This is a genomic window from Pseudoalteromonas sp. Hal040 (assembly GCF_037162425.1).
Taxonomy (GTDB): Bacteria; Pseudomonadota; Gammaproteobacteria; order Enterobacterales; family Alteromonadaceae; genus Pseudoalteromonas; species Pseudoalteromonas gelatinilytica.
Genome location: NZ_JARLUU010000001.1, coordinates 3,382,844 through 3,613,529, shown reverse-complemented (window position 1 = coordinate 3,613,529; position 230,686 = coordinate 3,382,844). Strand labels below are relative to the sequence as shown.

The 230,686-nt window shown below is 42.6% G+C and carries 193 protein-coding genes, 5 tRNA genes, 10 pseudogenes and 1 riboswitch (2 of these 209 cut by a window edge); of the genes and pseudogenes, 110 read left to right on the top strand and 98 right to left on the bottom strand.

The genetic code is table 11. The features are described 5' to 3' along the window. On the top strand, positions 1-751 hold the final stretch of the coding sequence (locus P4S60_RS16800; protein WP_337116700.1) for an ABC transporter permease. Its footprint begins 1,646 nt before the window's first position; the window shows 751 of its 2,397 coding nt (coding positions 1,647-2,397); its start codon lies off the left edge, out of view; the stop codon is at positions 749-751. 115 nt (positions 752-866) lie between these two features. Here the strand turns inward: P4S60_RS16800 and P4S60_RS16795 are convergent, their stop codons facing one another. After that, positions 867-1,394, bottom strand: coding sequence for a sugar O-acetyltransferase (locus P4S60_RS16795; protein WP_337116699.1), 528 nt, complete (start codon positions 1,392-1,394; stop codon positions 867-869). Positions 1,395-1,549: 155 nt separating this feature from the next. Here P4S60_RS16795 and P4S60_RS16790 point away from each other — a divergent pair, with 155 nt between their 5' ends. From P4S60_RS16790 to P4S60_RS16770, 5 genes and pseudogenes are all read left to right on the top strand, one after another. Beyond that, entirely contained in the window at positions 1,550-2,320 is a 771-nt protein-coding gene (locus P4S60_RS16790) for a DeoR/GlpR family DNA-binding transcription regulator (protein ID WP_188729327.1), read from the top strand. Positions 2,321-2,416: 96 nt separating this feature from the next. Continuing rightward, complete coding sequence (gene glmS / locus P4S60_RS16785) at positions 2,417-4,237, top strand: glutamine--fructose-6-phosphate transaminase (isomerizing) (protein WP_138625651.1); 1,821 nt, start codon at positions 2,417-2,419, stop codon at positions 4,235-4,237. A 130-nt stretch (positions 4,238-4,367) separates the two neighbouring features. Then, complete coding sequence (locus P4S60_RS16780; RefSeq protein ID WP_337116698.1) at positions 4,368-5,954, top strand: N-acyl-D-amino-acid deacylase family protein; 1,587 nt, start codon at positions 4,368-4,370, stop codon at positions 5,952-5,954. 169 nt (positions 5,955-6,123) lie between these two features. After that, a complete protein-coding gene (locus tag P4S60_RS16775; RefSeq protein WP_442961489.1) occupies positions 6,124-7,251 on the top strand; it encodes an alpha/beta hydrolase-fold protein in 1,128 nt (375 codons plus the stop codon). Positions 7,252-7,419: 168 nt separating this feature from the next. Further along, positions 7,420-8,720, top strand: a pseudogene (locus P4S60_RS16770) (DEAD/DEAH box helicase). 201 nt (positions 8,721-8,921) lie between these two features. Here the strand turns inward: P4S60_RS16770 and P4S60_RS16765 are convergent. Then, entirely contained in the window at positions 8,922-10,070 is a 1,149-nt protein-coding gene (locus P4S60_RS16765; RefSeq protein WP_337116696.1) for a serine hydrolase domain-containing protein, read from the bottom strand. Between the two features lie 403 nt (positions 10,071-10,473). Between P4S60_RS16765 and P4S60_RS16760 the strand changes: the two genes are divergently transcribed. The 5 genes from P4S60_RS16760 to P4S60_RS16740 all read left to right on the top strand — a co-directional run bounded on the left by P4S60_RS16760 (position 10,474) and on the right by P4S60_RS16740 (position 14,637). Further along, the gene (locus tag P4S60_RS16760; RefSeq protein WP_337116695.1) at positions 10,474-11,625 is read left to right on the top strand and encodes an RNA ligase RtcB family protein; all 1,152 of its coding nucleotides are present in this window, start codon (positions 10,474-10,476) and stop codon (positions 11,623-11,625) included. Then, positions 11,622-12,284: a peptide chain release factor H gene (gene prfH, locus P4S60_RS16755; RefSeq protein ID WP_337116694.1), complete on the top strand. Its 663-nt coding sequence runs from the start codon at positions 11,622-11,624 to the stop codon at positions 12,282-12,284. Before P4S60_RS16760 ends, prfH begins: the two co-directional genes overlap by 4 nt. Next, positions 12,259-12,591 carry a low molecular weight protein tyrosine phosphatase family protein gene (locus P4S60_RS16750; protein WP_337116693.1) on the top strand — a complete coding sequence of 111 codons (333 nt, stop codon included), beginning with the start codon at positions 12,259-12,261 and terminating at the stop codon, positions 12,589-12,591. Before prfH ends, P4S60_RS16750 begins: the two co-directional genes overlap by 26 nt. Positions 12,592-12,740: 149 nt before the next feature. Continuing rightward, on the top strand, positions 12,741-13,391 hold the full coding sequence (locus tag P4S60_RS16745) for an RNA ligase family protein (RefSeq protein ID WP_288344756.1): 651 nt from the start codon (positions 12,741-12,743) through the stop codon (positions 13,389-13,391). Next, positions 13,378-14,637, top strand: a complete 1,260-nt coding sequence (locus P4S60_RS16740; protein ID WP_337116692.1) for an AAA family ATPase — start codon at positions 13,378-13,380, stop codon at positions 14,635-14,637. Before P4S60_RS16745 ends, P4S60_RS16740 begins: the two co-directional genes overlap by 14 nt. 29 nt (positions 14,638-14,666) lie before the next feature. Here the strand turns inward: P4S60_RS16740 and P4S60_RS16735 are convergent, their stop codons facing one another. From P4S60_RS16735 to P4S60_RS16705, 7 genes are all read right to left on the bottom strand, one after another. Beyond that, a complete protein-coding gene (locus P4S60_RS16735) occupies positions 14,667-14,927 on the bottom strand; it encodes a hypothetical protein (protein WP_130167314.1) in 261 nt (86 codons plus the stop codon). Between the two features lie 30 nt (positions 14,928-14,957). Then, positions 14,958-15,773, bottom strand: coding sequence for a nucleotidyltransferase domain-containing protein (locus P4S60_RS16730; RefSeq protein ID WP_337116691.1), 816 nt, complete (start codon positions 15,771-15,773; stop codon positions 14,958-14,960). Then, the gene (locus P4S60_RS16725; RefSeq protein WP_337116690.1) at positions 15,770-17,026 is read right to left on the bottom strand and encodes a multifunctional CCA addition/repair protein; all 1,257 of its coding nucleotides are present in this window, start codon (positions 17,024-17,026) and stop codon (positions 15,770-15,772) included. The genes P4S60_RS16730 and P4S60_RS16725 overlap by 4 nt, the downstream gene beginning before the upstream one ends. Before the next feature lie 15 nt (positions 17,027-17,041). Next, entirely contained in the window at positions 17,042-18,070 is a 1,029-nt protein-coding gene (gene rtcA, locus P4S60_RS16720) for an RNA 3'-terminal phosphate cyclase (protein ID WP_337116689.1), read from the bottom strand. Between the two features lie 2 nt (positions 18,071-18,072). Then, the gene (locus P4S60_RS16715) at positions 18,073-19,299 is read right to left on the bottom strand and encodes an RtcB family protein (RefSeq protein WP_337116688.1); all 1,227 of its coding nucleotides are present in this window, start codon (positions 19,297-19,299) and stop codon (positions 18,073-18,075) included. Between the two features lie 28 nt (positions 19,300-19,327). Then, entirely contained in the window at positions 19,328-20,482 is a 1,155-nt protein-coding gene (locus tag P4S60_RS16710; protein WP_337116687.1) for a slipin family protein, read from the bottom strand. 232 nt (positions 20,483-20,714) lie between these two features. Beyond that, a tRNA-Ser gene (locus tag P4S60_RS16705) sits at positions 20,715-20,785 on the bottom strand. A gap of 251 nt (positions 20,786-21,036) precedes the next feature. Here P4S60_RS16705 and rtcR point away from each other — a divergent pair. Next, complete coding sequence (gene rtcR / locus P4S60_RS16700) at positions 21,037-22,629, top strand: RNA repair transcriptional activator RtcR (protein WP_337116686.1); 1,593 nt, start codon at positions 21,037-21,039, stop codon at positions 22,627-22,629. 95 nt (positions 22,630-22,724) lie between these two features. Here the strand turns inward: rtcR and P4S60_RS16695 are convergent, their stop codons facing one another. From P4S60_RS16695 to P4S60_RS16685, 3 genes are all read right to left on the bottom strand, one after another. Further along, positions 22,725-25,940 carry a S41 family peptidase gene (locus P4S60_RS16695; protein WP_337116685.1) on the bottom strand — a complete coding sequence of 1,072 codons (3,216 nt, stop codon included), beginning with the start codon at positions 25,938-25,940 and terminating at the stop codon, positions 22,725-22,727. Between the two features lie 169 nt (positions 25,941-26,109). Beyond that, positions 26,110-26,355, bottom strand: a complete 246-nt coding sequence (locus P4S60_RS16690) for a DUF3297 family protein (protein WP_171037140.1) — start codon at positions 26,353-26,355, stop codon at positions 26,110-26,112. 85 nt (positions 26,356-26,440) lie between these two features. Continuing rightward, positions 26,441-26,905: an energy transducer TonB family protein gene (locus P4S60_RS16685; protein ID WP_337116684.1), complete on the bottom strand. Its 465-nt coding sequence runs from the start codon at positions 26,903-26,905 to the stop codon at positions 26,441-26,443. Positions 26,906-27,085: 180 nt separating this feature from the next. On the opposite strand from P4S60_RS16685, the gene P4S60_RS16680 reads away from it, so the two are divergent. Together P4S60_RS16680 and P4S60_RS16675 are read left to right on the top strand one after the other, a co-directional pair. Continuing rightward, on the top strand, positions 27,086-29,170 hold the full coding sequence (locus P4S60_RS16680) for a TonB-dependent siderophore receptor (protein ID WP_337116683.1): 2,085 nt from the start codon (positions 27,086-27,088) through the stop codon (positions 29,168-29,170). Then, the gene (locus P4S60_RS16675) at positions 29,160-30,305 is read left to right on the top strand and encodes a DUF1624 domain-containing protein (protein ID WP_337116682.1); all 1,146 of its coding nucleotides are present in this window, start codon (positions 29,160-29,162) and stop codon (positions 30,303-30,305) included. Before P4S60_RS16680 ends, P4S60_RS16675 begins: the two co-directional genes overlap by 11 nt. Before the next feature lie 63 nt (positions 30,306-30,368). Here P4S60_RS16675 and P4S60_RS16670 read toward each other — a convergent pair whose 3' ends face one another. The 5 genes from P4S60_RS16670 to P4S60_RS16650 form a co-directional block, all read right to left on the bottom strand. After that, the gene (locus P4S60_RS16670) at positions 30,369-35,315 is read right to left on the bottom strand and encodes a S8 family serine peptidase (protein ID WP_337116681.1); all 4,947 of its coding nucleotides are present in this window, start codon (positions 35,313-35,315) and stop codon (positions 30,369-30,371) included. Between the two features lie 160 nt (positions 35,316-35,475). Next, positions 35,476-36,594: an ATP-binding protein gene (locus P4S60_RS16665; RefSeq protein WP_337116680.1), complete on the bottom strand. Its 1,119-nt coding sequence runs from the start codon at positions 36,592-36,594 to the stop codon at positions 35,476-35,478. A 72-nt stretch (positions 36,595-36,666) separates the two neighbouring features. After that, entirely contained in the window at positions 36,667-37,377 is a 711-nt protein-coding gene (locus P4S60_RS16660) for a response regulator transcription factor (RefSeq protein WP_337116679.1), read from the bottom strand. Beyond that, a complete protein-coding gene (locus tag P4S60_RS16655) occupies positions 37,377-37,760 on the bottom strand; it encodes a DUF3019 domain-containing protein (protein WP_337116678.1) in 384 nt (127 codons plus the stop codon). The genes P4S60_RS16660 and P4S60_RS16655 overlap by 1 nt, the downstream gene beginning before the upstream one ends. Next, the gene (locus P4S60_RS16650) at positions 37,760-38,575 is read right to left on the bottom strand and encodes a MipA/OmpV family protein (protein WP_337116677.1); all 816 of its coding nucleotides are present in this window, start codon (positions 38,573-38,575) and stop codon (positions 37,760-37,762) included. Before P4S60_RS16650 ends, P4S60_RS16655 begins: the two co-directional genes overlap by 1 nt. 426 nt (positions 38,576-39,001) lie before the next feature. Here P4S60_RS16650 and tkt point away from each other — a divergent pair, with 426 nt between their 5' ends. Further along, the gene (gene tkt / locus P4S60_RS16645) at positions 39,002-41,002 is read left to right on the top strand and encodes a transketolase (RefSeq protein ID WP_337116676.1); all 2,001 of its coding nucleotides are present in this window, start codon (positions 39,002-39,004) and stop codon (positions 41,000-41,002) included. Positions 41,003-41,124: 122 nt separating this feature from the next. On the opposite strand, the gene tal is transcribed toward tkt, so the two are convergent. Further along, positions 41,125-42,078, bottom strand: a complete 954-nt coding sequence (gene tal / locus P4S60_RS16640; protein WP_054552268.1) for a transaldolase — start codon at positions 42,076-42,078, stop codon at positions 41,125-41,127. Between the two features lie 231 nt (positions 42,079-42,309). Between tal and P4S60_RS16635 the strand changes: the two genes are divergently transcribed. The 6 genes from P4S60_RS16635 to P4S60_RS16610 all read left to right on the top strand — a co-directional run bounded on the left by P4S60_RS16635 (position 42,310) and on the right by P4S60_RS16610 (position 50,140). Next, complete coding sequence (locus P4S60_RS16635) at positions 42,310-43,962, top strand: ribulokinase (protein WP_337116675.1); 1,653 nt, start codon at positions 42,310-42,312, stop codon at positions 43,960-43,962. Further along, positions 43,959-44,654, top strand: a complete 696-nt coding sequence (locus tag P4S60_RS16630; RefSeq protein ID WP_054552270.1) for an L-ribulose-5-phosphate 4-epimerase — start codon at positions 43,959-43,961, stop codon at positions 44,652-44,654. The genes P4S60_RS16635 and P4S60_RS16630 overlap by 4 nt, the downstream gene beginning before the upstream one ends. A gap of 23 nt (positions 44,655-44,677) precedes the next feature. Then, positions 44,678-46,177, top strand: a complete 1,500-nt coding sequence (gene araA, locus P4S60_RS16625) for an L-arabinose isomerase (protein WP_188729276.1) — start codon at positions 44,678-44,680, stop codon at positions 46,175-46,177. A 136-nt stretch (positions 46,178-46,313) separates the two neighbouring features. Then, positions 46,314-46,898 carry an HAD family hydrolase gene (locus P4S60_RS16620; protein WP_337116674.1) on the top strand — a complete coding sequence of 195 codons (585 nt, stop codon included), beginning with the start codon at positions 46,314-46,316 and terminating at the stop codon, positions 46,896-46,898. A gap of 71 nt (positions 46,899-46,969) precedes the next feature. Beyond that, on the top strand, positions 46,970-48,181 hold the full coding sequence (locus P4S60_RS16615; protein WP_337116673.1) for an aldose epimerase family protein: 1,212 nt from the start codon (positions 46,970-46,972) through the stop codon (positions 48,179-48,181). A 12-nt stretch (positions 48,182-48,193) separates the two neighbouring features. Further along, positions 48,194-50,140: an RICIN domain-containing protein gene (locus P4S60_RS16610; protein ID WP_337116672.1), complete on the top strand. Its 1,947-nt coding sequence runs from the start codon at positions 48,194-48,196 to the stop codon at positions 50,138-50,140. 55 nt (positions 50,141-50,195) lie between these two features. Here P4S60_RS16610 and P4S60_RS21560 read toward each other — a convergent pair. Then, a pseudogene (locus P4S60_RS21560) lies at positions 50,196-50,384 on the bottom strand (pentapeptide repeat-containing protein); the annotation flags it as partial. Between P4S60_RS21560 and P4S60_RS21555 the strand changes: the two are divergent. Continuing rightward, positions 50,302-50,475, top strand: a pseudogene (locus P4S60_RS21555) (hypothetical protein); the annotation flags it as partial. The pseudogenes P4S60_RS21560 and P4S60_RS21555 overlap by 83 nt on opposite strands. Here P4S60_RS21555 and P4S60_RS16605 read toward each other — a convergent pair. The 5 genes from P4S60_RS16605 to P4S60_RS16585 form a co-directional block, all read right to left on the bottom strand. Next, positions 50,468-50,863, bottom strand: coding sequence for a DUF4019 domain-containing protein (locus P4S60_RS16605; protein ID WP_337116671.1), 396 nt, complete (start codon positions 50,861-50,863; stop codon positions 50,468-50,470). The pseudogene P4S60_RS21555 and the gene P4S60_RS16605 sit on opposite strands and share 8 nt — an antisense overlap. A gap of 174 nt (positions 50,864-51,037) precedes the next feature. Beyond that, positions 51,038-51,472 carry a DUF4019 domain-containing protein gene (locus tag P4S60_RS16600; RefSeq protein WP_337116670.1) on the bottom strand — a complete coding sequence of 145 codons (435 nt, stop codon included), beginning with the start codon at positions 51,470-51,472 and terminating at the stop codon, positions 51,038-51,040. Positions 51,473-51,946: 474 nt separating this feature from the next. After that, entirely contained in the window at positions 51,947-52,366 is a 420-nt protein-coding gene (locus tag P4S60_RS16595; RefSeq protein ID WP_337116669.1) for a hypothetical protein, read from the bottom strand. Positions 52,367-52,496: 130 nt separating this feature from the next. Continuing rightward, positions 52,497-55,916: a LamG-like jellyroll fold domain-containing protein gene (locus P4S60_RS16590; protein ID WP_337116668.1), complete on the bottom strand. Its 3,420-nt coding sequence runs from the start codon at positions 55,914-55,916 to the stop codon at positions 52,497-52,499. 353 nt (positions 55,917-56,269) lie between these two features. Beyond that, entirely contained in the window at positions 56,270-57,232 is a 963-nt protein-coding gene (locus P4S60_RS16585) for a glycoside hydrolase family 43 protein (protein ID WP_054552276.1), read from the bottom strand. Positions 57,233-57,831: 599 nt separating this feature from the next. On the opposite strand from P4S60_RS16585, the gene P4S60_RS16580 reads away from it, so the two are divergent. From P4S60_RS16580 to P4S60_RS16565, 4 genes are all read left to right on the top strand, one after another. Beyond that, complete coding sequence (locus P4S60_RS16580; protein WP_337116666.1) at positions 57,832-60,648, top strand: TonB-dependent receptor; 2,817 nt, start codon at positions 57,832-57,834, stop codon at positions 60,646-60,648. Between the two features lie 272 nt (positions 60,649-60,920). Beyond that, complete coding sequence (locus P4S60_RS16575; RefSeq protein ID WP_130050180.1) at positions 60,921-62,258, top strand: MFS transporter; 1,338 nt, start codon at positions 60,921-60,923, stop codon at positions 62,256-62,258. 77 nt (positions 62,259-62,335) lie between these two features. Then, positions 62,336-64,780: a beta-L-arabinofuranosidase domain-containing protein gene (locus tag P4S60_RS16570; protein WP_337116665.1), complete on the top strand. Its 2,445-nt coding sequence runs from the start codon at positions 62,336-62,338 to the stop codon at positions 64,778-64,780. A 10-nt stretch (positions 64,781-64,790) separates the two neighbouring features. Beyond that, entirely contained in the window at positions 64,791-65,216 is a 426-nt protein-coding gene (locus tag P4S60_RS16565) for an FKBP-type peptidyl-prolyl cis-trans isomerase (RefSeq protein ID WP_337116664.1), read from the top strand. Between the two features lie 98 nt (positions 65,217-65,314). Here the strand turns inward: P4S60_RS16565 and P4S60_RS16560 are convergent, their stop codons facing one another. After that, entirely contained in the window at positions 65,315-66,289 is a 975-nt protein-coding gene (locus P4S60_RS16560; protein WP_233999108.1) for an arabinan endo-1,5-alpha-L-arabinosidase, read from the bottom strand. A 133-nt stretch (positions 66,290-66,422) separates the two neighbouring features. On the opposite strand from P4S60_RS16560, the gene P4S60_RS16555 reads away from it, so the two are divergent. Beyond that, positions 66,423-67,451, top strand: coding sequence for a glycoside hydrolase family 43 protein (locus P4S60_RS16555; RefSeq protein WP_337116663.1), 1,029 nt, complete (start codon positions 66,423-66,425; stop codon positions 67,449-67,451). 42 nt (positions 67,452-67,493) lie between these two features. Here P4S60_RS16555 and P4S60_RS16550 read toward each other — a convergent pair whose 3' ends face one another. Next, positions 67,494-69,122, bottom strand: a complete 1,629-nt coding sequence (locus P4S60_RS16550) for a sodium:solute symporter (protein WP_337116662.1) — start codon at positions 69,120-69,122, stop codon at positions 67,494-67,496. A gap of 261 nt (positions 69,123-69,383) precedes the next feature. On the opposite strand from P4S60_RS16550, the gene P4S60_RS16545 reads away from it, so the two are divergent. The 4 genes from P4S60_RS16545 (at position 69,384) to P4S60_RS16530 (ending at position 72,679) form a co-directional block, all read left to right on the top strand. Then, complete coding sequence (locus P4S60_RS16545) at positions 69,384-70,106, top strand: FadR/GntR family transcriptional regulator (RefSeq protein WP_063700866.1); 723 nt, start codon at positions 69,384-69,386, stop codon at positions 70,104-70,106. A gap of 45 nt (positions 70,107-70,151) precedes the next feature. Continuing rightward, positions 70,152-70,931, top strand: a complete 780-nt coding sequence (locus P4S60_RS16540; protein WP_105173867.1) for an SDR family NAD(P)-dependent oxidoreductase — start codon at positions 70,152-70,154, stop codon at positions 70,929-70,931. A gap of 128 nt (positions 70,932-71,059) precedes the next feature. Beyond that, complete coding sequence (locus tag P4S60_RS16535; RefSeq protein WP_055198542.1) at positions 71,060-71,767, top strand: sulfite exporter TauE/SafE family protein; 708 nt, start codon at positions 71,060-71,062, stop codon at positions 71,765-71,767. Positions 71,768-71,794: 27 nt separating this feature from the next. Continuing rightward, positions 71,795-72,679, top strand: coding sequence for an SMP-30/gluconolactonase/LRE family protein (locus P4S60_RS16530; protein ID WP_337116661.1), 885 nt, complete (start codon positions 71,795-71,797; stop codon positions 72,677-72,679). On the opposite strand, the gene P4S60_RS16525 is transcribed toward P4S60_RS16530, so the two are convergent. Genes P4S60_RS16525 through P4S60_RS16515 form a run of 3 tightly spaced genes read right to left on the bottom strand, consistent with a single transcriptional unit; the run spans position 72,674 to position 74,967 of the window. Then, positions 72,674-73,561, bottom strand: coding sequence for a LysR family transcriptional regulator (locus tag P4S60_RS16525; protein WP_337116660.1), 888 nt, complete (start codon positions 73,559-73,561; stop codon positions 72,674-72,676). The two genes, P4S60_RS16530 and P4S60_RS16525, sit on opposite strands and share 6 nt — an antisense overlap. Before the next feature lie 54 nt (positions 73,562-73,615). Continuing rightward, positions 73,616-74,482, bottom strand: coding sequence for a pirin family protein (locus P4S60_RS16520; protein ID WP_337116659.1), 867 nt, complete (start codon positions 74,480-74,482; stop codon positions 73,616-73,618). Between the two features lie 59 nt (positions 74,483-74,541). After that, on the bottom strand, positions 74,542-74,967 hold the full coding sequence (locus tag P4S60_RS16515) for a DoxX family protein (protein ID WP_054562973.1): 426 nt from the start codon (positions 74,965-74,967) through the stop codon (positions 74,542-74,544). 128 nt (positions 74,968-75,095) lie between these two features. On the opposite strand from P4S60_RS16515, the gene P4S60_RS16510 reads away from it, so the two are divergent. Next, positions 75,096-75,632 (top strand): hypothetical protein, encoded by a 537-nt coding sequence (locus P4S60_RS16510; RefSeq protein WP_337116658.1) that lies wholly within the window; start codon positions 75,096-75,098, stop codon positions 75,630-75,632. 26 nt (positions 75,633-75,658) lie between these two features. Here the strand turns inward: P4S60_RS16510 and P4S60_RS16505 are convergent, their stop codons facing one another. From P4S60_RS16505 to P4S60_RS16475, 7 genes and pseudogenes are all read right to left on the bottom strand, one after another. Next, the gene (locus tag P4S60_RS16505) at positions 75,659-76,501 is read right to left on the bottom strand and encodes a DUF4198 domain-containing protein (protein WP_063700888.1); all 843 of its coding nucleotides are present in this window, start codon (positions 76,499-76,501) and stop codon (positions 75,659-75,661) included. 9 nt (positions 76,502-76,510) lie between these two features. Continuing rightward, a complete protein-coding gene (locus P4S60_RS16500) occupies positions 76,511-77,011 on the bottom strand; it encodes a DUF2271 domain-containing protein (protein ID WP_337116657.1) in 501 nt (166 codons plus the stop codon). Beyond that, positions 77,011-77,643 (bottom strand): PepSY-associated TM helix domain-containing protein, encoded by a 633-nt coding sequence (locus tag P4S60_RS16495; RefSeq protein WP_119853676.1) that lies wholly within the window; start codon positions 77,641-77,643, stop codon positions 77,011-77,013. The genes P4S60_RS16500 and P4S60_RS16495 overlap by 1 nt, the downstream gene beginning before the upstream one ends. Positions 77,644-77,840: 197 nt before the next feature. Then, positions 77,841-78,230: pseudogene (locus P4S60_RS16490) on the bottom strand (YbaN family protein); the annotation flags it as partial. Then, the gene (locus P4S60_RS16485; protein ID WP_337116656.1) at positions 78,230-78,808 is read right to left on the bottom strand and encodes a biliverdin-producing heme oxygenase; all 579 of its coding nucleotides are present in this window, start codon (positions 78,806-78,808) and stop codon (positions 78,230-78,232) included. The pseudogene P4S60_RS16490 and the gene P4S60_RS16485, both read right to left, overlap by 1 nt. A 338-nt stretch (positions 78,809-79,146) precedes the next feature. Continuing rightward, a complete protein-coding gene (locus P4S60_RS16480) occupies positions 79,147-80,466 on the bottom strand; it encodes a porin (RefSeq protein ID WP_337116655.1) in 1,320 nt (439 codons plus the stop codon). Between the two features lie 107 nt (positions 80,467-80,573). Next, positions 80,574-81,056, bottom strand: coding sequence for a MarR family winged helix-turn-helix transcriptional regulator (locus P4S60_RS16475; protein ID WP_337116654.1), 483 nt, complete (start codon positions 81,054-81,056; stop codon positions 80,574-80,576). A 330-nt stretch (positions 81,057-81,386) separates the two neighbouring features. On the opposite strand from P4S60_RS16475, the pseudogene P4S60_RS16470 reads away from it, so the two are divergent. The 5 genes and pseudogenes from P4S60_RS16470 to P4S60_RS16450 all read left to right on the top strand — a co-directional run bounded on the left by P4S60_RS16470 (position 81,387) and on the right by P4S60_RS16450 (position 87,594). Next, positions 81,387-82,237: pseudogene (locus tag P4S60_RS16470) on the top strand (D-hexose-6-phosphate mutarotase). A gap of 68 nt (positions 82,238-82,305) precedes the next feature. Further along, a complete protein-coding gene (locus P4S60_RS16465) occupies positions 82,306-82,839 on the top strand; it encodes a PH domain-containing protein (RefSeq protein ID WP_337116653.1) in 534 nt (177 codons plus the stop codon). Continuing rightward, a complete protein-coding gene (locus P4S60_RS16460) occupies positions 82,832-84,364 on the top strand; it encodes a PH domain-containing protein (protein WP_337116652.1) in 1,533 nt (510 codons plus the stop codon). The genes P4S60_RS16465 and P4S60_RS16460 overlap by 8 nt, the downstream gene beginning before the upstream one ends. Before the next feature lie 79 nt (positions 84,365-84,443). Continuing rightward, complete coding sequence (locus P4S60_RS16455) at positions 84,444-84,686, top strand: hypothetical protein (RefSeq protein ID WP_105181001.1); 243 nt, start codon at positions 84,444-84,446, stop codon at positions 84,684-84,686. A gap of 85 nt (positions 84,687-84,771) precedes the next feature. After that, complete coding sequence (locus tag P4S60_RS16450) at positions 84,772-87,594, top strand: TolB family protein (RefSeq protein ID WP_337116651.1); 2,823 nt, start codon at positions 84,772-84,774, stop codon at positions 87,592-87,594. A gap of 1 nt (position 87,595) precedes the next feature. Here the strand turns inward: P4S60_RS16450 and P4S60_RS16445 are convergent, their stop codons facing one another. Then, a complete protein-coding gene (locus P4S60_RS16445) occupies positions 87,596-88,735 on the bottom strand; it encodes a tetratricopeptide repeat protein (protein ID WP_337116650.1) in 1,140 nt (379 codons plus the stop codon). A 271-nt stretch (positions 88,736-89,006) separates the two neighbouring features. On the opposite strand from P4S60_RS16445, the gene P4S60_RS16440 reads away from it, so the two are divergent. The 3 genes from P4S60_RS16440 to P4S60_RS16430 all read left to right on the top strand — a co-directional run bounded on the left by P4S60_RS16440 (position 89,007) and on the right by P4S60_RS16430 (position 90,997). Further along, complete coding sequence (locus tag P4S60_RS16440; protein ID WP_337116648.1) at positions 89,007-89,621, top strand: hypothetical protein; 615 nt, start codon at positions 89,007-89,009, stop codon at positions 89,619-89,621. Between the two features lie 75 nt (positions 89,622-89,696). Beyond that, on the top strand, positions 89,697-90,518 hold the full coding sequence (locus tag P4S60_RS16435; RefSeq protein ID WP_337116647.1) for a hypothetical protein: 822 nt from the start codon (positions 89,697-89,699) through the stop codon (positions 90,516-90,518). After that, positions 90,515-90,997 carry a pilin gene (locus tag P4S60_RS16430; RefSeq protein WP_337116646.1) on the top strand — a complete coding sequence of 161 codons (483 nt, stop codon included), beginning with the start codon at positions 90,515-90,517 and terminating at the stop codon, positions 90,995-90,997. Before P4S60_RS16435 ends, P4S60_RS16430 begins: the two co-directional genes overlap by 4 nt. A gap of 50 nt (positions 90,998-91,047) precedes the next feature. Here the strand turns inward: P4S60_RS16430 and P4S60_RS16425 are convergent, their stop codons facing one another. After that, on the bottom strand, positions 91,048-93,558 hold the full coding sequence (locus P4S60_RS16425) for a zinc-dependent metalloprotease (RefSeq protein ID WP_337116645.1): 2,511 nt from the start codon (positions 93,556-93,558) through the stop codon (positions 91,048-91,050). A gap of 265 nt (positions 93,559-93,823) precedes the next feature. Between P4S60_RS16425 and P4S60_RS16420 the strand changes: the two genes are divergently transcribed. From P4S60_RS16420 to P4S60_RS16400, 5 genes are all read left to right on the top strand, one after another. Then, on the top strand, positions 93,824-94,996 hold the full coding sequence (locus tag P4S60_RS16420; RefSeq protein ID WP_337116644.1) for an efflux RND transporter periplasmic adaptor subunit: 1,173 nt from the start codon (positions 93,824-93,826) through the stop codon (positions 94,994-94,996). Positions 94,997-95,005: 9 nt separating this feature from the next. Next, positions 95,006-98,143 carry an efflux RND transporter permease subunit gene (locus P4S60_RS16415; RefSeq protein WP_337116643.1) on the top strand — a complete coding sequence of 1,046 codons (3,138 nt, stop codon included), beginning with the start codon at positions 95,006-95,008 and terminating at the stop codon, positions 98,141-98,143. 135 nt (positions 98,144-98,278) lie between these two features. Beyond that, positions 98,279-98,362, top strand: a riboswitch (cyclic di-GMP riboswitch). Positions 98,363-98,469: 107 nt separating this feature from the next. Then, on the top strand, positions 98,470-99,039 hold the full coding sequence (locus P4S60_RS16410; RefSeq protein ID WP_337116642.1) for a chitin-binding protein: 570 nt from the start codon (positions 98,470-98,472) through the stop codon (positions 99,037-99,039). 416 nt (positions 99,040-99,455) lie between these two features. Next, positions 99,456-101,534, top strand: coding sequence for a S9 family peptidase (locus P4S60_RS16405; protein ID WP_337116641.1), 2,079 nt, complete (start codon positions 99,456-99,458; stop codon positions 101,532-101,534). Between the two features lie 66 nt (positions 101,535-101,600). Next, entirely contained in the window at positions 101,601-102,002 is a 402-nt protein-coding gene (locus P4S60_RS16400; RefSeq protein ID WP_337116640.1) for a hypothetical protein, read from the top strand. Positions 102,003-102,052: 50 nt separating this feature from the next. Here the strand turns inward: P4S60_RS16400 and P4S60_RS16395 are convergent, their stop codons facing one another. Further along, complete coding sequence (locus P4S60_RS16395) at positions 102,053-102,526, bottom strand: Dps family protein (protein ID WP_337116639.1); 474 nt, start codon at positions 102,524-102,526, stop codon at positions 102,053-102,055. Between the two features lie 365 nt (positions 102,527-102,891). On the opposite strand from P4S60_RS16395, the gene P4S60_RS16390 reads away from it, so the two are divergent. After that, positions 102,892-103,101 carry a hypothetical protein gene (locus P4S60_RS16390; RefSeq protein WP_063700926.1) on the top strand — a complete coding sequence of 70 codons (210 nt, stop codon included), beginning with the start codon at positions 102,892-102,894 and terminating at the stop codon, positions 103,099-103,101. A gap of 4 nt (positions 103,102-103,105) precedes the next feature. On the opposite strand, the gene P4S60_RS16385 is transcribed toward P4S60_RS16390, so the two are convergent. Together P4S60_RS16385 and P4S60_RS16380 are read right to left on the bottom strand one after the other, a co-directional pair. Further along, positions 103,106-103,711 carry a PGAP1-like alpha/beta domain-containing protein gene (locus P4S60_RS16385; protein WP_337116638.1) on the bottom strand — a complete coding sequence of 202 codons (606 nt, stop codon included), beginning with the start codon at positions 103,709-103,711 and terminating at the stop codon, positions 103,106-103,108. A gap of 8 nt (positions 103,712-103,719) precedes the next feature. Then, positions 103,720-104,256, bottom strand: a complete 537-nt coding sequence (locus P4S60_RS16380; RefSeq protein ID WP_337116637.1) for a YaeQ family protein — start codon at positions 104,254-104,256, stop codon at positions 103,720-103,722. Positions 104,257-104,347: 91 nt separating this feature from the next. Between P4S60_RS16380 and ylqF the strand changes: the two genes are divergently transcribed. Further along, on the top strand, positions 104,348-105,292 hold the full coding sequence (gene ylqF, locus P4S60_RS16375; protein WP_337116636.1) for a ribosome biogenesis GTPase YlqF: 945 nt from the start codon (positions 104,348-104,350) through the stop codon (positions 105,290-105,292). Between the two features lie 731 nt (positions 105,293-106,023). After that, positions 106,024-109,473: a PAS domain-containing hybrid sensor histidine kinase/response regulator gene (locus P4S60_RS16370; protein WP_337116635.1), complete on the top strand. Its 3,450-nt coding sequence runs from the start codon at positions 106,024-106,026 to the stop codon at positions 109,471-109,473. On the opposite strand, the gene P4S60_RS16365 is transcribed toward P4S60_RS16370, so the two are convergent. Then, the gene (locus tag P4S60_RS16365; RefSeq protein ID WP_337116634.1) at positions 109,470-112,442 is read right to left on the bottom strand and encodes a DUF3857 domain-containing transglutaminase family protein; all 2,973 of its coding nucleotides are present in this window, start codon (positions 112,440-112,442) and stop codon (positions 109,470-109,472) included. The genes P4S60_RS16370 and P4S60_RS16365 overlap by 4 nt on opposite strands. A gap of 145 nt (positions 112,443-112,587) precedes the next feature. Then, entirely contained in the window at positions 112,588-113,757 is a 1,170-nt protein-coding gene (locus P4S60_RS16360; RefSeq protein ID WP_337116633.1) for a DUF547 domain-containing protein, read from the bottom strand. A gap of 131 nt (positions 113,758-113,888) precedes the next feature. Here P4S60_RS16360 and P4S60_RS16355 point away from each other — a divergent pair, with 131 nt between their 5' ends. Continuing rightward, positions 113,889-114,413 (top strand): DUF2569 domain-containing protein, encoded by a 525-nt coding sequence (locus P4S60_RS16355; RefSeq protein ID WP_337116632.1) that lies wholly within the window; start codon positions 113,889-113,891, stop codon positions 114,411-114,413. Between the two features lies 1 nt (position 114,414). Here P4S60_RS16355 and P4S60_RS16350 read toward each other — a convergent pair whose 3' ends face one another. From P4S60_RS16350 to P4S60_RS16315, 8 genes are all read right to left on the bottom strand, one after another. Continuing rightward, positions 114,415-115,695, bottom strand: coding sequence for a sensor histidine kinase (locus tag P4S60_RS16350; RefSeq protein WP_337116631.1), 1,281 nt, complete (start codon positions 115,693-115,695; stop codon positions 114,415-114,417). Further along, complete coding sequence (locus tag P4S60_RS16345; RefSeq protein WP_337116630.1) at positions 115,696-117,072, bottom strand: sigma-54-dependent transcriptional regulator; 1,377 nt, start codon at positions 117,070-117,072, stop codon at positions 115,696-115,698. 57 nt (positions 117,073-117,129) lie between these two features. Beyond that, positions 117,130-119,580 carry an ABC transporter permease gene (locus P4S60_RS16340; RefSeq protein ID WP_337116629.1) on the bottom strand — a complete coding sequence of 817 codons (2,451 nt, stop codon included), beginning with the start codon at positions 119,578-119,580 and terminating at the stop codon, positions 117,130-117,132. After that, positions 119,580-120,332 carry an ABC transporter ATP-binding protein gene (locus tag P4S60_RS16335; RefSeq protein ID WP_337116628.1) on the bottom strand — a complete coding sequence of 251 codons (753 nt, stop codon included), beginning with the start codon at positions 120,330-120,332 and terminating at the stop codon, positions 119,580-119,582. Before P4S60_RS16335 ends, P4S60_RS16340 begins: the two co-directional genes overlap by 1 nt. Beyond that, positions 120,329-121,066: an HlyD family efflux transporter periplasmic adaptor subunit gene (locus P4S60_RS16330; protein WP_337116627.1), complete on the bottom strand. Its 738-nt coding sequence runs from the start codon at positions 121,064-121,066 to the stop codon at positions 120,329-120,331. The genes P4S60_RS16335 and P4S60_RS16330 overlap by 4 nt, the downstream gene beginning before the upstream one ends. Positions 121,067-121,220: 154 nt before the next feature. Then, a complete protein-coding gene (locus P4S60_RS16325; protein ID WP_337116626.1) occupies positions 121,221-121,607 on the bottom strand; it encodes a hypothetical protein in 387 nt (128 codons plus the stop codon). A gap of 153 nt (positions 121,608-121,760) precedes the next feature. Beyond that, positions 121,761-122,423 carry a response regulator transcription factor gene (locus tag P4S60_RS16320; RefSeq protein ID WP_337116625.1) on the bottom strand — a complete coding sequence of 221 codons (663 nt, stop codon included), beginning with the start codon at positions 122,421-122,423 and terminating at the stop codon, positions 121,761-121,763. A 113-nt stretch (positions 122,424-122,536) separates the two neighbouring features. Next, a complete protein-coding gene (locus tag P4S60_RS16315) occupies positions 122,537-124,828 on the bottom strand; it encodes a TonB-dependent receptor (RefSeq protein ID WP_063700951.1) in 2,292 nt (763 codons plus the stop codon). A gap of 295 nt (positions 124,829-125,123) precedes the next feature. On the opposite strand from P4S60_RS16315, the pseudogene P4S60_RS16310 reads away from it, so the two are divergent. The 13 genes and pseudogenes from P4S60_RS16310 (at position 125,124) to P4S60_RS16250 (ending at position 139,778) form a co-directional block, all read left to right on the top strand. Beyond that, positions 125,124-126,426: pseudogene (locus tag P4S60_RS16310) on the top strand (GntP family permease). A 9-nt stretch (positions 126,427-126,435) separates the two neighbouring features. Continuing rightward, positions 126,436-127,622, top strand: a pseudogene (locus P4S60_RS16305) (E22 family MetX-like putative esterase). A 4-nt stretch (positions 127,623-127,626) separates the two neighbouring features. Then, positions 127,627-128,388, top strand: a complete 762-nt coding sequence (locus P4S60_RS16300; protein WP_337116624.1) for a 3-hydroxybutyrate dehydrogenase — start codon at positions 127,627-127,629, stop codon at positions 128,386-128,388. A 9-nt stretch (positions 128,389-128,397) separates the two neighbouring features. After that, on the top strand, positions 128,398-129,105 hold the full coding sequence (locus tag P4S60_RS16295) for a CoA transferase subunit A (protein ID WP_337116623.1): 708 nt from the start codon (positions 128,398-128,400) through the stop codon (positions 129,103-129,105). 11 nt (positions 129,106-129,116) lie between these two features. After that, positions 129,117-129,777 (top strand): annotated as a pseudogene (locus P4S60_RS16290) (3-oxoacid CoA-transferase subunit B). 227 nt (positions 129,778-130,004) lie between these two features. Then, a complete protein-coding gene (locus P4S60_RS16285) occupies positions 130,005-131,246 on the top strand; it encodes an OprO/OprP family phosphate-selective porin (RefSeq protein ID WP_337116622.1) in 1,242 nt (413 codons plus the stop codon). Positions 131,247-131,258: 12 nt separating this feature from the next. Next, positions 131,259-132,223: pseudogene (locus tag P4S60_RS16280) on the top strand (Bug family tripartite tricarboxylate transporter substrate binding protein). A 9-nt stretch (positions 132,224-132,232) separates the two neighbouring features. Next, positions 132,233-132,697, top strand: a complete 465-nt coding sequence (locus tag P4S60_RS16275) for a tripartite tricarboxylate transporter TctB family protein (protein ID WP_337116621.1) — start codon at positions 132,233-132,235, stop codon at positions 132,695-132,697. Positions 132,698-132,700: 3 nt separating this feature from the next. Continuing rightward, positions 132,701-134,239, top strand: a complete 1,539-nt coding sequence (locus tag P4S60_RS16270; protein WP_337116620.1) for a tripartite tricarboxylate transporter permease — start codon at positions 132,701-132,703, stop codon at positions 134,237-134,239. Between the two features lie 14 nt (positions 134,240-134,253). Beyond that, positions 134,254-135,876, top strand: a complete 1,623-nt coding sequence (locus P4S60_RS16265; protein WP_337116619.1) for a sensor histidine kinase — start codon at positions 134,254-134,256, stop codon at positions 135,874-135,876. A gap of 36 nt (positions 135,877-135,912) precedes the next feature. Beyond that, positions 135,913-136,641 (top strand): response regulator, encoded by a 729-nt coding sequence (locus tag P4S60_RS16260; protein WP_063700968.1) that lies wholly within the window; start codon positions 135,913-135,915, stop codon positions 136,639-136,641. A gap of 209 nt (positions 136,642-136,850) precedes the next feature. Then, complete coding sequence (fusA, locus tag P4S60_RS16255) at positions 136,851-138,938, top strand: elongation factor G (protein WP_337116618.1); 2,088 nt, start codon at positions 136,851-136,853, stop codon at positions 138,936-138,938. Positions 138,939-139,361: 423 nt separating this feature from the next. Then, positions 139,362-139,778, top strand: coding sequence for a hypothetical protein (locus P4S60_RS16250; protein ID WP_337116617.1), 417 nt, complete (start codon positions 139,362-139,364; stop codon positions 139,776-139,778). Between the two features lie 256 nt (positions 139,779-140,034). Here P4S60_RS16250 and P4S60_RS16240 read toward each other — a convergent pair. The 13 genes and pseudogenes from P4S60_RS16240 to P4S60_RS16180 all read right to left on the bottom strand — a co-directional run bounded on the left by P4S60_RS16240 (position 140,035) and on the right by P4S60_RS16180 (position 152,629). Continuing rightward, positions 140,035-142,733, bottom strand: a pseudogene (locus P4S60_RS16240) (ExeM/NucH family extracellular endonuclease). Between the two features lie 133 nt (positions 142,734-142,866). Beyond that, entirely contained in the window at positions 142,867-143,877 is a 1,011-nt protein-coding gene (gene hemB, locus P4S60_RS16235) for a porphobilinogen synthase (protein WP_062566302.1), read from the bottom strand. Positions 143,878-143,890: 13 nt separating this feature from the next. Further along, the gene (locus P4S60_RS16230) at positions 143,891-144,526 is read right to left on the bottom strand and encodes a GGDEF domain-containing protein (protein ID WP_337116615.1); all 636 of its coding nucleotides are present in this window, start codon (positions 144,524-144,526) and stop codon (positions 143,891-143,893) included. Continuing rightward, the gene (locus P4S60_RS16225; protein ID WP_337116614.1) at positions 144,510-145,748 is read right to left on the bottom strand and encodes a 7TMR-DISM family protein; all 1,239 of its coding nucleotides are present in this window, start codon (positions 145,746-145,748) and stop codon (positions 144,510-144,512) included. Before P4S60_RS16225 ends, P4S60_RS16230 begins: the two co-directional genes overlap by 17 nt. Position 145,749: 1 nt before the next feature. Then, positions 145,750-146,532: a TatD family hydrolase gene (locus P4S60_RS16220; protein WP_337116613.1), complete on the bottom strand. Its 783-nt coding sequence runs from the start codon at positions 146,530-146,532 to the stop codon at positions 145,750-145,752. Continuing rightward, positions 146,532-147,065: a hypothetical protein gene (locus P4S60_RS16215; RefSeq protein ID WP_337116612.1), complete on the bottom strand. Its 534-nt coding sequence runs from the start codon at positions 147,063-147,065 to the stop codon at positions 146,532-146,534. Before P4S60_RS16215 ends, P4S60_RS16220 begins: the two co-directional genes overlap by 1 nt. Further along, complete coding sequence (gene tatC / locus P4S60_RS16210) at positions 147,066-147,806, bottom strand: twin-arginine translocase subunit TatC (RefSeq protein WP_063700986.1); 741 nt, start codon at positions 147,804-147,806, stop codon at positions 147,066-147,068. A gap of 50 nt (positions 147,807-147,856) precedes the next feature. Continuing rightward, on the bottom strand, positions 147,857-148,189 hold the full coding sequence (gene tatB / locus P4S60_RS16205) for a Sec-independent protein translocase protein TatB (protein ID WP_105173902.1): 333 nt from the start codon (positions 148,187-148,189) through the stop codon (positions 147,857-147,859). Between the two features lie 5 nt (positions 148,190-148,194). After that, the gene (gene tatA / locus P4S60_RS16200) at positions 148,195-148,434 is read right to left on the bottom strand and encodes a Sec-independent protein translocase subunit TatA (protein ID WP_063700991.1); all 240 of its coding nucleotides are present in this window, start codon (positions 148,432-148,434) and stop codon (positions 148,195-148,197) included. A gap of 78 nt (positions 148,435-148,512) precedes the next feature. Next, positions 148,513-150,114 (bottom strand): ubiquinone biosynthesis regulatory protein kinase UbiB, encoded by a 1,602-nt coding sequence (gene ubiB, locus P4S60_RS16195; protein ID WP_337116611.1) that lies wholly within the window; start codon positions 150,112-150,114, stop codon positions 148,513-148,515. 17 nt (positions 150,115-150,131) lie between these two features. Then, complete coding sequence (locus P4S60_RS16190) at positions 150,132-150,737, bottom strand: ubiquinone biosynthesis accessory factor UbiJ (protein WP_337116610.1); 606 nt, start codon at positions 150,735-150,737, stop codon at positions 150,132-150,134. Between the two features lie 28 nt (positions 150,738-150,765). After that, positions 150,766-151,521, bottom strand: coding sequence for a bifunctional demethylmenaquinone methyltransferase/2-methoxy-6-polyprenyl-1,4-benzoquinol methylase UbiE (ubiE, locus tag P4S60_RS16185; protein ID WP_063700994.1), 756 nt, complete (start codon positions 151,519-151,521; stop codon positions 150,766-150,768). Between the two features lie 121 nt (positions 151,522-151,642). Further along, positions 151,643-152,629 (bottom strand): GGDEF domain-containing protein, encoded by a 987-nt coding sequence (locus P4S60_RS16180; RefSeq protein WP_337116874.1) that lies wholly within the window; start codon positions 152,627-152,629, stop codon positions 151,643-151,645. A 359-nt stretch (positions 152,630-152,988) separates the two neighbouring features. Between P4S60_RS16180 and P4S60_RS16175 the strand changes: the two genes are divergently transcribed. Beyond that, complete coding sequence (locus tag P4S60_RS16175) at positions 152,989-154,767, top strand: DUF885 domain-containing protein (protein WP_337116609.1); 1,779 nt, start codon at positions 152,989-152,991, stop codon at positions 154,765-154,767. Between the two features lie 103 nt (positions 154,768-154,870). Continuing rightward, entirely contained in the window at positions 154,871-156,355 is a 1,485-nt protein-coding gene (locus tag P4S60_RS16170) for an FMN-binding glutamate synthase family protein (RefSeq protein WP_119853714.1), read from the top strand. A 56-nt stretch (positions 156,356-156,411) separates the two neighbouring features. Here P4S60_RS16170 and mtnK read toward each other — a convergent pair whose 3' ends face one another. Further along, positions 156,412-157,629, bottom strand: a complete 1,218-nt coding sequence (mtnK, locus tag P4S60_RS16165; RefSeq protein WP_337116608.1) for an S-methyl-5-thioribose kinase — start codon at positions 157,627-157,629, stop codon at positions 156,412-156,414. 145 nt (positions 157,630-157,774) lie between these two features. Between mtnK and mtnA the strand changes: the two genes are divergently transcribed. Then, the gene (mtnA, locus tag P4S60_RS16160; protein WP_337116607.1) at positions 157,775-158,800 is read left to right on the top strand and encodes an S-methyl-5-thioribose-1-phosphate isomerase; all 1,026 of its coding nucleotides are present in this window, start codon (positions 157,775-157,777) and stop codon (positions 158,798-158,800) included. Positions 158,801-158,804: 4 nt separating this feature from the next. Here the strand turns inward: mtnA and P4S60_RS16155 are convergent, their stop codons facing one another. The 5 genes from P4S60_RS16155 to P4S60_RS16135 all read right to left on the bottom strand — a co-directional run bounded on the left by P4S60_RS16155 (position 158,805) and on the right by P4S60_RS16135 (position 163,262). Beyond that, entirely contained in the window at positions 158,805-160,973 is a 2,169-nt protein-coding gene (locus tag P4S60_RS16155; RefSeq protein ID WP_337116606.1) for a winged helix-turn-helix domain-containing protein, read from the bottom strand. A gap of 94 nt (positions 160,974-161,067) precedes the next feature. Continuing rightward, positions 161,068-161,409, bottom strand: a complete 342-nt coding sequence (locus tag P4S60_RS16150; protein WP_119853717.1) for a gamma-glutamylcyclotransferase family protein — start codon at positions 161,407-161,409, stop codon at positions 161,068-161,070. A 1-nt stretch (position 161,410) separates the two neighbouring features. Further along, on the bottom strand, positions 161,411-161,953 hold the full coding sequence (locus tag P4S60_RS16145; RefSeq protein WP_119853718.1) for a 1,2-dihydroxy-3-keto-5-methylthiopentene dioxygenase: 543 nt from the start codon (positions 161,951-161,953) through the stop codon (positions 161,411-161,413). Further along, entirely contained in the window at positions 161,950-162,636 is a 687-nt protein-coding gene (gene mtnC / locus P4S60_RS16140; RefSeq protein WP_337116605.1) for an acireductone synthase, read from the bottom strand. The genes P4S60_RS16145 and mtnC overlap by 4 nt, the downstream gene beginning before the upstream one ends. Further along, a complete protein-coding gene (locus P4S60_RS16135) occupies positions 162,633-163,262 on the bottom strand; it encodes a methylthioribulose 1-phosphate dehydratase (RefSeq protein WP_063701015.1) in 630 nt (209 codons plus the stop codon). The genes mtnC and P4S60_RS16135 overlap by 4 nt, the downstream gene beginning before the upstream one ends. Positions 163,263-163,361: 99 nt before the next feature. Here P4S60_RS16135 and P4S60_RS16130 point away from each other — a divergent pair, with 99 nt between their 5' ends. Together P4S60_RS16130 and P4S60_RS16125 are read left to right on the top strand one after the other, a co-directional pair. Beyond that, positions 163,362-164,504 carry a methionine aminotransferase gene (locus tag P4S60_RS16130; protein ID WP_337116604.1) on the top strand — a complete coding sequence of 381 codons (1,143 nt, stop codon included), beginning with the start codon at positions 163,362-163,364 and terminating at the stop codon, positions 164,502-164,504. Next, positions 164,492-165,265 (top strand): amidohydrolase, encoded by a 774-nt coding sequence (locus P4S60_RS16125; protein ID WP_337116603.1) that lies wholly within the window; start codon positions 164,492-164,494, stop codon positions 165,263-165,265. Before P4S60_RS16130 ends, P4S60_RS16125 begins: the two co-directional genes overlap by 13 nt. Before the next feature lie 86 nt (positions 165,266-165,351). Here the strand turns inward: P4S60_RS16125 and P4S60_RS16120 are convergent, their stop codons facing one another. Continuing rightward, positions 165,352-166,665: a short-chain fatty acid transporter gene (locus tag P4S60_RS16120; RefSeq protein WP_337116602.1), complete on the bottom strand. Its 1,314-nt coding sequence runs from the start codon at positions 166,663-166,665 to the stop codon at positions 165,352-165,354. 115 nt (positions 166,666-166,780) lie between these two features. Then, entirely contained in the window at positions 166,781-167,734 is a 954-nt protein-coding gene (locus P4S60_RS16115) for a chemotaxis protein CheV (protein ID WP_119853723.1), read from the bottom strand. 145 nt (positions 167,735-167,879) lie between these two features. On the opposite strand from P4S60_RS16115, the gene P4S60_RS16110 reads away from it, so the two are divergent. Next, complete coding sequence (locus P4S60_RS16110) at positions 167,880-168,944, top strand: potassium channel family protein (RefSeq protein ID WP_063701029.1); 1,065 nt, start codon at positions 167,880-167,882, stop codon at positions 168,942-168,944. Between the two features lie 6 nt (positions 168,945-168,950). Further along, positions 168,951-169,163, top strand: a complete 213-nt coding sequence (locus P4S60_RS16105; RefSeq protein ID WP_063701030.1) for a hypothetical protein — start codon at positions 168,951-168,953, stop codon at positions 169,161-169,163. 41 nt (positions 169,164-169,204) lie between these two features. On the opposite strand, the gene P4S60_RS16100 is transcribed toward P4S60_RS16105, so the two are convergent. Next, on the bottom strand, positions 169,205-170,236 hold the full coding sequence (locus P4S60_RS16100; protein ID WP_337116601.1) for a cytosolic protein: 1,032 nt from the start codon (positions 170,234-170,236) through the stop codon (positions 169,205-169,207). A gap of 85 nt (positions 170,237-170,321) precedes the next feature. After that, complete coding sequence (locus P4S60_RS16095; RefSeq protein ID WP_188729137.1) at positions 170,322-170,783, bottom strand: EVE domain-containing protein; 462 nt, start codon at positions 170,781-170,783, stop codon at positions 170,322-170,324. A 79-nt stretch (positions 170,784-170,862) separates the two neighbouring features. On the opposite strand from P4S60_RS16095, the gene tesB reads away from it, so the two are divergent. Then, positions 170,863-171,720 (top strand): acyl-CoA thioesterase II, encoded by an 858-nt coding sequence (tesB, locus tag P4S60_RS16090; protein ID WP_063701036.1) that lies wholly within the window; start codon positions 170,863-170,865, stop codon positions 171,718-171,720. Here tesB and plsB read toward each other — a convergent pair. Continuing rightward, positions 171,717-174,167 carry a glycerol-3-phosphate 1-O-acyltransferase PlsB gene (plsB, locus tag P4S60_RS16085; protein ID WP_337116600.1) on the bottom strand — a complete coding sequence of 817 codons (2,451 nt, stop codon included), beginning with the start codon at positions 174,165-174,167 and terminating at the stop codon, positions 171,717-171,719. The two genes, tesB and plsB, sit on opposite strands and share 4 nt — an antisense overlap. A gap of 483 nt (positions 174,168-174,650) precedes the next feature. Here plsB and rpsJ point away from each other — a divergent pair, with 483 nt between their 5' ends. The 14 genes from rpsJ to P4S60_RS16015 all read left to right on the top strand — a co-directional run bounded on the left by rpsJ (position 174,651) and on the right by P4S60_RS16015 (position 181,727). Further along, positions 174,651-174,962: a 30S ribosomal protein S10 gene (gene rpsJ / locus P4S60_RS16080; RefSeq protein ID WP_002957900.1), complete on the top strand. Its 312-nt coding sequence runs from the start codon at positions 174,651-174,653 to the stop codon at positions 174,960-174,962. A gap of 27 nt (positions 174,963-174,989) precedes the next feature. Next, entirely contained in the window at positions 174,990-175,625 is a 636-nt protein-coding gene (gene rplC / locus P4S60_RS16075) for a 50S ribosomal protein L3 (protein ID WP_036974218.1), read from the top strand. A gap of 17 nt (positions 175,626-175,642) precedes the next feature. Beyond that, positions 175,643-176,248 carry a 50S ribosomal protein L4 gene (rplD, locus tag P4S60_RS16070; protein WP_063701040.1) on the top strand — a complete coding sequence of 202 codons (606 nt, stop codon included), beginning with the start codon at positions 175,643-175,645 and terminating at the stop codon, positions 176,246-176,248. After that, on the top strand, positions 176,245-176,547 hold the full coding sequence (gene rplW / locus P4S60_RS16065; protein WP_063701042.1) for a 50S ribosomal protein L23: 303 nt from the start codon (positions 176,245-176,247) through the stop codon (positions 176,545-176,547). The genes rplD and rplW overlap by 4 nt, the downstream gene beginning before the upstream one ends. A 17-nt stretch (positions 176,548-176,564) precedes the next feature. Continuing rightward, positions 176,565-177,389: a 50S ribosomal protein L2 gene (gene rplB / locus P4S60_RS16060; protein WP_063701045.1), complete on the top strand. Its 825-nt coding sequence runs from the start codon at positions 176,565-176,567 to the stop codon at positions 177,387-177,389. Between the two features lie 16 nt (positions 177,390-177,405). Then, positions 177,406-177,684 (top strand): 30S ribosomal protein S19, encoded by a 279-nt coding sequence (gene rpsS / locus P4S60_RS16055; RefSeq protein WP_337116599.1) that lies wholly within the window; start codon positions 177,406-177,408, stop codon positions 177,682-177,684. Positions 177,685-177,698: 14 nt separating this feature from the next. Then, the gene (gene rplV / locus P4S60_RS16050; protein WP_004588690.1) at positions 177,699-178,031 is read left to right on the top strand and encodes a 50S ribosomal protein L22; all 333 of its coding nucleotides are present in this window, start codon (positions 177,699-177,701) and stop codon (positions 178,029-178,031) included. Between the two features lie 11 nt (positions 178,032-178,042). Then, positions 178,043-178,744 (top strand): 30S ribosomal protein S3, encoded by a 702-nt coding sequence (gene rpsC / locus P4S60_RS16045; RefSeq protein WP_063701047.1) that lies wholly within the window; start codon positions 178,043-178,045, stop codon positions 178,742-178,744. A 12-nt stretch (positions 178,745-178,756) separates the two neighbouring features. Then, positions 178,757-179,170 (top strand): 50S ribosomal protein L16, encoded by a 414-nt coding sequence (rplP, locus tag P4S60_RS16040; protein WP_036974208.1) that lies wholly within the window; start codon positions 178,757-178,759, stop codon positions 179,168-179,170. After that, positions 179,170-179,361 (top strand): 50S ribosomal protein L29, encoded by a 192-nt coding sequence (gene rpmC, locus P4S60_RS16035; RefSeq protein WP_054552371.1) that lies wholly within the window; start codon positions 179,170-179,172, stop codon positions 179,359-179,361. The genes rplP and rpmC overlap by 1 nt, the downstream gene beginning before the upstream one ends. Next, the gene (gene rpsQ, locus P4S60_RS16030) at positions 179,361-179,618 is read left to right on the top strand and encodes a 30S ribosomal protein S17 (protein ID WP_063701050.1); all 258 of its coding nucleotides are present in this window, start codon (positions 179,361-179,363) and stop codon (positions 179,616-179,618) included. Before rpmC ends, rpsQ begins: the two co-directional genes overlap by 1 nt. A gap of 503 nt (positions 179,619-180,121) precedes the next feature. Then, entirely contained in the window at positions 180,122-180,709 is a 588-nt protein-coding gene (locus P4S60_RS16025) for a hypothetical protein (RefSeq protein ID WP_337116597.1), read from the top strand. A 66-nt stretch (positions 180,710-180,775) separates the two neighbouring features. Beyond that, positions 180,776-181,066 (top strand): hypothetical protein, encoded by a 291-nt coding sequence (locus tag P4S60_RS16020; RefSeq protein WP_337116596.1) that lies wholly within the window; start codon positions 180,776-180,778, stop codon positions 181,064-181,066. A 70-nt stretch (positions 181,067-181,136) separates the two neighbouring features. Then, on the top strand, positions 181,137-181,727 hold the full coding sequence (locus tag P4S60_RS16015) for a hypothetical protein (protein ID WP_337116595.1): 591 nt from the start codon (positions 181,137-181,139) through the stop codon (positions 181,725-181,727). 43 nt (positions 181,728-181,770) lie between these two features. On the opposite strand, the gene P4S60_RS16010 is transcribed toward P4S60_RS16015, so the two are convergent. Further along, positions 181,771-183,411, bottom strand: coding sequence for an endonuclease (locus tag P4S60_RS16010; protein WP_337116594.1), 1,641 nt, complete (start codon positions 183,409-183,411; stop codon positions 181,771-181,773). 347 nt (positions 183,412-183,758) lie between these two features. Here P4S60_RS16010 and P4S60_RS16005 point away from each other — a divergent pair, with 347 nt between their 5' ends. The 5 genes from P4S60_RS16005 (at position 183,759) to P4S60_RS15985 (ending at position 189,482) form a co-directional block, all read left to right on the top strand. Further along, positions 183,759-185,573: an assimilatory sulfite reductase (NADPH) flavoprotein subunit gene (locus P4S60_RS16005; RefSeq protein WP_337116593.1), complete on the top strand. Its 1,815-nt coding sequence runs from the start codon at positions 183,759-183,761 to the stop codon at positions 185,571-185,573. A 48-nt stretch (positions 185,574-185,621) separates the two neighbouring features. Beyond that, positions 185,622-187,319 carry an assimilatory sulfite reductase (NADPH) hemoprotein subunit gene (cysI, locus tag P4S60_RS16000; protein ID WP_119853731.1) on the top strand — a complete coding sequence of 566 codons (1,698 nt, stop codon included), beginning with the start codon at positions 185,622-185,624 and terminating at the stop codon, positions 187,317-187,319. A 38-nt stretch (positions 187,320-187,357) separates the two neighbouring features. Beyond that, entirely contained in the window at positions 187,358-188,098 is a 741-nt protein-coding gene (locus tag P4S60_RS15995; RefSeq protein WP_337116592.1) for a phosphoadenylyl-sulfate reductase, read from the top strand. Between the two features lie 100 nt (positions 188,099-188,198). Then, the gene (locus P4S60_RS15990; protein ID WP_337116591.1) at positions 188,199-188,927 is read left to right on the top strand and encodes a substrate-binding periplasmic protein; all 729 of its coding nucleotides are present in this window, start codon (positions 188,199-188,201) and stop codon (positions 188,925-188,927) included. Between the two features lie 12 nt (positions 188,928-188,939). After that, positions 188,940-189,482 carry a DUF4124 domain-containing protein gene (locus tag P4S60_RS15985; RefSeq protein WP_337116590.1) on the top strand — a complete coding sequence of 181 codons (543 nt, stop codon included), beginning with the start codon at positions 188,940-188,942 and terminating at the stop codon, positions 189,480-189,482. Here the strand turns inward: P4S60_RS15985 and P4S60_RS15980 are convergent. The 5 genes from P4S60_RS15980 to P4S60_RS15960 all read right to left on the bottom strand — a co-directional run bounded on the left by P4S60_RS15980 (position 189,479) and on the right by P4S60_RS15960 (position 194,715). Next, entirely contained in the window at positions 189,479-189,724 is a 246-nt protein-coding gene (locus tag P4S60_RS15980) for a hypothetical protein (protein ID WP_337116589.1), read from the bottom strand. The two genes, P4S60_RS15985 and P4S60_RS15980, sit on opposite strands and share 4 nt — an antisense overlap. An 81-nt stretch (positions 189,725-189,805) precedes the next feature. Then, entirely contained in the window at positions 189,806-190,693 is an 888-nt protein-coding gene (locus tag P4S60_RS15975) for a hypothetical protein (RefSeq protein ID WP_337116588.1), read from the bottom strand. Between the two features lie 187 nt (positions 190,694-190,880). Beyond that, complete coding sequence (gene acnA, locus P4S60_RS15970; RefSeq protein ID WP_337116587.1) at positions 190,881-193,631, bottom strand: aconitate hydratase AcnA; 2,751 nt, start codon at positions 193,629-193,631, stop codon at positions 190,881-190,883. A 219-nt stretch (positions 193,632-193,850) separates the two neighbouring features. Next, a complete protein-coding gene (locus P4S60_RS15965; protein ID WP_337116586.1) occupies positions 193,851-194,270 on the bottom strand; it encodes a hypothetical protein in 420 nt (139 codons plus the stop codon). 70 nt (positions 194,271-194,340) lie between these two features. Continuing rightward, positions 194,341-194,715 (bottom strand): RNA-binding S4 domain-containing protein, encoded by a 375-nt coding sequence (locus P4S60_RS15960; protein ID WP_337116873.1) that lies wholly within the window; start codon positions 194,713-194,715, stop codon positions 194,341-194,343. Positions 194,716-194,951: 236 nt separating this feature from the next. On the opposite strand from P4S60_RS15960, the gene P4S60_RS15955 reads away from it, so the two are divergent. After that, entirely contained in the window at positions 194,952-195,239 is a 288-nt protein-coding gene (locus P4S60_RS15955; protein ID WP_062566674.1) for a hypothetical protein, read from the top strand. 57 nt (positions 195,240-195,296) lie between these two features. Next, on the top strand, positions 195,297-195,959 hold the full coding sequence (locus P4S60_RS15950) for a hypothetical protein (protein ID WP_337116585.1): 663 nt from the start codon (positions 195,297-195,299) through the stop codon (positions 195,957-195,959). Here the strand turns inward: P4S60_RS15950 and P4S60_RS15945 are convergent. The 5 genes from P4S60_RS15945 to glnA form a co-directional block, all read right to left on the bottom strand. Beyond that, on the bottom strand, positions 195,956-196,414 hold the full coding sequence (locus P4S60_RS15945; RefSeq protein WP_063701080.1) for a cyclic nucleotide-binding domain-containing protein: 459 nt from the start codon (positions 196,412-196,414) through the stop codon (positions 195,956-195,958). The two genes, P4S60_RS15950 and P4S60_RS15945, sit on opposite strands and share 4 nt — an antisense overlap. A 25-nt stretch (positions 196,415-196,439) precedes the next feature. Then, positions 196,440-197,825: a nitrogen regulation protein NR(I) gene (gene ntrC, locus P4S60_RS15940; RefSeq protein ID WP_063701083.1), complete on the bottom strand. Its 1,386-nt coding sequence runs from the start codon at positions 197,823-197,825 to the stop codon at positions 196,440-196,442. Positions 197,826-197,843: 18 nt separating this feature from the next. Further along, positions 197,844-198,914 (bottom strand): nitrogen regulation protein NR(II), encoded by a 1,071-nt coding sequence (gene glnL, locus P4S60_RS15935; RefSeq protein WP_063701086.1) that lies wholly within the window; start codon positions 198,912-198,914, stop codon positions 197,844-197,846. 80 nt (positions 198,915-198,994) lie between these two features. Beyond that, the gene (locus P4S60_RS15930; RefSeq protein ID WP_337116584.1) at positions 198,995-199,516 is read right to left on the bottom strand and encodes a DUF4124 domain-containing protein; all 522 of its coding nucleotides are present in this window, start codon (positions 199,514-199,516) and stop codon (positions 198,995-198,997) included. Between the two features lie 130 nt (positions 199,517-199,646). Next, positions 199,647-201,053: a glutamate--ammonia ligase gene (gene glnA / locus P4S60_RS15925; RefSeq protein WP_063701091.1), complete on the bottom strand. Its 1,407-nt coding sequence runs from the start codon at positions 201,051-201,053 to the stop codon at positions 199,647-199,649. Positions 201,054-201,560: 507 nt separating this feature from the next. On the opposite strand from glnA, the gene typA reads away from it, so the two are divergent. After that, positions 201,561-203,384 carry a translational GTPase TypA gene (gene typA / locus P4S60_RS15920; protein WP_337116583.1) on the top strand — a complete coding sequence of 608 codons (1,824 nt, stop codon included), beginning with the start codon at positions 201,561-201,563 and terminating at the stop codon, positions 203,382-203,384. Positions 203,385-203,598: 214 nt separating this feature from the next. Here typA and P4S60_RS15915 read toward each other — a convergent pair whose 3' ends face one another. The 3 genes from P4S60_RS15915 to P4S60_RS15905 all read right to left on the bottom strand — a co-directional run bounded on the left by P4S60_RS15915 (position 203,599) and on the right by P4S60_RS15905 (position 207,131). After that, the gene (locus P4S60_RS15915; protein ID WP_337116582.1) at positions 203,599-205,755 is read right to left on the bottom strand and encodes an ATP-binding protein; all 2,157 of its coding nucleotides are present in this window, start codon (positions 205,753-205,755) and stop codon (positions 203,599-203,601) included. A 117-nt stretch (positions 205,756-205,872) separates the two neighbouring features. Then, positions 205,873-206,529 carry a helix-turn-helix transcriptional regulator gene (locus P4S60_RS15910; RefSeq protein WP_063701100.1) on the bottom strand — a complete coding sequence of 219 codons (657 nt, stop codon included), beginning with the start codon at positions 206,527-206,529 and terminating at the stop codon, positions 205,873-205,875. A gap of 230 nt (positions 206,530-206,759) precedes the next feature. Further along, complete coding sequence (locus P4S60_RS15905) at positions 206,760-207,131, bottom strand: histidine triad nucleotide-binding protein (RefSeq protein WP_337116581.1); 372 nt, start codon at positions 207,129-207,131, stop codon at positions 206,760-206,762. Between the two features lie 105 nt (positions 207,132-207,236). Between P4S60_RS15905 and P4S60_RS15900 the strand changes: the two genes are divergently transcribed. Further along, positions 207,237-207,857, top strand: coding sequence for a DUF2057 domain-containing protein (locus P4S60_RS15900; protein WP_337116580.1), 621 nt, complete (start codon positions 207,237-207,239; stop codon positions 207,855-207,857). Between the two features lie 53 nt (positions 207,858-207,910). On the opposite strand, the gene P4S60_RS15895 is transcribed toward P4S60_RS15900, so the two are convergent. Then, positions 207,911-209,755 (bottom strand): M1 family metallopeptidase, encoded by a 1,845-nt coding sequence (locus tag P4S60_RS15895; RefSeq protein ID WP_337116579.1) that lies wholly within the window; start codon positions 209,753-209,755, stop codon positions 207,911-207,913. Positions 209,756-209,900: 145 nt separating this feature from the next. Here P4S60_RS15895 and murB point away from each other — a divergent pair, with 145 nt between their 5' ends. The 8 genes from murB (at position 209,901) to tuf (ending at position 214,442) form a co-directional block, all read left to right on the top strand. Continuing rightward, entirely contained in the window at positions 209,901-210,911 is a 1,011-nt protein-coding gene (murB, locus tag P4S60_RS15890; RefSeq protein WP_337116578.1) for a UDP-N-acetylmuramate dehydrogenase, read from the top strand. Continuing rightward, the gene (gene birA / locus P4S60_RS15885) at positions 210,908-211,900 is read left to right on the top strand and encodes a bifunctional biotin--[acetyl-CoA-carboxylase] ligase/biotin operon repressor BirA (RefSeq protein WP_337116576.1); all 993 of its coding nucleotides are present in this window, start codon (positions 210,908-210,910) and stop codon (positions 211,898-211,900) included. Before murB ends, birA begins: the two co-directional genes overlap by 4 nt. Beyond that, a complete protein-coding gene (locus tag P4S60_RS15880; RefSeq protein WP_337116575.1) occupies positions 211,897-212,595 on the top strand; it encodes a type III pantothenate kinase in 699 nt (232 codons plus the stop codon). Before birA ends, P4S60_RS15880 begins: the two co-directional genes overlap by 4 nt. Before the next feature lie 117 nt (positions 212,596-212,712). After that, positions 212,713-212,788, top strand: a tRNA-Thr gene (locus P4S60_RS15875). 40 nt (positions 212,789-212,828) lie between these two features. Next, a tRNA-Tyr gene (locus tag P4S60_RS15870) sits at positions 212,829-212,913 on the top strand. Positions 212,914-212,957: 44 nt separating this feature from the next. Then, positions 212,958-213,032, top strand: a tRNA-Gly gene (locus P4S60_RS15865). A gap of 13 nt (positions 213,033-213,045) precedes the next feature. Continuing rightward, positions 213,046-213,121 (top strand) — tRNA-Thr (locus tag P4S60_RS15860). A 136-nt stretch (positions 213,122-213,257) separates the two neighbouring features. Beyond that, complete coding sequence (gene tuf, locus P4S60_RS15855; protein ID WP_063702537.1) at positions 213,258-214,442, top strand: elongation factor Tu; 1,185 nt, start codon at positions 213,258-213,260, stop codon at positions 214,440-214,442. A gap of 361 nt (positions 214,443-214,803) precedes the next feature. Here tuf and P4S60_RS15850 read toward each other — a convergent pair whose 3' ends face one another. Then, a complete protein-coding gene (locus tag P4S60_RS15850; protein WP_337116574.1) occupies positions 214,804-215,235 on the bottom strand; it encodes a TIGR02444 family protein in 432 nt (143 codons plus the stop codon). Beyond that, on the bottom strand, positions 215,222-217,141 hold the full coding sequence (locus tag P4S60_RS15845) for an ATP-binding cassette domain-containing protein (protein WP_337116573.1): 1,920 nt from the start codon (positions 217,139-217,141) through the stop codon (positions 215,222-215,224). Before P4S60_RS15845 ends, P4S60_RS15850 begins: the two co-directional genes overlap by 14 nt. 129 nt (positions 217,142-217,270) lie before the next feature. Here P4S60_RS15845 and P4S60_RS15840 point away from each other — a divergent pair, with 129 nt between their 5' ends. Continuing rightward, entirely contained in the window at positions 217,271-217,474 is a 204-nt protein-coding gene (locus P4S60_RS15840; protein ID WP_054562906.1) for a YheV family putative zinc ribbon protein, read from the top strand. Positions 217,475-217,497: 23 nt separating this feature from the next. Here the strand turns inward: P4S60_RS15840 and P4S60_RS15835 are convergent, their stop codons facing one another. Next, the gene (locus P4S60_RS15835; RefSeq protein ID WP_054554490.1) at positions 217,498-217,710 is read right to left on the bottom strand and encodes a SlyX family protein; all 213 of its coding nucleotides are present in this window, start codon (positions 217,708-217,710) and stop codon (positions 217,498-217,500) included. Continuing rightward, the gene (locus tag P4S60_RS15830; protein WP_337116571.1) at positions 217,697-218,695 is read right to left on the bottom strand and encodes a WD40 repeat domain-containing protein; all 999 of its coding nucleotides are present in this window, start codon (positions 218,693-218,695) and stop codon (positions 217,697-217,699) included. The genes P4S60_RS15835 and P4S60_RS15830 overlap by 14 nt, the downstream gene beginning before the upstream one ends. A 200-nt stretch (positions 218,696-218,895) precedes the next feature. On the opposite strand from P4S60_RS15830, the gene fkpA reads away from it, so the two are divergent. Beyond that, the gene (gene fkpA / locus P4S60_RS15825; RefSeq protein WP_063702527.1) at positions 218,896-219,651 is read left to right on the top strand and encodes an FKBP-type peptidyl-prolyl cis-trans isomerase; all 756 of its coding nucleotides are present in this window, start codon (positions 218,896-218,898) and stop codon (positions 219,649-219,651) included. 53 nt (positions 219,652-219,704) lie between these two features. Here fkpA and P4S60_RS15820 read toward each other — a convergent pair whose 3' ends face one another. Next, the gene (locus tag P4S60_RS15820; protein ID WP_337116569.1) at positions 219,705-220,751 is read right to left on the bottom strand and encodes a S66 peptidase family protein; all 1,047 of its coding nucleotides are present in this window, start codon (positions 220,749-220,751) and stop codon (positions 219,705-219,707) included. 146 nt (positions 220,752-220,897) lie between these two features. After that, complete coding sequence (gene rsd, locus P4S60_RS15815; RefSeq protein ID WP_105181939.1) at positions 220,898-221,368, bottom strand: sigma D regulator; 471 nt, start codon at positions 221,366-221,368, stop codon at positions 220,898-220,900. Positions 221,369-221,980: 612 nt separating this feature from the next. On the opposite strand from rsd, the gene hemE reads away from it, so the two are divergent. Then, on the top strand, positions 221,981-223,045 hold the full coding sequence (gene hemE, locus P4S60_RS15810) for a uroporphyrinogen decarboxylase (protein ID WP_063702520.1): 1,065 nt from the start codon (positions 221,981-221,983) through the stop codon (positions 223,043-223,045). 46 nt (positions 223,046-223,091) lie between these two features. Here the strand turns inward: hemE and sthA are convergent, their stop codons facing one another. Beyond that, complete coding sequence (gene sthA / locus P4S60_RS15805) at positions 223,092-224,522, bottom strand: Si-specific NAD(P)(+) transhydrogenase (protein ID WP_054562900.1); 1,431 nt, start codon at positions 224,520-224,522, stop codon at positions 223,092-223,094. Between the two features lie 13 nt (positions 224,523-224,535). Continuing rightward, positions 224,536-225,669 carry an acyl-CoA desaturase gene (locus P4S60_RS15800; protein WP_119852674.1) on the bottom strand — a complete coding sequence of 378 codons (1,134 nt, stop codon included), beginning with the start codon at positions 225,667-225,669 and terminating at the stop codon, positions 224,536-224,538. Between the two features lie 116 nt (positions 225,670-225,785). On the opposite strand from P4S60_RS15800, the gene fabR reads away from it, so the two are divergent. From fabR to P4S60_RS15770, 6 genes are all read left to right on the top strand, one after another. After that, entirely contained in the window at positions 225,786-226,418 is a 633-nt protein-coding gene (fabR, locus tag P4S60_RS15795; protein ID WP_337116567.1) for an HTH-type transcriptional repressor FabR, read from the top strand. A gap of 109 nt (positions 226,419-226,527) precedes the next feature. Further along, on the top strand, positions 226,528-227,676 hold the full coding sequence (locus tag P4S60_RS15790; RefSeq protein ID WP_337116566.1) for a hypothetical protein: 1,149 nt from the start codon (positions 226,528-226,530) through the stop codon (positions 227,674-227,676). Positions 227,677-227,695: 19 nt separating this feature from the next. Next, on the top strand, positions 227,696-228,352 hold the full coding sequence (locus tag P4S60_RS15785; protein WP_337116565.1) for a PGRP and LysM peptidoglycan-binding domain-containing protein: 657 nt from the start codon (positions 227,696-227,698) through the stop codon (positions 228,350-228,352). Between the two features lie 3 nt (positions 228,353-228,355). Continuing rightward, positions 228,356-230,062, top strand: coding sequence for a T6SS phospholipase effector Tle1-like catalytic domain-containing protein (locus tag P4S60_RS15780; protein ID WP_337116564.1), 1,707 nt, complete (start codon positions 228,356-228,358; stop codon positions 230,060-230,062). After that, positions 230,047-230,565 (top strand): DUF2931 domain-containing protein, encoded by a 519-nt coding sequence (locus P4S60_RS15775; RefSeq protein ID WP_337116562.1) that lies wholly within the window; start codon positions 230,047-230,049, stop codon positions 230,563-230,565. The genes P4S60_RS15780 and P4S60_RS15775 overlap by 16 nt, the downstream gene beginning before the upstream one ends. Positions 230,566-230,574: 9 nt before the next feature. Further along, positions 230,575-230,686, top strand: partial view of a DUF2931 domain-containing protein gene (locus P4S60_RS15770; protein ID WP_337116561.1) — the 5' end (the start) only. It continues 401 nt past the right edge of the window; 112 of the gene's 513 nt are visible here — the first part of the coding sequence; it begins with the start codon at positions 230,575-230,577; the stop codon falls past the right edge of the window.

The window sequence follows — 230,686 nt, the reverse complement described above, 5'->3', positions numbered from 1 at the left end:
TGGAGTAACAAGTACGGGCACCATCGTGACTGAATCTGTCGCAAGACAAGCGGGTTACACTAACATGAGTGACATTATTGGTAAGGTAATTAAAGACTCAGGTCGCGGCGTAGATATGCGTGTTGTGGGTGTGGTTGAAGACGTAAAAGTAGGTAATGCTAAAGATGCCAACTCAAATATTATGTTCTTATGTGGCTTTAACTTTTTATCACCAGTATCAGAACTAATTTTAACGATTGATCAGCAAAACTTGCCTTACATTAAAGCTCAGATCGCTGAAGTATTAGCAAGCACAGCCAATATCTATGAGCCAAAAATTAACTTACTCGCAGACAACTACAAAACCCTGTTAAAAGGTGATGAGCGAATTTCGAATGTCGTTTTAATCTTTACCGCTCTTGCCGTGTTCTTAACTTGTTTAGGTACCTTTGGTTTGGCTTCGTTTGCAACAGTGCGTCGTCAAAAAGAAGTGGCCGTTCGAAAAGTGCTAGGTGCATCTCGCATCAGTATCGTTAATATTATTGCTAAAGAGTTCTTAGTGCTGGTGGCGCTCAGTATTGCTATTGCGTATCCAGTGACTTACTTCTTAGTAGGAGATTGGTTAGCTAACTTTAATGACCGCATAGAACAAGCTGTATGGGTGTATTTAGTTGCCGCCGTCGCGGTGGCAGCGATTACCTGGATTACCGTTGCAAGCTTAGCCTTTAAGGCCGCAAGCACCAGACCATCGCTTATCTTGCGATATGAATAACAGTTAACTAACTCCTAATTATAAGCCCAGCAATACAGCTGGGCTTTTTTAGTTTTAAATACGACGCCATAAATAACTACCTACGTAGGGCGTGCTTTAGCGCGTAAAGATAGGGTTAAAGGTCTTTAACCTTCACCGCAGGGTTACCTGCTACTAGAGTATTTGCCGCGACATCTTTGGTAACTATAGCCCCTGCGCCAATCACTGAATTATCAGCAACTTTAATACCCGCAAGTATAATAGCGCCTGCACCAATCCATACATTGTTGCCAATGCTAATCGGCGCTGCAAAATTAGCTTTTGCTAAACGCTCGGTTGGGTTTACTGCATGCGATACCGCGAGTATTTGTACATTAGGGCCTATTAAGCAGTCATCGCCGATCGTAATTTGCGCATCAGATAGTGGCGCATCAAGCATTGTACAGTTAATATTTATGAAGGTTCGATCACCTATTTTAATACCACTGCCATAATCACAATGAAAACCTGCTTCAATAACAACCTGTTCGCCACAGTGAGCAAACATGCCTTTTAGTCGTTTTAAATTGCCTTTACTGGGGCTTTTGGCAAATAAACGACAAACTTCATGGGCATTTTTTCGTTGTTCGAGTAAGGACTTATCGAGGCTATTAAACTCTTTCATGGGGCATGTTCATGGTTATATTTGCCAATAGCTTAGCGTGTTGGTGATGAAGATCAAAATTAAAGCTGTGTAGGTTAACGATCATTCACTTGCCATTTATATTGTTTCGTTTAAAATCTCAGAACTTTCGAAACGAAACTTATGTAGTTCACTTTATGACAAAACGAAACACTCAACAACGTCGCCATACTATCTTAAGCCAAGTGAATGAACTTGGAGAAGTTGCTGTTGAAGCGTTAGCTGAGCAGTTTCAAACCTCTGAAGTGACGATTCGTAAAGATCTGACAGCCCTTGAAAAAAGTGGCTTGTTGCTACGCCGTTACGGTGGCGCTATTGCATTGCCGCAAGAAATCGTTGCAAATAGCAACGAGAAAAGCGACTCGCTTCGCAAAATGGCAATCGCACAGGCGGCTGCAAAGCTTATTAAAGATCATAACCGCATCATCATTGATAGCGGTCGCACTACAGCAGCGATGATCCCTGAGCTTGCTAGTAAACGCGGTTTAGTGGTGATGACAAATGCTATAAATGTCGCTAATCGACTGCTTTCATTAGAAAATGAGCCAACACTTTTGATGACCGGCGGAACTTGGGATCCACATTCAGAATCGTTTCAGGGCCAAGTTGCGGAGAATGTTCTACGCTCTTACGACTTTGACCAACTTTTTATTGGTGCCGATGGCATTGATATTGATAGAGGTACTACAACCTTCAATGAATTAGTGGGGCTTAGCCAGGTGATGGCTGAAGCTGCCCGTGAGGTAGTGGTGCTGGTTGAGTCAGAAAAAATTGGCCGAAAAATACCGAATTTAGAACTGCCTTGGCAGCGTGTAACCACAGTTATCACAGACAACAACCTAAGCGCAGATAAGCGCGAGGCGATAACAGCATGTGGCGTGCAGTTGATCTGTGCAGAAATTGAATAACCCGTAATAAGACCGACAACACCTTATTACGCATCATTTTATGACAACACATCTCGCCCAAAGTAAAACACTTTGGCATGTGCAAAAGGAGAGATTATGTGTGGAATCGTAGGGGCTGTTGCAGAACGCCCAGTAAATAAAATTCTTGTTGAAGGCCTAAAACGCCTTGAATACCGTGGCTATGACTCAGCAGGTGTGGCTTTACTTAAAGGTACTGAGCTTAACACTGTAAAAGCAGTGGGTAAGGTTGCTAACCTTGAAGCGGCACTGAATGAAGCTGCTGTTAAAGGCACTACTGGTATTGCACATACACGTTGGGCTACCCATGGTAGTGTAACCGAAGCGAATGCACACCCTCATATTTCGAACAGCGAAATTGCCCTCGTTCATAACGGTATTATTGAAAACCATGCCAGCCTACGCGATGCGCTAAAAGGCGACGGTTATGAGTTTTTATCAGAAACAGACACTGAAGTTATGGTGCACCTTATTCACCAACTTCGCCAACAACACGATACGCTTTTAGCTGCAGTACAGGCTGCTGTGAAGCAGTTTGAAGGTGCATTTGGTACAGTTGTTTTTGATAAAGCGAACGACAACGAAATCATCGTAGCGCGCTCAGGTAGCCCATTGGTGATTGGTTTAGGTCTTGGCGAAAACTTTATTGCCTCTGACCAACTTGCTTTATTACCTGTTACACGTAGCTTTATTTACCTTGAAGAAGGCGATGTTGCTCGTATTACTCGCGACAGTGTTGAAATCTTTGATGCAAACGGCGACGCAGTTGAGCGCGAAGTGATTGAATCAAACATTACGCAAGATGCATCAGGTAAAGGCGAATATCGTCACTACATGCTGAAAGAAATTTACGAGCAGCCACTTGCTGTACGTAACACGCTTGATGGCCGCCTAGTTAATGATACTGTCGCGATTGATGCCTTTGGCGAAAGCGCTCAGCAAATCTTTAAAGACGTAAAACACGTACAAATTATTGCCTGTGGTACATCATATCACTCAGGCATGGTTGCTCGTTACTGGCTTGAGCAGTTTGCAGGCGTAAGCTGTAATGTCGAGATTGCTTCTGAGTTCCGTTACCGTGAATCATTTGTACATGAAAACAGCTTACTTGTGACAATTTCACAGTCTGGTGAAACAGCCGATACGCTTGCTGCACTTCGTCTTGCAAAACAGCAAGGTTACATGGCGTCAATGACCATTTGTAACGTACCGGGTTCATCGTTAGTACGTGAATCTGATTTAGCCTTTATGACAAAAGCAGGTGCTGAAATTGGTGTTGCATCAACTAAAGCTTTCACCACACAACTTGTTGGCTTATTAATGCTAACGGCATCTATTGCCCAAGAAAAAGGCCTAGATCAAAGTGCGATTGTGAATGCAATTAAAACACTTCCTAACAAGTTAGAAGAAGCATTACTACTTGCAGAAGGGATTGAAGATTTAGCTGAAGAATTCGCTGATAAGCACCACTCACTGTTCTTAGGTCGTGGTTCACAGTACCCAATCGCGATGGAAGGTGCACTTAAGCTGAAAGAAATTTCATACATTCACGCCGAAGCATACGCGGCGGGTGAGCTTAAGCATGGCCCTCTTGCGTTGATTGATGCCGACATGCCAATCATTGTTGTGGCACCAAACAACGAACTACTTGAAAAGCTTAAATCAAACGTAGAAGAAGTACGTGCTCGTGGCGGTATTATCTATGTATTCGCAGACAAAGACTCAGCGTTTGAATCTGACGAAACAATGCGTGTAATCAACGTAAACCATGTAGATGACGTGATTGCCCCAGTTGTATATACAATTCCACTTCAGCTTCTTTCATACTATGTCGCGGTTATTAAAGGCACCGACGTAGACCAACCTCGAAACCTAGCAAAATCGGTGACGGTAGAGTAAGTTAAAGTATCGAGAGCCGGCTAATTAGCCGGCTTTTTTGTGTCTGTAATTTGCTTAATTAGTGTTCACTGATGCAATTTGTATTGCAATTGATTAGGATGGTTAAACACTCAGGCTAAGGATAATAACAATGAAAAAGCGCAGTGTTTTAACTTCAATAGGATTCTCTGTATTAGTGCTCAGCTCGGGGATTGCTTATGGGCAATCTTTTGATCTCATCATCAAAAACGCGATGTTGCTCGATGGTCTTGGCGGCAAAGCGGTTCGCGCAGATGTTGGTATTGAAAGTGGCAAGATCACTAAAATTGGTGATATGGCCGCTGACAAAGCTCAACAAGTTATAGATGCCAATGGCAAGGTTGTAGCGCCGGGCTTTATCGATTTACATTCCCATGCTGAGCGTTCAATTGTAGAGCTACCTCTGCTCGATAACTTAGTGCAGCAGGGTATTACCACTATTTTGGGCGGTAACTGTGGTTTTTCTCCTGTCGACTTTAAGCAATTTTTTGCGCAAACCGAGCGTTCACCTCTAGGGCCTAACTTAGCCTTATTAATTGGCCATAATGATGTTCGTAAAGCTGTTATGGGTGAAGAGCAACGACTTGCCAGCGCTGATGAGCTAAAAGCAATGCAAGCATTGGTCGATAAAGCGATGCAGCAGGGGGCGTTTGGTTTATCGACTGGGCTAAAATATGTTCCAGGTGTGTACTCAAACTTTGCTGAGGTAAAGGTGCTTGCCGAAACCGCTCATGCTCAGCAAGGGTTTTTTGCCTCTCATATGCGCGATGAAGGCGCAGAGATTGTCACGGCGATGAATGAAGTGCTCGATGTTGCAAAAGAGACAGGTATTCCTGTGCATATCTCTCATCATAAGCTGATTGGTCATCCAAATTGGGGTGAGAGTAAGCACACTATTCAGATGATCCGTGATGCTCGTAAAGCGGGTTTAGATGTCACCCTCGATCAGTATCCTTACACGGCTTCTTCTACGCGATTTGCTATTTTATTTCCTGCATGGTCATTGGCTGGTGGCCAAGCTGAAGTTGAAAAGCGTCTACAAAATCCAGAGTTAAGGCAAAAAATAAAACAAGGTTTGATCAAAAATATCCGTGAAGACAGGGGCGGTGGTGACCCCGCAAGGTTGCAAATAGCGCATTATGCGGCAAACCCTGCATGGGATGGGCTAACCTTTGCTGAAGTATTAAAACGTGAAGGGCGAGTGCAAAGTATTGATGAAGCCGCTGAACTTGCCATGGAAATTCAAGCAAATGGTGGTGCTCAGGGGATCTTCCACGCTATTAATGAAGATGATGTTAAGTACATCATGGCTTACCCAATTACTGCAATCGCCACCGATGCGGGTGGTTCAGAACTTGGTAAGGGCAACCCCCATCCACGCGGGTACGGCACTTTCCCCAGAGTACTAGGTCATTATGTGCGTGAACAAGGAGTGATTTCGTTACCTGATGCAATACGTAAAATGACCAGTCTACCCGCAGCAAGAATGGGCCTAACTGACCGAGGAGTGATAGCACAAGGCTATGCTGCTGATATTGTCATACTTGACGCTGCTACGGTTGCTGATAAATCAACGTTTAGCGCAACACATCAGTACGCAGAAGGAATTGAATTCGTCATTATTAATGGCCAAGTCATTAAATCACCGGATGGCATGACGGGTAAAAGCGCTGGGCAAATATTGCGCCATACGCTTTAGCTAAAAGAATGACTTTCATGTACTTTTTTACGAAAAAGTACATAAGTTATCTTTGTTTGTACCTGCAATTCTGTTAGCTTAAAAAATTACCAATATTTCTTAAGGATAAGTCGTGCGACTATTTAAGTTACTCTGTATTAGTGGTTTTTTACTCTGTACTAGTCATGTAATGGCTCAACCCGCTGCAGATGAGGCGGTTACAAATTACAGCCAACATACGCATACTATCGAATCAAGTAATCTTAGTGAGCAACGCACTGTCGTTGTGCAATTGCCAAAAAGCTATCAAACACATCCAAACAAAAGGTATCCCGTTATTTATCGTTTGGATGGGGCCGGTAATTTACCCTTAATTAATGCTGTGCTTGAACGCTTACAACAAAATGATCAAGCGCCAGAGGTGATTGTAGTTGCAATTGAAAGTACTAATCGACTTAGAGATTTTTATCCTACAGTGAACAAAGAACCACAAGGGCCTGTTGGCGAAGGCGGTGGTGCAGCAAAGTTTTTAGCTTTCGTAGAGCAAGAACTGATGCCTTTGGTTAATAAACAGTATCGTACTCATGATTATAGAGTTATCGCAGGAGCCTCTGCTGCGGGTGTATTTGCTCTTTACGCAATGCAAGCTGACCCTGAGTTATTTCAAGCGCACATTGCTTATAGCCCTGCGGTATGGTGGAACTATGGCGCCCCGGCTAAGAGTCTAAATACCTTTGTTACTAAAGCCAAAAGTATTAACAGCTATGTATATATGAATATCGGTGAAGAAGCCGGCATTATGCGCGAAAGATACGATGATATGCAGCAAACGATGCAAAATAGTAAAGTGCCAAATCTGCGCTTTAAGAGCGACGCCTTTGCAGGCGTTTCGCATAACCTAACCTCAGCTGCTGGGGCATTTAATGCGTACCATGGCTTATTTTTATCTAAACATATGCCTTTGAGTGCACTAGGCGATGATGTTTCATCAATTGATGCCTATTATCAACGTTTATCTCAGCAATGGGGCGAGCAAATAGCGCCACCAGACCGCGCTGTTAGGATGCTGGGTTACAGCTTAACGGATAACCAGCAATTTGAGCGGGCTATTAAGGTGTTTAAGTACAATATCAAAAACTACCCTAAATCAGCGTATGCACTGTCAGCATTGTCATATGGCTATGAGATGCAAGGTAATACTCGCCAAGCATTAGTTCAAATTGAGGCTGCAATCGCTGTTGCAGATGACTCGTACCCCTACCCAGATTACTTAAAAGAGACAAAAACGAGGTTAGAAGCACAGTTGAGTAAGAGTTAATAATATAGCCAACTTAGTTGTTGGCTTTTAAGCACTCATTTTAATATTGAGCAATTACCATAAACCAGTGGCTGTTATCTAAAAGTTATTTAAATCACTAATTCCTACTTTATGGGTAATTAATGCGCTAAAATCGCAGGCTATTTTAGTAATGAGCCCACACTTTTTATGACCTCAGCCACAAACTCGCGCAATTTCAACGAACTTGGCCTTATTCCAGAGCTACTTGCTCGATTGGCGGATCTTGAATATACCCAGCCAACACCTATTCAGGCAAAAGCAATTCCAAGCATTTTAGCGGGTAGTGACTTAATTGCAGGAGCAAATACCGGTTCAGGTAAAACAGCGACATTTGCTTTGCCTATGTTGCAAAAGTGTTTTTAGGTAAGGCAGTTAAAAAAACACAAGGCAAAGGTAACTTTGTTTCAGGGCTTATTTTAGTGCCAACCCGAGAACTCGCGGTGCAAGTAGCTGATAGCGTTAAATCATATTCTGCAAACTTTAATGGTGCGATTAAAACTGTCGCGGTATTCGGTGGTGTGTCGGTGAATGCGCAAATGCAAGCATTGCGAGGCGGTGCAGATATTATCGTTGCAACTCCTGGGCGTTTACTTGATTTGATTTCAAGCAATGCTATTAAGCTTGATAACGTAAACACCTTAGTGCTTGATGAAGCAGACCGCATGTTGAGTCTTGGTTTTACCGAAGAACTTGCTGAGCTATTAGCACTTATGCCCGCTAAAAAACAAACAATGCTGTTTTCTGCAACGTTTCCAGAGCAGGTTAAATTATTAACCCAAAAGCTGTTAAATGACCCTGTAGAAATACAAGTGCAAAGCAAACAGGAGAGCACTCTAGTACAGCGTGTATTTACCGTTAATAAAGGTGAGAAGACCACAGTTTTAGCGCACTTGATAAAAAACCATAAATGGCGCCAAACGCTGATTTTTGTGAATGCAAAAAAAGATTGTGAGCATTTAGCAAATAAGCTTGAAAAGCGTGGCATCAATGCACAAGTATTTCATGGTGATAAAGGCCAAAGTGAGCGTACTCGCGTAATCGAAAAGTTTAAAAATGGCGAAATTGAGGTGTTAATTGCCACTGATATTGCTGCTCGTGGTTTAGATATTGCTAAATTGCCTGTAGTGATTAATTTTAATTTACCGCGTAGCCCTGCCGATTACATGCACCGTATTGGCCGAAGTGGCCGCGCCGGAGAAATAGGCTTAGCGTTATCACTGATTGATTACGAAGACTTTCATCATTTTAAAATTATCGAAAAGAAAAATAAATTTCGTTTAGAGCGTGAAGAAGTGGCAGGTTTTACCGTAAATCAAGCAAACCTTGATGCTGCCCAGGCACTTAAAAACGATAAGCCCGTAGCGAAACCTGCGGGAACAGGTAAGAAAAAGAAAAAAGATAAAGCTAACCAACAAGACGATGTTTGGAGTGGCTGGAAGAAACATTAAAGTAATAAATAATGCTGCTTCTAAATAATACTTAATTATTTTAAGGGGTTAGACCTGTCGCTACCGTCATTAAAAACGTCTTATTGACGACTGTATGGATGCAGGAGCAATTGTCGAGAGCAACGAAGTTTTTGCCTTGTTATCAACAAGGTTTAGTTGTCTTAAAATTGCTCACTAGATTAAGCGAGTTGTTAAGTAGAATCAGAGGTCTTGGTGATAATAGCTCAGGGTTTGTAGGGCAAGCGCAAATACATCTGCGCTGTTATCACCATTGACGTTTTTAACCACAGTCACCGCGCGTTGATGATCAACACACATAATGGTCATGGTAATGCCACCCATACTACCGCCAGAGTGCATTACGGCGTGAGGCATGTCGGCCATCAATGCTTGTAGTTCAGTTTCATGTTGGTATTTTTCTCTTTGCTGATAGTTTTTGAAACCTGTCATCCAACCAATACCAAAATTGACCTGTTCACCATTATTGAGTTTGGCTGGGGTAAACATTTCATCCACTGTGGTTGCTTTTAGATAATTACCCTGCGTGTGAGCTACTGCAAACTTGACGATATCACTTGGTGTTGCAATAAAGCCACCGCCAGCCCATTTATAGCTATGATCGGTTTGCGGTGAGTTAATTAAACGGCCCTGATCAACACTATAAGGTCTTGCGCGATGTGGGATCAGGGTAAATTGCTCATCAAAGTATGTGTCGTTTAACTTGAGTGGCGCGAAGACTTCTTGTTCGATAATTTGTCGAAAGTTGCGTTTCGGATCAGCGCCTTCCATCGCGGCGCTAACTAATGTCCAAGCAAATGTTGAATACTGTTGTTTGGTGCCCGGCTCAAACAGTAGGGGATCATCTTTAAACATGGCTAAAGCGCTATCAATATCGCCATACCATTTGTTGAGTAAAAACTCATTGGCGCCTTTTTTGTAATGGCGGATCCCTGCGGTATGTGACGCGAGCTGACGGAGTGTTAAAGTTGCGTGTTTCTCTGGCCAGTTAGTTACATAGCTGGTTATAGGTTTGTCTAATTTAATCAATCCCTTGTCGTAAAGGCGCATCATAGCAGCTGTAGCAATAAGTTTAGAGACACTGCCAATGCGAACCTTATGCTCGGGACTCATTAAAACTTGGTTTTCTATATCGGCAAAACCATAACCCTTTGCCGCGATTATTCCTGATTTATCGGCCACTGCGACAGTAATGCCCGGCACCGTTTTCGCACTCACCGCCGATTGAAAGGCGGTATCAATCGCTTGTGGTAGTTCAGCTGCGCTACTGACATGGGCAGCAATCAATAGTGGTAGGCTGATGAGTGAGTGAGCTATACGGTGTTTGAGCATGGCGGCATCCTTTTTGAGTAACCTTGCAGTCACTATTGTTATTATTTTTAAGGCATTTTTAGGTTGCTCATATTTTCTCTAAATGACAACCCATAGGCGCTTAATTGCACATTTTTCACGTTGTGATGAACATTTAAAAAGGGCGTAAATAATAACGATTGATTATTTTTAGTTGCTTTCACTTTTTAAGGTGTTTACAATCGCCGCGATTTTAACCATTCACACACTGTAGAGGAGTAAACAATATGACTTATACAACTTGTTCCTTTGCAGGTCGTTTTCTTGCCTAGCTCGAAGCTATTTCTTTATTAGCTTTTCAAAGCTAAGCCTGATCAATTAATCAAAGACCTGCCAAATCATTTTTCGTTAGCATTTTTCTATTGCAGAGAAAGGAATTGGTATTATGGGCAAGTCCGTCCAAAAACTTACTGATAACGTTAGCCTTATTGCGTCTAAAGAGTCGTGGATTGAAGGGCTAGCAATACAACAATTAATTAAAACTTCTGAATTATCTGGTATGCACGCTGTAGCGGGTATGCCCGATTTACACCCAGGTCGAGGTTACCCCATTGGGGCTGCCTTTTTTACAGAAGGTAGAATTTACCCCGCTTTAGTGGGGAATGATATTGGCTGCGGTATGTCGCTTTGGCAAACCAATACTAAGTTAGCCAAGTTAAATGTAGATAAGCTCGCAAAACGCTTAAGCGATGTTGAACAGCCGCTAGATGAAAGTTGGCACACATTGATTAGCGAGCGAAAACATGAACTGGCTATCACACAAACTGGTTTTGATAGCGCCCTTGGCACCATAGGTGGTGGCAATCATTTCGCTGAATTTCAGGCGATTGAAGAGGTGTTTGATCAACAAGCGTTACTTGCTTTAGGCCTACAACCTAAACAATTGCAGCTATTGGTGCATTCTGGCTCTAGAGGCTTAGGGCAAGCTATTTTAGTTAAGCATATTGCAGAGCATAACCATGATGGCCTTGAGGTAGTAAGTGATGCCTTTACAGATTATATGGCCAAACATGACGAAGCCCTGCGTTGGGCCCAGTTAAACCGAGAACTGATCGCACGGCGTTTTTTACAAGCTATTCGCGCTGGTGGCGAAGAGGTTTTAGATGTAAATCATAACCTTGTAAGTCAATCACAGATTGCAGGACAAGCAGGCTGGTTACATCGAAAAGGCGCTACACCTAGCGATCAAGGGGCTGTGATGATCCCTGGCTCTCGCGGTGATTACAGTTACTTAGTTAAGCCAACGGCTGAGCAAAACGTAAACTTACGCTCCCTTGCACATGGCGCTGGTCGCAAATGGAAGCGTGGAGAATGCCAAGGCCGTTTGAGTCACAAGTTTAAAAAGGAAGATTTATATCGCACTGCGTTTGGTAGCAGGGTGATCTGTAATGATAAAACGCTGCTTTATGACGAAGCACCACAAGCTTACAAAGACTGCCAAACAGTTATTGATGACCTTGTTGATGCTGGGCTGGTTACTGTAATTGCCAAATTAAAGCCTGTGCTTACCTTTAAAACACAAGGAACGTGCGGATGATCTTAGTGCAATTATCGTCAGGGGCGGGTCCTTTAGAGTGCTGTAAAGCAGTGGCAATGGCTGTTAAGCGCCTTGAGTGTGATGCTAAAGCGTTAGCTATTAAGGTGAATACTCTTGCAGTAGAGCAAGCTGAGCTTTCAGGCTGCTACAAATCGGTACTGCTTGAATTAACCTGTGCTGAGCCGCAAATTTTAAAACAGTTTGCGCAGCAATGGCATGGCTCGATGTTGTGGGTTTGTCAAAGCCCATTCAGAGCAAGGCATAAGCGTAAAAACTGGTATTTTGGCGGTCAACTATTTGAAATAGCTGAGCAAACTTTTGATAGCGAGATCCGCTTTCAGCAATGCCGCGCAAGTGGCGCGGGAGGCCAACATGTAAACACCACTGATTCGGCTGTTCGTGCTACCCATGTTGCGACAGGAATTACTGTTCGCGTAGAGAGTGAACGAAGTCAGCATGCGAATAAACGTTTAGCCCGAGTTTTGCTAATGCAAAAACTGGCAGAGCAAACTCAGCAGGCTGCAAGCCAGCAGCAAAAGTCGCGGTGGCAACAACACAATGAGCTGCAACGGGGTAATCCGATTCGTACGTTTAAGGGCCCTGAATTTAGCCAGACTCACAAAGGAAAAGGACATGGAAAACTTACTGTTTATATGTAGCCGTAATCAGTGGCGTAGCCCAACGGCAGAAAAGGTATTCAACCAATACAATGGCATTAAAGCCCGCTCTGCAGGCACAAGCCCACGAGCAAGGCATACGGTAACAGCTGCTGATATTAATTGGGCAGATATAATTTTTGTGATGGAACATAAGCATAAACAACGCCTTAAAGCGCAGTTTAGCCGTTTATTACAGCACAAGCCGATTCAGGTACTCGATATACCCGATGAGTTCCAATATATGGATGAGGCACTCATTGAAACTTTAAAGCAGTCAGTCGATCACTATTTCGACCACACTGCATAATAAATAAAACGAGGATAGAACGATGTAATTCCATCAAGGCACAGCAATCCAAACACTTATAGTGACACTACTATGAGTACGTACTGCTGTGTCTATTTCTTTGAAAGCTAAATGAATTTAGCTACTAATTAGAGTAGATATGGAGAAATATGATGAGAATTAAATATCCTCGTACCCCACACCTTCCATGGTCATTGGGGGCTACGAATGACGACGTAAAGCAACGAGATTTAAGCCATTTTGTAGGCAAACAAGTTGTGGTCACGGAAAAAATGGATGGTGAAAATACCACCTTATACAATGACTACATTCATGCAAGATCGATTGATAGCCGCTTTCATCCATCGCGCGCTTGGGTAAAAGCACTGCAAGCACAAGTAGGTTATAAAATACCAATCGGATGGCGTATTTGTGGTGAGAACCTTTATGCAAGGCATTCAATCTCATACAACAATTTGCCAAGTTATTTTATGGCTTTTTCTGTATGGAATGAGCTCAATCAGTGTTTAAGTTGGCAAGACACTAAGCAGTTTCTTGCAAGCTTGGGGCTAACAACACCAAAGGAGCTGTATGTTGGTCTTTGGTGTGAGCAAACAATTAAAGCTATTTCGATAGATACAGTGAACCAAGAAGGCTATGTGGTGCGACTTGCTGAAGGTTTTCATTACAAAGATTTTGCAAGTGCGGTAGCTAAGTGGGTTAGAAATAACCATGTAACCACCGAGCAGCATTGGATGTACGCAGACGTTATTGCAAATGGTTTACAAAAATCGGCAGGGGGCAAGCATGGAAAAAGTTGAAAACTGGTTAGCCAGCCTTGAGCTGCAAAATACTCCTAGTTTTGCCGAATGTGTAATGAATCTAGGGCGCTTTTTTCCGTTATTAAATGAATTTGAACAAACAGAGCAGGATTCAATTTGGCATGCAGAAGGTAATGTCGCAATACATACTGATTTAGTGCTTAAAGCACTTTATGAGTTGCTTGCCGCTGAGGCTTTTCATATCACAGGTAAAAAGCGACAAGCATTGATTTTATCTGCCTTACTGCATGATATAGCCAAGCCATTGACCACCCGAAAAAAGGAGATTCAAGGTCAGTTAAGGGTTGTAGCTCCGTTACACGAAGAAATTGGTGCAAGTTATTTAGCAACGAAGTTGATAGAGCTTCCGCTTGAGCACAGTGTGATCATGGTAATTATGGGCTTGGTGGGTTTTCATCAAGTGCCAAAACGCCTTGTGATTAAAAATCAAGAGTTTAGTGATTATTTCAAGTTATCACTAAATGCAGATTTAGAACTTCTCTATTGGCTTGAATTAGCCGATATGCGCGGTCGAGTTTGCAATGACTTGGCAGTACAGCTTGATTTGTTAGAGCAGTATCGCATGTTTGCACAAGATTATCAGTTATGGGGGGTAACTAATCCCACAACTACATATTTAGCGCGGATACAGGTTAAGCCTACTAAGTCAGAGCAAACATTGTTGGATGGTTATGCCATAAAACAGTTAGCTGATGGCGACATTAAGCTTGTCGAAGAAGCCATTGCTAAAAACTATACAACCTGTCAGCAGTACAGTCATTGCTACATTATGTGTGGTATCAGCGGCAGTGGAAAATCAACTTGGATCGCAAATAACTTAGTCGATTTTGAAGTCATCTCACTTGATGACATTAGGGCTGAAATTAACGGTAAACGTAGCTGCCAAAAAAGTCGCGGGCAAGTTTTGCAACTTGCTAAGCAACGCTTTAAAAAGGCACTAGCTGAAAAAAGAAACCTAGTGTGGGATGCCACAAGCACCCGTAAAGACTTTAGAGAACCATTGATTGAGTTAGCTATTAATTACGGGGCATTAGTCACATTAGTGGTATTTCAATTAAGCGCTAAAAGCTTAAAACAATACAACCACAATAGAACGTTTAGCGTCAGTGATGACGTGCAGCAAAATCAGCTTAAAAAGTTTGAATGGCCTTGGCAAAGCCAAACACATAGACAATTAGTGATTGGCGAAGCAGGGCAGCTACTTTATCAATTTGGTCGTTTTTAATTGTTACAAAATAGGCTCGCATTGCGAGCCTATTCTTTGTTTTTTAAGCGCTTATTTAAAAAATAATCTAGATAGAATAGGCCAACACTAATCGTAGGAACGAGCACCCATACAGGGAGTTTTATCAGGCTTCTTAATATCATTATTGGCATTAAGATAATAAATGAAAACGTACCCAGCCCTCCATCATCATAGGAAGTGCCACTCTCCCATGTTAATGAAATCAATCCCGCTATTAATATCAGGCTTGCTAAAATTGCGGGTAAACGCAAAGTAATGAGCTTTTTCATATAATTCCTTTTTAATTTTAAATAACAAAACTATTCGCTCTCGTATCGCATAAGTGTCGTTTTAAACAACTGATTTAAAGCATCAAAATCGACGACTTTCTTCTTTACGTTAGCTGTGTGGTTTTCATGCCGTGTTAACTCTGCTTCGATAAACTCATTAATTACAGGCACAGCTGGCGCGTATTCTTTTTCTAAGCTTACCCGTTTTCGGGCGAGCAAATCTGAAATCGCAGCATCCAATGCAAGGTTCTCTTTGACAAGCTCCCTTAGTTTATCAAACTCAATCGGAGCAGGTTCATCGTATTTTTCGAGCCACATAATCGCCAGTAGTGGTCGTAATACGTAAAAGTATTTTTTCAGCGGGACGCGCTCTTTTTTTAGATACTCTCTAAAGTTACCTTTTGCCATATGCAGGTAATGATAAATGCCTTTATGAGATAACACTATCTGTGGCATTAGTCGCTTTGCATGTGCAGCAAAAAAGCCATCATCAACATACACTATGGGTGATTGTAACCACTCAATAAACGCGGGATTTGATTTGCTGAATAGTTTGAGTGCTTTACGAATATCCCAACCATTTATATCGATTTCATCGACGATTGGGTATTCAATTACATCTCTTTGCTCTTCAACATCAATTGCTACATACCAATCTTTAGCATGCGCATAAATAAAGCGCACATCATAATCACTGTTAGGACTTGCAAATCCCCATGCTCGGCTACCCGACTCAATAGCAAATAACACTTTAACGTTATGTTCTGCTTCTGCCGCTTTTATGCGTCGCATTATTTCAGCTCTTACACTGTCATCGATTGCTGAGTGTGCTGTTGTGTTATTCATTTTGTTTCCTTACTAATTTGCTCCGTGAAGTAATCACGTAGTTGCTTTATTTCTGCTTCGCGAACTGCTTTTCCGATGGCTATGCCGCTTTTACCTTGGCGTATTGCTTGTTGCACAAGTGCTTTTTTATCTAGCTTGTTTAGTTGTTTTACTAAATCCAGTGCAAGTGTTCGTTGCGCATAAGGCCGATGTATAAAACTTGGTCCCCGTCCTTGCGCATCACACTGACACGCATCCAAAAACTGCAAAAACCGCGCAGGCTTATTTTGCGCATTTAGCTTGTCGACAAGTAATTTATGTAATGTTTTTGGTGTTAGCTGTGCGATTTTGTGACAACGCGTATGATTGTCACTGGTTAATGCTGCCAGCTCATAAAACCGTTTAGGCACTTTTAAACGCTGACAAAACGCCTTGATCACTGCTACGCCGCGTTGTTCATGGCCATGTAAATTACCGTTTAGCTCAAAGCTCGTCGCCTTGCCAAAATCATGCGTTAATGCGGCAAAGCGAGTTTCTACATCAAAATTTAGCTGAGCCGCTCTTTGCAAAACTAACAGTGTGTGGATGTAAACATCGCCCTCAGGGTGGTGTTCTTTTGGTTGGGGAACACCACTCATTGCATCTATTTCTGGAAACACACCTAAACCATACAGCGTCTTGAAGTAAAGCTCAGGGTGAGGCTCAGCAAGTGCTTTTTCGGTTTCTTTCCAAACCCGTTCTGGCGTTAAATAAGCTAATTCACCTTGTTGGTGTATTTGCATCATTAATGCCTTGGTTTCCGGATGTATACTAAAGCTTTCACCAAAACGAGCTAAAAATCGAGCCACTCTCAGTACACGTAATGGATCTTCAGTAAATGCGGCTGATGTATGTCTAAGTACTTTGTTATTTAAATCTTGTTGGCCGTTAAATGGGTCTATAAGCTCGCCATCGGCACTCATCGCCATTGCGTTGATAGTTAAGTCTCGTCGCGCAAGGTCGTCTTCTAAAGTTACGCTTGTACTGGCATTCACCGTGAACCCTTTGTAGCCGCGACCTTGCTTTCGTTCAGTGCGAGCGAGGGCATATTCTTGCTTGGTGGTTGGATGTAAAAATACTGGAAAATCACTACCAACAGTTTCAAAGCCTAGGGCTAACATGGTTTCTGGTGTTTCACCCACAACAACAAAGTCTTGATCAGCTGCCGCTCTGTTTAGCAATTTGTCGCGAACTGCACCGCCGACTAAATAAACATGTTTTAATGTGTTTTCCATTGCCGATCATCCTAATTAGGTATCAGTTAATGATACCTGCCAAAGGTTATCATCAAGCTGGGTAAACGTTATCTCTACATGCAAAAGCGTTTTTATGACCTCTGCATTGGTTAAGCTGTGCAAGCTTGGTTCATTGGTTTTGAACTCGCCTTTACCGGCCAAAGCTAATGGCAAAAGCAGCTGATCTGCCAGATGTTCTTCTACTGCCGCTGCTGATTGGGTAAATTGTGTAACCTGCTTTACCGCTTTCAGAGCCACCTTTTGTGCTGCAACGCCATGTTGACCAATAACTTCAAAAATACTGTTATGAGTGTCTGATGTTATATGTAGCTGCAAGCTGTTTCCTGCTCCAATACTTTCTACTTGAGTGATCGTAGTTTCAGCGCCTGTCCAATCAAGGTATTGTTTTACAGTGCTAACTTCACGCTTCGCAACATGTCCCGGTAACTTGTTAACAAGTACTTTAATCGACTTTTTGGCATCCTTAGTTGGCGGTGCAAAATGCGCAAAGGGCTTTAATGTTTCACACGGGTAAATGGTTAACTGCCATTGGCCACCACCGGCAGGGTAAAAGCCATACTTGGTAACTGTGAGCTCACAATACACCCCCATTTTTGCTAAAGCTGGCAAATAACAGTGCTCAAAAAAGCACAGTGAAGGTGACATGCCATTATGTGTGCCACCCTCAAAGGTTATGGTAGAGGGCTGCTTTGCTGTCGCTAATGCCAGTAATACAGTTTGGCATACAAGCGTTGTACTGCCTGCTGTGCCAATCGCAAAGTGATAATCACCCGCTTTTATTTGTTTAGGCGCAAAGCGAATATGGTTTGAGCCCAATTCAACTCCTGCTGTTTCGGCATCACAGATTTGTTGTGCTGCTAACACACAGGTTAGGTGCTGGCGTAACAGGCCAGGCTTTTTTCGCTTGGCCCGAATATTAACGACTTCAATGGCTTGCTTGGTTAACATGGATAAGGTGAGGGCGGTGCGAAGTACTTGCCCTCCGCCTTCACCTTGTGCTCCATCGATTATTAAATAGTTCATTATCATCCTTTTACGCAGACTATTTGCTTTAGCGTATATACAACTTCAACCAAGTCTTGCTGTGCTGCCATAACCTTTTCAATATCCTTGTACGCATGCGGAATTTCATCAATCACCGCGGCATCTTTGCGGCATTCTACCCCTTGGGTTGCCGCTATTTGATCTTGAATATTAAAGACCTTTTTAGCTTTTGTACGTGACATGACTCGGCCGGCTCCATGACTACAGCTATTAAAGCTATCTGGGTTTCCTAAGCCGCGAACAATAAAAGATCGTGCTCCCATACTTCCGGGAATAATCCCCATTTCACCTTTTTGTGCACGTACCGCTCCTTTGCGTGTTACAAAACAATCTTTGCCAAAATGATGCTCACGCGAGATATAGTTATGATGACAGTTAACAGCAAGCTCCGCGGTTTCAAAAGCGATAGGTATTTGCTTTTTAAGCGCTTTGATAGCGTTAAACATCATGATCTCTCTGTTTTTAGCTGCAAAATCTTGCGCCCATTCTACAGCCTCAACATAGTCATCAAAGTATTCGCTTCCTTCTTTCAGATACGCAAGATCCATATCAGGTAAGTTGATTTGATGACGCTCCATTTCTTTTTTAGCCAGCTCGATAAAGTAAGTGCCTATGCGGTTACCAACACCTCGGCTACCTGAGTGCAGCATGATCCAAACAGCATTGTTTTCATCTAGGCAGAGCTCTAAAAAATGATTGCCTGTGCCCATCGTACCTAGGTGATTTACATGATTACTGTTTTTAATTGCAGGGTGCTTAACGCAGATTTTTTCAAACCGCTTCTCAAGTTTTTGCCATTCACCTGCAACAACATCAGGAATATTATGCCAAGCACCTCTGTCGCGAGCCCCTCTACCTCGGCCCGTTCGACCATGTGGTACCGCAGCTTCAAACGCATGACGAATTGCCGCCAGATTATCGGGCAGTTGCAAAGCCGTTAACGTTGTTTTAGTTGCAACCATGCCGCAACCAATATCAACGCCTACCGCCGCGGGGATCACCGCATCTACAGAGGGAATGACGCTACCTATTGTGGCGCCTTTGCCCATGTGAACATCTGGCATGACCGCGATATGAGAATGAACTAGCGACATTTGCGCAATATTATTTAATTGAGCAATAGCTGCATCTTCAAACGGTACGCCTTTTGTCCATGCCTTTATAGGTACCTGTCCTTGTTGTTCGATTGTGTTGTAGTTATTACACATAATTTGATTCCTTACTCGTCCTAGCCTGTTAGGCTATTTTTACGACCCCGTTCATTAGCCCTTCAAGGCCGCCATAAACGGTTAAGTTATTTATTTTTTCTGCGACTTTCTCTAATGCCTCTAACTCTTTAAGGCGCATTAGCGTCGGATTGTTCTCAATTACTTTCGCGGTGTTGTGTAAGCTGCGTGTTGCTGAAGTTTCTTCACGTCGCTTTATTACATTTGCCTCAGCTGCTTTTTGTGCTTCGACCACTTGATTTAAAATGGCTTTCATCTCGCCCGGTAAAATAATGTCTTTTACACCAACGCCAGATAGAGCAATACCAATCTCCTTAAGTTGTTCAATCACCAGCTCTTTCACTGTTTCATTGATATACAACTTATCTAATAAGATATCATCGAGCGTTTTTGTTCCAACCGCTTCTCTGAGTGCTAGTTGTAGAGTTTTGTAGATGAATTCATCCAATTTATCTACGCTCTTTGCTGCAAGCTCAGCATTCATCAGCTTGATATTGGCAGTTAAATTAATGCGCAGGCTAACTCGGTCTTTGCTGAGAATTTCTTGCCCAGATACTTCTACGCTTTGTGTTCTACAGTCATAACATTTCACTTCAATATCATGGTTAAATTGCCAATAGGCATGAATGCCAGGTTGCAACTTCCCAATAAAATGGCCGTTAATGTAAAGTAAGCCTACATGCTCTTTAGCGACTTTAAACTCGGCAATCGGTTTGATTGCGACTGTTTTTTCGCTTCTAATTAAGCGAGTTGCGCTATTTGCACCTGCTCGATTAACTAAATTTAATAATTGCTCAGGCACCGCTTGAGTGTTGTTTAGAGTAATTCTTTCAAGTTTTATAGCCCCTGCATCTTGCCAAATATATAAATGCTCACCAGGAGCGACGATCCCTTGTAGTAAATCATCAACATACAACATACCTAGCTCGTTGTTCTCTAGTTTCCAATGACTTATATGCTGTTGCAAGATTGGGTTATTGCGGTATAAACGTTCAGTATTTCGCTCTGAGAAATACAGCGAGTTAATATCAAAGGTGACAAACTCAAGCTGATTCTGAAAATCCCAATAACGGTGCTTTCCTGGCATTAACACGTCTGTTAGTTGCTGGTCTTTAAAAACGAGCACTCTTTGGTTCTCTGCTACTAATTGTGTTTTTCTTAACATGTTCTATTTCCTTATTGATAGTTAGCAAGTGTGTATTTGTTAACTGAAAAGGCTTTGGGCGTCGCAATAACAGGGAGCATCCGGCTTGCTGTTATCGTTCATACTTAAGCGTTTATCAGTCAGCGCAAACAACGACTTACTAACATTTAAAGTTACGATTTTGACTAAGGCGGGATTTGAACCCGCAACATCCAAATTGGTTTTGGTGCTCTACCTGTTTGAGCTACTTATAGTATTAAGATGGGAATCGAACCCATGACCGACGAAATCATTTCGCTGCTCTACCTCTGAGCTACATTAATAGTTTTGTGATTAGGCATACGTGTTCACAGTGTGTAACGCACCAGGGTGATATTTGAATCACTCCTAATTAATCACACTTCTCTATTCCAAGAGCTGTGCCACAACTAAAAAAGAGTGTTTTTTATTTTTTTAACACACTGATTTTTATGTTTTTTGTTCTATTTTTGTAGTTTGTGTTGTGTGATGAGGTACTTGACGATAGTGTTATTTGGTATTTAAATGGATACAGTTTCTATCTATAAGGATATATTTTGAAAAGTACGATTGTGGTGAGTATTCTCGGAACTCAATTAGACTATGTGGGTAAGCGCGTAGACCGTTGGGCAAGATGGCGACCCAATGTCAGCTTATGTAGTCAAGAAGAGTTCATCGTTAATAAGCTGTATATGATGCATGATACTCATAGCTCTCGTTTAGCGAATAATGTTGCAGTAGATATTGAGTCGATTTCCCCAGAAACCACGGTATGCCTTGAAAATATTAACTTTATAGACCCTTGGGATTTTGAAGAGGTTTACGCCAAGCTCTATGATTGGTGTCATCAACAGCGTTTTGATACTGATCAGCACGATTACTTTTTTCATATCACGACTGGCACCCATGTTGTGCAGATATGTATTTTCTTATTAACCGAGAGTGGTCATTTTCCTGGGCGTTTAATTCAAACATCACCCGATAAGCATAATCAAAATAAAGCGACAGGGAAGATTCAAATTATTGATTTGGACTTATCTAAGTATGATCAACTTGCCACTCGTTTTGATAAAGAGCATTTAGAAGGTAATGCATTTTTAAAAGGCGGTATTCAAACTAAAAACAGTGCATTCAATAAGTTGATTGCGCAGATTGAAGTTGTGGCAATTCGTTCAGATGATCCTATGCTTCTAACGGGCCCTACGGGAGCTGGTAAAAGCCAGTTGGCAACGCGAATTTATAAACTGAAAAAGAAGCGCGCCATTTTAAAAGGTGAGCTTGTGTCGGTTAACTGTGCCACGTTACGTGGTGAAAATGCTATGGCTGCTTTGTTTGGCCACACAAAAGGGGCCTTTACTGGTGCTCAAAGAGAGCGAAGCGGTTACTTGCTCACTGCAAATAATGGTGTGCTGTTTTTAGATGAAATTGGCGAGCTGGGTTTAGAAGAGCAAGCAATGCTGTTACACGCCATTGAAAATAAGACCTTTCATCCAGTTGGCAGTGATCAAACTGTTGCGAGTGATTTTCAACTCATAGCTGGCACTAACAAAGATTTAAAAGCCGAGGTCGAAAAAGGGCTGTTTCGTGAAGATTTATTAGCGCGTATCAATTTGTGGAGCTATCAGTTACCGGCATTAAAAGACAGAAAAGAAGATATACCTGCCAATATTGACTATGAAATGGGTTTATTTGAGCAAAAAACTGGGCAGCGAATTCAATTCAATAAAGAAGCAAAGCAGCTGTTTGAGCAGTTTGCTATGTCGAAGCAAGCAGTATGGCGTGGAAACTTTCGTGATTTAAGCTCTGCAATTACTCGTTTATGTACTTTGGCGAGCTCTTCGCGTATCACTGTGACGGATGTCAATGACGAAATCGCACGGTTACAAGACTCATGGCAATCTAATGTGCAACCTAAAGCGTCTAATCGCCTTGCTCACTATTTGTCAGAAGAGCAAATAGCGAATTTAGATCAGTTTGATATTGCTCAGTTAAATTATGTACTTAGTATTTGTGAGCAGCATTCAAGCATGGCTTCAGCTGGGCGTGAGTTATTTGATGTGAGTCGTACCAAAAAAGCACAAGCCAATGACTCTACTCGATTACAAAAATACTTACGTAAATTCAATTTAACATGGTCTGACTTAGCTTGAATTATTTGTATATACAAGTTTGAATATTAGGCATTTAGCAAAAATAAACCCCGCATTGCTGCGGGGTTTTTTGTTTTTTAACAACCAGTTAAGAATTAAAAGTCAGTCGGTGCTGGTGGCACGGTGAGTGGCTTTTTCGGATTGTCTTTTAGCTCTTTTAAAAGCTCTTCTACGGCACGTTCAATCGATGGATCTTTACCTTGGTAGATTAGCTCTGGGCGATCAACCACCTTGATATCTGGGGTGACACCTTCGTTTTCGATGATCCAGTTGCCATTGTTATCTAAAACGCGGAATGTTGCCGCGATAACTTGGCCGCCATCGACAAGGCTTGGGTTACCTGAAATACCAATTAATCCACCCCAAGTACGGGTACCAATAAGCTTACCTAACCCTGCTTGGCGGAAGTAGTAAGGAATAGCATCACCGCCTGAACTTGAGTAGCCATTGATCAGCATGGCTTTTGGACCATCATGAGCAAATTGTGGTGTTTTCGTTGGCTCAACACCGCGGCGCTTCCAATAGTTAAGCGGTTTACGAGCAAGCCAGGTGATCATGTGCTCAGGAATAAAGCCGCCGCCATTGTATCGGTCATCAATAATCATGGCGTCTTTGGTGGTTTGCGGCATGTAGTTTTTGAACATGGCGCGGTTACCCTCAAACGCTGTATTTGGTAAGTGAACATAACCAATACGGCCATTTGATAGCTTATCAACGTAGGCTGCACGAGAGTTAACCCAGTCTAAATAACGGAGGCCTTGCTCGCTGGCTACAGGCTTAACGGTAACTTGCCATGCACCTTTGCTGCGCGGTTTACTGTTAAGGACTAGCTCAACTTGCTCGCCTTGGGTGTTCTCTAGTAATTCGTAGAAGTTAGCTACGTCTTTTACTGAGCGGCCATTTACGGCAATGATGTAGTCGCCGTTATGTGCTTTTACCCCTGTTGTACCAAGTGGTGAGCGGAAGTCTTCATGCCAGTTTTCACCTTGGAAAATTTGCTCAATTTTTACGTATCCAGATGGATCGCTGGCAAGTTTTGCACCCAATAAGCCGTGCTTTTTACGCTCTGCTTTTGGCATATCACCCGACTGCACATAAATGTGGCCTGAGTTTATTTCACCTGCGATTTCACTGAGAATGTAATCTAGGTCACTACGGTGTGAGATAGCATCAGCCATAGGTTGATACTTAGCTAAAATTGCGTCCCAATCTTGGCCGTGATGGTTTTCATCGTAGAACCAATCACGTAATGTACGCCAGCCTTCAACATACATTTGCTGCCATTCAATTTGCGGCTCAATTTTTAAGGTCATGTTACTAAGATCAAGCTTATTCGCTGCTAGGTCTTGTTTTGCTTTAGGCTCAATTAAGCTGTAATCGTTACCCGCATGCACTAACAGGTGTTCACCGTTGCTCGAAATAGTATAGCTGCTTACCCCTTTAGCCACAGTTTCAAGCTCGCTGTCGTGAGCTGTGCCTATTAATTGTAGGCCGCTATTAGCCAGTGTTAGCACGCCATCTTTTACAGCCGTTAAACCGCGATAATCTCCAGCTGGCGCATTTAAAGCGGTAACGCGCTGCATAAAGTCGCTGCTTTGCAGGGTATTACTGTTTTTCTTGTCGTCCTCTTTTTGTTTATCGCTGACGATTGCTGTTTCGTCACTTTGTAGTGCGATTAGTGGTTTGATGCTGTCATTTACGGCAGCGGCATAAATACGCGTTGCACGATTAAACATGTAGTCAAACTCGTAGCTACTAAAGGCTAAGTTAAAGTCGCGCTCAGAACTAAAGTACAGGTATTGACCATCAGGAGAGAAAGTTGGGCTTTGCTCATTGGTCATTTCATCCGTTAAGCGAGTCACTTTCTTTTTATCAATATTGTAGTGCCACAGTGAGGCATAGCGGTTTTCATTGTTTTTTACATACACAATGTCTTCGCTATTTGGTGACCAAGTATACTGGCGAATACCTTCTTCATCGTAGATGCTGGTATCAATTTTGTGTTGTTTACCCGATTTTGCGTCTATCCACCAAAGTGTGTGGTTTTTATCTGCAAATAACAGTTTTGAGCTATCAGGTGACCAAATCGGTGTAAAACGCCAAATAGTTCCGTTGCTGGTTAGCTGCTTGGTGGCATTGTTGTCGTCGCGATCTTTTAAGTAAATTTCGTATTCGCCACTTTCATCGCTCATATAAGCAATATAACGACCATTTGGCGACCAACTTGCGTCAATTTCGCGGCCTTTAGCTGTGTAAGATAAGTTACGTGTTGGGCCTTGTTTAACTGGTACGCTAAATAGCTCACCGCGGGCAGTAAAGAGTGCACGCTTACCATCATGAGAAATCGACATTGAGTCGATAAAGTCACTCACATTTTTTGTGTACGGCATTGCGTATTGACGCACACCAGCAATGTTAATACTCAGCTTGCTGCTTTTTTGAGTTTTTGGGTCAAAGCGATAAAGGAAACCACCGTTTTCATAAACAACAGCATTTGGGCCAGCTGATGGCCACAGTACGTCAAAGTCTTTATGGTTGGTTAGCTTTTTCGGCTCAGCGCCTTTTTGGTACTGATACAGGTTTAGGGTGTAATCACGGTCAGATACAAAGTAAATGTTGTCGCCAACCCAGGTTGGTTGCTGGTCGGTAGCGCGGTTACTAGTTAGCTGCTCTGAGGTATTGCTTTTTAAATCGTAAACCCAGACATCTTGTGCGCGACCGCCACGGGTGCGCTTCCAAGTACGAAATTCACGGTCAATTGGCGTGTAAACATATTTACTACCATCTGGCGAAAGCATGCCGCCGCCCGTTTCAGGGATAGCAAGAGGCTGCTCAAGGCCACCGTCAGCAGGCACCCTATATGGACGACCCATACGTTTACCCCACGGTGTGCGGTTAGCACGAAATACCACATTTTTGCCATCTGGTGTCCAATCAAGAACACGATAATCAAAACCGCCGCGTGGTGGCATTGGGCCAACATCGTTGTAGTAAGTCAGTTGCTTTAAGCCAGAGCCATCGCTGTTAATGACATAAATTTGGCGGCTGCCATTGTACTCGGCTGCAAAGGCAATGCGTTTACCGTCTGGTGAAAACTTAGGAAAGGTTTCAAAGCCAATATGGTCAGTTAAGCGTTTGCTCTCGCCTGTTTGCGTATTAGCAATGTAAATATCGCCACCGTAAACAAAGGTAACGTTTTGGTTATGAATATCTGGAAAACGCAGTAAGCGCGTGTCTTTTGTTTCGTAAGCTGATGCCCAAGGTGCCAGTGTCGCAGCCATGGCCAGTGCCAACGTTGTTAGTTTTTTCATGGGATTACATCCTATTTTGGGAACTGTTACATCATAACAATTCAGTTTTAAATAGCGATGCAGTTGCGATGAACGCAGTGTTACAAAATGTGTCTAGAAATCAATCGATGAAATAGGGCCGTGAATTTAGAGGGAGTATCGGCTAAAGCAAGCTTTAGCCGACAAATCATTACTTGTAGAATACTTCTACTGTGCCTTTTACCTTTAATAGTAAAGGTTGGCCACGGCGATCAAGCGCTTTTGGAGAAGCGACTTTGATCCAGCCTTCGCTGATATTATATTCTTCAACGTCAAAACGCTCTTTGCCGTTAAGTTTTACACCAATTTCATGCTCGAATACTTCTTCCACATAAAATTTACTACGTGGATTGATAGAAAGTTGGTTTGGTAATTCTGGTTTTTGTGTATCAGTCATAGTTGCGATCTGCATTGAATAAATTGTGCGCCATTGTAGGCAATACCTCGCATTGGCTCAAGTATCTGTATGGCAAATTTATGCTTTACTCGCAGGCTTGTTCTGAATGTTCAACACACATAGCTACAGCTTCACTCTTTTTGTCGTAATCGAAGGTTAGGCAGTAATCAAAACGCATGGTTAGCTCAAGTGTTTGATCATCAGTACGTTCAGGCCATTGCCAATCTCTCACTATTTGCCTTGCTGCTTTTCTAACTTCTTTACTAAAGCGCTTAGGTGCTGAGTTCTCGATATAAAGGTTTTTCACAACACCATCGGGAGTAACTGCAAAGTTAACAATCGCGCAGCCACTACCTTGCTGATTAAGTAGCCCAGTTGGGTATTGCACATAAGGAATATGATCAAGACGTTGCCATGTTGGCTTACCTGTGGAGGTGTCGAGTACCTGTGCTTGAATATCAACAAAAGGGTTTCGGCCTGATAAGTCAGGGTTAGCGAGTGAACTTATAGATGTGCATACGAGTGTTAATGCGAAAAGTGATTTATACATAGTTTTCCCTAACTTGTTTGTTTTTTAGTCATTTATTAATACTAGTGATGAACTTGCATTATGTAAACATTAAAAAGATAGGTAAAAATTCTGTGCGAATGATTTGTTATACTATATCAATATGGTTATTTGTGTTATTTTATAACAAAACATTTCCCTTAATTACTACAATCAGACCTTATGAAGTACTCAACATTAAGTTTAGCCTTAGCTGCGGCGTTTGCAGCGAATACTTACGCAGCTGATAACAGCGATATCGAAACAATCACCATTGAACACAAACAAGCGTTTCGTGGTGATATTCCAACAAAAGATTTACCGCAATCGATCACCACATTAAGTAAAGACATGATGACTGATAACGGTATCACTAAGTTTCGTGATGCACTGGATTTTTCTGCCAGCATTACTCGCAAGAATAATGGTGGCGCATTGTGGGATAGCTATTCAATCCGTGGTTTGTCTGGTAACGAAAATATGCCGTCTGGGTATTTAGTTAACGGTTTTAGTGGTGGTCGCGGCTTTGCAGGCCCGCGTGATGTCTCAAACATTGAATACATCGAAGTATTAAAAGGGCCGGGCTCAGCACTCTATGGCCGTTCAGAGCCGGGTGGTACAGTAAACATTATTACTAAAAAGCCCCAGTTTTATCAGCAAGGGCAACTTCAAGCTGAGTTCGGTAGCGATGATCACAAGCGTATTCAAGGTGATTACACTAATGGTTTAAGCGATGATTTAGCCTTTAGAGTTAATGGTGCATGGCAAGATAGCGATAGCTTTAGAGATTATGTGCACCACGACAAATTCGTGATTACGCCTTCGCTTTATTATCAAATCAACGATAACTCATCGCTGACCTATGAGTTTGAGTATGTTGACCAACAGCAAATGTATGACCGCGGTATTGTGGTGTTAAATGGTGATTTTGATACCGTGCCTGAGTCACGCTTTTTAGGTAACCCAAATGATGCACCAACTAAGGTGCACTCGCGCGGTCATCAATTAAATTACAGCAACGATCTAAACCAAGCTTGGAGCTTGTTATTAGGTGCTAGTTACCGTACTGCAACGTTAACGGGTTATTCGTCAGATGCTGAGCTGTCACCATCGCGTCAGTCATTATTTGATGATGGTAGAACTTTAACGCGCCAGCACAGATACCGTGACTATGAGTCTGATGATTTATCGCCGCGCTTTGAATTAAGCGGCCATTTTGATGTTGCCGGTATTACCAATCATGTATTGATTGGTATTGATGGTTACGACTATGAGCTGCGCACTGGGCTTTATCGCTACCGTGGTGGTAATGGTACTTACACCATTGATATTTATGAGCCAGAGTACAGCACTACTGAAGGCCCTGAAGTGGGCATGCAGTACGAAAATAACGAACAGCAAAATGCGTACGGTATTTACCTGCAAGACCAACTAGATCTAACCGATAACTTAAAAGTGATGTTAGGTCTGCGTTTTGATGAAATTGAACAAGACATCTTTGAAACTAAGTCTGGTGTTGCATCAAACAGCAAAGAAAACCGCATTAGTCCACGTTTTGGTGTGGTTTACGCACTTAATGACGACATTAACCTTTACTCAAGCTATTCAGAAGGCTTTTTACCACTGAGCGGCACCGATGCCGAAGGTAATCCATTTGGTTTTGAAGAAAGCGACTCGTTTGAAGTGGGTGTTAAATTTAGCTATGCCAACATTAGCGGTACGCTTGCTTACTTTGATGCAAGCAAGAGCAACATGCTGGTGGCAGATCCAGTAAATGTGGGTTATTCAACACCTGTAGGTAAAGCAAATAGCACAGGTTTTGAGTTAGATTTTACAGGTTCATTGGGTGACAATACCGAGTACACCCTATCTTATGCCTATGTAGATGCCGAGACTGCAACAGATAGTCTAAATGTTGATTGGTTAGTGCCAATTCCTAAGGGCAGCCCACTTGTGAACGTACCAAAGAATAACCTTTCGATTGGCTTAAACCATGACCTAAGTCTATTCGCACAAGACATAAAGATTGGTGGTCATTATCACTATGTGTCTGACCGTTTGGGTGACCCAGCTGATCTTACCTTCCGTTTACCGAGTTACCAAACTGTTGGTTTATTTGCTAAATGGCGAGCGACTGAACGTACTACGGTATCATTAAATGTCGATAACGTGTTTGATGAGCAGTATATTGCTAGTTCTTACAATGCATTGTGGGCCTATCCGGGGGCACCGACACAATTTAAACTTGGCGTAAGCTATGACTTCTGAGCAAGTTAAAAGCCGTATTCACAGTATCGACATCATGCGTGGTGTCGTTATTCTGCTGATGTTACTTGATCATGTGCGAGAGCGGTTTTTCTTGCACATGCAGGTGGCCGATCCCATGGTGGTTGATACCACTTCGCCGGGGCTTTTTTGGAGCCGCTTTGCGGCGCACTTTTGTGCGCCAACCTTTATCTTCTTAACCGGTTTGTCGGCGTGGCTTTATAGTCATCCAGCAAGTGGCGTAGCGCGCTCAGCACGAAGCTTTTTAATCAAGCGAGGGCTATTTTTAATCGCCCTCGAAGTGACCCTGATTTGTTTTTCGTGGATGGGTTACTACCACACCATTTGGTTGCAAGTGATGTGGGCGATTGGCCTTTGTATGTTGGCGTTAGCAGTATTGATTAAGCTGCCACGCAACCTATTGCTGGTGCTTGGTTTAGTTATTGTATTTGGTCACAACTTACTGACTCCAATCAGCTTTACGCCCGATGAGTTTGGTTACTCGCTGTGGACGATTTTGCATGACCGAGGCTATCTATCACAAGGTGGTTTAATCGACATAAAAATTAGCTACCCTGTGCTGCCTTGGATTGGCGTTATTTTGTTGGGTTACTGTGCAGGTCCTTTATATGCACACACTCAATCGGCGGATTCACGTAAACGAGCATTGCTGCTGTTAGCACTGTTATGTGTGGGGTTATTTGCGCTGCTGCGTGGTTTTAATATTTATGGTGAAACCTTGCCATGGCAAACGTTTAGCACCACAACCGAAACCATGATGTCGGTGTTTAACGTGACTAAGTACCCACCGTCACTGAGCTTTTTGCTGATCACGTTAGCAGGCATGTTTGTTGGCTTATGGTTATTTGAAAGACCACTCAACCGCGTTACTAATGCGCTACGTGTATATGGCTCTGTGCCTATGTTCTTTTATATTTTCCACCTCTATGTACTGCTATTTATGTATCAAATAGGCATGCTGATCTGGGGGGCAAATCAAGGGCAATATTTAGGAGTCAGTGATATATCTGGTATTTGGTTTATTACTTTGTTGCTGGCAATAGGGCTTTATTGGCCAACCAAGAAGTTTAGTGAATACAAGCGTAAGGCTAACAAGCCTTGGCTAAAGTATTTATAACGAAAAATGCCGATATGCTAAGCATATCGGCATTACCTACTTACTATCCTAATTAACTAATCCTTAGTTAATTCGAGATTTTTTACGACGAAGTGCCATCAGTGGTGCAACAGCTAGTAGTAACCAGCCGAATGAACCGCTTGATGATTTCTTGTCTTTTTCAATCTCAGTTTCTGGAATCACTGCCTCAGGGAAAGTACAGCTACCATCATCAGTATTGGCGCTTTCATCATAGTTAGATGCTGAGCTGTCAGTACAGCCGAGCTCTTCACCATCAGACATCACCGATAATACAAATGAGCTAGTTGCTGCATCAGTTGGGTTAACGCTGTCGCTAACTTTTACTGTTACATCAATATCACCATGGAAGTGCGCCGCTGGCGTGATAGTCACTGTGCTACCTGATGTGTGACCAGATACTTCATACGTGAAGTTTTCACCTAACACGTCGATTTGGTTGCTCACTTGGTTTTCGTCAGCATAAAGCACGTCAAAACTAATCGTTTCGTTCTCTGCGACCGACATATCAGTTAAGGCTGCCATTTCTAGGTTACCAAGTACTTCAAGATCAAGAGTGATGGTTTCATCATCTGCGCCAACTAAACCATTTGTAAGTGATAGTTGATGTGTTTGATTCGCCGCTTGCTCACCAATGTATGCTTGGAATTTCACGTCAAACTTAGAGATTTCAGGGCCTGTGTAGTCAAGACAGACAACCAGTTTGTCGTGCAGTACTTCGTCCATATTGTTGAAACCGTACTTGTTACCGATGTTTAAATCGATTGGAATATCACCACTGATAAAGCCACGGCCATCGGCAGCTTTCAAGCCGATAGAGCCTTGTGCATCAACTAAGCTTAGGTTGTCATAAGCAAATAGTAGCTCGTATTCACCTGGCTCATAGTCAATGCCCATACGCATGAACATTTCAACATCAACAGATTGGCCTTCAGTTCTTGAACGCTGGATATTATCCCACTCAAGTACTAACCACTCACGCGATACTGTGTAAGTTGGTGTGATACCTGCGTTGGCGTCATAGTTACCGTAACCCGCGTCAACACGCTCTGGGATCATGTTGTCACCAACCCAGAAAGGTGCGATTAGGTAAGGCGGCGGTGGCGGCTGAGTGTAACCCTCAGGCAGTTCAACGTGGAATGGCGTTGTACGGCCTTGCGAACCAAATGTGACTAAACCAGCTGGGTTAAGTTTAATTGAGTCGAAGTGGTACTTGTTAAAGAATGGGAATGACACATCTTGGTTTGTTTGCATCAGCTCTTTAAATGAGTACTCGAATTCGTTGTAATATTGACCCTGCACCCCTTCAAGTGTGCGCCAGCCTAACTCACGTAATTCTAGGTAATGTGGATCTGGTGAATGCGCCGAAGTTAATGAACACATTTCATCAGTAATGTTGGTGGTAATATTGTAATTACGACCAACATTTTTCGTGGTTTCTTGTGTACCAATAAGCGCAAGCATATTGTCTTCAAGCAGAGGCTCAACTGGTGTTGAGTTAGATGCGACAATACTGTCAGGAACAATGTCTACGCCCACAGGGAACTCAGTATTTAGCGCAAACTGACGCGCTTCATCTTCGTTATTAGCAATGACGCTGATTTCGAAGTCAACTAAATCACCAACAAATGCTTTGTCTTTGTTAGCTGTAAAGGTCACATCTTTATCAACTTGCTCGATGATCACTGGCACAAAACCAAGATTACCCGTATCTTCTGGGTTGCTACCAATATCAAAGCCACCAAAGTAAATATCGCCAATTTCCATATCAGGTAGGTTATAAGCAAGGTCAAGTTCAAGCTCGCCATAACCTGGTACGCTGCTCGGGCCTGTTACAGTGAGTGAACCGTTGTCTTCAGTGGTCACCGCTGTCGCAAACGATACTTCGATGCCTTCATCTACTTCGCCATAACTATAATTTTGCAGGTTCATGTACAACGTGAAGTATTCACCCGCTTCAGGGTCAACAATGTTACAGAAGTTAGTTAGGGTGTAGCTAGTTGACATACATAACGTTTCTTCATAAGACGCGATGCCATCACCGTTACTATCTTTACCCATGAACACAAGTACACGTGACGTGCCATTCATGACGCTTGCACTTAGCATTTTTGCGTCTTCAGGCACTGTTGTCCACTGAATGTGGTTGTTGTTTACAGCTTCTCCTTCACCTTCAACCTCTACGCTATCGAATGGGTCGCCTGGTGTGGTGTCGTTGAATAGGTGAACTGTTTCAACTTGGCCTTTTACTAAGCCGTAAGATTGTGTTGTTAGGTTACTGATTTCATCAGTATTAAATGGACCCACTTTTATCGTCGCAGAGCGGCGATGTGCATCAATTTTAATATACTCAGGTAAACCGGTATCACCAGTGAAAGTCCATACAGGCATTTCTAAAATTGGTGATTCAGGGTTGCTTGAGGTCATTACGATTTGACCTTGGTTACCCGTGTAATCAACAAGTTCTTGTGGCGTTGCTTGTTGGCTTGCTTCAACAGTAACAACAATACTTTGTGTTTCGCCTGCTTTGATATCAAAGTTGCTTGGCTCAACACTAATTTTACTATTACCAATCCAGTTTTCTGTATGAAGTGTCCAGCTTGCGTCTTCTGTCGCCGTAAAGGTTCTGATAAACGTACACTTAAAGCCACAGTCATTATCAACCATGTAAGCTGTGTTTAGCGCTTTTTCGCGGCCACCTAGGCTTGGATTTGCAGCTGCCATGTTGGCAATGCTTTCATCAAGTAGTAGGCCTGCTTTATCAGCGCGCTCAACTTGAATTTTCCCCGCGCCCATTTCAGCAAGTGCAGCATCAAAACCATCATCGGTGTAGTTGTTTAAGTACTGCGCTAAAGCTACTTGATCGTTTGCCGTTAACATCATGGCAGATTGGATTTGCATTGGTGTCCAATCAGGGTGAGATTGTTTTAACAATGCTGCCGCGCCTGCAACGTGTGGGCTTGCCATTGATGTACCAGACATTGATTGCCAGTCTGACGTCGCTGGGTTGCTGGTAAACGGTTGATCGTCTGATGATGGCGCATAGATATCAACACCCGGTGCAGCAACGTCTACAAGTAGGGTGTCAAAGCCAAAGTATGATGGACCACGGCCAGAGAAGTAAGCAATGCGGTCTTTATCTACGGTATCTACGGTGCCTTCGGTTGCTTCAATGGTACCCATGTGGCTGTCGCCAGTGCTTAACCATTCTAATAAGCTTTTACCATCGACGTTTTTAATGTGAATGGTCGGGATTGGGTATGTAACCGATGGAATTGTGTAGTTATCGTAAAATGATACATGGTTATAAATAATTAAACCTTCTGCACCGCCTGCTTTTACGTTTAACGATTTTGAGTAAAGAGGGTAAGAGCTGCGCTTACATACAACAATCACGTCTTGCGCACTTTCATCGATAGCGGTTGCAGGATCATCCACTAAATCAAATGTACCTTCAGGGAATGGCTTGTCACAGTTGGCAAGTGCATAGCTTGAGCTTTCATTTGGATTTTCAAAATCAGTTGCAGGGAAAATTAAACCGGTTAACTCGTTAAAGTTAACGCCTGCGCCTGTGAATGGACCTGGTGCAGAAGTATCGCCACCAGTTAGGTTTTTAAGTTGTTTGTTACCAAAGTTTACTTTGGTTGAAGGGGTATGAGCTGCAACTGTGGTTACCCAAGGTGATGAGTGGTCAGCCGTTGAATATTCAGGGCCACTGTTACCTGCCGCTACCGCTACAAATACACCGCTTTCGGCCGCATTCATGAATGCTTGCTCAATTGGGTCGCTCCATGGATCTTCTTCAAGGCCACCTAATGAAGCGTTCAGTACGTCAACATTATCAATCGCAGCTTGTTCAACGGCTGCTAAGATTGCGCTTGTTGGACAGCCTGCATAAGGGTCACCTGAACCACCAGGCCAACATACTTGGTATGAAATGATATTAGCATGGGGTGCCATACCTGATACTTGCGGGAAAGTTACATTGGTTTCTAAACCAGATGATTGACTTTCATACTCAGTCAGTTTGTAAGGAATATCGTAAAGGATATTACCTGCTGCTGTACCAGCAACGTGTGAGCCATGGCTATGGTAGTCTTCACCATTTTCAGGGCGAGTCTCTTCAAATACAGAATCCACATAAGCTGCGGTGATCTCTGGGTAAGAATAAACACCAATTAGCTTGTCGTTACACAGATCAGCAAATTCAGCAGTCGCACAATCACCTAGGTACTTGTCGCCTAGAGGGTTGGTGTGAGTGTAACCATCGCCGCCTACAGCTGCGAATGATGGGTGATCGGTGTTGATACCCGTATCAATGATACCGACAACGGTGCCTTCACCTTTGTTGCTGCTAGGGTTGCTAGCACTTGCGCTCCAAAGTGCAGAAGCACCTGTTTGCTCAATAGTATTAAACGTATTTAGGCTGTAGATTTTTGAGCGCGTGATCTTCTTAACACCTGCCACTTTAGCAAGGCGCTTTGCTTCATCTTGTGTCATTTTGGTGGTGAAACCGTTTAATGTCACATTGAATGTGCGCTCAACATTTAGGCTCAAGCCTTGCTGGCTCATTGCAGTACTCAGTACTGACTGGCGCTTACTTGCTAGGTGATGTGCATACGTTGCAATGGCTGGCTGTGCCATATTCAACGTTGAGCGCGTAGTTGCTTGTTGCGTCTGCATTACAACTTCTTTAGTGCTCGCAAGCCCTTTAACACCACCTTGGTAAGCCGAAATTGGTGCATCGTCCAGTTGCACGATATAAGTTTGAATACCACTAATATCTTTCTCTGGTGTGAAAACGCGGCTTTGTTTTTTAACTGTGTTATTAACCTTGTCTTCCCACACAAATTCATTGCTAACGGTTTGCTTTGGCGCATAGCCTGCTGGCTGTTCTGGCCATGCTTGGTCATTTAGCGCAGCAGCAGACGTACCTACACCTAAGTAAAGTGCAGATGCGACCATCACTGATACTTTTTTCATATTGAACATGTGATCTAACTTCCCTCGAAGGATTATAATTATGAGCTCGCGCTAGCGGCGAACGGTTGTAATCAGTAGGGATAGTGTTGAGTTGTGACTATAACATCAATGAAATGTAAACAATTGGCACACACTGTTACAGCTTGGTACATTTTTACCGAAAAACTGCTTATCGAAACAGAATACTTGCTCTTGCACCATTCAAGGTTTGTGCGTTATCTAAGCTAAATTTTGCGTTATTCCATAGGCACAGTTGCTTAACGATTGATAAGCCAAGGCCAACACCTTGATAGCCTGTTTGGTGCACCGAAGCGGTTTTAGAAAATGGCTGCATGAGGCTTGCGCGCATGTGTTCTGGGATCCCCGGGCCATCATCTTCAATCACCAGCAAAGTGCCGCTTTCGCATTGTGAAAGGCTGATATGAACTTGCGTTTTAGCAAAGCGAACCGCATTCCCAAGTAAGTTTTGCAATAAGCGTTGAAAGCTTTGTTTATCAACGCAAATGGCTGTTAATTCGCAGTCAAGATGAATAGCTAAAAGGCTATAGTTTTGAAACTTAGCAATGCAGGGCTGTAATAGTTCATTTGGGCAGTAGTCTTTAACTAACAAGGTGGGTTCGCATTGTTTAAGCTCGGCATAGGTTAAAAACTCTTCGACTAATAGCTCAAGTTCAATAATGTCTTGCAACACACTGTGCCGATAAGCGTTGTTATCAACGACTGCTTCGAGGGCGAATTTAGCCCGCGAAATAGGCGTTAAAAAGTCATGGGAAACAGCATTGATCAATTCGCGTTGGCTTTGATTGCGGTTATGAAGCGCTAATGCCATATTATCGAAAGTATCGCCAATACTCTTTAGCAAGCTAAAACGTGTGAAGTGCACTTGTGCAGTAAAGTCAGCATTAGAAATTTTACTACTGGCCTTGCGCAGTTTATTTAAGTCAAACAGCAGTGGGCCAGTAAAAATTACCACCGCTAAGGCAAGGCTAGAGTAAAACAGTAGGCTCACTAAAGACTGATAACCCTGATCAGCAGGTAGGCTGTATGGGCCAATGCTTAATAGGGTCTGTCTATCATCTGCAAGTTTATGAAAGTAAACATTGTTATTGGCATCGTTAACACTAATTACCTGACCTGCTAAAAGTGATGCCTGTAATTGTTCACCAAGGTAAAAGTTCGCCAGAGGTGTGTGTTTAATAGCAGGGTTATTGGGCGCAAGACTCAAGATGTTTTCTGCTAACTGCTGCTCTGTACTGTAACTTGGTGGGTTTGGAAAATAAGTTTCCAATAACCAAGCGGCACTTCCTAGACAAACTGCGAGGGTTAAATACAAATAACAAAACAGGCGTAGCAAACTGCATTAACCCCACGCTTGTGGAGAAAAAATATATCCTTTACCCCAAACCGTGACGATTTTTTGTGCTGGCACCGCTTCGTCACCGAGTTTTTTGCGTAAGCGACTAATGCGGCCATCGATAGTGCGGCTTTGACCATCGTATTTACGGCCAATGGTACCATCAAATAATTGGTCTCGACTGACCAACTGGCCCGCTGATTTAGCAAGCTGCATCAAAATTTCGAACTCTGCACTGGTCAGTTCAAGTGGCTGGCTATGCAGGTAAGCTTCGCGCTGAATAGTATTAATACTCAACGAGCCAAAGCGAATATTATGGGCGTTGTGAGTGGTGCTTGTTGGTTTTATAGCTTGGCTGCGACGAATCGTGTTATTTATTCGCGCTAATAAAATGGACGGGGAAACAGGCTTGGTTAGGTAATCATCGGCGCCTAGCTCAAGGCCAGTAATATGATCGACTTGGCTCTGCCTTGCGGTCATAAAAATAATTGGCGTATCTTGGTATTGTTTTAGTTCTTTAAAGATCTCAAAGCCATCTTCCGAGCCTAATCCGATATCGAGCAAAATTAAGTCGTATTTCTTACTACTTGCTTGGTAACAGGCATGGCAACCACTATCAAAGTGTTCAATGATATAACCATGATTGCTCAAATAATTAGAGACTAGCTGGGCAAGTTTTAAATCATCTTCAATATATAAAATAGTATGCTGGCTCATCAAAAAATACTCCATGCGATATCACGTCGGCGTTTTTTAACATGCTGGTGGAATAAACTAATTTCAGTGCTTTCTAGTGGTTCTAGCTGCTCGCTGAGTAGCTCTAACACAATGTTGCGATTATTTTGCACTGTGATTGCAAAGTTCTGCCCTTGATTTGGCTTTTGGCAGAACAGCCTAATTTCTTGATCAGTAACACGAATGCACACCGTTTCGCTGACTTCGGTATACCAATTAATCGATACATCCATCACGCAATCTTGCTCTACCGTTACACAGTTTTCAGGTGTTGCCTCGATATAACCGGCTTGTGCGAATGTACTGCCAACAAACGCGAGGCTAAAAATGAATAGGAGTGAAAAAAGCCGAGAGCGCAACATCATCAGTAATTCCACGCCAAGCCAGCATAAAAAGACAATAAGTTACGGTCATCAATAAGGGGGCTATCGGCGATACCTGAAGATAAGCGTTGGTATTTTACATCGCTTATGAATTGCCATTGTTGATTAAATTGATATTGATAGCTGGCTTTTAGATTGTATTTTTGACTGGAGTGACCTAAAAAAGGGCTAAATCCGGCTCGTATCTCTTTTGCAGCACTGCCATAGTAGTAATCCACTAAACCGGCACTTAAATGCTGTATTTCGGCGCCGAGTAAAACCAGATGTTGATCAAACAAAAACAAGCGCTGTGCAGACAATGCCCCTTGTAACCCTTTGTGATAGTTGGTGAGCTCCATTGACCAATACGCGCTAAAACGCCAGCTTTGCCAGTCAACAATCGCTTCAATACCGCTCATGGCCGACAGTTTACGTTTTGATATTTTAGTAATATCACCGCGGCGCTTTATCACCACTGGTGCTTCAATGCTTGAACCGGGTGGTGGGGGTGTCATTGAAGGGCGGCCGCTGGTTGTTCTAATTGCAGTTAGTGCTGCTGAGTGTTTGGCAAAATACAGCCCATCTTCATTGAGTTGGGTGAATAACGACACTTGATAGTGATCGCCCCACACGGGTGTCCAAGCAAACTGAGTATTTGCAAATGAAAAGTCACCGGCAAATACTTCAATACGCGGTAGGGCATAAAGAGGAATGTTGTCTTTTTTATAAACTGGGTTGTCGAGTTGACCATAGCCTAGGCTTAAACCAAGGCTTACTCCTTCATCTGCTAAATACGCAGAGTCAGTGCTGCTTGCCATTGCTGAAAGGCAAAGCGCACTAATTAGAAATAAAGATCGTAGCCCAAGCGAGCAACTACCTAGAACAGTCACAAATAAACAACCTAAATGAAAAATCTCGTTAACATTAAGTTGTTATTAATGGCTTGAACAATGAAATAATGTACCAAATTGTAGCAAGGTCTGGTTTTTGTAATCTAAATTAGTTAAGTAAGTTGCTTGATAAATAAGCATATTTCACTACTTTTCCTTGGTTATTTTGAGCGGTGTTGTCATTTCTTTAGTTAGAAAAAGTTATTAACAATAAAATGGAGTTAAAACCTGCGCTTAGCGGTACAAAATAGGCCTAAATACACGTCATTACTGGCATAGCGCTTTATTAAGTTGCTATTTGGATGAGTTTTTGCGATATTATTTATATTATAATATTAACAGGAAGCTAATAAGATGACTCTGCCTAGTTCTCAATCTGCAAATGCTATTCGCATACTTGCTGTCGATGCCGTTCAACAAGCTAACTCTGGCCACCCTGGTGCGCCGATGGGTATGGCTGATATTGCAGCGGTATTGTGGCAAAACTTTCACCGCCATAACCCATTAAACCCAGACTGGTCTAACCGTGACCGCTTTGTGTTATCAAATGGCCATGGTTCAATGCTTCAATATGCATTGTTACACCTTAGCGGTTACGACGTAAGCATTGAAGATATTATGCAATTCCGTCAGCTTCACTCTAAAACACCGGGTCACCCAGAATATGGATACACACCGGGTGTTGAAACAACCACAGGCCCATTAGGTTCTGGTATTGCTAACGCAGTTGGTATGGCAATCGCTGAAAAAACCTTAGCGGCGCAATTCAATAAGCCACAATTTGAAATTGTTGATCACTTCACTTACTGCTTTATGGGTGATGGCTGTCTAATGGAAGGTATCTCGCACGAAGCATGTTCGCTGGCGGGTACGTTAGGTCTAGGCAAGCTAATCGCATTTTGGGATGACAATGGCATCTCTATCGATGGTGAAGTAGAAGGTTGGTTCACCGACGATACGCCTGCACGTTTTGAATCTTACGGCTGGCAAGTTATTCGTGATGTTGATGGTCACGATATGAATGCAATTGCAGGTGCAATCGAAGCGGCACAAAGCAACACGACGCAACCAACACTAATCTGCTGTAAAACAGTGATTGGTTTTGGCTCGCCAAATAAATCAGGTAGCCACGACTGTCACGGTGCACCACTGGGTCACGACGAAATCGCCGCTGTACGTGAGCAGCTAAACTGGCCACACCCAGCATTTGAAGTTCCACAAGAGGTTTATAACGAGTGGAATACCCAAGCAAAAGGCCAAGAGCTTGAAGGTGCATGGCAGCAAAAGTTTGCAGCTTATAGCAAAGCACATCCTGAACTTGCAAAAGAATATACACGTCGTGTTCTTGAAAAAGCATTACCAGCTAACTTCGCTGAATTAGCTGATGAGTACATTGCTAAATGCCAAGCCGACATGCAAAACATTGCGACACGTAAAGCATCACAAAATGCGATCACCTTCTTTGCTAACCAGCTTCCTGAACTTATGGGTGGCTCTGCCGACCTTGCTGGTTCTAACTTAACCTTATGGCCAGAAGCAAAAGGTTTACAAGATGCTGCTGATGGTAACTACGTATTCTATGGCGTACGTGAGTTTGGTATGAGCGCAATCATGAATGGTATTGCATTACATGGCGGCTTTATCCCATTTGGCGCAACCTTCTTAATGTTTATGGAATACGCACGTAATGCTGTACGTATGGCAGCATTGATGAAAGCACAGAGCATTTTTGTGTATACCCATGACTCAATCGGTCAAGGTGAAGATGGCCCAACTCACCAACCAATCGAGCAAATCGCTAACCTTCGCATGACACCAAATATGACTGCATGGCGTCCGTGTGATGAAACTGAAACTGCGGTAGCTTGGCGCCAAGCGTTATTAAAAGAAACTGGCCCAAGTTCACTGATCTTCAGCCGTCAAGTTACAAAAGCAATGGCACGTGATGCACAGCAAGTTGCTGACATTGCTAAAGGGGGTTATGTACTTGTTGATAGCGAACAAGCTGCAGAGCTTATCCTTATTGCAACGGGTTCTGAGGTAGAACTAGCGGTGAATGCTGCTGCTGAATTAACAGCACAAGGCAAGCAAGTTCGCGTGGTATCTATGCCATCAACGAATCAGTTTGATAGCCAAGATAAAGCATACCGTCAAAGCGTGTTACCAGCGGGTACACCAAAGATTGCTGTTGAAGCTGCACACCGTGACTTCTGGTTCAAGTATGTTGGCCAAGATGGTGATGTACTAGGTATGGACACATTTGGTGAGTCAGCACCAGGCGCAGTACTGCTTGAGCACTTTGGTTTCACAGTGGCAAACCTAGTTGCAAAAGCAAATGCATTACTTGCTGAATAATGTGACTGGCGAAAAATTATCGTAATCGCAACACGATAAACCTACATTTGTGATGATGTGTAGGCAATAAAAAAAGCCCGCAAACTTTGGTTTGCGGGCTTTTTGCTGCTTAAACAATCGGTTTAAACTAGTTCGCTTAAGATTGACTCTAGTTTCTCTTGGTCAATTGCGAACTGACGAATACCTTGGCTTAGCTTTTCAGTAGCCATGGCATCTTCATTCATTTCCCAGCGGAAAGCTTGCTCAGTCATTGCAGCTGGCGCTTCTGCTTTTTCTGTTGCTGGTAATAGTTTTTGAGTTAATGGTGCGTCAGTTGCAGCTAATTCAGCAAGTAACTTAGGGCTGATAGTTAAACGGTCACAACCTGCTAATTCTTGGATTTCACCGATGTTACGGAAGCTTGCGCCCATTACAATCGTTTCGTAGCCGTGCTTTTTGAAGTAGTTGTAGATATGCGTTACTGACTTAACACCCGGATCGTTAGCACCGTCGAAATCAGCGCTTGCATCTTGTGCTTTGTACCAGTCAAGAATACGACCAACGAATGGTGAAATTAGGTAAGCGCCCACCTCGGCACAAGCACGTGCTTGAGCAAATGCAAATACCAGTGTTAGGTTGCAACGAATACCTTGCGCTTCAAGTACCTTGGCTGCTTGAATACCTTCCCATGTTGAAGCAATTTTGATTAACACGCGCGATGTGTCGATGCCTTGCTCTTTATATAGAGCAACAAGCTCAAGTGCTTTATCAATGGTTGCTTGAGTATCAAATGATAAACGCGCATCCACTTCTGTTGAAACTAAACCTGGCACTTGCTCCATTAATTTAGAGCCAATTAATACCGCTAGCTTGTCGGCTGCTTTTGTTACAACTTCAGCTGCGTCACTGCTTTGTGCTTTTGCCCATGATACGGCTTCGGCAGCAAGTGGGCGATATTTTTCAATTTGAATCGCGTTTAAGATTAGTGATGGGTTTGTTGTTGCATCTTGCGGTTTATATTCGTTGATTGCTTCAAAATCACCCGTGTCAGCAACAACGGTTGTCACTGCTTTAAGTTGTTCTAATTGACTAGACATAGTTTTCCCATTCTTATCATACAAAAGTTAATGTAGTGGCTTTAACCTATTATTTGTGCTGAAAAAACAATCTAATCTTCCAGAGAAACTGCGCAATAAATCGCCCGCCAGCAGCAAATAATCCTGTTAATAATATTTTTATAATACCTTTACAATTTGGTATTGTTGATATTATCATACAAATAAAGATAATGACTAACAATGTTAGTAAGCAATTAGTGAAAGGTAATTATGTCTCGTTATACGTTGGGATTAGACTACGGGTCAGACTCGGTAAGAGCATTACTCGTTGATGTTGCGACTGGTGAAGAACTTGCCAGCCATTTAGTAAACTACCCGCGTTGGGCGCAAGGCTTATATTGTGACCCAAGTAAGGATCAGTTTCGTCAGCATCCACAAGACTATATTGATAGCCTTGTAGAAGTAGTAAATGGTCTATGGTCACAAGTTCCAGCGGGTACTGCAGACAAAGTAGTGGGTATGAGCTTTGATACAACTGGCTCAACGCCTGTGGCAATTAATAGCCAAGGTACACCACTGGCATTAACTGAAGAATTTGCAGAAAATCCAAATGCGATGTTCATTTTGTGGAAAGACCATACGTCTATTAAAGAAGCAAATGAAATCACTGCAGCTGCCACTAACAACGATGTGAACTACCTTTCACACATGGGCGGTATCTACTCTTCTGAGTGGTACTGGGCCAAAGCATTACATATTTTCCGCGTTGATAGCAGTGTAAAAGCAGCCACTTATTCATGGGTTGAACACTGCGATTGGATGACCGCGCTAATGTGCGGCACAACTCACCCTGAAGTATTAAAGCTAGGGCGTTGTGCAACGGGCCACAAACAAATGTGGAACGAGCAGTGGGGCGGTTTCCCACCAAACAGCTTCTTCAGCAATATCGATCCACTATTAGATGGTGTTGTTGATACGTTAAATGCAACCACAGAGCCAAGCGACCAAGTTGCTGGCAACTTAACTGCTGAGTGGGCCGAGAAGCTAGGTTTATCTCAAGGTATCGTTGTTGGTTACGGTGCATTTGACTGTCACATGGGTGCAGTCGCTGCCAATGTTCGCCCTGGTGTTCTAACCAAAGTAATGGGTACCTCAACGTGTGACATCACAGTCACGTCTAAAGAACAACTAGGTGATACTTGCGTTAAAGGTATTTGTGGTCAAGTTGATGGTTCAGTGATCCCTGGGTTAATTGGCTTAGAAGCGGGTCAATCTGCATTCGGTGACTTATACGCATGGTTCAAAAACCTAGTACTTTGGCCAACTCGTCAACTTACAAATCTATCTGACGCTGAGCAAGCGTTAGTTAACAAGCTAGAAGACTCAATCTTAGTTGATCTATCAAAAGCAGCGGCAGCACTGCCTGTATCAAGCAGCGACGTAACTGCGCTTGATTGGGTAAATGGTCGTCGTACGCCAGATGCTGACCAAAGCGTTGCCATGGCATTAACAGGCTTAAAAATGGGCACTGATGCACCTAAGTTCTTCAAAGCGCTTGTTGAAGCAACTGCGTTTGGCGCACGTGCTATCACTGAGCGCTTCCGTAGTGAAGGCGTACCAATCGAGTCAGTGGTTGTTATCGGCGGTATCTCTAAAAAATCAGACTACGTAATGCAAACCTGTGCTGATGTTTGGAATTGCCCAATCGACGTTTTAGAAAGTGAGCAAAGCTGTGCATTGGGTGCGGCAATTATGGCTGCGGTTGCTGCGGGTGAGCACGCAACAGTAGCAGATGCTCAAAAAGTTATGGCGTCCTCTGTATGTCATCAGTATTTACCAAACCCTGAGCGCGTTGCTGTGTATGACGAGCTTTATGCCAACTACCAAGCACTTGCAAGCTATGTAAACGGAGACAAAGCATGAGTTTTACAGAACTAAAACGTGAAGTCTATGAAGCGAACATGGAGCTGCAACGTCGTGGCTTAGTGATTTATACCTTTGGTAACGTATCGCAAATAGACCGCGACAAAGGCGTAATTGCGATTAAACCAAGTGGTGTATCGTACGACCAAATGAAAGCCGACGACATGGTGATCGTCGACCTTGAAAACAACATCGTTGAAGGGTCTATGCGTCCGTCTTCTGACACTAAAACGCATGTTCATTTATATCGCCACTTCGATGCAATTGGCGGTGTAACACACACGCATTCGACCTATGCAACTGCATGGGCGCAAGCAAAACAAAGCATTCCTTGCCTTGGCACAACTCACGCTGATTATGTACATGGTGACATCACCTGTACTCGTGAGCTAACCGATGAGCAAGTGAATGGCGATTATGAATTAGAAACCGGTATTCAAATTACTGATGCGTATCAAGACCGCGATCCGAAAGCTGCACCTATGGTGATTGTTGCGGGTCATGCGCCTTTCACGTGGGGTAAAGATGCCGCTCAGTCTGTATACCATGCCGCGCTACTCGAAGAGATTGCACGCATGGCGTATTTAACACGCACTTTAGATCCACACGCAGCTGAACTTAAAAAAGCAGTGATGGATAAACATTATCTACGTAAGCACGGTAAAAACGCGTATTACGGTCAGAGCAAATAGCAAGAATTTAGAGGATTATTAACATGACGACGATGACGAAAGAAGTCTGGTTTGTTACCGGCTCACAACATCTTTATGGTCCTAAGGTGTTAGAAACGGTTGCCAAAGACAGCGAAGCAATTGTAGCGGGCTTAAACAGCGAAGCGAACCTACCAGTAAACTTGGTATGTAAGCCTACCGTTAAGTCACCTGAAGAAATTCACGCTGTTTGCCAAGCGGCAAATACGGATCCTAACTGTGTTGGTTTAGTATTATGGATGCACACTTTCTCACCTGCGAAAATGTGGATTGCTGGCCTAAGCGAATTACGTAAGCCTTGGTTACACCTTCATACTCAGTTCAATGCAGCCCTTCCTTGGTCTGACATCAACATGAACTACATGAATACGCACCAAAGTGCACACGGTGACCGTGAGTTCGGTTTTATCGGTACTGTAATGCGTAAAGAGCGTAAAGTTGTTGCAGGTCACTGGCAACGTGCTGACGTACAACAGCAGTTAGATGACTGGTGTCGTGCGGCAAAAGGTTGGGCAGAAAGCCAAACACTTAAAGTTGCGCGTTTTGGCGACAACATGCGTCAAGTTGCGGTGACTGAAGGTAACAAAGTTTCAGCGCAAATTACCTTTGGTTATGAAGTACATGCGTTTGGTGTCGCTGAGCTTGTAAAAGTGGTTGATACAATCACAGAAGACGAAATCGATGCACAATTAGCGCTTTATAAGCAAGACTACGTAATTGCTGACGAGACTCTACAAGACGATTACGCAGTGAAAATGCTACGCAACGAAGCACGTTTAGAGCTTGGTATGGAGCGTTTCTTAGAGAAAGGCGGCTTTAAAGCATTCACAAACTGTTTTGAAGACTTATCAGGTCTTTCTGGTCTTCCGGGTCTTGCTACACAGCGCCTAATGTCGAAAGGCTATGGTTACGGTGGTGAGGGTGACTGGAAAACAGCTGCTATGGTTCGCATCATGAAAGTAATGGGTGAAGGCCGTGACGGCGGTTGTTCATTCATGGAAGATTACACTTACAACATGGGTGAGACTGACCAAGTACTTGGCGCGCACATGTTAGAAGTGTGTCCTTCAATTGCAGCGCAAAAACCACGTCTTGAAGTTCACCAGCACACTATTGGTGTGAAATGTGATGTAGGTCGTTTATTGTTTACTGCAAAACCGGGTGCTGCAATCAACGTATCACCAATTGATATGGGTAACCGTTTCCGTATCTTAATCAACGAAGTAGACACAGTGGCTCCGCCAGCTGATTTACCTCACTTACCGGTTGCTTCAGCGCTTTGGGAACCAAAACCAAATCTATCTGTAGCATCAGCTGCATGGATCCACGCCGGTGGTGCACACCACACTGCATACAGCCAAGCAGTAACAACCGATATGATTATCGATTTTGCTGAAATGGCTGGCGTTGAAACGATGATCATCGATAACGATACGACGATCCGTGGTTTCAAAACAGAGCTTCGTCATAACGCAGCTTACTACATGCTAAAACGTGGCCTGTAAGAATTAGTACTTTATGTACTAGAACGTGCTGTGTGTGAGCACGTTCACCCCAAATTTTGTTGTCGATTAAGCCAGTGATGAGCCACGCTCTTCGCTGGCTTATGCTATTGTGAAGCGAAACTTTTTAGGAGTAGATATGATCGATTTAAGCGCCTACCAAGGCATTATTTTTGATATGGATGGCACCTTAATTGACTCAATGGGCAGTCACTTACAGGCATGGCAGAAAGCTTGCGAAGCCTATGGGTATCCATTCGATTACGACTACATGTATAGCTTAGGTGGCATTCCGACCGTTAAAACAATTGAAATGCTTAACGAAAAATTTGGTTTAGAACACGACCCTCTGGTTGTGGCAAAAGATAAACACCAGTTTTGGGTTGATTTACAGCACCAACCGCTGGTAATTGACGAAACCGTCGCAGTACTTGAAAAGTACCATGGTGTATTACCGATTGGGGTAGGCACAGGCGCTGACCGCGAACATGCAATTGATCATCTAACTGATACCAATTTAATAAATAAAATAGGTGCGTTAGTGACTGCCAGTGATGTAAGTAAAGGCAAGCCGAACCCAGAAACATTCTTAAAAGTGGCAGCGCTTTTAGGTGTTGAACCAAGTCAATGTGTGGTGTTTGAAGACACGCAAATTGGCTACCAAGCCGCCAAAAGTGCGGGGATGGATTGCATCATGGTGAAAGACGGCAAAATCCAACTTTAGCGATTAAATTTGCAATGACACCTGTATTTGTATTATAAAACTATAAATACAATTACAAAAAGGTTATTCATATGTCATTGCAATGTGTTTTCCAAGGTTTAAAAACAACTCATCAAACAGCCAGTTCGAACACGAAAAAGTCGCGCGGGCTTTATGCATTGTTGGTGACATGTGGGATTGCCCTTACACCAGCGTGTGCTCATCAAGGAGACAATATGACGACTTCCCCTTCAGCATCAATGACGGCCTATGGCGTACTTGCTGATCAAACCCCAGTTAATCAAGTAACGCTGACTAACAGCAATGGTATTAGCGTTGATGTGATTAACTACGGCGGCATTATCACGCGTATTGAGACGCCAGATGCAAAAGGCGAAATGGGTAATATTGTACTGGGTTTAGATAACCTAGAAGCATACACAAAAGCGACAACTTACTACGGTGCAATCATCGGGCGTTTTGGTAACCGTATCGCAAACGGTAAATTCACCTTAAACGGCACTGAATACCAATTAGCGACTAACGATGGTGACAACCATTTACATGGTGGTGTGCAAGGTTTCGATAAGAAAGTATGGAACATGACACCGTTCACGACGCAAAACAGTGCTGGCGTTACTTTAAGTTTAGTGAGCCCTGATGGTGACCAAGGTTACCCGGGTGAAGTGACGACAGAAGTGACTTACACGCTAACGAACAACAACACGCTAGATATGCAGTTTATTGCGACAACAAGCAAGCCTACCATTATCAATATGACGCAACACAGCTACTTCAACCTAGCGGGTAAAGGCGACATTCTTGATCACCAAATGCAAATCAACGCAAAAGCAATTACGCCTGTGGATGGCGGCTTGATCCCAACTGGTGAGTTGATGGATGTGGCTGGCACACCGTTTGACTTCCTTACTGCTAAAGCAATTGGTCAAGATATCAAAGCAAGCAACGAACAACTGAAACTTGGTAAAGGTTATGACCATAACTTTGTGCTTAAAGACACGCCAAGCAATGAGCTTGTAGAAGCTGCGACGGTTTACGAAGCAAACTCAGGCCGTACGTTAACAGTTTACACAGAAGAGCCTGCAGTACAGTTTTATTCAGGTAACTTCTTAGACGGTAGTACTCAGCAAGCGTCTGGCTTAGTGCATAATTTCAGAAGTGGTTTTTGTTTAGAGCCACAGCATTTCCCTGATGCACCTAATCAGCCAACGTTCCCAAGCACAACATTACTGCCAGGTGACGTGTATTCAACACGCATCGTGTACGAATTTGGTACAAAATAAAGGAACACAAACGTGAAAACAACAAAGCTTAAAAACGCAATGCAAAAGGCTGGTTTAGCTAGCCTATTTGCCTTGTCGTTTAGCGCTCTGACGGGCTGTCAGACTACGGCTGAAGACAACACAGCCAAAGCAGATGTCGCAGCCACAGCAAAAGCGCCAATTCAAGATGATGGTATTTTTACTAATCCTCTTTTCCCAAATGGCGCCGATCCATGGCTTGAGTATTGGGATGGTAACTATTACCTAACTACAACAACATGGACTTCTGAGTTAGTAATGCGTAAATCACCAACATTAGCGGGCCTTGCTGATGCAACACCTATCAATGTTTGGTCTGATTCGAACCCTGAGCGCTGTTGTAACTTCTGGGCGTTTGAATTCCATCGTCTAAAAGGGCCAAACGGCTACCGTTGGTACATGATGTACACAGCCGGTACTGATGGCACTTTAGATAACCAACACTTAAACGTATTAGAAAGTGCTGGTGATGACCCTATGGGTCCATACGAATACAAGGGCGCATTAATGCCTAACGTATGGAACATCGACGGTAACTACCTAACATACAAAGAAAAGCTATATGTGATCTACTCACAATGGCAGGGTGATCAGCAATTAAACATTATTGCTGAAATGGAAAACCCATGGACTCTGAAGAAGAACTCACCGCATACGGTGATCACACGTCCTGAGCTAGATTGGGAAATAAGTGGTCGTAAAGTAACTGAAGGCGCTGAAATTTTACAGCACAATGGCCGTACGTTTATGACGTACTCAGCGAGCTTCTGTAATACTCCTGATTACAAACTAGGTATGCTTGAGCTTGTTGGTGACGATCCGCTTAAAGCGAGCAGCTGGAAAAAATACGACAAGCCAGTATTTGAGCGTACAGAAGAAGTGTTTGGCCCAGGTCACAACGGCTTTTTCACATCGCCAGACGGCACAGAAGATTGGTTAGTTTATCACGGTAATGATTCGGTAGAGCACGGTTGTAGTGCGACTCGTTCATTACGTGCGCAAAAATTCACTTGGAACGACGATGGCACACCAAGCTTTGGTAAACCATTAACACCAGGCGTTGAAGTAGCTCCGCCATCAGGTGAATACGGCCCACTGGTAACGCGAGTGCAAGGTCAACGTTACCAATTAGTGAATGCAACAAGCGGCTTATGTTTAGACATTGCAGCTGATCCACAAGATGCACGTGCAGTTCAACGTCAGTGTGCAAGCACCAATGGTCAATGGGTTATTGATGCAACAACAGATGGTTTTGTTCGTTTAGCTAACCGTGAAGACAGTAAGTTCTTAGAGCTTGAAAGCTGTAATGATGCAGATAACGCTAAAGTACAATCTGCAGCATGGCGCAATAACTTCTGCCAACAGTGGAAAGTAGCACCAAGTACAGATGGTAATGTCTCTATTACTAACCGTTATACAGGCAAGCCATTAGCGGCTGCTGGTTGTTCTGCCGCACAAAACCAAGCGGTTTTACAGCAAAGCAACGCAACAGCGTGTGGCGACTGGCAATTACGCCCTATGGGCAGTGTTGCCGTATTAAGCCAACAAAGTGGTAAAGCACTTAGCGTGGCTGGTACGGTTAAAGCGGGTACCAATGTTGAGCAACAAGCTTTTACGCATAAAGATGCACAGCAATGGTTCTTCACACCAACAGATACAGGCTATGTAAGCCTTAAGCAAAGCGCTGATAGCGAGTTCTGTGCTGCGGTAGCTGATAACGCCTTAGTACCAGGTGCCAACGTAGAAATGGCGTCTTGTGCAGCGAAAACAGCACAGTGGCGTATTGCTCCGGTAGAAGGCGGTGGCGTTATGCTGATCAACCGCTACACAAAACAAGCGCTTGGTTTAAGTGACTGTGGTTTAGCTGAAAACACTAATTTCGCACAACAACCTGATTTAGGTAACAAGTGCCAAGTGTTCCATCTGCGTGAACCAAATTAAGTTATAAGTAAAAAATCGACTCAACCAAAGCCACTTCATTTATGAGTGGCTTTTTTTATAGCTGATGGCTCAAGTTAGCAAGAGTAAAGTTAGCGAGAGTAAAGTTAGCGAGAGTAAAGTTAGCGAGAGTAAAGTTAGCGAGAGTAAAGTTAGCGAGAGTAAAGTTAGCGAGAGTAAAGTTAGCGAGAGTAAAGTTAGCGAGAGTAAAGTTAACGAGAGTAAAGTTAACGAGAGTAAAGTTAACGAGAGTAAAGTTCCAAGCTGAGCGGTGCGGTTGTTTTGAGCGAAGCGAAACCCAACATAATCCATCTCAACCTCTGCAATTTCCTAATTAATAAAATAACCGATGGGTTGCCACTGGCCACTGCTTTTGCTGAGGCTAACTGTTTCAATGGCCTGCTCTTTATTCATAAATTGGCTTTGAAACTGAATGATCACGTATTCGCCATCAGGTGTTCCGGGCAAAGAGTCGTAATTCATCAGGCTTAAATTCTTACGTAAAACCACCTTGCCAAGCGGTACCCGAACTTGTTTTAACGCTTTACTCCAGTTGCTTTGTGGCATTGTTTGTTTAAATAATGAGTCTGCTTGCTGCCAACTTTGCTGATACTGACCGTTGTCGATTAACGCAAGCCAGCTTTTAGCGCGATGAATAACTTCGAGCTCCTCAGCATGTGCACAAAAGCAGCTTAAAAAAATGATTAGTAAGAGCGTTTTTCTCATAGCAATTCCATTTACTTGTTGTTTATTTAGTACGTCTTGACGTGTTTTTATGTTACGACGACGAACAATAAATACTATTCATCGATTGTGCGGTTTATTTTCCCGCAGATACGTATTTTGACTGCCGATAACTCTTACAGCACAAAGCCTAAGGGCGCTTTGCGCTGCTTTATACTAATCGATCAGATAGCCTAATGGGTGCCAGCCATCGGCGGCTTTGCTAAGGCTGAGTGTTTCAACTACTGCCTCTTTATTCATAAACTCGGTTTGAAACTTAACCACTAAATACTCACCATTTGGCAGGCCGGGTAATGAGCTATATTCTGCGGTACCAAAATAGGTGCGAGACATAACTCTGCCTAAAGGAACGCGTATTTGATTTAAGGCCGTTTGCCAGCGAGCTTTTGGTGTGGTGTTTTGAAAAACCTGATCAGCTTGCTGCCAGCTCTCGTGGTATTCTCCAGAATCAACCAAGGTTAACCATGCTCTCGCTGTTGAGATAGGGCTTGTCTCTTCAGCTGAGGTGAAAAAACACACCAATAACGATGTCAGTAAAAACAGTTTTTGTAGCGTAAATCCATTTACAGAAAGTAATAAAATTTGACGCATAAGACGCCCTCACTTCGTTCATAGGGTGAATTCATAATACGAATGAGTTGGTTGATTTCTATACTGACAAAGTGCTAGGTAGGGCTCTTTGGTGGGATTTAAGTGTTGTTTTTTATTTGAGCGGTCTTTGCAATTGAGTTCGCAAAGTGGCTATGTAGGTTAGGTGGTTAAGTTTATGTTGTTGATTTATTGAACAAAGCAAGTCGTTTTAACAGCTATTAAATGTAACAACAATGACCCTAAATAACACTTATTTTTGCTGCTAAGGAAGTTTCGTATTTGCGTGCTCGATATTTCAGAGCCCGCATAGCTACTGGGTTTTTGACCCTTTTTGGGGTTTTTTGAGAGAAGTTAGCGAGGGGAAAGTTAGCAAGAGTAAAGTGAGCATAAAAGGGAGTTAGCGAGATGAAAGCGACAAGAGTAAAACTTGAGACTTAAAGCTTATAGTTCAAAACTTACAGCTTAAAGCTTCTATCACACCAGAACGCTCATTAGCACTCCGGGGTCGCTAATACCTGCTTCTTTTATTGCGTCGCTAATTGATTGGCTAAGAGACATTATTTGCGTTTGGATTTCCATCACCATCTTGGTCTGTGTTTCAACTTGCACTTTTACTGCTTCATCTTCTTGGTTTTTAAGCGCTTGCAGTTTGGCTAATTGCTCTTTGGCGAGTTCGAGTTGTTCTTTGAGCTTTTCAAGTTGCTCAACCATTTTGCGAATATGCGCGGGGAGTTCGCTAGATACTTCTTCTTTTTGAGCGGGCTCTACTTCACGACTAGAGAGTTTATTAATCTCTTGGCTGCTAAGTTTGTAGCCTACTTTTGAGTGGGTATTACTGCTTGCTGTGCCTGCGTTTGAGATAGTTAGCGCACTTGCTAATGAGTTAATAGCCATAATGAGAGCGATGAAAGTGAATGATATATATGTATCGGCAAAAGGTACTAAAGCTTTAGAAAAAAGCCGGGTTTTCACCCGGCCTTTCCAGACAACAAATAGTTGAGGTGAGGCAGCTCACCTCACTTTGTTACTCTTGTGCAGCAGCTGCATCAAAGAGTGCTTTTATTTCTTCAGCGCTAATCGCACCGTTGAAAATTTTCAGTTCATCGATAGCACCGTGGTATGGCGTATCCCAGTAGTTAACACCTAGAGCAAACTCATTTGTTTCACCAGGAACCGTGAATACACGTGGGAAGCCATCGGTTTCTAGCTGTAGTTCACCGTTAACATACATCTTCAGTACATCACCGTTTGTACCATCAACGGTGAAAGCAACATGTGTCCACTCTTTTGCAGGAATACGGCTATCTAGTTCTGCATTATCGAAGAAGGCACCATTATTTGCCCATAAACGCGTTAGCGCTGAGCCTGCCATCGATGGTACATAACTTAACCATGCGTTTGCACTTGCACCGGCAAAGAATGCTGTTGTGTAATCTGTGAAGCTTTCTGGTTTTAGCCACATAGATACAGAGTAGTCATTAGTAGTGATTAGGTTATCCGGTAAACGAACACCTGAACCTTCTAGGAATACTGCTTGACCAATTACACCGTCAACATAGCTTACGCTACCGCCTGTATTATTGATGAAACCACCCGTTGATTTACCCGCCGCGTATGCGCCGTTTAATGCAGTTAGGTCACCTTCAAAGCTGTATTCAGCAGGTGCAAGTGATTTTAAGGTTACATCGAATGACTTAGTATCAGTAAAGTCTTTGTACTTAATGGTTGCGGTTAATGTTACAACTTGGTCGCCAGCAGACGCACTTGGTTGTGTCACAACAGCCGTGCCGTTAACTGGTTTTAAGTACTCTTCGTTGTTTGACGTCCAGCTAATACCAGATACAAATGGACCGACTCGTGGTAATTCAAAGCTATCACGAACTGCAGAAACATCACCTAAATCAAGCGCATCCGTAATGAAGTCTTCGAATTTAGTCGGATCTGTCAGGTTATTGATAGCCGCACCATTGATATCTAAGCCGTTTAGCGCATAGTCATAGACTATAAATTCATCAATTTGACCTTGGAAAGGTAAGTCCCAACCGTAGTTCACACCCAGCGCAAAGTTACCTGTTTGTGTGCTAAAGAAATCAGGACGTGGCATCGTACCTGAGCGTACACCATCACGATAAAGTGTCGCTGTGCCATTAGCATAAGTGATGGCAATATGATTCCAATCCATTACCGCTGGTGAGTCAGAGATGATTTGGTTCCACATATCTGTGCCATCATCAGCTAAGTAACGACTCCAAAGCATTGGTGTTGTTGTAAAGTGGGTACTACCTGGGATCAAGCTCATCCAACGTGCATCAGAGGTTGCCGCGAAGAATGTAGGCGTGAAGTTAGTCAGTACAGTTGGCTTAAACCAGTATGAAATAGTGTACTCATCGCCAGTAACAAGATCATCAGGTAAACGAACACCCGTTGCACCATCAAAGTTAAATGCTTTACCTGTTTGACCTTCAGCGTAGGCTGCTGTACCAGCACCCACATTTAGCATGCTGTTGTCTGTTACACCCGCATCATCAAGGTTTCCTAAGCCATCACTGAGTGAATCTTCAAATGCATAGTGTGCAATCGCATTTTTAAACTCAGGGCGCGCTTCAATACTTACATTGAATGTTTTGGTTGTGCTTTCACCGTTTAATGAGATATTAGCCGTTAACGTAACTGCTTTATCACCGCGATCTGGTGTTGGAATAAATACTGAGCCTTCACTGGTGATGTAGTACTCATCACTACTTTCCCAGTTAATTGCAGCACCGTCTTTACCTTTTGTTGGTAATGAGTAGCCTTCGTCTGCAATTGATAATTCAGTTTTAATATCTAGCGCTTCTTGAACAGTACCCAGCACGTTAGCTGTATCTGTGATTTCATCACGTTTACTTGCCCAAATGGTTGCACCTTCGCTTGATGTTGCAGATACAGTGACCACCATCGCTTTAGTTGCATCATCCCATTGCCATTTAGCCACACCAAAGTACGTACCAGAATCTAACTCAAGCTTAATATTTGAGTCATCAATCATGTACCAGATACCTGGATCATCACCGGTTACTGAGTGATCTTCGTTTAAAGCAATATGCATTGAACGAATAGCATCTGTATTTACATCGTTACCATGGTTGATAAATTTGTAATAACCATAAAGTTCATCTGCCACAACCATGTTGTCGCCTTCAAGCGGCACATAACGTTGTGGAGAAGCCATAGGCCAACCTAATGAGTTAATGAACATTTCATGTACGCGAACTTGGTGCGCTTCTGAAATGGTTGGGAACTCAGTCGATGTTTGCGGGAAACGCGTATGCGTTACTAAAATATGGCGACCTGTCGCTTCATCGTAGTAAGCAGAGTTATGACCTGGTGATTGGTAGCCCCATGCTGGTGCTGTTTCGCCAAGCTCTTGTGTATACTCAAAGCCACCCATTAGTTTTTCGCCGACCTCTAGGCCGCCGATAGCTGCAATGTCATTACCTGCGTTATCTAGGTAAGGACCATCCGGTGTTTTAGAGCGAGCAACACGGATGTTGTAACCATCATTTAGCGCAAAACCAGCTACTGAGTAGAATAAGTAGTAGTATTCACTTTCTGGGCTGTACATAACAAATGCACCTTCCATTGCACGGAAGTCGCCGCCTACTAGCTTTTTACCATAGCCTTGACCAGCTTCTGGCATACCCGTTTCTTCGTCCATTGCTAGTACGAAAATACCGCCAGAGTATGAGCCGTAAACCATCCACAGTTTGCCGTCAGCATCATAGAATGCCGCTGGATCGATTACGTTAGGATCAACGGCACCATTCCATGTCGTTTGGCCGTTATCAAGTGGGTAAGCTGTAAATTCAGCTTCTGAGCGATAACCACTGCGTAAGAAAATACCTTTGTTTTTGTATGGGCCTTCAATATTGTCAGCTTCAGCTAAGCCAAGGTAAGAGCGGTTCCAACACACTTCATCAACCACATCTGCGGTATCTGGGTTATCTTGTGCACAGTGGTTATAGTAGAACCAAAATTTGCCATTTGGCGCTTTGATTACATCGGCCGCCCAGTTTCCTGTGAAGCCGTCTGTCCATTCAATACCTTCGGCAATTTCACCTGTGTAGTTGTAATCGAATAATGGGCTTTCATTAACGGCTGCGTTAGCTGAAAGGCTCGAAATCATTTCCCAGTTCAAGAGATCAGTTGATTTAGCGGCAGCAAGGTGTGAACCAAAAATATAATATGTGTCGTCAACTTTAACGACAGAAGGATCGTGCACGCTTACATTGGTAACCATTACGCTACCAGATTCAGTGTATTCAACACTGCTGCTTACTGTCGGTTTTGCACTTTGCGGGTCGGCAACCGCTGGTGCTGTGTCAAGCTTAGTACCATCTTCTTTGCCACAACCTGTAACAGCCAAAGAGCAGGCTATGACCATGGCTAATTTATTTAATTTCATTTTATGTGTCCTCTTGAAACTGGGATTCATTTTTTATTCGATTGTTGTCAATAAAATTGCCGCGTGCCTATATCAAACTAATAAGAACGTAGTATTGTAATTTTATAGTACGATTTAAAATGTGCAAATACTTTTGCAAAGGTAATTGATATGTAAACATGAAGTGTCAGTGTTTACAATATTTACAGCGTGATTTTAATTTTTTCAAGTTGCCATTTTTGGCGTTTTTTTCGCTGTTTTTGCGCTATTAGGGAAGTTTTTTGCTTATCTGAAAGTGAGGATTTTCCGTTAAATTTGTTTATTTGTATTACATTTGAGCATTAAAAAGGGCTCTTAAAGAGCCCTTTTTGATATTACTTGTCTTGTTTACTTAGACCTTCAGTGGTCATGATAATACGTTTAAGTGTGCCATCTTCGTTGTAGTAAAGTGGCTCAATCGCCACTGAGCGACGAAAACGCCCGCCACTTGGTTTTCCATCAATCGGTGGTACAGCACCAGTATGGTAAATAAAGTAGTCTTTACCTTTGTATTCGATGATTGATTGGTGGTTGGTTTCGCTGTTACCTGCGATCTCATTCAAGATACCTTTATATTCCCACGGGCCATGAATACTTTTACTCATGGCATAACAGATCTTCTCTGGGAACTCACATGCGTACGAAACATAGTAGTTGTCGTTTTTCTTATGAACCCATAACGCTTCGGTAAAGTTAGGCAAGTCTAGCGTTTTAATTTCACCATCAAGAGACAGTAAGTCGTCGCTTAGCTTTACGTATTTTGGCATTAAGTTACCAAAGAACATGTAAGTATCGCCGTTTTCTTCAGTAAAGATTGCAGGGTCGATGTCGTCCCAATCATTTGGCGTGTGCTTGGTCATATCATCGGTAACCAATGCATGGCCAATCGCGTCTTTAAATGGACCTGTTGGTGATTTAGACGTCGCAACACCAATTGCAAAACCTGGTTTTGTGTCGTTGTGACGAACGGTTGTAAAGAAATAGAAAGTGCCATCACGCTCAATCATGTGTGAAGCCCATGCTTCGCCTTTAGCCCATTTAAAGTCGGTTGCTTTCATGATTGGGCCGTGTTTTTTCCAGTTCACCATGTCTGTTGATGAAAAGACTAACCAGTCGTGCATTTCAAAAAACACATCATTATTAGGTGCTTCATCATGACCTGTATAAAGGTATACAGTGTCATTGTGAACAAGTGCTGCTGGGTCTGCAGTAAATACATCGGTGAATAATGGGTTTTGTGCAACAGCTAAGCTGCTCGAAAAAAGCAATGGCAGCGCTAACGCTTTCAATTTCTTCATGAGTGTCCTCTGTGACTAATAATTGTTGTTCGAACCGCAGCTTTTGTATTTAGAGCTCGCTCTAAATGACCAGATAATACACAGTGTATGCCTGATTATACTGAGTAACTGATTGTTTACATCGAAACAAACCAGTAAAAGTGCAGCAAAAAATAACTCTATATTGTATTATTGTATTTTTATCATAGTAGCATCAAAATACGCCGGGTAAATAACTTGTTAGCCCTTTTTTGTCGCTCTGGATGAACTAAAGACAAATTAAACAAGCAAACAAATAAACGCTAAGTGACTGATAATAATGGGTCTACATAAATTCCCATAATAAAAACGCAGCCCTTTTTGAGTTTGTAACGTGTTATAATTACAACGTTTTTTGTAAACATAATGGCACTAATTTTAATTTGGCTTTTTGAGTTGACTGTTAAATAATCATACAATATGATTAAAGTTCAGGCAGCAATGTATTAACATAATAAAATGTAGATTCACTCGCGCACCGTTTTGACAACACACGATGCACAATGCAGTGGTCACTCTTCGGTAACTGAATGGGGAAAGTTCAGCGGACCGATATAACTATAATTTGGAGAACACCGCTTATGTTTAAAAGAACACACATAGCCAGTGCTGTAGTTATGGCATTTACCTGTCAATTTGCTTTTGCACAGGAGGAAGCACCAAAAACTCCTGAGAATAACGTCGATGAGATGGAGGTTATTCAAGTATCAGGTATTCGCGGCAGTTTAAACAAAGCGCTAGATGAAAAACGTGCAAGCGTTCAAATCGTGGATGCAATTGTTGCTGAAGATATTGGTAAATTCCCTGATAACAACGTGGTTGAAGCACTACAACGTGTGACAGGTGTACAAACAACAGGCCGTGGTGCTGGTGAAGTAAGTGCGGTTTCAATCCGTGGTCTTACTGATGTTAATACCACAGTTAATGGCCGCGCTATCTTTACAGGTGCGGGTCGTGATGTGGCGCTGCAAGACATTCCTGCAAGTTTACTTTCAGGCGTAACAGTTTATAAAACCCGTTCGGCGGACCAAATCGAACGCGGTATCGCAGGTGCGATTGATATTAAAACCCACCGTCCTTTCAACTTCGAAGGTGAAAAAGTTGTTTTAGCGGCACGTGCGATTTACTCAGATCAACCAGATGAAGTTGATCCAAATATCAGTGCGTTACTTTCTAACCGTTGGGAAATCGACGGTGCTGGTGAGTTTGGTGCACTTTTCAATATTTCTTATGCTGAAACACATTACCGCGATGACACCATTACAGCGGGTGCAGCGTTCCCATTCTTTACTGATAAACCACAGTACAACTACTCACCGTACTCACGTGTACCAAATGAATTTTGGACTCAAGGTACTGAGTTAGGTCTACCGACTGCGGCAGGTTCTACTTTAGACGTAAATGGTGAGCCAACTGAATACCTACTTGCACGTGATGCTATTTTTGGTACTTCATTCACTGGTCTTCGTAAGCGTCCAGCTGCGTCTGTCTCTTTACAGTGGGCACCTAATGAAACACTCGAAATCACAGCTGAAGGTTTCTACACAGGTTACGAAAACGAATCGCAAAACGCGATGTGGTTCTCAAATACGTTTGAAAATGGTAACGGCTTCATTGAAACACCAACGGTGTTTGATGGCACTAACGTTATTAAAGAAAAGCAAGCGATTGGCGCTGGCGGCTTCCAAAGTGGTGACTACTCATACGGTAAAACAGATAGCTACTTATATGCATTAGGTGCAGAGTGGCAAGCTAGCGATTACCTAACCATTAATACAGAAGTTGTTTACCAAGACAGTGAGTACGAAACAGATTTCTTCGCAATGCGTTTTGACCGCACTGCATATGGTTTAGATGTAGACTTTAACGATAAAGACGGCGTACCAGGTATCGCGTTTTGGGATGACCCAAATACAACGGTAAACGAAGCAGATATGGCTGCTATCGAAAACTGGAATGCAGGTACAATTTATGACAATGGCGGCGGTAACGCAGGTGACGCATTAACTTTCACGTTTGATGCTGAATACCTAATTGGCGGCGCTATTTTCGATAAAGTGAAGTTCGGTGGTCGTTACGAAAAACGTACTGCTCAAGAGTACACGCGTGGTCAAGATGCAGGTATTGCTAACACCTCTGTAGCAAGCTTAATTGAACAGCTTGCAGCGGCGGGTGCATCTGGCGATGGTACTGGCATTGTGTTCCAAGTTGATGACTATTTCGATGGCCGTGCTGATGTATTCAACAGCTTTGTAACTGCTGATGGTGGTTACATGCTAGATAATGGCGATGCGGTTCGTAGCGTATATGGCATTGAAGCTGAAGACGTTTACAAAACATTTGATATCGAAGAAAACTCATACGCGCTATATGCAACAACTAACTTCTTCTTAACGGAAGATATCAGCGGTGAGTTCGGTTTACGTTATGTAAGCTATGAACAAGACATGGACTTTGTTGCCGAGTCTGGCGGCATGAACTCAAATGTATTTGAAGAAAGCTCAGCAAGTGCTGATAGCAGCGCATTACTACCAAGCTTTGTTCTTAACTGGAATATCACTGATGATGTAGTGGGTCGTGTTGCGTACACAGAAACATTACGTATGCCTAACTTTGCTGACTTAAACGCACTGCAATACTGGTATGATCCTTTAACAGAAGGTGCTACCTACGGTACAGGTAATGGTGGTAACCCAGATCTTAAACCAACAGAATCAAAGAACTACGACGTATCACTTGAATGGTATTTCGCAGATACAAGCTCACTTTACGCAGCTTACTTTAAGCGTGAAATTGAAGGCTTAGTTGTTGCGGGTCGTAAGCAAGTTGTGCGCGAAGGCGATGATGGCGTAACACGTCCATATGTATTAAGTGCACCTGTGAATGCTTCAAACGGTGAACTATCTGGTTTAGAAATTGGTTTAGTTTACTTCCCAGAAAACTTACCTGAGTACTTAAACGGTTTTGGTGTGCAAGCAAGCTACACCATGCTTGATTCATCACAAGATACACCTGAATTCGATGAGACGGGTGAAATCTCTGGTTATGTTGATTCACAAATGGCCGGTGTTTCTGATGAATCATACAGTATCGTAGGTATCTACGAGCGTGATTCATTCGACATGCGTTTATCTTATGTATGGCGTTCTGAGTTCTACACAGGTAACGAAGCGGCAATCTTTGCTAACCCGATTCAATTCTGGAGTCGTCCTGAGCAAAGCTTAGATTTCCAATTTAGCTACAATGTGAATGATGATTTAGTGGTTACTTTTGATGCAACGAACATCCTAGATGACGTATATCAAAACTACTATGGTGAAGGTAACGACAACCTATTTAATTTTGGTAACGGTATCTACTCACGCACATTCGCACTTGGTGCACGTTATTCTTTCTAAATTTCTTGAATAGACCCAAAAACCCCGGCTTTGCTGGGGTTTTTTATTGCTGGCGCGATACTTTGCCATCGGTCGAAAAGAGTTGCGATTTAATAAGTATGATAATACTATTAATTAGATTAGCATTAAATTTACAAAAATAACGAACGCAATGGCCAAGCTGTGTAATATCTAAGGCTGTAAATTTATTTGATACGCAGTGTTGAAGGCTTTTCGACATTGCTTGAAATAGTGAGCGGCGGCTCATTATTGACCAATTAGGGTGTTGTTGTATGGAATCTCAAAAGTTATCCGTTGTAGAAAAGGTCGGCTTTGGTGCCGGTGACATGGCAGTGAATGTCATGGTTGCAGCGTTATTCTATTTTATGTCTTTCTTTTACACCGATATCTACGGACTTGATCCGGTTGATATGGGTGTGTTGTTCTTAGTGGCGCGTTTTGTTGATGCCTTTACCGACCCTTTAATGGGGGTGATCACCGATAAAGTGAAAACCCGTTGGGGTCAGTTCCGTCACTGGTTCTTATTTTTATCAGTACCTTATGGTTTGTCGGTCGTTCTGCTCTTTACCACGCCAGATTTCGACTACAACATGAAGTTAGCTTGGGCTTATGCGACTTACCTATTCGCGACCTTGATGTTTACTGGTGTTGCTATTCCTTATATTTCTTATATCGGCGTATTAACTGCCGATCCTAAAGAGCGTTTGTCAGCCAATGGCTACCGTATGTTCTTCGCTAAAATTGCTAATGTAATAATCGTATTTTCAGTGCCGCTACTTGCCTCATATTGGGGTGATGGCAGCTTGTCGTATGGTTATAAACTGGCAATGGCATTGGTATCGGCATGTGCCGTAGCACTATTTTTGTTTTGCTTCTTTACTACTCGCGAACGTATTACTCATGAGCCACAAACCGAAGGTGTACTTACGCAATTAAAAGTACTTATTAAAAACGACCAATGGTTACTACTGTGTGCAGCTTGTGTACTTGGTACGCTTGGTTATGCGATTCGTGGCAGTGTTGCTATGTATTACGCAACCTATTACTTAGGTGTACCAGATTTAGCAGGTGCCTTTACCAGTGCAGGTATTGCAGCATCTATTGTCTCAATGGTGGCAAGTACGTGGATCACCCAGCGCTACTGTAAAATGAAGCTATTCCGTCAATCACAAATCGCCGTGCTATTCATCTCATTGCTAATGTATTTTGTGGTGCAACCGGGTGATGTGATGATGGCGTTTGTGCTTTATATCATCTTGTCATTTGTGGTTGATTTACATGCACCTGTGTTCTGGTCTGCAATTGCTGAAGCCGTAGATTACGGTGAAATTAAAGACGGCGTTCGTGCATCGGGTCTATCGTTTGGTGGTATTTCATTCTGCCAAAAAGCAGGGGGTGGCTTAGCTGGCTTAGCAGGTGGTTTATTACTAGCATTTTTTGAGTACAAGCCTAACGTTGAGCAAACCGAATTTACCCTAATGGGCTTAGCACTAATGCTAACCATCATTCCAGGCGTATTCCACGCCTTACTTGGTCTGATCTTGAAAAAATACAAAATTACCGATGAGTACTATACGGATATGGTTATTCATAAACGCCTACCTAAATAACCACCCTTTAAACGCACACACTTAAAAAGTGTGTGCGCTTTGCTCTTTAAAATAACAATTCGCTGGGAGACAACAGTATGAACACATTCAAAGTTAGCTATTTGGCAAGCGTTTGCGCTGCAATATTAACTGTGACCGGTTGCAGTGAGCTGCCAACAGACAGTAAACAAGCCGCTTCTGTGGAGCATGCTGAACATACCAGCGAACAACATTTATTTGCCCTCAACCAAGTAAGTTTAAGCGCCAGCCCGTTTTTACATGCACAGCAAACGAATGTGCGTTATTTATTAGCACTTCATCCTGATCAGCTGCTTGCTCCTTACCTGCGTGAAGCCGGCCTTGAGCCAAAAGCACCTAATTATGGCAACTGGGAAAGCACAGGCCTTGATGGCCATATTGGTGGTCATTATCTTTCAGCCCTGAGCCTTGCGTGGGCAGCCACGGGTGACGAAGAATTAAAGCAGCGTTTAGATTATATGCTAAGCGAGCTGGATCGCGCTCAACAAGCCACAGGTGGTTACTTAGGCGGTATACCAAATGGCGATGAAATGTGGCAGCAGATTGAAAAGGGTGAAATCAAAGCCGATTTATTCAGCTTAAACGACCGCTGGGTGCCGCTTTATAACATAGATAAAATCTTCCATGGCTTGCGTGATGCATACGATGTAGCCGGTAGTGATAAAGCCAAACAAATGCTATTTAAGTTAGGTGAATGGTTTTTAGCGACCATAGCTAAGCTAACTGATGAACAAGTTCAACAAATGCTGTATTCAGAGCATGGTGGCTTAAATGATGTGTTTGCTGACATGTACCTTATAAGTGATGATGAGCGCTACTTAAAGCTAGCCCGCCAGTTCTCTCATAACATCATCATTGAACCCTTATTACACAAAGAAGATAAGTTAACGGGCCTGCATGCCAATACGCAAATTCCAAAAATTATTGGTATGTTAAAGGTAGCAAATGCCAGCGATGATAAAGCATGGCAGCAAGGTGCTGACTTTTTCTGGAAAACAGTCAGCCAAGAGCGATCAGTATCAATTGGCGGTAACTCAGTACGTGAGCATTTTCATGATAAAAGTGACTTCACGCCGATGGTTGAAGATGTTGAAGGCCCAGAAACCTGCAACACTTACAACATGATGAAACTGAGTAAGTTATTATTCTTAAAAACCGGTGATACGCGTTATTTAGACTATTATGAGCGCGCCACATATAACCATATTTTATCGTCACAACACCCAGAGCATGGCGGTCTTGTTTACTTTACCTCAATGCGCCCTGGGCATTACCGTATGTATTCGTCAGTGCAAGATTCTATGTGGTGTTGTGTAGGCTCAGGTATTGAGAATCACAGTAAATATGGTGAGCTCATTTATAGCAATACCGGTAAAGAGCTATGGGTAAACTTGTTTATTCCAAGCACGTTAAACTGGCAGCAGCAGGGTTTACAGATCACGCAAGAAAGCCAATTTCCAGATGATAACAAGGTCTCACTGACCGTGAATCGTTTGTCTGAGGGGCAAAGCACTGAGTCGGTAATTCATATTCGTAAACCGTCTTGGCAACAAGGTGAGCTGAGCTTTACTTTAAATGGACAAGCTGTAAGCGCAACCGAAAAAGACGGTTACTACAGCATCAGCCATGCATGGCAAAGCGGTGACAAACTTGCCTTTGAACTTATTCCTAAGCTTTCTACTGAGCAGCTACCTGATGGCCAGCATTATTACTCTGTGATGTATGGGCCTGTTGTAATGGCCACTAAAGTACAAGCATTTGCAAATGAAAAGCTTAACTTTGTTGCTGATAATAGCCGCATGGGCCACATCGCCGCAGGCCCGACTTGTCCGCCAGAAGCTCTGCCAATAATGCTGAGTGAACCAGAAAAATTTATTGCCGATCTCACTCGTAAACCGGGCCAAGAGCTCGCATTTATCGCCGATAAAAATGTGGCGATTGCCAAGCAAGGTATTGATAACACTAAGAGCACAGCGCTAATTCCGTTCTTCCGCTTACACGATAGTCGCTATCAAGTGTATTGGCCGCAGCAAAGTGAAGCCGAGTTCACGCAATTTGTTGCCGATGCAAAAGCGGCTGAGCAAGCGAAAGAGCAGCTTCGTTTATTAACCGTGGATCAAATTACGCCGGGTGAACAACAACCAGAAGTTGAGCATGGCTTTAAAGGTGAAGGAACCCGCGCAGGTGTTAATAATGGCCACCATTGGCGCGATGCGACAGGTTGGTTTGAGTATCAGCTTAGTAACCCAGAACAAAAAGCGGTTGCTTTGCGTGTTCGCTATTTTATTGGCGATGTGAACCGTCACTTCTCAATTAATTTAAATGGTGAGCAATTAGCTGCAGTTAGTTTGCCTGTAGGCAAACCAACGGATGAGTTCTACACCATTGATTACCCATTAACAGAAGCAATGAAAAAGTCGAAAACGCTTACCTTACGTTTTGCTGCCGACAAAGATTCTGTTGCCGGTGGTATCTATGGTATTCGTTTAATCAACGCACAATAAAGAGTTGGCTATGTTAAGCAACAATGTGTTTGCGACGGCAAAAGAGCATGTTTTTCCGTCGCTTTTAGATAACCGCGCTGAGCAACACAGTTTTTATCAAACACCGACAGGGCTTGGTTATAGAGTGATTGAGCAAGGTCAGGGGGATAAACCTAGTTGGGATGCCACAGTGACTGTACATCAACGGGTTACCCTTAAAAATGGTCGGGTGTTGTTCGACACTCGCAAGCAAGGTGCTGCTGTAGAGTACGAAATTGCAGAGGCGATAGTGGGCTTGCAAGAAGCACTGCAATTAATGAATAAAGGCAGTCGCTTTGAGGTGCTAATACCTGCGCATTTGGCGCGTGATGTGTACAGCGCATTTATTGAAGAAAAGCATCAGCAAGGCTGCCAAAGCCCCATGCTCGTTGATATTACCTTGGTTGATTTTAGTTAATAACACCTACTTTCAACCTCAAACTAGGTCATTAAAGCAAATAAAAAAACCTGCAATTTGCAGGTTTTTTTGATTTGAATATTTTTTGGTTTGAATAATTACTTCTTAAGTTTGGTTTTAAGCTTATTTAGGTCGGCTGGGTTAACAACCGGCCAATCGTTTTTCCAACTCATAGGTAAAATACGTAGCTTTTGCACGCCGTTATCGGCTGTTTCGTAGGCGTGTAATACTAAATAGTCTTTGCCATCAAAGGTGTATGCAGCATTATGGCCAAGGGCTGCCCAATCTTTGTTACCTTCAATAACTAAACTACCACCACCATCAACCATAGAGCGACCTTGCTGATCTAAGTATGGGCCTTCGATGTTTTTACTGCGGCCTACGCGCACGTTGTAAGTACTCTCTACGCCACGGCAGCATTTATCAAACGAAACAAACAGGTAGTAATAGCCATTCTTTTTAAAGATATAAGGTGCTTCAATTGGGCCATGTTCCGTGTTTGGGCGACTCGCAATGTGATGCCATTTTTCAGGTTTTGCTAAGCGCACCATGTCATCATCAAGTTGTACTAGTTTAAGACCACCCCAGAACGAACCAAAGCTCATCCACGGTGTACCATTGTCATCTTCGATAATGGCAGGGTCGATAGCGTTCCAATCGTCGCGTTCAGGCACTGATTCAACCACAATGCCGTAGTCAATCCACTTGTAATCAGGTGATGATGGGTCAAGGGTTTCGTTAACCGTTACACCAATTGCTGAGGTGTTTTTGCCGAATGCAGAGACTGAGTAATAAAGGTAAAACTTACCATTTTTCTCATACACATCAGGTGCCCATAAGTGGCCATCAAAGCTTGGTGAAATACGCTTTGCCCAACTCGGCTCATCTTTAAAAACGCGGCCAGTGAGTTTCCAGTTGGTTAAATCTTTCGATTCATAATAGGTAATACCAGGGCCTGTGCTAAATACATAGTACGTGTCGCCTTCTTTGGTCATTACCGGATCGTGTACTTCAACTTGCTTTGCAGATACGGCTGCGGCAGAAAAAAGTAGCCCTGTTGAAAGCCACTTCATTGCGTGTGTCACCTTACTTACGGGTCTCATGCTTGAATACCTTTTGTTGTTTTAGCTCTTGTGTTCATTCAGCTACTATATAATATGTAATACAATATTAACAATAAAATCGAGACGAAATACAGGACACATTATGCTCAAAAAATTATCTCGGCTAACGCTTCTTAGTGCGTTAAGCGCCTCGTCATTGTCAGCCCTTGCTGATGCTAATAGTAGCAAGACTCTTGCACCTATTGATAATCCCATCGTACTTAAACGTGCCGATCCTTGGTTAGTTCGTGATGAAAAAAGTGGCTGTTACACGTTCATTGGTAGTTCGCCGAAATTTGATGAAATTGAGCTGCGCCAAGCTTGTCGCTTAAACGATTTAAAATTAGCTGAGCCGAAGGTTATTTGGCAAAAGCGCGATAAAGGCCCAATGAGTGTCAATATTTGGGCTCCAGAGCTACATCAGATTGATGGCAGTTGGTATATCTACTTTGCCGCAGGTGATATCGAAAAACCGTTCAGTATTCGTATGTATGCGCTTAAAAACGACAGTGCTGATCCGATGCAAGGTGAGTGGCAAGAAATGGGTCAAGTAACTAGCCACCTTGATAGTTTTTCGCTTGATGCCACAAGTTTTACGCACAAGGGGAAGCGTTACATGATTTGGGCGCAGCAGAACCAGCCTGCAACTTATAACTCAGCTTTATGGTTAGCTGAAATGGACTCACCAACATCAATTAAAGAACCCATTATCGCGATTACTGAGCCAACTCTTGATTGGGAAGTGCAAGGTTACAAGGTAAACGAAGGTGCTGCTGTTATCACTCATGACGATAAAATATTTGTCACTTATTCAGCCAGCGCTACCGATCATCGATATGCAATGGGCTTACTATGGGCAGATGTGAATGCTGATTTACTTGATCCTGCTAGCTGGCATAAAAAGGCAGAGCCGGTGTTTACTACCAATGCTGAGTTGGGTCGTTTTGGCCCTGGACACAACAGTTTTGTGAAAGCTGAAGATGGGGTAACCGATTTAATGATTTATCACAGCCGTGATTATAAAGAGCTGAAAGGAACACCACTGACAGATCCAAATCGCCATGCGCGAGCACGCATTATTACGTGGGATAAAAACGGCTTTCCAGTGTTCTCACCTGAACGAGCAGACTAAAAAAGGGCGCCAATTGGCGCCCTACAACTTGGGAACGAACGATTACCAGAAGCGGTAGTAAATAAAGGCAGTAATACCAATAATACCCGCAGTATGAATGTAGTCCCACTTATCTAGGCCGGCAGCCACTTCTTTCATGGTTGCTTTATCTAGACTTGAGAAAGTAAGACCTTTCAATTGTTCTTCGTCTGCTTGCTTGGTGAAAATACTCACCACAATCATAATGGCGACCACGATGACAAATAGCAGAATACAGTAATACAACCAGTTCATCGTGGTGATCCACGCAAATGATGAACCTGTTAAATCATCTTTAAATGGCAGCAACACTAAGCGGATCATACCCAGTACAAAACCTGATACTAAGCCCACAAAACCCGCTGTTGGAGTGATGCGTTTACTACATAAACCGAGTAAGAATACCGCAGCAATACCCGGTGCAATAAGAGACTGCACACTTTGCAGATATTCATAAAGCACATCGGCAATTAAGCTCATGACGGGTATCCATAAAAGGCCTAATACAACAATTACGATAGTGGCAATTCGACCTACCTTAAGAAGGTGTTTCTCAGATGATTCAGGTTTGAATTTCTTATAAAAATCAATGGTGAATAAGGTTGCTGATGAGTTAAATAATGATGCTAAAGAACTCATTAGTGCTGCAACTAAACCACCGATTACAATCCCCTTAACACCTGCTGGCAATAGCTCAGCAACTAACGTTGGGAAGGCTTGGTCAGCACTGTCATAGCTAATAATACCTTTAACATTCAATGCGTAGGCAATCATACCCGGCACTAAGAAGATAAATACAGGAAGTAATTTTAAGTAACCAGCAAACATGGTACCGCGACGCGCTTCTTTAATACCCTTTGCAGATAGAACACGTTGTACGATGTATTGGTCTGTACACCAATACCAAAAACCAATAATGAATGAGCCAAAAATAATGCCTGGCCATGGGAATTCAGCATCTGAAGCACTACGAATAAGGTGCATATTGGCCGCATTAATACGCTCAACTTCTTCCCAGCCACCTACTTTATCTAAACCAACAACTAATATGACTAAGGAGCCAATAATGAGCACAGGGGTTTGCAACACGGAGGTCCACATAATGGCTTTCATACCACCAAGTACCGTATAAATACCGGTGATCACCACAAGGCCAATCGCTGAAATCCAGAAGAAGTCGATACCCCAAATGCTCTCAATACCCAAGATTGTTTTAAATGCGATACCGCCGGCATAAACCGTTACCGCAACCTTGGTTAATACATAACTAATCAATGAGATAACAGACAAAAAGGTACGTGATTTAGAGTTAAAGCGGCGCTCTAAGAACTCTGGCATGGTGTAGACTTTACTACTCCAATAGAAAGGTACGAAAATCCAACCGAGCAGTAGAATGATCCACGATTGCATTTCCCAGTGAGCCAGTGCCATACCCGATTGTGCACCTGAACCTGAAAGGCCCACTAAATGTTCCGAGCCAATGTTTGATGCGAAAATTGAGGCACCAATCACTAACCAACTTGCATTACGACCCGCTAAAAAGTAATCAGCGGTGTCTTCTTCTTTTTGTCGCATAGACATCACGACAACGCCTAGTAACAGGACGAAAAATCCTGCTAGCACTGCCCAGTCTAAGGTACTTAGTTCGACCATCGTGTGTTCCACCTAATTTTGAAAGAGAATTTTGCTTTTTTAGTTGTTGAATAAAAATATTATATTATAAATAAGCTAAGTGAAAGAGATTTGTTAAAATAAGGTGACAGTCTGTAGGTGAAATGGTGACTGTATTGTTTGAAATATAGACACTTGTATTAGGCTGTTTTTTGCTTGTTATTGATTTTAATCAATTATTTCCAGGATGACGGAATAGCTTTATAGATGTATCATATTACTCAGATCTTTTGAGGAACACACATGGCGCGTTTAGAAAATTTAAACCTATCACAACAAGTTACCAATGAGCTTGGTAAAGCAATTATTGTTGGTGATTATAACACTGAAACGGGGCTACCAACCGAAGCACAACTTTGTGAAGTGTATGGTATTAGCCGCACAGCTGTTCGTGAAGCAGTAAAAATGCTTGCTGCAAAAGGACTGATTTCTTCTCGTCCACGACAAGGTATTCGTGTTGAGTCGGCGGATAACTGGAATTTATACGATACAAGCGTATTAAAATGGTTGTTAGAAAGCAGCCCATCGCTTTACGTACTTAAAGAATTCTTACAAGTGCGCTTGGCGATTGAGCCACAAGCAGCAGCACTTGCAGCAAGAAAAGGCGACCAAGCAGCCATTGCAGAAATTAAAATGGCACTCGATAAAATGCAAGCGGCAGCAGAAGAGCCAGAAGGCGTAATGCATGAGCCAGACCTTGCCTTCCATACGGCTATTTTACATGCCAGTGGTAACCGTTTTTTCTATCAATTACGTGATTTTATTCGCACCGCATTACACGTAAGTATTCAACATACTACACCTGCTAAGGGCAATAAAAAGGCTATCGCTGAAGAGCACTTTAAAGTGTATAACGCGATTGCGAGCGGCGATCCTGAACGTGCTAAAAACATGATGACGTACATGATTGATGAAGCAATGGCGTTTATTGAAAAAGAAATCGCTGATAAAGAAGCGGCTCAATAAGTATCACTTTTTGACGTTGTAATTACTTTAAAACAAAAGGTTATCATGCCAAATTCAAACGAGCTAAAAACAGTTTACCCAAGCCTTGCTGGTAAGAGTGTGTTTATTACTGGCGGTGCATCGGGAATTGGTGAAGTAATGGTAACGCGGTTCTGCGAGCAGGGCGCGAAAGTCACCTTTGTTGATATTGCAACCGAGCAAAGCGATGCGTTATGCGCAAAATTAGCGGGTAAATATGAGTTTGACCCACAATTTATCCATTGTGATATTCGTGATGTTGAAGCCTTAAAAGCGGCCATAGAGCAAACGCGTCAGCAACAGGGTGACATTGGTGTGTTAATTAATAATGCAGCCGATGACACCCGCCATGCCGCTGAAAATATGGATGTGAAATATTGGGAAGACAAGTTTGCAGTTAACTTGCGCCCGTGTTTTTTCTCATCGCAAGCTGTGGTTGAACACATGCAGCGTTTAGGTGGTGGTAGCATTATCAATATGGGGTCGGTAAGCTGGCGTATTAAGCAAACAGGTATGCCAGCCTACACAACAGCGAAAGCGGGGATTGAAGGTTTAACCCGTTCATTAGCTGCTTCATATGGTAAAGACAATATTCGTGTAAATTCACTGGTTCCGGGGTGGGTGATGACAGAGCGCCAAATTACTCATTGGCTAACCCCAGAAATGATTGAAGATGTTCGTTTAAGTCAATGTATTAACGAAACAATTCAACCTGACCATGTGGTAAACGCGGCATTGTTTTTGGCCGCAGATGATAGCTGCATGATGACTGCACAATCACTGATCGTGGATGCCGGTTGGACATAATATTGCGAAACGATTGCAAAATGACTAACTTGCGATAAAATTTTTTACATAATTCAAATGGTACTATAATAATAAAATATGGGTTATATCATCAACAGATCCCATACTTAGGAAGGTGGTAAGAAAGTTTGACCGACTTTGTACTTGTTTATTTAATTCTGATTATTGGCGCTTGCCTGCAAAGTGTTATTGGCTTTGGTTTAGGTATGTTATGCGTGCCTGTACTTTACTGGCTAATGCCAGAGCTGGTGCCTGGGCCAATGATTTTGAATGCGCTGTTTTTAACGTCGGTGTTAATGATTAAACACCGCGGCGCGATAGACATGAAACAGACGGGCATTTCCATTATTGGTGGGGCCGTAGGGGTTATCCTTGCCGCTATGGTGATGTGGTATGTCAATGCTAAGCAGTATCAACTCTTGCTAGGTGTGAGTATTTTGGTAGTGGTGGCATTATCCATCATAGGTATGAAACCGAAAATCTCCACCATTACTAGCTTACTCGCGTCAATGTCGTCGGGCTTTTTAGGTACCACAACGTCAGCCGGTGGCGCGCCGATGGGGCTGCTCTATCAAGCTGAAGATAAAGACAAAATTAAAGCAAATCTGAGTGCTTTTTTTGTATTTATAAACTTGTTTGGCATTATTGTATTGATGCTGACAGGTTCTGCCGATATGGCCGATGTGAAGCTGTTCTTTTTCTGCTTACCCGCTATTTTAATTGGCTGGGGCTTGTCGTTTGTGATCAACAATAACCTCAATGAAAAGGCCATTCGCGGCATCATCTTGCTGGTTGCGGGTTTATCTGGTCTAGCACTTATTTTCATACACAGATAGAATGAGAATAGTTCAGCTTTTTGTGTAATGAAGCCAATGCTCGATGACACCATTAAAATAATCATTTCTAGCCAATGCCAATTAGGTGAAGGTGCCTATTTTGCAAAGGCGCATAACTGTTTATTTTGGGTCGATATTTTAGGGCAACGTTTGTTTCGTTTGCATTGCCAATCAATGCGCGTCAGCCAGTTTACCATGCCAGAACCAATTTGTTGGGTGATGGAAACCGAGCAAGCAGAGTTAGTTGCAGGCTTTGCCAAAGGCGTTTATAAGCTAAATAGCGAAGATTTTAGCCGCGAATTACTCTATGCAATTGATCACGAACCTTCACAAAATCGCTTAAACGATGGCAAAACGTCTCGCCATGGCTTTGGCTTTTTTGGCTCAATGGACTCGCAAGAGCAAACCAATAGTGGCAAGTTATACCGTTTTGGTCATGGTCAGGCTCCGACAGCAGTTGATCATGACTACACCATTAGCAATGGGCCTGCGGTAAGTAAAAATGGCCAGTTTCTATATTCTACAGACTCAGATAAACAAACAATCTACCGCTTCACCCTGAATGAGCATGGCGAGCTTGCTGATAAGCACGAGTTTATTCGCTTTACTGATAATATGGGGTTTCCTGATGGTATGACCGTTGATAGCGAAGATCATCTGTGGGTTGCTGCATGGAATGGTTATGGCGTGTATCGTTTTGCTCCAAGCGGTGAGCAGGTGCAGTTTATTCGCTTGCCCGCCCCACGTGTTACGAGTGTCGCATTTGTTGGTGAAGAGCTCACGCATCTCGCGGTGACAACTGCGGCAGTAGGGCTCGAAGACTCCGTGCTCGCTGATTACCCGCACAGTGGCGGCGTGTTTATTATTGAGCCGGGCGTTAAAGGTATTGCTGAAACGCCCTTGAAGCTATAGGTTTTCCATTACTTGATAACGCAACTCGCCAATAAACGAGCGTGCTGCCGGACCCAGTTTGTCACCGTCTTTAAAGAGCAAATGTAATTTAGCGGCGCGACTGCTGTTATGGGTTAAATTAAGAGCTTTCATTTGCCCAGTCGCAAGTTGTTTTTCTATCGCGACTTTTGGTAACCACGCAAAGCCCAGTCCATTACTGATCATATCAATCGACGTGCGCATATGAGTGACGGTCCAGCGCTGATCGGCACCTAACCAGCCACCATCTTGTTTGTGCTTATTCGCTGAATCGCGAACTACAATTTGGCGATGTGATTTTAAATCTTCGAGGGTGATTTCACGCTCTATCGCATGCAAGGGGTGATCTGGGTGTGCTACAGCAATAAACTCGATATCACATAATTCTTCGTGAAAGTTTGCCGCAATTGGAAAGCCGGTAATGGCAATATCAACCTGATCGTTTTCAAGCAGTTCATTGCCCCCCATTAGTACAGACTCATGCAGTTCAATACGCAGTTGCGGGTATTGCGATGACGTGTCGTTAAGTACTTTATAAAGCAATTGTTGTGGGAAAATAGCATCAACGGCAATGCGTAACTTACTTTCGATACCTTCACCCAAGGTTTGCCCAATGGCCTCAACCTTAGCGGCTTCATCGAGTAAGTAATTGGCACGGCGTAGCATCATTTCGCCGGCTTCAGTGAGCACGGTTTTGCGGCCTTGAATGCTGAATAATTTTACATTGAGTGCAGATTCAATTTTACCAACCGCATTATGAATACTCGATTGGCTTTTATGAATGCCTTGTGAGGCCTGGTTAAAGCCTCCAAATTCAACAACAGCACGAAACATGCGCCACTGTTCTAGCGTAATTCTTAGCATGATGTTCCTTTGCTTACTTAACTGCCTAATAGTACCTGTAAATGCTGAAAAAGTTTACTTTTTAGCAGTGGGCAACTCAATATACTCAAGCTCATCACCAGGAATGCTTGCAAAGCGCTGTGCTTGCCAATCTTGTTTTGCTTGCTCGATGCGCTCTTTGCTGTAAGCGACAAAATTCCAGTGTAAATACGGGACTTTATTAAATTTACTGCCACCAAGTAAAATAAAGCGGCTGTGCACCAGTGTCGTTATTTCGTGTTCGCTGTCATCAAGTAGCACAAAGTCGCCTTGGGTATAGCGAGTATCACCCACACTAATTTCACCGTAAATAACATACACGGCGGTTTCATGATGAGGGTGCGGCTTCGTTATATGGCTACCTTGCTCGGCTACCGTATCGACATAAAACATCGGTGAGTAGTTTTTCACCGGGGAGCTTAAACCATAGGCATCACCGACAATGAGTCGCATCAGCACGCCTTTTTCGATTTTCTCAGGCAGCTGCTGTTTTTTGATGTGCTCAAAGCGTGGTGCTATTTCGGTCATGCTCTCAGGTAAAGCAACCCAGCATTGCAGACCATTAATGTCGTGCTCGCTCGCCCGTACTTCAAGGCTTTCTCTTTCTGAGTGCACTATCCCGCGACCTGCGGTCATCCAGTTTACATCGCCGGGTTCTATTTGCAGGCTATTACCTAACGAATCGCGATGGTAAATGCTGCCAGTAAATAAATAAGTGAGCGTTGATAGGCCAATATGAGGGTGAGGCCTCACATTTATGCCTTCACCGCGAGGAAAGTGATTCGGCCCCATGTGGTCAAAAAAGATAAATGGGCCAACCATTTTTTTGTCAAAATGCGGCAAGATGCGCTTTACATCGAGCCCACCAATATCGTGGCTGGTTGCTGTTAATAACGTTGCCATATTTGCGCCCCTTAAAAACAAATTCAGCCAACAACCTAGGTTATTGGCTGGGATAAATGTTATGCCTGACTACGTTTTAACACTAGTTGATCTAGGCTGATTTTGCCTGCACCAACACTGGCTAATGCTAAAAAGCCGCCTGCCATTGCAATGTTTTTGTAGAACATTAAAAATTGCATTTGATCATCAAGTTGAAAGTGGAATAACAAAGCACTAACTAGGCTGAAACCAGCAAAAGCGACAGCGGTTAGTTGTGTTAAAAAGCCCAGTAAAATAAATAACCCGCCAACAATTTCAAAAGCAATCACAAACGGCAGTAAGAACTCTGGTAAGCCTACTGATGCCATGTACTGTGCAGTTGCATCAAAGAATTCTATTTTGCTAAAGCCGGTTAGTAAAAAGATGGCCGATAAACCAATACGTGCCAATAAAGTGCTAATATTTTGTAAGTGTGGTTGAGCTGAGATTAAAGTAAAAAGTTTCATAGTAGGTATCCTGTTTAGTTAAGCAGTGTGTCTGCGATGGAGTAACTATAAGTTCACTTTAAAAGAATTAAAAATTGTAAAATTAGCGCTTATCATTCTTTAAAAAAGAATTTAAAAGGAGGTTGAATATGAAGTTGTTGTTATTAATAGGGTTTTGTTTTTCGGTGGCTAAAAGTAGCTTAGTGTTTGCCGAACAAAATTTACCAAATAGTCGTCATTATGAGTTGCTAGCTTCAGATATTGCGGTGCAGCAAAGCTGGCAAGTTAAAGACACAATTAAAGGTTATGAGATGCTGGAATATCAAATTAACCTTAATAAAGGCACTACTTTAAAGGTTGATTTTTCTCCATCAAATTCAAGCAACTACTTTAATATTTTACCAAAAGGCAACCCAACTGCTTTGTTTGTTGGCCCGGCAAAAGGTGATCATGCCGAGATTAAAATTCCTGATAATGGCGATTATGTGATTCGGGTGTTTCTCATGCGCAATGCTGCGCGCCGTGATGAGCAAAGTGAATTTACTGCCGATATCGGCGTCGTAAAAAGTACATTAAAAGGCATGCATCCAAGCTGGGATGTCGATGGTGATGGGATTAATGATTGCGAGAAAGACGGTAGCTGCGATCACACGGTTGACTACAGTCTTCCTCGAAAGTCGAATTAGGTCTTTATTGAGGCCTAATCAGCTTATTATTCAGGCGCTACTTCAAGCGTTGTGAATAATGAGTAACGAACGTTATCGATATCGGCTTCTGTTGGTTTTTGATCAACAGATGCTTCAATCAGATACATATCGGCGTGAGCGAATGTCACCGTAAAGAAGCCTTTTTTATCGGTTGTTACTTTAACTTCGTCGCGTTCATTACGGTAGCGTGCACTACCACGAACAATAGCAAGCTCAACGTCAGCGGCTGGTTTGCCATCCATTAATAATTGGAACTTAGCTTCTTCACCAGCAAATAGATCGTTCGGGTGAGTAGGGCCTGAAATTTCTAGGCCTTGACCAAGTAATGTTGGCTTAGAAGTGCCATTACGGCTAACGAAGGTATCAACTGTTGCGATTGATTTTACAGTACGTACCTCGGTTGCACCTGCTGGTAGATCTGCTTCTTTTTTACCTGCGAACACACGACCGCGATTGCCGTCTTTATCTTTATAGAAAGTCATCAGCATTGGTTTTTGCTGCATAGCAATATGGTAAGTACCGTCTTGCGTTAAACTTACTGCAGCAGAATTTTTGCGTTTTAAGTAGTATGCGCGAATCGTTTCTTCAACCGGTTTACCATCTGGAGCAAGAGCAATTAATAGGTTGTCGTCATACTCAGCGCCTTTTTCTTTCGGGCGGTATGCTTTATCTGGGCTAAACAACTCATTTGAAATACTGGCATCGATCATCACATAGTGAGTTTTCTCACCAGATAAAGAAGTGTGAGATGGCATTAACCAACGAGCGTGTGCTTGTGCATAGCCAGACGCAAGTGCTGTGAAGGTCACAGCGCCGATCAGCGCTGTTTTTAATAATTTTAATTTCATTGTTTGTCCTTAATGACTGGTAATGGTAACAAAGCTAGTCGCGAACTCTTTTTCGCCTTTAATAGTGACTTTGCCGTCTTTCGTTAAGTCGATTTCAACGCGGGTGTAATCTCGACCACCTTCTTCACGTACAACTTCAACATTAAGTAGGTAGCTGCCAGGTTTAACTGGATTGCCCTTTAAATCTTTACCTTGCCACTCAATGGTGTAAGTACCAGGGCGTTTTGTTGCACCTGTAACACCATCAAAGTTGTCGTTGCTACGACCGGCTTTTCGCCACCACTGACGTAAGTCTTTAAACCACTCTGCTTTCTCAACCCAAAGTGCAATCGTAGTAACGTGTTTACGCTCAGGTGTTTCTAGCCATAGCGCCACATAAGGGCGATGATAAGGGGAAACATTTAGTTCAGGTAAAGTGAACTCAACAGTGAGGTTGGCGTCTTTTGCAATGCTCAGAGGGCTGAATAAACAGCTAATTAGTAGAGCAACGAGTAAGTGGGCTTGTTTCATTAAGATACTCCTTTAAGTTGAGGCACCCAAACTAGATAAATGACCAAAGGCGTGGCAACACCAAGCAGCGTTAACCAAAGGCCAGCGGCACGTTTTTTACGGTTTTGAAAGAGAATAATTAATCCGGTGATAGCAAACAGAATCATCAAAACAGCTGAAATATCAATGACCCAGCTCCATGCTTCACCTGTATGGCGGCCTTTGTGTAAGTCACCAATCAGGCTCATAAAGCCACCAGTTTGATAATCAATATTCAGTTCACCAGTTTGAAAATCGATTTCGGCGTATGCAAAGCCAGCCGGAAGCGGGTAGTCGAGCATTACCAAGGCATCTTCTTTTTCCCACTCAATACTTTTCACATTGCTGAGTGAAAATTGCTGCTGCATGTATTGCTCTATTTCAGGATAAAGGCTTGGTAACGTGTCGAGGTTTGCTTGTGCTTTTTCGAATAGCGCAGCAGAAACAAGCTGTTGGTTTTGACCATTATGTTTATCATTTTCGAGCCAACTAACGTGGTTAAGAATGATGCCGCTGACACAAAATAAAATAAGTAAAAAGAACAGGGCCGTTGAAAAATAAATGTGTAATGCACGGCTAACGCTGTAAAAGTTGCGCTTGTTAAATGAGAACATAATGCGGTTTATTCCGTTAAAGATACAAATATGATAATGATTTGTATTAACGATAACAAGCGAGTTTACGTTCTTTACATTTCTTTGTGCTAGAAGTGAAAAGCGAGATACGCCATTACTGCGAGTTGGGAACTGACTAAACAAGCAAGCAACATTAAGCGCATCTGCGTGGTTAAATTAACTTGAATAAGGGTTGGTTTATTTGGTGCAGAAGGGCGATTAATTAAATACGCTAACACGCTTAACTCAATCACTGCCACAAGATACATCACCCAAATTGGCGCGGCACTTTGCAGTAAAAAAACATACCCGATTGCCATCCCAAAACCCGCTAAGAATTTGGCTCGGGTAGGTACAACCTTATACTCTTGCCAGAATCTCAGAGGCTGGCCGTATCTAGGATGGTTGAGCAACCACGCAGACAGCTTGGGCGATGAGCGGGTGAAACAGGCCAATGCCAAGATAAAAAAGATAGTCGTCGGCATCACAGGCAGTGCAATGCCTATGATACCTAAACCCACCATCAATAACCCGAGTAATTGATAGCAGCCATTTTTATAGGCGGTAAACGCCGCTCTCACATTCATCAATAAAATTGAGCCTGATAAAACTTAAATCGTTGTTGTGCTTGCTCAGCACCCTCTATCAAGGTGGCCTGTTGCTCATCACTGAGTTCAAGGTTATCAATAAGATGGCTTAGTTGACAGCCCTTATTACATTCACTGGCTTTAGCTAGATAACGAGCACCACGTTGGTTATTTAACTTTAGCTCAGCTTCAACCTGTTTGCCTAATGTTGTCGCTGAAAATTGCGACCCTTCAATAACATATAGCCAGCCAAGTGCATAGGCAAAGTCGGTGTGTTGAAAACAGCGTGGTTGCAGTGTGCGATTTGGTAGAGGGTGTTTTAAATCGTTTAAGTCCTGCTCGATGAGGGGGAGTCGTGTACGATCAAATAAATTATCAACATATTTATGTAAATCAACGTGTTGATAAAGTTTCTCTACCTCGACTTGATAACTGTACTGTAAGGTTAGAAATTTTTTATAGTTATCTAAATCAGTAGTGGGTGATAGCGCTAATAAATGATGATCAATCTCTTTTGAGATGTTTACTATCGCTTGTTTTAGCTTTTCAGCTCGAGAAAGTAGCTCGAGTATTGGCATGAATAGGATCCTCAGCAACGTCTATAAAGTAAATGCACGGGGTAGTTGATGTTGTCATAGGGTGAATACCCATACTTCCTAAGTGATAGTTTGATAAAGCTGCTATGCAGTTTTTATCAATAAACTCGGCTCAGAATGGGAGTGTATAATAATGATTTTCATTTCTATAGCCAGAAAATGTTTTCACTAAAGGTACAGGTTGGACCTGCTCGTTAGTATTGAGGGCTGTTAGGGGGTGATGAATGAAATCAACAAAATAAAGTAAGGCGTGAGATTGTTGTGAGTTTTCGATTAAAGAAAAGCAAGGAGCCAACTCCTTGCTTTAAAAAATAAGTGTATTAGAAATAATACCCTATGTTGATATTGAAGCGGGTCTCGGTATCGTCACTGTCGCCAGCAACTGAACCACCAACAAATGGTTGGTTTTTCGCTTGTACAAAATCAAAGTAAGTGAATAAGCCACCTGCGGCAACAGATACACCGGTTACATTCATCCATGTATCTTCGCTGTTATCTGACTTGTCATAAATGATGCCGTAGTCATTATAAAACTGCAGGTTTGTTACCGGACCCCACTCTACAGGCAGGCTGTAAGCGATATTAGCATTAGTCATGGTTGCTTCTGCGGCAATACTATCGTAAAACGCATAAGCACCCACGGCCATACGGTCGACGTTGTCGATATCGTAGTTATACTCACCATGCTGTAGCTGGAAATTCCATGGACCGATAGTACTGTTTAAGTGCACTGCCCAGGCGTAGTAATCGCCGGCTTTATCTTCACCGTCATGCAAGCCACCCGATAAAGCAGAAACACCTAGCTCAGTGGTGCCGCCATCATGCTCAAAGTGATAACCATAACGACCAGAGAAGGTGTTGTACTCACCAATCGCATTGGTTGGTTCGGCATATACACCTTCATCAGCAGAGCGGAAACCAACAACATCGTATGAATAGCGGTCGCTTCTGTCGTCTACATAGCCGTCAACGCCACCTAGCTCATCATTTTTGAAAAAGCCAAGGTCAATTTGCCAGTTATCAGCAATTTTGCGCTTGAATAACACACCTAAATCATGGTCATCTTCAAGACCAATATAGTAAGTAGTGCCAAAGAAGTAGTTGTGCGAATTATATGGCCAGTTACCAAAAGGCACTTTGGTAATACCTGCCTGTACTTGCCAGTCTTCGGCAAAATCATAGGCGGCATAAGCATATTTAACTGCAGTCATGTAATCGAAAAAACGAATTTCAGCGTTGAGCTGCACATCACCAACATCGCCCGCAAAATTTAACCTAAAGATGTCAAAATCGAAGTCACCACCGCGATTTTTATTACCATCGTCATAGGATGTATAACTGTAATTAGTACGGACAGCACCTCCGATTTTAATACCGGACTCTTTTTTGGGTGCTTCAACAGCTGCAGTTTGTTGCTCAAGTTGCTTTTGTTGCTTAGCGACTTGAGCATCAATTTGCGCTTGTTTCTCGGCTTGTTGCTGAGATTTTTTCTCTGCAGCATCAAGTTTGGTTTGCAGTTGCTGCATTTGCTGTTTCAGTAATTGCAGCTGCTTTTGAAGGTCATCAATTTCAGATGCCTGACTCAGACTTGAAGTTGTGCCCAAGGCTATTGCGAGGGCTAACTTTGATAGTTTAAGCATGAATTATCGCTAGTTTGGAATGGGTACTAACTAGCATAGATGATATTCATGGTGAACCCAAGGGTAGTCAAAGAAATTTAATATTAATCAATCAGTTTTAATTTTTTCTATGGTTCAAAGGTCTTGGTGATTGCACCGACTTCAAGTAACGGTGACGCATCAAGTTGGTCTGCGTCCATCATGGCTGCAATTCGTTGCATAGAGGACAGCAGTAAACTTTGCTCCCATTCTTCAAGTGCAGAGAACTTTTCAATGAAGTGTTCTTGTAGAGGCTGAGGTGCCTGTTCGAGTAATTGTTTACCCCGCTCAGTGAGGTGCAAGCTAACGCGACGCTTATCAAGCTGGCTACGCACTCTAGTCACAAGTTCGCGGCTTTCGATTCGATCTAAGATATTGGTCACAGTCGCAGGACTTAAGTTTACATTTTGTGCAATGCGACTGGCGGTAATGCCATCGGTTTGTGCAACTTCATTCATAATGAGCAGTTGTGGACCTGTTAAGCCCGAGGTTTTGTTGAGCTGTTTTGAATGAAGGTCGATAGCTCTGATCACTTTGCGCGACGACACTAGTAGCTCGTCATACTTTTGCATGTTGATGTCTCTTAAAAAAGGCGGCGTGGAGCAACCGCAATCAAAAAATTTTACACATCTAATAAATTGAGTTCAAATAAATAATGACTATATTGCTTATAATTTATGGCCATAAAGGGTGTTTTTGTGCTTTCAAATTAATTAGAGCAGAAATTAAAAGCTAAAATTTTAAAAATTAGATGGAGTAATTGTTGTTAACACTTAAAATGCTACTACGAGGTGACACTATCACTTTGTAGTAAAACAATTTATACAAATAACTAAATATTATTTACTAAAAGCCACTGCATTGGGTAAGGTGGATTTTTCTTTCATTAAATGGGACGAATTATGAAGTTATCGCCATCTGTTACGATTGAGCAAAGTGAAACCGGGCTTGAATTTATTAAAGTTGCCAGTGAGTTTTGTAGCGCAACTATTTTTCTGCAAGGTGCGCAGATCACTGAGTTCACGCCAACCGATAAAAAGCCATTATTATGGGTCTCAGAATTAGAAGATTACCAAGAAGGCAAAGGTGTGCGAGGTGGTATTCCGATTTGTTGGCCATGGTTCGGGGTAAGTCAACATGAAGGCTGGCCGGCTCATGGTGTTGCTCGCACAAGTTTATGGCGCGCAGAAGAAGTGAAAGAACAAGACGATTCGATTTATATCAGCTTGTCATTGCCGATGACGCAAGTTGATGAAAAATATTGGCCTTATAAAACTAAGCTGTTAGCAGAATTTATTTTAACCTCTGGTTTAGAACTACGCTTAACAACCACAAACTTAGATAACCAAACTGTACAGTTCACTCAAGCACTGCACACCTATTTCCCAACGCCAGCCATTGAAGAAACAAAAGTAGATGGCCTGCAAGGCGCGAAATACATTGAGTTTGCTGAAGGTCCTTTTGAGCAAAATGAGTTAGTGTCGTTCGCACGTGAAACAGACATGGTTTACACCGAAGCAAAAGACACTCAACGTATCATCACACCTGATGGCATTATTGAAGTAGGCCGCGAAAACTCAACTTCGTGTGTTCTTTGGAATCCATGGATTGATAAGTCAAAACGCCTTTCTAATTTTGCTGATGACGAATACCACGTCATGCTGTGTTTAGAAGCGGCTAATGTTCTTGATGATGGTGTTGAACTTGCACCGGAGCAAGCCATACACTTGCAACAAAACTACGCTGGGTATAATTTATAACATATAACAACTCAGTGTTAGCACGTAAGGCCGGCACCGCTGGCCTTTACAAGGAATTACCGTGTTTAGTAATCAACAAATAGAAACCCTTCCAAAGCATCAAACGATTCAATTCCAACCACTTGCAGATAATGCGATATGGCATGTACAACTAAATTGGTTGTTGTTTTATGTACCTATAATGGCCGTGATTATTGCTGTTCGGCACTTTAATCCTGCTGTTAGCCAAGCTATTGCCACACCTTGGCTGCTGGTTTTGCCGTTGTTGGTAATACTGTCGATGGTCTACAACCTCTACAGTGTACGTGCCAAAGGCGTTGCAGTGAGAGTGCATGATATTGCGTTTAAGCGGGGTTTAATTTGGCAACAAACCACCTTATTGCCTATTTCTCGCGTGCAACACACCGAAATTCATCGCGGTCCAATTGAGCGAAAGTTAGGACTCGCAACACTCAGACTTTACAGTGCGGGTGGCATGAGTGCTGATTTACATATCAGCGGGTTAACTGACGAGCAATGCAATGATGTCCGCCAGTTCGTGCAAAGTTATGGTGATAATGCACTCATTCCAGAAAATGAGCTTGCCGATGAGTGATCAACAATGGCAACGGGTATCGCCATGGGCGCTACTGTATTTTATTGTGCACTTTGCACTGCGCTTTATAAAAGATGGGCTGCTTAATTTACTGCCAATTTTGGTGTTATTTGTCACGCAAGTTGAGCAAAAGCTGTTTTGGGGGCAAATAGCCGCTGCTGTAGCCTCGTTAGTTTTAGTGCTGTACGCCTTTGCTTATTATCGTAATTTTAAATACAGCATAACAGGTGGTAACGAAATACTGCTCAATAAAGGAGTATTCAAAAAAGAGCGGCTAACCCTTAAATTTGCTCGAGTACAGAACGTCAACATAGCCGAACCATTTTATTTTCAGCCGGTTAATTTGGTTAATTGTATTTTCGATGCCGCCGGTAGTAGTGCTCAAGAAGCGGTGATCCCAGGTGTAAAGCTTAGTTATGCCGAGCAAGTGCGCGAACAAGTTATGGCGTTTAAGGCTCAGTTACAGCAGCAAGAGCAGCCGTCTATTGAGCAAAGCGAAGCAACAGACACGCCGCAAACCTTAACGATCAGCAATGCTGAAATTGCTAAATTTGGCTTGATGTCGAACATGGCAATATTGGCATTGGCCGCGCTTGCCCCATTTATGAATATGATTTTTGAGTACCTCGAAAAAACCATCATAAACCGCCTAGAGGCAATGCTGATTGAGCAAGCCGCGTTCGTTGGTAGTGCCGCTGCAATCGCTGTTTTAATAATGGTTGTTGCTATTGTTTTATGTGCCATTTTACTTTCTGTTGTTATGGCTTTGGTGCGCTTTTTTAACTTTCAACTGTATTTTCAAGACGATAAGTTTAAGCGTGTGGCAGGTTTATTTGAGCGCCAGCAATTATCGATAAGTGTGTCGAAAATTCAAAGTGTGCAAATCAAACAAAATATTATTGCTCGGCTCCTTAATCGCTATACCTTAATTTGCCCGCAAGTGAGCAGTGGCGGTGTGGCTGCTGGGGTTGCGGCTCATAAAAATAAACAAACGTTAGTGATGCCAGTAATCACTAAAGAGCAAGTACAAGCCGTGTGTGGCTGGTTATTTCCATGGTTTGTTGATTTAACAGAGCTTAACTTTATTAAGCCTGAGCGAGCTTTACTTTATAAAAATACGTTTTTATATGTAATCCTACCTACTGTATTTTCTGCTTTAATTTTCAATGCCTTATTTGATGCAGCTACGATGCTGTGGAGCATTGTCGTGTGCTTAGTTTTGATGATCTGTGTGTTTTTGAATTATCAAAAAACGGGTGTAGCTTTGTATCAACATGACGGCCGTTTTTTTGCCGTATTTAAGACTGGCATGCTGGGTGTGCAGTATCGTGTTTTTGAAATCTATAAAGCGCAAAGTGTCACCACAATAAGCACTTATTTAATGCGTCGTTCACAGCTTAAAAGCTTGTATATACAACTAGCTTCTGGCTCTGTATCAATGCCTTACTTAAAAGCGGAACTGGCTGAGCAGTTTGCTGATTTCGCCCTATATGAAATAGAAGGCGTTGAGCGGAACTGGTTTTAAATGAAAATAATTCTCAATATCATTGAATCGTTTTAATATTGAGGTATACTAGCGCAACGTCAATAACCACGGGTGCGCAATGATTTATTTACTACCTATTTTAGCTATTTCGGGTGTTGTTGCCTTATTGTGTTATGCACGTTCGCAGCAGGAGTGTAAGGGCTTGTGTGTGAGTGTCGCTGTGACTGCAATCGCGTTACTCGTAACCGCAGCTTTAGTCATCGCGGGACTCGGTGCATTAAGAAGCAGCCTAATGTTTGCTGTGACTATTTTTATTATTTATCAATTACTCGGTTTAGTACGACCGATCAGACTGGAGTAATTTCTTACACTTTTTAACTTCAGGCTTTTAAAAAAGCATCGCATACTAATTCTTAAATTAAGCAACATGCTAATCAAGGATTGTGATGAAAAAAGCCCTGTTAACTGCGGCACTTCTTGCCGCTGGCCACGCTTCAAGCCAAGAGACTTGGCAAACTATTCATACCGAACACTTTAATGTGCATTTTAGTACTGAGAATCAGCAATGGGCCCGCTCAGCGGCAACAGAGCTTGAAATTGTTCGCGATAAGGTACTAAAACAGCAAAACCGTGCTCTTGATGAAGTGGTCGATGTTCTGGTTTTCGACCCATTTAACGCCTCCAATGGCTTTGCTTTGCCGGTGACTAACAAGCCTCTAATGGCTTTGTTTACCACGCCTCCACAATCCGACACGGTGATTTCTAACACCGATGGTTGGCAGCAGTTATTAATTTTGCACGAATATATTCATTTGGTGCATCTTGCTCAGCCTACTAGAAGCGACGTGCGTCAGGCTATTCGCAATAGTTGGGATATTTATGATTTAGTTGATGGCGAGATGCCGCGCTGGGCTGCCGAAGGGTATGCAACGCTGCTTGAATCGAAAATGACAGGGCGGGGTCGTTTATACGATAACCTTTCAGAGGCAATATTGGTTGAATTTGCACAGCAAGGTGCATTGCCACGATATAGCCAATTGAGTAGTACAGAAGGGGGCTTTTTAGCTGGCTCAATGGCGTACTTAATGGGCTCTCGCTTTCTAGCATGGCTAGAAGAGAACTATTCCGCGCAAACTCTTGATGCAGTTTGGACACGTATGCAAGCGGTTAAAGCACGTGATTTTGATGAGGCCTTTAGCGGGGTATTTGACGACTCACCTGAGCGACTCTATCGTCGTTTTATTGCCGAATATACCTATAAAGCAATGGCTAAAGAGGTAAGTGAGCAAGCACTCACAAGTAAGCTTTGGTTAGAACTTGATTTATACGCCTCGAACCCTGTTTTAAGTTTAGATAACAGTAAACTTGCTATTGTTGAGCGCAACAAAGATGACGAAACCCGTTTAGTCATTTATAGCACGGATGATAATCAACAGGCTGCCGATGATTTTGCAAAGCAGCAACAAGCGTTACTTGATGATGATCCCGTCGATATTGTAGATAAAGCCCCCAGTGTTTTTAAACGTAAGCAAAAACATGTGCTTCAGCAAATTAATAGGCAAGGTATAAAAAACCCGCAGTGGTTAGACGAAAATACACTGTTTTTCACCGCCACCACAACCGTTGCTAAAGGCTCCATTCAAGGTATTTCAGATCTATACCGCTATGATATTGATACAGGTGAAGTGAGAGCTTTGACGCATCATGCAGGGCTGCGCCGCTTTAGTATCACTGATAACGGGCAAACTGTTTATGCTGAGCAAACTAAGCATGGCTTCTCGGAGCTGGTACGTCTTGACCTCAATACGGGTGTCGCTACGCCTTTGTTTGAGAAAAGCCTAGAAACGGTTTATGACTATCCATTACTAAGCCCTAATAAAGCTCAACTTGCTTATTTAAAAGCGACATTGAATGCCAACTGGAAGTTGTATATACAAGATTTGAGCTCTCAGCAATCAATAGTTGTGCCTATGCCTGAGGGCTATCAGTATGTGTCACAACCTAATTGGCAAGCAGATGGCAAAGGGCTATATTTTGTCGCGGGTAAAAATAAAGCTCTCGATTTATATCATTATGATCTACAAAGCAATTCACTCCACCAATTAACGCAAGGCCAAGAAGCTGTTGCACACCCAATGGCAATGAATAATGGTGAACTTTTGTATTTATCGATCACTGCACAAGGGCCGAATATCAAGCATTTTGCTGAGCAACCACAAGGGTTAGAGGTTGTTGAATTTGCTAAAAGTGCAGCGCCACCACGAGGGCAAGTAACGAGCGAAGTATTACCTGAGGCGAAAATCTACCCGCAAAGCCCAACTGAGCCAGCTGATTATGATATTTGGCAGCAAAAACCCACCTTTTCGCTGGCATCTCAGTATTATTCGGCATCATCTTCGCTGCTTACCCTTGGAGTAAAAAGTAACGACTTTTTAAAGCAGCTCGATTTACAAGCAGGCTACAGTGCTGATTTACATGACAAAGCATTGGAAGGGGTGTTCGCGGCCGCTAAGTACTCAGCGTTTGATTTAAAATTTAAAGCGCTGTTATTTGATTACGACTTTGAATCGGCAAAACAGTACCATTCACAAATACCGGTGAAAATAAGTAACACTGGGGCGCATTTAGCCATGAGCTACCCGTTGCAGTTTCAGCAGCTTAGTATTACACCGAGTTTGAGCTATAACTACAGTGATTTTAGTAAGGGGGATGATCAATGGTTAACCCTTGGACTTGAACAAAAATGGCAACATGATAGACAGCGATACGGTTTTGCTCAGTCTGTGAGTGCTCAGTGGCTATCCGGTGATGCCAACTCGAATAATTGGCAGGGCTATAACTTTGCCACCGTATTGAGCGGTTATGCTTTTGATATTCCTGTTTATGTTAATTTTGCACAGCAATATCGCGATGACAGTACTCTTGCGCTTGGTGGTTATGAGTCAAACTTAATTAATAATGACACGCAAAGTGGCTTTGTTGTTGCTCCTGAGCTGCCGTTTATTAGTCAAGCAGGTAACCGCTATAAAGGGTATGGCGGGGGCATTAGTTACAAAGATTCATTACCTTGGCTTTATTACCAACAGTATCAAGTTGATAACCGAGTTTATGCACAAAGTTATGGTCTCAAGTGGCAAGGTGACTTTAGCTTTGGTATGGGGCCCGCTGGTTTGAACGATGTAAATATAGATTTTGGCGTCGCCCGGGTAGAAGGCGACGACTTTGAAAATGATTTACGGGCTTGGCTAAGCTTCTATTACTCGTTATAGCCTAGTGTTGATCAGTTAAGGCGAAAAGCTTGGCGTGATATAGCGCCAGTTTTTCGTCTTTATTTTCTATCTCAATGGCTTTTTCTAGCCACTCCTTAGTGCTTTTTTCATTTCCTTGCTGATAACTAATAATCGCTAATTCGATATAGGGTTCAGATAAATAAGGGGCTAATGCAATGGCATCTTCGAGCTGTTGTTTCGCCTTGTAAAGTTGGCCATTGTTACGGGCGTTAATTGCCGTTGCCAGTAACTCGAATGGATCTTGCTCAAGCATCGCCAACTCTGAATTGAGCTGCTCTGCCAAAACCTGATCATTCAGTTGCTCGGCCAGCACCGCGTAATTATGTAGTAAATTAGTGTCTTTAAAGCCATGCTGCATTGCTGTTTGATAAATATGTTTTGCCCCTGCTAAATCACCCGCTTGGCGATGTAATACGGCGGCTAAATTATAAAGTGATGCCGCATTTGGAGTGTATTCATTGGCTTTTAAGATATAGCTGTAGCTTAAATCGAATTCTTTCAAGGCCAGTGCTTTTGCGGCCAAGTTACTATAATAACGGCTGATCAAGTCTTTTAATTCAGCTCGACCAGAGTAAAAACTACCACGTGCTGGAAAGTAATCGATGACTGTACCTGGTGGAACCAAGTAATTACCGCCCTCATTTAAAGGCGCGTAGACTTTGGTGCGAAAATGGCCTGACACATACACGATGTTACTTTGTTTACTGTAAACCGGTTCACTCGACACAGCTTGAAAGCTGGTTTTAAGTCCTGCTAGTTGGGCATAGGCATGGGTTAAGATTGCTAAGCTGATACAGTTACCCTGATGACCTTGAAGAGTCTGCTGGGCATTGAGCGTAGCGCTAAAGTAATTAAAATTAGTGAGTTTACTTTCTAAGTAGCTATACAGGATTTGGTCGTCTCTTAAATCACCCCCTTGACGCGCGGTAAAATAATTAAGGAAACGTTTCTGCTCATCCGCAGGGAGTGTAAAGAGTTCAGGGTCGCTAAGTTCAACGTGTTTAAAATGTGTGGTGTTGAGTAAGCTGGCTACACTCGGTGGTGGCGTTGGTTGTTGTTTTGTACTTTTACATCCAACTAAAAAAGCACTCAAAACAAGCGCATATAAAATCGACTTCATAGCATTACCCTCCTGAACACTAATTACTCAATGTACCCAGATCGCAGAGACTATTCAAGCAGCTAATGAGTGTCATGGATTGTAAACACCCTGTATGGTTATCTTGCCAATAGACTGTTGTTTGTTTTTTATTCTTTATTGCATTCTAAAACGCTCTCATTACAATGCCGCGCTCTTTTAAATCGCTTAAAAAACATGGGTTTACTCTAGTTTTATAGGCGATTTATAAACTGCTAACTTATTAACTAAATTGTAACGAGAGAGGTCTGTTTTGGCGCACTTTTTGCCGATTATTTCATGCTTTATTTTAGCGTTTAGCTTTTATCCGCTTTTAAATAAGATCCGTAAAAATCGCAGTGTGTCGGGCGTGTCGCTGTTAATGATGAGCTTTGGGGTCGCGCAAAGCGTGTATTTCATCACCTATAACTTGTTCTTTCAGCGCTTTTACATGGTTTTGCCGTTCGTTGTTACTGGCATGCTAAGTGGTGTGATCCTTTATTACTTTGTTCGTTACAATGCTGAGCGAAAGCAACGTATGCAACTAGCCGGGTTATTAGCCATGTCACTCGTACCTTTTAGTTTGTTGCTGAACCCTTATTATGAAACGGCAACAGTGCTTAATTGGTTAACCTATGTGGGATTAGTCATGAGCTCTATTCGTGTTATGCCGCAGACTTATAAAACCATTAAAAGTGGTGATATTAGTAATTTAAGTGCGCGCTACTTTAGCCTACAGTTTGTTGCTGGAAGCTGCGGCCTCGCTGCCGAGCTTGCTATGGCGACACCGAGTGTGTCTCACATACTAACCTTTGTGATGATATTACTGACCAATGCCGCGCAACTAGGATGTATTCAGTATTATAAATCACGCCCAGCAATGGCTTAAATGTCTAAGTAATATTCCGTTTATTAACTCGTTGCTTTATGGCACATTATCTTATCGCTATCGAAAGGATAAGATATGAATTGGAATCAATTAGGCTATTTATGTCGATTATTATCGCCAATAAGTGGCCTAAATAAAGCACAGCAAGAAGCGCTTAGTGCCCCGCAACACTTAGAAATTTATAATGATGGACAAAAGAATAGTCCATTAGCCACTAAGCTTGCAAAAGACCTTAAAGAAGCTGAAGGTGAACAGCAGCAAAGGTTAGCGTTAAGTTATGCCGCGTTATCATCAACACTAAAAGAGCACTCTTTCGACTATAAAACCAAGTTGCTTTATCTGGGTGTACTTTTCTCAGTTTTCATCCTCGTTAACTTTATTTATCAGCAATTTGTGATTCCTTCATTCTCAAATGTGTTTAGCCAATTTGATGTGCAAGTTACAGAGCACATGGCTAATTTAGCTAGGTTCTGGCTGGTAGCAAGTATTGCGCTCGGCTTGTTCTTGATGGTTATTATATTTACTGTAAATGCACTTCGACAGTTTGCAAATCTGACTTTACTGAATGCTTCATCAGCCCAATTAGGGCTAATAATCCCCAAACAAATTAGGCACAATTATGACGCTTTAGTCGCTCTAATTGAGTTTCCATTGTATGGAACACTACAGAACGATAATCGTGAGTTATCTCATTTAAAAACATGTCAAAGTAATGGCTTGGATATTGCCGAAGAGCTAAAGCTCCTTGTAGTCAATAAGCTTGAAAGCTTACGCGGCGATATCACAGCGCATATCAACAGACTCATCACTATATTTAGTATTTTATTGGTGATATTAATTGCCCATTTCTTAATGGGAGCATATGAGCCTCTATTCTTAATGGGAGAGATAGTATGAAAAATAAAGGATTTACGCTGATTGAGTTAATGGTTGTAGTCGCCATCATCGGCATTTTAGCTTCTGTTGCATTACCACAATACAGTCAATATATTCAGCGCAGTGAACTAGCGGATCCCTTAGCTATGGCGTCAACCATTCGAGAAGACGTTACAACCTTTTATTTGGAGCACGGCCGCTTTCCAAAAAACAATGAGCAAGCAGGTGTCCCTGCAAGTAAGTTTTTAATTGGTAATCGGGTTACGGGGATCACTGTTGAAGACGGAGCGATTCATATTAGTTTGGGTAATAAGGTATCGATGCCTTTGCAAAATACAGTATTAACTTTTCGCCCTGCGGTTGTTGTCGGAAGCCCTACAAGCCCTATCGCTTGGCTTTGTGGGTTTGATGAACCTGTAACGGGTATGCAAGCGGTTGGTGAGAATAAAACGACTGTGCCAAAAGATATATTACCTTCATCGTGTATTGATAGAGGCTGATTTAAAAAACAAAAGGCTGCCAAGTGGCAGCCTTTTATGTGTTGCTAAGCTTATGCTTCGAGGGCTTTACTAATTAAGCGATCGATATATTGCTTATGTGCTTTAGCTGCGGTGTCTGCACCCCATGGCACGCTCATATCAGCAATTTGATTTAACTGATAAAGCGCAGCTGCTTTGGCTAGGTTGTCGTGCTTACTCGCTTTGCCTAAACCAGCAATCGCGATTAGCTGATTCACATATTCAATTTGTAGGTTGTGACTTAAGGTATTTGCCTTTTTGCTGTCTACAAAAATGCTTGCTGTTAAGTCATTCATAAATTGGTTAAGTGAATACTCATTACCATACATTGCGCTGTCTGAAATACGCAGCATGACAGCCGGGTGTAATAACTGAGCAAGTACCAGCTTTTGCATGCCTAAAATCATGCCGTGTGGTTTAGGGTCTTCGTTCTTACCATAATGGTTGAAACCACGACGTTGCTGTAGCAGGTAGTTATAAAGTGGCTGCATATTAGCAAGCACATTTGGCGAGAATACTTTGTCGGCTAACACTTGCATTGCATGTTGCTGGCGTTCAAGTGGCACTGGCGTAAATGGCGTGCCATTTTTATCATCGCCCACCACATTACGCTCTACATAAACACCACCGATTTGACGTGACACTACGCCGGCTTGTGTTCTGTAGCTACCAAATAGAATGTTCGCTGAGGTAACAAGTTGTTGGTATGACTCGCCATTCACGGTGGCTTTGTCTTTAAGTTCAGTAAATAACTTATTGATAAGTGCCATACGATCATCAGCATATGCGGCAGGATTCGATGACATATCGCCAATCATCACGCGAGGGTCGATATGACGACCAGGGGCACGCATGTCATCAGCATCATTACCAAACGCTAAACCGTGCTCTGATGAGCGAGCGAGAATTTTCTCAAGGCGTTGTCGCTCAGCCGCTTTATCAGCTAATGCTTGGCTGTAGCCGTATTCAATCGCCCAATCATCGTAAGGGCCAGGTTTGGTTTGGAAAATATCACCTTGCTGCATGCCAATAGGGGCAATGTTTGCTGGTGCATAATCCATAACAGAACCCGTTACGATACCTTGTGTTTTACTCTTATCGTGAACTTCTTTTTCATCCCACAAAATAGACGACTTCATATTGTGGTTAAGACCAAGGGTATGACCTACTTCGTGTAACACCAGCTGAGTTAAACCTTGGCGTAAAATCTCTTTGTCTTCAATGCTCGCACCTGTGCCTAAGCCTTTAGCAAGTAACATGTTTTCTTGAATACTGTGACCCAGTGAACAATGCAGTTCTGAGGTGCTTGGGCTGCTTTGAAGTGTTGCTGCACCTTGCGTGTATAAGGTGTCGTACATCCAACGGTTTTTCATGAAAACATACTCTAACATGATGTCAGAGCCTAAGATCTCACCAGTCAACGGGTTAGCAAGGGCTGGGCCGTAACCACCAAATGGTGGGCGTGGTGATGCAGTCCAACGTAATACGTTGTAGTTAATATCGCCCGCATCCCAATTTGCGTCATCAGGTTGTACTTTTACTTCGATGGCATTTTTAAAGCCCGCTTTTTCAAATGAGCTATTCCATGCCAGCACGGCATCACGAATGGTGTCTCGCCACTCAACAGGCGTGGTATTTTCAATCCACCAAGTGATCGGTTTAACTGGCTCAGAAAGTGCAGCTGATGGGTCTTTCTTTTGCAAGTCCCAGCGCTTGATGACATCTTCATAAGGTGCCCAGTCTGCTGATGTCATATTGTCGAATTCGTTAGTAAAATAACCAATACGCGCGTCATCTTGACGAGCTTGATAATCATTTTTTGGTAACGCAACGAATGAATGCTGGACTTTAATTGAAACATTACGAGGGTCGCTTACGGCACCAGAGCCTCGTACAGTTGGGTTGGCATTATTGAATACATAATCAACCACAACATCTAGGTTATTTGGGTAAGGGCGCTGTTTAATGATACGCGACTTTTTGTCGTTTAATTTACCAAGTTTAAAGCGTTTGCTGGCATCTTTATCTTTTGGGTTCGCCCAAGGTGAGACTTTATGCAGTGCTTCACTCAAAAATAGCTTATCAACATTAAAGGCAATTTTGCCGTCTTCTTCTTTTTCGATTTTGATACTCGCAAGGACAGCTTCGCTAATGTTGGCATCGGCAGAGCGTGCTAAGGCTGAGTTTTCATCAAATTTATAGCGCGGCGTTTTGCTAATAATATCAATGCGGTCAAAATATTTACGGAATTCAATTAGCTTTGTCTCGCGGTATGCCCCTCTGAAGTGACCTGCATCAGTAACACCATCAATGGTGTGAGCAAAATACACAAACGGCGTATCGAGTTGAGATTGGTCGATCACCATTAAGTTGTCGCCCGTTTTCGCATCTTGGTAAATACTGAAAACACCGGCAAACTCGCTTTTATCTTTGATCATTTCAGCCAGTGTTTTTGGCTTCTTTTCTTCTTTTTTCGCTTCGGCGGCGTGGCCATTCATGGCAAACGCTAGGCTTAGTGCCAGCGCAATGTTTGTTATTTTCATTGTTAACTCGTTCCTTTAATTATTTCTCAATCAAGTTTAATGAATTAACCCTTTGATAAAAGAGTGTTTGTTAACAAGTGTGAAAGGGAGAGTGTAAGCTTTTGATATTATGTGTTTTTTGTTTGTAACAAATTGTTCTTAGGTGGAATTTTTGCTTTGTATTGCCAATTTAACTGTTTTTGTAACAGTTCCTTACAAATGTCACATTAATGTTTCTGTCAGCTTTGGTATGATAGGGCCAGTGAAAATATTATAGGTGTAAGTTATGCGCACAAGTTTATTAAAATGGATCTTACCATCTGTTGCATTAATCGTTGGTATTGCTGGTTTTAAGGCAATCAACGCTATTGCTCAAGAGCCTAAAGACAAGGATGTAGTTGATGTGCGTCCTTTGGTACAGGTTGAGCCGGTAGCAAGCGATGATCATCAAGTGATTATTAACAGTTACGGTGAAGTTAAACCGCTAGAAAGTACTTTGATTGCCTCACAAGTGGCTGGTGAAGTAACTAGCTGGCATCCAAACTTTGTTGCGGGTGGCATCGTAGCCCGTGGCGAAGTGTTATTTACCATCGAAAAAGATAACTACGAAGCGGCTGTACTACAAGCTGAAGCGTCGCTTGCAAGTGCACAAGCGGCACTGATTGAAGAGCAAGCCCAAGCTAAAGTGGCACAGGATGAAGCAAGACGCTACCCAGAGCGTGAACGCACTGACTTATTTCTACGTAAACCTCAAGTTTTAAGCGCGCAAGCGGCTGTTAAATCAGCGCAGGCTGCATTAAAACGTGCCGAGCGTGACCTTGCTCGTTGTGAAGTCAGAGCGCCTTATGATGCACTGGTGATCAGCCGTGAAATTGGTGTCGGTCAATACATCAATGTGGGTAGCCAAGTTGCTGAAATTAACAATATTGAAAGTGCTGAGATCATCGTGCCAATCGCTGGCTTTGACAGTGTATTTTTACCAAAACGCTTAAAAGGCGTTAAAGCAACCATTATTAATAAAGGCTTAAATAGCTTTACTCGTGAAGCTGAAATTGACCGTGACCTAGGTGTTGTTGATAACGCAACCCGTATGAGCAACTTAGTGGTTCGTGTTGATGACCCATACGGCTTAAAGCACGATGTACAACCAATTAAATTTGGTGCCTATGTACAAGTCAACTTTGTAGGTGCGACCTTACAAAACATCTATCGCTTACCGCAGTCTTTAGTGAATAACCAAACAGTATGGATTGTGAATGGCGAAAATAAACTTGAGCCACGTAAAGTAACTGTTGTGCGTGAAGAAGGCGAATTCTTCTATGTAAGTGATGGCCTTGAAGTGAATGACCAGCTAGTACTTACTTTACCTGAGTACCCGCAAGAGGGCATGGAAGTGAAGATTGCTGGTATGAAAGAAATGACAAGCGATGCAGAAACTGCAGCGGTTGATAAGCTGTAAGGTAACCTTATGACAGACGCAAATACAGAAAAACAGTCTGGCCTTATTGCCTATTTTGCCAATAACTCGGTCGCTGCTAACTTAATGATGGTGTTTATCATCATCATGGGGATTATTAGTTATTTCACTATTCAACGCCAAATGTTCCCGAATATTGAAATTAACTACATCGAGATACAAGCCAATTACCCGGGTGCCTCACCACAGGAAATTGAAGAAAGTATTCTGATCAAAATCGAAGAATCGCTCAAAGACGTCACTGAAATTAAACGTGGTGTATATCGCGCGTTTCGAAACAATGGCCGAGCAAGCTTAGAGATCAATACAGACGCAGAGCTCACGGATGTGCTCGATAAAGTGAAGCTACGTGTAGACAGTATTGCGACGTTCCCAGCAGGTATGGAGCCTGTGACGATTAGTCAGGTTGAGTTTCGCCAAGACGTGATCGGCATGAGCTTAGTCGGTGATATTCCACTGACTGAGCTAAAGCCAGTTGCGAACCAAATCGAAAATGAGTTACTGCAACTATCTAATGTGTCATTGGTGCAAAACGATGTACCACTTGATGAGATTGCGATTGAAATCGATCCAGATTCACTGCGTCAATACAATCTGACTCTGAGTGATGTGGCCAGTGCGGTACGTCGTTACTCTGCGAATATTTCAGCAGGCCAATTACGTACTGACGCAGGTATTATCTCGGTACGTGTTGAAAACCAGTATTACAACGGTGATGAGTTCCGCCAGATCCCTGTAAAAATTGGCGCGAATGGCGCGAAAGTGCTGCTAAACGATATCGCGGTGATCAAAGACCAATTCACAGAAGGTGAACGCTACTTTAAATTTAATGGTGAAAATGCCGTTTATTTATCTGTAAAAGCAACTAAAGAGCAAAACATGATCCCGGTTGCTGAATCAGTTAAAGCGTTTATTGAACTAAAGAATAAAGAGTTACCTGCCGGTATTCGTCTTGTGCCACTGATGGACATGACTTACTACCTCAATGCCCGTTTAGACATGATGAAAACCAACCTATTTCAAGGGGCTATCTTGGTTGCCATTATGTTGTCTATCTTCTTGCGCTTTAAGCTAGCACTTTGGGTAATGATTGGTTTACCTGTGTGTTTCTTAGGTGCAATGATGATGATGCCATTATTTGGTATCAGTATTAATATTGTGTCGTTATTTGCCTTTATTATGGTACTAGGGATCGTGGTCGACGATGCCATAGTCATAGGGGAGAGCGCCTACACCGAAATTGAGAAAAAAGGCGGTGGTGTTGTGAATGTAGTGAATGGCGCAAAACGCGTTGCTACCCCGGCAACATTTGGTGTTTTAACTACGATTGCTGTATTTGCACCGTTTACGTTATCAAGTGGACCAGAGAGCGCATTCTTCTTTGGTATCGCTGTGGTGGTAATTCTGTGTTTGGTATTCAGTTTGATTGAATCGAAACTTATTTTACCAGCGCACATTGCCCATACTAAGTTCCCGCCAATTAATCCTAATAGCTGGCGAGCGCGCTTTAACAAGCGTTTCTTTAACTTTGTAAATGGTCCGTATAAACGCTTTATTGTGCGTTGTGTTGAATGGCGCTGGTTTGTGTTGTTTGCGTTTGTTGGCTTGTTAATTATGACCTTTGGTCTGATTACATCAAACCAAGTGCGTGTTGTACCAACACCTAAAGTACCTCATGATTTTCCGCAAATTCGTTTAGAGATGAATGAAAATGCCTCGGATATGCAAACAATTAATGCGATCCGTGAAATCGAAGCCATGGTCCACAAAGTCGACCAAGAGACAGAGCGTGAGTTTGGCCAAAAGCTGATTCGCGATATCTTAGTGTTTAACCAAGGTCGTACTGAAGCACAGCTACTGGCTCCGCTGGTCGATGAAGAGTTACGTCCTTATAACGCATTTGAATTATCTCGTCGTTGGCGTGAACAAATGCCAAGTATCCCGGGTGTGAAATCACTGCAAATTTACGATGACGTGAATGGCGGTGGTATGGATGGTGAGTTTGGTTACTTACTTTACGGCCCAGATATCGATACTTTAAATGATGCAGGTCGTCGTTTCATCCAACTATTACAACAGCAAAAAGGCTTGTTTGATATTAGTTCGACCATCGATCCGGCGAGCAAAGAAGTGCAATTAAGCTTAAAACCTGTGGCATATGATTTAGGTTTAGACCTTGCCAATATTGCTAATCAAGTAGGTGCAAGTTTCTACGGTGGTGAAGCTCAGCGTGTTATTCGCCGTGGTGAAGAAGTGCGCGTCATGGTTCGTTATCCGAAATTAACACGTGAAGCGTTTGCCTCATTAAAGCATGCCGTTATTACAACACCTGCTGGTAAAGAGGTCATGCTAGGTGATGTTGTCGAGCTGAATGAAACGCCAGGTATTAGTTATATTCGCCGTGAAGGTGGCTATCGTACTGTGTATATCTACGGCAGTATCGATGAAGAAGCGATTGAACCGGGCGAAGTTGTTAAGCAAGTTAAAGAGACTCTGTTACCGCAACTTAAAGAAGAATACCCATCAGTTAAAACTGAGTTAGGTGGTTCTATTGAAGAGCAACAAGCGCAAGCTAATGAGCAAATCATGTTCTTCATCGGCGGTATGATTTTAGTGTATATCTTGCTTGCAGTACCGCTTAAGAGCTATTCACAGCCTCTTATTGTTATGTCGGTTATTCCATTTAGCTTAACCGGTGCAATTTGGGGTCACTTCTGGTTTGGTTTAGACATTAGCTTGATGTCGGGCTTTGGTTTGATTGCGGCAGCGGGTGTGGTAATCAACGACTCGTTAGTTATGACTGACTTTGTAAACCAAGCGCGCCGTGAAGGTATTTCAACTCGCGAAGCAGTTATCGAAGCAGGTTGTGCACGCTTTAGAGCAATTACCTTGACTTCAATTACAACCTTTGCTGGTGTACTACCGATTATGTTCGAAACCAGCTTACAAGCTAAATTTGTCATTCCAATGGCAGTAGCTCTTGGTTTTGCGGTTATGTTTGCAACCCTAATCACGCTAGTACTTGTACCTTGTTTGTACATCATCATGAGTGATGTGGGTAATATCTTCTTGAAAGTATTCCGTGCGGGGCACCGAGTAACGACCAGAAGAAAACTAGCAAGGGATTAATACCCCCTCAGTTTAAAAGCCAACCTAAAGGTTGGCTTTTTTGTATCATTCGTTTTTACTAGTAACTATTTGCTATATAAGACGTTTGGTTACATTCTTTTGTTTGATTTGTGATTCGGTCACGATTATACTCAGTCTTGTTTTTGGCAAACTAACTGAAAGGTTAGGACGCAAAGTTTCCGGTCTAAGGTTTTAAACTATGATAGCGGGACCGCTGATAAGCACATAATCTAGTGCTTTGGATCTCTTGCCTCAAACTAAAAGTATTTATTTTGTTCGGTTGTTAGATAATGCCTATTAGTTGTTCTTAGGGTGATATTTTGTTTATGCATACGTCAATGGCCTCCGGGAAGTGGTTGCCGATTGGTTGCTTAAATCATCATACCCAACTGTTTGTTGGTGATAGGGTGATTGTGACCTTTTATGACATGCAAGGAGAGCTAGTCGATTTATCATTCGAATACCCGATCAGCAGTTCCGATCAGGGTGAGCCTCATAATTGGCCACGTTCTGTTGCCGAGCATATTAACGTGCATATTCCGCTGGTTAAAGCGGGCAAAATGACCGAACAAGGTTTAGTGGTTGCGTACCGTTCAAACCAAATTTATGCCCTAGAAGGGTCGGGCATTACGCAGGTAAAAGTGGCTTTTAATTGCATCGCAAAATGTAAAGAGCGAGTGCAAGATAGTCTGCAAGATTATGACTATGTCTACCCACAAGCATGCAGCGATTACAGTGCGGGTGTTAAAGTACTACAGCCAAAAACGGGTCATATTTATATGTGTAAACCGTGGCCATTTAGCGAGTTTTGTCGTGTTAAAGATTCACACAACCCGCTGTTTGAGCCAGGTGTAGGAAAAAGCTGGGCTATGGCTTGGCAGCAAGTATCGTATTAACAGTTTCCCCCTAAATGCTATTTTAGCATTGCTTAGCCCACTCAATTTGAGTGGGCTTTTTTAATACCAACCCGCAATAATACTTAATCATTTTGAGGGATTAAACCTATCGCTAACTGCGTTAAAAATTTCTCATTTAGAACAACTAAATAACGAATTTTTTGCCTTGTTATCAACGAGGTTTCATTGCCTCAAAATAGACTACTTAATTAAGCGGATTGGTATTAATCATTTTGAGGAATTAAACCTGTCGCTAACTGCGTTAAAAATTTCTCATTTAGAACAACTAAATAACGAAATTTTTGCCTTGTTATCAACGAGGTTTTATTGCCTCAAAATAGACTACTTAATTAAGCTGATAGGTATAATTCTGTGATAAACTGCCAGCAATTCGTTTTTTATTTTGGTTTTTCCCTGTGTCATCAAAATCGTATTCTTTGTCTTTACTCGCGCATCCTCCTGTTGCCAAAAAACACCCTCATCCATTAATGACTCACCAACAGACTCGCACCGATAACTATTATTGGATGCGTGATGATGAGCGTGAAAATGAGGATGTATTAGCGCACTTAAATGCCGAAAACGATTATTGCGATAAGCAACTAGCCGATATAAAACCACTGCGCGAACAACTATTTAATGAGCTAAAAGACCGTATTGTTAAAGACGACAACACGGTACCTGTGAAAGATGGCCAGTATTGGTATCACTCAGAAGTACGTGGCGACGATGAATATGCACGCCATTATCGCAGCAGCTCAATAGAAGCGCACGACAAGCACCTGTTGTTAGATGTAAACCAATTAGCTGGCGACTACGAATTTTATGAATTAGGCGAAGTTGCAATTAGCCCTGACGAGCAGTTACTTGCTTACTCTGAAGACACCGAAGGGCGCCGTATTTACACTGTGCGTTTTAAAAATATTGCCAGCGGTGAGATGTTTAGCGATGTGCTGGAAAACACCGAAGGCCAAGTGGTGTGGGCTAATGACAGTAAAACCGTTTTTTATGTGAAAAAAGATCTACAAACCTTATTGGGTTTTCAGGTTTACCGCCATGTTTTAGGCACCTCGCAAGCTGATGATGTACTGGTTTATGAAGAGCAAGATAAAAGCTTTTTTATGGGGCTTGGCAAAAGCCGCGATGAAAGCCTTATCATTATTGACCTTGCGACTACAGAAACAAACGATACTTGGGTGCTGGATGCCAATAACCCAGAAGGTGAGTTTAGTGCCTTAATGCCACGCGAAGAAGGCCATGAATTCGATGTCGATAAGCTAGGTGATACCTTTTACATCGTGACTAACTGGCAAGCAAAAAACTTTCGGTTAATGACGGCTACGCAAAGCACCATTGCCGATAAAAGTCTTTGGCAGGAGCATACACCGCATCGCGAAAACGTATTGTTAGAAGGAGTCGAGATTTTTGATGACTACCTTATCCTAACCGAGCGAGAACTTGGCCAAACACGTTTTGTTGTAGTTAATCAGCAAGCCGACCGTCTTACTTTAGAGTTTGATGATCCTTGTTATTATGCTGCAATTGCCATGAACCCCGAGCCGAATGTGAGCACTGCGCGTGTTTACTATTCAAGCTTAACTACGCCAGGTTCTTTGTATGATGTTGATTTAAAAACAGGTAACAAAACCTTATTAAAACAACAGCAAGTGCTAGGGGGTTTTAACCCAGAACATTATCGCTCAGAGCGTTTAATGGTTACTGCAAGAGATGGCGAGAAAGTACCAGTTTCTTTGGTTTATCGTATTGATAAATTTACTAAAGATGGCACTAACCCAGTACTGCAATACGGCTATGGCGCGTACGGCATTACCATCGATCCTAGCTTTTCAAGCAGTTCATTAAGTTTACTAGACCGCGGTTTTGTTTATGCGATTGCGCATATTCGCGGTGGCGAAATGTTAGGTCGTCACTGGTATGAGCAAGGTAAAAAGCAATATAAGCAAAATAGCTTTAGCGATTTTATTGATGTTACTCATGGGCTTACTGAGCAAGGCTATGCACACCCAGAAAAAGTATTTGCGTCTGGTGGCAGTGCTGGTGGCTTATTAATGGGGGCCGTGGTTAACCAAGCACCTGAGCTTTATTTAGGTATTGGTTGCCATGTGCCATTTTTAGATGTGCTAACCACGATGCTCGATGAGAGTATTCCCCTGACGACCAATGAATATGACGAATGGGGTAACCCTAATGACCCTGCATTTTATGATGTGATTCAGGCTTACTCGCCGTACGATAATATTAAGCCGCAGGCTTACCCTAATATTCTCGTTACTACCGGATTCCATGATTCTCAAGTGCAATACTGGGAACCAATGAAGTGGGTTGCAAAGCTGCGAGAGTTTAAAACCGATGACAACATTTTGGTATTTAAAACCGACATGGATGCAGGCCATGGTGGCGCATCGGGTCGCTTCAAAAGCCTTGAGGAAAAGGCATTAGAAATGGCCTTTTTTATTGCTTTATTACCAAATTAAGGCTTAGATAAATAAGTAAATAAATTTTATAAGCGTAAACTTAAGTTGTATTTCAAAGGGGTAAGCATGTTTAAAGCCCATGGTGATTGGCGTTATTTTGTTGAGCCGCCAGTGATTTATGTGGAAATGAGCGGCAGCTTTAATAAAGAAGCCGTTGCTTCATTTAGTATTGAAATCGCTCAAGAAATTATGAAGTATCCAGAGAATTCTATTCAGTATGCTGTGGTCAATTTAGAGCAATTTGAATTAGCAACTGCCGATAGTATTGAGATTGCAAAGGTTTATTTTCAGGCCGTCAAAGCGCGGGGCTACAAACGCGTTGACTATATTAAAGCGAATATCATTGCTCGCAATTTATTAGAAACCGTTTGGTCGGGCGTCGAAATGGATATTAACTTTCACCCAGATGCTGAAAGCTTTTTTCAAGCAAGACCTGAGTACGATAATTTAAGAAAGTGGTTAAAGTAGAATATAAAAAAAGCCCTCAAATGAGGGCTTTTTCGTATCTGTTGTAAATATTAACCAAGATAAGCTTTTAACATCCAAACAAGTTTCTCTTGTTCTTTGATGTAGTCGCCCATAAGTGATGCTGTACCTTCGTCATCTGCATCACCTGCTTGTGCGAGGATTTCACGCTGCATCTGAATAAGCGTGCTGTAACCTGCTAATAGGTTTTCTACTGCCGCTGTGCCTTCAGTGATATTTTTAGCTTCACTAATTTTGCTTGCTTCAATGTACTCAGAGAATGCATGCACAGGTGTACCACCTAACGTTAAAATACGCTCTGCAATCTCATCTACTTTCTCAAGCAGTAGGTTATAAATTTCTTCAAATTTAAGGTGTAATTCAAAAAAGTTACGACCTTTGATGTTCCAATGAAAGCTGCGTGCGTTCATGTATTGAATTTGGTAGCAGCTTAATAAAGAGTTAAGTGATTTTACGATATCTTCACTTTTTGCGCTGTTTAAACCAATTGCATTTACCTGTGACATAGATTTGCTCCTTAAAAAACCGTTATTTGTTTACTTGCTAGTGCTTGGTGTTAAGTATTAGCCATCTTGGTTAATCTGTAAAATGGTTTAATTCGAACGCTGTGATAGGTTTTAGCTATCAAAGGTTGGTTTTGTCCATTTGTGCACTATCAACATAACATTAAATTACTTTTATATAGACTTGGGGCAACTGAGCAAAAAATCTACCTTATTTTACGAATATTTTAAAATTAGGCAGAAAGTATGATCTAAAACAAGGTTTGCACTCGCTGCTAACAACGCCGATTTAGAACTTGATTTAGGTCAAAAAAGCAACGAACTAGAAGCGCATAATGACTTTACCGCATTTAACCAGGAGAAGAAAAATGGACGGTAAAACAGTTAAAGAAAATAAAGCAGAATTAGTTGTTGTAGTGATTGCGTTACTTACATTTGTGATTGGTTTAGTTGGGCATTTAGCAGGTGCTAGCTTCGCAAACTTTGACACCTTTGGCTATATTGCTGCACCCGTACCACTTATTCTAGGGATCATTGTTTTAATCTCATATAAAGTGGCTGCAAGTGCTGAAGATTAAAGTATCACTCACTTTGATTTATAAGCTTAATAATGTAATCCATCACTTGGCGTGAGTAGATCATACTGGTGTGACTCAAATGAAACACCTTATGTTCTGCCATGCCATTGAGTTTGGTTTCATCAATCAAAACTGTTCCATCAGAGACACTGCCTTTAGCAATCAGCGGCATTAGCCCAATTGGTAAATCACCGGCAATACTATAAAGCTTGGCATTAAATGGCCAATTACCATTCTCAGGCAATAAAAACTCTACGCTGTTTTTTAACAGCATATCAAAGCCTTTTTGCTGCATTTGCTTAGCAATATGACTGCCTTTATGCGGGGTGCCTAAGGTGATCACCTTTTCGACATGACGACTTTGAAAAGAATTGGCCTCTAAGTAAGCGCGAGCCACTAAGCCACCCATAGAATGGCAAACTAAGGCGGTAGGTTTACCACCGATAAAGCGATCAATCTTATCGAAAATTGCCGCTCTATCGGGTGAGAGCGTGTTATAGGTCAAATTGAGTATTTTTAGACCTGACTTTTCAAGGCGTGAACACAGCGGGCGCATCACAAAGCCCGACATATAAAGTCCGTGTAATACTACAACTTGCCTAATTGCCATCGCATTCCTTACATTAACTGTTGCGGTTTAATTTCGATATTTGCTGTGTCTGAGCTAACCCATACTTCACCATCTTGAATGGTAATCGTGAGTTTGATATTGCGATCAGCTAAGTCGGCTAAAGCCTGAGTCGCGGCATAATCGAGACTAAAAATACTCAAGTTTTTAAAATCATACAACTTAGGTTGATGTTTTTGCCACCAAATCGCTTGGTTATTTTCGCCGTAGGTATATAAAACAACTTGCTTCGACTTATTGCAGGCTTTTTTCAGACGTTTTTCGTCTGGTAGGCCAAGCTCAACCCATAATTCAATTTCTTCGCTATAGTTAATGTGCCAAAGCTCAGGCTCATCATCTGCGCATAAACCCTTTGTAAACTCTAAGCCTTCACGAGCATGTAGTGCAAAAGCCAACAAGCGGATCATCAAACGTTGCTCGGTTTCTGATGGGTGTTGTGCCAGTGTTAAATTGAAATCTTGATAAATGTGGCGGTCCATATCGCTTAACGATAATTGCGCTTTAATAATGGTTGATTTAAGAGCCATAACTGCTTACTTGAAAAAATTTGCGTCATTATAGCGCAATTCGTTGCCGAGCCAGTTAAAATACCGTGAAATTATCTTGTAGGAGTTAAAAATGGCCATCCAGTGGTTCCCGGGTCACATGAACAAAGCCCGAAACGAAATTAAAGAAATCATGCCACAGATGGATGTGATCATTGAGGTACTTGATGCCCGTATTCCTTACAGTAGTGAAAACCCAATGGTTACTGCGTCGCGTGGCGATAAGCCAGTGATCAAAATCATGAACAAGGCGGACTTGGCTGATCCTAAGTTAACGCAAGCTTGGAAAGACTACTTTGAGCAGCAAAGTGGCGTAAAAGCGATTGATTTTGGGAATGATAAAGCAGGTGAAGTGCACCGTATTAATGAGCTTTGTAAAAAATTAGTGCCGCATAAAGTAGGCGCTGATAAACAAATTAAAGCCATGATCATGGGTATTCCAAACGTTGGTAAATCAACGCTTATTAATACCTTAGCCGGCCGTATCGTGGCAAAAACAGGTAATGAGCCTGCGGTAACAAAAGCGCAGCAACGTATTAAGCTTGACGATGGCATTATGCTTTACGACACGCCGGGTATGTTATGGCCTAAAGTAGAGAACGAAAACTCAGGTTATCGTTTAGGGGCAACCGGCGCAATTCGTGATACCGCTATCGACTACGAAGAAGTGGCAAGTTACACCGCTGAATATTTACTGCATGCATACCCAGAGCTTTTAAAAAGCCGCTATAAAATTGATGAGCTACCAGAGTCTGACTGGGAGTTTGTTGAAATGGCAGGTAAAAAGCGTGGTTGTATCCGCGGTGGTAATCAAATTGATACTTACAAAATGTCTGAAATTCTTATTAACGAATTACGTGATGGCATTATTGGTCGTATTACCATGGAAACACCGGCTATGCGTGAAGAAGAAGAGCAAATGGTTGCTGAGCTTCGCGCTGCTGCAGAGGCGAAAAAAGCCGCTAAAGAAGAAGAGAAAAAGCAGCGCCGTGCACGTGCTCGTAAGAACCGTCGATAAAGTTAATGCATTAATTTTTAGACATAAAAAAAGCCCTGCAAGGGCTTTTTTAGTTTCATATCTACCGTCACCGATATGAGCAATGTAGCAAGTAAAATAAGTAGGGTCGCTTATATGTTGCCAATATCAAGGGGCGTTGCGATTAGTAACATCTAAGCTAAAGCTTTAACGTGGCGACACGCGTTTCTGGGGAGAAACAAATTCAATCTGAACAAGTCATCATACTTCACTTGGCTTGTTGAGATTAATTATCAATTAGGTTTGCGATGCTGTCAATATTTATTTGAAAATAATTCTCATTTAGTTTTGCTTGCAGGTTTGGTACGAATTTTAGACATAAAAAAAGCCCTGTAAGGGCTTTTTGAGTTTCATATCTACCGTCACCGATATGAGCAATGTAGCAAGTAAAATAGTAGGGCGATCACCTGTTGCCAATATCAAGGGGCGTTGCGATTAGCAACAGGCGATCTTAGCTTTATCGTGGGCCACACGTGTTTCAGGGTCGAGAAACAAATCAGTTTATTCCGAACAAGTCATAACACTTTATTGTCTTGTTGATAGTGATTATCAATTAGATTTGCGTATCTGTCAACACTCAATTGAAAATAATTCTCATTTCTTTGTGTTTTTTTAAACTTCCGTAATACAATGCATTAGCACTAAAGTTAGGCTGTAAATTACGTGCAATAAAAACTATGCTGGGGCTATAACAATTAAAATAATCACATGCGATGTTCTCAATTTGGTCAATAAGCCTTCTTGCAATTGTATATCTGGCAATTTTATTTGCGGTTGCAGGCTGGGCTGATAAAAGAAAAGTATTGCCTTTTAAAGGCTTAACCTATGGTTTATCACTTGGGGTGTATTGCACCTCTTGGGCGTTTTTTGGTACCACAGCACAAGCTGCATACAACGGCTGGTGGTTGGCTCCGACCTATGCTGGTACTATTTTGCTATTCATTTTTGGCTGGCAAGTCTATTGCCGCATAGCGCATATTTGTCGGCAGCAAAAAATAACCTCAATGGCAGATTTTATTGCGACCCGATATGGTCAGTCGTCGAGTTTGTCTGGGCTCATTTCATTGATTTCAGTGATTGCCATTGTGCCCTATATCTCTTTACAGCTAAGTGCAACTGCACAAAGTATCAACTTACTTACCGACCGCGCTGCCACACAAAGCCATGAAGTATGGGCCGATAGTACTTTTTACATCACGATTGTATTGGCACTGTTTGCTATTCTATTCGGCGCGAGGCGGTTAAAGCCCAGCGAACATAATCCAGGTTTGATAGCCAGTATTGCCTTCGAGTCTGTAGTTAAATTATTGGCGTTTTTAGCGGTGGGTTTGTATGTATGCTTTGCTCTATTCGACAGCCCAGTGGCGCTGTTTGAAAAAGCGCATGACCTAAATATTGATCAGCAAGTGGCTGCCACACAAAGTCCAACCTATGTGTATGTTGCTCATACATTGCTTGGTATTTTGGCCACCTTATGTTTGCCAAGACAGTTCCACATGAGCTTTATCGAAAAAAATAACGATAAAGAGCTGGCCTCGGCACGGTGGCTATTTCCGATTTACCTATTACTTATTAACCTATTTATTTTGCCGATTGCATATGCCGGATTAATTTACTTTCAAGGTCAAGAAGTCGGCTACGACACCTTTGTATTGGCTTTACCTATGGCAGCTGATGATGCCTTTGTGGCGTTATTAGCCTTTTTAGGTGGCTTTTCAGCGGCAACCAGTATGGTGATAGTGTCATCAATTGTGCTTTCAGTGATGATCACCAATGACTTTATTAACCAGTTTATTTTACGCCGCTCGCAACTTACATCGAGTAGTCGCGGGCTTGATAAAAATAACCTATTACATGCGCGTAAAATCGTTATCGTATTGATTCTATTGCTTAGTTACTTCACTCACCGAGTGCTGGGCGAAAGTACAACCCTTGCCAATGTGGGTTTGATGTCGTTTACCTTAGTCGCGCAATTTTCGCCTGCCATGATCATAGGCTTATGGTGGCGACAAGCATCGTGTCGCGGTGCGCAATTAGGGATTTTAAGCGGTTTTATTATTTGGGGTTATACACTTTTACTACCGAATATCGCCGGAGGTTTAGGAAGTGATAGCTTATGGCTTGTGAATGGACCTTGGGGAATAAGCTGGTTAGCGCCGACCGACTTATTCTCATTAGGCATGGAAAGCATTAGCCAAGCTTTATTGCTATCGTTAGGTGCGAACTGTTTAGTGTATTTCTTAGTGCCGTTATTTAGTCGTGCAACCTTAGCAGAACGCTTGCAGAGCAATAAGTTTGTGTCGCAGCTTAGTGATTCTCGAGTGAGTAATCATCTACAGCCTTTGAGTTACCATGACCTAGGTGCGCTGATGCAGCGATTTGCCGAAAAAGAAGCGGCGCAGTCTTTGGTAAATCATTACTTTCCGGAAGATAAAAGTAAGTGGAAACGCCCTGCCAATGTCGAGTTAGAGCTATTAGTTGAGCGCGAGATGTCTGCGGTGATCGGCGGTGCATCGGCACGGCTTATTTTAGATGTGGCGAAAAATGAGCAGCGCCAGCCTCTAGAGCAGGTTGCTGAATTTGTTGATGAAGCAAGCCAAGTACTTAAATTCAATCGTGATTTACTGCAATCAACAATCGAAAACATTCAACAAGGGATCAGTGTAGTTGATAGTGAGCTGCGCTTGGTAGCTTGGAACCAAGGCTACAAAAATATGTTTGCCTACCCAGATGATGCGCTTTACATAGGCCGCCCTGTTGCCGATATTATTCGTTTTAATGCTGAGCGCGGCTTATTTAGCGGCGAGAGCATGACCAGCGAAGTCGAAAAACGTTTAGCCTATTTACGCCAAGGCAGCGCTTATAAATACCAGCGCTCGCACAATGATGGTCGGGTGTTTGAAATGCAAGGTAATCCACTGCCAGGTGGCGGTTTTGTAACAACCTATACCGACATCACCGAGTTCGTAAAACAACAAAAAGCGTTAACCGAAGCCAATGTTAGCCTTGAAGAAAAAGTAGCGACACGCACCTTGGCATTGACTCAAGCAAACCAAGAGTTGTCGATGGCAAAGCAAGTGGCGGAGCAAGCAACGGTCAGTAAAACACGCTTTTTTGCTGCTGCCAGCCATGATTTACTGCAACCATTCAATGCCGCGAGCTTGTTTTGCTCTTTAATGAATGAAAAAGCCCAAGATACCGAACTTAAAGAGCTGGCGATGAATATTAAGAATTCACTGGGCAGCGCCGAAGAGTTGTTATCGAGTATTTTAGAGTTAACCAAGCTCGATTCAGGCTCGTTTAAAGTACAAATGAGCGAGTTTGCAGCCAGCTCGTTGGTTGAGCCACTGCGTAATGACTACGAAGCCCTTGCCCGTGAAAAAGGCTTAAAGTTTATTATTGAAACCTGTGATGTGCGCTTGCATACCGACAAAGCGCTGTTACGCCGAGTACTACGTAACCTTTTGAGTAATGCGATTCGTTATACCGAGCAAGGTGAAGTGCGCTTAAAAATGCAGTACGACGATGACCATGTATCCTTTATTGTTGAAGACACAGGGATTGGTATTGCATCGAGCGATCAACAAACTATTTTCCAAGAGTTTAAACAGCTTGGTGCAAAACCAAGCGCCGAGGGGTTAGGCTTAGGGTTGGCAATCACTAAACGTATATGTGACTTACTTAAAATACCCCTCGTAATGGGGTCTGAACTTGGTAAAGGCACGCAATTTACCCTAACTCTACCTTGTAGAGTGAGTACTGCGCCAGCGCAAGCGAAAGGCGCTGAGGCATCACAAGAAACAGAGTTGGGGCAATTGCGTATTTGGTTGCTTGATAACGACCGCAACGTGTTAGAGGCATTAAAGCAGCTACTCGAAAATTGGGGCTGCGAAATCTCAACAGCCACTAACTTAGCGGAGCTTGAGAAGTTAAAGGCAAGCCAAGCCCTGCCGCAATTATTGATTATTGACTATCAGCTTGATGATGGAGTAACGGGACTTGAGGTGATTGAGCAAGCGGCACTAACACGCTTACCTGCCATAGTGAATACTGCGAATCATGATGAAGGCATACGCGAGTTAGTGCTCGATGCGGGCTATCCATTACTTTATAAGCCTCTGAAAGCGCCCGCCTTAAAACGCATGATTAAGCGACTGACTTAATCTGCGTTTTGCTCAGTTGCTGGGGTATTGGCTTTAATTAAGCGCTCTACCTCAGCGACAAATTTCTTATCTAAGTCATCTTCATGACTTAAAAATAACATCATTTCATCACCATTGTGGTCAATGACCGTGAGCGTGGTGGTGAGTAGGGCGCTTTTAGCATAATCAACGTTGAGTTCTTTAATGTCACTAAAGCGGCGCTGATCTTTTTCGAGCACACCTTGCTCATTTTTCCAGTAACTAAAAATAGTGTTTTCTGTGATGCCGTTTCCATCAGTTTTAAAATCGATAAATGCGTCACTATAAAAATAATGTACACTCTCGTTGGCAGGAATAATTTCTTTTCTTTTTAAAAAGTTAACTTGATAAGACCAAAGTTTGTCACCGGTTACTATGGTTGAACTTGGCAACAAATATAGCTCATAAATTAAGCCATAAAATAACCAAGGCAGCATGAATATCGAAATGATAACCTGCCTCGCTCGCCACTGAGAGTGGTACTCAAGAGCCTGTTCGGGTTGCTTGAGGTTTTGAATGTAATTAACCAGTGGCAACCATAGAATAGGTGTAACTAAAAATAGCCAAGTACCATATTCCCAGTTATAGCTTATGACTTCAGAAATGATAATCGCCAGCCATAACACGAACCCAACCGCAACGGGCATGATCTTATTTTTGCCAAAGGTTTGCTCGCTGTGCTTGCAAAGCTCAAGTAACAACGGAATAAAAAACAGTGGTGCAAATATCCCTCGGGCAATCGGCATAATATGGCTTTGTTGTTGCTCTTTTATCGCTTTCCAGTTGCGATAGCTCCAGTAGTTAATGAATATTCCTAAGCTTAATAAGCTGTAAATAACAAACTTACTGTTACTGACAGGGTAGAACTGTTGCTCAGCAAAAACTGGGCGGTTACTTGCTTCTATACGCCAAGCCGCGATGAAAAAGATGATTGCCGCCAAGTAACTTAAAATAAAAACGCTATACCAGTTGGTTTCGTCATCCGCTGGTGTGGTTTTGGCGCTATTTGTGCCGTATTTAATGATGCCGTAATGGGTCGCGTTATTGAGTTTTTTACGCTCGCTTAGATAAAGGTCTATTTGATCGGCTGGAATATGATCCTGCTTAGCACTGTAATCAAAGTATAAGGTCAACACCGAGTCTTTAAATGTCACGCGTTTTTCGAGATGAAAAAATGGGTTGTCGACTGTGACCTGCTGATCATTAAACTGCCAATTAGTATCCGTAAACGTAACCTTTATGGTTGTTTCGATATTATTTGGGTAACGAAACCACATTGGTGCATTGTTACGTTCTCGCTGTTCCGGCTTATAAACTGAGTTTTGAATTTCACTAGCGTAAAAGTCGTTTTGAAAATCATTACCCTTAGGTCGCCAAAAGTTATCAATAGTATAGTGCTCATTGGTAATTAGCTGACCGGTGTCTTCTGGAGATTCAACCAGCATAGGTTTGACTGTCTTTAAGCCCTTGTAGGTATCTTGATAATATTCGCGGTAATCATCTTCTATGCTTTTTAAGCTGTTTTCAGCGATTGAACTGCGGCGGCTAATTGCTTCAAAGTCGCCATATTTATATTGAGTTGAGAAACTAACTGGCTCATCAATACCTTCTGGGATCTGATAACTATCAAAAACCTGTATGCGTTTTAGGGCAGGCTCTGTGAACATATCAGTAAAGCCTGTCTCACCTTGCTTTATGATTAACGCTACATCGTAGTTCGGTTGAGCTAAATGTGCTAAATCGCCGCGCTGGTACGAAATGGTCGGATCAAGCCAATAGCGTTTACCTTGGTGCTCTAAGGTGACAATCACATGGTCAAACAAGCTAGGAGAGACCGGTAAGCTGGCAGTACGTTTTCTGTCTTCGGTGTTAACTAAAGCTGGATGAGCCTCTACGCCGAGCGCTTTAAGTAAAGAAATGAGCAAGACGGTTTTGTCTTTACAGTCGCCATAGCGCAGTGCCAAGGTTTCTGATGCAGGAGTAGGCTGGTGCGAGTTGGTGCCCATTTCTAGGCCTAAATAACGTACTTCGTCTTGGCTAAAGCGCAGGGCTGCAACAATTTGAGACTCTAAATCGGTATGTTGAAACTTAATTTGACGGGCAATTGTTTCAATAGCAGGGCTTACTTCGATGGCCGATTGGTATAAAGGTAACGACCAATTGATCACCTCTTGCCAATTATTTACTTCAGAGAAATACACTTCCTTGTAAGGTGAATACCAATGCGGTACTTCGCTTGCGGAGCGAATGGTCGGCTCATTGTGTTGGCTAATTTGGTAGTCAAAACCTGTATCGAGCTTGGTTTTAGTAACTGGTGACTCGCCATTCATAAAGTTGATATATAAGGGCGTAGGCTTTTGCCACTTTACCCGCATAAATTGCTGCACTATCGGCACCGACCAGTTTAGTGTGCGCATGGTGCTGAAGTGTTGATAAACCGGATTACTCCCCGAAACCGTATAGCTGTAATCTAAAATATCCATTACCCGCATATCATCAATAATGACATTTAGGCTTAAGGTGCCATTGTATATACGACTTGCTAAGTCAGTCTCGCGTTGTAACACCTGTAGCTCGGCACTATTTAGTTTATCTATATATTGACCGTCACGAATAATGCCTAAGCTATTGAGCGTAAGATATTGATAATTTGGGTCAAAATCAATATTCAGCTGGCTAATATAATCAACCCCAGACTGATTGACCGCCTGCATTACAGTACGATTAAAGCGTTGCTGTGGGGCTTGCTCAGATACCTGAAGCTGAGTGTCGAGCATCAGGTAGAAAGTCCCGTCTCGTATTTGGTCTCGAGGAATCTCAGGGGTGAGTAACTTATGTTGTTTTACCCAGTTAGCTGCGGGCGCAACCTGATACTCTTCAGCGGCTGCAAAACAGCTCACAAAGAATAAAAAAACAGCCAGTAGCTTAAGTTGTAAGTGCATCCATTTCATTGTTATTTTCTAATTACGTTTAGCTTTATATGACAAATTACTGAATTTCGCGGCTTGAGCCAAATAAAAATTAATTTTTATAGGGTAGGTCTCGTAAGGATGTGGTGAGTCTAAGCGGCTCATGATGAGCCGCTTTAGGTTTATATTATTTATCTTCAGACTCTTTAGCTGGTAAGTCTTTTATTTCAACGCGAGTATTTACTTCATAGTATTTTTGCGTGATTTTTTGCAAAATTTCGCGACGTAACGGGCTTACATGGCCGACTTCTTTGGTTAAGTTATCTCCATATGTCATGAAGGTGTTATCCCAGCCCCAGGCAATTACGCTTGGATCGGCGACTGTCGCGTTACCTCCACCATATTCCATATCACTGCCTAGGATGTCGGTAATATCATAGTTATCGATACTAAAAGAGAGGTTTTGTACAACTTGGTCTTTATCTGGCTCTTGAATCACTAACGATTGAAGGTGGTCAGCTAAGTCTTCTTCAAAGTTCGGGAAATAGTTTTTCTTTTCAAGGTATAAAGAAGAAACACGAGTGCTATGGTTTCCTATCACACTGCCGCGGTTTGAATTAACAAACTGCACTGCATTGGTGGTCAGGGCTGCAAATACATTTTTCGCTGTATATGGGTGGTCTAGTAAATTTGGGCTGCCAATGTAGCCACGATAGTAGCCATACATTAATAGCGGGTCATTGTTAAATAGCGGTGCAACAATGTTGTACTCAATATCGTTTAATGAATACTGGTTACCATTAAAGTTAAAGCGCGGCTTATCAAAAAAGCTTGGTTCTTCGTTTAATAGCCTCGTTAGGTTTTTAACAGGATATTGCTGAACTAGTTCATTGAGTACTGTCACGTTATAGAGGTTGAGCCAGTAAGCGAGTAACTCTGATTTTGGTAAGTTACTTAAATTCATCTTGTTTGGCAGGTCGGCCATATTTTCTTGCACTATTTGCAAGTCTTGCTTCATCTGAGGGTTCTTTCTGTACGAATCATAATAAAAGCGGTTTGCTTCTGTTGCGGTAGACGGTTTAGGGTTCGACGACAACCGCGTTCCAATTTTGGTTGTGTTTTGTGAAATGCGATAGCGGTCTGACATACCTAAATCAATCACCGAGGCATTTAATATTTGCCCGTAGTCAGTGTACTCAAGGGTGATATTTGATTTTTCATCATACTGATGAAATTGGCTAAATTTTTCTTGGTTAATCGCTGTCGTTGCTGTTTTATTAATAGGGGCCGTTGAATTACAGGCCGTGACTAGAATAAGTGACGTTGCTAATACGATGGGTTTTATGGCGTTTTTCATTTTTATGACCTTCCGTAGTTTAAAAAATAAACATAGCGTGGTTTTTATGAAAGCGCAACAATCTGTTTTTTTGTGAATTTTATTAAAAAATAAGCGTATAGTAGAAGAAATAAAAATAATAAGGACAACTCATGGAAGAAGCAAAACAACAAAATCAAATCGAAACACCAGAAGCTAAAAGCCCCGAAAATGATGACTTAGTTGGCATAAAAGGTTGGCTTATTCTTGTGGCGATAGGTGTGGTACTCAGCCCTTTTAGAGTATTTATCGAATCAATAAATACCTTTAAACCCATTTTCATGACCGAGATGTGGCAACGCTTAACATCGCAATTTGGTGATATGTATCATCCACTTTGGGAGCCTTTACTGATCATTGAAATGGTGTTTAATGCAGCACTATTTTTAGCTTCGCTTTATTTAATTGTGTTGTTTTTTAAGCATAAGAAAGCATTTGTAAGTTGGTACTTAGCGATATTATTTGGTGGATTAGCGTTTATTGCTCTCGATGCCTATGCGGTTAGTTTAATTGTGCCTGATGTCGACGTGTTCGACGATGAAATGAAAACGATGATTTTCAGAGGGCTTATTCAAGCTGTGATCTGGGGACCTTATATGCTTTTATCTAAGCGAGTGAAAGCCACATTTGTAAAATAAGTTATCTGGGCACCGTAATTGTAGCTTCTGTGCCTTGCTGGGGTTTTGAGTTTATTAATAACTCAAAGCCTTGGTTGCGCACAAGCTCTCGAGTTATCACAAGCCCTATACCTGTGCCATTTGCCTTGGTTGAGTAAAATGGTACGAACAAGTTATCGGGGTTTTGAATACCACAACCTTGGTCGCTAATTGCAATATTTAAGTTATCACCTTGTCTTGACCAAGTGAGGGTAGGGGCAGAATTGCTGCCAGCTTCAAAAGCATTTTTTATCAGGTTGATCAACGCTTGTTCTAGCTGACCGAAATCGGCATTAATATGTAACTCTTCGCTGCTATTTATCACTAGTTCAGGAAAGATAGCACTTAAACGAGTATTTAATTGCTCGCTACTAATTGCTTGTTTTTGTGCAGGTGGTAGCTTGGCAAACGCACTGTAACTGGCTACAAAATCAAGCAAGTGTTGAGCGCGTTTTTCTATAACTTGCAGCATATCTTGGGCGAGATCATCGTGACTGCTAATTTGTCCTTGGCGCTTGAGGGTTTGCAATGATTGACTCATTGAATAAATCGGCGTGAGTGAGTTACGTACTTCATGATTCAACACTCGAATTAAACGTTGCCAAACAAGTTGTTCGTTATCGCGAAGCTGTTGCTCAATTGAAAAGAAGGTTAGTAATTCAAAGTTTCTGCCGGTCCGCCAAAAAGTCTGCGATGAAATTTGAAAGCGTTGTTTAAACAGTGAGTCACTGTTTTGTTGCCATTCGCCATCATGCAGGGCAATGCCTAAGTCGCTGGCCGATTTACCTTCAATCTGGCGATGGCTGATACTGTTTAAAAATGCCTTATTACTAAAGTAAATCAAGCCATGGGGGTCTAGTATAACGATGGGTAAGTCCAGCATGCTGGCAAACTCAAAAACAAACTCTTCTGTTTGCATATAATGGCGTTTGTTCTTGGCTATTTTATTGCTGAGCTTGGCAAAATCTTGCTTTAGCGCTGCAACTCGTCCACTTTGGTAAGACGCTAAATGCCAACTATTACTTTCGTCATTTGCCAGTGCATCTAGTTGCAGACCAAAGCGTTCAACCACATCGGTGATCACATGGTAGCTTTTAATTAAAGCAAAAGCGCTTATCCCAATAAACGGCAATAACAGGCTGATACTGGCAAACCAATCTAGTTTTAAGCTGAGCGAAAGGGCAATGCCAAGTGTTAATAGCACCGCTATAACCATATAAAAATAGCGTCGAATACGCTGCTCTAACGACAACTTGCTACTCATTTAGCGTTCTACTTCTTTTAAATCGAGCTGATGTTTATCAATGCGACGATAAATAGCCGATTTACTTAATCCTAAAAACTCTCCTGCGGCGATAACATTGCCATTAAATTGCAGCAGCGCTTTTTGAATCATTTGTTTTTCAAGCTCTTCAAGGGGCAATAGTGGCAAAGCTTGTTTCGCATGACTATTTGGTTGCTCGCAACTTGGTTGATCTAAAATGAGGTCATTAGCTTGAATATTGTTGTTATCGCTCATGATCACCGCGCGTTCAATGCAGTGACTTAGCTCACGAATATTACCAGGCCAGCTGTAATTTTTTAGCGCATGCAGAGCATCAACACTGAGCGCCATATTCGCTCGTTGGTATTTTTTACCATGCACTAACAACAAGTGTTCAGCTAAGGGAGCGATGTCGTCTTTTCTGTCGCGAAGCGGTGGAATATGCAGTTCAATAGTATTGAGTCTAAATAATAAGTCACGGCGGAATTCACCCTGCTCAATGGCCGTAGCTAATTCACTATTGGTAGCAGAAATAATGCGAACATCGGCGGTTTTGGTTTGGCTTGAGCCGAGCACTTCGAATTCTTTGCTTTCTAGCACGCGCAGCATTTTACTTTGTAGCTCAAGGCTTAAAGTCGCAATTTCATCTAAAAATAAGGTGCCGCCTTCGGCAATTTCAAACCGTCCTAAGCGGTCTTCTTTGGCATCAGTGAAAGCGCCTTTCTTATGGCCAAATAATTCACTTTCGAATAGCGTTGGCGCAATGGCGCCAACATTTACGCTTACATAGCGTTTATCACTTCTGAGTGAATGCTGATGAATATAATGTGCCAATAAGCTTTTGCCAGTGCCATTTTCGCCGGTAATTAAAATACTGGCATCGGTTTTTGCTGCGCGCTCAGCTTTGGCAAGCAACAGTTGCATGATTTCTGAGTGGGCTATGTAGTGGGACTGTGTGTCGCTGGTAAGCGCCTTTAAACAGGCATTGTCGTGATTACTTTGCTTGAGCTTGAGTTGTTGTTGCACAACGGCGGTTAAGCGTAAGTTATTCCATGGCTTTTCAACAAAGTCGACAGCCCCTAATTGCATGGCTTTAACGGCAACATCAATGCTGGCCCATGCGGTCATGACAATGACAGGTATGGTCGAACCTAATTGATTTAGTTGCTTTAAAAAGCGTAACCCTTCGTCACCTGATGTGGTGTCGAGCTTGTAGTTCATATCGAGCAAAATCAGGCTAATATGCTCTGATTTTAATAATTCAAGGGCATGTTCAGGGCCTTCGGCCTCAAGGCAGTGTAAGCCTAATTGTTGTAATGCAACAGTAGCAGCCAGACGTACATCAGCTTGATCGTCTATGACTAAGATTTTGTCCATGATGTTTTCTTATTATCCTGTTGAGGTGGCTTAAATTTAAGCCACCATTTTGTGCTGTTAATCGTTACGTAGTGCGGCCATAGGTTTTGCTTTTAGCAGTAAAACCAAAGGTCTAAAGCAAGCGAATAGCGCAATACATAAGGTAATACTCCAAGCAAGTAATTGCAGTCTTACATCAAGTATCAGCCATGACATTAGCTGTCCTTGTAACATGTAAAAAACCACCATTACCGCGGCGAGAGCAACCGCAAAGCCAATGAGCACAGGGATAATAGCTTCAACACTCATCAGCTTGAATAAGCGCGCTTTTTTCGCACCTAATGCCATACGAATACCAAACTCATAACGGCGTAGACCCAGGTTGTAGCTCAGTACCCCAAAAATACCGATTGCTGCTAATAATAGAGTAAATAGCGCTAAGGTACTACACAGAACCACGGTCAGTCGGCTCATATACAGTAAATTGTCGTACTCTTGTTGCAGGTCATTAAACTGCCACATGGTTAAGTCGCTGTTCTTTTCTTTTAGCGTATTAAGTATTTGCTTATTAGTCAGCTTAACGCCTTCAGAAGCTTTGATAGTAAACATGTAGCTATACGGTGTTGCAGGCCACCAAATGTGTCGACCAAACGACTCGTCGTAGTATTTAGGGTGATTAAAATCTTCGGTTACACCCACCACTTCATACATCTTTTCTTCTAAGCCTTGGTAGCTCTTGCCGATAATATTTCGATAGTCTTGGCCTGGTAATAAGTTCTCAGCCACGCTGACTGATACCAGTATCTCGTTGGTTTCACCTCGTATTGCTTGTTCAGTAAAGGTGCGGCCAGCGAGAATTTTGGTGTTAACTAACGCAAAGTAATCAGGCCCTACCCACTGACTAGGGAAGAAAATTGAGCTTTTCCCGTTTACATCAGTCAGGGTGTTGGCATTTTGTCTTGCTGATACTGGGCTGTGACCCAGGGCAACATCATCAATGCCTTGGCTATCAAGCAAAACCTGCTTGTATTGCAGCATATGTTCGTAGCGTTCCGCCAATGACATTTGATTATTTGGCTGGAACAGGTTGGCAAAATACAGGTTTTCGGTATCACTGCCGAGTGGGCGGTTAATCGTGCCCATGGCTTTACTGACTACCATCACCGAAAAACTAACAAGCAGCGCGGCAACAAACATTTGTGAGCCAATTAAAATACGCACTGTACGGCCAGATACCTGCGAAACCCCGCCTTTTCCACTGTTCTGCATTTGCGTATTTAGGGTTTTGTAATTCACCAAACGCGCTGTAATTACAGAGAAAATATAAGCAAGAGCAATACACAGTATGATGGCAACAATGACCAACGTGCTATCAACCGCCAAGCTGTTAACCAGTGGTAATCGGCCTTCTGCCAATACTTTAAATAAACGTATGCCCCATACCGATAAAAACAGTGCAATGCTTACCGATAAGGTCATTAAAATTAGTGACTGTAAAAAGATACTTTTAAATAACGTGCTGCGCTTAGCGCCTAACACCGCCTGTAAGGCGAGGGTTTTATGTTGAGCAAGAGCGCGAGAGAAGAATAAAGTACTGACGTTAAGTACTGCAATAATCAGTAGCCCTACTGCACCGGCTAACATCATTAAGCTTAAGTCATCGTTATTACCCAGCTCAACGTCACGATAAGGAGTTACTTCAGGTTTTACATCGGTGATCCCCCCGTTGTTTAGCCACTCTGATTTAACCGTATCAATTTGCTGTTTTAAATCGACTTTAACTTGATCTATGGTGACCCCAGGCTTTAAAACTGCAATCAGTTTTAGGTTTTTAAAAGTGTTTGTCCACGGGCTTTGCCAATCGTCATTGTGAAAGAAACGGCGGTCAGCACTAGATGGAAACCATACTTCAACATCACTTGCTTTAAACATGTAAGGTGGGCTGAATGAGTCATCAACAACACCGACGATACGGTGAACGTAATCGGTTTCACCCGCCATGACTGAAAGTGTTTTACCAATAATGTTCGGGTCGCTGTTGTAATGCTTGCGCCAGAAGTTAGCAGAGATAACAACGCGGTCATCAGGTGTTTCTAGCGTTTCTCCAAGGTCAAAACCCTGTCCCATTAAAAATGGCGTGTTTAATAAGTCAAAGTAGTTGCCGCCAACATACAGCACAGGTTCTTTAGGCTCGCCATCAAGGTTTGCAAAGATTTGCTCACCCGCATTGATCATCATACTTTGTTCAAAGCTTTGATTATGCTTAAGCCAATGCACCATCGATTGATAGCTTTGAAAGCCGGTGGCATCGTAGTCATCATAAGTAAGTGATTGCTCAACCACCACCATGCGGCTTTCATCGTACACATCAAGGGGCTTTAAAAAGTAGCTGTTAACAAGGCTAAGCACCACAAACAAGGTGGCAAGAGTTAAAGCAAGCGTTGCGATAACCGCTGCCACAAAGCCCGGTGCATTCATTAATGATGCCCACGCTAAGCTCAGTTGGGCGCGTGTTTTGGTTAATTTCATTACATCACCTCGGCGCTTTCGAGTACTTGCTCAGCAGTGTCGTTGCTAGGTGCTTGGCGTGCTTCTGAGTAGGAAACAATTTCACCATCTAGCAATTTAAGTTGCGTTTTAGCGCGCCCGGCATAACGTAAATCATGGGTTACCATACAAATCGTGGTGCCTTTTTTATTCAGCTCATCAAGCAAGTCCATGACAGCATCACCATTTTTTGAATCTAAGTTACCGGTTGGCTCATCCACCAATAAAATACTTGGCTTGCCAGCCAATGCGCGGGCAATAGCAATACGCTGTTGCTGACCACCAGACAATTGGTTTGGTTTGTGCTGAGCACGGTGGCCCATCTCAACCTCATCAAGGGCTTGTTTTACAGCAAGCTCAATTTCGTTTGGGCTCATGGCTGGCTCTCGGTAAGTGAGCGGAAGTGCCACGTTGTCAAAAACAGATAATTCATCAATTAGGTTAAACGACTGAAATATAAAACCAATATGAAGGTTTCTTAGTTCAGCTTGCTGATCCATATCGAGAGTTTTTGTATCGACTTCTTTAATGAAATAATCGCCAGCAGTTGGGCTATCGAGTAAGCCTAATAATGACAGCAGCGTCGATTTACCACAGCCAGATGGGCCGCTAATGCAGATATAGTCACCTTGGTTAATCTTCAGGCTGATGTCTTTTAAAGCATAGGTTTCAACATTTTGGCCGCGATAAACTTTGGCGATTTTGTTTAATGAGATAAGCGTGTTGGTTTTCATAAACTGTCCTGTTCGATTTTTATTGTTGCCAAATGCTGCCATTTAGAAAGGTCTGAAATGATCAGCTGTTCGCCCACGGTGGCACCGCTCAAAAGTTGAATTTGATTGTCACTGAGTGTACCAAATTCGATATTGGTTGGCGTTGCTAACTGGGTATTTGGATTAAGTTTAAATAGCGTGGCTTCGCTGTGTGCTTGCGCTTTTTGCGGCACGTTAATGGTTAACGCATCGGGAATAATGTTGCTAACAACATAGCCTTCAATGCTTAAATCTGGGCGGGCATTGGCAGGCAGTGTGCCTTGTAAATCAAGTTCAATAATAACCCGACCATCGGTAACAATAGGATCAATTCGGGTGACTTTGGCATCAACTTCACCGTGGTTTGCTTGGCTAAAGGTGTTTACTTTTGCTGCCATATTGAGTGCCACTTTTTCGGCATCAGCTTGCTTCACACTCAGCTCTGCTTTGAGTGCTTTGTTTGAGCCAACCACAGCAAGGCGGGTGCCCGGCACGAGGTTTTGGCCAAGTTCAACATTCAATTCTTGCAGCATGCCATCGATACCTGCCGTTATTTGCAGCTGATCAAAAGCGTGTTGCTCAACCTGATAATTAAGCTCAAATTGGCTTAATAGCTCTTGCTGTATTTTGCTACGTTGTAAGTGCATTTCTTTGAGCTGCGCGAGGCGTTGCTGCTCGATACTTACGCGCTCTGTAAGCTGTGCAACGTTTAGCATGCTTCGTTTGTAATCGAGGCTTGAAACAATCCCTTGCTCGATCAGTTTGCTTTCGGCATCGACTCTAAGCTCTGCGCTTTGTAGCTCACTTTTTAAAATGGCGAGATTTGCTTGGCGCTCAAGTAGCTCACTTTGCTGGTTAATTCTTTGCTCATTAACACTGGCTTTTTGGCGAGCAAGCTCTAGCCGAGCGACCGATAAACAGCCGCGCTTGCAGCGGGTTTACTAGGCTTAAAATCACCGTGTCTTTTTTAACGATAGTGCCGGGGTAAACGTGGATAGCTTCGACCATTGCGGTGTCGGTATTGGTTAAATAACGTTGATACTTTGGCTTTAAACGACCAAAGCCACGTATTTTTACTACAAAATCGGCTTGTTCTACGGTTGCTATTTGCAGTTGGCTTGCAGCAACTACAGTGGGTGTAGCCCATTGATACACCATTAAAGCGCCAAGAGCCGACACGCTAATAGCTGCACCAATAAGCCATTTTTTAGCTTTTGATTGCTGAGGTTTACGTTTTAGAGTGCTGTCTAAATCCATGATACTGATAAATTTAAATAATCATGGAATAGCTAAGGCGAGTTTTGTGCCAACAGTTAAGGTGTTGAAAAATAACAGCTTGTTATTTTTTGGAGCGTGAGCTTTTCCCACTATTGGGAAAGCGAGTTTTAAAACTGGGAGTGAATGCTTAAATTAGCTTTCTTCGATTTTGCCAACCTGCGAAAGCTGATTAAACAAAATGCCTGCTTGGGTGCGGTTATACACATTGAGTTTGCGTAAAATCGCTGACACATGTTGTTTGATTGTGGTTTCTTGAATCGACATTTCGAAGGCGATTTGTTTGTTCAATAAGCCGTCGGCAATCATTGCAAGTACGCGGTATTGCTGCGGAGTTAGTTTTTCAAGGTTACGAGCAAATTCGCTTTGTTCGTCGTTGATCACCACATCAGTTAAATCTACTTCAGGTGGTAACCAAGTGTCGCCGTTGAGTACATGACTAATTGCTTCACTGATGACATCTAAAGAAGATGACTTCGGAATATAGCCAGCAGCACCAAGGCTCATCGCTTGTTTGATTATGGCTGGTGTCTCATTGGCAGAGACCATAATCACTAAGATATCAGGGTAGTGGTTACGCAGTTGCGAAAGGGCCTGTAGGCCATTTGCACCAGGGATCGTAAGGTCTAAAAATATTAGTTCAATCTCAGGGTGAGCGCTTAACAGTGCAAACAAACCGTCAATGTCACTGGTTTCTTTAATATGTTCTTCTGGCACTGATGTCGCGGCAGCTTGACGCGCCGCACTTCTAAATAACGGGTGATCATCGGCGATTATGGTGTTCACAGCTAAAGACATTCCCTCGATTCTCCAATGCGTTATGTTATAAGTGATTTTGCCTTTTGAAACAAGGTTTGCCTGAGGGGAAGTTTCAGACAAACCTTTTCTCACACAAGGATTTAGATTCTATTTTAGAAACGGTAGCCAACAGTGAAGGCTACAGTGCGAGGGTCGCCGTAGTAACCAATTAGCGTATTATCACCACCTAAACCTGGGGTGTATTTGCTGGTATCTGTTGGGTCTGTTGGATCAGGTGCCACGAACTGGTAACCACCAATCATGTACTCTTCGTCCGTTAAGTTTTTACCGTAAAGACCAGCAGTCCAGTGACCATCAGTGCTGTACCAAGTAATACCCATATTAAAGATACCGTAAGCATCTTGCGTTAGTAGGCTATCTTCTTCGAATAGCGCGTAGTCACCACGGTAGTAGTAGTTACCATTGACAACAAAGTCACCCATTTCTGTGTACATGCGGTACGTTGCACCCAGATTAAAGGTTAAATCAGGTGTGTTTGATACACTAAAGCGATCTGATTTATCAAATTGCTCACCAGTCACTGGGTCGTAATCAATCACGTTATCAAAGCTACTATCGATGTAACCCACTGACGCATCAAAGCTGAGTGATTCTGATGCAACATAGTTTAGTTCAAGCTCGATACCATCTGATGTTGACTCACCAATGTTACCTAAGCGTTGGTTTAGATCTGCTGCGCTGTCGCCCGGTAATACTGAAATGTATTGACGGTCTTTGTGGTCAAGGGTGAATAAAGTGACGTTTGCACGTAAGTTATTGTTCCACTCACTCTTCATACCGATTTCGAATGAATCAACGATTTCTGGTTTTGCTGCTGGCTCTGCAGTGGTTGCACGTGGGTTGAAAGTACCTGACTTAAAGCCTTGCGCATAACTTGCAAAGAACATGATGTCGTTTGAATACTGATATTCAACACCTGCACGTGGTGTGAAGCGTGACCATTCTTCTTCATCATCGAGTACCGTTGGTACAAGCTGACCTTCTGGGCGAGTGTAACCTGGCACCCAACCTGACTCAGGGTAAACAATGTCAAAGATTAGGCCGTTGTTAACCTGTGCTTCTTTTTTGTCTTTGGTGTAACGCGCGCCGAGTGTCATTGACCATTTATCGGTTAAATCAATTGAGCTTTGGATATACGCTGCTTTACTGTTTGAGTTACTACAGCCGCTTACTTCACGAGTTAGGCCTGGTGCACCTAGGCTTTGACCTAAGATACCTAGAATAGCCTCAAATTGACCGCAAGATTCACCATCATAGTAGTAAAGACCCGAAACCAGTTTGTAGTTATCGCCTTGATGATTTAGCTGTAATTCGTGAGTTGTTTGCTCATCATCGTAAATAGCAGGTACATCGAAAATTTGCAGTGACGTGTTATCAAAGTCGATATTCGTTGGTGAGTAGCTCTCACGGCTTGAACCGACATATTTAATGCTAGTACTGTCAGTCATATCCCAACGAGCAGTTAGGCTGTAACCTTCAAGTTCAACTTTGTTCCATGTTGGTAAGCTGGTGTATGAGTCATACACGCTGTCTGGAACTGGCGCATCGGTAAGAATACTTGGTAGTAAACGGTAACCACCTTTTGCGTTTGATTTGTCTTCTGTTTTATCCCACGCTAAGCGGAAGAAAAGGTCATCAGTCGGTGTGTATTCGAGTGTAACGCGTGCTGCGGTTACATCTTTGTTGTAGTTTTCGCGGTCTTGATTATCAAGAGAAGACGTTAAAAACTCGCCAAAGCCATCACGGTTAAGCGTTGCAAAACCAAAACCAACGTAAAGTTTTTCGTCAACAATCGGTAATTGGCCAGTAATTTTTAAATCTTTTTGGTTATAGCTACCTACAGTGCCTTGTATATTTAACGTGGCATCACCGCTCATTTCTTTGGTGACGTATTTAATGGCACCACCGATGGTATTTTTACCGTAAAGCGTCCCTTGTGGGCCGCGTAATACTTCGATTTGTTGCACATCAAGTAGATCAAGCACGGCACCTTGTGGGCGAGCAAGATAAACATCATCAATATAGATACCGACACCCGGCTCATAGCCCCAAAGTGGATCTTGCTGACCTACACCACGAATAAACGCAGTAATTGTAGAGTTAGTACCACGGCTTGCTTGTAAAGTGGTATTTGGCGAGAACTGCTGAACTTCGGTCATGACGACGATGCCATTTTCAGCCAGCTCTTCAGCACCAATTGAAGTGACTGCGACTGGCACTTCTTGCAGGTTTTCAACAGTTTTACGTGCTGTTACCTGAATACGTTCAAGTTCACCTTTTTTTGCTGCAGGTTCGGCTTGTTCTGCCGCTTGAGCACTGACACCTGCCAAAGCAAGTGATACAGCCAGAGTAAGTGGCGCGACTTTTGGGTTAAGCTTTATCATGTTGTATTCCTTGTTATTGTTGTCATTAGTCTTATGGCCACTCACATTGATGTTGCCGAAGACTGAATAAGATTTGCCCGTGTCACCTGTCAGTTAATGTAGAAGATAGTTGCAGAAATTGAATTAGTACCATAGTGCTATACCCGCCACAGCCCTTTATTTATCAAGCAATTAAGCTATTTTTAAAGCAGATAGTACCTTAGTGTTATGTATTTTTTGAGCGCTTAAGGTAAGACTGAAAGCATTATTCCGATGTCACCTCATCTGTGTAATAACAATAATTATAGGAATGTCTATGCTGAGCATGATAGGACTGTTAGGCGGTTTAATACTGCTGATCATTTTAACAGTCGCGTGGGGTAAATTTATTTATCGTCGCGCCAATCTGTGCACTATTAGTTGCACTTAGTAGTGGCATGGCCATTTTCCCTGTATCGGCAGATACAAACTTTATTAACGCCTATATGGATGGCTTTGCAGGCTTCTTAAGTGCGTGGTTCTTTATGTTCTTACTGGGGTCGTTATTCGGTAAGTTTATGGAAGACACCGGTGCTGCTGACAGTGTTGCAAGCTACATTGTGGGTAAACTAGGTATGAAGCACGCCGTTCTTGCGGTTGTGATTGCCTGTGCAGTTTTAACCTACGGTGGCGTGAGCGTCTTTATCGTTGCGTTTTCTGTTTATCCAATGGCATTAAGTCTATTTAAAGATGCAAACTTACCGCGCCGCTTTATTCCAGCAACGCTGGCATTTGGTTCGGTAACCTTTACCATGACTTCGGCAGGTTCGCCAGAAATTCAAAACTGGATCCCGGTTAAGCACCTTGGCACGTCGCCCTATGCGGCATGGGAAGTGAGCTTAGTGGTCGCTATTTTCATGGCGACAGCAGGTTATTTTTGGTTAAACAAGATGATCAAAAAAGCCGTTGCGAATGGCGAAACCTTTGAAGCACGTGATGATGATCCTGTGGTTATTGAGCGTCGTCGTCCGCATCCAATCACAGGTGTGATCCCACTGATTGTGGTATTAGTTCTGTCATTTGCATTGCACGATATTTTACAGCAGACGGCTCTGATTGTTGCCTTGCTTGGTGGCGTATTGAGTATTGTAATTATTAACTTCAAGCATTTTCACGATATGGGTAACGCGATTAATGTTGGTACAACCGGCGCTTTAGTGGCAATCGGTAATACCGCTGCCGTGGTTGGTTTTGGCGCTGTGGCGAAAGTGTCACCAGCATTTACCGCCGCTGTCGATGTGATGACCCATATGCCGGGTAATGAACTGGTTGGTGCTGCCGTTGCGGTTAGTGTGATTGCCGGCTTAACAGGCTCTGCTTCTGGCGGGCAAGCCATTGCATTACCGCTTGTCGCACCGGGTTATTTAGACATGGGTGTAAACCCTGAACAACTGCACCGTGTAGTGGCAATTAGCTCTGGAGCCCTCGATACCTTGCCGCATAATGGTTATGTGGTCACAACAATACGCGCTATCTGTAAAGAAACGCATCAACGAGCGTATTGGTCAATGGCAGCGCTGACTGCGGTCATTCCGCTTATCGGTGTCGCATTGGCACTCGGACTCTTTATTTTCTTTTAAGGAACAGCAATGAAAACCAAATTAATAATTTTGCTATGGCTGGTTGTATTTAGTAGCACCGCGTTTGGCGCTGCAAACAAAGCCGACACCATGCTGGTGGAAAAGCAGCATTTTACGACAAAAGATTTTACCACTGTGTCTGGTGTGACGTTAGAGCAAGTGGATATTGGCTGGGAAAGTTACGGAAAACTAAACGCCAATAAAGATAACGTGATTTTAATCACTCATTACTTCTCTGGTACTTCTCATGCCGCAGGTAAATATAAAGCGGATGATGCCCTACCGGGTTATTGGGATGCGATTATCGGCCCAGGTAAAGCTATTGATACCAATAAATATTATGTGATTAGCTCAGATACCTTAGTGAATGCCAACTGGCATGATGAAAATGTCATCACCACAGGCCCTGCGTCAACTAATCCAAAAACAGGCAAACCTTATGGTTTAGATTTTCCTGTGGTTACGATTACTGATTTTGTGAATGTGCAAAAGCGTTTACTCGACAGCCTAGGTATCACTAAATTACATGCTGTGATGGGCGCATCAATGGGCTCGTTTCAAGCACTTGAGTGGGCAACACGTTACCCAGATAAAGTAGAGCGTTTAATTCATGTGATTGGCGCTGCAACGATGGATGCATGGACGGTCGCTGCACTTGAAAAATGGGCGTTACCAATTCGTTTAGATAAAAACTGGCAGCAAGGTAATTACTACGGCAAAGAGCGCCCGTTAGATGGCTTAGCGGCAACCATGCTTAATATTACGCAAGATGCGATGCATCCAATTATTTATAACGCGAGCTTCCCTGACTTTAATGTATTGGATGAAGGTGCATTAAAAGATATTCGTACCTTGCCTAAGTTAAACCAAGTACTCGCTCAGCGCGCAATGGCACGAGCGAAAACGCAAGATGCCAACCATGTACTTTATTTGGTCCGGGCATCACAACTATTTACCGCTGGCATGCAAAGTGATTTAACAACGGCACTTAAAAATGTCTCTGCCAAAACATTATTGCTACCCGCAACGAACGACTTACTGCTTCGCCCTGAAAACATGCGTACTGTGTTTGACACCATGAAAGCGGCAGGTAAAGACGTTGAGATTTCAGAAATAGAAGGGGTTGGGGACACCTTGATGGCATTTTCTCAATCGCCCCGAAAGCGCAGCTTATCAGTGAGTTTTTAGAGGAGTAGCCCGATGAGCAAAACAGTTTTAATTACCGGTGCAGCCAGTGGTATAGGTCTATTTGTTGCCCAGCAACTGGCGATGCAAGGTCACACTATTATTGTGACTGATTTAAATCAGCAAGCAGCACAACAAGCGGCAGCAGGTATTGTTGAGCAAGGTGGTAGCGCCGAAGGGTATGCACTTAATGTGGCAGACAGTGATGCAATAGAGCAGTTTTTCACTGAGCTTAATCAGCCAATTGATGTACTTATTAATAATGCGGGTATTCAGCATGTTGCAAAGCTTGAAGATTTTCCGGCTGATAAATGGCAGTTCTTACAGCAAGTTATGCTCGTTGGACCGGCAATGATGACCAAGGCGGTACTCCCTCGCATGCGTGAGCGAGATTTTGGTCGCATCATTAATATTGGCTCAATTCATGCCATGGTGGCGTCTAAATATAAGTCGGCTTATATCGCTGCAAAACATGGCTTAATTGGCTTTGCTAAAACCATGGCACTCGAAACGGGCGATGCCAACATCACGATTAATACCGTGTGTCCAGCGTATGTAAAAACGCCGCTTGTGGAGCAACAAATTGCATCGCAAGCCAAAGAACATGGCATTTCGGAGCAACAAGTTATCGACTCGATTATGCTAGCACCGATGCCGAAAAAAGCATTTATCGGCTTAGATGAGATCCTGCATACCGTTAGCTTTTTAATGGCTGATGCAGCACGCAATATTACCGCCCAAGCAATCGCCATTGATGGCGGTTGGACTGCACAATAGGAGGAGCCAATGGCAGGTTTTGATAAAGTAGTTACAAGTTACAGCGAAGCGATGGCTGGCCTTGAAGATGGCATGACAGTGATAGCCGGTGGTTTTGGTTTGTGCGGTATTCCTGAAGGACTAATTGCGCAAATTAAACGTCAAGGCACCCGAGATTTAACCGTGGTATCGAATAACTGTGGTGTTGATGGTTTTGGTTTAGGTGTGCTGCTTGAAGACAAGCAAATCAGCAAGATGGTTGCCTCTTACGTTGGTGAAAACGCGCTATTTGAGCAGCAGCTATTAAATGGTGAACTAGAAGTTGAGCTCACACCACAAGGCACCTTAGCTGAAAAAATGCGAGCTGGCGGCGCGGGCATTCCTGCATTTTATACCGCAACTGGCGTGGGTACTCCGGTGGCTGACGGTAAAGAAACCCGTAATATTAATGGTCGTGACTATTTATTGGAGTCAAGCATTACTGGCGACTTTGCGATAGTTAAAGCGTGGAAAGCAGATCGTTATGGTAACTGCATTTATCGTCATACGGCGATGAACTTTAACCCGATGGCAGCAACCGCTGGCAAAATTACGGTTCTTGAAGTTGAAGAAATTGTTGAGCCAGGGGAGCTAGAGCCAAGCCAAATTCACACGCCGGGTATCTATATTGACCGGGTGATTAAAGGTGAATTTGAAAAACGCATCGAGAAAGTTACCACTAAGCAAGAGAACCAATAAGGAGCACGCTGATGGCATTATCACGAGAACAAATCGCTAAACGCGTGGCGATGGAACTACAGGATGGTTACTACGTTAACTTGGGTATAGGTATTCCAACCTTGGTCGCTAATTATGTCCCTGATGGCATCGAAGTGATGCTGCAATCAGAAAATGGTTTACTTGGTATGGGGCCATACCCAAGTACAGACCAAGTTGATGCTGATATGATCAACGCAGGTAAAGAAACGGTCACCGCAGCAAAAGGGGCGGCTATTTTTAGCTCCGCAGAAAAGCTTTGCCATGATCCGCGGTGGGCACGTTGATTTAACCGTGCTGGGTGCGTTTGAAGTGGACCAAAACGGCAACATTGCCAGTTGGATGATCCCGAAAAAGTTGGTTAAAGGCATGGGTGGTGCAATGGATTTAGTGGCCGGTGCTAAAAACATTATTTGTACCATGACCCACGCCAACAAGCATGGTGAATCAAAACTGCTGACCGAATGTAGTTTGCCGTTAACGGGTGTTGGTTGTATCAATAAAGTGATCACCGATTTGGCACTTTTAGAAATTAAAGACGGTGCATTTCATTTATTAGAGCGTGCCCCGGGTGTGTCGGTTGATGAGATTATTGCTAAGACGCAGGGCAAGCTGATTGTCTCTGGTGACATTCCTGAGATGACTTTTAGCTAGTTTTGCGACTTTTAAGCAGCTAATTTGCCTAGATTTTATACTAAACCCCAATAATGTGCTTTTTGCTCATGAGTTTTATGAACAAAAAGCCATTTATCACCATCAATGCAACTTACCCCCTAAACATTTCGTTAATCTATCGTTAACACTATGCTCCAAACCAGATCGCCGATTGCAGTAGGCCGATCAACGACAACAAATAATTATAATCTGGTGTGGAGTAATTCATGAAAGCAAGTAACACACAGCTCGCTTTAGCCGTTGCAGCGGCGCTAGCAAGTACCTCAGTATTCGCACAAAGCGACACTGAACAACTACAGCATCAACTCGATGCACTTCAAAAAGAAGTGGACTCATTAAAAACATCTAGCGGCTTTAACCTAGAATTTGGTGGTCGCGTGCAACTTGATTACAACTATTTCGACGGTGCTTACAATGCCGACAATGATGGCGCAGGAGGCAGCGACTTCTTCCCACGTCGTATCCGTACTTATGTTGAAAGTGAACATGGCAACTGGGATCACAAACTACTACTCGAATTTTCTGAAGGCACGGCTGAAATTGTGTTAGCGCGGGTACGTTATGCATTCGACAACGGCTTAAAAGTAAAAGCCGGTAAAATCCGTGAAGATATGTCGCTCAATGCGCTAACCAGTTCTAAACACATTAATACCATTGAGCGTAGCACCCTTGCTAACACCTTCTCGCCTTTCTTCCGCTGGGGTATCTCGGCTTATCAATACTTTAAAGACTCAGGCTTACGTTACGCGGTGGGTGTTTACAAAAACGATGCGTTTGGTGCTTCAGGCCATGACGAAAATGACAAACTAACATTGGCTGTAACAGGTCGCTTAACCTGGTCAAGTGCAGCGCCGGGTGATGTGATCCATTTAGGTGCTTGGCATTCTTATCGTGATATGGGCGGCAATGATTTAAGTGCTCGTTTTGCTCGTGGTGAAGTGCGTGAAACCAATGTTCGCTTAGTCGATTACGCAGTCGGTGGTGAAACGGCAGCGCTAGATAGCATGTCGCAAAGCGGTCTTGAATTTGCCTACCAAGCGAATGCATTCACTCTGGAGGCTGAGTATGCCAGCCGCTACCTCGATACGGTTGATAGTAGCAACGAACTTGATGGTGAACGTTTTGATGGCTTTCATGTATCGGCAAGTTACTTCTTAGGTGGTGAGCAGCGCCGTTACAAAGCAGGCTCAGCATTATTTGTACAACCGAAAGGAATTAAAGATGCATGGGAGCTGGTTGCCCGTGTGTCACAAATGAATGCCAGCAGCAAACAGCAAGGTACCGACGTAACCACTTATACATTAGGCACATCTTATTACCTAAGCAGCGATATCAAATTTATGGGCAACCTGATTTACAGCGATGTTGATGGTGCCGGTGCTTCTACGCTGGTTGGTGATGAAGATTCAGGTATGGGCATCAGTGCTCGTATGCAGTACTTATTTTAGGAGTCGTGCATTATGACTATGTTTAAATCATTAAAAAGATCTGTTTTAGCAGCTTCATTATTAGTAGCCAGCCCACTGGCATTGGCAAACTTACACTTTTTGGTACCGGGTGGCCCAGGCGGTGGTTGGGATACCACAGCACGTGGTGTCGGTGAAGCAATGGTGAAAGCGGGTATTGAAGACAATGCATCGTTTCAGAATATGTCGGGCGGCGGCGGTGGCCGTGCAATTGCTTACTTGATTGAGTCGGGCACTAAAAAAGGCGATATGTTGATGGTTAACTCAACGCCTATCGTTCTGCGCGCATTATCAGGCAAAATTCCTTACAGCTATCGTGATTTAACACCTGTTGCCAGCATGATTGCTGATTATGGTGCGTTTGTTGTGCGCAATGACTCGCCATTTAAAACATGGCACGACGTTATTGATGCCATGAAAAAAGACCCAGGCTCTGTAAAAGTGGCTGGCGGTTCTGCGCGTGGCAGCATGGATCACTTAGTGGCAGCACAAGCGGTGAAAGCGGCGGGTCTGGATGGTCGTCGTTTACGTTACATTCCTTACGATGCCGGTGGTAAAGCGAAAGCAGGTTTATTGTCGGGTGAGGTCAACTTACTTTCAACAGGGTTAAGTGAAGCACTCGAAGTCGCGAATGGTGGTCAAGCGCGAATTTTAGCGGTGACTTCAGCAGAGACATTGCCAGATTACCCAGCAATTCCAACCTTAAAGTCGCTAGGTTACGACATGGAGTTCGTAAACTGGCGCGGCTTTTTGCAACTCCAGATTTACCAGCAGACAAACTTGCCGAGTACACAGAAAAGCTACGTAAGCTGCAGCAAACCCCAGAGTGGGAAGCGGTTCGTGCCCGTAATGGTTGGCTAAATCTATTTCAAGAAAAAGAAGCGTTTATTAAATCGCTTGAGCAGCAAGAAGCGCAATTACGCGTTGTAATGAAAGAACTTGGTTTTATCCGAGGCTAAGGTTAGACGATGTTAAACCGTGAACTAATTGGACCAAGTTTATTCTTGGTCCTCTTTACCCTCTACGCCCTTGTGGCTTGGCAAATTCCACTTATGCCATTTGAAGAGTACGAAAGCGTTACTTCAGCAACCTTACCAAAAGTGTATGCGGTATTCGGTATTGTGGTGTGTGTACTCTCGATTGGTGTCAACTTATTAAAGCAAGCACCAGCAGAAAAAGCAGAGCTACTCAGTAAGGGCAACTTACTACGTACCTTTGCACTGTTGGTGTTGATGGTTGCTTATAGCGCCATGCTTGAACCGTTCGGCTTTTTAATTGCCACCAGTGTCTTTTTAATTGCTGGTTTTTTTATTATGGGTGAGCGCCGTAAGAAGGTGTTGTTGTTTGCCTCTGTACCTGTGGCCGTGGTTTTTTGGTTTTTAATGACACAAGTACTGGGCATTTACTTAGTACCTGGCAATCTGTGGAGTTAAGTTATGCTTGATGGAATTATGTTAGGTTTGTCGACCGTACTCGACTGGAACAACTTGTTATATGTGATTGTTGGCTGCTTTGTTGGCACGTTCATCGGTATGCTACCGGGGCTTGGGCCAATTACTGCGATTGCGTTGATGATCCCGATCACTTACAGCATCGGTGCTGATTCGGGCATGATTTTAATGGCGGGTGTTTACTACGGAGCTATATTCGGTGGCTCAACTTCTTCTATTTTGATTAATGCGCCGGGTGTAGCGGGGACGGTAGCGTCATCGTTTGATGGTTACCCGCTAGCAAAGCAGGGTAAGGCAGGTAAAGCCCTTGCGATTGCAGCTTATTCATCCTTTATAGGCGGGACCATTGGCGCCATTTTATTGATGGTTGCAGCACCATTATTAGCAAAAGTGTCATTAAGTTTCCAATCGCCTGATTATGTTGTACTGATGTTTTTAGGCTTAACGGCCATTGCTGCATTCTCTAATAAAGGGCAATTTTTAAAAGCCATGATGATGACGGTATTTGGCTTAATGCTGGCAACGGTTGGTATTGATCCCTCTTCAGGTACCGAGCGCTTTACCTTTGGCCAAGCTGATTTATTAGATGGGATTAGCTTTTTATTAGTGGCAATGGCAACGTTTGCGTTGGCTGAGGCACTGATTAATGTGGCGCGCCCTGAAGCTGAGCCAGATAAAAAAATTGATGATCCTGATACGCCAAAAATTGGTTCAACAAAACTAACTAAAGAAGAAGTCAAAGACATGGCTCCAGTGGTTGGCCGCTCATCTTTGCTTGGTTTTATTGTCGGTGTTTTACCGGGTGCAGGGGCAACCATTGCCAGCTTTATGGCCTACGCTACTGAGCGTAACCTTGCTCCAAAGGCACTGAAAGATAAATTTGGTAAGGGCTCAATGCGTGGCTTAGCCGCACCTGAGTCGGCTAATAATGCTGCCTGTACGGGCTCATTTGTACCATTACTGACTTTAGGTATTCCAGGCTCTGGTACAACAGCGATTATGCTAGGTGCATTAATTGCCTACGGTATTCAGCCGGGTCCTATGTTAATGCAAGAAAACCCAAGCGTGTTTTGGGCAGTCATTGTTAGTATGTACTTTGGCAATATTGTACTGCTTATTTTGAATCTGCCGCTGATCCCGTATTTCGCTAAAGTGCTGGCAATGCCTAAATCTGTGCTGACAGTGATGATTTTATTCTTCAGCTTAATTGGCGTGTATTTAGTGTCATTTAACACCTTTGATTTATTTATGATGGTGGGCTTTGCGATGGTGGCTTTGGTACTTCGATTGTTAGCGTTCCCGATGGCGCCTTTATTACTTGGCTTTATCCTCGGTGATATGATTGAACGAAACTTCCGCCGTGCCATGATGATTTCAGATGGCTCGCTGAGCTTTTTATGGGACCGCCCATTAACACTGAGTATTTTTGTGATTTCGATCTTAGTGTTGTTGTTCCCACTGAAAGACTATATTGTCCAACGTCGTAAAGACAAAGCAGCTACGCAAGCAGAGCAACATGCGTAGAACAAGGCACTGATATGAGATACACCAATAAGCTAAATCCATTTCAGCATATGGTTAAAAAACCTAAGCGCTTAGAAACGCGGCTCATTATTTGGGTTACCGGTCTATGTGTTTTGCAAGCTGTGTTGTTTGGTGCTTTGGTGTATCAGATCACTGCAGAAAGCTTACATAACCACATGGGTGATAAAGCCCTTGCGCTCGCAACCAGCATTGCCTCACGGGATGATGTGCAAAACGCATTGCAAACCAAGCAGGGGCTTGATGAGTTAAATACGCAAATTGAGCATATTCGTGAACTCACCACAGCCAGCTTTATTGTGATTGGCGATAGAAATACTCGCCGCATTGTTCACCCCGACTCTGACAAGCTCGGTAAGCCGATGGTGGGTGGTGATAGTAAAGCGGCGCTACGTGGTGAGCGGTATGTGTCGATTGCAAAAGGGAGTTTGGGCGAATCTATCCGTGGCAAAGTCCCCGTGCTTTCAGAGCAGGGCGAAGTTATTGGCTTAGTTTCGGTTGGATTTTTAGTGCAATCAATTGAGCCGCTCATTCGTGCTCGCAGTGCTGAAATTATGCTTTGGGGCTTGTTGTTAGTCGGTTTAAGTATTTTGGCTGCGGTGTATATTGGTCAACGGGTACGTAACGCTATTTTTGGTTTACAGCCTGACGAAATAGCACGGTTGTTCTCTGAGCAAGATGCTATTTTGAATACCGTTCGTAGCGGCATTATCGCCCTCGACCCTGAGGGTAACGTGCGTAACTTAAACCAGCGTGCTTGCGAAATCCTTGGTAAACCGATCAGCTGTATCCATCAACCACTTAAACTTGAAGATTTACTTCCTGAACATGCTGAATTTTTAATGCATAACCAACAGCGTCCGATTGTTGGTTTTGAATTATTTGCCGCCGATAAACGCATTGTATTGTCGCGGTATGCATTGCAGGTGCAAGGTCAGGCTGATGGTATTTTGCTGAGTATGCGCCCTGCGGATGAGCTTGAATATTTATCGCAACAATTAACTAAAGTACAAGCTTTTGCTGAGCTATTGCGGGTGCAAACCCATGATTACTCAAACAAGCTAAACTTAATTGGTGCGTTAATTCAGATGGGGCAAACGGATCAGGCGATTGAGTTAATTGGCCAAGAAAGCAAAGGCTCGCAAGCGCAGATCCATCATTTACTCGAAAGGATCCAAGATCCGGTACTAGCAGGTTTATTGGTTGGTAAATACCACAAAGCTCGTGAACTTAATGTAATCCTTGAGCTTAATCCTGACAGCTTACTAGGATCGATCACCCGTAAAGATATGCTTGAACGGGTTGTTTCGATACTTGGCAACTTGATTGATAACGCAATTGAAGCTGCCATTCGAGCTAGCGATACACGCACCCCTAAGGTTCGTGTTACGGTTGATGAAACCAGTAAAACATTATTGTTTGATGTTGAAGACAGCGGTTTTGGTTTAGGCGATGATAAGGATGTGGTATTTACACCACAATACAGCTCTAAGTCAGGGGCTGAGCATGGTATCGGCCTTTATTTGGTTAAAACCAATTTAGATTCGTGTCGTGGTAGTTTAGAAATAGGTGAGTCTGATCTGATGGGGGCACGTTTAAGTGTCTACATTCCAAAATAATAAAAACGATCAGCCTATAAATAAAAGGTAAAGAACATGACTTACTCGGTTGTCATTGTTGAAGACGAAGTAGAAGTTGCCCAGTTGTTGGCGCAATACTTATTACTTCCTCATGGCGTTGCTGGCCAACAAGGGGCGCGGCAAACACTCCGTCAGGGGCAATATCAGGTTGTGGGTATTGCAGGCAATCTTGCCACCGCGAAAGCGCTGTTATCGGCGATTAATGCTGATTTAATTTTGCTGGATATTCATTTACCCGATGGTAATGGCCTTGATTTACTCAATGAATTACGCCGCGAAGAAATGAAAAGCGAAGTAATGCTGTTAACCGCAGCAAAAGAAGTAGAAACACTGGAAAAAGCGATGCAGCTTGGTGCCTGTGATTTCTTAGTGAAACCGTTAATGCTCAATCGTTTAGATCAAGCGCTGGCGCGATTCGAAGCAAGGCAGCAATGCTTGTCAGATGCCGATGAAGTGACCCAATCAATGGTTGATACCTTATTTGGATCGCAAGAGCAGTTAAAAGCGCCGGTCAGGTTGCCAAAAGGGGTGGATCAACTGACTTTGCAAAAGATCTTAAAAGCGTTTAAAGCAAATTTAGGTGCAAATTTTACAGCTCAGCAAATGGGTGATTTGGTGGGGGTAAGTCGTTCAACAGCCCGTCGTTACCTTGAATATCTGCTTGAAGCAGAGCAAGTCAGTGCGGATCAAAGCTACGGAAGTATCGGCCGACCTGAACGCTGTTACAAAATGACAAGCAGCTAATCGCATCATTTATCGGGTAAATTACCGTTAAATTAACGATTTTAGTCACATAAATTCATTAATCGGCACCATAAAAAGTGCCGCTTATCCTTAGCATAGAAAAATTTTATAAAATTGATTGCATTTTAAGCGACTTCGATGGTGATGTTCGCTTTAAGTAATGCTATACTCCCGCCGAATAATTTTTCGACTTTATTAAGAGTAAAATAATGGCAGATTTATCGAAGTACAGAAATATTGGTATTTTCGCCCACGTTGACGCGGGTAAAACTACCACCACTGAGCGTATCCTTAAGCTTACGGGTAAAATTCATAAGACTGGTGAGGTACACGACGGTGAGTCTACTACTGACTTCATGGAACAAGAAGCTGAGCGCGGTATTACAATCCAATCAGCAGCTGTAACTTGTGAGTGGAAAGGCCACCGCTTAAACGTTATCGATACTCCGGGACACGTTGACTTCACAGTAGAAGTATACCGTTCACTTAAAGTACTAGACGGTGGTATCGGTGTATTCTGTGGTTCTGGTGGTGTTGAGCCACAATCAGAAACTAACTGGCGTTATGCGAACGAATCAGAAGTTGCACGTGTAATCTTCGTAAACAAACTAGACCGTATGGGTGCTGACTTCTACCGCGTAGTTGGTCAAGTTGAAAAAGTACTTGGTGCTAACCCACTAGTTATGACTTTACCAATCGGTATCGAAGATCAATTCTGTGGTGTTGTAGACGTACTTGAGAAAAAAGCATACGTTTGGGATGAGACTGGTCTTCCTGAAAACTACACAGTACAAGACGTTCCAGCTGACATGGTTGACAAAGTTGAAGAATACCATGAGATGCTAGTTGAGTCTGCTGTTGAGCAAGACGACGACCTAATGGAAGCGTACATGGAAGGTGAAATGCCTTCTTTAGAAGAGATCAAACGTTGTATCCGTAAAGGTACTCGTGACCTTGCTTTCTTCCCAACTTTCTGTGGTTCTGCATTCAAAAACAAAGGTATGCAATTAGTACTAGACGCGGTTGTAGATTACCTACCTGCGCCTACAGAAGTTGATCCACAACCTCTAACTGATCCTGAAACAGGTGAAGCGACTGGTGAAGTTGCAACTGTTGATGCAGATGCGCCACTTAAAGCGTTAGCGTTCAAAATCATGGACGACCGTTTCGGTGCACTTACGTTCATCCGTATCTACGCTGGTCGTATGAAGAAAGGTGACACAGTACTTAACTCTGCAACTGGTAAAACAGAGCGTATCGGCCGTATGGTTGAGATGCAAGCTGACGAGCGTACTGAGCTTACTGAAGCACAAGCGGGTGACATCATCGCTGTTGTTGGTATGAAGAACGTTCAAACTGGTCACACTCTATGTGATCCTAAGCACGAATGTACACTTGAAGCGATGATCTTCCCTGATCCAGTTATCTCAATCGCTGTTGCTCCTAAAGACAAAGGCGGTAACGAGAAGATGGGTATCGCGATCGGTAAGATGGTTGCAGAAGATCCTTCATTCCAAGTTGAAACTGACGAAGATTCAGGCGAAACCATCCTTAAAGGTATGGGTGAGCTACACTTAGATATCAAAGTAGATATCCTTAAGCGTACTTACGGCGTAGACCTAATCGTTGGTCAACCTCAGGTTGCTTACCGTGAAACTATCACGAAAGAAATCGAAGATAGCTACACGCACAAGAAACAATCTGGTGGTTCTGGTCAATTCGGTAAGATCGATTACCGCATCAAGCCAGGTGAAGCTAACTCAGGTTTCACATTCAAGTCTTCAGTTGTTGGTGGTAACGTTCCTAAGGAATTCTGGCCTGCAGTTGAGAAAGGCTTCGCATCAATGATGCAAGAAGGTGTTCTAGCTGGCTTCCCAGTGTTAGACGTTGAAGTTGAATTAGTTGACGGTGCATTCCACGCAGTTGACTCATCAGCAATCGCGTTCGAAATCGCTGCTAAAGGCGCTTTCCGTCAGTCTATCCCTAAAGCGGGCGCACAACTTCTTGAGCCAATCATGAAAGTTGACGTGTTCACTCCAGAAGACAACGTGGGTGACGTAATCGGTGACCTTAACCGTCGTCGTGGTATGATCAAAGACCAAGAAGCAGGCGCAATGGGCGTTCGCATCAAGGGTGAAGTTCCACTTTCAGAAATGTTCGGTTACATCGGTCACTTACGTACTATCACGTCTGGTCGTGGTCAGTTCTCTATGGAGTTCTCACACTACGCACCATGTCCACAGAACGTAGCTGAAACTGTAATCGCTGCAGAAAAAGAGAAAAAAGCTGCTAAGTAATTAGCCTTTTAACTTCTTTAAAAAAACCCGCACTTGTTGCGGGTTTTTTATTATCTAAATTTCATGCTAAGTATTTTCGGTTACAAATTAATCATTTCATATCTTTATAAATTAACCTGCCATTCAGCCTTTTATTATTAATGTACCTAAAGCAATCTAACACTTTTGTTGTTGATAAAGAGTGGTGTGTAAGCTATTAGTATTGCCAAGTGAAAATTGTACGATTTTAATACAAAATTCATTTTGAGAAAAAGTACATTACTATTAATTAGTTGTGCATTAATTCTTTTGTTCTAGTAAAAAAGTGCTTTTTTGTACCTTGTGTACCTTTTTTACCCTGTGTAGAATCGCAGATTAAATGATTTTTAATCATTTTGTATTAAACGTCTGCTTATTAAATATTACAACTAAAGAAACATTTTCATGAAAACGATTAAGTTAAGTCCCAATTGGACTCTACAGGGAAGCAAGATAGCATTGGCTATTCTTGTTGCATTAAGCGTTACTTTGCTGGGCGCTCCGCTCTTGATGTTGATGCTGCCAGCCCTTTTATTTATTACCGTATTAAACTTCTTACAAGTACGCTTTTTACACTGCTATAAAGCGGGTATTTGTTATTCGCGCGGATTTGGTAAGCGTTATATCAATGCTGAAGATATCCTGGCTGTTGAGTTTAACCAAGTGGCATTCATCACCGTATTTAAAATCAGCTTGCAAAATGGCAAGTCATATCAGTTTATGAACTGGCAGGTAGATGAGCAGCAACAAGCTGATATCACTAAGCTATATAAGTCGAGTGTAGGCTGTACCATCAAACCACACCTTGAATGTAAAGCTTAATACGACTACTAATACCAACCCGCAATAATACTTAATCATTTTGAGGGATTAAACCTGTCGCTAACTGCGTTAAAAATTTCTCATTTAGAACAACTAAATAACGAAATTTTTGCCTTGTTATCAACGAGGTTTCATTGCCTCAAAATAGACTACTTAATTAAGCGGATTGGTATAATAGCCAGTCTCAATAATGCTAAATTATGTGAACAGAAATAAAAAAGGCCGCGAAAGCGGCCTTATTTATATATAGCGTCGTTTATTTTTTCATACGACGACGTAGTGCAAATGGTAAAGCAAGTAAGCTTAACCAAGCAAATGAACCAGAATCATCATCTTTTGACTCTTCTTCTGTTTCATCTTCTTCAACTTCTTCAGTTACATCATCAGCGTAAGCTTGTCTTCTTCTTCAAAGTCGAGTGCTTTAGCTACAGTGATTTCACCCGCTGCACTGATTGCAATAACATCAGCATGCTCACCTTCAATGCTAAAGCTTACTACTGGCGTGTAATCAGCGTCGCCATCAGAGAATACAAGTTGACCAATCACTGCGCCAATTTCGCTGTTTTCTACGATTTCGAATGATTGACTTGCTTCGATTACTGGCGCTTGCTCTGCAGGAATAGGCTCTGCAGATTGGATATCAACAATCACAGGGTCGTGATCAGATGCGCGGTATGCGTTGTCTGCATACAGGCTAGCTTGCTGTGTATCAGACTTAAACTCTAGGTTGTAATCTAAGCTGATTGGTTCGTCAGCATTGATGTGCCAATCTGATGCAGCAACAACTTTTCCTAGCATAGACTCTGATACTAGTGCGTGGTCAAGGCTACCAATGCGGCCAGAGAAGCTATAAGAGTAACCTAGTGTGTCGCCGTCTAGTTCAGCTACTGCACTCTTAAGACCTTTATCTGCGAATGCACGGATAGGATCTTCCATTGCATAAGAGTTCATATCACCCACTAGGATGATATCTTCATCTTCAACTTCAGTTGGGTAAGTTGCTAACCAATCCGCGTACGCATTTGCACCCGCAACACGAATTTCATTCCAACATGCTTGGCCATCGCCTAAGTCAGCATTGTTGCCTTCAGCGCTGCCACAGCCGCCCTTTGATTTTAAGTGTGCAACTGCAACTGTGAAGATTTCTTCGCTCTCAAGAGATTGGAAGCTTTGCGCAATAGGTGGACGATTGCTGTAATCAAAAGGTTCTACAGTTGTATGAGCTGCTTTACCCACTTCAGATACTTTATTTGAGCGATAAATAAGTGCTGTTGTGATTGCATCAGTACCAATTTGGTCAACGCCAAAATCAACAAATGCGTAGGTGTTTTCTGCATCTTCGTCATTCAGTGCTTTTACTAGGCTTGCAATGGCACTATTTTCACCGAAACCATCGTTTTCGATTTCCATTAAGCCAATAACATCTGCATTGATGGCTGTAATTGCACTGACAATTTTAGCTTGCTGACGGATAAACTCTTCTTCGCTGTCTGCACCACGGCTAGTCGGGAAGCCTGCACCTTGGCCGTCGCCATTAAAGTAGTTTAATACGTTAAAGCTCGCTACACGTAGATCAGCTTCTTCGTTAAGCTCTGGAGCATCTGTACGAGGGTTAGTTGCTGTGAATTCAGGCTTCACTGTTGGGTGAATGCGGTAACGGTCAAAGCTGTAACCCATTACACCAGTAATCGTATTTACAGTGTCGCCTAAACGTAATGTGTTATAGGCATCAAGACCCGTTCCTGGGTAGGCAATTGGATCAAGGTTTTGTTTTGTTGAACCATCGTCGATTAAGATTTGTTTTTTCAGGTTTTCAGTTTCAATCGCATTCGCTGCATCACCTGGTAGCGCCACTTGAGTACCTTGGTATAAACGCTCAGTACCTAAGTCAACTTCACCATAGCGGCCAAGACCGTAGTTATTATTAACTACTAAAGGTTGCGCGATGGTTACTAACATACCTTCATAGGCTTCAAGGTCTGCAACGTCAGTAACTGGTAAAGTGATAGCGGTTGCATCTGTCGATAAGCCGGTTGCACAGATCTCAACTTGGCTAACATCGCCTAGTTGTGTTGCGCTGTAGTATTCTGCCACGCTACCTTTAACACGTACGTGGTCACCTACAGCAACATCAGTATCTGCGAAATAAACGAATACACCTTCAGAAGTAAGTGGGTTTGTGTCAACATCAGAAGTAAGTGAGCTAATGAAGAAGCCTTTTAGTTGATCATCACCTTGGAAGTCAGCTGTAACAACACCTTCAACTTCAACTTCAGTGTTAATAAGCGGGCTGTCGCTGCCTTCACCTTGAATTGCGCTAATTAACGTTTTTGTTGCGCCACACTCAAGCGGTGTCACTGGATCTGGTTCAGGTGTTGGCTCTGTGCTATCACCGTATAAACCAATATTGCTGAAATCGTCTTGGTCGAATTGTTCCCACTCATCGCTTGGGTTGAATGCTGATGTTGCATCTGTACGACCTGTAGTCACAGTTGCTTTACGGCGAAGCGTTTTATTTTGTGTAGAAACACCGCCTTCATCCCATGCTGAACCCGGATCAACACCAAGTTGACCAAAGCTATCAACGATTGCACCGTCTTTAGTTAGTACTAATGCGTCATCACCGTTGAAATAAGTGATAGTTGATTCGGTGTTGCCTTTTGCTTTTAGTTCATCAGCAGATCCTGCGTTAACAATAACGTAAGTTGCATTTGCAGCAAGTGTACCGGTTAGCGCTAAGGTGTTGTTTGGCGCAGCAAGGTCGCCATTACCATTTGAGTATAAAGAGATGGTGTAACCGTCAAGCGATAGATCAGCACCAGACGTGTTATAAAGCTCTACCGCTTTATTGTTAGAGCTTCCTTCAACGTATTCAGAGATGATTAGGTTGGCAGAAGCAGGCGCGCTCAAGCTTGCGATCACAAGCGCGAGCGGCGTTAATTTTGTATTTATCATTATTTTTTCCCGTGTATGTATTATAAAAGTCCCAATATGGGACACAGTACTTTAAGAAAAATCTATGACAAATTAAATACAAAATGTTAATAAAATCGGAATAATTACCAATTTTTAGAACATTTGCTTTAGATTAGTTATTTTTTAACCAAATTGCTGCTTGTTTTGCAAAATATGTCAGGATGCCATCGGCGCCAGCACGCTTAAATGCCAATAATGACTCCATGATTATTGCTTCTTCTGCAAGCCAACCGTTATCAATGGCCGCTTTATGCATGGCATATTCACCGCTTACTTGGTATGCAAATGTAGGTACACCAAACTCATCTTTTACGCGACGTACAACATCTAAATATGGCATACCAGGCTTTACCATTACCATGTCTGCGCCTTCTTGCAGATCGAGGGCAACTTCACGAATAGCTTCATCTGAGTTGGCCGGGTCCATTTGATAGGTCTTTTTATCGGCACCTTTTAAGTTACCTGCAGAGCCTACCGCATCACGGAATGGGCCATAGTAGCTTGAAGCGTATTTTGCAGAGTAAGCCATAATACGAGTGTGGATATGACCTTCGGCTTCAAGTGCTTCACGAATAGCACCAATGCGTCCATCCATCATGTCTGAAGGTGCGACTACATCCGCACCCGCTTCGGCATGCGATAGCGCTTGTTTAACTAAGATTTCAGTTGTTACATCGTTAATCACATAACCATCTTCATCAATGATACCGTCTTGACCATGCACAGTGAACGGATCAAGTGCCACATCAGTGATCACACCAAGGGTTGGAAAAGCTTCTTTAAGTGCACGAACAGTGCGCTGTGCTAATGCATCTGGGTTATAGGCTTCTTCAGCCAGCAACGATTTTTTATCGCTCGGTGTTACTGGGAAAATCGCCACTGCTGGCACACCTAATTCAACAAGTTCTTTTGCTTCTTCAAGTAGTAAATCGATAGAAAGACGCTCAATGCCAGGCATAGACTCAATGGCTTCGCGGCGGTTTTTACCTTCTAACACAAATACAGGAAAAATAAGGTCATTAACAGTTAGTTGGTTTTCAGCCATTAAGCGACGAGAGAAGTCATCACGACGCATGCGGCGCATACGTGTATAAGGGAAAAGGTCGAGTCCTGATTGGGCCATGCTTTGTATACTCCTAGTCTGGTAGAGGATAACTCACTACGCGATTTCGACCTGTTTGCTTGGCATGATATAAGGCTTTGTCGGCATAGTCAGTGAATAAACTTGGGTTATTAATGTCTTCAGCAATTGCGCTGTACACACCTGCACTCAAAGTAAATTTAATCGTTGTTCCGGCAACTATTATATCAGTATTTTCTGCGGCTTTGCGTATTTGTTCGGCAATTTCTAAGGCACCTGCCAGTGGTGTATTAGGCAACAACACCACAAACTCTTCGCCGCCATAACGTGCCACTTCATCGAGAGGTCGTTTCAGGTGCTGTTTAATGACATCGGCGGCAGATTGAATGGTTTGATCACCGGTTAAATGACCATAGGTGTCGTTAATTGCTTTGAAATGGTCAATATCTAACATGATGATGGCTAAAGGTGTTTGTTCACGTCGCGAGCGACGAATATCCATCAGTAGCTTTTTATCGAAGTAACGGCGGTTTTTGGTTTTTGTCAGCGCGTCTTCCATATTAAGTTGTTCAAGCTCACGGTTTTTCTCTTCAAGCTCGCGTAATGTCACTTGTAACTCAAAGGTACGCTCTTCGATATTCGCTTCAAGGTCTTGGCGTGCTTGTTCTTGCAGTTCAAGGCGCTCGCGCATTAAGGTATCTTTTGCTTTGCTTTCTGCTAATGCATTTTGTTGCAGCTGCGACTTCGGCATCGCGCTGCATCAAAAACAGTTTTATAACTGCATAGCTTAAACTTAAGCTACAAACCAAAAAGCAAATGAAGGTGAGTGAAAGCACGCCGATATTTAAATTAAACGGGTTAAACACCCCAAGTGCACTGTAAATAATGGCGCAGAAAAATGCGAATAGGGCAATTAGAAAAGCGCTACAAGGTTGTTTATATTCACGATTAAACTGTTTAATAGCAATGCCTGCAAAGATGATGAGCACCACAGGTAAACTTAACAAGCACAGTGTAATTGCAATATGAATTGGTAAGAACCACATTATTACGGTGACAAGCACCACGATCCAGGCTAACCAATACTGAAAACGATTTAAGCGAGATTTGGCAAAGCCGAATATATACCCTTGCAATGGCACAAATAACGCACCACAGATAAAGAATAGAGTCGGAATAGTCAACTGTTGAAACGATGAGCCGCTCGGTTGCAGGTAGCGATAACCAAAGCCATAAAGATACGCTAACGACAGCCACAGCAAGGTAAGTAATAATCCTGTGTAGGCGAAATAGCGGCGTCTAGAAAAACCATAAAGCACTAAGTTAGTGAGCGCTAGCGATAAAATAAAGCCGACTAATAAACCGTACAATAAGTTAAATTTACTTTTATGCTTTAGGTATTCTGAGGGTTTCCAGAGACTGAGAGGCACTCTTAAGCCGCCGTTGTTTTTAACTTTGAGATACACCTCTGAATGGCTGGCTTTTGGGATGGTTAATGAGACTAACAGCGATTCATTTTTAATTTGTCGATTGGCTAAAGGAACGGCATCACCTATTTTTGTGTTAAATAACACATGCCCACCTTGTAGATGAAAGACACTCACTTCATCGAGTAAAGGGTTATCTATCGAGAATATCAGCGGTACATCATCTAAAGAGGTGTTTTTTATCGATAGCTTGAGCCATAGAGGCTTTAAAGTCATACCTAGATTTAAGGTTTCACCTTTGCTAGCCTGCCAAACTACATTTGTATTGCTAAAGGCTTGTTGTTGAGTAATAGGATCAAGGGTGTACTCAACATGTAACGTATGTTGAGACTTAAATTGTGAGCTAACAACAACAGGGTTAGCCAGTAAGTAAGGAGTAAATAAAACAACGAAGAGTACGCCACATAGTGACCATAGGCGCTTCATCTTAACCCTTTATGGAAAATAATTGCTGAAAGTTTAGTGTAGTTTGTTTTGCCACTTCAGTAAATTCACAGCCTTTTAAATCAGCAATTTGCTGACATACATAAGGAAGGTTCTGAGGTTCGTTGCGACGAGACTTTGGTCTTGGTCGAATATTTCTTGGTATTAAAAAGGGCGCATCGGTCTCAATTAACAAGCGATTCAAAGGGATTGCCGGCACCAAGGCTTGCAGTTGCTCACCGCGGCGTTCATCGCATACCCAGCCAGTAACACCGATATAAAGCCCCATTGCTAGGTAGCTTTGGAGCGCTTTTTCATCACCCGTAAAACAGTGCAATACACCTCGTACTTTGAAGTCACTCAAGATTGCCAACATGTCTTCACTGGCATCTCGTTCATGCAAGTACACTGGCATATTCAGCTGCTTAGCAAGCTGCAATTGGCGTCTGAAAACACTGCGCTGCACATCACGAGGAGAAAAATCACGGTTGTAATCGAGACCACATTCACCAATAGCAACTACTTCATGATTTTGGCTTAGTGCTGTTAAGTGTTCTTCAAGGTGGTCATCTGCGGTTTTTGCGTCATGAGGGTGAACCCCCGCAGTGCAAAATTGCTTAAACTGTTTGGCGAGGTTAAGAGAGGCTTGGCTAGTTTGCAGATCGCAGCCAATAAGAAGCAGCTGTGTTACATTTGCCTCAGCGGCACGTTGTAACACAGCTTCATGAATATCATCAAATTGATGATTGCTTAAGTTGACGCCAGCATCAACCAGCGAAATGCTCATTAGTTAGTGCGCTTAACGCGAATCGAACGGTTTTGGCCTTCAACTTTTAATAGGAAAGAATTGAAAACGCCACGTTCAATAACGACAACATCTTGCTCTTTTAGACGTAGGCTATCAGAACCAACTTGACGCCACTGCTGACCATTATCAAGTTCGATGATGAGCTCACCGTAAGGGGCTTTTTTCACGCTTTTTACGATAGCGCTAATTTGGTCATCATTTACTTTCGCAACTTCTTTGTGCTCTAAACCAAAGTCTTCATTTTTTGTTTTTACAATTTGTGTGCTTGCTGCTGCCGCAACAGGTGCTGCTGCAACAGGCGCTGCAGAGCTTGCTGCAGGTTGTTCAATTTGTTGTTTTGTAGCCGGTTTAGAAAGTGATTTACCCGCCATTACGTTGTCGTAACAAAGTAAACGGTTAAAATCATTTTCAACAAAAGTACAGGCTTGTAATGCTTGTAAGTTAACTTCGTTTGCTTGCGCAGTGCCAGTAATCGTTAACAGTGCAACGAATGGAATGAGTTGTTTTTTCATTTATTCCTCTGATTCCTGTTGAGGTTTGGCGGTATAAAATGCAGCCAAAATTAAGCCTAATTCAAATAATAACAGCATGGGTAATGCTAGTAATGTTTGTGACAGTACATCAGGAGGTGTTAAGAACATGGCAACCACGAATACACCTACCACGATATAAGGTCGTTTTTCTTTTAAACTTTTCGTTGTTGTTGCGCCACTCCAGCATAACAGCATGATGGCAACAGGTATTTCAAACGCAATACCAAAAGCAAAAAACAGTTTTAAAGCAAAACTTAAGTAGCTACTAATATCTGGTGCTAATGTCATCATATCAGGGCCAGTGTTGGTGAAAAACCCTAAAATAATCGGTAACACTACAAAGTAGCAAAATGCGATACCACTATAAAATAGCAAGATACTAGAGGCCAAAATAGGCATCAGCATACGCTTTTCATGTTGATACAAGCCAGGTGCAATAAAGCTCCAAACTTGATGCAGTATCATAGGAATAGCAGCAAATAACGCCACAAATAAGGTGAGTTTAAACGGCGCAAAAAAGGGTGCTGTGACATCCGTTGCGATCATGGTGGCTGTGCTAGGCAAGTTTGCAATAAGTGGAGCTGCAACAAAGCTATAAATATCGTTGGCAAAATACACCAAGCTGATAAATATTAGCAAAATGCTTAACAAAGCTTTCATGAGTCTGTTTCGTAACTCAATTAAGTGGCCAACAAAGCCTGTGTGAGCTTGCTCGGTCATAATTTACTATTCATCATCGTTGTTATTGACCACAAAAGCAGAGTTTAAATTCACTTTTTTTCGTCATTATTATTAATTTCTGCTTTTTCAGGCGTGTCTTTCTTGTAACTGTGGGTGACTGACTGAGCAGCCTTTTGAAGTTCGTTTACAGAGTCTTGCAACTCAGGCGAGAGTTCTTGCAAGTTTTGTTGCTCTGCTTTTTTTAAATTTTCATGAAGCTCATGGATACGGAGTTCTTCGTTCACTTCAGCTTTCACTGAGTTGGCGACTGACTTTAATGTTTTTACCCAGCGGCTCACTGTGCGAATTGCCACAGGCAAGCGCTCTGGGCCTAATACAATCAGACCCACGATCAGTACGACAACAAGTTCCCACATCCCCATGTTGATTAAGCCTTATGGTCGTCTTTGCTTTTCTCTACGGTTTCTTTGCTTTGCGTGTTAGAAGCTTGTTCTATTTGCTCGCTTTTAGCGCTAGTTTGGTCATCGTCAGACACGGCTTTTTTAAAGCCTTTTACCGCGCTACCTAAATCACCGCCGATGCCACGAAGTTTTTTTGTGCCAAATAACAAAACGATGATTGCCAAAATAATGATTAATTGCCAAATACTGATACCACCAAAACCCATGGGTTACTCCGTTTTTTATCAAATTTATTGAATAGACTTGTCTCGATTATACTCACCAAAACATAAATAGCACTTAGTTTATGCGCCGCGCCATGCTGCGATAAAGCCCACGACAGCAAAGCCTGCCGTAATTGCACTGGCGACTAAGTCATGCTGTAAATAACATAAGCCTGAAACAATCAAACAGCTACCCGCAAAGATGCTAAGTAACAAAGGTTTAGCTGATTGCGGCGCTGGCAATTGTACAGGTTGTTGCTGACGTTTTAAGTTTTGATAAATTAAATCAGGTAATTCAGGCATTTTTTCTGCCCAAAATGGCAAGTTCGCATACATTTTTTTCATTACTGCAAGCGGACCAACTTGTTCTTTGACCCAATCTTCTAGAAAAGGTTTAGCGGTTTTCCATAAATCAAGCTGCGGATACAGTTGTCTGCCAAGGCCTTCAACATACAACAGCGTCTTTTGCAGTAACACTAATTGCGGTTGAACTTGCATATTAAAGCGACGAGCCGTATTAAACAGGTTTACTAACACATGGCCAAACGAGATTTCGGCAAGCGGTTTATTGAAAATGGGTTCGCAAACCGTACGAATCGCAAACTCAAACTCTTCAATACTGGTATCGGCTGGCACCCAGCCAGAATCTACGTGTAGTTGCGCGACTTGGCGGTAATCACGGTTGAAGAAGGCAATAAAGTTCTCTGCTAAATAGCGTTTATCTTCACGGTTAAGGGTGCCGACAATGCCGCAATCGATGCCGATGTATTTTGGATTATGAGGGTTTTCACGAGACACGAAGATATTTCCCGGGTGCATATCTGCATGGAAAAAACTGTCACGGAAAACTTGTGTGAAAAACACTTCAACCCCGCGTTCAGCCAGCAGCTGCATATTGGTATTTTGTGCCAGCAATGCGTCGGTATCAGATACTGGAATACCGTAAATACGCTCCATTACTAATACATTACTGCGGCTATAATCACTGTAAACAAAAGGAATGTAGAGAGAATCTGAATCTTCAAAGTTACGGCGTAGCTGAATCGCATTCGCCCCTTCACGCATTAAGTCGAGCTCATCCAGCAAGGTTTTTTTGTACTCGTTTACTACCTCAATTGGGCGTAAACGTTTCGCTTCTTTTAATAACTTAGCCACTAAGCGTGCGACTTTTTGCATTAGCATTAAGTCGGCATCAATTTGCTCTTTAATGTTAGGGCGAATGACCTTAATCACCACATCTTGAGGTGTGCCATGTTCATCAATTAAGGTTGCCGTGTGAACTTGTGCAATCGATGCTGATGCCAAAGGTGTTTGCGAAAAATCACTAAACAACTCACTGATATCATTAATGCCAAGCGCTTTTTCAATAAGCTGCTGAGCAAGTTCACCTTCAAAAGGCTCAACCTGATCTTGCAATAAGGCAAGCTCTAATGCGACATCATGCGGCAGTAAATCACGGCGTGTCGATAGCATTTGGCCAAACTTGATCCACACCGGGCCAAGCTCTTGCAAAGCAAGTCGCAAGCGCATACCAGCAGGTTTATCTTTATGTTGATTACGTAACCAAAATAAGCTGCCACGGGCAAGCTTTGCAAACCAAGGCACTCGCTTACGTGGAATTAATTCGTCTAAGCCATAGCTCAGGAGTGTTTTAGTGATGTAATAAAGGCGAGCAGACGACACACAAGTTCCTTAGCGCATTAGCGAGACTGTAACAGCGCGTTAATTCGCATCTCTAACTGAGATACTTGGCTTTTTAATTGGCGATTTTGCTGTTTAAATTCAGCAAGTTCTAGTGGGTGAATGGTCACTGATAGCTCATCTTGGCAAAGTGTTGTTAGGGTATTTTCTAACTTACTTTTTGTTTGTGAACCACGACGTTTTAGGGCTTGGAAAGAAAGCCATAACTGCTGGGCTGGCGCATCGCCAATGTAACGCGATAAATGCTCTGGCCAATCAATATTAAGCTTTGCAAACGCATTGCTAAAACCTTGCGCAAGATTTAAATCGCCTTGTAGGTCAAGCTTATCTTGACGGATTAGTTGCGTCAGCATTGATGGATCTTTAAGGGCCAACAAGGTGTTGATATCGGCGCTGATCATGCAGTCAAAACTGCGCTCTTGCGTGCTGTATAAGTGAATTTGCTCGTCGCTGTAAACGCACAAAATGGATTGTTGCCAATCACGAATTTCAATCAGCAGCTGTTTATCAGCAATTGCTGCAAGCTTGCCCTTTAACTGGGGGTCTAGCGGCAGCAATTGATTAATGATTCGTTCGACGAGTGATAACAGAGCGTTTGCTAACATCGCGTTACCTACTTACTTTACAGAATTTCTAGTATTTAAAACCACGGTGAAGGGCAACAATACCGCCAGTTAGATTTTGATAGCTCGTTTGTTCAAAACCGGCATCTTCCATCATACCTTTCAATGTTTCTTGATCTGGGTGCATACGGATTGATTCAGCAAGGTATTGGTAAGACTCGCTGTCATTTGCCACTAACTGACCCATCTTAGGTAAGATATTGAATGAATAGAAGTCGTAGGCTTTGCTTAGCGCTTCGTGTTCTGGTTTCGAGAACTCAAGCACAAGTAAGCGGCCGCCCGGCTTAAGAATACGATACATTGAGCGAAGTGCTTTATCTTTATCGGTCACGTTACGAAGACCAAAGGCAATCGTAATTAAATCAAAGCTGTTGTCAGGAAATGGCAATGCTTCAGCATTCATTTGTACATATTCAATATTGCCAACACGACCAAGATTACGCAGTTTCTCGCGGCCAACTTTCAGCATTGAAGAGTTGATATCGCCTAAGATAACTTGACCCGTTTCACCAACTAACTGACTAAATTTAGCGGTCAAATCGCCTGTACCGCCAGCAAGGTCTAATACATAGTGACCTTTACGAACACCAGAACTTGCAATAGTTTGGCGTTTCCATAAACGATGAATACCGAACGACATAAGATCATTCATTACGTCATACTTTGCAGCGACTGAGTGGAATACATCTGCAACCATTGATGCTTTGTCGTTTTCAGCAACGGTTTTATAGCCAAAATGCGTGGTCTTTTCTTGATTCTCGTTCATGATTAATCTCTATCGTGGCAATAAAGACTAGTGTACTTGATTGTAGCTGTGGGGTGCAATTTGATTATAACTAAATCATCAGATTAGCGTGGCTTTTCATGACTTAGCGCAGTTTTAAACTTTATTGGCCGGCAATAAAACTACTTTGTCCTAGTGACTTTGCTTTTGCTGCTGCTAAAGAGGCTTTACGGGCTAAACTGTTAAAGTTGCCATCACCTTCATGTTTCGCGATCCCTAGAGCTAGCGTAATCGCGGGGAGTTTGGTGCCATTTTTAGAGCTGACAAAACGTAGCTTTTCGACGCCATTTCGTACTTTTTCGGCAATTAAGTTCGCCGTTTCAGGCTCTATATCAGCAAGTAAAATGGTAAATTCATCTTTACTTGTACGCCCAGGTAAACCGCTTTCAAGCACGTACTTTTGCACTTGCTTCGCGACTTTATTTAAAATCACCTCACCAATCACATCGCCATAGTTTTCAATAAAATGGTTTAAGTTCTCAATATGAATAGAAATCGCACAAACCGCTTTATTTTGACCAACCCAGAGCTGGGTTTGTTGATTTAAGTAATGGCGCTTATATAAGCCAGTTTGCTGGTCGGTGATATGTTGCTTGCGTAATTGGGTGAGTTGTTTTTGGGTTTTTTCTTGAAGTGCTTTTGCCTTTGCTATTTCTTGCTTAAATTGACGATGTTGATTGAGCAGCACTTCAGACTGCTTACTGAGCATTTTTAATGCGTGGCGCGTTTGCTCAATGTTGTTTTCATCAATTGAATGCACACAATCGGTAATTTGATCGGCAAAGCGCACAATGTTTTGTTCGTTATTGTTGGCATTACGCGAAAGGGTGTTTATAACAGAGTCAACATTGCGAACAATCGCCGTTTTCATTTTATGGCCTTGTTCCATAAAATCGAAGTACAACTGTTCTACATATACACAATCGATGGTTTTTCTTTGTGCGACTGCACGGTCAATAGCGGCGTTAAGTTTTGGATTAGATTGGCTGACGTAGGTGTAAACAACCTGATAGTTTAGTGGTGACGGCGGTAATGCGTGATGTTCTAAAAAGATACATACCTTTGTCATTTTTTCTTGAGCAATAGCCATGGAATCATGGAACATCATTTTTCAATACCACTAAATACGCATATCAACCAATTAATAATCTCTTCCGTAAGGTGTATTTGCTTCCAAGCATAAATACTGAGTCTACAGTAATCTGTAATCAGCCTATTTAAAAGCAAAATTGCTAACTTTGGAACTTAAATTTGTTTCGTTTGTGTCTATTAGCTGATTTTCTCAACAACTTTAACAAGTGTAATTAAAAATTGTTTAAAGCTTGCTCACTGTTGTTTACACAGCGCTGCTAATTTAAGCGCATTTAACCTGAGCTTGGTCGCATTTGCTTGGGTTTTAGCCAGTGCTGCGCTACTTTAGCGATACTGATTAAAACTAAAAAGAATGCTATGAAACAAACACTGTCGCGAACTTTAAACCGCTCTGTTATTGCGGTTGCTTTAGCGTGTACTTTAAGCGCTTGTCAGGTAACAAATATTGATGCTGATCAGCAATTTACTCAAGTAGCCGAAAATATTGTTAATTATCGCCAAAGCATCAGCCCATATGGCAAAGAAAATGGCGTAGATGGGTATTTATTAGAAAATCTATCGGCTGAATTTTTAGAGCAAAAATACAAGAAGAATACTGAATTACTTGCTGAGTTAGATGCTATCGACCGTGATAAGTTATCTGAAGAAAACCGCATTAACCTGACTATTTTGCGTGGCCAAGTGCAAAATAGTGTCGATGAATATGTCTTCAATACGCACTATATGCCACTGACATCTGAGTATGGGTTTCATTCTAGCTTGTCGTTTATGGTTTCTAGCTCTGATTACACAAAACCGCAAGACTACCAGCTATACCTTGCTAAATTGCAGCAAATTCCCCGCTATTTCTCGCAAAATATTGGCTGGATGCGCAAAGGACTTGAAGTGGGTCTAACCCAACCAAAAGCTGTTTTAGAAGGCTATCAAGACTCTATTACGGCTTATATTGTTGATGATGCTACCCAGTCTGAATTTTACAAACCATTTTTAAATAACACGGCAGGTGTGAGTGATAGCGAATTTGCTGCATTACAAAAGCAAGCACAAACCATTATTAAAGAACAGGTTATTCCGGCTTATCAAGGTTACTTAACTTTCTTTAACAATGAGTATCAACCGGGGGCACGTACAGATATTGGTATTTCGAGTACGCCAAATGGCAAAGCGTTTTACGAAAATCGCGCTAAGTACTACACCACCACAGATATGACGCCAAAAGAAATTCATGAGCTGGGTTTACAAGAAGTCGCGCGTATTCGTGCAGAAATGGAAAAAATTATTGAGAAAGTAGGTTTTGAAGGCTCGTTTGCTGATTTTGTCCACTTTTTACGTACTGATCCGCAATTTTACGCAAAAACACCGAAAGATTTGCTAAAAGAAGCGTCTTACATCGCCAAAAAAATGGATGCGCAGTTACCTAAATTATTCCATACCTTACCAAGAATGCCGTACGGTGTTGCGCCAGTGCCTGAGAGTATTGCCCCTAAATATACAACGGGTCGTTACTCAGGCTCTCGTCGTGATGATCAAGCGGGTTATTACTGGGTTAATACCTATGCGCTAGATAAGCGCCCGTTGTATGTTCTTGAAGCATTAACCCTACACGAAGCTGTACCTGGTCATCATTTACAAATTTCACTTAATGCTGAACTTGAGTCATTACCAAGCTATCGCCGCAATGCATATTTGTCGGCATTTGGCGAAGGTTGGGGCTTATATTCTGAATTTTTAGGTATCGAAGCGGGCTTTTACCAAGACCCATACAGTGACTTTGGTCGATTAACTTATGAAATGTGGCGTGCTGCGCGTTTAGTGGTTGATACAGGTATGCATATGTATGGCTGGAGTCGCGAACGCGCAATGAAATTTATGAGCGAAAACACCGCGCTTTCATTACATAACGTGAAAACCGAAACCGACCGTTATATTTCATGGCCTGCACAAGCGTTGTCATACAAAATTGGTGAGCTAACGATTAAACGTTTACGCCATGAAGCAGAGCAAGCGCTTGGCCAAGACTTTGATATTCGCGAATTCCACCATCAAATATTGCGTCATGGCTCAGTGCCAATGTCGGTGCTTGAAGAGCAAATTCAACTTTATATTAAAGCTGAGCTAGCAAAACGAGCAGCATAGCAGATGAGAAAGGCGTGATTTACATCACGCCTTTTTTGTTTATTGCACGTAATATAAACACCTTATATGCTTTGAAGGATGTCATTTCACAAAGGGGCCTTGGATGAGTGATTTTATAATTTTTAGTATCGATGTTTTTGCCAGCTTATTTATTTTTGCACTCGGCATAGGTTTGCTGGTGATTGTGTGCTTTTACATTAGTGATGTGACGCAGTCTAAACAGGCGATTCGCCGTAATTACCCAGTGATTGGCCGCTTTCGTTATTTCTTTGAGCGTCAAGGTGAATTCTTTCGTCAATACTTCTTTGCAATGGATAGAGAAGAATTGCCATTTAACCGTGCTGATCGAAGCTGGGTTTATCGTGCTGCGAAAAATGTTGACCGTACTACGGCTTTTGGCTCAACACAAAGTCTAGAAGCAACGGGCACTGTGATGTTTATGAACTGTGCGTTTCCAACCTTAGATGAAGATGCACTTGACCCTAGTGAAGTCACGTTAGGGCCTTATTGCCAAACTCCTTATACAACAAACTCGTTATTTAATATTTCTGGTATGAGCTTTGGTGCCTTATCTAAGCCTGCTGTTCGCGCGTTATCGCGAGGTGCAAAGTTAGCAGGCTGTTGGATGAATACAGGCGAAGGAGGGCTCAGTCCTTATCACCTTGAAGGTGGTGCAGATATTGTGTTTCAGATTGGCACGGCAAAATATGGTGTACGAGATGAGCACGGCAAATTAAGCACCGAAAAACTCAAAGCAATTGCTGAGCACGAACAAGTTAAAATGTTCGAAATTAAAATGAGTCAAGGTGCCAAACCCGGTAAAGGGGGGATGTTACCAGGGCGCAAAGTGACTGCTGAAATTGCAAAAATCCGGGGCATTCCTGAAGGGCATGATTCAATTAGTCCAAATGGTCATCCAGAGATTAAATGCCCAGCAGATTTACTCGATATGATTGAAACGGTACGCAGTACCACAGGTAAACCAACCGGTTTTAAAGCGGTGATTGGTGAATACACTTGGCTCGAAACCTTGTTCAGTGAAATTAATAACCGAGGCATTGAATCAGCGCCTGATTTCATCACTATTGATAGTGCCGACGGCGGTACGGGCGCAGCTCCTCAACCCTTGATGGATTCAGTTGGTTTACCGCTACGAGAGAGCCTGCCTTTGGTTGTCGATTTGCTAAAGAAACATGGTCTCAGAGAGCGAGTGAAAGTGATTGCATCGGGTAAGCTAATCGTACCGTCAAAAGTGGCTTGGGCATTAGCGCTTGGGGCTGATTTTATTGTTTCGGCGCGCGGTCATATGTTTTCGCTAGGTTGTATTCAGGCTCTGCAGTGTAATAAAGATACCTGTCCGACCGGTATTACGACTCACAATGAACGCTTACAACGAGGCTTAGATGTGACCGATAAGGCACAGCGTGTCGCTAATTATAATAAGTTTATTCACTATGGTGCAGGGCTAATTGCTCACTCGTGTGGTGTATCAAGTGCCCGTGAGTTAGCTCGCCAGCATGTGCGTGTAGTACAAGAGAATGGTTTATCAGAGCCGCTCGATAAAATGTATGAGCACTACAATAAATAATCTAGTTGAGTTGAATAATTAAAAGGCGCATTGAGCGCCTTTTTACTTTTTGCTAGTTAATTTAATAAACTGATTAATAAAGAAAAGAACTCGTCTTTATTGTTACAGCTTGTGGCATTGAGCATCAGTTGCTCGCCAAGTACGAGAGTTTGTTGTTGTACTGCTAAACGCGCTTGTTCATCTTCAATTCCATCGATATCAGCAACATGGGCTAAACCAATAGTACGGCGAATAAGTTCAGCGCCACAGTAACCAATTGCATCACGCAATACGTGTTGTAAGTAATCTTCAATAAAGGCGCGGTTTGCAAAGCTAATATCAGTTGCTTCGCTGCTTGCTAGGTTTAACCAATGTTGTTCAAATTGGCTGTAACAGTCTTGTAAGCAGGTTAATAAATGAGTTTGATACTGACGGCGCTTTGCTTGTTCGGCAATACGTCCATTTTGGGCACAGTAATTTAGTAACAAATTACCCATAAATGAGCCGATATCGAAACCAACAGGGCCAAAAAAGCCGAACTCTGGGTCGATCATTTTAGTGGTTTTGCTATCAACAAAAATGCTGCCACTATGCATATCGCCATGCAATAAAGTTTGCGGGCATGATAAGAATTTCGCTTTTAATTTAGCTGCGGCTAGTTTTAAAGCATCATTATTACGAATACTTTCGACGTGCTCAGTAAGCTCAGCTGGGAAATTATTGCGCTCATGCTCAATATACGGATCAGTAAAGAATAAGTCTTCCGTGATCTTACATAAATCAGGGTTAATAAATTGACTGACTTTGGCTTTTTTATCTTCAGCAGATAAGTAAAAGTCTGAGTTATAAAAGCCTGTACGGCTTAAATAGAGCGCAACATGGCTGGCCAATAATGGAAATTGCTCGGCCTTGATTTGTGCGCCACGTAAAATTTGTAACTCACCTAAATCTTCTAACACGGTTAACGCCAACCCGACATTGTGATGCAGTATTGCCACAGTATGTTCAGGGCATAACTGACCATGATTAATCAATACTTCGGCTTCAATACGTGCGCGGTCTAACGATAACGGCCATGACTCACCTACACAACGGGCGTAAGGAAGTGCCTGCTTTAAAATTACACTGTTGTTGTGCTGATCAGCAACACGAAAAACTAAGTTTAAGTTTCCATCACCAAATTCGTATGCAGTCAGTGTTGCATCAGCAGCGAATACTGAGCTTAACTCATTTTCGATAAGTTTTTTAATGTAATCAACAGCATGCTCTGCAGTGAAGGCAGTATAGTTAGCCATAGCTTTATCTCGTAATACAATTAACTTTAAGCATTCTATACCTGCAACCGTTTAGATGTCCATACATCTAGCTTGTTAGTTGTCAAAACTGATGTAAAATAACTATTCGCTTAAATTAGTTTTTCATTAGTAATTCGGATTCAGTATGCAAGATCTCATCGCCAGCAGTATTAAATATCAGCAAGGTACGTTAACCGTGCTTGACCAGTATTTGTTGCCACATCAACAGCATTGGCATGTGTGCAATGATGTTGAAACGATGAAAGACCTGATCTTGACCTTGAAAATTAGAGGCGCACCTTTAATTGGCTTAGGAGCGAGTTTATTGGTTGCGCATTTAGCAGAGCAGGGCATGAGTCAGTCAGCACTTTCGGTTGCTATAGATGAGCTAGAAGCAACCCGCCCAACCGCCGTTAACCTAATGCACTGTATGGCCAAGTTACGTACAGCACTGACAGAGACTGATTATGTTGCTGCTGTTGTCGCGACTGCTGAACAGTTATTTAAAGAAGATATTGCCCTTTGCGATAGCATGGCAGAACGTGGTGCTGCCTTGGTTGATAAAGGCGATAACATTTTAACGCACTGTAATACAGGTGCGTTGGCAACGGCTGGTGTAGGCACTGCATTAGGTGTGATTTATAAAGCGCAGCAACGCCATGGTGATATTCATGTTTGGGTTGATGAGACACGACCGTTACTACAAGGCGGCCGCTTAACAGCTTTTGAACTTGAGCGTTGGCAAATCCCTTATACTTTGATTTGCGATAACATGGCAGCCAGTTTAATGGCTGCGGGCAAAGTAGATAAAATATTTGTAGGTGCAGACCGTATTGCTGCAAACGGTGACTTTGCAAATAAAGTCGGCACTTATAACCTCGCTGTGTTAGCGCATTTCCATAACATTCCATTTTATGTCGTTGCGCCACTTACGACGCTTGATACACAAACGGTGTGTGGTGCCGATATCGAAATTGAGCAACGCAGCCCCAACGAAGTACGCGGTGTTAGTGGTAGTTTTGGTGAAGCGATGTGGGCACCGACTAACGCAAAGGTTTATAACCCGGCATTTGATGTTACACCGGCGAGCCTAGTCACAGGCTGGGTGCTCGATAGCGGCGTTTATAACCAATCCGATATCGAGCAAGGTGTTCTAAAGCAGCTAAAGTAGAAAATTACTCAGCACTTTTTTTAGTGTAAAGCTCAATGTTGTTTTGAGTATTTGCAGTTAAGAATGAAATAGCGAGCTTGTCATTATTGGCATTGAGATGGCTAATAAAGTGCAAATGCTGTAGTTGAACTGCAAGTTCAACATCCTGCATTTTTGCTAAGTTGATACTATACACTTCTGATTCAGTGGCGATGTACAAGCTGTGATGATTACTTGCCATCGAGATAATCGAAGGCTTTAGCTCGATAAGTTTGTCTGGGGTCACCAGTTCACTATAGGTATTATTGTCACTGTCTAACAGCAGGTATTTTGCGTACTTAGAATGCACGATTAGCTGATCATCGTCATACCAAGCAATTTCTAAGGGGGTGTCGATGGTGCTTTTAACAACGTGATCGCTATTGGTGTGCAAAATCATTATTTGGTTTTGCTGGCTGCTAAGCTCTGTATAAATCACTGCAATTTTATTGCCTCTGATTGCTGCCAGTTTGCTGTTTCCTGGTAGCGTCCAGTGTTTAATTTCTGAAAAATCATTGGCACTTAATAAGCTTAGTTGCTGAGTGGTTTTATTAAAACTTACGAGCTGACTGCTGTCGCTATTTGCAGTAATAACGGTCGTATCTTCGCCAAGCTTGTCGGTTATATCTATATATTGGTTATCTTTTCTCAGCCAGTGTTGACGCTTATAGTATTCAAAATCAGCGAAGTAGACATTATTATTCGGTAGTGCGACAACGTCATCCTCATGCTTATTTGCCGTAGCAATATAGCTCATTTGTTTTGATTTTAAGTCAAATATGACTCCATCACTGTCGTGTAAATCAGTGCTGATCAAAACACTATGTTTATTAAGGGGGTAAGCGTAATTAGCTCGCTTTACTGGTGCTTTAACAGGTTGTCCTCGGCTCATGGTATCAAACGAAAATGATTCTATCGTCAATTTACCGCGGTTATACCAAACCAGCGAGTTAGTTTGCCCATCATAAGTCGCAGCCCAAGAGCGGTAGTTGTTCGTCGTTAAGAGTTTAAGTGAGCTGCCGTCTAAATTTGCCATGTAAATCTCTGCTTGACCCACATTATGGCGCTCGAAAATAATCCGACTAGGGTTTTTGATGGTGGTTAAAATGTAGTCGCCAGTCCCTGTGATATTTGGTGAAGTAATGCGAATTTCTTCACCTGTTTTTAAATCTTGAGCATAAAGGGCGTTTAAGTGAGTTAAACCACGGTAGTTATTTCGTCTTGTAATTGCCACATTGCCGACCTCCATGTACTGGGTTGGAGATAAGCTACGTATAAATTGATTGGTTCTAGGCTTAATTAAAGCTTCATTCGATAACAGGTTGCTTGCTTGCCAAGCAATACAATCGTTGTAATCACTTCCTTCACATGAACCATAGAATAGACGCTCGCCATCGTCAGACCAGCCTTGTAAAAAGAGATCCCCTGATGCAATTTGGTACTCTTTTTTAGTTGTTAAGTCGACAACATAAAGGTACTTATCGTCAATATCATTTTGCAGTATGTAGGCTAATTTTGTTTTGTCTTGATTGAGCATTAAGCGGTAGTGTGTGCCTTTATGCCAGGAAATCGTTTCTACTTGTAGGTCTAAAAGTGGTGCTTCGCTTTGCTCTTCAGTAGTGGCTTTAGGCTGTTGTAAGAACAACCAAATAGCAGCAAACAATAAACTCAATACTAAGGCTGCAAAAGGCCACGGCCAGCGAGAAGTATGATCTTTTTTTGGACTAATGTTGGCTGTATTAACTTGAGTCTCAGCGTCTTTATCTGCTGTTATTACATTTTCTGTTTTTAGCGGCTCTGTACTCACAGCGTGATCAAGAGACCTAACTTCAATAAATAAACTGTAGCCTTTGCGGTAATGGGTTTTAATGGTTTGCCCAGGCTGCTTTTCTGACTTGAGTACTTTTCTTAATTCTGAGATGGCGCGGTTGATGGCATTGTCATCAACAAAGCTTTGTTGCCAAATGTTTTCAACCAATTCTTGGCGAGTGATAATGCGATCATTATGGGTAATGAAAAAGCACAAGAGTTTATAAAGTAAAGGTTCTAGTTCGCGCGTATGAGTGCCATCGCTGATGGTTTGCTGCTGAGTGTTAAATTGCCACTCACCCACATAAATAACGGTATCGCGTAAGGGTGAAAATGCCGACCCCATGTTTAGTCCTTTAACTAAAATGTAATAATCTTGATGGGGAAGATAATAGCAGCTTTTGTTCTTGATTTGGGTTTTTTTGTTTTATATTTGTAAATTAAAGGCTGTTTTTTGCAACATATAGCCAAGCTTGGCTGTTACACTGAAATGTTTCTGCAATTCTTTGATAATCATCCACTTCGTAAGCGTCTGCCTGAGCAAGCTCCTGTTCGGTGATTAAGTAAATTGTGCCATTAACCGTATCACTTTGTTTGCCCGTTTTGATTAACGCTGGGTGAAAACGCTGGCCGCTACTTTTAAGAACTGCTTCGTCGGTGATCTCTACTTCACCAATAACATACCCGGTTAATGTAGCTGGTTGACCTTCGAGCAAGCGCCCGAAGGTATCTAGCTGAACCTGCGGATACTGTAAAGTACCGTAAGAAAATAGCTTTTCCATGTTAGTCCAGCAGTGGGAAGGTGTTAGCAATGGTTGACTCAGTACTTTTAGCCACCCAACCTTCGGTATTATTAAATAAGCGAATTGCTGTGAATTCAGGGTCGCTGCCCATATCAAACCAATGCGGTGTGAGCTCAGGAACAGAAATAAGGTCACCTTGCTGGCACAGCACTTGATACACTTTATCGCCTAAGTGTAAGCAAAATAAACCTTGGCCTTTCACAAAAAAACGTACTTCATCTTCGCTATGTGTATGTTCAAATAAGAACTTACTGCGTAATTCGCTGGCATTTGGATTACCTTTCGCAAGCGAAATAACGTCCACTGTTTGATAACCCCCTTCAGCCTTAAGGCGCTCTATATCGTTAGCATAGGCAGTTAAAATGGCGTCATGGCTGGTATCTTGGTCAATCTGTGCCGTTGCTTGCCACTGCTCAAAGCGAACGCCAACCGCATTCAGCTCACTCGCAATCGCGCTTAAGTCTTCACTGTGAAACAGTATGTTGTCTGCGTTGTTATCATTAAAAATAGTTAATTGGCTCATGCTAAAAGCTCCGCACTAAATGCTGTGAAATCGTTAATGTATGGGTGAGCGTCGCTTACTGCTTGGCCATCGCGAACAAGGTGCAAAGTACCAAGACCAGCAGCTTTGGCAGCATCAAGCTCTGCTTCCACATCACTTAAGAACAGCACTTCTGCAGCTTCAAAAGGCAAGGCTGCAATAATATTCTCATAAGAGCTCTGCTGTTGTTTTGCGCCAACTTTGGTGTCGAAGTAATCACTGAATAAAGGTCTAATATCACCATAATCAGAAAACTCAAAAATCAGGTGCTGCGCTTTCACAGAGCCCGAAGAGTAGACATATAAACTTTTACCAGCTTGTTTTTGGGCTTGTAAAAAGTCATAAGCATCAGGGTAAAGGTGGCCAGTAAAATCACCATTTTCGTAGCCTGTTTGCCAAATTAACCCTTGTAACTGCTTAAGTGGGGTAATTTTTTGATCCGTTTCAATCCAATGAATTAAATGGCTAATAACCGTGTCGATATCGGCTTCTGGTTGCTCTATATGTGCCTTAACAGCCTCAATTTGGGCTGCTACTTCTGGGTCACTTTGATGTGACTTTACAAACTCAGGTAATTGCCCTGCAGCGTAAGGAAATAATACGTCTTTAACAAAAGAAATGCGGGTAATTGTGCCTTCAATATCGGTTAAAATTGCTTTGATCATGCTTGAACTCCAGCTTGAATGCCTTCTAGTTTTAAGCGTTCAAGTTCACAGCTAAACAAAAACTCTAAGCCTTCTAAATGACGCTGTACTTCTTTGATATCGCGACCAACCACGTATAAACCATGACCACGAATTAATACGGCATGCTCAATAGGGGTGTGAAGATGATGATCACTGACCAATAAACTTAAACGGTCAATGTCTTGGTCATTATCAAAAATTGGAATACTTAGCGTATCTAAATGCGATTTAACACCACTTAAAGACTTTTGCATTTCGTAGCCATGTAAATTGATAGCGTGGCCTTTGATCACACGCGATAACACAGTTGCTGCAACAGAATGGGTATGCAAAACAAATTTAGCTGATGGGATAAGCTTATACATATTTAAATGTAGCTCGGTTTCAGCTGATGGATTACCAGAGCCTTTAGTGCGATTACCTTCATGGTCAAATTCAATAAACGCATGAGTGCCGAGTTGGCCTTTATCGAAGCCACTTGCTGTGACGACATAACCGCTTGCAGTGCGGGCTGAAAAGTTACCACCAGTAGCAGGGACCCAGCCACGTTGGCTTACCCATTTACCAGCTTCAATTAGTTCTGAAATAGCGGTATTGTTATGCATATATTCCTCGACATTCTAAAAGTTATTTAGACGGCTATACATCTGTTTTAAGCAATGATAGCATCGCTTCGGGCGCAAAACCATCTTTAAGGAACCTCTGTGTTTGAAAGTAAATTGCCGAATTTAGGCACCAGCATTTTTAGTCAAATGACAGCTCTGGCAAATCAGTATCAAGCTATTAACTTATCTCAGGGTTTTCCTGAGTTTGATGCACCTGAATTGCTAAAAAAACAACTCAATCATTATGTACTTGAGGGGGTAAATCAATATGCGCCTTCAAGTGGTATTGCAAAGCTACAACAGCAAATAGCGGCTCTGATAGCGAGAAAATACCATAACAACATAAATTACGAGCAACAAGTTACTGTTACGTCAGGGGCAACAGAGGCATTATTTGTAGCGATTCAAGCACTTGTCAAAGAGGGTGACGAAGTGGTGGTGTTTGACCCTGCTTATGACTCTTACCAACCGGCAATTGAACTTGCAGGTGGTCGTTCAGTTCATGTTGCTTTGCATGCGCCAGATTATAAAATCGATTGGCAAGCCGTAGCCGATGTCATCACAGACAAAACACGTGTCATCATCATCAACACGCCACATAACCCAAGCGGTAAAATCTTTAAAACAGAAGATATTAACGCCCTTAAAGCGCTTGTTGCTAAGCATGATTTATATGTAATTAGTGATGAAGTGTATGAGCACATTACCTTTGATGGCGCTTTGCATTTAAGTGCGCTGACCGACCCTGAGCTATTTGCACATAGTTTTGTTATCTCAAGCTTTGGCAAAACCTTTCATAGTACCGGCTGGAAGATGGGTTATTGTGTTGCACCTGCACAGTTGATGGTAGAGTTTCGTAAAATTCACCAATATGTGACCTTTTCAAGTTTTACGCCTGCCCAGCATGCACTAGCTGATATGCTTGAGTTAGAGCCAGAACATGTTGATGAACTTAGTTGTTTTTATCAACAAAAACGCGACTTGCTCAGCGAAGCACTAGCGCAAAGCCGTTTTAAAATATTACCAAGTGAAGGCACCTACTTTTTGCTACTCGATTACAGTGATGTGTCTGATCTTGATGATGTTGAGTTTTGCCAATGGCTGGTTGAGCAAGCGGGTGTTGCAGCTGTACCACTCAGTGTGTTTTATAACACTGCAAGCAGCGACAAAGTGATTCGTTTATGTTTTGCAAAAAATGATGACACATTAAAACGTGCCGCGGAGATTTTATGTCAACTTTAACCTTGGCTTTAGTGCAGTCATCACTGCATTGGCTTGATAAAAGCGCTAATCTTACGCATTTTTCTGAGCAGCTTAATAACTTAAACGAGCAGGTCGAGTTAATTGTCTTGCCAGAAACGTTTGCCACGGGTTTTGCGATTAATCTAGATTGCAGTGAGCCTGAACAAGGCGAAGTACTTAGCTGGTTACAAGCCACTGCGAAGCAAAAGAATGCCGTGATTGCTGGTTCTGTTTTAGTTGCAAAAGGTGACAAAAAGGCCAATCGATTTTATTGGGTTTGGCCAAATGGTGAAGTAAAGTATTACGATAAACGCCATTTATTCTGCTTAGGTAACGAAGGTAATTTTGTTGCAGCAGGTACGCAACGCGAGATATTCACAATCAATGATTTTCGCATTTTACCGCAAGTGTGTTACGACTTGCGCTTTCCTGTATTCCAACGAAACTGCAATGACTATGATGTGATGATCAACGTAGCCAATTGGCCGGCGGCACGTCGCCATGTATGGGATACCCTGTTAAAAGCACGCGCAATGGAAAACGTGTGTTATGTCGTGGGCGTCAATCGTATTGGTGCAGATGGTAATGATATTGCTCACAGTGGTGGCACCGCAGTTTATGATTTTAAAGGTGATACTTTGGCTACGCTTGAAGATAACCAATCGGGTATCATTATTAAGCGCTTAGAAAAATCACCGTTAGATGACTTTAGAAAGGCTTTTCCTGCTCACTTAGATGCTGACCAATTTCAATTACTGTAATTGCACTGCATAACTTTAAGCTCATGATTTGCCTATTTACTAAAACTAATCATGAGCTCTACTCAATACTTACCTTAATATGGCTATTAAGGATAAAAGCTCAGCATCACAGATATAAACACGCCAGTGATCACTAGTTGCACTAAGCAAAAGCCCATGATGTCTTTGGCTTTTAAACCAGCAATAGCGAGAACAGGGAGTGCCCAGAACGGCTGAATTAGGTTGGTCCAAGCATCACCCCATGCGACAGCCATAGCAACACGTGGCATATCAGCACCAAGTGATTGTGCGGCGGGAATGACAATTGGCGCTTGCACTGCCCACTGACCGCCGCCTGATGGCACAAAGATATTCACAAACCCTGCACTTAAAAAACTCCAAAAAGGCAGCGTTTCGGCTGTTGCAATGGCAATAAATCCTTCAGAGAATTGTTGAGCAAGTCCCGTTTTTACCATGATAGCCATGATCCCTGCATAAAACGGAAATTGAATCACTATGCCAGCTCCGCTGGGAATTGCTTGCTGTAAGCTACTGAGTAAATTATGCGGTGTTTGATGCAGTAAAATTGCGCTAAATAAGAAAATCGCGATCACGCTATTTAAGTTTAAGCCGCCTCCGTTTAACACAAAATAATAGAATAAATAGGCAAGACCAACAGCACCTATCCCCATACCTAGCAAACGGCTATGTTCAATTACTTCGGCGGGGCGGGTGGGTGTATCTGCTTGCTTTGATTTATCTTCAAGCTTTGCGGGGTCAACATAAACGCTGTCTTTTTCGCTTGGCAACATATAGCGATTTACAAGCGGCATGATAATAAATAAGCCCACAACAATAGCGATATTAAATGCCGAAAAAATCGTGTTTTCGGTGCCTATTACCCCAATACTTTGCTGTGCAAAATGGCCATCGGTTGCGATGGTCAGCGGCACTGAACCGGCTAAGCCACCATGCCAAACAATAAAGCCTGAATAGGCACTGGCTACTAATAAACGGTAATCAACGCGGGTTTGTTTCGCAATTGCTTTGGCGAACAAAGCGCCAATCACTAAACCAAAGCCCCAATTTAGCCAGCTAGCTAGCAAAGATACGAGGGTCACGAGAATGATTGCTTTAGCTGGGCTGTTGGCGAGAGTTGCCAATTTATTGAGTAAACTGCGCATAACGGGAGTACTTGCTAGCATATAGCCCGTTAGCAGAACCAGCAGCATTTGCATGGCAAATTGTAATAGGTTCCAAAACCCTCCACCCCAAGCGGCAAGTACTTGTGTGGGTGTTGATGGGGTAAAGAGGCTTGCAACGATGAAGCTCAGTAAGGTGAGCAAAATAACAAATATAAACGGGTCGGGTAGGTAACGCTCAACTAGTTTAGTGAATGGTTTAGCAACGCGATTTAGCATAGTTTTTATTGTTGTCGTCGAATCGATAATGCCAATAAATCATGAATAACGATGATTGGCAAATTGCGACGCCGTTGCTTTAGCGTATGTTTTTAAAACTGGATGCTAAAAACGCTTACTGTGAATCTTGCTCAAGCACGGCTTTTAAGCGGGCTTGCACTTCTTCGACTAACAGTATTGGCTGGAACTTAGATAAGAACGCATTACAGCCAACCTTCTCGACCAAAGCTTGGTTAAAGCTACCACTCAAGGATGTGTTGAGCACGATATGTAGGTTCTTCATTCGGCTGTCGTTGCGAATTTCGTGTGTTAAACGATAACCATCCATTGCGGGCATTTCTGCATCGGTGATCACCATAAGTAATTCTTTTTCAACATCTCTGCCTTGATCAGCCCAGCCTTTTAGCATTTCGAGTGCCTCAAGTCCGTTACGAGCAGGAATAATCTCGATGCCAAGCTGCGATAAAGTATCGCTTACTTGTTTACGAGCCGTTGGTGAATCATCAGCATGAAGAATTTTGCGGCCTGCAAATTCGTTTACGATACTCTTATCAAGAATATCTTCAGAAATGTGAACCTCGTACTCGACGATTTCGGCAAGTACTTTTTCTACATCGATTATTTCAACCAAATGCTCTTGGCCATCGCGTTTTACTTTTGTTAAGGCTGTGAGGTAGTGATTTTTACCAATTGCGGTTGGCGGCGGCATAATGTCTGACCAAGTCATATTAATGATCTGATCAACCTTGCCAATTAAAAAGCCTTGTACGGTGCGATTGTATTCAGTGATGACGAGGTTTGTATCTTCGATGTGTTTCGCTTCAGGCATGTTAATTGCTTTGCGCAAATCAATCACCGGAATTGATTCACCGCGAATATCAACCACGCCCGACACTTTAGGATGCGCGTGAGGAATTTTGCTAATATGTGGCAGCTTTACCACTTCCTTAACTTTAAACACATTGAGTGCAAATAAGTGACGGCTGTGTAGGTAAAATAGCAAAAGCTCTAAGCGGTTTTCACCGACCAGTTGCGTACGCTTATCAACAGAAGCAAGAACACCTGACATATTTCACCCTAAACACCTAATACAGAGATAGTATAGTCTACTATTATTTTTCATCGACATGCATTAGGAATTTTCCATCAGTTGCCAAAGAGCTGGCATTCCAGTACCGTATCGTTAATTTCTTCTACGATAATTCGCAAGGATCATGCACTATTTATTAAATCGTATAGTGGTACTTATCCGCAGTCATATTGATCAAGTAAGTTGGCAGGCTGTGGTCGTTACCACGCTTTTGCATATGCTACTTATATGGTGGCTGCTTATGCTTGCAGGAGAGCAAGCTTTAACACCACTAAGTACCTACGTATATTATTATGTTGTGACAACATCAACGGTTGGCTATGGCGACTTTAGTGCCAGCACCGAGCTTGGCCGCTGGATTGTTGCATTACTGCAAATACCTTTTGGTTTAGCACTATTTGGTGTTCTGTTGGGAAAAACAGGGCAAACAGTAACTTACTTAATCAGGCGCGCTATGACGGGTGATAAAAGCTTCGCACATATAAACAATCACATTATTATTTTTGGTTGGCACGATACTCGAACTAAGAAGATGGTTGACTATATTCTTGCTGATCAGAAACGCTTAGATCGTCGAATTCTATTGGCGGTTACTGAACAAATGGAGCACCCATTTTTAACAAATCCAATGGTTGATTTTGCTCGTCTTAGTAGCTTTACCGACCTAGATGAGTTGAAAAGAATCGCGATTGAACGCGCTGATAAAATTATCATTGATGGTCAAGATGATGATCAAACGTTCACAACAGCATTGCGTATCAGCAAGTTAGTAAATAAGCATTGTCACATAAGTGCGCACTTTACTGACGAAACTAAAATCGAAATGCTGCATGAGCACTGTCACAATGTTGAATGTAGCAGTGCTAAATCAGCCGAAATCTTAGTACGTTCAATGCAAGATCCAGGTTCAAGCCGGGTGCAAGAAGAGTTGTTATCAACACTTCATGGTGATACTCAGTTTAGTTTACCTATTCCAAAAGGCGTGCAAGCAATGGAATTTGGCAAGCTGTTTCATCACTTTAAATACAGCCACGATGCGATATTACTCGGTGTAGCACATAATTTGAGTGCAAAAAATATGGACCTAAACCCGCCGCTGGATTATGTAGTAAGTGAAGGCGATATTTTGCATTATATTGCTGCAGAACGAGTATTGAGCGATGAAGTTGATTGGTCAGCGTTGGTATGATGATCTATGAATGAAGTTGCGTTTTTAATTATTGTATTGAGTGCCTACATTTTACCTGTGGTCATTGTGCTCAATAGTAAACGCACTCAGGGCCACGAAAAGAATGCTTGGTTAATCGGTATCATCTTCTTTTCGTGGTTAGCTTTAGTGATGTACTTAACTATTATCCCCAAACACGGGCGGGTCAAAAAACACCGTAAAGTGAAACCTAAGAGTTAGCATCTTTTACTTATTGCAGCCTTACAGCTTTAAGCTGCTAATTACTTCAATTGCTTTAGTTTATGCTCAATCAAAGGATCATTTGGCGATAGCTGCTGCGCGACTTCTAAAATTTTAATGGCATCTTTGGGGTGCGCATCCTGATGTTTGATGGCCACATCAATCAGTGGCTGCACATCGATCGCATCTTTTTGCTCTTGCAGATGCTCCGCTTTTTCTTCAGTTAAAATAGTGTGGGCGGTGCTCAGTAGCGCTAAGCGATGTGGCGATGTTTTGTTGGCCTTATTGAGTCGACGGTAATAGTCTTCTTTAAATCGTAGCGTTTTTGTTTGTTGGCGGAATTGTGCAATATCGACTTGCTGGTGGCGAATAAAATCAACGGCCACATCTTTATAAAAACCAAACTTATTGAGATATGTTGCATGAACACTGTGGCCCATACCAAACACCCGTAAATGGGTGAGTTGTGGGTAGCGTTTTGCATGAGCTCGGTCAATGCGATTGGTCGGGTCGTAAATAATATAACCCTTTGCTTGGCCTAAATCTAAATCGTGATAGTCGCCATTCCAATCGAACTTTTGCGCGATATCTGTGCTAGAACGGTCATCCCACGGCGCTTTGTCTTTATTTTTTGTGCTGACAGGGTGAAATAATAAGACCTTATCAAGCTTCAACAAATTGGCAAAGGCTCCTACAGCAAAGCCACCGCGGCTCAAACCATATCCTAAGCGCTCTTTAAATCCGCCAATCAGCGGCGCTAATTGCTCAATAAAAAATAATAAGTTGCGGTGTCTAAACCAGTTACTAATACCTAAATGCTGAAAGGCAATCACATTCACATCTTGTTTTTTCGCGAGCTTATAAGCCCAGGGCGAAAAATCATCTGTGAGATCATGTTCTTGGTAGTTGGTTCCGGCAGGTGAGAAGGTAAATAGCAGAGGCTTATTTGCATCGATGATATGGTATTTCACATACACATCACCAAGTAAATCACCGCCGCTAAAGGGGACTTGGCTTTGTTGTGCATCGCGGGGCAGGTTGGTCCATTCATCTAACCAATATAATAATTTCATACATCCCCCACGTACCCTCTTAAATAAAGGTGGCGAATTATAGCAAAAATAGCAGCTCATTAAAAATGGCCGCTATTTTATATGCTTAGCGCTCGCTCATTGCGATTATCTGTTGCCAATCATGTTCAGTTACAGGCATTACAGATAGCCGACCGCCTTTTTTAAGGGCAATTTCGGTGATTGCATCATTGGCTTTAATTGCTTGCAGGCTAACCAGTTTTTTCAGGTGTGATTGATAGGTTACATCAACGACATACCAGCGCGGGTTATCAGCGGTTGCTTTGGCATCGTAGTAATCGCTGTTTAAATCAAATTGTGTTGGGTCGGCATAAGCTTCTCGGCTGACCGTGGCTATTCCTGCTACCCCTACTTGCTTACAACTTGAATGATAAATCATCACCAAGTCGCCTTGTTTAAAGCCATCGCGTAGAAAGTTTCGGGCTTGATAATTGCGCACGCCATCCCACATAGAGGTTTGCTCAGGAGCGTTTTTTAGATCATCAATTGAAAATGCATCGGGTTCTGTTTTTAAAAGCCAATAAGCCATAATGAGGTGCTCTTACAAAGATTTACTTCCAATTAGTCTATAGTATCATTAAACGCTTGTCGGGATTGAGGATAAATAAATGAGCCAAGTATTAGATGACTTACTGTCGTTGTTGTCGTTAGAAGAAATTGAGCAAGGCTTGTATCGCGGCCAAAGCCAAGATTTAGGATTTAGAGCGGTTTTCGGGGGCCAAGTAATGGGCCAAGCATTATCGGCCGCTAAAGAAACGTTACCAGAAGGGCGTATTGTTCATTCGTTGCATTCATACTTTCTACGTCCGGGTGATGCTGCTAAACCAATCGTATATGATGTAGAAAATATTCGCGATGGTAAAAGTTTTAGTACTCGCCGTGTCAAAGCAATCCAATACGGTAAGCCCATTTTTTACATGACCGCTTCTTTCCAAGGTGAAGAAGAGGGCTTATCGCATCAAGCACAAATGCCAGACGTACCACAGCCTGAAGAGTTAAAGTCTTCACTTGAGTTCTACCAAGCGAATGCAGAGCTTATTCCTGAACCAATTCGCAATAAGTTTATTCGTGAAGTGCCCATCGAAATGCGTCCAGTGACCTTTCATAACCCATTTAAGCCACAAGTGATGGAGCCGGTTAAACATATTTGGTTTAAAGCCAATGGTGAGATGCCAGACGATCAGCGTATCCATAACTACTTACTTGCGTACGCATCTGACTTTGAGTTTTTACCAACGGCGTTACAACCGCACGGTGTATCGTTTATGCAGCCTAACATGCAGGTTGCGACGATTGACCATGCAATGTGGTTCCACCGTCCGTTTAGACTTGATGATTGGATTTTATATTCGATTGATAGCCCAAGTGCGAGCTCAGGTCGAGGATTGGTACGAGGTCAATTCTTTGACCGTCAAGGCAACCTTGTTGCCTCAACGATCCAAGAAGGGGTAATGCGTCAGCGTTAATCTTTTGCGTGCTGAGCTTGGCTTTGCACTATGTCGTCAATTGACTGCCAGACCCGTGCTGGCAGCAATGCTTTAAGATATAAATACACTTCACACAGCTCATTACTACCCGTTAAGCCTTGCTCTGTCTCTGTAATTAGTTTTTGCTCTCGCAAGCTTGAAATAAAACCAATAAGTACTTTTTTGTCAAAGAACTCAGGGGTTTTAATGCCGTGCAAGGTACCTAAACGTTCTGCTAATACTTGGCTTTCGTGCTCAAGTTCTTCACGTTCAATACCGCTACTTGTTTGAATAAATCCAACCACGATAGCGTAGCGTTGTAATGTTAAGCTTAAAGCGCGGCCGAGCATTTCAAGTTTTGCCAAGCAGTCGTTGCTGTTAGTGATCTTGATATTATCACCCTCAATTTCAATCAGATCTTGGTCAACGAAACTAGCAAGAACACGCGTAATGTAGTTTTCATCTAACTCATGTAAGAACCACTCTTTGGCAAATAATGGATAAAAACGTGCGATCAGGGCTTGGCAATCTGCCATCGTCGTTTTATGTGCCTTAAATAAATGCAGTGCCAGCAAGCTTGGTACAGCAAATAAGTGTAATACGTTATTACGGTAGTAATTGAATAACGTTTTCTCTTTATCATTGATAGCGATAATTTCGCCAAATTCATCACTGATAACATCAAACTTATTAAGTTTAAGGGCATGCTCTAATAGCTGCTCAGCACTTTCATTAGGAGTGGTTACCTTGTCGCTGTAGCTGGCGCTACGCTGTAAATGTAAATAAAACTCAAGCTGAGCAATCAACTTAGGCTTACTTAACGCGTGCTTATCATTTACCAGTAAAATCATCGCGAGAAGATTCACTGCATTGAGTGCAGCGGCGCTGTTAATATTAACCATTACTTTATCAGCAAGGTTGGCAACCTGCGGTCCAAGCCATTGCGGCTTTTGTACGTCGGTTGGGTGAATAGACTCGCGCCAATCAGGCTGCTGTTCATTCAAGTATTGGTTAATCGATATAGGATCGCCAAAGTTTAAGTAACCACGGCCATAGTTCTTCAGATTTTTAATAGCTTTGAAAATACCTAATACCGACTCACCTTTTTTGTCGTTGCCGGCAAGTTCTTTTAAGTAGGTATTAATTTCCATCACATGTTCATAACCAATATACACAGGCACAATTGAAATTGGACGATCAATGCCACGGAGCATCGCTTGTAACGTCATAGCGAGCATGCCTGTTTTTGGCGGTAATAAGCGGCCTGTACGACTGCGGCCGCCTTCCGTGTAAAACTTCACCGAGTAACCTTTAATGAATAACTGACTCAGGTACTCTTTAAATACTGATGAATATAACTTATTGCCCGCGAATGAACGGCGAATAAAAAAAGCACCACTGCGACGGAATACACCACCGGCTGGGAAGAAATTTAAGTTGATACCCGCGACGATATGCGGCGGTACTAACCCTAAATGGTAAATAGAGTAGGTCAGCAATAAGTAATCCATGTGCGAGCGGTGACATGGCATATAGATAATTTCGTGACCTTTATCTGTGAGCTCATGGACTTGCTCAGAAAACTTAATATCAATACCGTTATAAAGCTTATTCCATAGCCAGGTTAAAATTCTATCTGCTACACGAATGGTGGCATCACTATAATTTGCCGCAATCTCATCAAGTAATTTCAGCGCATTTTGACGCGCTTGCTCTTGGCTGATGTTCTTTTCTTTTGCTTCTATTTGAATCGCTTTTTTAATTGTGGGTGAGGCTAGTAGCGAATTAAATAGTTGTTCACGTGATGGCATTTTCGGGCCTGTCGCTGCCAATTTTTGACGGCGAAAGTGCACGCGAGCAACACGTAAAAGCTTATGTGGTAGTTCATCAACATCGGCTTTTTCATTGACCAGTAATGATAAGTCGAGCGGTTGGCTAAAACGGATAAAGTTATCGCGGCCTGAGAATAGCAATACAAAGAACTTGCGAAACCAGCTTGGGGTTAACGAATGCGACACTAACGTGCCTAAGCCTGGCTTCTCTTTACCCGGATTTCGGCCCCATAAAATAGTCACTGGGATCACTTGGACGTTTTTCTCACCTGATTGCATCAGATGATCGATAATTTGTTTGCCTTGCTGCAGCGCATTACTTGGTTTGCTTTTATTGCCAAACAGCGGAGGTGGGTTTTGAATACCAATAAAACGCTCTAGTTCAGCATTACCTAACAGTTGCTCTTGCGTCGGGTTTGGTAAACCATACTTTTTACATACCCGTGCCAGTGCGGCTAAATCTGAGCGCGCATTTAGCCTAACGATATAGAAGGTCGGGTTGGCTGGATTAAGATTGTATTGTTCAATCGGGTTTTCTGGCAGCACCTTACTTTTTACAAACAAGCGGTTCATACCGGCAGAAATGAAATTTAAACAACGATTAATGATACGCATCAACTCACCAAAGCTATTACACCAATTTACAAAGGCATCTCATTATGTAAATTGGTATCAGTAAATATTAAATAGACCGAGAGTGGCCAAAAATAAGCGGCATAGAATAACAATTATTAACTGGACTGACCATTGCGATTCTTCTGCTTTTGCATTTATTCAAATTAACTATAGTAAAGCAAAGACATAGCGAAGCTGAATATAGTTCGTATTTAATCGAAATTTAATCTAAAGGCGGCCTTGTCGCTTTTAATTCTAAAAAGTTGTTGCATTTATCACCAATCTCACTATAATACGCAGGCTTTCAAAATTCCCTCGGGAACTTGGAAGGATAGATTAAGCTTGGATTTCAAGCTAATAAACAGGAATTCCGATTTGGAATTCAACGTAGATATAAGAGAACAGCCGACATCTTAGTTAGTAAGATTGTTTCGGTCGTTTTTTTATGCTCTTTTTAAATGCTCTTTATATTGAGGTTTAAGAATGTCAAATCAACGCATTCGTATTCGCCTAAAAGCTTTTGACCACCGTTTGATTGACCAATCAACGGCGGAAATCGTGGAAACTGCGAAACGCACTGGCGCTCAAGTACGTGGTCCAATTCCACTACCTACACGCTTTGAACGTTTTACTGTACTAACTTCACCGCACGTAAACAAAGACGCGCGTGATCAGTACGAAATCCGCACCCATAAACGTCTGATCGACATCGTAGAACCAACTGACAAGACTGTTGACGCTCTTATGCGTTTAGATCTTGCTGCTGGTGTTGATGTTCAAATCAGCCTGGGTTAATCGGAAGATTAGAGAGGTTTTAGGAAAATGGCATTAGGTCTAGTCGGTCGTAAAGTGGGTATGACACGTATCTTCACTGAAGATGGTGTATCTATCCCTGTGACAGTTATCGAAGCGACACCTAACCGTATTGCTCAGATCAAATCTGAAGCAACAGACGGTTATAACGCGCTTCAAGTAACCGCAGGCACTAAAAAAGCAAGCCGTGTAAACAAAGCAGCAGCGGGTCACTTCGCTAAAGCTGGTGTTGAAGCGGGTCGCGGTCTGTGGGAATTCCGCCTAAATGGTGGTGAAGGCGATTTTGAAGTAGGCGCTGAGCTTACTGTTGAATTATTCAACGAAATCAACAAAGTTGACGTAACCGGTACTTCTAAAGGTAAAGGTTTCCAAGGTGGTGTTAAGCGCTGGAACTTCAGCATGCAAGACGCTACTCACGGTAACTCTCTATCTCACCGTGCTCCTGGTTCAATCGGTCAAAACCAATCACCTGGTAAGGTGTTCAAAGGTAAGAAAATGGCCGGTCACATGGGTGCTGAGCGTGTAACGACTCAAAACTTAGAACTAGTTCGCGTTGACGCTGAGCGTAACTTGCTTTTAGTTAAAGGTGCAGTACCTGGCGCTATCGGCGGTGACGTTATCGTTAAACCAGCTGTTAAAGCATAAGTCCTGGAGATTTAGTGATGGAATTAGCAATTAAAGACGCTTCTGGCGCTCTTGAAGTTTCTGAAGCTACTTTTGGACGTGAGTTTAACGAAGCATTAGTACACCAAGTAGTTGTTGCTTACGCAGCAGGTGCTCGTCAAGGTACTCGTGCTCAGAAGACACGTTCTGAAGTTAGCGGTGGTGGTAAAAAACCATGGTCTCAAAAAGGTACTGGCCGTGCACGTGCTGGTACAATTCGTAGCCCAATTTGGCGTTCAGGTGGCGTTAGCTTCGCAGCTAAACCACAAGACCACAGCCAAAAAGTAAACCGTAAAATGTACCGCGGTGCGATCAAAAGCATCTTATCTGAATTAGTTCGTCAAGAGCGTTTAATCGTTGTTGAACAGTTTGGTCTTGAAGCACCAAAAACTAAAGAACTAGTTGCTAAGCTTAAAGAACTTGAGCTTAAAGATGTTCTAATCGTGACTGAAGAATTAGATGAGAATCTATTCTTATCGGCACGTAACCTGTACAAGGTTGACACGCGTGATGTAGCTGGTATCGATCCTGTAAGCCTAATCGCTTTCGATAAGGTACTTATTACAGCTGCTGCTGTTAAGCAACTTGAGGAGGCGCTAGCATGATCCGTGAAGAACGTCTTTTAAAAGTGATCCTTGCTCCACACATCTCTGAAAAAAGCACTATCTCTGCTGAAGAGAACAACACGATTGTTTTCAAAGTAGCTAAAGATGCAACTAAAGCTGAAGTTAAAGCTGCAGTTGAGAAGCTTTTTGAAGTAGAAGTAACTGGTGTTCGCACACTAAACGTTAAGGGTAAAACAAAACGTACTGGCATGCGTTTCGGTCGTCGTTCAGACTGGAAGAAAGCTTACGTTACTCTTAAAGAAGGTAGCGAGCTAGACTTTGTCGGCGGCGCCGAGTAATAAGGGGAGTTAGAATTATGGCACTTCAAAAGTGTAAACCAACTTCTGCGGGTCGTCGTCACCTGGTTAAAGTGGTTAACCCAGATCTTCATAAGGGTAAACCTTACGCACCACTACTAGAGAAAAACTCTAAGTCTGGTGGTCGTAATAACAAAGGTCGTATCACGGTTCGTCACATCGGTGGTGGTCACAAGCATCATTACCGTGTAATCGACTTTAAACGCACTAAAGATGGCATTCCAGCTGTTGTTGAGCGTCTAGAGTATGATCCAAACCGTAGCGCAAACATCGCTCTTGTATTATATGCAGACGGTGAGCGTCGTTACATTATTGCACCTAAAGGCTTACAAGCTGGTGATTCAATCCAGTCTGGTGTTGATGCACCAATCAAAGCTGGTAACACATTACCAATGCGTAACATGCCTGTAGGTTCGACTGTTCACAACGTAGAATTAAAACCAGGTAAAGGTGCTCAAATCGCACGTTCTGCTGGTGCATACGTTCAAATCCTTGCACGTGAAGGTCAATACGTGACTCTACGTCTTCGTTCTGGCGAAGTTCGTAAAGTTCCAGCTGACTGTCGCGCAACACTTGGTGAAGTAGGTAATGCTGAGCATATGCTTCGTTCACTAGGTAAAGCTGGTGCAAATCGCTGGCGTGGTATCCGTCCGACAGTTCGTGGTGTTGCCATGAACCCGGTAGATCACCCGCACGGTGGTGGTGAAGGTCGTACATCTGGTGGTCGTCATCCTGTGTCTCCATGGGGTAAACCGACTAAAGGTGCTAAGACACGTAAGAACAAGCGTACTGATAAGTTTATCGTACGTCGTCGTACTAAATAATAGTTGAGGAATAGCCATGCCACGTTCTCTCAAGAAAGGTCCTTTTATTGACCTACACTTGCTGAAGAAGGTAGAGAAAGCGTTGGAAAGCGGTGACAAGAAGCCAATTAAAACTTGGAGCCGTCGTTCAATGATCATACCTAACATGATCGGATTGACCATCGCTGTCCATAATGGTCGTCAGCACGTTCCTGTGTTCATCACAGACGAAATGATCGGTCACAAACTAGGTGAATTTGCACCAACTCGCACTTACCGCGGTCACGTCGCGGATAAGAAAGCGAAGAAACGTTAAGAGGGGAATGATAAATGCAAGCATTAGCTAAACATAAATTCGCCTCTGGTTCGGCGCAAAAAGCACGTCTAGTTGCAGATCAGATCCGCGGACTTCCGGTTGATCGCGCTCTAGAAATCCTGGCGTACAGCCCTAAAAAAGCGGCTGTATTAGTTAAGAAAGTACTTGAGTCTGCTATTGCTAACGCAGAGCATAACGAAGGTGCTGACATTGATGAGCTTCGTGTAACTACGATCTTTGTGGACGATGGTCCTACAATGAAGCGTATTATGCCACGTGCTAAAGGACGCGCTGACCGCATCCTTAAGCGTACAAGCCACATCACTGTTGTGGTTTCAGATAGCTAGGAGTATAAGTAATGGGACAAAAAGTTCATCCTACTGGTATTCGCCTAGGTATCTCTAAACCTTGGGTTTCTACCTGGTACGCGAATTCAAAAGATTTCTCTGATCAGCTTTTTGGCGATCACAAAGTACGTGCATTCCTTACTAAGGAATTAAAAGCGGCTTCTGTGTCTAAAATCGTTATCGAGCGTCCAGCTAAATCTATCCGTGTAACAATTCACACAGCTCGTCCTGGTGTTGTTATCGGTAAAAAAGGCGAAGACGTTGAAAAACTACGTCAAGCAGTAACTAAGATTGCAGGTGTTCCGGCTCAGATCAATATTTCTGAAGTTCGTAAGCCTGAACTTGATGCACAACTAGTAGCTGACGGTATTGCGTCACAACTAGAGCGTCGTGTTATGTTCCGTCGCGCTATGAAGCGTTCGGTACAAAATGCAATGCGCATTGGTGCAAAAGGTATCAAAGTTGAAGTTAGCGGTCGTCTTGGCGGTGCTGAGATCGCACGTTCAGAATGGTATCGTGAAGGTCGTGTACCTCTACATACTCTTCGTGCTGATATCGACTACGCAACTTCTGAAGCCTTAACCACTTATGGTATCATTGGTGTTAAAGTTTGGATCTTCAAAGGCGAAGTTATTGGTGGTTTACCACTAGTACAAGAGCAAGAGAAGCCAGCTAAACGCGCGCCAAAGAAAGCCAAAAAAAGTGCTAAGTAGAGGTAGCGAGTAATGTTACAGCCAAAACGTACAAAATTCCGTAAAATGCACAAAGGCCGCAACCGCGGTTTAGCGCAAAACGGTAACAAAGTAAGCTTCGGTACTTTCGGTTTGAAAGCTACTGGCCGTGGCCGTATGACTGCTCGTCAAATCGAAGCAGCTCGTCGTGCTATGACACGTCACGTAAAGCGTCAAGGTAAAATCTGGATTCGTGTATTCCCAGATAAGCCAATTACGAACAAACCATTAGAAGTTCGTATGGGTAAAGGTAAAGGTTCTGTTGAATATTGGGTTGCTGAAATTCAACCTGGTAAAGTACTTTACGAAATGGAAGGTGTTTCTGAAGAGCTTGCTCGTGAAGCATTTAACCTTGCAGCGCGTAAATTACCATTCACAACAACTTTCGTAACTCGGACGGTGATGTAATGAAAGCTAGCGAACTAAAAGACAAAAGCGTAGAAGAGCTTAACGCTGAACTTCTAGGACTTCTTCGTGAGCAGTTTAACCTGCGCATGCAAGCAAGCACTGGTCAGTTAGCTCAGACACACACGCTAAGAACAGTACGTCGCGATATCGCGCGTGTAAAAACAGTTATTAACCAGAAGGCAGGTCAATAATGAGCGATAAAATCCGTACTCTTCAAGGCCGTGTAATCAGCGACAAGATGGATAAATCTTTCACTGTTGCTATCGCACGTTACGTGAAGCACCCAGTTTATGGGAAATTCATCAAACGTACGACTAAACTACACGTACATGACGAAAACAACACAGCTCAAGCTGGTGACGTAGTTACTATCCGTGAGTGTGCTCCTATTTCTAAGACTAAGTCTTGGACTTTAGTAGACGTTGTTGAACGTCCAAAGCAAGCTTAATTTTTAATTAAGTTTACTTACTAAAAAGCCCCGGCATTTGCTGGGGCTTTTTGTTTTTAAAATACAGCAAAAAGCGTTAAGCTGTCAGACGTCAGTCGAGCGGTAGGGGTTGTTGCTGCATAGCTATAAAACCACATGTGACACCTCATGCTGAATCCAGACCATCTCGACGAACAGACTTGACCTAGAACCTTAAAACGTTACTCTCGCTAACTTGCTAACTTGCTAACTTGCTAACTTGCTAACTTGCTAACTTGCTAACTTGCTAACTTGCTAACTTGCTAACTTGCTAACTTGCTAACTCACCACTTTTCTTATGAACTATTTCATTCACTTAACACTCTTAAAAATAAAAATGAGGCGCTTGGGTGTTAAAAGGGAATTACAAAGCATGGATTATCTCGATTACGCTACATGCTATGCTTTTATTGTTATTTGCTCGATATGGAAAGTCTGTGAAACTCCCCGCAGTCGCTGAGCCGCCTAAAGTAATCAACGCGTATGTGAGTGTTGATTTAACTTCGTTACCTAGTTTACAGAAAACCCAAGACAAACCTTTACTGGAGCAACCGCAAGAAATAGTTGATGAGGCTAAGGCTTTGCCGCAAAAAGAGGAAACCGCTTATAGCAGCCCTAAGCAGAAAAGTGATGCTAAGGTCGTTGAACACTCAGTTAGTGAACCCAAAGAAATGACAACTAAGGTCATCAAGCCCAGTCAGACACCTGAGAATTCAAAAACAACCGAAGTACCCTTTAAAAAACTCAACCCGTATGCGCCAATCCCACAGCTTAATTTTGAAAATGGCTCTTCTAATTCGTCATTATTTAGGCAGGTTGAAGGGGCAAATAATAATTTGCCTGTAGGCAGGGTTTCAGTGCCTGCACAATTAACAGTTTCTGATAAAGCAACCGTCGTTTGGCAGAGTGGTGATGGTAGCAAGCGTATCGAGGTGTTAAATGGTATGTGTTATGGCATAGATTTTAACTCGGTGTTTGGTAAATCTGGGGTGCCAAGCGGATCGCCCAGACCCTGTGAAGACAAAGAGGCTAAGTTATTTAAAGAAATTATGAATAAGTGGAGTAAAAAGTAATAATAAAACACTTTACCTCAACTTAACTTGAGCTTTTAAAGTGGCGTTTTAAAAAAGGACGCTACAATGAATCTATTAGAAAATTATCTGTTAAGTCTGCAAGTTAGTACTTATAACACGTCGATTTCTCAAGTTATCGAAATACAAACGCGTATCTGGCAGTCGATCCATTCAGGTTCTAGCTATGCACAAGCGATGTTAGAGGTATTAGAAGTGGTAAATCACTCACCACAGCAGCAACATCAAGCTCTGTTAAAACAGGTGTTACAGCTTCTTGGCTATAGTGCCCAATCTCAAGTTGATAATAACTTGCTGATTGCACATAAGCGCTTTTCACATGTATTAAACTTATCATGAACTGTCATTAGTAGGTCATAAAGTTTAGGTGAAATAAGGTCGTTTTAAGGATAAAACGGAGTTTTGCATTATGCATGAGCAGCCACAGATAATTATTCTAGGTAATGGTCCGATTAATACCGAGCTTGCTGAGCAGGTCGATAATTGTCCATCTGTTGTGCGTTTTAATCGCTGTGCAGCAATGCCTGCGCACCTAGGTAAGCGTTGCACAGATCTATGGTTATTGGGGCGAGGGAGGCAGGCGCAAAGTTTACTTGAAGAGCCACTTGTTATGCCGCTTGAAGGACTTAACAAGATTATGGTCACTGATCCTGCGCCAAACTTATTCATGCAGCAACTATTCAAACTGATCCGTCGTCATGGCCGACTTGATCATGGTGACGCTTTGTTTAAGCACTATGGCACAGGCTTGCAGCAAGAACGATTAACCCAGCAATTTCGCCAATCACTGCTTGCGTACCTACTAACGTTAGGGCCGACAATACATAAGCCATATTGCCCAAGTTCAGGTACTTTAGCGATTGCTCACTACCTTAAATTGTTTTCAAAAGTGCATATAGCAGGTTTTGGTTTTCAGGGCTGGAAGCGTCATCCGTGGCATTTAGAAAAGCGCTATGTGGCAGAGTTAATTGACGAAAACAAAGTCGTTGTGCTTGATTAAAAAAAGGCACTTAGCCGAAACTAAGCGCCTTGGCTTAACGAAGTTACCAAATCATTTCTACAAATTCTGGGTGATCCACAAATGGGTTGCGGTTACCTTGATGTTCATAAGCTGCTTGGTTACGGTCAAGCTCTAATTGGCTAACAGGGTCTGCGTTATGCCATTTTAATAACATAGCAACGACCCAGCTCTCAAAGACCTGATCAGATGAACCATTTAATACAGCATTACTGTAGGTTGTGTTGTTTTGCCATGAGCCAATCACGTTTTCATAGCGTGTTGCCATATAGAAATACGCTCTTGCAAAGTCACCTTTAAATTCATCAATAGGTTCAAAAACCGTTCCTGAGTAATTTAATGAGCTAGCAGCGCTGCCTAATTTGCTGCCGTTACTAGAGGTGTAGCTTGCACTACCTACTTCACCAAATGGGTAGTTACTGCGTTTTGAATTCACATAACCATCAGTGGCAAAAATGTGATGTACGTCTGAATTCATTGGCTCAACTGTTCCACCAAACCAACTTTTCGGGAAAGAATGCTCACGGTTGTAGCAATCTGCTTCGCTGTTGTATGTCCCACATTGGTCGCTCACAGCAACATAGTTGTAGCTATCTTGGCCTGCAGGGTTTTCTGAATAACGGTCTAAAATAGAGTTGTCGTTTTCAAAATACTTATCGCGTGAAGCAACATCGTAAAAGCTCCAAATCGCAGAATAGCCTTGTGAGTTGTGATCTTTAATGATGTTGTATAACTCTGTTTTCAGTGCATAACCGCTAAGGCCTTGCGTTGTAACATAGTATCCCGTTGGCTCTGTTGGGGTTGTACCACTACCATCACCGTCGCCTGAGCTATCACCCAAAGTAAACGGCGTTGCTTCTGAGCTTTGGAAGCTTGCACCACTGGCAAGTACTGTTTGACCTAAAGAAAGACTGTAACTGCCATTGCCGAATGAGCAGCAAATACCATCACCATAGCTATCAAAAATCGTAAAGGTATAGTCACCATCTGTTAAACATGCTTGTTCACTGTACTGGGTATTTGCAGCATAGCTGCCGCCCGATGCCACTGTGCTACCTTGGCTATTGGTGATTTGCCAGCTGGTTTCTTCACCATAGTTATCGGTAGTGAGCGTTAAAGATACTTGGTTATCTGCGCAGCTGCCCGTAGGAGGTGGGGTTGAGTCAGTGCTTGGTGCAAAGTTATCGACATACACTACTTCACTGCCATCAAAGCCTGTTACATCGTAAAAGCGCAGGCCAACACTAATTGACGTGGTAGCAGAGGCCGTGTACTGGTAACTGATTTGTTGCCATTGATTAGTTAATGCCGAATTAGAATAGCCCTGATAGCCATCAACCACTAAACGTGCTTTTACGCCACCTTCTGTATGGTAAACCCAAGTAGAAAACTCATAGCTTTCACCCGCCACTACATCCACTAACTGTAGTAAGTCGGTATTACTTTGCGTGCCAGTATTAACCACGACTTGCGCTGAGTAATTGCCTGAGTAAACCACATTGCTATTAGCAATAAGGCTTATACCGCTATCTATGGTGCTCCAGCTGGCAGGGTTGTTTGCTGACCAGTTTTCGAAGTCGGCATTATTAACATTTGCCAATGTTGAACTCGCTAAACACAGTAAGGTACTGGCTAGCAGGTATTTTTTACATGTCCCGTGTGACATTATCGTTTCCTTTTTATATTTTAATAGTTTTTGCTGTTCTCAAAATGAACACAGCGAGTATAGGCTAATTGGCTTATGTTGCAATAATGTTAATTAATAAAAATTTCTTATTTGGGGATTCATACTTCTAACATGTTTTTTTTGGATAAATACTAAATTAATAACTAAATGGAATATCAAAGCAGATTCTATTCTTTTTTAATCGCCTCAGACCTCGTTATTCTTCACGCTCAGATAAACCTTTAAAGCATTTCTATTGGGTCTTTAAAGTCGAAAAAATTGTTCGCGAAATGATGGTAGCAAGTTCGTTTCGCAGTTAACTTTTCAGGGTTACGAGGAATAAATTCATGTTGTTAAGTCAACTAAATGCAGCGGCGAGTCCGCTATCGCAAGAGCAAGTACAGAAGCTGCAAGGCTTAGTGGCTGAACTTAATCCAATTCAGCAAGCGTGGGTAAGTGGTTACTTAGCCGCTAACGCAAACGCAGGCGCATTAACCGGTGGTGTTGCTGCCGCTCCAGCTGCGGGTGATGCTGCACCGCTAACTATTTTATACGGTTCGCAAACGGGTAACGCTAAAGGCGTGGCGAGCAAGTTAAAAGAACAAGCAGAGTCACGTGGTCTATCGGTTAAGCTAGTCAACATGGCTGACTACAAGCCAACTGCCCTGAAAAAAGAAAAGTTCATCACGGTTGTTGTTTCAACTTACGGTGAGGGTGAGCCACCTGAAGATGCTGAAAGCCTGCATGAGTTTTTAGCAACTAAAAAAGCACCAAAACTAGATGGTGTTAAAGTTGCTGTGATTGGGTTAGGTGACTCAAGCTACGAATTCTTCTGCCAAACAGCAAAAGATTTTGAAGAGCGTTTTAACAAGCTTGGCGCAGAAACTATTTTCCAGCGTGCCGACTTAGATGTTGATTACGATGATGAAGCTGCTAAGTGGATTGATGGTGCACTTGATGCGTTTGAACCTGATCTTAAAGCGCAGCAACAAGCAAGCGGTGGTCAAGTTGTGGCGATGCCATTTGGTGCAGCGGCACCAGCAGCAAGCCAATACACCAAGCAAAACCCATTTGCTGCAGAGCTAAGCGTTGTGCAAAAAATTACCGGTCGTGATTCAACCAAAGATGTGCGTCATGTTGAAATTTCATTAGAAGGTTCAGACATTACCTATACACCGGGTGATTCGCTAGGCGTTTACTTCTTAAATGACGAAGCACTTGTTGATGAAGTACTTACGCTTACTCAAATTGATGCATCTAGCACGGTTAAACTCGGCGATGAAGAGCTAAGTATTCGTGATGCATTAATCGAAAAATTAGAGTTAACCCAGTCATACCCAGGTTTTGTTGAAAAATATGCAACAGCAACTGGCAATCCTGAATTATTAAATTTAGTTGAAGATAAAGCGGCAATGCGTGAGTACATCGAACCTCGCCAAATCTTCGATATTATTCGTCAAAACCCAGCTCAACTAGAAGCGCAAACCTTAGTAGACTGCTTACGTAAACTACAAGCACGTTTATATTCGATTGCATCTAGCCAAGCTGAAGTTGAAGACGAAGTTCACTTAACGGTGGGCCTGGTTGAGTTTGATGCATTTGGTAGCGAGCACTTAGGTGGGTGTTCTGGTTATTTAGCACGTCGTGCTGAAGAAGGCTGCAAAGTAAAAGTATTTAGCGAGCATAACGATAATTTCCGTTTACCGGCTAATGATGAAACGCCAATTATCATGGTAGGTCCGGGTACGGGTATTGCACCATTCCGTGCGTTTTTACAAGAGCGTGATGCTCGTGAAGCAAGTGGTAAAAACTGGTTATTCTTTGGTAACCCACACTTTACTCAAGACTTCTTATATCAAGTTGAAATTCAAGGTTACTTGAAGTCAGGTTTACTGACTAAAGTGGATGTGGCGTTCAGCCGTGACCAAGCTGAAAAAGTATATGTTCAAGACAAACTTCGCAAAAACAGCCAAGAAGTATTTGCTTGGTTAGAAGCGGGTGCTCATTTCTATATCTGTGGTGATGCAAACCGTATGGCGAAAGATGTTCATCAGGCGCTTGTAGACATAATCAAAGAAAGTAGCGGCAAAGATGATGAGCAAGCTGAGCAATATTTAAAAGATTTACGTAGCGCAAATCGCTATCAGAAAGACGTGTACTAATCACGTTTAAAGCTAACAGCCGTCACAGTAACAAATTTAGGAAATACCATGAGCGAACAAGACAAAAACGTAAAGCTTTCTGATAACGAGCGTTTGAAAAGAGAAAGTAACTTTTTACGTGGCACCATTGAGCAAGATTTAAAAGACGAGATCACCGGTGGTTTCACTGCTGATAACTTCCAACTGATCCGTTTCCACGGCATGTACCAGCAAGATGACCGTGACATTCGCCCTGAGCGCGCTAAACAAAAATTAGAGCCGTTACATAATGTAATGTTACGTGCTCGTATGCCTGGCGGTATCATCAAGCCAGAGCAATGGTTAGCGATTGATAAGTTTGCTGAAGAGAAAACCAGCTATGGCAGTATTCGTTTAACCACGCGTCAAACGTTCCAATTCCATGGTGTGCTTAAGCCAAACATTAAAGGCATGCACCAAATGCTTAATAGCGTGGGTATTGACTCAATTGCAACGGCGGGCGATGTAAACCGAAACGTGTTATGTACAACAAACCCTGTTGAGTCTGAACTTCACCAAGAAGCGTACGAGTGGGCTGCGAAGATCTCTGAGCACCTATTACCAAAAACTAAAGCATACGCTGAAATTTGGTTAGATGGTGAAAAGAGTGAAACCACTGAAGAGCCAATTTTAGGTTCAACTTACTTACCACGTAAGTTTAAAACCACTGTGACAATTCCACCGAACAATGAAGTGGATGTGCATGCGAACGACTTAAACTTTGTGGCAATTGCAGAAAACGGCAAGTTAGTTGGTTTTAACGTGTTAGTGGGTGGTGGTCTTGCGATGACTCACGGTGATACCGCAACGTATCCTCGTAAAGCAGATGACTTTGGTTTTATCCCACTTGAGCACACCTTGAAAATTGCTGAGCACGTGGTATCTGTACAGCGTGATTGGGGTAACCGCTCAAATCGTAAAAATGCGAAAACTAAATACACACTTGACCGTGTAGGTTCTGATGTATTTAAAGCAGAAGTTGAAAAACGTGCCGGTGTTCAATTTGAGCAAAGCCGCCCGTATGAGTTCACTCACCGTGGTGACCGTATCGGTTGGGTTGAAGGTATTGATGGTAAGCACCACTTAACGCTGTTTATCCAAAGTGGTCGTATTTTAGATTACCCAAATCAACCTCTTAAAACAGGCTGCCGTAAAATTGCGGAAATCCACCAAGGTGATTTTCGCATGACTGCAAATCAAAACTTGATCATTGCAGGTGTTCCGGCTGATCAAAAAGCGGTAATCGAAGAGATTGCTCGTAACCATGGCTTAATTGATGACAGCCATACAGAGCAGCGTAAAAACTCAATGGCGTGTGTGGCATTACCAACGTGTCCGTTAGCGATGGCTGAAGCTGAGCGTTATTTACCAAGCTTAATTGAGAAAACTGAAGCGTTATTAGCTAAGCACGGCATCAGCGATGACAACATCATCATGCGTGTTGTGGGTTGTCCGAATGGCTGTGGCCGCGCAATGTTGGCTGAAGCGGGTCTGGTCGGTAAAGGTCCGGGTAAATACAACGTGTACTTAGGTGGTAACCGTGAAGGCACGCGTATTCCTAAATTGTATTTAGAAAATGTTGGCGAAGACGTATACCTAGAGGCATTCGATAAGCTAATTGGCCAATGGGCAAGTGAGCGTAATGAAGGCGAGTGTTTTGGTGATTTTGTAATTCGCAAAGGCATTGTTGCTGAAGTTAAAGTTTCAGTAACCGATTTTCACGCATAATTTTATAAGCGACACCGCTTTAAGGTTTGGAATTAACCATGAGTGAATTTAAAAACATCTTAACGATGAGCAAAGAAGACCAAACAGCTATGTTGGCTGATATTAATGGTCTTCTGGCTGATAAAAGCGCAGAGGAGCGTGTTGCGTGGGCACTTGAAAACTTACCAAGCACGCACTTTTTGTCGTCGAGCTTTGGTATTCAAGCGGCGGTGATGTTGCATTTAGTGACATCGCAGCAGCCAGATATTCCTGTGGTACTGACTGACACTGGTTATTTGTTCCCCGAAACCTATCAGTTCATCGAGCAAATGACGGAGCGACTTTCGCTTAATCTTAAAGTTTATAAAGCTGAGCTTAGCCCGGCGTGGCAAGAAGCGAAGTTTGGTAAACTTTGGGAACAAGGTGAAGCCGGTATTAAGCAGTACAATCAACTGAATAAAGTTGAGCCGATGACCCGTGCTTTAAACGAGCTTGAAGCGGGTACGTGGTTTAGTGGTTTGCGCCGCGGGCAATCATCTAGTCGAGCTGACAAGCAAATTGTTGAAATCAGCCGTGGTACTGTGAAAGTGTATCCACTTATTGAGTGGAACAACCGCGATATTTATCAGTATCTAACTAAGCATGATTTGCCGTATCACCCTCTTTGGGAGCAAGGTTATGTATCTATGGGCGATGTTCATACAACCCGTAAACTTGAGCCTGGCATGACAGAAGAAGAGACACGTTTCTTCGGTTTAAACCGTGAATGTGGCTTACATATTGACGGTGATGGTATCTAATCCTAAATTCCTATCAGAATTTTCGTAAAGCGTAACCTAGGTTGCGCTTTTTTTGTGCTATTTATATACAATCCCTGGCTCAATTTTATGAGAGAAAATTATGAGTCGTGCTGTTGTTTTTTTATTATTGCTTTTAATTGCGCCTTTAGTGCGAGCAGAAACGTTACAGGTTGCGCTGTATGACACGGATTATCCCCCTTATCATTTTGCTGATAGTGGTCATAAAGGACTTGTTGATGAGCTATTAACTCGTTTTGCTGAAAAATATAATCACGATATTCAATACATGCTGGTGCCCGAGGTGCGTTCACAGCACTTACTTGATGCAGGTAAAGTCGATGTACGCTTAGAGTCTGAGCAATGGTATCGTGGAAATAAGCAATACTATTGGAGTGATAGTATCGCAGTTGTTGAAGATATTTTAGTGATGCCCAGTGGTTGTCATATTCCAGCGATTGATAAGTTAGGCGGCTATGTGTTGATGGCCCGCTTTGGTTATACCTACCCGCAATTTGAAGCATTATTTGCATCAGGTAAGTTGCACCGTGAAGACTTTTACTCTGAAATAGATATGCTGAAGGCTTTAGTTGATATGCAGCAAAATCAACGTGTTGCTGTTATCGCAAAAAACACACTGCAGTGGTATGCCAAGGAAAATAATGCCTTTAAAAAATTCACGGTGAGTGATTACAGTGTTGGTAAGGCTCCGATGCAATTACAGTTTGCTTACAATGAAAAAGGGAAGCGTATGAGCGAGCAATTTAATGAATTTATGAAAAATCTTAAATCATCTGGTGAATTTGCTAAGATTGAGAGTAACTACCAATAATCGGTAAATGGAATGATTAAGCGTTTTTGTTACCTTGCGGTTATGCTGCTACTAACCAGTATCGCGCTGCTGTTTTACATTAAAAAGCCAGACGGAAAACCTTACCTAGAGCTGAGCATGTTCGAGCGATACTCAGAAAAAGTCAGTGGTGATGTGAGTGATTTTGCTTCGCAAAGTGCCGATACACTTACCAGCCAAGCAAAAAAGCTCACTGAGAAGTTGAGCTTGAGCAAAGACGCAAATGCACCTGTCGTGGTGTATAAATGGCAAGATGAACATGGTCAGTGGCACTATGCTGATACCCCTCACCCTAATTACGTTAGTACTGCGGTAAGTTTAGATCCTAACGACATAACGGTGTTACCGGCAGAGACATTTCAAGCTGATGAAAAGCAACCAGCAACCGTTAAAGCTGACGAAACATCTTCGGTGCTTGGGGTGTACGACTCTAAAAACGTACAAAAGATGATGCAAGACGCTGAGCAAGTAAAACAGCTTATGGAGCAACGTAACAAGCAACTTGAGCAACAGCTCAAAGAGCAAGGTGGGAATTAACTTTGTTTATTTTGTGCTGTGAGATCGCTTTCCATTTTCATCAGTAAAATAGTGAGATAAATTTTGGTGGGCAAAGAGAACAGCACACCAACAGCAATGCACGCTGCGCTGATCATAATGCCATGCACACCCATGCTATCACCTAAGTAATTGCCAGCTAATAAAGAATGCCCCAAAATAATTAGGCAAATACCTAAAATAATAAAGGTTTTTAAGATTCGAATGATGGTTTGTTCGGTCATACAAGCACCTCACTTTAGCCTTAATTAAAGTGTAGGTGCTGTTGTCATTAATAGGATTGTTCTAAATCAAGCAATTGTCGGTTATCTGTCCAATTTTACTGGACCGTTGATGTTATCGATACTTAAATCACCAGAACCCGCTTCGATAATTGTCAGGCCGAGTGTGTCATCAACATAAATACTGCCAGAGCCATCGGTAATGGTAACCAGCCCTTTGATTTGTCTTACATCTATATCGCCAGAGCCATCTTCGATAGTAAGCGCACCAGCTAATGTTTTAACGCTGATACTACCTGATTCATCAATAATACGCGCTGGACCTTGGCTGTTTTCGATGCGGATATCACCAGAGTCATCTTCAATATCAATACGCCCTTGGCCTTGGTCTATCATAATTGAGCCTGAGTCGTCTTCAATGCTGATATTGCCGCTGACATTGCTAATGCGAATATCGCCAGAATCATCATCAATATTTATATTGCGACCCCCTTCGATCACAATTGATCCTGAGTCATCATCAATGCTGATATCGTTTTGCATCGCACGTATCACGATATCACCTGAGTCATCATCGATATCTAGTTTAAGGTTACTAGGCACAGAGACAATTAAATCAATATGAGGTGATGAGCCACTGTAAAACGATAAGCTACCATTATTGAGCTTACTGATAAGCTCAGCCGTGTCGCCGTGCTTTTCGAGGGTTAGCGTATAAGTTTCATCGCCTTTAGCCGCATAGATATTAGCATTCACTGTGATAGCTGTGGCGTTGCTGTCGCCTTTGATGATCAGTGAACCTGCTTCAGCATCAATTTTTAATTCGCTGATATTGGCAGCGGATACGCTTAAGTCTTGTTGTTTTTGTTCTGCGATCTGGCCCGGAGAAACATGAATAACACAGCCCGTTAATAATAAACTTGATGAGATGGCCGTTGCGCAAATTGCGCGTTTGAATGATGCAATAGTCATAGGAATTCCAAAATTATTATGGTTGTTATCTGGTTAGCAGTTGCAAACTATGGTCCAATTTTAACATGCTGATTTTTATGTGCTTTTCATTTTTTGTAAATAAGTGTGTTGGTCTAAACTGCAATTTATTGGTGTTTTAAACAAAAAAGGGGCTGAAAATTCAGCCCCTTAGTTAACTTAACAGCAATTACTGCTCAGCCAGCATATTACGCAGTACATACTGTAAAATACCGCCGTGTTTGTAGTAATCCCACTCTTTAGGGGTATCTATACGCACATCAACACTAAAGCTAATTTGTTTGCCTTCACTGTTGGTCGCAATCACACTGACTTCATTGGTTTTGTCATATAAGCCTTCAAAGTCGAATGACTCTTGACCCGTTAGACCCAATGACTCATAGCTTTCACCTTCTTTAAATTGTAGGGGTAAAACACCCATACCAATCAGGTTTGAACGGTGAATACGCTCATAGCTTTGTGCAATAACGGCTTTAACACCAAGTAAAAGTGAGCCTTTAGCAGCCCAGTCGCGTGATGAGCCTGTGCCATATTCCGCACCCGCTAAAATAATCAGTGGCGTGCCATCTTGCTGATATTGCATCGCTGCATCATAAATGCTGGCAAGCTGATCGCTTGGCTGCATACGAGTCACACCGCCTTCGGTACCCGGTGCTAATAGATTACGTAAACGGACATTAGCAAAGGTACCGCGCATCATCACTTCGTGGTTACCACGGCGCGAACCATACGAGTTAAATTGTGCTTTTTGCACGCCGTGCTCTTGCAAGTAAAGACCTGCTGGGGCATCTGCTTTAATTGCACCTGCTGGCGAGATGTGGTCAGTGGTTACTGAGTCACCTAATTTTGCCAAACAGCGTGCACCACTAATGCTCGGAATGCCTGGAGGCTCAATTTCCATACCATCAAAGAATGGCGCTTTTTTGATGTAGGTTGACGCATCATCCCAATCATAAAGTTTGCCATCAGGAATTTGAATTTTCTGCCAGCGATCATCGCCTTGATACACATTGCCATAGCTTGATGCGAACATTTCTTTGGTCACGGTTTCACGGACGAGTTCGTTTACTTCACTAACACTTGGCCAAATATTTTTTAGATAAATGTCATTACCATTTGGGTCTTGCGCAAGCGGTTCGTTATACACGTCGATATCTGTACGACCCGCAATTGCGTAAGCAACCACAAGGGGTGGTGAGGCTAAGAAGTTCATTTTCACATCTTGGTGAATACGGCCTTCAAAGTTACGGTTACCCGATAAAATAGAGCTGACAACCAGTTTATGCTTTTGAATTGCTTCACTGATTTCATCAGCTAAAGGCCCTGAGTTACCAATACAGGTTGTACAACCATAACCAACAAGGTTAAAGCCTAAGGCATCTAAATCATCCATCAAGTCGGCTTTTTTCAAGTAATCAGTCACCACTTGAGAGCCCGGAGCAAGTGAGGTTTTAACCCATGGCTTCACCTTTAAGCCTAATTGCTTGGCTTTTTTAGCCACTAAGCCTGCCGCTAAAATAACACTAGGGTTTGAAGTGTTTGTACAGCTCGTAATTGCAGCAATGACACACGCACCGTCTTTCAGCTCAAACTGTTCGCCTTTAAAATTAACTTTAGCCGCACCCATATATTGTGCTTCGTTTACTGGCTCATCAGGGTTGGTTGTTGGGCCTTCGTCTTCAATGCGCGCTTCTTGGGCATCGCTTTTATCACGGTGTTGCATGCGCTCATCTTGGAAGCCTTTTAAGTGCTCACCAATAATGCTACCTGCTTTATCAAGGGCGATTCTATCTTGCGGGCGTTTAGGGCCTGCAAGACTCGGCACCACATCATCAAGGGATAACTCGAGTGTGTCTGTATAATGAGCTTCATCGCCAGGATTACGCCACAAGCCTTGGTGCTTAGCATAGTCCTCGATGAGTTTAAGTTGTTTGTCATCGCGGTTAGTTAAACGTAGGTAGTTAATGGTTTCATCATCAATTGGGAAAATACCGCAGGTTGCTCCATATTCTGGTGCCATGTTTGCGATAGTTGCACGGTCCGCAAGTGGTAAATCAGCAAGACCATCACCATAAAACTCAACAAATTTACCCACTACGCCATGCTTACGCAGCATTTCTGTTACGGTTAGTACAAGGTCGGTTGCCGTTGTGCCTTCTGGCAGGCGACCATTGAGCTTAAAGCCAACGACCTGTGGAATAAGTAAGCTGATTGGTTGACCAAGCATTGCAGCTTCGGCTTCAATACCACCGACACCCCAACCTAGCACCCCAAGGCCATTGATCATGGTGGTGTGCGAATCGGTTCCGACTAGGGTATCTGGGTAGGCGAGTGATTTCCCATTTTTACTATCGTTAAATACCACACGGGCTAAATATTCTAAATTAACTTGGTGTACGATGCCGGTAGCGGGAGGTACGACTTTCAAGTTATCGAAGGCGGTTTGCCCCCAGCGTAAAAATTCGTAACGCTCTTTGTTGCGCTCATATTCAAGCTTCGCATTTAAGTCGAATGAACCATCTTCACCGTAGCCATCAACTTGCACAGAGTGATCAATTACCAGCTCAGCAGGTGACAGCGGGTTTATTTTTGCAGGATCGCCACCGAGTTTTTCCATGGCATCACGCATCGCGGCTAAATCAACAATGGCGGGAACACCTGTAAAGTCTTGCATTACAACGCGAGCAGGCGTAAATGCGACTTCTGCAGATGGTTTAGCTTGTGGATCCCAGTTTAATAAGGCATCGATATCTTGCTTTTTAATATTGACGCCATCTTCATTGCGCAACAGGTTTTCAAGTAAGATTTTTAATGAGAATGGCAGACGTTTTGCTTTGTCGCCTAAACCTTGTAAAGAGTGAATATGATATTGCTCACCATTAATCGTAAGCTGTTTTTGGGTATCAAAACTGTTATTCATTATTTGCCCCTGTGGTTTGAGCAAGCAATTTGGCTTGCTTTGTTGTTTCCTTTTCGAAATAGACACAGTGTTATTGCAAACTTAATACCAGCTGAGACATTCATCTAGCTGATGAAAAAATATGCTATCTAATATAGTTGCTGCCGATGTGATTTATTTCAAGGGGGAGGGACGGATAAAAGGGTAGTTACTTTAAACTACCCTCAGAAATAAGTGTTTTTAGTTGAGCCAGTTTTGTTGTTTACCTTTATGGCTAATAAACAGTAATAGTAAGCCAATAACGATCACACACAGTGGCATTGCTAATGCGCTGGTACCAAACATGGCAAGGCTATCTATCACCACAAAATTATAATATTGCTGGACTAAGACAGCGATAAACGAGATTAAAAATAGCTCGCGCGCAAGCGCTTTTTTGGCGAGTAATAGAATGCTCGCGAAACTTGCTGCAAACACGGCTATCGCAAAGGCAACCGTTGACCAGAGCGGGATGTCGCGGTATGCGGCTTGTTGTGCTTCAGGGAGTTGGCTAATCATTTCGGGTGTGATCAACAGCTGCATTACAAATGCAATGACACCTAAAAGATTCCACACAAGGGCTGCCCAAGCAAGTGGCTTGAGCCAAGCTGGAGGGTTCATAAATCACCTTTTATTGTTGTTATTATCACATTCAATTAAAGGTGATTTATGTAAACTAAGCAAGCTCTAGTTAACCAAACGAGATAGGGCGACGGCCGGTTTTTTCGTCCACTTTTGGCTTTTTAGTACGTTTACGCTTCGATTTTTTTGGCGCTTCTTCAGCGCTTTGTGGTTGTGCTTTTTGTACAGGTTCTGGTGGGCGAGGTTTTGGTGTTGCATCTTCGCTTAATGTCAGTTGGAACAACTCACCATCGAAAGCAAGCACGTCACCACTGTATAATTTTTTCCGTTTTATTGTACAAATTTCATAGTTAACCCCAACATAACCTTCACCAATTAAGGCTTTTGCTTGGCCGCCTGTTTCGACTAGGTCGAGCACTTTTAGCAAGTTACATAGCTCTATCGGCTCTTCTTCTAGTTCAATTTCGATGAAATCTTCGTTCATGTTGGTCTCTCTTAATTCAATCGCAGCCATTATAAAGCCTAGCACTCAATTGAACCAAGATTAAATTTTTAAGCTCTTCAAGCGGTTAAAATTTACAGCAATAAATAATCTGAAATTTTTACAAACAGTAAAAAAACTGCAGTATTTACTGGGTACACTGCGCGCGTTTGGAATTGGTGTACAAATTGCTAAATGCATGTCCGTTTCATTTTTTTATTCGTTCAGGAGAAGTTGTAATGGGCGTAAGATCAGCGCTAAGAAAAGAGTTAATGGGTTTGCAAGATTCGTCTCTGCTTGCTGCAGATGATGTGCGAGCTTTGTTAACACAAACAATTAAGTCTCAGCCTGAAAAGTCAGAACAAGGTTTTGCGTTAATTTCGCGATTTAATGATAATCATAGCCAGCTGAGTTCAGGGGAAACAAATAAAGAAAAGCTACTCCAGCATCAAACCCACCGTTTATTTAAAGATATTCTATATACCCGTCAAAGTGTTAATAGTTGGCTAAAAAAACATCTTAATTAATTGATTTATTGTTTTTCTCACCTTAGACTACAGTTGTAATCAATAGTGAGAAAAACAATGAAAAGGATAATTTCAGCAGCCATATTTTTAATTTTGGCAGGTTGTCAGCAACCAACAGTCTACGTATACACTGAAAATCTTGATGAACAACAGCTGCTCACATTAGAGCAAGCTTTAACTAAGCAAAGCTTACCTTATGAATACACAAAGCTACCTATTCCTAGAGACTTTGCTGATGCAACCTTAATGTTATCGAGCGATAAAATTCTCACTCATGAAACCGAGCAACTTGCAGAAATTATGCAGGGGCTGGGTTATCAAGCTGAAATTAAATACACCACAGACGCTAATCACTTTTACAATCAAGGCAATATAGGTTTTTACATACGAGCAAAAAATGGCTTAACCGGTTTTACTATGCCGGCTCGAGTCATCACAACCGGTTGCGTTGAGGATAAGTTTAATGGCCTTGCGGTTACATTTAGTGATAAACAGGCTGAATTTAACCTAGCAAGTGGTAGACGAGTCTCATTGGAGTGGGATTACTTATACGGCTATTTAGTCATTTATTATAAAAACTATTCGCAAAGCTACAGCCATTTAACGCCAGAAGTGAGTACTCCATTTGGTATGAAACCATCAGATACCTATCGTTACACGGCACGCGTTAATAGCCCAAGTTGGTTAAATTGCTCATTACAAATTGTGTATATGGACTAGCTACGTGACTCAAGGTAAGTGCTTAACTTAGTAATGCGTTCACTCATGCCTTCGATGATGCGATCTTTAATTTTCTCGCGGATCACATTGGGTAAACGGGTAAGTGCTTCAGGGGTGATAGCTAACAAAATGGTATCAACTTTTGCGCGTGCACTGGTACTGTGCTCGCGGTTATTGATAAAAGCACCTTCTCCGATAAATTCACCGGGTTCAATGGTGCCAAGTTCGAGTAAGTGGCTTTGTTTGAACACCATCAGTGAGCCGCTTAGCACAATATAAAGTCGTTTATCAGTATCGTATTGCTTGAAAACAGCGCGGCCTTGTTTGACCAAATACAAATGACTAAATGACTCTAACAACACCTGCCGTTCACTGAGAGAAAACTCTCTAAAGAACGACAACCTGTTAATGATTTCCATTTGTTTAATTAGTGGAATGTGCTCGATTAACTTCATTGACTCACATGGGTATAGCGCGAAATTAGCTAATATTGCGCTCTTTTAGCTTGCGGGTCAATGTATTGCGGCCCCAACCAATTTTCACCGCAGCCTCTTGCTTGTGCCCAGCGCAATTGGCTAATGCCGTTTTAATCAAGCGAGTTTCAAGTTGTGCTTGAATGGCTGGCCAAATATTTTCTTTGCCTTGTTTAAGTTCCAGATTAAGCCATTGTTGAAATGCATCCAGCCAATCACCTTCTTGCTCAATGGGTGTGACAGCGACGATTTCTGGCGGTAAATCTTGTTCACTTATAAGCTCACCCGGCGCCATAACTGTTAACCAGCGACAGGTGTTCTCTAGTTGGCGCACGTTACCTGGCCAGTTAAATAAGCGCAGTTGCTCAGTGGCTTTAGGGCTTAAAATCTTGCTTTCAACTTGCAGCTCTTTGGCGCTTTTATGTAAAAAGTGCTGTGCCAGACGTTCAATATCTTCAGTACGCTCACGTAGCGCTGGTAAGCGTAAACGCACCACGTTTAGGCGATGAAATAAGTCGTCACGAAACTTACCTTGTTTAACCAAGTCTTCGAGGTTTTGGTGCGTTGCAGCAATAATACGTACATCAACTTTAATACTTTGATGACCGCCCACGCGGTAAAACTCACCATCGGCTAACACGCGTAATAAACGCGTTTGAACGTCGAGTGGCATATCACCAATTTCATCTAAAAATAAAGTGCCACCATTCGCTTGTTCAAAGCGGCCTTTACGAATGCTGTCGGCTCCGGTGAATGCCCCTTTTTCGTGACCGAATAATTCTGACTCGACCAATTCTTTAGGAATGGCAGCCATATTCAGAGCAATAAACTGGTTTTCTTTACGAGGGCTGTGGTTATGCAGGGCACTAGCAACAAGTTCTTTACCTGTTCCCGACTCACCGTTAATCAGCACGCTCATGCTTGATGCTGATAATTTACCAATCGCGCGAAATACCTCTTGCATTGCAGGTGCTTCACCTATGATATGCGCATTGGTTTGTGGTGCTTGTTTGCGTTTAGTTTTCTTCGTTGAGTTAGCACGACAGGCGCTTTCTACCAGCGCAACAGCTTCGTCTAAATCGAACGGCTTAGCAAGGTACTCAAATGCCCCTTTTTGGAAGGCATTTACCGCAGAATCTAAGTCTGAGTGAGCGGTCATGATAATCACTGGTAAGCCAGGGTTTTGCTCGGCAATGGTTTCTAGTAACGCCATGCCATCCATGCCAGGCATGCGCACATCGGATACCAGTACCGTTGGCTGGCTAAACTTTAATGCATTCAGCACATCTTGTGCATTTGCATAGCTTTCAGTTTCAAATCCTGCACGTGCCAACGCTTTTTCTAATACAAAGCGAATTGAGGCATCATCATCAACTAACCAGACTGTTTTCATGACTACTCCAAAAAACCATTAATCCGTAAAAGGCAAATAGATATTAAATTCTGTATGGCCTGGCCAACTGTCACAATCAATGTGGCCATCATGTTGGTCAACCAAGGTTTGCGCTATGGATAAACCAAGCCCTGATCCATTTTCTTTATTGGTGATCATTGGGTAGAACAAGGTTTCACGTAAACTTTTGTCTATTCCCGGGCCGTTATCCGAAATTTGGATCAGCAAGGTTTTCTTCGGCGCCTTACCTGGTCGCCTGTGTTGATGGTTGATGCGGGTTTTTATTCTTATCTCGCCACCATCAACGAGTGCCTGTTGTGCATTACGAATAATGTTCAGTACCACTTGCTGGATTTTACCTTGGTCTATGTACACGCTCGGTATACTTGGATCGTAGTCTTTCACTAAAGTGATATTGGCATTGTTATCTAACATGCTCAGTTTAATCACTGACTCTAAGGCTTGGTGAATGTTGCCATAAGATTTATGTGGCAATTGATTCGGACCAAGCAAGCGGTCAACAAGCTCACGTAAACGGTCTGCTTGTTCGATGATTAATTCGGCACATTGATCTCGTTCTTGCTGATCAACCTCATACTGCAATAATTGCGCCGCTCCGCGAATTCCACCTAAAGGATTTTTAATTTCATGTGCTAAACCACGAATTAAATTACGTGCAGCTTGATATTGGTGCATTTGATTAGAGGCTTGATCGTGGCGAATTTCATCGTCCATTTGACGACATTCGAACAGAATATAATTGTCATCGTTGTTACTAATTCTGCGCGTACTAATGGTTAATTTCGCGTGACGAGAATCAACGAACACCACGTCAGCCCTGTGCTGGTGGCAATCGACACCATCGAATAACGAATATTGGGCAATGCGTTTTAAATCTATTGAGTGGTAATTAAATAGGTTATCGAACGGTTGGTTGATAATGCGTTTTGGGCCTAAACCTAAAAGCTCACTGGCGCTATCGTTTGCATAAACCAGCTTAAAATCTCGGTCGAGTAAAATGACGGCAGTACTTAAATTTTTCCAAATACTGTCGAGTAATTCAGAATTAAAGTGTGTTTCACTGAGCATGGTTGCACCATTTTAGTGCGTTGCGATTAAGTGCAGCTTAGCATACTCTTTTTACATTAAGAGACGTTATATCGAAAATTTTAGTTTCCGCCATAAATCGATGTTCTATGCATAAAAAAGGTGCTGACTGGGCTAACCGAAACGAGTTTATTATTCGCATCAAAAAGTTTGGCTTGTAATGTGTGTTCACCTCGCTCGACCTCTCTTAGTGCAAAGGTCGTGCTATTACTTGGTGCACCATGGGCTGAGCCATCAAATAAAAGTTGTACTTTAAAGCCATTTTCGAAGCGAGGGCTAATGCGTGCAGTAACGTACACAGAGCCGGTATTTTCTCTTACGGTTGCTTCATTTGCTGGTGATGAAATACTGACGTTAAATTTGACTGGCATCGCGCTTGGGGCGCTATCAAGTATGCTGGTGTCGGTAGCTGGCATGGTCAGGTTTTGGGTGTTCATCTTTACTTCTGTAGCACCAGGTCGTGGTGTATCAGAAAATACTAAAACGCCGTTCTTATCTTTCCAAGAATAGACTTTTTGCGCTGCGCCATAGCTAAAAAAGCTTAGAAAAATCAGCGATAGTACCAATAAAGTTGTGCTTTTCACCCTGCAACCCTGCATTTTTTAATCTAACTAAAACTGTAGAGTAGAACCCGCTCAATTACCATTAAAAAAGCCCGCGGAGCGGGCTTGAGAACACACATTTATTATCTTTAGATAATTCTGCTACAGCGTATTACACGCTGTAGTACATTTCGAACTCAACTGGGTGAGTTGTCATGTTAAGTTTTTCAACTTCTTTGCCTTTTAGCGCGATGTAAGCATCGATTAGGTCATCAGTGAACACGCCGCCAGCTTTTAAGAACTCACGGTCAGCGTCAAGTGATGCTAGTGCTTCAGATAAAGAAGATGCAACTTGTGGGATCTCAGCTGCTTCTTCAGCAGGTAGATCGTATAAGTCTTTGTCCATTGCATCGCCAGGGTGGATCTTGTTTTTGATACCGTCAAGGCCAGCCATAAGCATTGCAGAGAACGCTAAGTATGGGTTAGCTGTTGGATCAGGGAAACGTACTTCGATACGACGTGCTTTAGCAGATGGTACCACTGGAATACGGATTGAAGCAGAACGGTTACGTGCAGAGTATGCAAGCATTACAGGAGCTTCGAAGCCAGGTACTAGGCGTTTGTATGAGTTAGTTGACGCGTTAGCGAATGCGTTGATTGCTTTAGCGTGCTTGATGATACCACCAATGTAGTAAAGTGCTTCTTCAGAAAGACCAGCGTACTTGTCACCAGCGAAGATGTTCACGCCATCTTTACCTAGTGATTGGTGACAGTGCATACCAGAACCGTTATCACCAACGATTGGCTTAGGCATGAAAGTCGCTGTTTTACCATATAAGTGAGCCATGTTATGGATAACATATTTCATCTCTTGGATTTCGTCAGCTTTTAATACCATTGTATTGAAGCGAGTTGCGATCTCATTTTGACCCGCAGTTGCTACTTCGTGGTGGTGAGCTTCTACAACTTGACCTAGTTCTTCAAGAACTAAACAAGTCGCTGAACGCCAATCTTGTGATGAATCAACAGGTGAACACGGGAAGTAACCGCCTTTAACACCTGGACGGTGACCTTTGTTGCCACCTTCGTAGTCTTTATCAGAGTTCCATGAAGCTTCGATGTCATCGATTTTGTACATTGAACCAGACATGTCTGATTTGTATTTAACGTCGTCAAATAGGAAGAACTCTGGCTCTGGACCAAATAAAACAGTGTCAGCAATACCAGTAGAGCGCATGTACTCTTCAGCGCGTTTTGCAACAGAACGTGGGTCACGCTCGTAACCTTGAAGTGTTGAAGGCTCAACAACGTCACAACGGATTATTAGTGTTGCTTCTTCAGAAAATGGGTCCATTTTCGCAGATTCAGGAACAGGCATTAATACCATGTCTGATTCGTTGATACCTTTCCAACCAGCAATTGAAGAGCCGTCGAACATTTTTCCGTCTTCAAAAAAGTCTTCATTAACTTGATGATGAGGAATAGAAACATGCTGTTCTTTACCTTTAGTATCAGTAAAGCGTAAATCAATGAACTTAACGTCATTTTCTTTGATAAAATCTAAAACCGATTGTGACATGTGTCCTCCAATTGTTGGGTTTTATTTTTGCTGCATTATTGCTTTTGACTAATACAAGCTGGTTTCGTGCCATGTTTTTAACGCATTGTTTAGCCTTGTAAAAAGTGAACTCCATCTGGTTTTGTTAACTTTTTTTGCACTAATTTGGTGCGTAAAAAGATCATTCTGGTGCGTAAAAAGTGCGACTGCGATTTGCACAATAATTGCGCATGCCAATTTGTCTGTTGTAAACATGATTTAGTGCCAAAATATGGTTCAAAAACTAAAAATTCGCCAGTTTTGAGTTCAGATTCACTTTAAATTTCATAAATTTGTCATTTATAAAACAGATACTTATAAAAAGCCTGAAGAAAGTTTATAAATTTATATTGGATAAACTTTCATCCATGCCATTATTAAGGGATAATATGCGCCCTTTTAAATCCTATGCTGGGACATCTGGTGAAAATGCAGGTGAGTGCGTAGATCTTGCAGGATCAATGAGATTCAATTTCTCTGAGAAAAAATATGAGCATCGAAAAGTTAAGAAATATAGCGATTATCGCCCACGTTGACCACGGTAAAACAACTCTGGTTGATAAACTGCTTGAGCAATCAGGCACATTAGAAACGCGCGGCGGTAACGAAGAGCGCGTAATGGACTCAAACGACATTGAGAAAGAGCGTGGTATTACCATTTTAGCTAAAAACACAGCTATTTCTTGGAACGACTACCATATCAATATCGTAGACACCCCAGGACACGCCGACTTCGGTGGTGAAGTAGAACGCGTACTTTCGATGGCTGACTCAGTATTACTACTTGTTGATGCTCAAGAAGGTCCAATGCCGCAAACGCGTTTCGTAACGCAAAAAGCATTCGCACAAGGTTTAACGCCGATTGTTGTAATCAACAAAATCGACAAACCAGGTGCACGTCCTGACTGGGTTATGGACCAAGTTTTCGACTTATTCGATAACCTAGGTGCAACTGACGAACAGTTAGACTTTAAAGTAATCTATGCATCAGCTATCAACGGCTGGGCAACAATGGATTTAGACGAGCCATCAGATAACATGGAACCAATGTTCCAGATGATCGTTGACGAAGTATCTCCACCGGATGCAGATCCTGAAGGTGCTTTCCAAATGCAAATTTCTCAGCTTGACTACAACTCATACATCGGTGTTATCGGTGTAGGTCGTATCAAGCGTGGTACTGTTCGTCCTAACCAACAGGTTACTGTTGTAAGCGCAGACGGTACTAAGCGTAACGGTAAAGTTGGCCAAGTAATGAGTTACTTAGGTCTTGAGCGTCATGAAGCAGAATCTGCTGGCGCGGGTGACATCATTGCAATCACAGGTCTTGGTGAGCTGAAAATCTCAGACACTATCTGTGATGTAAATACCGTTGAAGCATTACCACCGCTAAGCGTTGATGAGCCTACAGTAACAATGACGTTCTCTGTAAACACATCACCATTTGCTGGTAAAGAAGGTAAATTCGTAACTTCACGTAACATCCTTGAGCGTTTACAAGCTGAGCTTGTTCACAACGTTGCATTACGTGTTGAAGAAACTGACAATCCAGATAGCTTCCGTGTTTCTGGTCGTGGTGAGTTACACTTAGGTATCTTAATCGAGAACATGCGTCGTGAAGGTTACGAGCTTGCTGTATCTCGTCCACAAGTAATCCTTCGTGAAGTTGATGGCCAAAAAGAAGAGCCGTACGAAACACTTACAATCGACTGTCAAGATGAGCACCAAGGTTCTATCATGGAGCAAATCGGTCTTCGTAAGGGTGAGCTAACTGACATGTCTCCAGATGGTAAAGGCCGTATTCGTATGGACTTTATGATCCCAAGCCGTGGCTTAATTGGTTTCCAAACTGAATTCATGACATTAACGTCAGGTTCTGGTCTTCTTTACCATACGTTTGATCACTACGGTCCGTACAAAGGCGGTACTATCGGTGCTCGTAAGAACGGTGTAATGATTGCTAACGCAACAGGTAAAGCACTGACTAACGCATTATTCAACCTTCAAGACCGTGGTAAGTTATTCATCGGTCACGGTGTTGAAGTTTACGAAGGTATGGTTATCGGTATCCACAGCCGTGATAACGACTTAACAGTAAACGCGCTTAAAGGTAAGCAGTTAACAAACGTACGTGCGTCTGGTACAGACGAAGCGCAAACGTTAACGCCACCACTAAACTACACGCTTGAGCAAGCGATTGAGTTCATCGATGATGACGAGTTAGTAGAAGTAACACCTGAGAGCATTCGTATTCGTAAACGTCACTTAACTGAAAGTGAGCGTAAACGTGCGAGCCGTGCAGCTAAAGATTAATAACGTCTTTAGCTTTGAAAAATGAGAACCGCCGTATTGAAAAATACGGCGGTTTTTTGTTTTAGCTTTCAAAAGAACGAGAGGTCAGATATTAGACATCAGTCGTTAGTTGATCGAGAGAGGCATTATTTTCGCAGTAGCAGAACGAAACCATCATGCTCAAGTTTAAACGGGGTTTAGTTTGCGCTAGAAGCGAGAAGTTAAGAGCTAGCTCTTATGCTAACTCACTTCTAACATGCTTCAAGTAGGCCTGTAGGCTTTCTTGCCATAGCACTAAGGCTTCGGTTAATGATTCTTTCAAGGGTTTGTTGTCGAGTAGCTTACGCTCAATTTTCTTGAGCTCTAGACCATAACGGTTAAAACCTAGTTGTAAAGCGGTGCTAGCTTGGCGGTGCAAAAGCTTAATACACTGATCTTTATCGTCTTCAACGAGTTGTTGACAGCGAATGAGTTTGTTCCTTGCAGAGAGTACAAACTCATTGTAAATCGATGAGACTTCATCTTCACTGAATGAGCTGACAAGTGTGGCAGCGGCTGTTTCATCATAGAGTGTATCGCGCAGCTCAACGGCAATACTCGCGGCCTGATTACTTTGTGAATCACTGAGTGCTTGGCGTAGTTTTTGTTGCTTTATTGGCTTGCCAACAATGTCTTTAATACCAAGTGCTAAGTACTCTTTTATTTCATCAGGACTAAGGCTTGCGGTAAACGCTAACACCGGGGTTCGTTGGTTTAAATGGTCGATGGTTTTGAGCTTTTTCAACACTTCTTGACCAGTAAGGTCTGGTAAGTTCATATCCAATAGCACCACATCAAAGTGATGCTTCTGCATCAGTTCAATGGCGCTAGTTCCGTCTTTTGCAAGCTTGATTTTGTGCTCGTCATCGGCCATAAATTCAATGGCAATTTTCTGATTTAAATCGAGATCTTCAACTAATAACACGTCCAGGCCGGTGACGTAATCTTTTGATTGGTGGCGCTGCTCAACGAGGCTGAGCTCACCAATCGCAAGAGAAATATCAAAGCTGAAAGTACTGCCTTTGTTTAGCTCACTTTCAATATTGAGTTTGCTGCCTAATTTTTCTAATAAACGGCTAGTAATCGCTAAGCCAAGGCCTGTTCCGCCTTTTTCTTTACCTGCACTACTTTGTACATAAGGTTCTGTAAGGTAGGCAATTTCTTCATCTTCAATACCTGGGCCTGAGTCGATTACACTAACACGAACAAGGTGATCTAATTGCCCTTCGTTGAGCAGTTTTACATGAATTTTTACTGCGCCATGGTCAGTAAATTTAATCGCATTACCCACTAAGTTAATAATAACTTGTCTAAGTTTTTGTTGGTCGCAGTAATAACATGCTTGATCGGGCAAGTTGTATATAAGTTCAAACTTTAAATGTTTTTGCTCTGCTAAAGGACTAAGCAAAAGGCAGAGGTTATTAAGCCAGGTTTTAAACTCGACGTCTTCTTCGTAGAGCGCTTCATCACGCTGATCTAGGCTGGCGTAGTCGAGTACTTTATCGACCAGCAAGTTGAGTGACTCAGCTGAATTAATTATTGCTTCGCAATAAGGCTTATCTCGTGGATCACTCGACTGGTTCATGATTAGCTGCGCACTACCTAAAATGCCATTTAACGGCGTGCGTATTTCATGGCTGATAGTTGATAAGAATAAGCCACGAATTTCTAAGTCTTTGTGCGCTTTTTCAGCTAACTGATTAAGGTTTTGCTCGCGGCGTTCATTACATAATAGTGCCATACCGGTTGCATAAAACATCGGCGCAATAACACCATTGATGAATAAAGTGATACTAAACCAATCAGCTGACAATAAGCTTGCGGTTGTGACATCTCCCATCATTAAGGTTCGGCCTGTAAAAACCGCCAGAATAATGCTGAGAATTAAAATATAGACAATACTGCCATTGGGGTAACTTTTACGGCCATTTCGAATGAATAATGCCAGTAAAAACAACGCTTCAATTATATGCTGGAGATCTGAAACCAAAATTCGACTACGTAACTCGGCGCTATCGGTGGCAAGGTAAATCATGGTCATCGCGAGCACCACCGTGATCGCAACAAAGGTTTTAAAACCGACGCATTTGGCATTTAAAAATTGGCATATCGCGAGTACATGAATAATGGATGCGCTAAAGAGTAGGGTGTTTGCGATAGCAACACTAGCAATATTATTGATATGGCCTTGCAGTGCAAAACTCATTACCGATGCAAACATCACTAAAGGGTAGAAAATATAGAGTAAGGTGCCCGGAGTATTATTATTGGTTCGCCAAGTAAGGTAATTAAGAAGGGTCATCACTGCCATCATGGCAGCACTGGCGTAATATAAAGTGGCTGAGTCGAGCATTGTATTTCCGGTGTTTTGCAATCAGTTTGAGAATAAAGTCAATTACTGCGTTTAGCAACCAGAAACAAAAACAGACGCGGTTGCGTCTGTTTTAACTAGTAGGATGTTTTGTTTGGTTTAGCGAATTTCGTCAGGAATATTTTGCTGTGCCCAAGATAATAGCTCGATACGGTTACGACATTTAGTTTTTCTAAATGCACTGTATAAGTGAGTTTTAACTGTATGCGGGCTGATGCTTAAATCTTCAGCAATTTCTTTATTTTTCGAACCTTTACTCATTAATGAGATAATTGCTTTTTCACGTTTAGTAAGTTTAACCGGTTCGATGTCACCATCTGTCAATTTGTGGAGTGCGTCTTTATTGAACTGCAACATACGATTTAATGCATTACACATGATGTCGCGGCGATACCATAGTTGATCTTCAAGTAATAAACGAATGCCTTTCATTAACACATCAGCATTGTCTGTTGTGTAGAACACACCACGAATACCACTTAAAAGAGCACGGTTTGCAAGTTCAGGGTTTTCATCTAAGTTAAACAATACGATATCGCATTTCATTCGTAGATTAACTAGTTGTTCTTTTAACTTGCCCCACGGATCTGTGCTTGACGTTTCAATAAATAACAAGCGTGTTCCTTCTGGTACTTCAGAAATATCAGTACCAGATGTCACTGCTAGTCCTTGTGTTTTTAACAATGGCTCTAATACGTTAATGCCAATAGTATTTATTGGCTCTGGATCTAATAATAAAAAGGCTGAACTACTCATATATATACACTCTTGAAAAAAGTTGACAGTTAAATCCTATCACGCAATCCACCCCTTTCGTATTAGAAATTTCTGAGAGTTGTGCAGGAAAAGTACAGTTTGTGTCTGTTTTGTGTCAAAAATTACAGTTAGTTAACTAATCGCAATATGTTAACTAACTGATATATATTCATTATAGCTAAAAATAATATGTTTGTGCTACTTTTTACAGTTGTTTACATATCAAAGTATTAGATTGCGTGTTTTTTCTTGTCTTGATAAGGAGGCCAGCCCATTTCTTTACCTGCCAGCATATGTAGGTGTATATGGTACACGGTTTGTCCGCCGTGGTCATTACAGTTCATTACGACGCGAAAACCGTCTTCACTGAAGCCAAATTGCTTAGCGAGTTTTGCTGCCACTACATATAAGTGACCGACTAAAGCGGCATTTTCTTCTGTTACATCGTTTATCGTTGCTATTTGAGTTTTTGGGATGATCAGCACATGAAAAGGGGTTTGTGGGTTGATGTCTTTAAAAGCAAGAGATAAGTCGTCTTCATAAACAATGTCTGCAGGGATCTCTCGGTTAATAATCTTTGTAAAAATAGTCTCTTGGCTCATACTTAGCTCTCTTATAAATGTGGTTAAATGACCGCCCACTAATGACAAACTTTATTTGCAGTGTCAAACTGAAACTGCCGCAAGTTGAACAACCAAGGAGTGAACATGCGTAAGTTAGTATTACTGAGTAGTGCGTTAATGCTATTTAATAGTTTTAGCAGTGTAGCTGAGACTATTCACTTTCCAGAAGAGTTTGTGCCTTTACAAGTCGGGGATCGCCTTATTGAGCAGTCTTTTTTCAGTCGTGTTGATGACGTTGAGCTTGCCCCGGGTACATACCAAGTAAAAATGAAATACACCGATCTTTTCGAGCAAGGCTATGATGATCATCAAGTCGTAGAGTCTGAGCCTTTTTGGGTTGAGGTCACGGTGGAAAGTGGCAAAGACTATGACTTAGTGTTTAATCGTGCCAGTAATGCTGTTGCGGCAGAAGTGTTTGCTGAATCACCGCAAGTAAGCTTAAAAGCTAAGGGCAGTGAACTTGCTATGCCGCTATCGATAGTTGGCTATCGTGCAGCTAGCGCGCCTGTACAAGCTGTGGCGACTGCTCCTGTTGTTGCAAGTAGTAAACCCGCGACTGCAACTCCCGTCACTTTGCCTGCAAAAGTACCCGGTGGACAAGCTGGATTGAAAAATACGCCAAGTGCAGCTGCAATGCTTGAGTTTTGGTGGCAGCAAGCAAGCCCAGCAGAGCGTCGGGCCTTCTTACAAAAAGTAAGTAACTAATTTTAACTATTAAAAAAGGCGCTGATTGCAGCGCCTTTTTAGTGTTTGATAACTTATTTTGCGAATAAGTCGTCAACGGTACCTTGTGCAAGTGGGTGGTAACCCGGACGTGCTTTTAAGTACACATCATGTGCCCAGTCTTTTTTACCGTTTTTAATAAGTGCTTTATAGAGTGGCACAATTAATTTACGGCGACCGATGCCTGATAGGTGTTTATCAAGCGCAGGGTAAATTGGTTGATAACCATTTCCTACCGCTAGCATGAACCATGCGAAAGCACGCTCAGCATTAGTTGACTGTGTTAGGTTGAATTGGTTATCAAGCTCAGTCATTTTTTCAATACTTAAATCGCGAGGTAGATTATTTAAGAAATGTAGCCACTCATGAACTGACCAATCAGATGTTGGTAATTGAGCTGCGCTAATCTCACCGTTTAACCATGTTTTGGTAACTGCATCAACTTTATCGAAAGCATCAGACGTTGGATTTGGTGCATCGCTTGGTAAACCAGGCTCAAAGATCCACTCATTAACTTTATCCATGCTGACTACGCCTGGATATTTGTCGATCAGGTTTGCTTTTAAGTAAGTAACAAATTGAGCTGTTGTTAGAGACTTGAACGAGAACTGATCAAAGTAACCTTTTACGAATGGGTCGAACTTGTCACGGCCAAATTTGTTTTCTAAATAAATTAAGAAAAGTTGACCTTTAGTGTAAGGCACCGAGCTAAATGCATCATCAGGATCGCGGCCATTAAGTTTTAAGTTAAGACGCGTATCTGCTGCTGGCAGAGTTTTAAGTAATGCGCGTAAACCTGCTGCATCAAGCGCTTGTTCCATCACTGCACGGTCACGGCCAAACACTTCTTCCATAATGCGGTTTTCAACGTAAGACGTGAAACCTTCATTTAGCCATAAATCTTCCCACGTCGCATTGGTTACTAAGTTGCCAGACCAAGAGTGAGCAAGCTCGTGAGCAATTAGGTTTACTAAGCTTTTATCGCCAGCAACAACCGTTGGTGTGATGAATGATAAACGTGGGTTTTCCATGCCACCAAATGGGAAGCTTGGCGGTAGCATTAATAAGTCATAACGACCCCATGCGTATTCGCCGTACATAGCGTTCGTTTTATCGATCATCGCTTGCGTGTCGTTAAACTCAGCAACTGATGCATCTAAAATGGTTGGCTCTGCAAAGATACCTGTTTGCTTAGACATGGCTTTATATTCTAAGTTACCAGCACCAATTGCGATTAAGTATGGCGAAATTGGTTGTGGCATATCGAATAAGTAGTCGCCATCTTTATAAAGTGCATCTTTATTGTCAGCACTCATTACTGCACGAATGTCTTTAGGCGTGTGAATACGTGCTGAGTAAGTTACGCGCATTGCTGGCGTATCTTGTACTGGGATCCAACTACGAGCATGAATTGCTTGTGATTGACTGTACATAAATGGGTGTGACTTACTGGCTGTTTGCTCTGGTGTTAACCACTGCAAACCTGAAGCTTCTGGGCGGCTGTTGTAGTAAATACGTGCTTTAACCGCTTGGCTTTTAAATTTAATTGTTAATTTTGAGCCCTTCACGTCATCACGTGTAGCAAGGGTGAAGTCAGCTTTGTGCCAGCTGCCTTTTTTATCTTGATACATTACTTTGTCGATATCTAAATCGCGCGTATCAAGAACAAGTGTTTTGCTGGTTGCATTGTGCCAATCTAGCGTGTGCTCAACAAAACCCTCTAGTTGTTTGTCATCAAAATCAACATCTAAATCTAGTAGTAGGTGAGTGGTTGTTACGTCATCTAAGTTTGCGTAAGTGTGTTGGCTGATTGCATCTGCAGTTGCTTGAGAGCAAGCACCGGCCATCGCAAGACTTAAAAGTAATGGTTTAAACTTCATAATAACCCTGGAACGGAAATGAAAAAGAGCCCGTTTTATAACATGATTAGTGCAGTGGGTTGAGTGATTTTTACAATCTAATGCGTATTTTGCGACGATAGGTTACACTAATGCGATTAGTTACCGGTAACCTTTGAGGCGTTTTGTGGCTCAGTCCCTGCAATCTTTTCATACCTTTTCTTTGCCAAGCCAATGCCAGCATTTTTATCAAATTGATGAAGTGAATCAGCTTTTAAGCACAGACTTTTCGTCTCCCTTTTGTATTTTAGGCGAAGGCAGCAATACGGTGTTCTTATCTGACTATCAAGGGTCTGTCATACACATGAACACGAAGGGCATTGACATAGAGCAGCAAAGTGATGGCTTTTTATTGCACATCGCTGCCGGAGAGAACTGGCATCAATTAGTCGCCATGACTATTGCCAATGACATGCCTGGGCTTGAAAACCTTGCTTTAATTCCCGGCACCGTTGGTGCTGCGCCAGTGCAAAATATTGGTGCATATGGTGTGGAACTTGAAAAGTTTGTGAGCTATGTCGACTACTTTGATATTGCAGCTAAAACGACAAAGCGCCTAACTAAAGACGAATGCCAATTTGACTATCGAGACTCTATCTTTAAACATGAATTGAAAAATAAAGCGGTGATCACCCAAGTTGGGCTGCTGTTACCTAAAAAATGGCAGCCAGTACTGAGTTATGGACCATTGCAACAGCTTTCAGATCCCTCTCCACAGCAAGTGTTTGAGCAAATCATTACAACCAGAAACAGTAAACTACCAAACCCCAGTGAACTTGCGAATGCGGGCAGTTTTTTCAAAAATCCAGTGATTAGTAATGAGCAACTAGCGTTACTTTTAAAGCAGTACCCTGAGCTACCTCACTACTATGTGGATGCTGAACATCATAAAGTTGCGGCGGGGTGGTTGATTGAGCAAGCTGGGTTAAAAGGCTTTAAGGTCGCCGGTATTGAGGTTCATCAGCAGCAAGCGTTAGTGCTTGTAAACCATGGTAACAGTACAGGTGATGATTTAATTGCCATGGTAAACCATGTTCAACAGCAAGTTTGGCAAAAATACCAGATTGCTTTACAGCACGAAGTGCGACTGATCAATGCCGATCATGAGTGTCACATTGAATTGGGAGCTTCATCATGAAAGCGCCAGACGGAAATAAACTCGCTATTTTACAAGCACTCAATACCGGTGGTTTTATTTCTGGTCAGCAATTGGGTGAGCAATTAGGTATTAGCCGTGCAGCAGTGGGTAAGCATATTCATTCATTGCAGGAAATGGGGCTCGATATTTTCAAAGTCACGGGTAAAGGGTATTGTCTTAATAATAGTGCGGGCTTACTGAACAAAGATAAAATTGGTCAACATTATAGTGAGTTAGGTGGTTGCACCGCGAGTGTTGAAGTGCAGCCTATTATTGATTCAACCAATAGTGAGTTAATGCGTCGCTTACAAACAGATGCTCCTCTTTATTCTGGTAGCGTGTTAGTTGCAGAAATGCAGCAGGCAGGAAGGGGGCGTCGCGGTCGAGTGTGGCAATCACCCTTTGGTGCAAACTTATACTTCAGTTATTTTTGGCGCTTGGATGATGGTCTACAAGCTGCCATGGGGGTCTCAATTGCTGTTGGGCTTGCCGTTTACGACACGCTGAAAGCGTTATATCAGTTGGATATAGAGCTTAAGTGGCCCAACGATATCTATTTAAACCGCGAAAAATTAGCCGGTGTATTAGTTGAGCTTGATGGTCAGCCGCAGGGACCTTGTCAGCTTGTTATTGGCATAGGTATTAATTTACATATGCCAGAAAGTGCCAGCCAGCACATAGACCAAGCTTGGACCGACTTAAGTCAGCACGTGCAAGGGTTAGACAAAAATAAGCTGGTGGCCTATTTGTGCTTTTATTTGGAAAAACGCTTAGCGCAGTATCAACAATCGGGCTTAAACGATATGTATCTACAGTGGAATCAGTTAAACGCATTTGCTGGTGAGTGTGTTGAACTTAATACTGGACACCGTAGCTGGCGCGGTATTTGTGAAGGCATTGATAACCAAGGTGGCGTGCGTATTCGTCAAGATGGCGAAGTAAAAAGTTACTATGGCGGTGAAATCTCATTACGTAAGGCAGAGCTATGAAATTGTTAGTTGATGTGGGTAATACCGCCATTAAAGCGGTTTTATTTGATGGCAAGGGTTATCAAACATGTGAACTCAGCAGCTTGCCTTGGCTACAAATAAAAGAGCTAGTTTATGCCTGTGTAGGCAGCACCGAGCTGCTTACACCATTATTAGCACAGGCGCAGCAACACGCCGTTCCTTACTTCGAAGCACAGGTGAGTGCAAAGCTAAGCACGTTAAGCTGTGCCTATCAGCAGTATCAAAATTTAGGAATTGATCGTTGGCTGGCTGTCATTGCCGCGTATGTCGAATTCCCTGAGCAAAATTGCATTATTATCGATGCCGGCACTGCAACAACAATTGATGTACTCAATAGTGAAGGTGCACATCTAGGTGGTTGGATTTTACCAGGCCTTGATTTGATGACATCTTCACTTACCCAGAATACCCAACGCGTGTTTGATGATGGACAAACCCCATTTGCGACTGATTTAGGCCGTAATACGCCAAATGGCCTCAAGAATGGTGCGATGGTTTCCACTATTGGCGCAATCGAGCAGGCAAAACAGCATCTTAATCAACAAGATTGTCATTTATTATTTGCTGGTGGTTACGGCAAATTACTTGCTGAAGCATTTTTGGACGCCCAGTTTGACAGCTTGCTCGTGTTTAAAGGACTGAATTATTGGCACGAATTAACTATAAAGCAGTAAAAAAACGCGAATTTGCCTGAATAGTGAGCGTTTAACACATAAATTCACATTTTTTTTAATTTTATGGTTGCATCACAATAAACCTTACCTTAGAATCTCGCCCCGTACTAAAGCAGTGCCGACTTAGCTCAGTTGGTAGAGCAACTGACTTGTAATCAGTAGGTCATCCGTTCAACTCGGATAGTCGGCACCACTTTCCTTTTACCGGAAGTGACTTAGTAAAGAATTTTCGTGGAGGGGTTCCCGAGCGGCCAAAGGGATCAGACTGTAAATCTGACGGCTCAGCCTTCGCTGGTTCGAATCCAGCTCCCTCCACCACTTTATTCTTGACGGTTAGAGGTAGTTTAAGAACAGGTTCCTATGCGGGCATCGTATAATGGCTATTACCTCAGCCTTCCAAGCTGATGATGCGGGTTCGATTCCCGCTGCCCGCTCCAGATTTCTGGTGTTGCTGATATAGCTCAGTTGGTAGAGCGCACCCTTGGTAAGGGTGAGGTCGGCAGTTCAAATCTGCCTATCAGCACCAGTCTTGAGAACTCATCTTAATTTCTTCCTTTATCTGTCAGAAAAAACTATTTGAAATTTGAAAAAATTAAATTAATCTACCCTCGGTGGATTATTTTCATATGTAATCTAGATACACAAAACTGATAGGTTCCGTCATGGCAAAAGAAAAGTTTGAACGCGTAAAACCGCACGTAAACGTTGGTACAATCGGCCACGTTGACCACGGTAAAACAACTCTAACAGCAGCAATCACAAACGTACTTGCGAAAGCATACGGTGGTCAAGCTAAAGACTTCGCATCAATCGATAACGCTCCAGAAGAGCGTGAGCGTGGTATCACAATCTCAACTTCACACGTTGAGTACGATACTCCAACTCGTCACTACGCACACGTAGACTGTCCAGGACACGCCGATTATGTTAAAAACATGATCACTGGTGCTGCTCAAATGGACGGCGCAATCCTAGTAGTTGCTGCGACTGACGGTCCTATGCCACAAACTCGTGAGCACATCCTACTTTCTCGTCAGGTTGGCGTACCTTACATCATCGTATTCATGAACAAATGTGACATGGTTGATGACGAAGAGCTACTTGAGCTAGTAGAAATGGAAGTTCGTGAACTTCTTTCTGAGTACGATTTCCCAGGTGACGACTTACCTCTAATCCAAGGTTCTGCTCTTAAAGCACTAGAAGGCGAAGAGCAATGGGAAGCGAAAATCATTGAACTAGCTGAAGCGCTAGATTCATACATCCCAGAGCCAGAGCGTGACATCGATAAGCCATTCATCATGCCTATCGAAGACGTATTCTCAATCCAAGGTCGTGGTACAGTTGTAACTGGTCGTGTTGAAGCTGGTATCATCAACGTGAATGACGAAGTTGAAATCGTAGGTATCAAAGAAACTACGAAGACAACTTGTACAGGTGTTGAGATGTTCCGTAAGCTTCTAGACGAAGGTCGTGCGGGTGAGAACATCGGTGCACTACTACGTGGTACTAAGCGTGAAGACGTTGAACGTGGTCAAGTACTTTGTAAGCCTGGTTCAATCAAGCCACACACTAAATTCACTTCAGAAGTATACGTACTTTCTAAAGATGAAGGTGGTCGTCACACTCCTTTCTTCAAAGGTTACCGTCCACAGTTCTACTTCCGTACAACTGACGTAACAGGTGACGTACAGTTACCAGAAGGCGTAGAAATGGTAATGCCTGGTGACAACATCAAGATGACTGTAGAGTTAATCTGCCCAATCGCGATGGACGAAGGTTTACGCTTCGCTATCCGTGAAGGTGGCCGTACAGTTGGTGCTGGTGTTGTTGCAACTATCGTTGAGTAATATCAACAGATAGAGCTTCACAGCTTATAAAAAGGTCGCCTAGGCGGCCTTTTTTAATGCCTGTAGAAAGCTATCAGCTGTCAGACGTCAGATTAGAACGATGGGGTTGTTAAGTTCGGTGTCTCACTCAGCATTCGGCTTGTTCATTCTTCGGGTAGGTTGGTTTGAGCGCGGCGAAACCCAACGTAAGGAGAGATGTCAGCTTTCAGACGTCAGATTAAATCGAGAGGGTCGTTTAGTGCGGAGTCTCACTCAGAAATAAAATATCGTAGGAGGCACTTTAGTGCCGAATTAGAACCATTCTTACAATTAGGCTTGAGCTGGACTCTTTAAACTTTACTCTCGCTAACTCGCTAACTCGCTAACTCGCTAACTCACTTCCAACATAAAGCCTTATGTTTTCAGCATTTGTGTACTGATTGAATATCATGGTATTCGCTGTGTTTATCAGTAATTGTTGCTGTTGCTTTTCAAGTTTTAATTCTGCGCTAAGTAGCTCTTTGCGAATGGTGGGGTAGTCTGAAATCTCGGTTTGAATGGTTTTAAGGTAGGCGCGTGTGGCTCGTAGGGGCTGTAAAGCCTGTTGATCAAATTCGGCAATGCACGACTCAAGCTCACTCAGTTGAGAGGGGGTTACAGCCAGCTCTAAAGAATCAAGATAATAAAGCAGCAGGCAAAGGTTCACATTTTTGCCTTGCTGGTCTTGATAGCCTAGTAGTTTGGTTTGCATGTCGTCTATGCTGTAAAGCTGACATGCAAACTGCCAAAACTGTTCGCTGTTAAGCGGTTTCATCGGCGAAGGCCTGTTCTTTTTCTTCAAGCTCTTCAAGTGCCATAAGCAGCTCTTCTTCAACGTCATTAAGCTTTGGGGTTAAGCTTGCTTGCTTAGTGAGTAGCTCTGTCAGTTTTGCTTTATTTTCATCACTGTATAAGTCATTGTCGGCAAGTGCGTTTTCGATTTCTCCAAGCTCTGTAGAGTACTTATCAAGTTGCTTTTCAAGCTTTTCGATTTGCTTTTTCAATGGTTGCACTGACTTTCTGAACTCAGCTTCTAAGCGCTTTTGCTCTTTGCGGTTAACGCTTGAATGTGCTTTAGGTGCATTGTCTTCAGGGCTTTTAGCGGCTTCTTTATTGGCATTCAGTAGCCATTGGTAATAGGCATCAAGGTCATAACCAAATTGTGTTACTTCGCCGTTATCAACGAGGTAATACTCATCAGCGGTGTTTTTAAGCATATGACGGTCGTGCGACACGGTCACCATAGCGCCTTCGAAGCCTTGTAGCGCCATCACTAAGGCATGACGCATTTCTAAATCTAGGTGGTTGGTTGGCTCATCCAGTAACAATAGGTTTGGCTTTTGATATACCAGCATTGCTAGTACTAAACGGGCTTTTTCACCGCCAGAAAATGGCGCAACTGGTTCAAGTGCTTTATCGCCAAAGAATGCAAAGCCGCCTAAAAAGTCACGCAATGATTGCTCAGGAGCTTGCGGATTTAAACGTTGTAAATGGGTCACTGCACTAGCTTTTAAATCAAGTGACTCAAGCTGATGCTGCGCAAAGTAACCAATATTTAAGCCCTGATGCTGAAATACTTCACCTGCTTGAGGTTGTAAATCGCCAGCTAATAATTTAATCAGTGTTGATTTACCCGCACCATTTCGGCCAAGCAGCGCAATACGGCTACCCGGCACAAGGTTTAGCTTAATGCTGTGTAAAATGGTGGTGTCGCCATAGCCTGCTTTGGCTTGGTCGAGAGTCATTAACGGGTTTGGCAGCGCTGTTGGCTCGGCAAACTCAAAATCAAAAGGTGAGTCAACATGGGCTGGGGCTAACTTTTCCATACGCTCTAGGGCTTTTACGCGGCTTTGTGCTTGCTTAGCCTTACTGGCTTTTGCTTTGAATCGCGTAATAAATTTTTCTAGGTGGGCAATTTGTTCTTGTTGCTTTTCGAACATCGCTTGTTGTTGTAATAAGCGCTCTGCTTTTTGGCGTTCGAATTGTGAGTAATTGCCTTTATAAACATTTATTTTTTGTGCGTCTATGTGCCAAATTTGGTCAACTACGGCATCTAAGAACTCTCGGTCATGGGAAATAAGCACTAGAGTACCTGTGTAGGCACGTAAAAAGCGTTCTAACCAGTAAACCGCATCGAGATCTAAGTGGTTGGTTGGCTCATCCAGCAGTAATAAATCGGCATCACGAATAAGTGCTTGTGCTAAGTTTAAGCGCATACGCCAACCACCAGAAAAGGCACTCACTGGGTTGTCTATTTGCTCATTACTAAAACCTAAACCGTGTAATAGCTCACCTGCTTTTGCTTCAATGCTATAGCCTTGAATATGTTCTAGGCCAATATGTGCTTTTGCCTGCGCATCGCCGTCGTTATTTTGCTCAGCTTCGCGAAGTGCAATTCTTAGCGCGTAATATTCAGGATGACCTTGTAATACATAATCAAGGGCACTGATTTCGAGCGCGGGAGTTTCTTGCTTTACAGAGGCAATTGACCAGTCTTTAGGAATTTGGTATTCGCCGGCATCAAGTTGCAATTCAGACTTTAGTAGCGCGAACAGCGTTGATTTACCACAGCCATTAGCGCCAACAAGGCCAACTTTATGCTCTGGGAATAAGGTTGCAGAAGCCCCTTTTAGTAAGGCGTTACCACCACGTAGAAGTTCGATGTCTGAAATTTGGATCATGAATGTTTACTTGCACAGCACTGATTAAATTGCCGCTATCATAACATGGATCACATTAGCCTTCGCAATCGTATCAAACAGAGAATTATTAGGCTAAAATAGCCGCCTACATGCCACGGGAGATCATCTATGAGACAAAAGAAACGCTTTATTGCTGGCGCATCATGCCCTGAGTGTAAGGCTATGGATACCATGATGCTTTATAAAGAACATGATGTTGAAAAAGTGGAGTGCGTACAGTGTGGCCACAAAATGACGCAACCAGAGCAGGCAGTGCAAGCCTCAACACGCCAATTTGAGCAAGTGATTGGTGTATTTAAGCCGGGCGATTAATTCCCGGCTCTATCACTACCTAATTAATAGTGCGGCGGTGGCGGCTCTTGCATTTGTGACATTAAAGATGGCTGCTGCGCTTCTTTAATCTTTTCTGCAAGTAACTCTGTCTGGCGTTTCATTTTAGCCAGCTGCTGTTGGTGCGCTTTAAGCTCATCGTTTAATATTTCAATTGTTTCATCTTGAAAAGCGACTTTCGCTTCAAGTTCCATTAGACGATCTTCAATTGTATTCATTTGATTCTCTTAGATTAAAACTTTCAGCGAATCCGCTGGAGCTTTCGGTTAATAATGCTTGGTTGTTATCAGTAAACGCAACATCTAACACCACGGCTGATTTCGGGCGGCTTCCTTCTCGAGGGATCACTTGCCACGTTTGTAATTTTTTACCTGACTCTAGCTGCCATAAATCGACTAATCGATTAGGTGAACCTGTTGCAAGTAAGGTGCCTTCATCATTAAAACGGACGGCGGTAAAAATTTTCTGACGCGCAATATACGCCAGTTTGCTAACAAGATCACCTGTAGTTAGTTGCCATACATTTGCTTGCTTCATACTGTCTGCGGTAAATGCGTATCGACCTTGTGGATCAAGGGCGACTTGAGTAACGCGGCTAGGGTGATTAAAGCGGTGGATCACTTGCCCTGTGCGAGTATCCCAAAAGTAAGCAACATAATCATTTGAGCCGCTAATGGCGTAGTGACCGTTAGGTGATAGATCAACAACATTGACTTTTTCTTGGTGGCCAAGGAACTCTATGCGCCTGCCACTCTCTAAGTCGAGGTAAACGACTACACCGTCGGCGCGGCCATATAATACACTGCGCCCTTGGTTACTTATGGCGATATCTCTGATGGTTGAGGCGTGTATTTTGTAATAACCCGTGTTGTTGCCCGTGGCAATGTCCCACACTGCAAAGGTGGACTTTTCAGCGGTAACTGCATGGCTATTGTCGTACGAGATAGCAACAGTATGAACTAGGCTATCTTGATTTTGTTGTTGGAACCATTGGTATTTTAGCACCTGTTGTTGATTATCCCACAGTGCGACCCCATGGTGTATTGATGAGATTAAGCTGTATTTACCATCGTGCGACAGCGCACTGGCGAAGGCACCTTTAGCCGCATGCTCATAGCGTGCAGTTGATTGCTCATGTTGCTCAGAGCATGCTACAACTAAGCAAAGGCTGAGCAGATACAAAAAAGTACGAAATATCGACATATTACGAGTATTTCCCCTTAACTCTTAGTGATTGAGAGGTTAGACTAGGTCTCGTTGAAGGCCTAGGTTGTTAGTCTAATCGCTGATCATGCATAGGCATGACGTTAGTTATTAGACAAGCAGCCTACCATGTAGGTCGTTAATCTTTAACTAGTAATAATACAATAATTGACAACTGCAAAGTGTGTCGGAGATATAAAATGAGAAAGACGATTAAATTGTCATTGATTGCAGCGTCAGTTTTAGCGCTTACAGCTTGTAATCAGGAAGCAAAAAAAGAACAGCAAGTTGAAGTTAAACTAGAGACTGAAGCTCAACAACAGGCATACGGTATTGGTGCATCTGTTGGTAACTTCTTAAACCAAGACCTTGCTGATAAAAAAGCGTTAGGTGTTGAACTAGACGAAGCGCTTCTTAAGCGTGGTTTTGAAGACGCGCTAGCAGGTAACGCTAAACTTGATGACGAAAAAATTCGTGAAGTGTTAACTGCGCTTGACCAAAGCATTCGCACTAAACAACAAGAAAAAGCGAAAGTAGAAGCTGAGAAGAGCAAAGCTGAAGGCGAAAAATTCCTAGCTGAAAACGCGAAGAAAGAAGGCGTGACAGTAACTGAATCTGGCCTACAGTACGAAGTGATCACTGAAGGTGAAGGCGAAAAGCCAGTAGCAACTGACGTTGTTAAAGTACACTACAAAGGCACTTTATTAGACGGTACTGAGTTCGATAGCTCTTACTCACGTAACGAACCAACTACTTTCCCACTTAATCGTGTGATCCCAGGTTGGACTGAAGGTTTACAATTAATGCCAGTTGGCTCTAAGTACAAGTTCACTATTCCATCTGAACTTGCATACGGCGAGCGTGATCTTGGTAAGATCCCTGCAAACTCAACGCTTGTTTTCGAAGTAGAATTACTTGAAATCCAAAGCGATGACAAAGCTGTACCAGCTGAGTAATATTAAACTCAATAAAAAAGGGCTTTTTAGCCCTTTTTTATGCGTGAATTTTATTAACTAAATGCAGCTTCTTTCATTTTTAATGTGCCACTATTTGCATCAAGCTCAACCACAGTGCCAACAGGCAAGATAAATTGGCGCTTAATATGGCCAATCATAGCACCACGATAAGCAGGAATTCCCAACGGTTTTATATAATCTGCAAAAATATCGTCAAGGGTTAACGAGCCATAACCACGGCCAGGCTTACAGTCATTACAATCGCCAAACACAAAGCCCGCAATCTTATCCAGTGCACCCATAAGTTTTAGTGTGCTCATCATCCTGTCAATTCGATACGGTGCTTCGTCGATATCTTCTAAAAATAAAATTGCGCCATTAAAGTCAGGTAAATAATTCGAGCCTGCAAGGGCTGTCAGTACTGTTAAGTTGCCACCGATTAATCGTCCAGAGGCTTTACCTGGTGTAATCGTTTGGGTCAGGTACTGAGTGTTAACAAGCTCATCATCGGCTTTTGGTAAGTTTTGGAAATGCATCAACTTACGCGCTTCGAACATGTTCTTAAATTGCGCGACATGAAACGGGTTCCAGTCACTCGATGCATTTGGGCCATGAAAGCTGATTAGCCCAGCTTGAGAGAGTAGTGCATTGTGTAGAGCGGTAATGTCCGAATAGCCCATCAGAGGTTTTGGGTTGTTACGGATCATTGCGTAGTCGAGCAAAGGTAAAATACGGGCAGCCCCTGAACCGCCACGTAAACACAAAATGGCATCAACCTCTTTGTCACTGAATAAACTGTTTAAATCGCCGGCTCGCATTACATCAGTGCCTGCTAAATGTCCGCGTCTTGCTAAAATGTTTGGTGCAAGCTTAGCCTTGTAACCCAGTGCCTCTATAATGCTTTTTGCTAGTATGATATCAGCCTGTTCGGCAGTGGCAGCTGACGGGCTACACACACCAATTGTGCCGCCTTTTTCCAGCGCTTTTGGCTTAATTAATGTTTGGGTACTGCTATTCTGAGCAGCCATTAAAGGAGCTGATGTTATACTTGCGCCAGCAGCAAGGATTGAAAGTGACTTTAAAAATAACCGTTTATTCATAGCGAGCCTCATGTTTTTATAGTATGAGTATCGCATTGAAGAAAGTATTTCAAATATTTGTTACGAATGGAATAGATGATTCTTTTTAGGCAGGCAAAAAAGGTGTTTTTCAGCAGAGAGTGTTTCTCTGCTGTGTAACTAAGCTGTTAGCTGGTGTGATTAGAATATAAGTTATCGATTAACTCATCTTCTAATTCAAAGCGTAATTCAAGCGCTTCACCTAATGTTGATAAATCTTTATCAAACTCATCAAGCAGGTCGTCTTGCTCTACTTCTGCGTATTTGTCGTTAAAGTCGAGTGCTACATCTGTGGTTTCAGAAATGCGCGGGTATAAGGCATTAGCCAGCTTTTGGCTTTCAGGACCTTTTTCTTCACACGCTTTGGCAATGTCGTCGTAAATTTCGAAATGGCCAGCAGAAAGGTAATCCATCAGAATTTGGCAAAAGTTTTGAATTTGCAGTTGATCAGGAAGGGCGTGATCTTTCTTTTCGTACGGTGAAAATCCTGCAATACGGCAGAACAACACAAGCAGCTCTTGACGTTCTGTGAGCCATTTGTCGATTACAGAGTGACTACCACCCCATTTTTGTTGAGCTTTTTCCAAACGCGTCAGCATATTTCATCTCCTCGCTGAGTAGGTTTTCCTTTGTATATATAAAAAGGAAATATGACACAAAGATCAACTAAATTCTTAGTGTCTAATTGCAACAGATTGTAAAAGTCATTCTAAAGGCATATTTTTCAGCGTTGAATGGGCCAAAAAATAACCTTTTTTTAAGAGTGGACTTTTTTTGCTCTCATTGCAGTGTATGGGAATTGATTCAAAACTACTAGTATTAATTTTGCAATTTTTATCTAAGCGGAGGAGTTGTAATTTGCTGATTTAGAAAAGAAAAAACCACCAAAATTGGTGGTTTAATTCTTTTTCTAAGACTTGTTAAAACAAGCGTTCTTATTATTATGGGAAGATTGTTGTTCTTATTGTTATAAGATTTTTATTATTGTTTTTGTTAACGCGGGATAAGTTATACCAAGCTTTTTTGTATGTTGCAAATTTATTAATGAAAAGTTTTAAATTTATTTTGTTTTCGCTCAAAAAACACACTATAGGCTAGGGTTGGCTTAAAAAACATGATCTATATCTAGCCTTGATTATCTATCCATAGTGAGACGCGCAATATGGTGATACAATCTGCTCAATTTCATTCAGTTCTAGGATTCTATACGCATGAGCGAATTAAAAAACGATCGTTATTTACGTGCACTACAAAAGCAACCTGTTGATGTCACACCGGTATGGATGATGCGCCAAGCTGGCCGTTATTTACCTGAATACCGTGCTACACGTGCCCAAGCAGGCGACTTTATGAGTTTATGTAAAAACGCTGAACTTGCTTGTGAAGTAACGTTACAGCCATTACGTCGTTATCCGCTTGATGCTGCAATTCTATTCAGTGATATTTTAACTATTCCTGATGCTATGGGCTTAGGTCTTTACTTTGAAACAGGTGAAGGTCCGAAATTTGAACGTCCGATTTCTTCATTAGCAGATGTTAAAAAAATTCCAAAAATCGATCCAACTGATGAGCTTGGTTATGTAATGAATGCGGTAAGTACGATTCGCCGCGAATTAAAAGGTGAAGTACCGCTAATTGGTTTCTCTGGTTCACCTTGGACACTTGCTACTTACATGGTTGAAGGTGGTAGCAGCAAAACATTCGGTAAAATCAAGAAAATGGCCTTTGCAGAACCACAAACACTGCACCTATTACTTGATAAACTAGCGGACTCAGTAATCGACTATTTAAACGCGCAAGTTAAAGCGGGGGCGCAATCGTTAATGGTATTTGACTCATGGGGTGGTGTATTAAGCCCACGTGATTACAATGAGTTTTCATTACAATACATGCACAAGATTGTTGATGGCTTAATTCGCGAACATGATGGCCGTAAAGTGCCTGTGACGTTATTTACTAAAAATGGTGGTCAGTGGATTGAAGCAATTGCAGCAACAGGCTGTGATGCAGTAGGTCTAGACTGGACTATTAACATCGGTGATGCAAAACGTCGTGTTGGCGATAAAGTCGCGCTGCAAGGTAACATGGACCCAGCAATGCTGCATGGTACGCCTGAGCGCATTCGCCAAGAAGTTGCCACTATCCTAGAAGACTTTGGTACAGGTTCTGGCCATGTGTTCAACCTAGGTCACGGTATTACACCAGATGTAGACCCAGAAAATGCAGGTGTATTTATCAACGCCGTTCATGAATTCAGTGGTAAATACCACAAGTAAGCAAAAGCTAGTCATAAAAAAGCCCGCATTAAGCGGGCTTTTTTATTTACTTAAACAAACGATTTAAACCATTTAATGCAGCTACGCGATAGGCTTCAGCCATAGTCGGGTAGTTGAACGTGGTATTTACAAAATAATCAATGTTATTACCGCCGTTCTTTTGTTCCATAATAGCTTGACCGATGTGAACGATTTCAGAGGCACGCTCACCGAAGCAGTGCACACCCAGTACTTCTTTGGTATCAACGTGGAATAAAATCTTTAAGCTACCCACCTCGGTGCCAGCAATTTGTGCACGCGCTAAATGTTTAAATTGAGCACGGCCTACCTCGTAAGGGACTTTTGCAGCTGTTAACTCTTGCTCTGTTTTACCCACTGAGCTCATTTCAGGAATTGTATAAATACCTGCTGGAATATCAATGATCAGCTTCTCATCGCAATTACCACATGCAATCGCATCGGCTGCAATACGGCCTTGGTCAAACGCCGCACTGGCAAGGCTTGGGTAACCTATTACATCGCCCACAGCATAAATGTTGTCGACTTCTGTTTGGTATGTTTCATTCACTTTAAGCTGGCCACGACCATCCGCTTTTAAGCCCACGGCTTCAAGGTTTAATGTGTCTGTGTTACCCGTACGACCATTGGCAAATAAAATACAGTCAGCTTTAACACGCTTGCCAGATTTTAAGTGCATTACCACACAATCATCGCGAGTTTCTACGCGATCAAACTCTTCATTATGACGAATAACAATACCGCTATTCCAAAAGTGATAGCTTAGAGCGTCTGAAATTTCTGCATCCATAAAGGCAAGTAGGCGGTCGCGGGTATTCACTAGGTCAACCTTGGCACCTAAGCCTTTAAAAATAGAGGCATACTCACAACCAATTACACCTGCACCATAAATCAGCACACGATGAGGGTCATCTTCAAGGCCTAAAATGGTATCGCTGTCGTATATACGTGGGTGTTTAAAGTCTACACCCGGTGGACGGTAAGGGCGTGAACCTGTAGCAATAACGATTGTTTGTGCAGTAAGCGTTTCAAACGAACCGTCTAAGTGCGTCACTTTAATGGTGTGTTTATCAATAAACTCAGCATCACCTTGATACATATGAATGCGGTTACGCTCATAAAAGCTGCTACGTAAATTAGATTGCTTTGAGATGACGTTACTTGCGTGGCGCAAAATATCTGGGAAAGTTAAGCGGTTAGGGCGCTCACTAATATTAAATAGCGGGTTTGCTTTATATTCAATATAACGACTTACAGAATGACGTAATGCTTTCGACGGGATAGTACCCCAGTGCACACAGCCGCCACCTACCGCTTCTTGGCGCTCAATAACAGCGACTTTTTTGTTGCTTTTAGATAGGTTCATGGCGGTACCTTCACCGCCAGGACCTGTACCTATGATGATTGCATCATATTGATAAGATGGAGTATCTTTTTGCTTTACTTGTTGTTTGGCCACAGCCGCTCCTATGTTAACTAAAAGAGGCTTTTAACAACCTCGCATTTAGTGCAAGCCAAGCCTGCTTTTGGTTTTCCCAAGCGGCTTCAAGCTCGTGATATTGTGTCATTAATGCTGATTTTTCACACTGTTTCATCATTTTATTGCGTTTGATTTCTAACACGCGTTTTTGCAAGGCACAGAAGTGTTGCAGTTTTTTCAGCAGTAAATCGTACTCAGATTGTAATAATGTAAGCTTATCTTGCGCTAAAGGCAATTTTGCAAGGCGACCTTGGGTCTTACTCATCAAGGTTTCTGCTTTGGCTTTTTCGATTCGCTCAATCGGTGTGCGCTTTAATTTTGAAGCAAGACCGATTGCCGCTAAAGAGCGGATCATCCACTTAGTTGGATCATAGTGATACCACTTAATGCCATTGCGATAGTCGCTAGCAAAAATGTGGTGGAAGTTATGATAGCCTTCACCGTATGTGAATAGCGCTAAAAAGCCATTATCACGGGCGGTGTTTTTTTCTGTGTATGGACGTGAGCCCCAGATATGCGCCAGCGAGTTGATAAAAAAGGTAAAGTGTTGGCTCAATACTAAGCGCAGTAAACCAACCAATAATAACATGCCCCATACATCGCCAAGCATTAAACCAAGTAGTAAAGGAATACCAAAATTAGTCGCGACGACTAACTTCATATAGTGACGGTGTTGCCACATAACGACTTTGTTTTTTTGTAAGTCACGACAGTTACTGTAGTTACCGTATTGTTCACCTTGATAATCGCGTAGCATCCAACCGATGTGGCTATACCAAAAACCATTAGTGGCGGCGTAAGGGTCTTTGATGGGATCATCAACTTGACCATGGTGAATACGGTGATCGCTACTCCAGTGCAAAGCACTATTTTGTAATGCAAAAGCACCACCTAAGGCAAAAATCACTTCAATAACAGGATGCACATCATAGGCTTTGTGTGCCCATAAACGATGATAACCTGCAGTAATAGAAAGTCCGGCGTAGAACATACAGCCAACAAAGGCTATCCACTGTGTACTGGTGTATCCGTAGCTAAAGCCATACCAAGGAACAAGGGTGATCGCGGCCAAAAATGTAAGGCTAAAAAATAGCACATTGGTCCAAATAATCGGTGGTTTTTTCATCTGAATAAATCTCGGCGTACAGTTGTACGCTAAAATAGTGTTTCATTCTCTCCGCGTCAAGTATTAGACTAGCTCATTAACCGAAAAATCATTAAAAGTTCACGCTGGGAGTTTCCATGTCGGGTGTTAGAGCGCAACAGAAACAAAAAACACGACAAGCACTAATCGAGGCCGCATTCAATCAATTGAGTGCCGATCATAGTTTTTCTAATTTAAGCTTGCGTGAAGTTGCCCGTGAAGCAGGGATTGCCCCCACCTCTTTTTACCGCCACTTTAAAGACATGAATGAGCTCGGTTTGACCATGGTTGATGAAGCCGGTTTAACACTGCGCCAACTTATGCGCCAAGCGCGCCGCCGTATTGAGAGCGGTGGTAGTGTGATCACGACATCAATCGTGACCTTTATGGAGTTCATCGATAACTCGAGCAACCAATTTAGATTGTTACTGCGTGAGCGTTCAGGAACTTCAAAAGCATTTCGTGCTGCGGTTGCTCGTGAAATTAAACATTTCATTTTAGAGCTTGCGCATTACCTTGAAAGCGAAACACCATGCGACCCAACTCATGCATACATTCAAGCCGAAGCCATGGTGACTTTAGTATTTAACGCCGGTGCCGAAGCCCTCGATATTGAAGGGACACAACGTGAAGAACTGGTTGAACGCTTGATCTGGCAATTACGCTATATTGCTCGCGGTGCCACTTTGTATGGTCGTGATATTAAAGGTAGTGTAGAAAAAACAGCCTAAAGCATGGTGGATTTCTGTTCCCATTTTGTGTATCGTTTTTTGTTTAAATTAGTAACTGAATTCTAAATAGTCAGTTACGCCACAAAATGAATAAATAACGAGGACGCATATGCTCACCAAGGATCCGGTGAATGATACTCATGCCCATTTTTTAGAACAGAGTGAAGAAACAACGGTAAAAAACAGCCCAAGCTTTCGGGACCTGAGCCGCAGTTTGTTATACTCGTTACCGAAAAGTGTGCAAAAGAAAATTCATGATAACCTGCTTGGGGTATTAGACGCTCATCAGGTCTCACAATTTCGAGATGACAAACGCTGCCAGTTTTGGATTAACCAAAATGGTTGGAAGCGAGTTCCTTACAGTCAGTTTCGCCATGTCTATAGCCGAATTGCGCTATACCCAAAAAGCTCAGCGACTTCAGAGGTCCATAGTTCAGGAGTCGGTGGAAATGTCACATCAGCTAGTTTATCAGATCAACAAAGTGCGCTGTTGCAAAGTAATAGCGGCGAAGGGCAGCCCAACAGGTTAAATCAACACATGATTTATACTCGTCGTGTTATCCGCCCAACAGCAACTCAGCAATTTCAACCTACGTTAGCTCTTTATAAGCCTGTTGCAAATAGTAAGGTAGAGTTAAAAGCATCTCACCAAGTTAGGCAAAATTTCACAACCCATGTGCTCCAAGCATCTGAAACGGTAGAAATGTTAGCTCAACAATATACAGGCTATAAAAATGCGAACCTTATTTATGATTACAATTTGGGGTTTAGTCGTGCTAAGCCCGCACCGGTAGGTACTGGATTGATAGTTCCCAATGGTTGGAAATTAAATATAGAAGGCTCCTGCAGTAATTGCCGCAGTATAGATATAGTTTGGCAAGGGCCTACAAATGGTCAAATTACATTGCAATTAGAAAAAAAGCGCCCAGATGAAATATCGTTTTGGCAGCATTATTTTGTTGTGAAGCCAGGTGTTTATGCTGTTACTGTGACTGCGTCAGGTCTTGTGGAAACCACCTCTTTTACAGTGCTTCAACCAACACAAGCATATGAAATTGAGTTGCTTGATCAAGCAGGTAACCCACAAGCAAACATGGGCTATAAAATTCGCTTGCGTAATGGGCATGTAGTCAGTGGAGTATTAGATAGTAAGGGTTATGCCCACGTATCAGGCCCTGACTTTGAAAACGCTAAAATAAGCTTTCATGAGTTAGATGACAAAGACTGGCAGGTGGCCAGCCCTTCCCGTAATGAATAAATTTATAAGGATATAATTTATGACCTTACAACATACTGTGTCGCAAGGCGAAACCTTGCTACGCATTGCGCGTCAATATGGGTTTAGAACCTCTAATGGTCTTTACTTGCATCCGCTTAATGCTGAGTTTCGTTCTTTAAGGCCTGATCCTAACCAAATTTACCCCGGCGACGTAATTGCTATTCCAGCAAAAGTTGAAAAATTCATGCCACTGAAAACAGATAGTAAAAACTCTTTTATGGTGCGTGATGAAAAAGAATTCTTTCGTTTAAAACTAGCTTACGAAAATGGCGAGCAAATTACGGGAAAGCGCATTGTATTGAATATCGCAGGGCAAACAATTGATACCGTCATAGCAGAAGATGGTTTAATTGAAGTAGAGCTCACCGAAAATAAAACGCTTACGGGGCAGGTAGATTTATATCTCAATGACGAAGACACCACACCAACAAAGAGTTTTGCTATTCAAGTTGGGCACTTAGACCCTATTGAAACCTTGTCAGGAGTGCAAGGGCGTTGCAATTTACTTGGATTTGATTGTGGGAAGGTTGATGGAATTAATGGATCAAAAACACAAACAGGTGTTAAAGCTTTCCAGCTTGCGCAGCAGTTGCAAGTTGATGGCATAGCAGGGCCTATTACTAAAAGCCGTCTTGTTGACGTATACGGAGCATAAGTAATGAGCCAAGCAATGCCAATGGCAGTAAATCTTGTTAATACACTTGTTATTAATACCGGTGCGGGTGCAACAACAAAGCATATTATTGTAAAAGTACTGGGCGATGTTGATGTAGAAATACAGCTATTTTCACAAGGCAACAAGGTCGTAGTTGAAAAACAAGCAGCGCAGCACTACCGTTTTAATAACCTGTCGCAAGATACACCTTATACACTCAAAGCAATTGTTGCTGGTAAGGCCGAGTTTACTCTTGTTAATGAGCAGCAATTTGCAGACTATTTCAATTCAAACACGGTAAAGTCATTCAATATTGGTAGTAAGGGCGGCCCGCAACTACTTCAGCATAAAATTTTACCTAAAGGGCATGTAGAACTCACCTTACTTGCCGAACCGCCTTGCTTTGGGGTGTTTTTTGATGGCACAGGTAATAACCGTTTTAACGACATACAAGACTCAACAGACAGCAAGGAGCCCACGAATGTTGTTAAGTTGTTTGAGTTATATCCATTTCAAACCTATAAATCTCGGTATTATGCCGAAGGGATAGGCACTAAAGCGAATAAAAGCGATTCAACACTAGATATGGGCTTGGCGTTTAGCTTTGATGAGCGCATTAAAAAAGCACTAACAACAACAGTTGGATTTTTCAAAGAATATCCGAATATTAAAATAGGTTTTCTGGACGTATTTGGCTTTAGCCGAGGTGCAGCCCAAGCCCGAGCGTTTGTTAATCAGGTCAATGCAATTTATCAAAATAAGCCAAATTATTGGGGCGGCATTAAGCCTGTTATTCGTTTTGTGGGCTTATTTGATAGTGTTGCATCTATTGGCGGCGATGGCGATAACAACCACAGTGAGTTTTACGCCGATGACGAACTTGACTACCCCGTTAATTTAAATTTAGCGAGCAGCAGTGCCGGGTATGTGATGCACTTAGCTGCGTTTGATGAAAAGCGCGATAAATTCCCTCTTAGCTCATTACTCAGTAGTAATAAGCAGCTATCAGAAAACCATAAAGAAATTGAGCTGCCTGGCGTGCACTCAGATATAGGTGGCGGTTATGGCCCGGTTGAAACGAGCATTCTTTACCCTCGGCAGTATATTGCGGGCCAAGCCGGTGAGCCAGAGCACGACAAAGAGCTCGTACAGCTTAAACAGTCACTCGAACAAAAATATTATTGGCCAACAATTAATATTCAATTTAAAGCAAGCCGGCCAAGAATAAACCGGCAACCAAAGCGAATTTGGAATAAATCAGAAAATACAATTTACACCAGCTATAGGCCGTATTGGCGCCGGAAGTTAAGTAATATTCTGCCGCATTATAGTTTAGCGCTTATGCACGAAACGGCTGTAAATCAAGGGGTGCCGCTGCAAAACCTAGCAGAGCTTTCTATCCGTAAACAAGCCGATGGTCAGGCTTTTCCTTATGTTTTACCAAGCGAGCTTAAATCACTTGTAGATACAGCGCGCAGTTTTGGCCCGCAAAGTGAAGCCTGGCATGCTTTATACAAAGACTACATTCACCATAGTGTTAAATACGCAGCAACGATTGATGCGATAGCTCACGGCCCCGAAGAAGAAGCAGAATTTACCACTCAAAACCAACAGCGCGAGCTTTTTTATAACCAGCCAAGCCAAGCTGAAACAAGTACACAATGGCAATCACAACTAATAAATGGATACCGACTATGGACAAGTTTATAAAACCACTCATCTCAATTGCATGTGCTTTGTTTTTAGCAGGTTGCTCGTCAACGGGAAAAATAGATTACATGGTCGTATCTGGCTCAACTGATGAAGGTAATGATATTTTTGCGACATTAATAGAATTTGATGGGCGGTGGAGTGTCCCTGCAGGTGCAATGTCGTGTTGCCGAGCTACGGCAGGTGCAATGGCCGGTGTTTATGGGCAAAAATTCCCCGAAAAAGTGGCGGTTGAGTGGCTCGATAAATCAGAAAATAGAATTTACTACGGTGAAGTGGCCATAGATAAAGCGGGATATAAATTAGCTAAAAACTTACCTGCATATTCATGGGTAAGCACAGAAGAGATAGAAAAAAATATAACCCCCTACTTGATTATTGGTATGGGAGAAACTGGCGAGATTAAGGTTTGGTTAACTAATGCGCGCTCTGAAAGGAATAGAATTGGCCGTGTATTACATGAACTTGGCTCAGGGCAAGCGCAGTGGCGTGAGAATAAATAAAAACCGACTATGGACAAGTTTATAAAACCACTCATCTCAATTGCATGTGCTTTGTTTTTGGCCGGTTGCTCGTCAACGGGAAAAATAGATTATATGGTAGCAGGCGTAGGCACTGAGAATG

Excerpts from the sequence above, each read along its gene's own strand:
- P4S60_RS16795 (WP_337116699.1), bottom strand. The coding sequence starts at position 1,394 with ATGAAAGAGTTTAATAGCCTCGATAAGTCCTTACTCGAACAACGAAAA.
- P4S60_RS16790 (WP_188729327.1), top strand. The coding sequence starts at position 1,550 with ATGACAAAACGAAACACTCAACAACGTCGCCATACTATCTTAAGCCAA.
- glmS (WP_138625651.1), top strand. The coding sequence starts at position 2,417 with ATGTGTGGAATCGTAGGGGCTGTTGCAGAACGCCCAGTAAATAAAATT.
- P4S60_RS16780 (WP_337116698.1), top strand. The coding sequence starts at position 4,368 with ATGAAAAAGCGCAGTGTTTTAACTTCAATAGGATTCTCTGTATTAGTG.
- P4S60_RS16775 (WP_442961489.1), top strand. The coding sequence starts at position 6,124 with ATGGCTCAACCCGCTGCAGATGAGGCGGTTACAAATTACAGCCAACAT.
- P4S60_RS16765 (WP_337116696.1), bottom strand. The coding sequence starts at position 10,070 with ATGCTCAAACACCGTATAGCTCACTCACTCATCAGCCTACCACTATTG.
- P4S60_RS16760 (WP_337116695.1), top strand. The coding sequence starts at position 10,474 with ATGGGCAAGTCCGTCCAAAAACTTACTGATAACGTTAGCCTTATTGCG.
- prfH (WP_337116694.1), top strand. The coding sequence starts at position 11,622 with ATGATCTTAGTGCAATTATCGTCAGGGGCGGGTCCTTTAGAGTGCTGT.
- P4S60_RS16750 (WP_337116693.1), top strand. The coding sequence starts at position 12,259 with ATGGAAAACTTACTGTTTATATGTAGCCGTAATCAGTGGCGTAGCCCA.
- P4S60_RS16745 (WP_288344756.1), top strand. The coding sequence starts at position 12,741 with ATGATGAGAATTAAATATCCTCGTACCCCACACCTTCCATGGTCATTG.
- P4S60_RS16740 (WP_337116692.1), top strand. The coding sequence starts at position 13,378 with ATGGAAAAAGTTGAAAACTGGTTAGCCAGCCTTGAGCTGCAAAATACT.
- P4S60_RS16735 (WP_130167314.1), bottom strand. The coding sequence starts at position 14,927 with ATGAAAAAGCTCATTACTTTGCGTTTACCCGCAATTTTAGCAAGCCTG.
- P4S60_RS16730 (WP_337116691.1), bottom strand. The coding sequence starts at position 15,773 with ATGAATAACACAACAGCACACTCAGCAATCGATGACAGTGTAAGAGCT.
- P4S60_RS16725 (WP_337116690.1), bottom strand. The coding sequence starts at position 17,026 with ATGGAAAACACATTAAAACATGTTTATTTAGTCGGCGGTGCAGTTCGC.
- rtcA (WP_337116689.1), bottom strand. The coding sequence starts at position 18,070 with ATGAACTATTTAATAATCGATGGAGCACAAGGTGAAGGCGGAGGGCAA.
- P4S60_RS16715 (WP_337116688.1), bottom strand. The coding sequence starts at position 19,299 with ATGTGTAATAACTACAACACAATCGAACAACAAGGACAGGTACCTATA.
- P4S60_RS16710 (WP_337116687.1), bottom strand. The coding sequence starts at position 20,482 with ATGTTAAGAAAAACACAATTAGTAGCAGAGAACCAAAGAGTGCTCGTT.
- P4S60_RS16695 (WP_337116685.1), bottom strand. The coding sequence starts at position 25,940 with ATGAAAAAACTAACAACGTTGGCACTGGCCATGGCTGCGACACTGGCA.
- P4S60_RS16690 (WP_171037140.1), bottom strand. The coding sequence starts at position 26,355 with ATGACTGATACACAAAAACCAGAATTACCAAACCAACTTTCTATCAAT.
- P4S60_RS16685 (WP_337116684.1), bottom strand. The coding sequence starts at position 26,905 with ATGTATAAATCACTTTTCGCATTAACACTCGTATGCACATCTATAAGT.
- P4S60_RS16680 (WP_337116683.1), top strand. The coding sequence starts at position 27,086 with ATGAAGTACTCAACATTAAGTTTAGCCTTAGCTGCGGCGTTTGCAGCG.
- P4S60_RS16675 (WP_337116682.1), top strand. The coding sequence starts at position 29,160 with ATGACTTCTGAGCAAGTTAAAAGCCGTATTCACAGTATCGACATCATG.
- P4S60_RS16670 (WP_337116681.1), bottom strand. The coding sequence starts at position 35,315 with ATGTTCAATATGAAAAAAGTATCAGTGATGGTCGCATCTGCACTTTAC.
- P4S60_RS16660 (WP_337116679.1), bottom strand. The coding sequence starts at position 37,377 with ATGAGCCAGCATACTATTTTATATATTGAAGATGATTTAAAACTTGCC.
- P4S60_RS16655 (WP_337116678.1), bottom strand. The coding sequence starts at position 37,760 with ATGATGTTGCGCTCTCGGCTTTTTTCACTCCTATTCATTTTTAGCCTC.
- P4S60_RS16650 (WP_337116677.1), bottom strand. The coding sequence starts at position 38,575 with ATGGCAAGCAGCACTGACTCTGCGTATTTAGCAGATGAAGGAGTAAGC.
- tkt (WP_337116676.1), top strand. The coding sequence starts at position 39,002 with ATGACTCTGCCTAGTTCTCAATCTGCAAATGCTATTCGCATACTTGCT.
- tal (WP_054552268.1), bottom strand. The coding sequence starts at position 42,078 with ATGTCTAGTCAATTAGAACAACTTAAAGCAGTGACAACCGTTGTTGCT.
- P4S60_RS16635 (WP_337116675.1), top strand. The coding sequence starts at position 42,310 with ATGTCTCGTTATACGTTGGGATTAGACTACGGGTCAGACTCGGTAAGA.
- P4S60_RS16630 (WP_054552270.1), top strand. The coding sequence starts at position 43,959 with ATGAGTTTTACAGAACTAAAACGTGAAGTCTATGAAGCGAACATGGAG.
- araA (WP_188729276.1), top strand. The coding sequence starts at position 44,678 with ATGACGACGATGACGAAAGAAGTCTGGTTTGTTACCGGCTCACAACAT.
- P4S60_RS16620 (WP_337116674.1), top strand. The coding sequence starts at position 46,314 with ATGATCGATTTAAGCGCCTACCAAGGCATTATTTTTGATATGGATGGC.
- P4S60_RS16615 (WP_337116673.1), top strand. The coding sequence starts at position 46,970 with ATGTCATTGCAATGTGTTTTCCAAGGTTTAAAAACAACTCATCAAACA.
- P4S60_RS16605 (WP_337116671.1), bottom strand. The coding sequence starts at position 50,863 with ATGAGAAAAACGCTCTTACTAATCATTTTTTTAAGCTGCTTTTGTGCA.
- P4S60_RS16600 (WP_337116670.1), bottom strand. The coding sequence starts at position 51,472 with ATGCGTCAAATTTTATTACTTTCTGTAAATGGATTTACGCTACAAAAA.
- P4S60_RS16595 (WP_337116669.1), bottom strand. The coding sequence starts at position 52,366 with ATGGCTATTAACTCATTAGCAAGTGCGCTAACTATCTCAAACGCAGGC.
- P4S60_RS16590 (WP_337116668.1), bottom strand. The coding sequence starts at position 55,916 with ATGAAATTAAATAAATTAGCCATGGTCATAGCCTGCTCTTTGGCTGTT.
- P4S60_RS16585 (WP_054552276.1), bottom strand. The coding sequence starts at position 57,232 with ATGAAGAAATTGAAAGCGTTAGCGCTGCCATTGCTTTTTTCGAGCAGC.
- P4S60_RS16580 (WP_337116666.1), top strand. The coding sequence starts at position 57,832 with ATGTTTAAAAGAACACACATAGCCAGTGCTGTAGTTATGGCATTTACC.
- P4S60_RS16575 (WP_130050180.1), top strand. The coding sequence starts at position 60,921 with ATGGAATCTCAAAAGTTATCCGTTGTAGAAAAGGTCGGCTTTGGTGCC.
- P4S60_RS16570 (WP_337116665.1), top strand. The coding sequence starts at position 62,336 with ATGAACACATTCAAAGTTAGCTATTTGGCAAGCGTTTGCGCTGCAATA.
- P4S60_RS16565 (WP_337116664.1), top strand. The coding sequence starts at position 64,791 with ATGTTAAGCAACAATGTGTTTGCGACGGCAAAAGAGCATGTTTTTCCG.
- P4S60_RS16560 (WP_233999108.1), bottom strand. The coding sequence starts at position 66,289 with ATGAAGTGGCTTTCAACAGGGCTACTTTTTTCTGCCGCAGCCGTATCT.
- P4S60_RS16555 (WP_337116663.1), top strand. The coding sequence starts at position 66,423 with ATGCTCAAAAAATTATCTCGGCTAACGCTTCTTAGTGCGTTAAGCGCC.
- P4S60_RS16550 (WP_337116662.1), bottom strand. The coding sequence starts at position 69,122 with ATGGTCGAACTAAGTACCTTAGACTGGGCAGTGCTAGCAGGATTTTTC.
- P4S60_RS16545 (WP_063700866.1), top strand. The coding sequence starts at position 69,384 with ATGGCGCGTTTAGAAAATTTAAACCTATCACAACAAGTTACCAATGAG.
- P4S60_RS16540 (WP_105173867.1), top strand. The coding sequence starts at position 70,152 with ATGCCAAATTCAAACGAGCTAAAAACAGTTTACCCAAGCCTTGCTGGT.
- P4S60_RS16530 (WP_337116661.1), top strand. The coding sequence starts at position 71,795 with ATGAAGCCAATGCTCGATGACACCATTAAAATAATCATTTCTAGCCAA.
- P4S60_RS16525 (WP_337116660.1), bottom strand. The coding sequence starts at position 73,561 with ATGCTAAGAATTACGCTAGAACAGTGGCGCATGTTTCGTGCTGTTGTT.
- P4S60_RS16520 (WP_337116659.1), bottom strand. The coding sequence starts at position 74,482 with ATGGCAACGTTATTAACAGCAACCAGCCACGATATTGGTGGGCTCGAT.
- P4S60_RS16515 (WP_054562973.1), bottom strand. The coding sequence starts at position 74,967 with ATGAAACTTTTTACTTTAATCTCAGCTCAACCACACTTACAAAATATT.
- P4S60_RS16510 (WP_337116658.1), top strand. The coding sequence starts at position 75,096 with ATGAAGTTGTTGTTATTAATAGGGTTTTGTTTTTCGGTGGCTAAAAGT.
- P4S60_RS16505 (WP_063700888.1), bottom strand. The coding sequence starts at position 76,501 with ATGAAATTAAAATTATTAAAAACAGCGCTGATCGGCGCTGTGACCTTC.
- P4S60_RS16500 (WP_337116657.1), bottom strand. The coding sequence starts at position 77,011 with ATGAAACAAGCCCACTTACTCGTTGCTCTACTAATTAGCTGTTTATTC.
- P4S60_RS16495 (WP_119853676.1), bottom strand. The coding sequence starts at position 77,643 with ATGTTCTCATTTAACAAGCGCAACTTTTACAGCGTTAGCCGTGCATTA.
- P4S60_RS16485 (WP_337116656.1), bottom strand. The coding sequence starts at position 78,808 with ATGCCAATACTCGAGCTACTTTCTCGAGCTGAAAAGCTAAAACAAGCG.
- P4S60_RS16480 (WP_337116655.1), bottom strand. The coding sequence starts at position 80,466 with ATGCTTAAACTATCAAAGTTAGCCCTCGCAATAGCCTTGGGCACAACT.
- P4S60_RS16475 (WP_337116654.1), bottom strand. The coding sequence starts at position 81,056 with ATGCAAAAGTATGACGAGCTACTAGTGTCGTCGCGCAAAGTGATCAGA.
- P4S60_RS16460 (WP_337116652.1), top strand. The coding sequence starts at position 82,832 with ATGAGTGATCAACAATGGCAACGGGTATCGCCATGGGCGCTACTGTAT.
- P4S60_RS16455 (WP_105181001.1), top strand. The coding sequence starts at position 84,444 with ATGATTTATTTACTACCTATTTTAGCTATTTCGGGTGTTGTTGCCTTA.
- P4S60_RS16450 (WP_337116651.1), top strand. The coding sequence starts at position 84,772 with ATGAAAAAAGCCCTGTTAACTGCGGCACTTCTTGCCGCTGGCCACGCT.
- P4S60_RS16445 (WP_337116650.1), bottom strand. The coding sequence starts at position 88,735 with ATGAAGTCGATTTTATATGCGCTTGTTTTGAGTGCTTTTTTAGTTGGA.
- P4S60_RS16435 (WP_337116647.1), top strand. The coding sequence starts at position 89,697 with ATGAATTGGAATCAATTAGGCTATTTATGTCGATTATTATCGCCAATA.
- P4S60_RS16430 (WP_337116646.1), top strand. The coding sequence starts at position 90,515 with ATGAAAAATAAAGGATTTACGCTGATTGAGTTAATGGTTGTAGTCGCC.
- P4S60_RS16425 (WP_337116645.1), bottom strand. The coding sequence starts at position 93,558 with ATGAAAATAACAAACATTGCGCTGGCACTAAGCCTAGCGTTTGCCATG.
- P4S60_RS16420 (WP_337116644.1), top strand. The coding sequence starts at position 93,824 with ATGCGCACAAGTTTATTAAAATGGATCTTACCATCTGTTGCATTAATC.
- P4S60_RS16415 (WP_337116643.1), top strand. The coding sequence starts at position 95,006 with ATGACAGACGCAAATACAGAAAAACAGTCTGGCCTTATTGCCTATTTT.
- P4S60_RS16410 (WP_337116642.1), top strand. The coding sequence starts at position 98,470 with ATGCATACGTCAATGGCCTCCGGGAAGTGGTTGCCGATTGGTTGCTTA.
- P4S60_RS16400 (WP_337116640.1), top strand. The coding sequence starts at position 101,601 with ATGTTTAAAGCCCATGGTGATTGGCGTTATTTTGTTGAGCCGCCAGTG.
- P4S60_RS16395 (WP_337116639.1), bottom strand. The coding sequence starts at position 102,526 with ATGTCACAGGTAAATGCAATTGGTTTAAACAGCGCAAAAAGTGAAGAT.
- P4S60_RS16390 (WP_063700926.1), top strand. The coding sequence starts at position 102,892 with ATGGACGGTAAAACAGTTAAAGAAAATAAAGCAGAATTAGTTGTTGTA.
- P4S60_RS16385 (WP_337116638.1), bottom strand. The coding sequence starts at position 103,711 with ATGGCAATTAGGCAAGTTGTAGTATTACACGGACTTTATATGTCGGGC.
- P4S60_RS16380 (WP_337116637.1), bottom strand. The coding sequence starts at position 104,256 with ATGGCTCTTAAATCAACCATTATTAAAGCGCAATTATCGTTAAGCGAT.
- ylqF (WP_337116636.1), top strand. The coding sequence starts at position 104,348 with ATGGCCATCCAGTGGTTCCCGGGTCACATGAACAAAGCCCGAAACGAA.
- P4S60_RS16370 (WP_337116635.1), top strand. The coding sequence starts at position 106,024 with ATGTTCTCAATTTGGTCAATAAGCCTTCTTGCAATTGTATATCTGGCA.
- P4S60_RS16365 (WP_337116634.1), bottom strand. The coding sequence starts at position 112,442 with ATGAAATGGATGCACTTACAACTTAAGCTACTGGCTGTTTTTTTATTC.
- P4S60_RS16360 (WP_337116633.1), bottom strand. The coding sequence starts at position 113,757 with ATGAAAAACGCCATAAAACCCATCGTATTAGCAACGTCACTTATTCTA.
- P4S60_RS16355 (WP_337116632.1), top strand. The coding sequence starts at position 113,889 with ATGGAAGAAGCAAAACAACAAAATCAAATCGAAACACCAGAAGCTAAA.
- P4S60_RS16350 (WP_337116631.1), bottom strand. The coding sequence starts at position 115,695 with ATGAGTAGCAAGTTGTCGTTAGAGCAGCGTATTCGACGCTATTTTTAT.
- P4S60_RS16345 (WP_337116630.1), bottom strand. The coding sequence starts at position 117,072 with ATGGACAAAATCTTAGTCATAGACGATCAAGCTGATGTACGTCTGGCT.
- P4S60_RS16340 (WP_337116629.1), bottom strand. The coding sequence starts at position 119,580 with ATGAAATTAACCAAAACACGCGCCCAACTGAGCTTAGCGTGGGCATCA.
- P4S60_RS16335 (WP_337116628.1), bottom strand. The coding sequence starts at position 120,332 with ATGAAAACCAACACGCTTATCTCATTAAACAAAATCGCCAAAGTTTAT.
- P4S60_RS16330 (WP_337116627.1), bottom strand. The coding sequence starts at position 121,066 with ATGCTAAACGTTGCACAGCTTACAGAGCGCGTAAGTATCGAGCAGCAA.
- P4S60_RS16325 (WP_337116626.1), bottom strand. The coding sequence starts at position 121,607 with ATGGATTTAGACAGCACTCTAAAACGTAAACCTCAGCAATCAAAAGCT.
- P4S60_RS16320 (WP_337116625.1), bottom strand. The coding sequence starts at position 122,423 with ATGTCTTTAGCTGTGAACACCATAATCGCCGATGATCACCCGTTATTT.
- P4S60_RS16315 (WP_063700951.1), bottom strand. The coding sequence starts at position 124,828 with ATGATAAAGCTTAACCCAAAAGTCGCGCCACTTACTCTGGCTGTATCA.
- P4S60_RS16300 (WP_337116624.1), top strand. The coding sequence starts at position 127,627 with ATGAGCAAAACAGTTTTAATTACCGGTGCAGCCAGTGGTATAGGTCTA.
- P4S60_RS16295 (WP_337116623.1), top strand. The coding sequence starts at position 128,398 with ATGGCAGGTTTTGATAAAGTAGTTACAAGTTACAGCGAAGCGATGGCT.
- P4S60_RS16285 (WP_337116622.1), top strand. The coding sequence starts at position 130,005 with ATGAAAGCAAGTAACACACAGCTCGCTTTAGCCGTTGCAGCGGCGCTA.
- P4S60_RS16275 (WP_337116621.1), top strand. The coding sequence starts at position 132,233 with ATGTTAAACCGTGAACTAATTGGACCAAGTTTATTCTTGGTCCTCTTT.
- P4S60_RS16270 (WP_337116620.1), top strand. The coding sequence starts at position 132,701 with ATGCTTGATGGAATTATGTTAGGTTTGTCGACCGTACTCGACTGGAAC.
- P4S60_RS16265 (WP_337116619.1), top strand. The coding sequence starts at position 134,254 with ATGAGATACACCAATAAGCTAAATCCATTTCAGCATATGGTTAAAAAA.
- P4S60_RS16260 (WP_063700968.1), top strand. The coding sequence starts at position 135,913 with ATGACTTACTCGGTTGTCATTGTTGAAGACGAAGTAGAAGTTGCCCAG.
- fusA (WP_337116618.1), top strand. The coding sequence starts at position 136,851 with ATGGCAGATTTATCGAAGTACAGAAATATTGGTATTTTCGCCCACGTT.
- P4S60_RS16250 (WP_337116617.1), top strand. The coding sequence starts at position 139,362 with ATGAAAACGATTAAGTTAAGTCCCAATTGGACTCTACAGGGAAGCAAG.
- hemB (WP_062566302.1), bottom strand. The coding sequence starts at position 143,877 with ATGGCCCAATCAGGACTCGACCTTTTCCCTTATACACGTATGCGCCGC.
- P4S60_RS16230 (WP_337116615.1), bottom strand. The coding sequence starts at position 144,526 with ATGCGCGAGCGCCTTGAACTGCAAGAACAAGCACGCCAAGACCTTGAA.
- P4S60_RS16225 (WP_337116614.1), bottom strand. The coding sequence starts at position 145,748 with ATGAAGCGCCTATGGTCACTATGTGGCGTACTCTTCGTTGTTTTATTT.
- P4S60_RS16220 (WP_337116613.1), bottom strand. The coding sequence starts at position 146,532 with ATGAGCATTTCGCTGGTTGATGCTGGCGTCAACTTAAGCAATCATCAA.
- P4S60_RS16215 (WP_337116612.1), bottom strand. The coding sequence starts at position 147,065 with ATGAAAAAACAACTCATTCCATTCGTTGCACTGTTAACGATTACTGGC.
- tatC (WP_063700986.1), bottom strand. The coding sequence starts at position 147,806 with ATGACCGAGCAAGCTCACACAGGCTTTGTTGGCCACTTAATTGAGTTA.
- tatB (WP_105173902.1), bottom strand. The coding sequence starts at position 148,189 with ATGGGGATGTGGGAACTTGTTGTCGTACTGATCGTGGGTCTGATTGTA.
- tatA (WP_063700991.1), bottom strand. The coding sequence starts at position 148,434 with ATGGGTTTTGGTGGTATCAGTATTTGGCAATTAATCATTATTTTGGCA.
- P4S60_RS16190 (WP_337116610.1), bottom strand. The coding sequence starts at position 150,737 with ATGTTAGCAAACGCTCTGTTATCACTCGTCGAACGAATCATTAATCAA.
- ubiE (WP_063700994.1), bottom strand. The coding sequence starts at position 151,521 with ATGAACGAGAATCAAGAAAAGACCACGCATTTTGGCTATAAAACCGTT.
- P4S60_RS16180 (WP_337116874.1), bottom strand. The coding sequence starts at position 152,629 with ATGGCTATTGCTCAAGAAAAAATGACAAAGGTATGTATCTTTTTAGAA.
- P4S60_RS16175 (WP_337116609.1), top strand. The coding sequence starts at position 152,989 with ATGAAACAAACACTGTCGCGAACTTTAAACCGCTCTGTTATTGCGGTT.
- P4S60_RS16170 (WP_119853714.1), top strand. The coding sequence starts at position 154,871 with ATGAGTGATTTTATAATTTTTAGTATCGATGTTTTTGCCAGCTTATTT.
- mtnK (WP_337116608.1), bottom strand. The coding sequence starts at position 157,629 with ATGGCTAACTATACTGCCTTCACTGCAGAGCATGCTGTTGATTACATT.
- mtnA (WP_337116607.1), top strand. The coding sequence starts at position 157,775 with ATGCAAGATCTCATCGCCAGCAGTATTAAATATCAGCAAGGTACGTTA.
- P4S60_RS16155 (WP_337116606.1), bottom strand. The coding sequence starts at position 160,973 with ATGGGGTCGGCATTTTCACCCTTACGCGATACCGTTATTTATGTGGGT.
- P4S60_RS16150 (WP_119853717.1), bottom strand. The coding sequence starts at position 161,409 with ATGGAAAAGCTATTTTCTTACGGTACTTTACAGTATCCGCAGGTTCAG.
- P4S60_RS16145 (WP_119853718.1), bottom strand. The coding sequence starts at position 161,953 with ATGAGCCAATTAACTATTTTTAATGATAACAACGCAGACAACATACTG.
- mtnC (WP_337116605.1), bottom strand. The coding sequence starts at position 162,636 with ATGATCAAAGCAATTTTAACCGATATTGAAGGCACAATTACCCGCATT.
- P4S60_RS16135 (WP_063701015.1), bottom strand. The coding sequence starts at position 163,262 with ATGCATAACAATACCGCTATTTCAGAACTAATTGAAGCTGGTAAATGG.
- P4S60_RS16125 (WP_337116603.1), top strand. The coding sequence starts at position 164,492 with ATGTCAACTTTAACCTTGGCTTTAGTGCAGTCATCACTGCATTGGCTT.
- P4S60_RS16120 (WP_337116602.1), bottom strand. The coding sequence starts at position 166,665 with ATGCTAAATCGCGTTGCTAAACCATTCACTAAACTAGTTGAGCGTTAC.
- P4S60_RS16115 (WP_119853723.1), bottom strand. The coding sequence starts at position 167,734 with ATGTCAGGTGTTCTTGCTTCTGTTGATAAGCGTACGCAACTGGTCGGT.
- P4S60_RS16110 (WP_063701029.1), top strand. The coding sequence starts at position 167,880 with ATGCACTATTTATTAAATCGTATAGTGGTACTTATCCGCAGTCATATT.
- P4S60_RS16105 (WP_063701030.1), top strand. The coding sequence starts at position 168,951 with ATGAATGAAGTTGCGTTTTTAATTATTGTATTGAGTGCCTACATTTTA.
- P4S60_RS16100 (WP_337116601.1), bottom strand. The coding sequence starts at position 170,236 with ATGAAATTATTATATTGGTTAGATGAATGGACCAACCTGCCCCGCGAT.
- P4S60_RS16095 (WP_188729137.1), bottom strand. The coding sequence starts at position 170,783 with ATGGCTTATTGGCTTTTAAAAACAGAACCCGATGCATTTTCAATTGAT.
- tesB (WP_063701036.1), top strand. The coding sequence starts at position 170,863 with ATGAGCCAAGTATTAGATGACTTACTGTCGTTGTTGTCGTTAGAAGAA.
- plsB (WP_337116600.1), bottom strand. The coding sequence starts at position 174,167 with ATGCGTATCATTAATCGTTGTTTAAATTTCATTTCTGCCGGTATGAAC.
- rpsJ (WP_002957900.1), top strand. The coding sequence starts at position 174,651 with ATGTCAAATCAACGCATTCGTATTCGCCTAAAAGCTTTTGACCACCGT.
- rplC (WP_036974218.1), top strand. The coding sequence starts at position 174,990 with ATGGCATTAGGTCTAGTCGGTCGTAAAGTGGGTATGACACGTATCTTC.
- rplD (WP_063701040.1), top strand. The coding sequence starts at position 175,643 with ATGGAATTAGCAATTAAAGACGCTTCTGGCGCTCTTGAAGTTTCTGAA.
- rplW (WP_063701042.1), top strand. The coding sequence starts at position 176,245 with ATGATCCGTGAAGAACGTCTTTTAAAAGTGATCCTTGCTCCACACATC.
- rplB (WP_063701045.1), top strand. The coding sequence starts at position 176,565 with ATGGCACTTCAAAAGTGTAAACCAACTTCTGCGGGTCGTCGTCACCTG.
- rpsS (WP_337116599.1), top strand. The coding sequence starts at position 177,406 with ATGCCACGTTCTCTCAAGAAAGGTCCTTTTATTGACCTACACTTGCTG.
- rplV (WP_004588690.1), top strand. The coding sequence starts at position 177,699 with ATGCAAGCATTAGCTAAACATAAATTCGCCTCTGGTTCGGCGCAAAAA.
- rpsC (WP_063701047.1), top strand. The coding sequence starts at position 178,043 with ATGGGACAAAAAGTTCATCCTACTGGTATTCGCCTAGGTATCTCTAAA.
- rplP (WP_036974208.1), top strand. The coding sequence starts at position 178,757 with ATGTTACAGCCAAAACGTACAAAATTCCGTAAAATGCACAAAGGCCGC.
- rpmC (WP_054552371.1), top strand. The coding sequence starts at position 179,170 with ATGAAAGCTAGCGAACTAAAAGACAAAAGCGTAGAAGAGCTTAACGCT.
- rpsQ (WP_063701050.1), top strand. The coding sequence starts at position 179,361 with ATGAGCGATAAAATCCGTACTCTTCAAGGCCGTGTAATCAGCGACAAG.
- P4S60_RS16020 (WP_337116596.1), top strand. The coding sequence starts at position 180,776 with ATGAATCTATTAGAAAATTATCTGTTAAGTCTGCAAGTTAGTACTTAT.
- P4S60_RS16015 (WP_337116595.1), top strand. The coding sequence starts at position 181,137 with ATGCATGAGCAGCCACAGATAATTATTCTAGGTAATGGTCCGATTAAT.
- P4S60_RS16010 (WP_337116594.1), bottom strand. The coding sequence starts at position 183,411 with ATGTCACACGGGACATGTAAAAAATACCTGCTAGCCAGTACCTTACTG.
- P4S60_RS16005 (WP_337116593.1), top strand. The coding sequence starts at position 183,759 with ATGTTGTTAAGTCAACTAAATGCAGCGGCGAGTCCGCTATCGCAAGAG.
- cysI (WP_119853731.1), top strand. The coding sequence starts at position 185,622 with ATGAGCGAACAAGACAAAAACGTAAAGCTTTCTGATAACGAGCGTTTG.
- P4S60_RS15995 (WP_337116592.1), top strand. The coding sequence starts at position 187,358 with ATGAGTGAATTTAAAAACATCTTAACGATGAGCAAAGAAGACCAAACA.
- P4S60_RS15990 (WP_337116591.1), top strand. The coding sequence starts at position 188,199 with ATGAGTCGTGCTGTTGTTTTTTTATTATTGCTTTTAATTGCGCCTTTA.
- P4S60_RS15985 (WP_337116590.1), top strand. The coding sequence starts at position 188,940 with ATGATTAAGCGTTTTTGTTACCTTGCGGTTATGCTGCTACTAACCAGT.
- P4S60_RS15980 (WP_337116589.1), bottom strand. The coding sequence starts at position 189,724 with ATGACCGAACAAACCATCATTCGAATCTTAAAAACCTTTATTATTTTA.
- P4S60_RS15975 (WP_337116588.1), bottom strand. The coding sequence starts at position 190,693 with ATGACTATTGCATCATTCAAACGCGCAATTTGCGCAACGGCCATCTCA.
- acnA (WP_337116587.1), bottom strand. The coding sequence starts at position 193,631 with ATGAATAACAGTTTTGATACCCAAAAACAGCTTACGATTAATGGTGAG.
- P4S60_RS15965 (WP_337116586.1), bottom strand. The coding sequence starts at position 194,270 with ATGAACCCTCCAGCTTGGCTCAAGCCACTTGCTTGGGCAGCCCTTGTG.
- P4S60_RS15960 (WP_337116873.1), bottom strand. The coding sequence starts at position 194,715 with ATGAACGAAGATTTCATCGAAATTGAACTAGAAGAAGAGCCGATAGAG.
- P4S60_RS15955 (WP_062566674.1), top strand. The coding sequence starts at position 194,952 with ATGGGCGTAAGATCAGCGCTAAGAAAAGAGTTAATGGGTTTGCAAGAT.
- P4S60_RS15950 (WP_337116585.1), top strand. The coding sequence starts at position 195,297 with ATGAAAAGGATAATTTCAGCAGCCATATTTTTAATTTTGGCAGGTTGT.
- P4S60_RS15945 (WP_063701080.1), bottom strand. The coding sequence starts at position 196,414 with ATGAAGTTAATCGAGCACATTCCACTAATTAAACAAATGGAAATCATT.
- ntrC (WP_063701083.1), bottom strand. The coding sequence starts at position 197,825 with ATGAAAACAGTCTGGTTAGTTGATGATGATGCCTCAATTCGCTTTGTA.
- glnL (WP_063701086.1), bottom strand. The coding sequence starts at position 198,914 with ATGCTCAGTGAAACACACTTTAATTCTGAATTACTCGACAGTATTTGG.
- glnA (WP_063701091.1), bottom strand. The coding sequence starts at position 201,053 with ATGTCACAATCGGTTTTAGATTTTATCAAAGAAAATGACGTTAAGTTC.
- typA (WP_337116583.1), top strand. The coding sequence starts at position 201,561 with ATGAGCATCGAAAAGTTAAGAAATATAGCGATTATCGCCCACGTTGAC.
- P4S60_RS15915 (WP_337116582.1), bottom strand. The coding sequence starts at position 205,755 with ATGCTCGACTCAGCCACTTTATATTACGCCAGTGCTGCCATGATGGCA.
- P4S60_RS15910 (WP_063701100.1), bottom strand. The coding sequence starts at position 206,529 with ATGAGTAGTTCAGCCTTTTTATTATTAGATCCAGAGCCAATAAATACT.
- P4S60_RS15905 (WP_337116581.1), bottom strand. The coding sequence starts at position 207,131 with ATGAGCCAAGAGACTATTTTTACAAAGATTATTAACCGAGAGATCCCT.
- P4S60_RS15900 (WP_337116580.1), top strand. The coding sequence starts at position 207,237 with ATGCGTAAGTTAGTATTACTGAGTAGTGCGTTAATGCTATTTAATAGT.
- P4S60_RS15895 (WP_337116579.1), bottom strand. The coding sequence starts at position 209,755 with ATGAAGTTTAAACCATTACTTTTAAGTCTTGCGATGGCCGGTGCTTGC.
- birA (WP_337116576.1), top strand. The coding sequence starts at position 210,908 with ATGAAAGCGCCAGACGGAAATAAACTCGCTATTTTACAAGCACTCAAT.
- P4S60_RS15880 (WP_337116575.1), top strand. The coding sequence starts at position 211,897 with ATGAAATTGTTAGTTGATGTGGGTAATACCGCCATTAAAGCGGTTTTA.
- tuf (WP_063702537.1), top strand. The coding sequence starts at position 213,258 with ATGGCAAAAGAAAAGTTTGAACGCGTAAAACCGCACGTAAACGTTGGT.
- P4S60_RS15850 (WP_337116574.1), bottom strand. The coding sequence starts at position 215,235 with ATGAAACCGCTTAACAGCGAACAGTTTTGGCAGTTTGCATGTCAGCTT.
- P4S60_RS15845 (WP_337116573.1), bottom strand. The coding sequence starts at position 217,141 with ATGATCCAAATTTCAGACATCGAACTTCTACGTGGTGGTAACGCCTTA.
- P4S60_RS15840 (WP_054562906.1), top strand. The coding sequence starts at position 217,271 with ATGAGACAAAAGAAACGCTTTATTGCTGGCGCATCATGCCCTGAGTGT.
- P4S60_RS15835 (WP_054554490.1), bottom strand. The coding sequence starts at position 217,710 with ATGAATACAATTGAAGATCGTCTAATGGAACTTGAAGCGAAAGTCGCT.
- P4S60_RS15830 (WP_337116571.1), bottom strand. The coding sequence starts at position 218,695 with ATGTCGATATTTCGTACTTTTTTGTATCTGCTCAGCCTTTGCTTAGTT.
- fkpA (WP_063702527.1), top strand. The coding sequence starts at position 218,896 with ATGAGAAAGACGATTAAATTGTCATTGATTGCAGCGTCAGTTTTAGCG.
- P4S60_RS15820 (WP_337116569.1), bottom strand. The coding sequence starts at position 220,751 with ATGAATAAACGGTTATTTTTAAAGTCACTTTCAATCCTTGCTGCTGGC.
- rsd (WP_105181939.1), bottom strand. The coding sequence starts at position 221,368 with ATGCTGACGCGTTTGGAAAAAGCTCAACAAAAATGGGGTGGTAGTCAC.
- hemE (WP_063702520.1), top strand. The coding sequence starts at position 221,981 with ATGAGCGAATTAAAAAACGATCGTTATTTACGTGCACTACAAAAGCAA.
- P4S60_RS15800 (WP_119852674.1), bottom strand. The coding sequence starts at position 225,669 with ATGAAAAAACCACCGATTATTTGGACCAATGTGCTATTTTTTAGCCTT.
- fabR (WP_337116567.1), top strand. The coding sequence starts at position 225,786 with ATGTCGGGTGTTAGAGCGCAACAGAAACAAAAAACACGACAAGCACTA.
- P4S60_RS15790 (WP_337116566.1), top strand. The coding sequence starts at position 226,528 with ATGCTCACCAAGGATCCGGTGAATGATACTCATGCCCATTTTTTAGAA.
- P4S60_RS15785 (WP_337116565.1), top strand. The coding sequence starts at position 227,696 with ATGACCTTACAACATACTGTGTCGCAAGGCGAAACCTTGCTACGCATT.
- P4S60_RS15780 (WP_337116564.1), top strand. The coding sequence starts at position 228,356 with ATGAGCCAAGCAATGCCAATGGCAGTAAATCTTGTTAATACACTTGTT.
- P4S60_RS15775 (WP_337116562.1), top strand. The coding sequence starts at position 230,047 with ATGGACAAGTTTATAAAACCACTCATCTCAATTGCATGTGCTTTGTTT.